The organism is Mixta calida (assembly GCF_002953215.1).
Taxonomy (GTDB): Bacteria; Pseudomonadota; Gammaproteobacteria; order Enterobacterales; family Enterobacteriaceae; genus Mixta; species Mixta calida.
Map to the genome: position 1 here is coordinate 3082140 of NZ_CP026378.1, position 230686 is coordinate 3312825.

A 230686-nucleotide genomic window follows, 5' to 3' on the forward strand; every position below is an offset into this window, starting at 1 on the left:
CGGCACGGCGGCAATGCCCAGCTCCTCTTCCGCTTCCCGTCGCGCGGAGTCCAGAATTGCCTCCCCGCTCTGCACCACGCCGCCTGCGGTGGCATCCAGCATGCCCGGCAGGAAATCTTTACTTTCGGTACGGCGCTGCACCAGAATTTTACCCATGCCGTCATGCACTACGATGTAGGTAGCGCGATGACGCAAACGTTGTGCCCGCATCTGGGCACGGCTGGACTGAGCGATAACCTCGTTATCTTCGCTAACGATGTCTACCCATTCAGTACCGGCATCCTGACTATGCTCCACCATCAGTAATCCTTTTCGTTCTGGCGCGAATTGCGCGATGAAATGCCACAGGTTTCGCGTTACGTTGACGCAAACCGCCATAAGTTAAAGACTTCATGAGCCAGACGCAATACAGAAGTCGTCAGTTACCTTTTTTTGCCTGATTCGCCCAGCCAGAGCTGGACAGAGGCGCGCTGCCACTGAAACCAGGCGTATTCCGCGAGGCTGTCAGGCAGCGCATCGCCGTGTAGGGCAAGACGATTGAGCATGACCGCCAAATCGGTGTCGGCTATCGACCATTCTCCAAACAGATTCTGTTGGCCTCCGCTCAGCAGACGCTGGGCGCCTTCAATCAGTTTAGCGGCGCTGTGACGGGCGTCTTCCGTCAGCGGCGAATATTTTTTTCCGGCGAACAATACCTCGGTGGGACGCTGCTGTCTGAGCGGCAGAAAGTCGCTGCGCAGCCAGGCCTGTAGCTCGCGCGCCCGCGCCCGTTTCTCTCTGTCGTGGGGATAAAGGCGCTCATAATCGGGCGCCGGAAAGCGTTCTTCCAGATATTCCGTAATCGCCGACGACTCGCTCAGCCGCATCTCATCCACCGCTAACAACGGCACGCGGCGAGTCAGCGAGAGCGCCGCGTACGCTTCCGTCTGCTGCTGCCGTTGCGCGAGATCGACCGGCCGCAGCGTAAACGGCAGCCCTTTTTCACGCAGCGCGACATAAACGGACATCGCATAAGGGCTGTAAAAATCAGCGTCTGTCCACAGCGTTATCTTGGGCCAGGGCATAGTGTCGATTCTCCTGCAAAGGTAGTCGTCGTTTGGGAAGGCGATAAGTGCCATCGCCGCCGCTCTCTGTTTAGCGGAAATTATCAGGATTAGCCATTGCGCCCGTTGATAATATCACCATTAATGAGGTTCTCTTCTATGCTGAATAAAGAGTAATAACACAGACATAGGGTTGCGCATGCAAATTCTGATTACCGGCGGCACCGGCCTGATTGGTCGTCATCTGGTGACGCGCCTGCTGGCGCGCGGCGATCGCGTCAGCGTGGTGTCGCGCAACGTCGAAGCGGCGCGCGACCTGCTTGGTTCAGAGGTCAGCATCTGGTCCGGTCTCGATCAGCAGCACGATTTAAACGGCATCGACGCGGTGATCAACCTTGCCGGCGAGCCGATTGCGGCGAAGCGCTGGACGCCGCAGCACAAACAGCTGCTGTGCGAAAGCCGCTGGCAAATGACCGAGCGAATCGCCTCGCTGATTAACGCCAGCAGCGAACCGCCCGCGGTGTTGATTTCCGGCTCGGCGACCGGCTACTACGGCGACAGCGGCGAAGCGGTGCTGACGGAAGAAGACGACGGTCACGATGAATTCACCCACCAGCTGTGCCAGCGCTGGGAAACGCTGGCGCTGGCCGCCGCCAGCGATCGCACCCGCGTATGCCTGCTGCGCACCGGCGTGGTGCTGGCAAAAGAAGGCGGCGCGCTGGCGCAGATGAAAAAGCCTTTTATGCTGGGCGTCGGCGGCCCGCTCGGCAACGGCCGACAATATATGCCCTGGATACATATTGAAGATATGCTGGGCGGCATTCTCTGGCTGCTGGATCACAACCTGAGCGGCCCATTTAATATGGTTTCGCCCTATGCGGTGCGCAATGAACAATTCGCCGCCACATTAGGAAAAGTGATGCGGCGTCCGTCGCTGGTGCGCACGCCCGCCACGGCAATCAAGCTGCTGATGGGCGAATCGGCGGTGCTGGTGCTGGGCGGCCAGCATGTGCTGCCCAAACGCCTGGAGGCGTCGGGCTTTCACTTCCGCTGGTACGATCTGCCAACCGCGCTGGCCAACGTGGTGTAGCGCGCGGCAGACAGAAAATCCTGTGCGGCTACGGCGCGCTTACTTCAGCGCGCCGGATAAAAATTGTTGCAGGCGCGCGCTTTTCGGTTGCAGGAACAGCGCCTCCGGCGGCCCCTCCTCTTCGATTTTCCCCTGATGCAGGAAAATCACATGGCTGGAGACGTGGCGGGCGAACTCCATCTCATGCGTTACCACCACCATGGTTTTGCCCTCTTCCGCCAGCTTCTGCATGATGCGCAGCACTTCGCCCACCAGTTCAGGATCGAGCGCCGAGGTTGGTTCATCAAACAGCAGCACGTCCGGCTCCATCGCCAGCGCGCGAGCGATGGAGACGCGCTGCTGTTGTCCGCCCGACAGGTGAACCGGATACTTCACGCTGGCGCGCTCGTCGATGCCCACCTTATTGAGATAGCGCAGCGCCCGTTCGCGCGCCTCAGCCTTGCTCAGCCCCAGCACCTGAATCGGCGCCTCCATTACGTTCTCCAGCACCGTCATATGGCTCCAGAGGTTAAAGTGCTGAAACACCATGGTCAGCCGCGTGCGCAGCAGACGCAGCTGCTCTTTATCCGCCACCTTCAGCTGGCCATCTTTATCACGCACCAGGCTAATCGCCTGATTATTTACTGCAATCGTTCCTTCGCTGGGCTTTTCAAGAAAGTTAATGCAGCGCAGGAAGGTGCTTTTGCCGGAGCCGGACGATCCGATAATGGTAATCACATCGCCAGCGTTCGCCCGCAGCGAAACGCCTTTCAGCACCTCATGTTCGCCATAACGCTTATGCAGCTCGGTTACGTTCAGTTTATTTTCAGCCATAGTGGTACTCAGTGCGACGAGGAAGGTTTGATATGCGCCAGCCAGCGTGCTTCCGCCTTACGGAACAGGCTAATCAACACATAAGAGATAATTAAATAGAGCAGCGCCGCGATGCCGAAAGCGGTAAACGGCTGATAGGTCGCCGCGTTGATATCACGCGCGATCTTCAGCAGATCCGGTACCGTGGCGGTAAACGCCAGCGCCGTCGAATGCAGCATCAAAATGACTTCGTTGCTGTAGGCGGGCAGCGCGATGCGCAGCGCCGCAGGCAGAATAATGCAGCGATAAAGCTTAAAGGTGGAAAAACCGTAGGCGCGCGCCGCCTCGATTTCGCCGTGCGGCACCGCGCGGATCGCCCCGGCGAAGATCTCCGTGGTATAAGCGCAGGTGTTGAGCGTAAACGCCAGCAGCGTACAGTTCAGACCACTGCGAAAAAAGGCGCTCAGCAGCTCCGATCCCTTCACCACCTCCAGCGTATACATACCGGAATAGATGATCAGCAGCTGCACGTAGAGCGGCGTGCCGCGAAACACCCAGGTAAACAGCCAGACCGGTGCGCTGATGGCGCGAATCGACGACACGCGGGCGATCGCCAGCACTATCGCCAGACAGCCGCCCACCGCCACGGAGAGAATCAGCAGCCACAGCGTGATCGCCACGCCGGTAAAGCGGTAGCCGTCGGTCCAGAGCAGCGCTTTCCAGTATTCATGAATGATGTCGATCATAGCTCGGCCTTTTTCACCCCAACAGAGTAGCGACGCTCCAGCCACCACAGTACGCCGCTCGACAGCGTGGTGAACAGCAGATAGATGATGCCAGCCACCACGGCGAACCAGAACGGCTGCCAGGTGCTTTTACCGGCCAGCTGAGTGGCTTTCACCACATCCTCCAGCCCAAGCAGCGAAACCAGCGCCGTCGCCTTCAGCACCACCTGCCAGTTATTGCCGATGCCCGGCAGGGCGAAACGCATCATGGCGGGGAACAGAATACGGCGGAACACCTGCGAGCCGGTAAAGCCGAAGGCGGTAGCCGCCTCGATCTGCCCTTTCGGCACCGCCATAAAGGCGCCGCGGAAGGTTTCGGTGAAGTAGGCGCCGTAGATAAAGCCGAGGGTGATAATGCCCGCCACCATCGGATCGATATCGAACTGCGCGATGCCCAGCGCCTCGGTGATCTGGTTCAGGACGATCTGCAGACCGTAAAAAATCAGCAGCATCAGCACCAGATCCGGCACGCCGCGAATCAGGGTGGTATAGGCTTCCGACAGCAGCGCCAGCGGACGGTAACGGGAGAGCCGGGCGCCTGCGCCCAGCAGGCCGAGGATGACCGCGAGCAGCACGGAACTGAGCGCCAGCTCCAGCGTCACCAGCGCCCCGCGAAAGATAACTTCAGAATAGCCATACAGCATGCATGAAATCCTGGCGTGACAAGACAGACAAAACGCCGCCCCGTGCTAAGGGGCGGCGATATAACGCACAGCGAATATTAAGGCTTAATCGCCATAGACGTTAAAATTGAAATATTTTTTCGCAATGCGGTCGTAGGTGCCATCTTTGCGCATCTCGGCGAAGGCTTTATCGATGGCTGCTTTCAGTTCGCTATCTTCCTTACGCAGCCCGATACCGGTGCCGACCCCGAAGATCTTGTCATCTTTTACCGCCGGACCGGCGAAGGCGTAATCTTTACCGACCGGCTGCTTCAGGAAGCCTTCGCTCGCCTGCACTTCATCCTGGAAAGCGGCGTCGATACGTCCCGCGCTCAGATCCTGATAAACCAGATCCTGGTTGGCGTAAGGAGTTACGGTGACGCCTTTCGGGCGCCAGTATTGGTTAGCGTAAGTTTCCTGGGTCGTGCCCTGCAACAGGCCGATATTTTTCCCGCGCAGCGATTCCGGCGTCGGCTCCAGTTTAGAGCCTTTCGGCGCCACTAAACGCGCGTTGGCCGCGTAGAGTTTTTCTGAGAAGGCGATCTCCTGCTGGCGTTTTTCCGTGATCGAGAGCGAAGAGATAATAAAATCGATTTTTTTCGCTTTCAGCGAAGGGATTAGCGCATCGAAATCGCTCTCTACATAGGTGCACTGCGCGGCGATGCGCTTACAGATTTCGTTCGCCAAATCGATATCGAAGCCCACCAGCTGGCCCTGAGCATTTTTCGATTCAAACGGCGGATAGGTTGGATCATTGCCGATGCGTAGCGTTTTCGGTACCGCAGCGCTGGCGACGCTGGAGAAAGCCAGCAGCAAAGAGAGAGCCAGAACTCGCTTTTTCATGGTTTATCCTCAAGTGAAGAGCTTATTGTTATGTGATGCGTGACAGGTTTGCGTTCAGGAAATTGCACTTTTCATGCCAGATTGGGCAACGGCGACGTGACGGGCTCAAAGCCTGAACGTGGGCCGTTAAACTGGCGTAAGCAGCTCGTTTGTGAAGGAAATATAGCAGGCTTGATAAGAGGAAAAAGGGATATTGTTACGTTTTGGTGCATGCGATGCACGAATAGTGATCCATGCCGGATTAATGCACCAAAACGGGTCAGTTAATGTGACTTACGCACCCTGCCAGCGCGTAAAGAGATCGTTCGGCAGGGTAATATCAAACTGATCCAACACCCGGTTCAGCGTCTGATCGACAATTTCCATAATCGACTGCGGGCGGTGGTAAAAGGCGGGCACCGGCGGCATCACGATGGCGCCCAGCTCGGCGGCGGTTGTCATCAGGCGCAGATGGCCAAGATGCAGCGGTGTTTCGCGCACGCACAGCACCAGCCGACGGCGCTCTTTTAACACCACGTCAGCGGCGCGCGTCAGCAGCCCGTCGCTGTAGCTGTTGACGATGCCGGAAAGGGTTTTCATCGAACAGGGCAGAATCGCCATCCCGGCGGTATGAAACGAACCGGACGAGATGCTGGCGGCGATATCGCGTACATCATGCACCACGTCCGCAAAACCCTGCACTTCGCGCAGCGTATAATCCGTTTCCAGCGCCAGCGTCTGGCGCGCGGCGTTACTCATCACCAGGTGCGTTTCAATCTCCGGCAGCGGTTGTAGCAGCTGCAGCATCCGTATGCCATAAATCACGCCACTGGCGCCGGAGATGCCGACGATCACTCTTTTCATGGTAAAGCCTTTATTATCCGTGGAAGGGTAATTTTGAACGTCCGGGCCAGAGATTACAACCACGCGCCGTGTCGCTCCGCCGCCGCCCCGTCAGCGGCATGCGCAGCGGGCTACGTCTCGCCCCTGAGCGCCGTCGCCTGGACGGTGAACAGTTCGATAAGGTGATCCGCCACTACCCTTACCCGCCGCGAATGCGCGAGATCGGCCTGCATGACCAGCCAGATCGGTTGATCGACGCCCAGCCCGCTCATCAGACAGCGCAGTCCCGCCTGCCGCGCCAGAAAATGGGGCAGCACTGCCAGCCCCGCTCCCGCTGACGCCGCCGCAAGCTGCGCTGACAGCGTATTGGTTTCCAGCCGACAGGGACGGCCACGCAGAATGCGCTGCACCCATTTCGCCGCCGGTAAATGATGATGCGTTTCCGCCCAGCCAATAAAATCGTCATCGACAAACGGCGCGCTGACACGGCGGGCGGAGAGATAGTCCGCCGAGCCGTAAAGCCCAAAACCCAGCGTGCCCAGCCGCTTTATCGTCAGGTTGCCCGCTTCGGGGCGCACCATTCTGACCGCCAGATCGGCGTCGCGCCGATGGAGGTTCACCGTATTCAGCCCGCTCACCACCTCAACCCGCAGCGCCGGATGTTGAGCAAACAGCGCGCCAAGCGAGGGCACGATCAGCGGGTTGGCGAGGTTTTCCGCCGTCGCCAGGCGTACCCGTCCCGTCACGCCGCTTTCCGCGCCCGACGTATCGCCAAAGGCCAGTCCCGCCTGCTCCAGCCGCTCGGCGCGCTCCAGCAGCGCTTCGCCATCGTCCGTCAGGCGATAGCCGGTTTGATGGCGTGTAAACAGCGGCACGCCGAGCGCGCCTTCAAGCCGATCCAGACGCCGCGACAGCGTGGCGATGCCGATTTTCAACGATTCCGCCGCGCCGCTCAGGGTGCCGCAACGCGCCACCGCAAGAAAAATGCGTGCGTCATCCCAGTGAACGAATGATGACATTGGATTTTTCAAAAATGGAAAATGGGGTTCCGATTCTAGCGCTACTTTCCGTATACGGAAAAGAACATACTGCGTTCAACATTACGGAGGGCTAACAATGCAACAACGAACGCTGACACACGATCTCCAGGTTTCCGCGCTGGGTTTGGGCTGTATGGGAATGAGCGAGTTTTATGGGCCGCGCGACGACGACGCTTCTCTGCTGGCGCTGGATCATGCGCTGGCAAGCGGCATTAACTTTTTCGATACCGCCGATATGTACGGCCCTTACCATAATGAGGAGCTGCTGGGTCATTTTCTCAGGACGCGTAAGCCGTCCGTTAAGATTGCCACCAAGTTCGGCATCGTGCGCCAACCGGGCGAGTATCGCCGCGGTATCGATAACAGCGCCGACTATGCGCGCCGCAGCTGCGAAGACTCTCTGCGGCGGCTGGGCGTAGAGCAGATCGATCTCTATTATGTTCACCGCATCGACGCCGCAAGGCCAATCGAGGAGACGATGGAGACGCTGGCGCAGCTGGTGCGTAACGGGAAAATCGCCCATGTCGGCCTGTGCGAAGTCAGCGCGGCGACCCTGAAGCGCGCCCATGCGGTGCATCCGGTAGCAGCAGTGCAGACCGAATATTCGCTCTGGACGCGCGAGGTGGAACAGGCGGTGCTGCCTACCTGCCGCGAGTTGGGTATTGGCCTGGTGGCTTACTCTCCGCTGGGACGTGGCTTTCTGACAGGTCGCTTCCAGCAGTCGGCCACCTTCGCGCCCGGCGATTTTCGCGCCAGCCTGCCGCGCTTTCAGGAAGATAACCTGACCCACAATCGTCTGCTGATGGATGAGATCGCCGCGCTGGCGGCGGAAAAAGGCTGCACGTCGGCGCAGGTCACCCTCGCCTGGCTTCTGGCGCAGGGCAACGATATCGTCCCAATCCCCGGCACCTGCAATCCTGTTCATCTGCGGGAAAACTGTGACGCGCTGGCGATAATGCTGACGCCGCAGGAAGAAATCCGCCTGCGTCAGGCGGCAGAGAGGCTGCCCGCCGCCGGAGCGCGCTATACAGCCGAAGGCATGAAAGGGCTTGATGCATGATGTGATAAGCAGCGCAACATTTGCGCTGCTCGTTGACGAAAGGACGCCGGCACGCCCCTATGACAGGTTTGCGTCGGCAGAGGGGGCTCCGAATCCCACCGAAGCATTACCCTTCGTTATGCATTTCGAGGCTTTCTACCTCGTTCTGCCGCGCCATCGCTTTCGCGTCGTCGTTGCGCAGCGACTGCAAATACCCCAGGTATTGCTGGCTTTTAACTGCTCAACCTCGCCATAAAATTACTGTTAATGCTAAAAATCCAGCCTGGACAAAGATAACCCCTTTGTTTAGTCTCATATCTTCCGTCTACTGAAAATAAACAGCTTTCATTTTCTAAAATACTAAAACCTTCATTTCCACATTCAAAATAAATCCCGATACTCCCATCCTCAATCTCTTCCATTTTATATTCATATATTCCGGTGATTTTCTTGCCAACATAGTGAGCTAATTCCGCAGCGGCTTGCACTGGATAAGCAAAATCATCATTAATATTATCAATATCCAGAAGCTCAGGCTCCGAACTCTCTAAAGACAATTTTGAAACGCCCTCACCTATTGTTAAAGACAGCCAACCAGAAACAGATGTCTGAAAAAACAGTACAAGCATTCGGCAAACTAATTTCTTTTCTATAAAAAAAGAACGAAGCCTAAAATCTTTAAAATACTCATTAACTAACATCATCATACTCCTTAAAATTTCGAGGACTTTTCTGGGATGAGTGTATCAAATTCATATTTTTCATCACTCAAAATCCTCAAACTCACTGTACTGTTCGTTTTTTAGCTATACACATGAATAAGATCATACTTGCCCCGAACAGAAGTATTTGGAATTATTGAGCTAATCTGTGTTGCCGTTTCTAAAGTTTCTTTTATCGTTGCTTTTGCCTGCTCAATTCCAGCCTTACTGGCTTCGTAAGGTAAGCGCCCTTGTCCAATCTTCACACCTAACTTTCTGTTGATATGAGCTGACTGTGAAGAAAGGAAATCATTAACGTTACCCAGATTCTTGACTTGTAGCCTGCTCTTCCCGACGGCAGCTCTCACCGTTTCCACAGAACCTTGATTACCAGCCCCAATATTGATCCGTCCCATTGTCAGGCCCGCCGCCACGGAAGCGCCTGCAATGATCAACCCTTTGGTCTGGTCATTCATAATCTGATTATAACCAACGGGCGCCTCGCCGCCGAGCTGTTCGGCTGTCTTTCGGAACCCGTCAATATTGCCATTGTAAATCCCATCGGCGGCCAGCAGGCATCCCGCGGCTTTGCTATTAATAACTTCGAGCGAAGCGGGCTTGTTTATTTCAGCCGAACGGGCAGGCACAACAGTAGGTCGCGGCTTTCCACCGCTGTTGCTATAAACTCTACGGGCAACCGATCTTTTATATTCCTGAATTACCCGCTGCGCTCTGTCAAACTTAAAGCTCAGCGGATCGCAGCAAATCAGTTCACCATTATCGTCAATATAAAACAACCAGCCCGGCGAGGCAGAAAAACCGCTGAGCATTACCACTTCACCACAGAACAGCATGCTTTTCAGCTTTTCCTGCTCTCGCGCGCCGTGCGGCGGCAGCTGGTTAGTATAGCCATGAAAATCACGTCTGCGCATATTGATAAGCTGAAAACCTGGCATCAGGCTATCGTCAAAGACATATTCACTCTTAATCTGCGGCCAGGCGGAAAGAGGATTAACTATCTCTTCATATTTTTCCGGCGCAAGATTATCGCGTGGCAAATAATAAAGGTTATTCCCAGGCAGGCTTAAGCTCATACATCATATCCTTATGATGAAAACTATCGCCTTACCTTCGCATATCGTTATTCAGCGGGCAAGCCGAGTGCTGTTGCCGGTAATCAATAGTGAATTCAAGCTTATTAGCAAAACGCTTAATACGCCCAGCGTTACAGGAAGATCGAATGAAAACAGGGGGATTTTTACGGCATTGTCATGGCAAAACTAACAGCAAACCGTTATTCGAAGCGAGATCGAGACAAAGGTTCGATAAAGGCTGAACATTCTTACGCGGTGGGGAAAACCGAGGGGGAAAAGGCGGAAAAGCAGCGGGCCGGATAGCCGGCCCGCAGAAAAATTACCCTTCGTTATGCATTTCGAGGCTTTCTACCTCGTTCTGCCGCGCCATCGCTTTCGCGTCGTCGTTGCGCAGCGACTGCAAATATTCCAGATATTGCTGATCGACATCTTTCGTAACGTAAACGCCGTTAAACACCGAACATTCAAACTGAACGATGTCGGGATTCTCTTCGCGCACCGCTTCGATCAGATCATCGAGATCCTGGAAGATCAGTGCGTCAGCTTTGATCAGTTGGCAGATCTCTTCTACTTCACGACCGTGAGCGATCAGTTCGGTGGCGCTCGGCATATCGATGCCGTAAACGTTCGGGAAACGAATCTCCGGCGCAGCCGAAGCCAGATAGACCTTTTTCGCGCCCGCTTCGCGCGCCATCTCAATGATCTGCTCTGAGGTGGTGCCGCGCACGATAGAATCGTCCACCAGCAGCACGTTTTTATCACGGAATTCGGCGCGGTTGGCGTTGAGCTTGCGGCGCACCGCATTCCGGCGCAGCTGCTGGCCCGGCATGATAAAGGTACGGCCAACATAGCGGTTTTTCACAAAGCCCTGACGATAGGGTTTGTTCAGAATGCGCGCGATTTCCAGCGCCACGTCGGTAGAGGTTTCCGGGATCGGGATCACTACATCGATATCCAGGTCTTCCCACTCGCGCGCAATTTTTTCGCCCAGCTTGGTGCCCATGCGGACGCGGGCGCTGTAGACAGAAATCTTGTCGAGGAACGAATCCGGGCGGGCAAAATAGACATACTCGAACAGGCACGGATTGTTGCGCGGGTTCTCGGCGCACTGGCGGGTATAGAGCTGCCCTTTCACCGTGATATAGACCGCTTCGCCCGGCGCGACATCGCGCAGGAACTCAAAGCCCAGCGTATCGAGCGCCACGCTTTCGGAAGCCACCATATATTCGGTGCGTCCGCCGTCCAGCTCGCGTTTCCCCATCACCAGTGGACGAATGCCGTTAGGATCGCGGAAGGCGACCATGCCGTGGCCGATAATCATCGCCACGCAGGCGTAGGCGCCGCGCACCTGCTGATGAACCGCAGCGACGGCGGCGAAAATGTCATCCGCCTCCAGCGGGTGATGCGGGCAGCGATCCAGTTCCTGCGCGAAAATATTCAGCAGGATTTCGGAATCGGAAGTGGTGTTCACATGGCGGCGACCGCTTTCAAACAACTGCTTGCGCAGCTCGTGCGCGTTGGTCAGGTTGCCGTTGTGGGCCAGGGTAATGCCATATGGGGAGTTGACGTAGAAAGGCTGCGCTTCGGAGGCGCTGGAGCTACCAGCGGTCGGGTAACGCACGTGACCGATGCCTATATTGCCCTGCAAACGCTGCATATGGCGAGCTTCGAACACATCGTTGACCAGCCCGTTCGCCTTACGCAGACGGAAACAGTTCAGCGCATCGATGGTACAAATGCCTGCGGCATCCTGCCCACGGTGCTGGAGCACCGTTAACGCGTCATAAATCGACTGGTTGACCGGCATAAAACCGGTGATACCGACAATACCGCACATGTTGTCATATCCTCATTGGCCGCACACCCGGCGCGATTACCGGGGTAAAAAACTCGACGTGCTTTGCAGATAGTCAAAAAACCATCTGATGATGTAACTGAACTCAGGGATCAACTGAGACTGCTGCCAGTCCGGACTTTTAGAAAAGCCGGTAAAGGTATCGAGGAAGAACAGCATCGCCGACACGATTAACACGCCGCGCAGCGCCCCGAAGCAGACCCCCAGTACTCTGTCCGTTCCTGACAAACCCGTTTTTTCGACCAGCGAGCCAATCACATAGTTCACTATCGCCCCGACAATCAGGGTGGCGATAAACAGAACGGCGATAGCGATGCCGTTGCGCACCAGCTGATCGTTAAATCCGGTGAACCAGACAGCAAGGAAGGGATAGTAATGACTGGCAACAAAGAATGCGCATCCCCAGGTGATAAGCGATAAAGCTTCCCGAACAAACCCACGGATCAGGCTGACAAGAGCAGAAAAACCAACAATCCCAATGATGACGTAATCTATCCAGACCATGAACTCTTCCAGCGACAGCGCCCCTGCATCCAGTTCGGGGCGCATTCTAACAGAAAAAGAAAACGTTTGCGTAGGGTTTTCCCTGCCCCTTACAAATAAAAAAACCGGCGCAAAAAAGCGCAGCGCGGGCTGACGAGGGGCAACCCTGCGGCCGTAAATGACGCAGGGCCGACCACCAGAACAAGACTGTCGCGCCTTAGCGCGCGCTGTACGGTTTCACCACGCCGCTGAGACCGGAAACGCTTTTCAGCTCGCCGATCGCCGCCTGCATTTTCGCTTTCGAGGCGTCCGGTCCCACGTAAATACGGGTGATCTGCCCCTGTACCGGCGTGGAAGGCACGGTGAAGGCGCGATAGCCGGAAAGACGCAGCTGCGCCACGATCTCATTTACCTTCGCGGCGTTTTTCAACGCGCCCAGCTGCACCACGTACGCCTGACCCGTCGGCGCGGTTTGCTCCGCTGGTTTCGGCTGCCCAACCGGCTTCGGCTGTTCAACCGGTTTAGGCTGCTCCGCCGGCTTCGGTTTCGGCTGTTCGACCGGCTTCGGCTTCGGTTTCGGCGTTTCCACCGTCTGCGGCCGGGTCTGCTCCGCGCGCGGCTTCAGCGGCGGCGCGGACTGCACCGGCGGCGGCGTCACTACCGTCGGCGCGCTGTTCTGCTGCGGCACGGTCGATCCGCTATCCGCCGATTGCGACGGATGGCTGTTGCCGCCGCCTATCGCCGCGACAGCGCCTTCCGGCGGCTGCGTCGGCAGAGACTGCGTCACCGGCGGCACCATATCGCTGTCCTGCTGATCGTCCGGCTTCGGCACCAGCGGGATCGCGGCGAATTCTTCCTTATAATGCTTCTTTTTGCCATCAAGCAGGCCTGGCAAGACAATGACGCCAACGGCGACCAGAATTACCGTGCCGACTAAGCGGTTCTGAAACTTACTTGCCACTGCCCTTCTCCGTTTCCATCGCTTCCATGACGTGCGCTACCGTATGGAATGAACCACACACCAGCACAATATCCTGCTTATCCGCCTGCTGCATGGCGGCCTGCCAGGCGGCGGCGACCGAGGCGAAGGACTGCGCCCGATCGGTTTTCAGCTCGGCCAGCAGCTGTTCCGCGCTGGCACCGCGTGGCCCTTCCAGCGGCGCGAGATACCAACAATCCACCTGCGGCGCGAGAGCGGCCAGCGTGCCGGCGATATCTTTATCGTGCAGCATGCCTACCACCGCGCGCACCACGCCCCGCTTCGGCAGCTGCGCCAGGCGACTGGCGAGATAAGCTGCCGCATGCGGGTTATGCGCCACGTCCAAAATCACCTGCGGCGACTGCGCCACGGTCTGAAAACGTCCCGGCAGGATGGCTTTATCCAGATGCTCACGGATCACCGTTTCACTGACGTTCAGGCCCGAGGCGCTAAGCGCAGCCAGCGCTGTCGCCGCGTTAGGCAGCGGCACCTGCGGCTGCGGCAGGTTTTCCAGGGTGATGCGGCTATCGCTGAAGCGCCAGCCGCTCTCCTGCGCCTGCCAGTGCCAGTCGCGGCCCAGCTGTAACAGCTGAGCGCTTTTCTCCTGCGCTACCTGGGCAATAGTGTGCGGCATATCGGGCTCCCCCACTACCGCCGGTTTTCCGGCGCGGAAGACGCCCGCCTTTTCACGGCCAATGCTTTCCCGATCCGGGCCCAGCCAGTCGGTATGATCCAGCGCGATGCTGGTGATCACCGCGACGTCGGCGTCGACGATGTTGGTGGCGTCAAGGCGTCCGCCAAGGCCAACCTCCAGGATCACCACGTCCAGCGCCGCCTGCTTAAACAGTTGCAGCGCCGACAGGGTGCTGAATTCAAAATAGGTTAGCGAGGTGTCGCCGCGTCCCGCCTCGATAGCGGCGAAGCTGGCGGTGTGCGCCGCTTCCGGCAGTTCATCGCCCTGTACGCGCACCCGTTCGGTATAGCGCAGCAGATGCGGCGAACTGTAGACGCCGACGCGGTAGCCAGCGGCCATCAGCAGCGTTTCCAGCGTGCGGCAGGTGGTGCCTTTGCCGTTGGTGCCGGCGACAGTGAAGACGAAAGGCGCGGGTTTTAACAGATCAAGCGTGCGGGCGACGTGTTCGATACGCGTCAGTCCCAGATCGATCGCCTGCGTGTGCAGACGCTCAAGATAATAAAGCCACGTGGCCAGAGGCGACGTGGCTTGAGGAAGGTGAAGATTTTCCATGGATCCCGTTCACAAGGTTACGGTTCATTGGCGAAAGGCGCCGCGGGCGACGCCTTTCCATCATCTGTCAGGCCTCGTGGCTTTCCGCTTCCGGCTGCTCAGGACGGTCTTCGCTGTCCTGCAGCGGCGCAGGCAGATTTTGCAGCTTCGCCAGCAGGCTTGCCAGTTTAAAGCGCATTTCCGGGCGGCGGATAATCATATCGATCGCGCCTTTTTCAATCAGGAATTCGCTGCGCTGGAAGCCCGGCGGCAGTTTTTCGCGCACCGTCTGTTCGATAACGCGCGGGCCGGCAAAGCCGATTAGCGCCTTCGGCTCCGCCACGTTCAGATCGCCCAGCATGGCGAAACTGGCGGAGACGCCGCCCATGGTCGGGTCGGTCAGCACGGAGATGTACGGCAGACCGCGCTCGCGCATTTTAGCCAGCGCGGCGCTGGTTTTCGCCATCTGCATCAGCGACATCAGCGCTTCCTGCATACGGGCGCCGCCGCTGGCGGAGAAACAGATCAGCGGACAGTTGTCTTCCAGCGCCTGCTCGACGGCGCGAACGAAACGCGCGCCTACCACCGAGCCCATCGAGCCGCCCATAAAGGCGAATTCAAACGCGGCGGCGACGACCGGCATGCTGTGCAGCGTGCCCTTCATCACGATCAGCGCGTCTTTTTCTTCGGTCTCTTTCTGCGCGGCAGCCAGACGATCCTTATACTTTTTGGAATCGCGGAACTTGAGCACATCTTTCGGCTCCAGTTCGCTGCCCAGTTCCACCAGCGTGCCCTGATCTAACAGGCTGTGCAGGCGCTCGCGCGCATGCATACGCATGTGATGGTCGCATTTTGGACAAACTTCCAGGTTGCGTTCCAGCTCAGCACGGTAAAGCACCTGCCCGCAGCTGTCGCATTTTGTCCAGACCCCTTCAGGAATGTTTGCTCTGCGCGATGGGGTGATTGTGCTCTTATTGAGAATTCGTTCAATCCAGCTCATTGATGACCTTTCTGTTTGAACCTGGTGAAACCAGTTTTTCTTGTTGCTGCTGAAGCCGTCTTCAGCAGACCATAAATGTCGCCCATTAAACCATAACCATTTCGCGCTGTGGATAAAAATCTGGTCGTACCCGTCAGCGCTGATGGTTTAGGGCTGTTTTTGCTGCCGCGCCGCACGGCGATGGCGCCACACTTCAATAACGCCTGGCAGTATCGAAACCACAATAATCGCCACGATCAGCAGCTTCAGGTTTTCCTGCACCATCGGCAGCGCGCCGAAGAAATATCCCGCGTAGGAGAACAGCAGCACCCATAGCAGCGCGCCAGCCACGTTAAACAGCGCGAAGTGGCGATAGGACATATGCCCCATCCCGGCGACAAACGGCGCGAAGGTGCGGACGATCGGCACAAAGCGCGCCAGAATAATCGTTTTTCCGCCGTGGCGCTCGTAAAAAGCGTGGGTTTTATCGAGATAGCTGCGGCGGAAAATGCGCGAATTGGGGTTGCTGAACAGCTTTTCGCCGAACAGACGTCCAATCATATAGTTGACCGCATCGCCCAGCACCGCCGCGATCGTCAACAGCGTCACCATCACATGCACATTAAGATCGTTGGTCGGCAGCGCGGCCAGCGCGCCAGCGACGAACAGCAGCGAATCGCCCGGCAGAAACGGCGTGACCACCAGGCCCGTTTCGCAAAACAGGATCAGAAACAGAATGGCGTAGACCCAGATGCCATACTGCGCCACCAGCTCGGCGAGATGAACATCGATATGCAGGATAAAATCGACAACAAAACGGATTAGATCCATAACTCTTCCTTAGCGAGCGGCAGCGCCTGAATATTAGTCTTCGAGAAATAATGGCCCCATCGGCGGGGTCGGTAAGGCGAAACGCGCCGGATAGTCAACGGAGACCAGATAAAGGCCCTCCGCTTTCGCCGTCGCGGCCGCCAGCTTGCGGTCTTTCGCCGCCAGCAGTTCAGCCATCCAGCTTTCGGGCTGGTTGCCGCAGCCGATTTCCATCAGGCTGCCGACGATATTGCGCACCATATGGTGCACGAACGCATTGGCTTTAATATCCACCACCACGTACGCACCGTGACGGCTGACGTTCAGATGCATCACGTTGCGCCACGGGGTGCGCGACTGGCACTGCACGGCGCGAAACGAGGTAAAGTCGTTTTCACCCAGCAGGCATTGCCCGGCGCGATGCATTCTTTCCGCATCCAGCGGCTGATGATAGTGCGTCACGCCGCCGTTCAGGATCGCCGGGCGCAGCCGGTGATTGTAGATCACGTAACGGTAACGTCGCGCCGTGGCGCTGAAACGCGCGTGAAACTCCTCCGGCACCGCTTTAACCCAGCGCACGGCGATATCGTCCGGCAGGTTGGCGTTCACGCCCAGCGTCCAGGCCGCATCCTTACGCGCCGAGGTGGTTTCAAAATGCACCACCTGTCCGGTGCCGTGCACGCCAGCGTCGGTACGTCCGGCGCAAAATACCGTTACCTCGTGGTTCGCTACCTGCGACAGCGCCTGCTCCAGCCGCGCCTGCACGCTGCGCACTTCCTGCTGCCGCTGCCAGCCGTAATAACGGCTGCCGTCATATTCAATGCCAAGCGCCAGTTTACAGACGCCGTTTACCGCCTCGGTCATCAGTACAGATACTCCTGCACCAGCTTCTCGGCGGTTTTTATCGCCATCAACGCGCCGCCGAAGCGGATGTTGTCAGCGACCGACCAGAATTGCAGCAGCTCCGGGATGCCGTAGTCGTTGCGCAGACAGCCGACGTTCAGGTTGCTGTTGTCGGAGGCGTCGGTGACCTGGGTCGGGTAATCATTTTCATCCGACAGCACGATCTCATCCATCCGCGACAGCTCGTCGCGCGCCTCTTCCGCCGATAGCGGACGCAGGCTTTCCAGATGCACAATCTGCGCATTGCCGTAAAACACCGGCGCCTGCACGCTGCTGACGGCGATCGGCAGGCCTTCGTCCTGTAGTACCTTGCGCACCTGATCGACCAGGCGACGCTCGCTGGCGACGCTGCCCGCGCTGTCCGGCAACTGCGGCAACATGTTGAACGCCAGCTGGCGGCCAAAATAGTGTTCTTCCGCCGGCACGCCGTTCAGCAAACGCGCGCTTTCGCCCGCCAGCGAATCGACCGCCGCTTTGCCCTGCGCCGATACCGACAGCAGATTGGTCACCTGCAGACGCGCCAGGCCCGCCTGTTCAACCAGCGGCTTGATGGCGCACAGCAGCTGACTGGTCAGGCTGTCGGCCACGGTAATAATATTGCGGTTGCGGTAATCCGCCAGCACCTGCGGGTTGACGTCCGGCACCACCAGCGGCACATCCGGCTCCAACGCGAAGAGATCGCTGCTGTCGATCACCAGGCAACCGGCGCTCGCCGCGTCTTCAGCGTAGCGTGCCGAGGCGTCGCGGCCTGCGGCGAAAAACGCCAGCTGCGCCTGCGACCAGTCGAATTCGTCGGCATTCTGCACGCGCAGCGATTTCCCGTCGAAACGCACGCTCTCTCCGGCGCTGCGCTCGCTCGCCAGCAGATACAACTCACCCACCGGGAACTGGCGTTCCGCCAGCAGTTCCAGTAAAGCGTTCCCTACTGCGCCTGTCGCGCCTAAAAGCGCAATATTCCAGCCGTCAGACATGGTGGTTTACTCCAGACAATGACATAAAAACAGAAGGCGGTGATATTCACCGCCCGTTGATTCAGATTATTCCCCTGCCGCCTGAGGCGTGGCGGCAGACGCAATAACGTGGGTTATGCGGGTTGATGAACCGCATTGAAGCCCAGCTTGCTCAGCAACGCGGCGGCGGCGGCGTCATCGCACTGCACATAGAGCGACGACCATTCGCGGCGCTCCTGATACTGCTTGCGCAGGCGGTCGAATTCGCCGGGCTGACCGGCGACTTTGCGCAGCGGCGCATCGTCGCGGCGCACATCATACACCAGATGTGCCAGACGTTTTAGCGTTGCCTGATCGAGCGGGCCGTGCAGAGTGATGCGGCCAAACTCCGGCGCCGGCAGCAGCGTCTCCAGCGACACCTGCTGCGCCTGACCGAGAAAGCGGGTCCAGGCCTCGAATACCTGAGTCGTGCCGCGCGCTTTGCCTTCCAGCGTATAGCCCGCGATATGCGCGGTGCCGATATCGACGCGCGCCAGCAGCTCTACGTTAAGATCCGGCTCCGGCTCCCAGACATCCAGCACCACGCTAAGATCGTCGCGCTGTTGCAGCACCCGCAGCAGCGCCGCGTTATCCACCACCGGCCCGCGGCAGGCGTTGATGACGATCGCGTTGGGCTTCAGCGCGCGCAGCAGCGCTTCATCCGCCATATGCAGCGTTTGATAGCGGCCCGCTTTAAACAGCGGCGTATGGAAGGTTAGCACGTCCGCCTGCGCCGCCACCGTTTCCAGCGGCAGGAAATCGCCCGCGTCGCCGCGATCGGCGCGCGGCGGATCGCACAGCAGGGTTTTCACGCCCAGCGCTTCCAGCCGCTTTTGCAGGCGGCCGCCGACGTTGCCGACGCCGACAATGCCGACGGTGCGATCGGTAAGCTGAAAGCCGTCGCGCTCCGCCAGCATCAGCAGCGCGGAGAAGACATATTCGACAACCGCAATAGCGTTGCAGCCCGGCGCGGCGGAGAAGCCGATGCCCTGGCGCGCCAGAAAATCCTCATCAATATGGTCGGTGCCCGCGGTGGCGGTGCCGACGAATTTAATCGCCTTGCCGCCCAGCAGCGCTTCGTTCACCTTCGTGACGGATCGCACCATCAGCGCATCGGCGTCATCCAGCGCCGCCGCTGGAATCGGGCGGCCCGGCACCGCGATCACCTCACCCGTGCGGCTGAACAACTCGCGGGCGTAGGGCATATTTTCATCTACCAGAATTTTCACTACGGCTTTCCTGCATCGACTGAAAAGAGGAGTATGTTGCCATACTCATCGCGGAAATTCATGCCGCAACGTGCCGCCGCCCGGCGCGGTAGCGCTCCGGCGTGGTGCCCGCCTGCTGCTGAAACATTACGATCAGCGCAGAGGCGGAACTGTACCCCAGCTCAAGCGCGATATCCTGCACCGAGCGCCCCTGCTCCAGCAGCGAAATGGCGTGGAGAAAGCGCAGCCGCTGCCGCCATTCGCTGAGCGACATGCCCAGCTGCGCCTGACAGCGGCGCGCCAGCGTGCGTTCGGTAGTGTAGACGCGTTGCGCCCACTGCGCGATAGTGGTGCTGTCGCCGGGATGGTTTTCCAGCGCCTGCAGAATCGGCGCCAGGTATTTATCCGTCGACCGCGGCAGATAGCTCTCCTGGGTCGGCGCCAGCAGCAGCCGGTCGCGCACCACCTCGCACAGGCGTAAATCGGCCTCGGTCTGCGGCAGATGCAGCTGACGCGCGGCGAAGTCATCCATAATCGCCTTCACGATCGGTCCGGCCTGGATCAGGCAGGGCTGCGGCGGCATGCCGTCACAGAGCCCGGCGGCGATGTTAAAGGTCAGCAGCCTGGTATCCTTATGGTTATAGCTGGCATGTTCGCGCTGCGGCGGGATCCAAACCGGAAACGCCGCCGGGGTCAGCAGCCGTTTGCCCTCGACCTCAATTTGCAGCACGTTGCCCTCGACGAAGATCAGTTGACCCCAGCGATGGATATGCGGCAGATACTCCGTGCGGGCGTTGGTCTGCTCGTAGCGCACAAAGAAACGAAAGTCGTCGGCGTGCGACGGCTCCTGATAAACAAGCTGAACCATCCGTTCTCCGAAAAAAGGCGCGGCGATCTGTCCGGTCGGTGAATCATTTTGTCAGATTTTAATTATCTGTCTGAAAACGGACAAGCGTACACTGCCCGCAATCCGCCAAGAGGTGCATAATCACGATGAGCTTTCTTTTTCCCCTTTTTGCCGTGCTGATCTGGTCGGTTAACGCCATTGTCAGCAAACTTTCCGCCGGCGCTATCGATCCGGCGGCGATCTCTTTCTATCGCTGGCTGCTGGCGTTGCTGGCGCTGACGCCCTTTGTGCTGCCCGCCGTCTGGCGCAACCGCCGCGAGGTGGCGAAGGCCTGGTGGAAACTGCTGGTGCTGGGTCTGCTGGGCATGGTGCTCTACCAGTGCCTGACCTATTATGCGGCGCACAGCGTCACCGCGCTGTTTATGGGCATACTGAACGCGCTGATCCCGCTGCTGACGGTGCTGCTGAGCGTAGTGATTTTACGGGTCGCGCCGACGCTCGGCATTCTGCTCGGCACGCTGTTTTCGTTTTGCGGGCTGATCTGGCTGGTAAGCCAGGGGAATCCCGCGCAGCTGCTGACGCATGGACTGGGAACCGGCGAGCTGATGATGTTCGCCGCGTCGACCTCCTATGCGCTCTACGGCGTGCTGACCAAACGCTGGGCGATCGCCCTGCCGGGCTGGCAGAGTCTCTATATGCAGATTTTCTTCGGCGTGCTGCTGCTGACGCCCAACTTTCTGCACGCGCCGGATATCAGCCTGAACGCCGCGAATATTCCGCTGGTGCTGTTCGCCGGCATTCCCGCCTCGATTATCGCGCCGTTTTTATGGATTCAGGGCGTACTGCGCATGGGCGCCAGCACCACCAGCATTTTTATGAATCTGGTGCCGATTTTTACTGCCGTTATCGCCGTGCTGTTTCTGCATGAAACGCTGCACAGCTATCACTTTATCGGCGGCGGCGTCACGCTGCTGGGCGTGATTATCGCGCAGCGTCTGCGCACGCCGCTTTTTAACCGCCGCGCAGTTTCGGCAGCGGAAAAAGACGCCGCCGCCTGAGCCCGCGACGCTGTGATTTTTCTCCCGACGCGGCTGGCGGCCGCTGCGTCGGCGAGAAGCTGACCCGTCAGGGAAAAATCACGCCGCGACACCCGCCTCGCCCCTGGATTTTTCTGTGTCAGGATTGGTATCATAGCGCCCTACTCCACTTTTCCGGCGCGCCCCGGATTTTGACCCGCCGTTTTAAGGATTCCGCCATGCAACCTCTTACTGGCCCCGGCGCGCCCCAGGGCGATCGCACAACTGTACCTGGCCAGCCTCCTCGCGGCGGCACGCCTGGCGAACAACCGCTTTCTCCGGCGCAGCGCACCACGCTGGAACGTCTGGTGGTGCGCATTATGTCGCTCAGCGCCTTAAAAGCGCCTGAGCTGTGGGCGGGATTGCGCCATGAGGTCGGCGTAAAAAACGATGCCGAGCTACAGTCGCGCCACTTTCCCGCCGCGGAAAACTTCCTGAACGGCAGGCTGTCGCAGGTGCAGAACAGCCACGCCACGCGCCAGCTGTTGCAGCAGTTGACCGAGCTGTTGCCGCAGGGCAACAACCGTCAGGCGGTGAGCGACTTTATCCGTCAGCAGTTTGGCCACACGGTGCTCAGTTCGCTGTCGCAGGATCAGCTGCGTCAGGTGCTGACCATGCTGCAAAACGGTCAGATGACTATTCCGCAGCCGCAGCTGAGCCGCAACAGCGATCGCACCCTGCTGCCGGCTGAGCATCAAACGCTGAATCAGCAGGTGGTAAAACTGGCTGCCGCCACCGGCGAGCAGTCTACATCGGTATGGAACGCCGCTCTGAAGCTGGTGGGTCTGAAAAGCGGCGATCCGATCCCGTCACGTCATTTCCCGCTGCTGACGCAGTATCTGCAGGTGCGTCAGACTCTGAGCCAGCAGCATGCGCCAACGCTGCAAATGCTGGAGGCGGCGCTGAAGCATCCGCCGGATCGCGCCGAGCAGCAAATGCTGGAAGATTACAGCCAGCAGCGTTTTCAGGCGACGCCGCAAACAGTGCTGACTTCAGCGCAGGCGCAGGATCTGCTGAACCTGCTCTTTTCCCGTCGCGCCGAGCGGGTCAGTGAGAGCGAAACCCTACGCGCCGACAGCGAGATCAACCCGCAGCCGATCTATAACCCGCTGATTCCGTGGCTGCCAGCGCCGTTGCAGCCGCTGGCTGGCCGTCCGGTGCTGGCGACCTTTATCGCCCTGCTGGTGGTCGCGCTGCTGCTGTATCTGCTGTTCTGATCGGGCAGCGCGCCAGCTAGCAGCCGCAGTCGCTGCGCCCTGTCCTCTGCGGCCATTCGCCCGACGCGTCTCCTTCGACGACCGGGTGCTGGTCGCGCCGCCAGAAATCGAGCCCGCCGATTAACTCTTTAACGTGCAGCCCGGCGCTGGCCAGTTTCCACGCCGCCTTTGTCGAGCCGTTGCAGCCGATGCCGTCGCAGTAGGTCACGTAAACTTTCGTGCGATCGAGCTGCGCCAGGCGTTCCGGCGTCATGTCACGGTGAGGAAAGTTGATAGCTCCGCAGATATGGCCTGCGCGCCAGGCCTGCGGCGATCGCGCGTCGATCACCACAATATCCTCAATGCCGTTGGCTAAATCTTCGGCGACATCCCAGGCATCGGCGTAGTAAGCGAGCTTGCGCGCCAGCCATGCCGCGCTGTCAGCGGCGTCAGGCGGTGGAAAAGCGAGTACGGCGGAAGCGTGGGTCATGATTTTTTCTCCTGTGGTTTTTCTTTCATCATAACGGCGCATCGGTATGATGCGAGATACCCATTTCGCTTTATTGATAAGACCTATTATGGCCGCCCTCACCGCACGTCTTCTAATGCTTTATTCAGCGCAAAGCAGCGCTACCCGTCGCGATCGCCTCTGTAACGCGCTGCGTCAGGCGATCGGCGAAGGCAGCCTGACGGCGGGCAATCGTCTGCCCTCCTCGCGCTTGCTGGCCGTTGATCTGCAACTTTCGCGCGTAACGGTAGAGGCCGCCTACAGCCAACTGGAGAGCGAAGGTTATCTGACGCGAAAAACCGGCAAGGGCACCTTTGTCGCGATTACCCTGCGCGCGCCGGGCGCTAAAGATGTCGTTACGCATGCGCCGCGGACGGTGACGCTCTCACGCCGCGCGGCCAGAGTGGTGGCTGGCGGAGGCTGTCAGGACCCGCTTTATCCGTGGGCTTTCGCGGCGGGATCGCCGGAGCTACGCGCTTTTCCTCATGAGCTGTGGCGTCGCCTTACCGCCCGGCAGCAGAGGCAGGGCAGCGTGCTGATGCGCTACGGCGATCCGCAGGGCTGGCTGCCGCTGCGTCAGGCGCTCGCCGCTTATCTGGCGCAGGCGCGCGGCGTGCGCTGCGCACCTGAGCAGATTATTGTGCTGACCAGTTCGCAGCAGGCGTTGCAGATGCTGTCGCTGCTGTTGCTGGATAATGGCGAAGAAGTGTGGATGGAAAACCCCGGCTATCCGGGCGCGCATCACGCTTTTCTCAACGCCGGCGCGCGCATTACCGGCGTGACGGTCGACGAGCAGGGAGCGGTGCCGCCTGCCGACGGCGCGCCGCGGCTTATTTACCTGACCCCTTCGCACCAGTATCCCACCGGCGCGCCGCTCAGCCTGGAAAGGCGGCTGGCGTGGCTGACGCTGGCGGAGCAGCGGCAGAGCTGGATCGTGGAGGATGATTACGACAGCGAATTCTGGTACGACGCGCAGCCGATGCCCGCCATGCAGGGGCTTCGGCCCGACGGTAGGGTGATTTATCTCGGCACCTTTTCTAAATCGCTGTTTCCCTCGCTGCGGCTGGCGTGGATGGTAGCGCCGGATGCCTTTATCGAACCGCTGCTGCGTCTGCGCAGCGTGATGGATGGACACAGCGCGCTGCTGCCGCAGTCGGTGACCGCCGCCTTTATCGAACAGGGCCACTATGCGGCGCACCTGCGTCTGATGCGCCAGCTTTACCAGAGCCGCCGCGATCTGCTGTTGGAGCAGCTGAGCGCGCGCCTGCCCGACCAATTGCAGCTGCTGCCCTGTCGCGGCGGTTTACAGCTGACCGCCCTGCTGCGTCAGGGAGACGAGGCAAAGCTGACAGAGTGCGCGGCGCGGCAACAGCTGCTGCTGCCGCGTCTCGCTCCCTGCTGGCTCGACGCCGAACGCCCGGCTCAGCAGGGATGGCTGCTTGGCTTTGCCGCGCTGGAGCGTGCGGAGATCGTCGCTGGCGTCAATAAGCTGGCCGCCCTTTTCTAAGGCTGACGCCTAATCGAGAGCGAGAGCATCATGCCGAGCGCGGCGCAGACGGCGGCGGCGAAATAGACTGCGCCGTAGCCGAACGATGTCGCCAGCAGGCCGGTCAACGGCCCGGTGATGCCATAAGCGATATCCTGAAAGGCGGCGAAACCGCCCAGCGCCGTGCCGCGCACCTGCGGCGCGACCCGTTTCACCACCTCAACGCCAAGCGCCGGGAAGACCAGCGAACAGCCGCAGCCGGTCAGCGCGGCGCCCGCCAGCGCCATTGTTCCGCTGGTAGAGAACCCCATCAGCAGCAGTCCCGCCACCTCAATCGCCAGCGACGCCACCGCCACGCGGCGGCCGCCCAGACGGTCCGGCAACGTGCCGAAAAAGATACGCACCAGCACAAAAGCGCAGCCAAAAGCGCTCAGGGCGAAACCGGCATTGCCCCAGTTGCGTTCCGCAAACCAGAGCGAAGTGAAGGTGCCGATGGCGGCAAAGCCCACGCCCTGTAGCGCCAGCGCGCAGCCCGGCGAGAAAATCTGCCCAATCACGCGCCACAGCGAAGGGCGTTCCCCGCCCTGCACCGGCACCGAACGAATCCAGACGTTAATCGCCAGCGAGAACAGCGGCAACAGCAGCGCCACTACGCCTAACCCGCTAAAGCCACAGCGCGCATGGATCCACAGCCCCAGCGGCGCTCCTGCCGCCAGCGCGCCGTAAATGGCCATGCCGTTCCAGGACATGACCAGCCCGGAACGTTTCGGCCCCACCAGCCCCAGCCCCCAGGTCATATTGCCGGTCAGCAGCAGACTTTCGCCAAAGCCCAGCAGCAAACGCCCCACCACCAGCAACGCGAATTTTCCGGCGGCGGCCAGCGGCAGCTGGGCGGCGAGCAGATAGGCCGCGCCGACCAGCGCGATCGCCAGCATGCCCTGTTGGGTGGTGATTTTCGCGCCGTGCCGGTCAGCGCGCCTGCCGGCGAAGCTGCGCGTCAGCAGCGTGGCGAAAAATTGCACGCCTACCGCCACGCCCACCATCAGGTTGCTGTAGCCCAGCTCCTGATGCACAAACAGCGGGATCACCGGCAGCGCCAGCCCGGCGGTCAGATAGGTTAAGAAGACGGCGAAAGAGGTGCAGGCGATTAACGCCTTGCCTGTTGAAGTGTGGATTGTCGTCTCGGACATTCGTCACGGTTCTCCTGAGTATTGCAGGCGCATGTCGGCCACGCGCGCCCTTATGACCGGCGTCAAATGCCGGAGCGGGTGCGTTGGTTAACGTGAACGCTTACGCAATATCATGACGATATTGTTAACTGAAAAAAGGCGCGACGCGGATGCGTTGAACGCTGGCAGGGAGTGTAATAGAGATATCCGCGCGGCACCAACCGGCGCGTTCAGCTTTTTTCACCCTTGACGCCGGAATTCGCGCCGTCTCGCAAAAAGCGTCCTGGCGACAGGGAGATCGCAGGCAAAAAAAAGCCCGGCGGATGCCGGGCTGATGATAACGCGTCGCTTACTGATATTTACGCATGGTCAGCGTAGCGTTGGTACCGCCAAAGCCAAAGCTGTTGGACATCACCGTCGTCAGCTTACGTTCGGTCGGCTCGGTGATGATGTTCATTCCTTCCGCCGCCGGATCGCGCTCTTCCACGTTGATACTCGGCGCGATAAAGCCGTGCTCCAGCATCAGCAGGGTGTAGATCGCTTCCTGCACGCCCGCAGCGCCCAGCGAATGGCCGGTCATTGCTTTGGTGGCGGAGATAGCAGGCTGCTGTTCGCCGAATACTTCGCGGATCGCGCCCAGCTCTTTCACATCGCCGACCGGCGTGGAGGTGCCGTGGGTGTTCAGGTAGTCGATCGGGGTATCGAGTCCCTGCATCGCCATCTTCATGCAGCGCACCGCGCCTTCGCCTGAAGGGGCAACCATATCCGCGCCGTCAGAGGTCGCGCCGTAGCCGACGATCTCCGCATAGATATGTGCGCCGCGCGCCAGAGCATGTTCCAGCTCCTCAACCACCACCATGCCGCCGCCGCCGGCGATGACGAAACCATCACGGTTGGCGTCATAGGTGCGGGACGCTTTTTCCGGGGTTTCGTTATATTTAGTGGAGAGCGCGCCCATCGCATCAAACTCGCAGGCCATTTCCCAGCTCAGCTCCTCGCCGCCGCCAGCAAAAACGATGTCCTGTTTGCCCAGCTGAATCTGCTCTACCGCGTTGCCGATGCAGTGCGCGGAGGTAGCGCAGGCGGAGCTGATAGAGTAGTTCACGCCGTGGATTTTAAACGGCGTCGCCAGGCAGGCGGAAACGCCGGAGCCCATCGCTTTGGTGACCACGTACGGGCCCACCGCTTTCAGGCCGCGCGGGCTACGCATCGCGTCAGCGCCGAACACCTGATAGCGCGGAGAGCCGCCGCCGGAACCGGCGATCAGGCCAACACGCGGGTTATTCTGGTAAACCTCGTCGCTCAGGCCGGCGTCTTTAATCGCTTCAGCCATAGAGAGATAAGCATAAATGGACGCGTCACTCATAAAGCGCACAATTTTGCGGTCAATGAGGCCTGTGGTATCAAGTTTAACGTTACCCCAGACGTGACTACGCATGCCGGAATCTTTCATCTCCTGTGAGAAAGTGATGCCAGAGCGGCCTTCACGCAGAGATGCCAGGACTTCCTCCTGGTTGTTACCAATGCTGGAAACGATCCCCAGGCCAGTAATCACAGCACGTTTCATTAAAATACCTCTTCCATATCACTATTAGGATTTGACACGCACTTTAGCGTACACTTGTACGCCGAACAAGTCCGATCAGCGAAATTATTGCATAAATTTGCGCGATATGACCGGGCTCGATAAAATCCCGCCATTGCCTGATAAATGAGCCATTCCCGTTGAACAACGCACCGATAGAACACGCAAAACTGGACTGGAACGACCAGGGTACACCTGTATCCCGAGAATTTGACGACGTCTATTTTTCTAATCAGAACGGTCTGGAAGAGACTGAATATGTCTTTTTGGGCGGCAACGGTTTGCCCGACCGTTTCACCACGCATCCGCGCGCGCTGTTTGTCGCTGCGGAAACCGGCTTCGGCACCGGCCTGAATTTTCTTACGCTGTGGCGCACCTTCGATCGCTTCCACCAGGCGCAGCCGCAGGCGGCCTTGCAGCGACTGCACTTCATCAGCATGGAAAAATTTCCGCTGGCGCAGGCGGATCTCGCCGCCGCCCACGCGCGCTGGCCCGAACTGGCGCCCTGGGCCGATGCGCTGCGCCGCCAGTGGCCGCTGCCGTTGCCGGGCTGCCATCGTTTGCTGCTGGACGGCGGGCGCGTCACGCTGGATCTGTGGTTTGGCGATGTTAATACGCTTATCCACCATTTTGATGACAGCCTGGGACGCAGCGTAGACGCCTGGTTTCTGGACGGCTTCGCACCGTCGAAAAACCCCGATATGTGGACGCCAGCGCTGTTTGACGCTATGGCGCGTCTGGCGCGGCCCGACGGCACTTTCGCCACCTTTACCGCAGCGGGCTTTGTGCGTCGCGGCCTGCAACAGGCGGGCTTCGATGCGGTCAAACGCAAAGGTTACGGCCACAAGCGCGAGATGCTGTGCGGCGCGCTGGCGCAGGCGCCTGAGCTGCCTCACTCCGCGCCCTGGTATGCGCGCTCCGCCGCCGAAGACGACGATATCGCGATCATCGGCGGCGGCGTCGCCAGCGCGCTGTTGTCGCTGGCGCTGCTGCGACGCGGCAAACGGGTCACGCTTTACTGCGCCGACGACGCGCCGGCGCAGAACGCGTCCGGCAACCGTCAGGGCGCGCTCTATCCTTTACTGAATCAGCACGATCCGGCGCTGGCGCAGTTCTTCCCTGCTGCCTTCGGCTTTGCGCGGCGGCTTTACGATGCGCTGCCGGTCGATTTTGCCCACGACTGGTGCGGCGTTACCCAGCTCGGCTGGGATGATAAAAGCGCGGAGAAGATCCAGCAGATGCTGGCGATGGAGCTGCCGGAAGCGCTGGCGCAAGGCGTGGACGTGGAACAGGCGGAGCGACTGGCGGGCGTGCCGCTCGGCTGCGGCGGCATCCACTATCCTGCCGGCGGCTGGCTGGCGCCGGGCGAATTGACCGCCGCGCTGTTTCAGCTGGCTCAGCAGCAGGGATTGCAGATTCACTGGCGGCACCGACTGGAAAAGCTGGAGGCTAACGACAGCGGCTGGCGGCTCTGCTTCGCCGACGGCGCGACGGCGCAGTATAAGAACGTGGTGCTGGCTAACGGCCACGCCATCACCTCGCTGGCGCAAAGCGAAAAGCTGCCTGCCTATCCAGTCAGCGGCCAGGTGAGCCATGTTCCTTCCCGCGCCGGGCTGGCGCCTTTGAAGCAGGTGTTGTGTTATGAGGGCTATCTGACGCCGGTCAGCCCGGCGTTTGGCACCCACTGCATCGGCGCCAGCTACCACCGCGGCGATATCTCTGTGGCGTATCGTGAAGACGATCAACAGGAGAACCGCGAACGCCTGTTGCGCTGTCTGCCGCAGTGCGACTGGACGCAGGCAGTCGACGTCAGCGCTGGCGAGGCGCGTAACGGCGTGCGATGCGCTACGCGCGATCATCTGCCGTTTGTCGGCAACCTGCCCGACTATGCCGCCACGCTGGAGCGCTATCAGGATCTGCCGCGCCAGCGCGCGCAGCAGACGGAGATCGCCCCGGCTCCGGTATGGCCGGGCCTGTTTGTGCTGGGCGCGCTGGGATCGCGCGGCCTGTGCAGCGGTCCGCTGGCGGCCGAGGTGCTGGCGGCGCAGCTTTGCGCCGAGCCTTTACCGCTGGATCGCGCCACGCTGGCCGCGCTAAGCCCGAATCGTTACTGGGTGCGTAAGCTGCTGAAAGGAAAGGCGGTAAAGTAAAGGGGAACGAGGCAGGTCGCCTCCCCCTGCGTTAACGCGCTTTTCATACAATAAAAAAGCGGCCCGCAGGCCGCTTTTTTATATTTCAGTCCGGTTCAGGCGGGCTGACGCGCCTGCAGGAACAGGTTATCCCACATGCCGATCACCAGCGCCTGGTCGCGCGGCGAGAGTTCACCGGCGGCGATAGCGTTTTGCAGGCTGTTCTGTACATGGATCTGCAACGCTTCCGCGGTATGTTCGCCGCTCTGCTCCAGCTCGGCAACCGCCAGAGTGAGGTGACCGCGCAGGTAGCCGCTGGCGAATAGCTCATCATCACTGGCGTGCTCGACCATATCGTCAATCAGGGCCAGAATACGCGTTTCAAATTCTGCGATCATCTCAATTCCTCATTAAGTCGCGCCTCCGTTCAGCGCAGATCTTCCGGCCAGGGAAACTGCGCCGCCGTCAGCGGGGGCGTATGATAAAAACGCTGTAGTTCAGCGATAAAACGGGCCGGGCGCGCCGGAATGCCGTTTTCAAGGTAGTGCATCACCTGAGCATGAACCTGACGCTGAAAAGCGATGCGATCCGGCTCATAATCTCCATTGAGATTGTCACAACTCACGTTGAAGGGGAAGCCCGCCGCAACGCTGAACATCCACTCCAGCGCCTGCGGTTTGATTTCAACTGACTCAAACTGATGCTGGGTATCGGCGTCGCGTCCGTCCGGGCAATACCAGTAGCCGAAGTCCACCAGCTTGCGGCGCTCGGCGCCAGCGATGCACCAGTGCGAGATCTCATGCAGCGCGCTGGCGTAATAACCATGCGCAAATACCACGCGATGCCAGGGCGACGTTTCGTCCGCCGGCAGGTAGATCGGCTCATCGTCGCCCTTGATTAAACGGGTCTGAAAATCGTCCTGAAAGCAGCGATCGAATAGCGTAATCAGGTCCTGATAGCGGTGCGTTGTACTCATATCCATAACTGTCGGCTGAAAAAAACGCGCAATTGTCGCATTTAGCGCGCGGGTTGACGAGCATTATCACCAGAGGTGGGTCAGCCAGTGGCCGATGGCGGCGCCGTAATCTTCATACAGCAGCTTGCTGCTCATCACCACCGAAACGATCACCACCATCGGGCGAATCAGCTTCTGCCCGCGCGACAGCACCATGCGCGCGCCGAGACGCGCGCCGCAGACCGACCCTACCAGCATCACCAGGCCGACGCCCCACACCACCTTGCCGCCAAGGATAAAAAACAGCAGGCTGGTGAGGTTAGAGGTGAAATTCAGCACCTTGGCGTGCGCGGTAGATTTCGCCAGGTTGAAGCCAGCCAGCGTCACGAACGCCAGCGCATAGAAAGAGCCGGCGCCCGGACCGAAAAAACCGTCGTAAAAGCCGACCGCCCCGCCCGCCACCAGCGCAAAGGCGATGCCGTCCAGCCGCCGCTGACGATCGTCCTCGCCCAGGCGCGGCATCAGCAGAAAATAGAGGCCGATGCCGATAATCAGCAGCGGCAGCACCTGCCGCAGAAAGCCGGACTGGATATGCTGCACCAGCAGCGTGCCGCTGACCGCGCCGATAAAGGTCATGGCGATATTCAGCCGCTGCTCGCGCAGCTTCACCGCGCCGCGCCGCACGAAATAGAGGCTGGCGGAAAAAGAGCCGCCTACCGCCTGTAATTTGTTCGTCGCCAGCACCTGCGCGGGCGACAGCCCGGCGGAAAGCAGCGCGGGCACGGTCAGCAGCCCGCCGCCGCCGGCGATCGAATCGATAAACGACGCCAGCATAGCGACGAAAAACAGCACCCCCAGCATCGCCGGGGAGACAACCCACCAGTCCATGTAAGATCCTAAAGTAGATGTTTATCCAGCAGCGCCTGACAGGATGGCGGCAGCGGCGGCGGTTCGCGTTTCACCGGCGATCCGCCGCCCGGTTTTTTCGGCAGGAACCAGCTTTCCAGCTCGGCGCCGCAGCCGTCGCCCGGCGGCGGCGGGGCCTGATCTTCACATTCCAGACTCTCCGGCGGACAGCGCAGGCGCACATGCATATGGGCGCGATGGCCGAACCACGGGCGCACTTTGCGCAGCCAGTCGCGATCGCTGCCGGCGTCGGCGCACAATTGCTTTTTGATCGCCGGATTGACGAAGATGCGCGTAACCTGCTCATCTTTCGCCGCCAGCTTGATCAGGCTGTCGATTTCCGGCTGCCAGTGGCGCGCCACGACGCGCTTGCCGTCGGCGCTGACCAGATCGAGCGGCTGCGGCTTCAGCAACATCTGCGGCGTCCAGCGCTTTTTCGGCAGCTGAAGCCAGATATCGACATCCAGCCCGCTCTGATGGCTGGCGTGGCCGCTGCTGAAGCGCCCGCCCGCCGCCATGCCCATATCGCCAATCAGCACCTGACCCAGCCCCAGGTTATGCACCTGCGTCGTCAGACGCTGAATAAACAGGATCAGATCGGGATGGCCGAAATAGCGACGCTGATCCTGACGCATCACCTGATAAGCCGGATTATTCAACGGCAGCGCTTCGGCGCCGACAATGCAGCCGTTAGCGAAAGCGCCAATCGCCTGCGGCGCCCCGGCGATGGGATGAGTGATGTTTTGCCACGGCGTCGCCGCCAGCGCCGGAGAACTCAGCAGCAGCGCGGCCAGCAGGGAGAGCGTTTTTCTCATACGTCACCAGCGTGGAATGGTGGTGGAAACGTCCGCGCACTGGGCGCGATGGCGCAGCAGATGATCCATCAGCACAATCGCCATCATCGCCTCGGCGATCGGCACCGCGCGGATCCCGACGCAGGGATCGTGACGGCCTTTGGTAATCATCTCCACCTCTTCGCCGTCGCGGGTGATGGTTTTTCCCGGCACGGTAATGCTGGAGGTGGGCTTCATCGCCAGGTGGGCGATCAGCGGCTGGCCGCTGCTGATGCCGCCGAGAATGCCGCCAGCGTGGTTGCTCTGAAAGCCGCTGGCGCGGATCTCATCACGATGCTGGCTGCCGCGCTGGTTAACCACCGCGAAGCCATCGCCGATTTCGATCCCTTTTACCGCGTTGATGCTCATCAGCGCGTGCGCCAGATCGGCGTCCAGACGATCGAACACCGGCTCGCCGAGGCCCACCGGCACATTTTCCGCGATAACCGTGACCTTCGCGCCGATAGAGTCGCCCTCTTTCTTCAGCGCGCGCATCAGCGCGTCCAGCGCCTCCAGCTTGTCGGGATCGGGGCAGAAAAACGGATTCTGTTCGACCTGATTCCAGTCTTTCAGCTCGCAGGCGACGTCGCCGATCTGCGCCAGATAGCCGCGTACCTGCACGCCGAATTTCATCTGCAGATATTTTTTGGCGATGGCGCCCGCCGCCACGCGCATCGCCGTTTCGCGCGCCGAGGAGCGGCCGCCGCCGCGGTAGTCGCGCACGCCATATTTTTGTTCGTAGGTGTAATCGGCATGGCCGGGACGAAACAGATCTTTGATGGCGCCGTAATCCTGCGAGCGCTGATCGGTGTTTTCAATCAGCAGCCCGATGCTGGTGCCGGTAGTGACGCCTTCAAACACGCCGGACAGAATGCGCACCCGATCCGGCTCGCGGCGTTGAGTGGTATAGCGCGAGGTGCCCGGACGGCGCCGGTCGAGATCGTGCTGCAAATCCGCTTCGGTGAGCGGCATGCCCGGCGGCACGCCGTCGACAATACAGCCCAGCGCAATGCCATGCGATTCACCAAAGGTGGTGACGCGAAAAATCTGTCCAATCGTGTTGCCTGCCATCTCGGCTCCGTTATTGTGCGATTAATCTTTGAAGTATTTGAAATGATGTTGTGCGTCGACAATTTGCTGACGGGTCAGCATAAATACGCCGTCGCCGCCGTTATCAAATTCCAGCCAGGTGAACGGCACGTCGGGGTATTGCTCGATCATATGCACCATACTGTTGCCGACTTCGCAAATCAGCACGCCCTCTTCCTGCAGGTAATCAGGCGCGCAGGCCAGAATGCGGCGCACCAGCTTCAGACCGTCGCTGCCCGCCGCCAGGCCAGTTCCGGCTCATGGCGATATTCACTCGGCAGGTCGTCCATATCATCCGCGTCGACGTAGGGCGGATTGGTGACGATCAGATCGTATTGCACCTTCGGCAGATCGCGGAACAGATCGGAGCGAATCGGAGTAACCTGATGAATCAGGCCATGCTCTTCAATGTTCTGCTCGGCAACCGCCAGCGCGTCGAGAGAAAGATCGACCGCGTCCACTTCCGCTTCCGGGAAGGCCCAGGCGCAGGCGATGGCGATGCAGGCGCTGCCGGTGCACATATCCAGGATGTGCCGCGGCGAGTCGTTCAGCAGTCCGGCGAAGCGGCTGTTGATCAGCTCGCCAATCGGCGAACGCGGCACCAGCACGCGTTCATCGACGTAGAACTCATGGCCGCAAAACCAGGCTTTGTTAGTGAGATAGGCAACCGGAATGCGCTCGTTGACGCGGCGAATCACGCGCTCGACGATACGGTGGCGCTCGCTGGAGGTCAGACGCGCATTGCGCATCTCTTCAGGAATATCCAGCGGCAGATAAAGGGTTGGCAAAACCAGCTGAACAGCTTCGTCCCAGGGATTATCCGTGCCGTGGCCATACCAGATATTGGCCGCCGCGAAACGGCTCACCGCCCAGCGCAGCATATCCTGAATGGTGTGCAGTTCATTGACTGCTTCATCGACGAAAATTTTGTCCACGTTGCCCTCCACAGGCCGTTCCGTAATTACGGCGGTTAGTTTGCCATGAAGCGGACGAGAATTCAGCGCAGCGACGTGAAAAAGCTGACTTTTGTTTACAATGCGGGTTATCGTAGCCCTCAGGCCACGCGGCCTGCGCCACTTAACTGAAAGAAATCAGGCATTATGAAGAAAAAAGAGCAGCTCAGCGCAGAAGATAAGGCGCTGTTTCGTCAGTTGATGACCGGCACCCGCAAACTGAAGCAGGATACGCTGGTGCATCAGCCGCCGCGCAAAAAAGCGCAGGTGTCGCTGAAGCGTCAGCTGTCGGAGCAGGCGGACAACAGTCACTACTTTTCCGATGAGTTCCAGCCGCTGCTGGCGGAGGATGGCCCGGTGCGCTATGTGCGCAGCGATGTCAGCCATTACGAGCTGAAGAAACTGCGGCGCGGCGACTACACGCCTGAAATATTTCTCGATCTGCACGGACTGACGCAGCAACAGGCCAAACAGGAGCTGGGCGCGCTGATCGCCGCCTGTCGACGCGAGCATATTTTTTGCGCCAGCGTGATGCACGGACACGGCAAACATATTCTTAAGCAGCAAACGCCGCTATGGCTGGCTCAGCATCCGTACGTAATGGCGTTTCATCAGGCGCCGAAAGCGTTTGGCGGCGATGCGGCCCTGCTGGTGCTGATCGAAGTGGAAGAGTGGCAGCCGCCAGAATTACCCTGACGGCCTGAGGCGTTACATCGCTTTGGCGAGCCTGGAAGGGCTGACCTGCCACTTTAAGGTACCTTCGCTTTTATCGGCGTCGAAATCGATGCAGGCAATCGCGGAAGTGGCGAACATCGGCGGCGGCTCTTGCGGACAGAGTTCCGACACCAGATAACCGACCAAAGGAAGGTGGGAGATGACCAGAACGGAGGCGACGCCCTCCTTCGCCAGCGCCTGAATATAGCAGGCGACCTGCGCCGGATCCCCGCCGGGCGTCAGCTCCGGCAGCACTTCCTGCTCCTGCGGCAGCCGCAGGGCTTCACGTACTGTGGCAAGTGTCTGCTCCGCCCGCAGATAGGGGCTGACCAGTACCCGTTCAATATCCAGTGTCTGGCTGTTAAGCCAGCTCGCCATCTGGCGTGATTCATCACAACCACAATGGGTCAAAGGCCGCACAGAATCACTGGCTGCCTCGAGTGCAGCGTCGCCGTGACGCATAATAAAAACTTGCATAAAGCACCGCTGTTGTTTAACAAAATCGTCGGATCATCAGGCTGCCCGACGCGTCATTCTGCGAATGAACGCTGTGTTGTAACCTAATGGCCTGAGTATAGTCAACCGATTGTTTAATAAACGAGCTATTGGCGGAACTTGCCACCGGGCGCGGCAAAAATCGTCTTTGCTAAGCCGCTGAATCATTATGGGTATTCGCATCGTCTGGAGAATTGTAAAAGTTCTCTCCCCGCTCGGCGCGTTGACGCAGCGCTTCACATGGCGCGAAGCGATCGCCATATTGATGCATCAGGTTGGCTAATGTGTTTACAACGTTAGCGGCGCCGAGGCTATCCATGTAACGGAAAGGTCCGCCGAGGAAAGGCGGAAAGCCGATGCCGAAAACCGCGCCAATATCGCCGTCGCGCGGACTGCGAATAATGCCCTCATCGAGACAGCGCGCCGCTTCGTTCAGCATTAACATTACACAGCGCTGGGCGATAAGCGCCCCGTCAAGCCGATGCTGCGGCTGGATATGCAGCAGCGAATAGAGAGTTTTATCGGGCCGTTTCGTTTTGCCGCGCCCATCGTAGCGGTAAAATCCGCGTCCATTTTTGCGCCCTTTGCGATTGTCCTCCAGCACGGCGGCGAACGCCTCCGGCGCGGCGAAGCGCGCTCCCCAGGCCTGCTCCAGAATCGGCAGAATTTTGGTGCCTGTGTCAATGCCGACCTCATCCAGCAGCTGCACCGGTCCCAGCGGAAAGCCGAATTTCACCAGCGCCCCGTCGATATTTTCCATCGGCTCGCCCTCCAGCAGACAGCGCATCGCCTCATTCATATAAGGCGCCAGAATGCGGTTGACGTAAAAGCCAGGGCGATCGGCCACCACGATCGGCGTTTTCCCCTGCCGTTTAGCCAGCGCCACCGTGGTAGCAATCGTCGTTTCTGAGGTGTGCTGATGCGGGATCACTTCGACCAGCATCATCTTATCCACCGGACTGAAGTAGTGCAGGCCGATCACCTGCTCTGGCCGCTGCGCCCGCGCGGCGATCTGCGCGATCGGCAACGAGGAGGTGTTAGAGGCGAAAAGGGTATGCGGCGCGCAGTGCTGCTCCACCTCCGCCACCATCTGCTGCTTAAGCGTCAAATCCTCAAACACTGCCTCAATCACCACGTCGCGCTGAGCAAAGCCGCTATAGTCGGTGGCGCCGGAAATCAGCGCCATCTGCCGCTGACGCGCGGCGGCCGTCATATGTCGACGCCTGACCTTTTTACTCAGCAGATCCCAGCTGTACTTCATCGCATGATTGATACCTTCCACGCTGATATCTTTAATCCGCACCGGCAGCCCCGCTTTGGTGGCGGTAACGGCGGCGATACCGCCGCCCATCAGCCCGCCGCCCAACACGCCAACCGAACGTAGCGGCAACGGCTGCGCAACGGCGCCGCGCTCTTTTTTCATGGCGGTAGTGGCGAAGAAGAGATGGCGCAGCGCGGCGGATTGCGGCGTCATGGTCAGCTCGCCAAAGGCGAGCGCCTCCGCCTCATGACCTGCGCGCATACCCTGCTCCAGGCCGATGCGCACCGCTTCGAGAATACGGCGCGTCGCCGGGTAGTTGCCGCGGGTTTTCGCTTCGCTTTGTCGCGCCGCCAGCTTAAACAGCACGGCGCGTCCTGCCGGCCCGTTCATCAACCGTTCGCGCAATGGCAGCGGACGGCGTTGGCCTTTGCCCTTTAGCGCCAGCGCCACCGCCGTTTCCAGCAGAATGGCGTGCGGCACCGCATCATCCACCAGCCCCAGCTTCAGCGCCTGCTTCGCCCGCAGGCTTTTACCGGTCAGAATCAGGTTCAGCGCCTGCGAGGCGCCAATCAGACGCGGCAGACGCTGCGTGCCGCCGCTGCCGGGCAGCAGGCCCAGCTGCACTTCCGGCAGCCCCAGCAGGGTTTTCTCATCCAGTGTACAGACGCGCCTGTCGCAGGCCAGCGCCAGCTCCAGGCCGCCGCCGAGACAAGGACCGTGAATGGCCGCCACGACCGTCACCGGCAGCGCGGCGATCTCCGACATAATGCGCTGCCCCTGCTCCGCCAGCTGGCGCGCCTCGTCGGCGCTGCGGCAGGCATCGATCATGCTGATATCCGCGCCGGCGATAAAGGAGTCAGGTTTGCCGGAGATAAACACCAGCCCGGCCAGCGCCTGATGCTGACGCGCCTCGGTAATCACCGCGCGGATCTGTTCAATAAACGCCGCGCGCAGCGTATTCATTTTTTCACCGGGGAGATCGATGGTGATGACGCCGACGTTGTCGCTGCGAACGTTAAACTGAAATGCAGATTGCTGTTCCATAACCTTATTCAACCTCCAGTACCATCGCCGCTCCCAGGCCGCCCGCCGCACAGGCGGTCACCAGCCCCAGCCCGCCGCCGCGACGGCGCAGTTCGTTCAGCGTTTGGGTAATCATGCGCGCGCCGGTAGCGGCGAAGGGATGCCCGTAGGCGATAGAGCCGCCAAGCACGTTAAATTTCTCTTCATCTACTTCGCCTAACGCCTGCGAACGATTCAGCATATCGCGGGCGAAGCGCTCGTCGCGGAACAGTTTCAGGTTCGTCAGCGTCTGCGCGGCGAACGCCTCGTGCATATCAATCAGCGTCAGGTCACGCAGCGCAATGCCCGCGCGATCCAGCGCCAGCGGCGTCGCATAGACCGGCCCAGCAGCATATCCTGCCAGACATCGGTGGCGGTAAAGGCGTAGCTGCGCAGATAGCCCAGCGGCGTGACGTCCAGTTCGCGCGCCCGCGATTCGGTCATCAGGATCACAGCGGCGGCGCCGTCGGTAAGCGGCGTGCTGTTGGCGGCCGTCACGCTGCCGTGGCGACGATCGAACGCGGGACGCAAACGGGCGTAATCGCTGAGAACGCTGTTTTCACGCACGTTGTTATCCTGACGGAAGGCGGCGCGCCACGGCGGCACCCAGGCGGTCATGACTTCATTATGTAAATGGCCTTCGCGCCACGCCTGGGCGGCGCGCTGATGGGATCGATGCGCCAGCGCATCCTGCTGTTCGCGGCTGATGCCGTGGCTTTTCGCCATCTGCTCGGCGGTGTCGCCCATGCGCAGGCCGGTAGAGTACTCCGCCACCGCGGGCGGCACCGGCAGCAGATCGCGCGGGCGCAGCGCGCTGAACAACTTGAGTTTTTTACCTAAGGTGCGCGCCTTGCTAAGATCGACCAACGTTCGGCCCAGCTTTTTGCTGACGCCGATCGGCAAAACGGAGGAGGAGTCGGCGCCGCCAGCGATGCCGGCACTGACGTTGCCTGCCAGCAGGCTTTCCGCCAGGCTGGCGACCGCCTGAAAGCTGGTAGCGCAGGCACGGCTGATGCTGTAAGCGTCGGTGCGGACGCTCAGTCCGCTGCTAAGGACGATTTCGCGCGCGATATTCGGCGCCTCCGGCATTTGTATCACCTGGCCGAACACCAGCTGTTCGATAATATCCACCGGAAGTTCGCTGCGGGCCATTAATTCGCTAACCACCATGCGCCCCAGCTCAATCGCCGGAATGCCGTGCAGCGCCGTCGCCTGGCGGGCGAAAGGCGTACGCAGCCCGTGGGTTATGGCGATGCGATCGCCCTGACGCGTCAGCAAAGGAAGCGCTCTGCTCATTATTCTCACCTGTTAACCGCGACCGCAGCATCATTGCCAAAGAGGTCAGACCTGGCCAGTGTTAACCAGTTTGTTACAAGGCGCCAGCGAGGGGCACGGAAAATGAGAGCGGCGGCACAGTTGCCGCTGGAGAAGGAAAAAGAGATGTTAGGGAAGGTAACATCAGGATAAGAGCGGCGCTGCGTTTTCAGCGCCGCGAGCGGGATTTTAGCGCAGGCCGAGCTGGAAAATCAGGGTCTCCGCCTGGCAGCTGAAGGTAAAATCAACATCCAGCTGCACGCCTTCCGCTACATCGGTAAAGCGTGGGGTAATTACGCACGGCTCTGACTCTACACCGTGCGCTTTTTCGGTCAACGTCGCCAGCATCGCTTCCGCCTGCTGGCGATCGCTAAACACACGGGACCAGGAGGCGGTGCAGTCGCTGTTATCCATCACGGTGCCGACATCCACACAGCAGCAGGCCGCGGTTTCATTCGCGCTGCATTTATTTAAAGCATCACTCATTTTTATCTCCCACTATTTCGCTTTAAACGATTAAACAGATTGCGGGCTATTTTACGCCTCCCCTTTGGCTGCCACGAAATAGTGTGAGGACTATCACTAACATTATTGATCTGGCGCAGGAATAACGCGGCTATTCAGGCAGCGACGCGGCAAATTTGCTACGTGGATCTTATTTCATGGATCATATTTGAAATATTTAAAAAACAATATTGCAACATATACACAGGTCAGACCTATACTGTGCGCACTGGTCTGATTTGTGCGTTGTATTTCAGCCCCTACAATCCCCGATCCCTTGTTACTTCATGTAACATAATTTATAAAAATCACATAATGAGGTTGTGGTCATGAACCATAAAAACCTGTGTGCAAAGTCAGCTTTGGCGGCGGCAGTGGCAATTGCTTCCTCAAATCTTTACGCAGCGGGCTTCCAGCTCAATGAGTTCTCCTCGGTTGGTTTGGGCCGCGCCTATTCCGGCGAAGGCGCCATGGGCGATACGGCAGCTTCCGCCAGTCGTAATCCGGCGACGATGGCATTAATGGATCGCCCCATGTTTTCCATCGGCGCGGTATTTATCGATCCCGATGTGAATATTGACGGCGACAGCGGCTCCGGCAACAGCCTGAAGGCTGACAATATTGCGCCGACGCAGTGGGTACCCAACATTCATTATGTGCAGCCGATTAACGATCAATGGTGGATCGGCGCTTCCGCCACCACCAATTACGGTCTGGCTACCGAATTTAATAATAACTACGCGGGCGGCGCCTACGGCGGCAAAACCGACCTGATAACCTCCAACCTGAATTTAAGCACCGCCTGGCGCATGAACCAGCACTTCAGCTTCGGCGTGGGCTTTGACGCGGTTTACGCGCGCGCCAAGATTGAACGCTATCTGGGTGAATATGGCGGCGTGCTGCCTGCCTATGGTCTGCCTGCCGCGCCTGCGGACACGCAAATCGCGCATCTGAAAGGCGACGAGTGGGGCTTTGGCTGGAATGCCGGCATTCTGTATGAGGTGGATGAAAACAACCGCTTCGGCTTTACCTATCGTTCTGAAGTGAAGATCGACTTTGACGGCGATTATAAGAGCTCGATTCCATCACAGGCGAACCCTATCACCGGTCTGATTGGCCTGCCTTACGGCACCAACGGCAACACCATTCCAGGCGCGCTGACGCTGAACCTGCCGGAGATGTGGGAAGTCTCCGGCTATCATAAGGTCGCGCCGCAGTGGGCGGTTCACTACAGCCTGGCCTATACCAGCTGGAGTCAGTTCCAGGAGCTGAAAGCGACCGGCAGCAACGGACAGCAGCTGTTCTATAAAGATGAAAGCTATAAAGACGCTTACCGCATCGCGCTGGGCACCACTTACTTTTACGATCAAAACTGGACCTTCCGCGCCGGTATCGCCTTTGATGACAGCCCGGTTCCGGCTGACAAACGTTCTATCTCCATTCCCGATCAGGATCGCCTGTGGCTGAGCGCCGGCGCCTCTTACGCCTTTAACGATAACGCCTCGGTGGACGTCGGCGTATCCTGGATGCACGGCCAGAAAGTGACGGTGCGCGAAGGGGTAGACCCGGTCGCTACCGCGCGTAACGGCGCTGTGACGCCCTATGAGTTCAATTCGGAAGGCAAAGCCTGGCTCTACGGCGCCAACTTTAACTACCGTTTCTGATGGCGCGGTTGAAAGCAAAAAAGGCGGGAGATTCCCGCCTTAAAAACAGGTCCGGCGCCTGCGCAGAGCGTCCGGGCCGATCGTAAAGACGCCAGTGCGTCATCCATGACGGCTCGGCCCGCGCCTTCCCTGGCGCGGGACGCTTTACTCTTCTGCCCGGACGCCCTGCGCTTTGAGTTCGGTGCCACATAAAAAAGGCGGGAATCTCCCGCCTTTTTTCTTGCCGCTTATTCCGCGGCGTCAATATCGTCCAGATCGCCCTCAATCGCCTGCGCGTTGGGGTTCTCCTGCGGCTTCAGCTTGCCGCCGTTCGCCAGAAAATCGTGGCGCTGGAAATAGGCGTTACGTACAAAGGCGTAAGGGTCGTTGGAGCTGCGCAGAATCGCGTCGGAATCCAGCAGCTGCGCGCGCGTTTCCACGCCCTCCAGCGCCCATTTACCAGCGGTCAGCGGCCAGCTCAGCCAGCTCAGCACCGGATAGAGCGTATCCAGATAGTCGCCGCCATCTTCGCGCGGCGTAAAGCTGCCGTAGCCGGGCAGCACCACATACGGACCGTAGCCGACGCCCCAGGTGCCGAGCGTGCCGCCAAAGCGCGGTGGCTCCTCACGCGCCAGCTTGTCGTTCGCCATGCCCGCCACGTCGATAAAACCGCCCAGGCCCAGCACGGTATTCAGGAAGAAGCGGTTAAAGTGGATCATGCCGCGATAGGGATCGCCACGCAGGAAGGAGTTCACCATCGCTGCGGGCTCATTCAGGTTGCCAAGAAAATTACTGACGCCGGTACGCGCGGGAACCGGCACATAGTCCCGCCACGCCACCGCTACCGGACGCAACACATACGGATCCAGCACGTTATAGTTGAAGTCAAACATCGTGCGGTTAAAACCTTCCAGCGGATCGGAACGCCCCTGCGGTTCGTTATTATCGTGAGAGCTGGCGCAGCCCACTAACAAAACGCTTGCCAGCGCCAACCCCGTCAGGCGGTAGTTCATAATCTTCTCCCTGTATTGATTGAGTGCGTACCGCTTCAGGGCTGCTGTTGATTGATTTCAACAGTAAGATGCTGATGACCATCAAAAGGCGTTAACGCGCTTTCGCCAAACCAGTCGCCGGTTTGCGGAGCGGCGCTGCCGTCACGCGCGATACGCACGCGCACCTTCACCTGATGCTGCGCCGAAAGCAGGCGTTCCGGCATCATGGCGTTACTGTCATCCAGCGTCAGCGATAGCGGAAAATGACTCAGCGGCAGTCTCTTCACTGCCACCGGAACCGGTGAAACACCGTCAGAAACAGAAATATACAACACTCCGCCCTGCGGTAACATTTTTTCTACCTTCGATCCCAGCGTCACGTTCAGCGTCAACTGACTGGTTTGCAGCCCGGCGGAAGCCTTCGCCTGCTCAATATCGCGCCTTACCTGTGCGATACGCGCATCGTTTGGCGGCAGCAGCGTCAGCATCGTTTGCCAAACGCCGATCGCCTTCTCGTACTGTTGCTGCTCAAAGGCATTAAATGCCGACAGGCTAAGTATGCGCACATTATCCGGTTCCTGCTTTAACATCGCATCCAGCAGCGCCTGCGCCTCACGATTGTCCTGCGCGTCGCTGGAGCGCGTAAGCACTTCCGCGTAGTTGAGTTTGATTTCACTGTTGTTCGGCGCCAGCTGCAGGGCGCGCTGAAACGCCTGAATCGCCGTATCGCGATTATTCAGCACCATGCCGATGCGGCCCAGCATCAGCCAGTCATGCAATCCGCCATCGTGCTGTTGCAGCGAAGTGCGCAGCCCCAGCCCCAGACGCGCCAGCTCCTCCAGCGTCAGCGGCTTCGCCTGCGGGTCCAGCAGGCGCGCGCGCAACGCCGGATACTCATTCTCTACCTGTTTCCAGGCGATCAGTCCCGGCAGACCGCCGGTTTTCAGATAACAGCCAAGGCTCACCAGCACCAGCAGCAGCGCCCCCGGCAGCAGCACCCAGCGGCTCAGCGGGCGCGCGGGCGCATCGTCAGACGCGGCGGGAATATCGCTCAGCAGCGTTTGTTGCAGCTCCTGCACCATCGGCTGACGCGCGTCGATAACGCCCTGCGCCTCATCCTGTTCCAGCTCCGCCAGACGCTGCTGGTAAAACACTTTGTTCAGCGCGTCCCGGTCGAGCGCCGCTGAACGATCGCTGCGCCAGCCCGCTGCCAGAAACAGCAGCAGCGCCGCCGCCAGCAGCGCGGTCAATACTATCCAGAAAAGAGTCATTCAGATTTCCTGTCGCTTTCCAGCAGCGCCGCCAGACGCTTTTGCTCCGCCTCGTCCAACCGCTCGATCTCCGGCGGCAGACGACGGCTGCGTAAAAATATTACCAGGCCGCCGGCCACGATAAACAGCAGCGGACCGGCCCACAGGATCAGCGTCGAGGGGATTACCGGCGGCTGATAGGTCACAAAATTACCGTAGCGCGCCACCATATATTGCGTAATCTGCTTCCCGCTCTGCCCCTGCTTCAACAGCTGATAGACCTTCAGACGCATATCGGCGGCGATCATGGCGTTGGAGTCGGCGATGCTGTTGTTCTGGCACTTAGGGCAGCGCAGCGAGGCGGTCAGCTCGCGATATTGCTGCTCCTGCTCTGCGGAGTCGAACTGCCAGGTCTCAATGGTCGCCAGCGCGCTCAGGCTGAACAGCAGCCCCGCCAGCAGAAGGATCAACGCTCTCATTTTTCCGCCTCCCTACTGTATTTTTCCCACAGCGGCCGCACTTCCTGCTGCCAGACGCGCGCGTTGAGATCGCCCGCATGGCGATAGCGGATAATGCCCTTACCGTCGATCAAAAAGGTTTCCGGCGCGCCGTACACGCCCAGATCGAGGCCGAGCATGCCGCTGCCGTCATACAGGCTGAGCGCGTAAGGATTGCCCAGCGTATTGAGCCAGTTAATCGCTTTTGCGCGATCGTCTTTGTAATTGAGACCGACCACGCGCACGCCCTGCTCCGCCAGCGTATTAAGATACTGATGTTCGGCGCGGCAGGTAGGACACCAGGTGGCCCAGACGTTCAGCAGCAGCGGCTTGCCGTCCGCCAGCACCGACTGATCCCATGTTTTACCCGGCGTATCCAGCGCCTCCAGCGTAAACAGCGGCACCGGTTTGCCGATCAGCGCCGACTCCAGCCGCGTGGGATCGTCGCCATCGGCGTTGCGCGACAGCTGCCACATCAGCGCGACCGCCAGCAGCAGAAACAGCACCAGCGGAATATAGAGGATCTTCTTATTCATACCAGCTCCCGTTGCGCCTTTTTACGGCTGCGATAACGCGGGTCGAGCAGACAGAGCAGGCCGCCGAACGCCATAAACAGGCCGCCGTACCATATCCAGCGCACAAAAGGTTTGTAATAAATCCGCACCGCCCAGGCGCCGCCGTCCAGTTCTTCGCCGAGCGCCGCATAGAGATCGCGCGTCAGGCCGCCGTCGATGGCCGCCTCGGTCATCATGCTACGCGCCACGCTGTAGTAGCGCTTTTCCGCCCGCAGCGTCGCTTCCGGCCTGCCGTCGCGCGTCACATCGATAATCGCCGCGCCGCCGCTGTAGTTGGGGCCATTCACGGCGCGCACGTCGCGGAAGACAAAGTGGTAACGGTGAATATCGACGCTGTCACCCGCTTTCATGCGCACGTCGCGCTCGACGCTGTAGTTCTGACTGAAAGCGATGCCGATTACCGTCACAGCAACACCCAGATGGCCGAACACCATGCCCCAGTGACTACGAGACAGGCGCGTCAGGCCGCGCAGCAGGCTGTGACGATGGGTGGCGCGCTCGTGCAGCTCCAGCAGCGTCAGCATAATGACCCACAGCGCCATCATCAGCCCGACTGCCGTCATCGCCTCGATGCGGTCCTGCATCAGCCACGGCAGCAGCAGCGACAGTAGCAGCGTCGCCAGCAGCGCCAGCGCCAGCCGTTTCCAGAGTTTCTGCGGCTCGTCGCGGCGCCAGCGCACCAGCGGCCCTATGCCCAGCAGCAGCGCGAACGGCGCCATCAGCGCGCTGAACATGGTGTTAAAGAAAGGTTCGCCAATGGAAATGGTGCCCAACCCCAGCTGTTTATGCACCAGCGGCAGCAGCGTGCCCAACAGCACCACCAGCATGCCGGCAATCAGCAGGACATTGTTGCCGAGCAAAAAGGATTCGCGCGACCAAAAATCATTCTGCACCCGGCTGCGCACCCGTCCGCCTTTGACTGCATAAAGCAGCAGCGAGCTGCCGATCACAATCACCAGGAAAGCGAGAATAAACATGCCGCGCGCCGGATCGGAGGCGAAGGCATGCACCGAGACCAGCACGCCGGAACGCACCAGGAAGGTGCCGAGCAAGCTGAGCGAAAAGGCGGTGATCGCCAGCAGCACCGTCCAGGCTTTAAAGGTGCCGCGCTTTTCCGTCACCGCCAGCGAGTGAATCAGCGCGGTGCCCGCCAGCCACGGCATAAAGGAGGCGTTCTCCACCGGGTCCCAGAACCACCAGCCTCCCCAGCCGAGCTCATAATAGGCCCAGGCGGAACCCAGTACGATGCCAACGGTGAGAAACAGCCAGGCCGCGATGGTCCAGGGGCGTGACCAGCGCGCCCAGGCGGTGTCCAGCCGTCCCGCCATCAGCGAGGCGATGGCGAAGGCGAAGGCGACAGAAAAGCCGACATAACCCATATAAAGCAGCGGCGGATGGAAGATCAGCCCGATATCCTGCAACATCGGATTCAGATCGTGCCCGTCAATGGGATAAGCGGGCAGCGTGCGGGTAAAAGGGTTGGAGGTGAAAATAATAAACAGCAGAAAGCCGAAGTTGATCATCCCCATTACCGCCAGCACGCGCGCCACCGCATCCTGCGGCATGCCGCGACTGAAGATCGCCACTGCCAGCGTCCAGCCGCTGAGCATCAAAACCCACAGCAGCAGCGAACCTTCATGCGCCCCCAGGTGGCGGCGATGCGGTAGTAGATCGGCAGCTGGCTGTTAGCGTTGCTGACCACGTAAGCCACGGTAAAATCGTTAACGATAAAGGCGTGCACCAGTACGCCAAAGCTGCCCGCCACGCAAAGAAACAGCCCAACGGCAAGCGGACGCGCCAGTCCGGTGAGACGGCTGTCCTGCCGCGCCGCGCCCCACAGCGGATAAACGCTGAGCAGTAGCGCTAACGCCAGTCCAAGGCAGAGCAGATAGTGTCCGATTTCCGGCATCATGAGCGATTGCCCTCGCTGTGCCGATGATTTTGCTTCATCGCGTCGGCGATCTCCGGCGGCGTATATTTCTCATCATGCTTCGCCAGCACCTCCTTCGCCCGGATCAGGTTGCCCGCCTGAAGCTCGCCCTGCGCCACGACGCCCTGCCCTTCGCGGAACAGATCGGGCAGGATGCCCTCATAGCTGACATTGACCACCCCGTTAGCGTCATAGAGTTTAAAAGAGACCTGTAACGTTTTTTCATCACGCTTCACGCTGCCAGGCATCACCATGCCGCCGACGCGCAGCCGCTGTCCCGGCTCCGGTTTGGCATGCTCTTCGCCCTTGCCGTAGAGAATTTCGCTGGGCGTATAGAAAAGATCGATATTGGAACGCAGCGCGTACATCACCAGCGCGGTCGCCAGGCTCAGCCCAACCAGGATCGCCACGACCACGTAGAGGCGGTTTTTACGACGGGTATTCACATTATTCTCCTGCCGCCTGGCTTGCGGCCTGTTTCATTTTTGCCGCCCTGATGCGGCGCTCACGAGCCTGATGCTGACGAACGCTTTTAAGCAGTTGACGACGCTGCCATGCGGTATGCGCCACCAGAATCATCAGCGAGCCCAGGGTAAAACAGACGGCCAGCCAGACGTAAAAGCCGTAGCCGCCCATGGCGAAAAAGTCGTACCAGGAAGAAAAAGCGGGTCTCATGCGGCGCGCCCTCCTTTATTAACCAGCGCGGCCACCCAGGGACGATGGCGCTCGGTCAGCAGAATAAGATTGCGCAGACGCATCAGCGTTAAGGTGATAAACAGCAGCAGATAACCAAGAATCGACCAGCGCAGCGGCGTGCGCATGCTCGGCGCGATCGCCTGTTGCAGCATGCCGGACGAGCCCTGATGCAGCGTGTTCCACCACTGTACCGAGAAGTGGATAACGGGAATATTGACCACGCCGACGAGGATTAAAATGCTGGCGGCGCGGCCCGCCATGCGCCGGTCGTCAAAGGCGTTGTACAGGGCGATGACGCCCAGATAGAGAAACAGCAACACCAGCTCCGAGGTCAGACGCGCGTCCCAGATCCACCAGGTGCCCCACATCGGTTTACCCCAGGCGGAGCCTGTGATCAGGGCGATAAAAGTGAAAGTCGCGCCCACCGGCGCCATCGCGGCGGCGGCCAGATCGGCCATTTTCATCTGCCATACCAGGCCAGTGAAGGCGGCGACGGCCATCGCGCTGTAAATGCCCATCGACCAGATGGCGGCCGGCACATGCAGATAGATGATGCGGTAGCTCTCCCCCTGCTGGTAATCCGCCGGCGCGAAGCCGAAGCCCCATCCCCAGCCGGTCAGCAACGTCAGTGCCGCCAGCAGCGCGCACCCGGGGACCAGTCGGCCGCTAAACTGATAGAGCCGTTCCGGCTTCGCCAGCTGATGTATCCATTTCCACATTGTTATTGCTCACGGTAAAAAATATAAATCGGTTCATCTCTTAATGGAGGCTGATACGCAGCGCCGCCGCCGTTGCGAACGGCGCCAGGCAGGCGCTGGCCGCCAGCATGGCGCCCAAAATCGCCAGGTAGCCGCCAATCGGCAGCCCCATGCCAGCCGCGTCAATCGCCGCGCTGGCAAAAATTAACACCGGCACCGCCAGCGGCAGCACCAGCAGGCTTAGCAGCACCCCGCCCCGCCGCAGCCCGACGGTTAACGCCACGCCGATAGCCCCCAGCAGGCTGAGCGTCGGCGTGCCGAGCAGGATCGTCAGCGCCAGCGCGCGCCAGCCGGCGACGTTAAGCGACAGCAGCAACGCCGCCAGCGGCGACAGCAGCAGCAGCGGCAGTCCGGTAATCAGCCAGTGCGCGATCACTTTGCCCAGCACGGTAACCGGCAGAGGCGTCGGCAGCAGCAATAGCTGTTCCAGCGATCCGTCGGCGAAGTCGTCGCGAAACAGCCGTTCCAGCGCCAGTAGCGACGAGAGCAGCGCGGCCACCCACGCCACGCCCGACGCAATGCGCGCCAGCAGCTGCGGCTCAGGGCCGATGCCCAGCGGGAACAGCGTGATCACGATTAAAAAAAACCACAGCGGGTTAATCACTTCCACGCCGCTGCGAAAAGCGATGCGCAGCTCGCGCTGTATGACGCGCCCCAGCATCAGAAAGGCTCTCCCGTCGTCAGGCTGATTTTGCGCAGCGGACAAGCGGCGGAAGGCAACGGCTGATGCGTGGTTAATATCACCATGCCGCCGTTTTGCGCATGGCGTACAAACAGCGCCATCAGTTTTTTTACGCCGTCGACGTCGATGGCCGTCAGGGGCTCATCCAGAATCCAGACCGGCGCCTTGCTAAGCCAGAGCCGCGCCAGCGCAACGCGTCGCTGCTGCCCGGCCGACAGCTGCGCCGTCGCCATCTCTTCAAAACCGAGCAGATCAACTGCCTCAAGCGCGGCGAAGCGCTGCGCTTCGTCGCAGTCGGCATGATAAAAGGCGAGATTTTCCAGCGGCGAAAGCACGGTTTTCACGCCGGGATGATGACCGAGAAACAGCAGGTCGCGATGCCACTGCGCGCGCTGTCGGGAAAGCGGCTCTCCCTGCCAGCGCACTTCGCCGCGTTCCGCGCTGCTAAGCCCCGCCAGCAGCCGCAGCAGCGAGGTTTTACCTGCGCCGTTAGGCCCTTCGATCTGAACGATATCGCCGTGATTAACCGCGAAACTGAGATCGCTGAACAGTACGCGTTCATCGCGTATGCAGGTCAGATTGGTGGCTTCCAGCATGAGAGGAAAATGTCGCACTATTGAATCGGGCCGCGATAATAACATAAGTCAGTATTACCCCGTAGCCTGACCACTGCTCAGGAAACCCTGGATCTGGTCAAATAACCTGCATCAGATCAATCTTTTGCCTAAAAAAACAACAGCATTAAAGCTTTGTTACTTTTTACCTAAAGTTACGTCACATTTTACTTACTTTAAAACTGGCTACGCTTAAAGGATTGTTCAACACCACTGGGGTTTATATGACGTCACAACAGCAGCAAGATAATGAAATCGAAGTTGAAAGCGAAGAGAAGGATCAGGGTGAGGAAATTGAGGTAGACGAGGAGCAGCTTCCTTCACGCGCAGCGGCGATTCATGAACAGATCCGCCAAGATGGCGAAAAGGAGCTGGAGCGTGACAGTCTGGCGCTACTGTGGTCGGCGGTCGCCGCCGGACTCTCTATGGGCGCGTCGCTGATGGCGAAAGGAATTTTTCAGGTGCATCTGGCGGGCGTGCCGGGCGCGTTTCTGCTGGAGAATCTGGGCTATACCTTTGGTTTTATCATCGTGATTATGGCGCGTCAGCAGCTGTTTACCGAAAACACGGTTACCGCCGTGTTGCCGATCATGCATAAACCCACCGGCGGTAATTTCCTTCTGCTGCTGCGCCTGTGGGGCATGGTGCTGTTAGGCAACCTGATCGGCACCGGGCTGGCCGCGCTGGCGTTCACCTGGATGCCGATATTTGATGAGCCGACGCGCCTCGCCTTTACCCATATCAGCGAAAAAGTCATGGAGAACTCGCCGGGAGAGATGTTCGCTAACGCGGTTATAGCGGGCTGGATTATCGCCACTATGGTGTGGATGTTCCCCTCATCAGGGGCGGCGAAACTGCTGGTGATCGTGCTGATGACCTGGCTGGTGGCGCTGGGCGACCTGTCGCACATCGTCGTGGGTTCGGTAGAAGTCTGGTATCTGGTGTTTACCGGCGCGCTGCCGTGGCAGGAGTTTATCTGGCCTTTCGCCCTGCCTACGCTGGCCGGCAATATTATCGGCGGCACCTTTATCTTCGCCCTGCTCAGCCATGCGCAGATCCGCAACGATATGAGCAATAAAGCAAAAGCACAGGCAGAAGCGGATCGGAAAAAAGAGACGCGCCAGCAGAAAAAAGCACAGGAAAACCGCAATCCACGGTAAAAATTGTCGAGAGAATAAGCAGTCAGGCGGGCAAGTGGTTAATTCGCGGAAGAAATTGCGCTATACTGCCCGCCGCCGTCCCCTTAGTTAAATGGATATAACGAGCCCCTCCTAAGGGCTAGTTGTAGGTTCGATTCCTGCAGGGGACGCCATCTCACCGTTCGCCACCTTCCGTTAAAGTTCACAAAACCCTTCTCCCATGGTGATGCTGCCAACTTACTGATTTAGTGTATGATGGTGTTTTTGAGGTGCTCCAGTGGCTTCTGTTTCTATCACCTGTCCCTCCTGTTCAGCTACTGACGGGGTGGTGCGTAACGGCAAAAGCACTGCCGGACATCAGCGCTATCTCTGCTCTCACTGCCGTAAAACGTGGCAACTGCAGTTCACTTACACCGCTTCTCAACCCGGTACGCACCAGAAAATCATTGATATGGCCATGAATGGCGTTGGATGCCGGGCAACCGCCCGCATTATGGGCGTTGGCCTCAACACGATTTTACGTCACTTAAAAAACTCAGGCCGCAGTCGGTAACCTCGCGCATACAGCCGGGCAGTGACGTCATCGTCTGCGCGGAAATGGACGAACAGTGGGGCTATGTCGGGGCTAAATCGCGCCAGCGCTGGCTGTTTTACGCGTATGACAGGCTCCGGAAGACGGTTGTTGCGCACGTATTCGGTGAACGCACTATGGCGACGCTGGGTCGTCTTATGAGCCTGCTGTCACCCTTTGACGTGGTGATATGGATGACGGATGGCTGGCCGCTGTATGAATCCCGCCTGAAGGGAAAGCTGCACGTAATCAGCAAGCGATATACGCAGCGAATTGAGCGGCATAACCTGAATCTGAGGCAGCACCTGGCACGGCTGGGACGGAAGTCGCTGTCGTTCTCAAAATCGGTGGAGCTGCATGACAAAGTCATCGGGCATTATCTGAACATAAAACACTATCAATAAGTTGGAGTCATTACCGCAGACGTAAACACCGCTTTCTGGCAGGCCGTCCAGGCCTGCCGATGTGACTTAGCGTGTCTGACGCCAGGCGTTCAGATTAACACGCTGTGGCTGGTTTATCGCTTTCCTTGCCAGCCAGTAAAGCAGTACTCTGTCATCATCTCCCTCATGATCGGCCATCGAAAGCAGTTTTAGCGAGAGGGTAGATTTGTTCACCGGTTGACTGGCTTCACTCAGTTCAACAACAGCCCGACCGATTAGACAGCAAACCTCATCCTCTTTTTGGAAAGTGGATTCATATGCTCGGTCTTTCATATTTCCTCCTCTGTGTAAATATCAAGTCTGGCACAGAGAATGCTTTCATGCCTAAACCATCTCGCCTGTGAAATATATCGCAACGCTTATTGAGGTTTGCTTGCGATTTCCTGCGGTGATTAGGCAAAACAGCGTGCGCTATGGCGCTAAAGGAGGGGCAATGTCGCTATGTTTCTACCGCCTGCCGCTGCTGGCGAGTTTATTATTCGGGTTGGCTTTCCCGCTTTATGCCGATCCGCTTACGCAGAGCAACCCAATGACCGACTGCCTGAACAGCCATATTCTGCCGCAGATGGGCAGCAACGCCACGCCGGAATCAGTGGTTAACCAGGCGTTTTTGCTCTGTAAACCTTTTACCGACGGCTGGCTGAGCGCTTATCCACCACCGCGTCGCCAGCAGCTTGAGCACGCGCTGCGTCAGTTTTACCTCGATAGGCTTAATGCCGCGCTGATGCGGCGCTGATCTTTTACCGGTCGCGCCACGCCCGCAACAACATTGAATTTATTTACCTTCTTTACCTGAAAGCTGCACTTCTCTAACCTGACCTCCTTGTTTTTAACACATTTTTTCTTTTAATTGTCTGCGCGCGTTAGCGTCGTCATGCCATTCATGCAGGCTCAGATGCAGTTCATTCCCTGTTAAAGGCCATTCATGTCGTTTTAACCCGCCGCTTTCCCGGCGCGCTTTATGATCGGCTTAATTCGATATTCCCCTGTGGGAGAGAAATGATGAGCAGAGCAACCCCGTCACACCCTAATCATCGCGTTCGCTGGCTAACCTTAGCCGGCACCATTATCACCCAGTTTGCGCTGGGATCGGTCTACACCTGGAGTCTGTTTAACGGCCAGCTGGCGCATAAGCTGGAGGCGCCGATCAGTCAGGTCGCGTTCTCTTTCGGCCTGCTGAGCCTGGGACTTGCGCTCTCCTCGTCGGTGGCCGGTAAGCTGCAGGAACGTTTTGGCGTGCGCAACGTTGCTATCGGCGCAGGGCTGCTGATGGCGATCGGATTTTATCTTACTTCGCAGGCCGATTCGCTGCTGATGCTGTGGCTCAGCGCGGGCGTGCTGGTCGGTCTGGCGGACGGCGCGGGTTATCTGATGACGCTCTCTAACTGCGTAAAATGGTTCCCGGAGCGCAAAGGCGTGATCTCCGCCTGCGCCATTGGCGCCTACGGTCTGGGCAGTCTTGGCTTTAAGTTTATTTGCAGCGCGCTGCTGGCCCGCTTCAGCCTGGAAACCACTTTTTTAATCTGGGGGGCGCTGGCGATGAGCATGGTGATCCTCGGCGCGCTGATGATGAAGGACGCGCCGCGTCAGCAGCCTGCGCAGCGCAACGGCGAATCCGCCGCGCGTGATTACAGCCTGGCGGAGTCGATGCGTATGCCGCAGTACTGGATGCTGGCGCTGATGTTTTTGACCGCCTGCATGAGCGGTCTGTATGTGATCGGCGTGGCGAAGGATATTGGCGAAGGTCTGGTGCATCTCAGTACCCAGACCGCGGCCAGCGCGGTAACGGTGATTGCTATCGCTAACCTGAGCGGTCGTCTGGTGCTGGGCGTGCTGTCAGACAAAATTGCGCGCATTCGGGCAATTACGCTGGCGCAGCTTGTCTCACTGCTGGGTATGAGCATTCTGCTGTTTACCCATATGAGCGAAACGACCTTCTTTATCTCTGTTGCCTGTATCGCCTTCAGCTTCGGCGGCACCATCACCGTTTACCCTTCGCTGGTGAGCGATTTCTTCGGTCTGAATAACCTGACGAAAAACTACGGCGTGATTTACCTGGGTTTCGGTATCGGCAGCGTGCTGGGATCGCTTATCGCTTCGCTGTTCGGCGGCTTTACCGTGACTTTTAGCCTGATTATGACCCTGCTGGTGGTTTCGTTGATTATGTCGATCATTATCCGCATGCCGCATAAACCTCAGGCTCTGCCGCAGGTATGGCAGCGCAGCTAAGCGACAGAAAAGCAGATTATTCATCATCGGGCGAGCCAGCGGCTCGCCCGATGTCGTTTAACCAAACAGCGGCTCCGGCTGGCCTGCCACCGGCATTCGCACGGCAAGCACGCTGCCTGACCAGGGATACTGCGCCAGCTCCTCTGCGGTACGATTCTCGCGCGAGCTGGTAATATAAAGAGTTTTCAGATCTTCGCCGCCGAAGGCCACCATTGTCGGCCAGCGTACCGGCAGCGGGATCTCATCCACGATTTCCGCCGTATGCGGATCGATGCGCACGATGCGCCCGCCGTCGAACAGCGCCGACCAGTAAAAGCCTTCTGCATCCACCGCCGCGCCATCCGGCATCAGGCCGTCGCTGAAACGACGGAACGCCTCCCGTTTGCCGATAGCGCCGGTAACAGGATCGAGTGAGTAGCGCCAGATGACGTGATGCGGCGTATCGCTGTGGTAAACCCAACGGCGATCGGGCGAAAAAGCCAGCCCGTTTGAAATTTGCACATCATCATCAACCACATGAAGCTGCAAATCTTTATCCAACAGACAAAGCTTGCCGCCGTTACGATCCTGCGGTTCCCACAGGCTGCCGCACCAGAAGCGGCCGAAAGGATCGACGCGCCCGTCGTTGAAACGGCTTTTGCTCGCCTCGCCGGGATTGTCGGCGATTTTGCGCTGCGGCTTCCCCTGCGCATCCAGGAACCAGATGCCGCTGCGCAACGCCGCCACCAGCCCGCCCTCGCGGCGCAGGCCGATACAGCCGACCTCTTCATGTTGCGGAAAAACCTGATGATCGCCGCTTTTTGGATCGAAACGATGGATGGCCGGCGCCAGAATATCCACAAACCATAATACCTGCTCTGCCGATGACCAGAGCGGGCATTCGCCCAGCTCGGCCTCAATGGGTAATACGCGCTCTACCTGCCAGTTCATTATGCTTCCTTTTTGCTAGCGGATTCGTGCATAAACTGTAGCGGAAATTAGCGCGGCGCGTCTTATCCCGCCAGAGAAAATCGGCCCTTTTCAGGGCGTCAGGCTGGCGCCGCCGCTGGCGATTACCTGCTGGTACCAGAAGAAACTTTTCTTGCGGCTGCGCACCAGCGTGCCTTCGCCCTGGTCGTCGCGATCGACATAGATAAAGCCGTAGCGCTTGGCGATCTCCGCCTTCGAGGCGCTAATCAGGTCAATCGGCCCCCAGCTGGTGTAGCCCATCACCTCAACGCCATCTTTCAGCGCCTCGGCGACCTGCATCAGGTGGTCGTTAAGGTAGCGGATGCGGTAATCATCTTCGATGCTGCCGTCCGCCTGCGGCTTGTCCTTTGCGCCCAGCCCGTTCTCCACGATAAACAGCGGCTTTTGATAGCGATCCCACAGCATATTCAGCAGCGTGCGCAGGCCGATGGGATCGATTTGCCAGCCCCATTCCGAACTGGGCAGATGCGGATTGGGCACCATGCTCAGGATATTGCCGCGCGCCTGCTGATTCAGCGCTTCGTCCGCCGTGACGCAGCCGCTCATGTAGTAACTGAAAGAGATAAAATCGACGGTTTCACGCAGCGCAAGGCGATCCGTGTCGGTAATGTCGATCTCGATGCCCTGCTCGCGCAGAAAGCGCAGCATATAGCCCGGCCAGGCGCCGCGACACTGCACATCGCCGAAGAAAAGCCAGCTGCGGTTCTGCTGGAGCGTTTCAAACACATCTTCCGGCTTGCAGCTCAGCGGATACATCAGGCCGCCCAGCAGCATATTGCCGATTTTAGCGTCGGGAATGATTTCGTGACACGCTTTTACCGCCAGCGCGCTGGCCACCAGCTGATGATGGATTGCCTGATAGATCTCCGCCTTGCTGCTCTCTGTGGGCAGTCCGACGCCGGTAAAAGGCGCATGCAGCGACATATTGATCTCGTTGAACGTCAGCCACAGTTTGACCTTGTGCTGATAACGCTGAAAAACGACGCGCGCATAACGCTGGAAAAAATCAATTACCTGACGGTTTCCCCAGCCGCCGTAGTTCTGCACCAGCCCCAGCGGCATTTCATAATGGGACAGGGTGACCAGCGGCTGAATGCCATGCAGCGCCAGCTCATCGAACAGACGGTCATAGTAAGCCAGCCCCGCCTCGTTCGGCTGTGTTTCATCGCCCTGCGGGAAGATGCGCGTCCAGGCAACAGAGACGCGCAGGCAGCGGAAACCCATTTCGGCAAACAGCGCGATATCCTGCGGGTAGCGATGATAAAAATCGATGGCGACATCCTTCAGCGACCAGTCGCCCTCGACGCGATCCACTACCGGCCCGAAAATCCCCTGCGGCTGCACGTCGGATGTCGATAATCCTTTGCCATCCTCCCGCCATGCGCCTTCAACCTGATTCGCGGCGATGGCGCCGCCCCATAAAAAATCATCCGGGAAACGTTTCATTGTGACTCCTCTGGCTCTTGATGCACGCCAAGAAAAGGCGCGCCTGCGTGAATCGTATCGCTGTCGGTCAGCGTAACGACCTGACTAAAATCTTCGCTGTTGCTGATCATCACCGGCGTGGTGAGATCGAAACCGGCATTAATGATCGCCTTACGATCGAAGGTCAGCAGCAGATCCCCTGGCTTAATCCGCTCGCCCGGCTTAACGTGTGCGGTAAAGTACTGCCCGTTGAGTTTGACGGTATCGAGGCCGACATGAATCAACACCTCAATGCCGCTATCGCTTATCAGGCCCAGAGCGTGGCGCGTGACGAACAGCGAGGCGACCTCGCCGTGAAACGGCGCCAGCACCGCCTCATCGCAGGGAACGATCGCCGCGCCGCTGCCTAACAACCCGCTGGCGAAGGTGGCATCGGCCACCTTATCCAGCGCCACAACCTTGCCGCTTAGCGGCGCGAGCAAGATATCGCTGCGGCCTGCTTCGGACGCAGTCGGCCTCTGCGCAGGTGAAAAGGCAATTAACGGATCTTCGGACGCCGTAGACGCAGAGGAAGGAGGAGAGATCTTATCAGACGTCGCGACGGGCAGTCCGGCGATAAAGGTCAATGCCAAACTAACCAGCAGCGCCAGCAGAACGCCGAGCGCCGCGCCCCAGACAGTGCTGTCGATGCCCGCTGGCGGGATAAACTGCGCCAGGCTGAAGATGCTGGCGAGGCCGAAAGAGTAACCGCTGGCACCGCAGAACCCCGTGACCGCGCTGCCCAGCGCGCCGCCGACGCAGCCGAAGATAAAAGGCCGTCGGTGAGGCAGCGTCACGCCATAGACCGCCGGTTCGGTAATACCGAACAGCCCCGCCGTGGTGCCCGATCCCGCCAGCACTTTTAGCTGGGCGTCACGGGTGCGCAGCATCACGCCGAGGCTGGCGCCCACCTGCCCCATCACCGCCGGCAGCACCAGCGGCATCAACGTGTCATAGCCCAGCACCGCCAGATTATTGATCATCAACGGCACCAGCCCCCAGTGCAGACCGAAAATCACGCACGCCTGCCAGATGCCGCCGATTACCGCACCGGCCAGCCAGGGCGCGAGCGTATAAATCGCCTGATAGCCGTGAGCCAGCGCCTGACTCAACCAGGTGGCGGCCGGGCCGATCAGCAGAAAGGTCAACGGAACGGTGATCATCAGGCAGATCAACGGCGTGAAGAAGTTCTTCACCGCGCCGGGCAATATTTTTCCGCATCGTTTCTCCAGCCAGCAGCTGACCCAGGCGGCAAAGATAATCGGCATTACCGAAGCGCTGTAGTTCAGAAAGGTCACGGGAATGCCGAGAAACCAGACGGTCGACGCATCCGTCTGCTGGCTGGCGTTGAACGCCTCGATCATCAGCGGATGCGCCAGCGCGCCGCCAATCGCCATAGTCAAGAAAGGGCTGCCGCCGAACTTTTTCCCGGCGGTATAGCCCAACACCAACGGGAAGAAGTAGAAAAGCGCATCGCTGGCGGCATACCAGATTTTGTAGGTTCCGCTGTCGGATTGCAGCCAGCCGCATGTTACGCACAGCGCCAGCAAGCCTTTAAGTATTCCCGATCCCGCCATAACGCCGAGAAACGGGGTAAATATGCCGGAAATGATATCGATCAGGCGGTTAAACAGATTCTCTGAGGGCGGGTTTTCCATCGGGGCGGAACGGACCTCACGACCGCCTTGCTGCTGGCGTACCGCCTGCCAGACCTCATTGACGTGATTGCCGATCACCACCTGAAACTGGCCGCCGCTGACAACGACCATAATCACGCCGGAATGCGCTTTCAGCACTTCGCTGTCAGCCAGTGCGAGGTCTTTCAGTTTAAAACGTAGCCGGGTGGCGCAGTGAACGACGCTGACGATATTTTCGCTTCCGCCCACCCCCTGATAATGTCCCTGGCGAGTTGTTGATACGGCATATTCCATTCCTCTGTGACAGCTGCTTGCGGGCAGCGGAATCCAAAAAAAAACCTGAAGGCAAACCCGGTCATCGGGGTTTGTCTTCAGGTTTTGCCTGCCGAAGCAGTAACAATCCGAATAGCGTTTTATCGGGCGCCTGGCTGATGGCTCTCTTTACGCACCCGTTCGATATGAATGGTCAAAAACATCTTCTCTTCATTGCTTAACGCACATTGATACTGCTGACGCAGGTGCTGCTCTACCTTTTCCGCGCAGCGCCAGGCGCTGGCATAATTCTCTTTAACGGAACGATAGAGCATCACATCGTCATCGTTAACCAGAACGCGGCCCAGCATACGCTGCGCGAAAAATTTCAGGTGCGTCACCAGTCGCTGGTAGCTAAGCGCTTGCTGGTCATACTCCAGCCGCAGCTGATATTTCACAATATGCAGAATATCCTGCATGACACGCGTGATATGCATGACTTCAGGCATTTCGCCGTTCAACTGCGCATTAACCAGATGCAGTGCAATAAAGCCTGCCTCATCTTCCGGCAGCACCACGCCGAGCCGCTGATGCAGAATATCCAGCGCTTCCAGGCCGATGCTGAACTCCCGCGGGTAGAGCTGTTTTATTTCCCACAGCAGCGCGTTCGGCAATGGAATGTTTTCTTTATGCCTTTCGATGGCGAAAAAGCAGTGATCGGCCAGCGCGATACAGAGATTGTCCTGTAGCCTGCCGAGGCGCTGACGCGCAAGTTCCGTAATGCGATCGCAGGCGGTCAGCACGTCCGGCGGGATCTGACTCATCAATTCCGTCATACGGGCGACCAGCGCATCATCCTGGCGGGCGAAAATTTTTTCAATTTTGCCCTTATCGACGCGATCGCCAGTCCGCTTCTGGAAGCCGAGACCGCGTCCCATAACGACCTGCTCGCGTTGCTGTTCATCCAGAACGATCACTACGTTGTTATTCAGCACTTTAGCGATCTTCATACTGTCCTTAAAAACAAAAAAACCTGACCTCCGGCACAGGCCAGAAGATCAGGTTTTGCCTGCGGGTGCAGTAACAATCCAGCGCCTTTACTCTACCCGCTTTGTCCTGTCGCTCAATACGCTAATGGTAAAAACGTGAAGCCGATCGCCAGCAGGCAATAAATAGCATTGCCTCGCGGGCGCACGTCAGCGCGTTCTTTTAATGTTCGCCGGTACGCAATAAAAAAACAGAATCGGTCACGCAATAATAAGATGAAGCCGTTCAGCCTCAGGACGTTAAAGATAAAGTTTACGCTGCCCGGCGATGTACAGGGCGGCACAATCATGTCGGGACGAGCGAGGGTTACCCGAACATGAAAATGACAAACGTTGATTAATAACAACTAAAGCCAAATAGATGGCGATAATCACCAACCACAGAAAACTGACAGCAGTAAATTCCATTGCATCTATACCCGTCATACTTCACGTTGCATGTGCGTTGGCTGCGCTCGTTCACCCCAGTCACTTACTTTAATAAGCGCCTGGGGATTCGCTCCCTTGCCGCCTTCCTGCGACACGAATTATTTAGGGTATAAAGCCAACGTGGAATAAATAGTTATAAATAAGTTAATTTTCATGATGTTAAAATAAATCGGCAACTTATAACCAACGATTTCTCGCCTTACGTCAGGGATGTAACATCATAGTCTGTTGAAGGGATGCAGAATTTTCTTAAGCGTGTACAGATGATGCTTTAATATTCCCATAACGCAGAGGCGCAGCGATAAAGGCGGGTAGTAAATAGCGATAGAATAATTTGGACATCAAATGAGAATGAGAATATCAGATATATTGCCTTTCAGATAATTCTTGCCATTATGAGCGGGCATTCGGCTGATTCCTATATTTTCCTTTGGCACTTATCCTCTACTCTTATTCGCAATGAAACATTTGTAAATAATTGCCTAATTAACTCTACAATGGTGACGTTATTCCTTCACTTTTAGATCGTAATGTTACGTTCATTAAGAGAAAGAAGGATTTCATGATGAGAATAATGATAAAAAGTGCTTCTGTTCTGGCCATTGTCAGCATGCTAAGCGGTTGTATAATTGCTCACGACCGCGGGCCCGGTCCGGGCTGGCATCACGATCGCGGGAATCATCACGGCTGGCACCATCACCATCGCGGATGGTAAAAATTCTAAACAGGCGCGTCACAGCAATGCGTCTCGCGGGCAAAGCCTGCACACAGCAATATAATAAATATAAAGCAAGAAAAGTTGGGCGAGAATATTCTCGCCCTTTTCTTTTATCAGCCTTTCAATGCGTAATTACATTGATACCAGGCGGTTTTCAGCCCGGGGATATTGCTGTCTTTCGGAGGCAGCGGATCGACCAGGTCAAAGCCTTTTGCTTCGCAATAGCGCGCCACATCGAGCTCCATGGCCGTTTTATCCACTTTCTGCGGTTGATAACGATACTGCACGGTATGCGAAACGGGATCTTCGTCAACACGCTCAAAGGCGCCTGGTTTGTTGGACGTACAGCCTGCTAATAAAAACAGCGCCAGAGCGCCGTAAATTTTACTCTTCATTTATCTTCCTTATGCTGGTGCGGCATCTTAACAGGCAGGCATGAACGTACAATCGGAATCTCCCTCAAAGCGGCACGGCTTAGGGCGGTTTTGCCAATTGAATCGATTCAGATTAACAGTTAGTGCTGTTACCGCTAAGGTGCGATTATCTCTTCAGACGCCACAATGTCTGTGCCATACACCAGGTTTATTACTATAAATATCAATAATCTGCTTATTCAACGCCCGCGCATTGCGGGCATTTTTTTATCTGTTATCCGGCGTTGGCGCTAAGCATCATACGCAGAATATTGGCGGATTGTTTGTGCGGAAGTGCGAGGATAGCGCGGTAGAGATCGATGGTCATATCACACATCTTTTGCCGGTTGACATGGGCGTCAGCAGGCGCGTTCAGCCATTGCAAATCGCTGCCCCACTTCAGGTAAAGTTGCTGCACGACATCGTTAAGATGCTGGTGAGCGGCGCGTAAATCAACAGGCCGCTCCGGTCCGACGCTGTCCCGCAGCAGCTGCTCTATTCCATTCAGATCGTCCTGGACCAGACTTTCCGGCAGTGCATCATTCAGGTTAACGCCGCCTCCGACCTGCGGAAAAAGAAAGCGAAAGCAGAGCTGTACATCACGGGCGCGCAGGCTTTCCATCTGTCGGAGCGATACGCTGATATAGTGATTGATCGCCTCATCGCCGGCGTGGCCAATACGCTGATTAAGGAGATCGGCCAGCATGGCGCGTGATGCGCCCGTGGCCTGGGAGGGCGAAGCGCCAGCACGGATCTCCGTCGCCAGCTCCGCGTTTAGCTGACGCCACAGCGCCGGTTCCTGCTGCTGTACAATACGGTAGCCCGGCAGACGCCGCATCTGCTGCTGCGCCGCATCAATCCGCGCCTGCAGAAGCCGCTCCGGCAATATCACGTAACGGTAAAGTCCCAGCGCGCCGCCGAGGGCCAGGGCGCCAAAAAGAATGAGCAGCAGGACAGTCCGCCCGGCAAGCCGCTTCTGTCGGAATAAACGCCACAGCGACAACAGCAGCGCCGCCAGTAAAACGGCGGCGATAATAAAATAATGCGTCAACATTGGCTTCCCGCGCGATGGCGTTTACTGAGCGCGCACGTCGACCAGCACCGGACAATGCGCGCGCTCAATGACCGCCGCGCTGACCGATCCCTTTAACAGGCGATTAAACGGCGAAAGATGACGCCGTCCCATAATGATCATCTGCGCGTCCAGCGCGGCGGCCTGCGCGACGATCGTTTCCGCCGATTCGCCTGCTATCACGCGTCCGCGCGCTTCAATGCCTGCGCCCAGCAGCTGCGCCAGCGCATGACGGATCACCAGCTCGGCGGTGTTCTGTTCATCCAGCGCCGCGCCAAAATCAGCCGGATCTTCTCCCGCGGTAATTTCCAGCGGCTCGCCGTAGGTGGCGTAGGCGGGATCGATGCAGCAGAGCACCATGACCTGCGTTTTTAACGCCCGCGCCTGCTCCGCCGCCAGCGACACCACTTTTCGGGAGACGTCCGAATTATCAATTGCCACCAGTATCATTGCCATATTGTCTGTTCCTCAGTCATGCGCCAGATGTTTGCCGATTTCGCGCGTCATCGCTTCTTTACATTTTAGTATTTCATGGCGATAGAGCGCCTCATTCTTCTGGAAGCGCGCCGCCGGCACCAGCAGCGAAACAGCAAAACGGCCCAGCAGGGTATCGATCGCTACGCCCATGGTGGAGATGCCTTCCAGCGTTTCACCGCGATCGAAGGAAACGCCGGTTTGTCGGATCGCTTTCAGTTGCCGCAGCAGCTCCGGCAGCGTTTTAATGGTGTTCTCTGTGATGGCGTCCCAGGATTCGCCTACCAGCGTGCGCACATCCTCATCGCATTCCAGCGCCAGCAGCGCGCGTCCGCCGGAGGTGCTGTAGAGCGGCAGGTTCAGCCCCATTCTCGGCACCACCCGCAGCTCGCGGTCGGCCACGATAAAATGCACGATCGCCAGCTGCGTGCCGCTGGCGCGCGCCAGCGAGACCGTTTCGCCGGTGGCGTCGCTCAACGCCTGCAACGCCGGACGCGTCACCTCCACCACATCCGTATGCACGCTGGAGATCAGACGCAGCAGCGCCGGCCCCAGACGCACGCCGCCTGCGCCATGGCTGCGCACCATTTGGGCGGCATCCAGCGCCGCCACGATACGCTGCACGGTAGAGCGCGGCAGCTCGACCGCCTGCGCAATCTCGCCCAGGCTCATGCCGCCGGGGTGTTCTCCCAATGCGTTAAGAATATTGGCTGCGCGTGCAATAACCTGGATGCCGCCCGTTTTTTCATCGTCACGATGATGCGGTTTTTCAGACATGATCTTCTCTTTCCATGAAAGGCGCCGATACTGTAGCGCGTTTTATCGCGCTTTCCCACCCTGTACCACATTGCAATACATCTAATCACAATGTAAGATTGCGCGCCTGTTGCATCGCATCCCGATACACCACCTCATTATAAGAAGACAATGGAGTACCTGCTATGAACGGTCAGCCTGCCGCTGCACCGGCTCCCCACCCTTTTACCCTGCGACTGGCGCTGGGGCTGGTTGGGGTGCTGATCGCCGCGCTCTCGTCCGGCCTGAACGATCGCGTCACTGATATCGCGCTGGCGGATATTCGCGCCGCGCTGGGCATCAGCTATGACCAGGGCAGCTGGCTGATTGCGGGCTATCAGGCGGCGGAAGTCGCGGCGATGATGATCGCCCCCTGGTTCGCCGTTACGCTCTCCCTGCGCCGATTCGCGCTTGCCGTGGCGTTCGGCTTCGGCCTGGTCGCGGCGCTGCTGCCTTTTGTCACGCACTATCCGCTGTTTCTGGCGCTGCGCGTGCTGCAGGGCATCTTCGGCGGCGCTCTGCCGCCGCTGCTGATGACGGTCGCGCTGCGCTTTTTGCCGCCGCCGTTTAAGCTTTACGGCCTGAGCGCCTACGCCTTAACCGCTACCTTCGGACCGAATATGGCGGCGACGCTGGCCGCGTTCTGGACCGACAGCGTCGGCTGGGCATTTGTCTTCTGGCAGGTGATCCCGGCGATGCTGATCGCCATGCTGCTCATCGGCTGGGGCATCCCGCAGGACCCGACACGCTTCGAGCGTTTCCGCCAGATCGATCTGTTCGGCATGGCGACCGGCTGTAGCGGCGTGGCGCTGCTGGTTCTGGCGTTAAATCATGGCGAGCGGCTCGACTGGCTCAGCTCGCCGTTGATTGTCGGCATGCTGCTGACGAGCGCGGCGCTGCTGATCGTTTTCCTGATTAATGAATGGTTTCATCCGCTGCCGCTGTTCCGGTTACAGATGCTGTCGCGTCCCAACTTTACCCACGGACTGCTGACGCTGGCGGGCGTGCTGCTGGTCGCGCTATCGGGATCGGCGCTGCCCTCGGCTTATTTTGCGCAGGTGGAGGGATTCCGCACCGCGCAGTTTGCGCCGCTGGCGCTGGCCATCGGCGCGCCGCAGCTGTTGATCGCCCCATTTATGGCGATGCTGCTGAACATTCGCTGGCTTGACTGCCGTTGGATGCTGACCTGCGGCGCGCTGCTGCTGGCGGCGTCCTGCATCATGGGTTCGCAGGTGACGACCGACTGGGCGCGAGAAAATTTCTGGCTGATACAGACGATGCAGGCCTTTGGCCAGCCGATGATGATCCTGCCGGTGCTGATGAGCGCCACGTCGGTGGTGCAGCCGCCGGAAGGCCCCTTCGCGTCCGCGATGTTCAATACCGTACGCGGCTTTTCCAGCGTGGCGGCCGGGACGCTGGTGGAGTGGTTTATCAGCCATCGCGAACAGTTCCACTCTCATATTCTGCTCGACGGCGCAGCCAGCCGCGGCTGGCTGCTGAGCGCCCCTTCTGCCAGCGAAGCCAGCGCCACCGCGCCGCTGCTGCCCGACGGCAGCATCAGCACGACGGAAAATATCGGCCGTTTCGCCACGCTGGTTAAGCATCAGGCGCAGGTGTTAAGCATCAGCGACGCCTACCTGATGCTGATCGCCTTCGCGCTGCTGCTGATCCTGCTAACCGCCTGGCTGCCGAAGCGCGTCTGGCCGCCGCAAACCTTATTACAACAACCTGTTACGCCGAAACCGGGAATCTGATGATGTCTTTTACACCTGCTAAACGCACCGGCCTGCTGGCGGTGCTGCTGATCGTTCTACTGGCTATCGCCTTCTTTATCTGGTCCGCTATGACGCGCGCCGACTATCGCACCGACGACGCCTGGGTGACCGCTGACTATACGCTGGTGGCGCCGAAGGTTTCCGGCTACATTCGCGACGTGCGGGTGCGCGACAACCAGCAGGTAAAGGCGGGCGACCTACTCGCCACGCTGGATGACCGCGACTACCGCGTGGCGCTGGAGAGCGCCGAAGCCAACCTGCAACTGAGCGAGGCGAAGCTCGCTGGTATACAGGCGCAACGTGAACAACAGCAGGCGGTGATCGCGCAAAACAGGGCGGCGGTAAACGCCAGCCAGGCGACGCTCAGCTACGCCGGGCAAAACGCCGAGCGCTATCGCCGCCTGTTGCAGAGCGGAACCGCCACCGCCGACGAGCAGCAGAAAGCCAGCTCGGCGATGCGCTCCGCCACGGCGCAGGTTGAGCAGAACCGCGCCGCCGTGCTGGCGGCGGAAAAACAGACCGCCATCCTGCTGGCCGCTCAGAAGCAGGCGGAAGCGGAGATCGCCGCGGCTAAAGCGGCGGTGGATCAGGCGAAGCTGAATCTTTCTTATACGCGCATCGTGGCGCCGATCGGCGGCATGGTGGGACAGCGCGCGCTGCGTCAGGGCGCTTACGTCTCCGCCGGCACGCACCTGCTGGCGCTGGTGCCGTTGCAGCAAAGCTACATTATCGCCAACTACCTGGAAACGCAGCTGACTGATGTGAAGCCGGGCCAGCCGGTTGAAATCGCCGTCGACGCCCTGCCCGGCCATCGTTTCCACGGACGCGTCGACAGCATCGCGCCGGCGACCGGCGCCACCTTCTCGGCGATCGCGGCGGACAACGCCACCGGCAACTTCACGAAAGTGGTGCAGCGCCTGCCGGTGAAGATCGTGCTGGACGCGCAGCAGTCCGACCTGGCGCGCCTGCGCGTCGGTATGTCGGTGATCCCGGAAATTAAGGTGAAGTAAGCTGGCGAAAAGCGCGAATTGCGCCTATTTATTTTGTGATCGAATCCGCGTAAATTAGCGCGCGATCCCGTTCTGAGTTGCTCAGGGCTACCGGGGAGCAGCGTTGCCACACTGAAGAATGGCATCCTGTTCCCGTTCTGTTCGCGTTGCGCTGGCCGGGGATCGCCATCGTCGTAACCGCTCAGAGGAGTTTTCAGGTGAAATACGCGTTGATGGGAATCTCTTTTTTCCTGTTAGTCTGGGTTGGCACCTTCGTGCTGATGCTGTAACCGTGCGGAAATGGGGGCGACGTCGTGCGTCGCCCGATTTACCGCTACGCCTGCGGCGTTTCGCTGCTTTTCATCGCGCCCGGCGCTAAGATGCCATCGGCACGAAACATCGCTTTAATGCCCCGCACCGCCTGCCGTATGCGATCGCTGTTTTCAATCAGCGCGAAGCGCACATGAGTATCGCCGTAGTCGCCGAAGCCGACACCGGGCGAGACGCAGACTTTCGCCTCCTGTAACAGCCGTTTGGCGAACTCCAGCGAACCGAGATGCGCGTACTGTTCGGGGATTTTCGCCCAGACATACATCGACGCCTTCGGCATTTCCACCATCCAGCCCGCCTCATGCAGCCCTTTCACCAACACGTCGCGCCGCCGCTTATACTGCCCGGCGATATCGCGCACGCACTGCTGATCCCCTTCCAGCGCGGCGATGGCCGCCACCTGCAATGGCGTAAAGGTGCCGTAATCGTGGTAGCTTTTGATGCGCGCCAGCGCTGCCACCAGCTCTTTGTTGCCAACCATAAAGCCAATGCGCCAGCCCGCCATATTGTAGCTTTTCGACAGGGTGAAGAACTCAACCGCGACGTCGCGCGCGCCCGGCACCTGCATAATCGAGGGCGCCTTCCAGCCGTCGTAGACGATATCGGCATAGGCGAGATCGTGCACCACCAGCACGTTGTACTGCTTCGCCAGCGCAATCACGCGCTCGAAAAAATCCAGCTCGACGCACTGCGCGGTAGGGTTAGAGGGAAAACCGAGGATCATCATCTTCGGCTTCGGGTAGCTTTCGCGGATCGCCCTTTCCAGCTCGTTAAAGAAATCGACGCCCGCCACCAGCGGCACCGAACGCACCTGCGCGCCGGCAATTACCGCGCCGTAAATATGAATGGGGTAGCTGGGATTCGGCACCAGCACGGTGTCGCCGTGATCGAGCGTCGCCAGCATCAGATGCGCCAGTCCCTCTTTCGAGCCGATGGTGACGATCGCCTCCGATTCAGGATCGATATCGACCGCATAGCGATCGGCATACCAGCGGGAGATGGCGCGACGCAGGCGTGGAATGCCGCGCGAGGTAGAGTAGCCGTGGGTGTCATCGCGCTGCGCCACCTGACAGAGTTTTTCCACGATATGCGGCGGCGTAGCGCCGTCCGGGTTGCCCATGCTGAAATCGATAATATCTTCGCCGCGCCGACGCGCAGCCATCTTCAGCTCAGCGGTAATGTTGAATACGTAAGGGGGAAGGCGTTCAATACGGGAAAAACGACGAGACGAGCTGTTATCAGCCATAGCATCCTCTGAAGTACGTAAGCGCCCGGACCGTCCGAGCGACGCTGACCACCGATGTGGTCGAAGAATGAACATAGCCTGGCGACGGTCAGTTTGTCGACAGAAAAAAATAAACGGCGTGACGGACGGCGATGCGAAAGATCATAGCGCCGCTGAATGACATTTCCTATCATGTCCGTTTATGTGTTAAGCCTTGAGATGCCTGTGCAATCCATATTCGATATGCTGCTGGCGGTATTTGACCGCGCCGCCCTGATGCTGATCTGCCTCTTCTTTCTGACGCGCACGCGCCACTTCCGTCAGCTGCTGCAAAAAGATGAGCACTCGCGCCAGGAACTGCTGGCGGTGACCGCCATCTTTTCGCTGTTTGCGTTGTTCAGCACCTGGTCGGCGGTGAACGTCGACGGTTCGCTGCTGAACGTGCGCATTATCGCCGTCATGTCGGGCGGCATTCTGTTCGGCCCCTGGGTCGGCATCGCCACCGGAATTATCGCCGGACTGCACCGCTTTCTGATTGATATCCACGGCGTCTCCTCGGTTCCCTGCCTGATCACCAGCATTATCGCTGGCGTTGCGTCGGGCTGGATCAATCTCAAGGTGGCGAAGGAGCATCGCTGGCGGCTGGGGATCCTCGGCGGCATGCTGTGCGAATCTCTGACGATGCTGCTGATTATTCTCTGGGCGCGCCCAACGGCGCTCGGCATCGATATCGTCTCTGAGATCGCTATCCCGATGATCCTCGGCGCCGTCAGCATCGGCCTGATCGTACTGCTGGTGCAGAGCGTCGAAGGCGAAAAAGAGGCGATCGCCGCACGTCAGGCGAAGCTGGCGCTCGATATCGCCAATAAAACCCTGCCGCTGTTTCGTCACGTCAACAGCGATTCGCTGCGCAAGGTGTGTGACATTATCCGCAACGATATCAACGCCGATGCGGTGGCGATCACCAATAAACATCAGATCCTCGCCTATGTCGGCTACGGCGAGCAGCACTATCGTCAGGGCGACGACGCGCTGAGCCCCACCACGCGCCAGGCGATTAACTACGGCAAAATTATTATCAAAAATAACGATGAGGCTTGGCGCACGCGCGATATTCACTCAATGATCGTTATCCCGCTGTGGGAAAAAGGCGAAGTGACCGGCACGCTGAAAATCTACTATCGCCATGCGCACCGCATCACCGGGTCGCTGAAGGAGATGGCGGTCGGCCTGTCGCAGCTCATCTCGACGCAGCTGGAGGTATCGCGCACCGAGCAGCTGCGCGAGATGGCCAACAAAGCGGAACTGCGCGCGCTGCAAAGCAAAATCAACCCGCACTTTCTGTTCAACGCGCTGAACGCCATCTCCTCCTCTATCCGCATGAATCCCGATACCGCCCGTCAGCTGATTATCAATTTGTCGCGTTATCTGCGCTACAACCTGGAGCTGAACGATGACGAACCGATCGATATTAAAAAAGAGCTCTATCAGGTGAAGGACTATATTGCGATTGAGCAGGCACGCTTCGGCGACAAGCTGACGATGATTTATCATATCGACGAGGAGCTTCATTGCACCCTGCCCAGCCTGCTGATCCAGCCGCTGGTGGAGAACGCCATCGTTCACGGCATTCAGCCCTGCCGCGGCAAAGGGGTGGTGACGCTGTCGGTTGAGGATCACGGCGATCGGGTGCGCATCGCGGTGCGCGATACCGGCAACGGCATCAGCGATGAGGTGATCGCGCGCGTGACGCGCAATGAAATGCCCGGCAATAAGATCGGCCTGCTGAACGTGCATCACCGCGTTAAGCTGCTTTACGGCGGCGGATTGCAGATTACGCAGCTGCATCCCGGCACGGAAATCGCCTTTTACATCAGCAAAAACGGCGAAAAGCTGCCGGAAAAAACGCTGTCCCTGACGGCCTGAGAGAGAAGCAAGTGAAAGCGATCATAGTGGAAGATGAATTTCTGGCGCAGCAGGAGCTGAGCTGGATGATTAAGCAGCACAGCGCGATTGAAATTGTCGCCTGCTTCGATGACGGACTCGACGTACTGAAGTTTCTACAACATCACGAAGTGGATGTGATCTTTCTCGATATCAATATTCCGTCGCTGGATGGCGTGCTGCTGGCGCAGAACATCAGCAAATTCGCCCACCGGCCGCAGATTGTGTTTATCACCGCGTGGAAAGAGCATGCGGTGGAGGCGTTTGAGCTGGAAGCGTTCGACTATATTCTCAAGCCCTACCATGAATCGCGCATCGTCAGCATGCTGCACAAGCTGGAGGCGCACGGGCAGCAGCAGCCGACGTCCGAAACCCCGACCTCGCGCGGCGGCGCGCAGACCGTTAACCTGGTGAAGGACGAGCGCATTATCGTGACCGACATTAACGATATTTACTATGTGGAAGCGCACGAGAAGCTGACGTTTGTTTATACGCGACGGGAAGAGTATGTGATGTCGATGACGATCGGCGAATTTTGCAGCCGGCTGCCGGAAAATCAGTTCTTCCGCTGCCATCGCTCCTTTTGCGTCAACCTGAACAAGATTCGCGAGATCGAACCCTGGTTTAACAATACCTACCTTCTGCGGCTGCGCGATCTGGAGTTTCAGGTGCCGGTCAGCCGCAGCAAAGTAAAAGCCTTTCGCCAGCTGATGCGCCTGTAACGGCGGGCCGTGTGGCCCGCCGACAACCTTACAGCACGCGGCCCAGCGTCTGGCGCAGATGCGCGCCTGCGCCCAACAGTCCCGGCTGATCGTGCGTGATCATATAGACCGGAATATCGTGCACATAGTCACGGAAGCGGCCTTTGTCTTCAAAGGCGGCGCGGAAGCCGGAGGCCTTAAAGAACTCCAGGAAGCGCGGCACGATTCCGCCAGCGATATAGACGCCGCCGAAGGTGCCGAGGTTCAGCGCCAGGTTGCCGCCGAAGCGCCCCATAATCACGCAGAACAGGGACAGCGCGCGGCGGCAGTCGGTACAGCTGTCCGCCAGCGCGCGTTCGGAAACATCTTTCGGCTTCAGGTTTTCCGGCACGCGCTTATCAGATTTCACGATGGCGCGGTAGAGATTCACCAGCCCCGATCCTGACAGCACGCGCTCGGCGGAGACGTGGCCCAGCTCTTCGCGCAGCACCTGCAAAATTAAATCTTCTTCCACGCTGTTCGGCGCGAAGTCGACATGGCCGCCCTCGCCCGGCAGGCTGACCCAGCGGCGATCGACATGCACCAGATGGGCGACGCCGAGACCGGTGCCCGCGCCGTACACGGCGATGGGCTTATCCTTTACCGCCGCGCCGCCGCCGAACTGAATCACGTCGTTTTCGGTCAGCATCGGGATCGCCATCGAAACGGCGGTAAAATCGTTGATGATTTCCAGATGATCGAAGCCCAGGCTCGCTTTCAGCGCCTGCGTGGAGAAAGCCCAGTCGTGGTTGGTCATCTCGACCCAGTCTTCGGTGATCGGGCAGGCGATGGCGATGCAGCCATCCTTAACGTCTTGCTGCTGCTCTTCCAGAAACAGGCGGATCACCGCTTCGAGGCTGTGATGTTCCGATGTTGACCAGGTGGTTACCTGAGAGATCAGGCCAGTTTCTACTTCACACAGCGCCAGGCGCGCGTTGGTACCGCCAACGTCGCCCACCAAAGCGTATTTAGTCATTATTCTGCTGCTCCGCTTATTTCAATTCTCTACGGGACACTATAAATTTCCCCCGGTAAAACAACAACGCTCACCGTAAAGAAAGGTGAGCGTTTTGCAAATCGCCCGTTACCTTAACCGTGAAAGCGCATGCTGAACAGCACCATCTTTCTGAAATCGCTATGCCGAATTACGCTGATGCAGCGAAGCGGAAACCTGCTGTAACAGCGGCGGCATATCGAGGCGCGGCAGCACCACTTCCACCAGCGACAGACGGCGCGCGTCAGCGATCAACTTCATCACCTCGGTCAACTGCACCGTTTCCATTACGCGCCAGCATTGCGCCGGGCAGGCTTCGCTCAGCGCCTGCGGCAGCTGCGTCCAGTTCCAGGCAGCGATATCGTTATAGCGCTGTTCCGCGCCGTTGATGGCGCGCTCAACGGTGTAGCCTTCATTATTCAACAAAAAAATCAGCGGCTTCAGGTTATCGCGCATCATTGAGCTTAACTCCTGCACCGTCAGCTGCGCGGAGCCGTCGCCAATCAGCAAGATCACGCGCCGGTCCGGCTCCGCCGTCTGGGCGCCGAAGGTCGCCGGCAAAGTATAGCCGATAGATCCCCATAGCGGCTGCACCACCAGCTTCGCCCCTGCAGGCAGACGCAGCGCCGCCGCCCCGAAGGCGGCGGTGCCCTGCTCCGCCAGGATGAGATCGCCCGGTTGCAGAAAGGCCTGCATCGCCTGCCAGAAGGCGTTTTGCGTCAGACCCGGCTGTTCCGGCTGCGCCAGCGGCGCGGGATCGCAGCAGGCCAGCGTCCAGCGGTCGGCATAACGCTGACAGAGCTGTTGCAGCTCGGCGACGGCGTCCGTCATCGCCAGCGGTGCGAAGCGCTCGCCCGCGACTGTCGCGCTAAAAGGCTGCAAATCGATATTGCGTTCAGGATCGATCCGCTGACTGAAGCCAACGGTAATGGTATCGGTGAAGCGTACGCCGACGCTGATGATCGCATCGGCCTGTTCAATCGCCTTGCGCGTCGCCTGAGCGCAGCCTTCGCCGGCATAGGTGCCGACAAAGCCGCGTCGCTGCTCATCCAGTACCCCTTTTCCCATCAGCAGCGTGGCGTGCGGCAGCGGCACCGCCTCCAGCCAGTGCGCCAGCTGCTGCTGGACGCCAAAGCGATCGGCGAGGAAATCGGCCAGCAGCGAAACGCTGCGCGCCGACGAAAGCCGTTTTTCCGCCGCGGCGCGAAACGCGGCCAGCGCCTGCGGATCGGTTTCCCTGCGCGCGGCTAAAGACTGCCTCGGCGCCTGCACGGACGCGCCGGCTACGTCTACCGGCAGCAGCAGATAACCGGGGCGGCGCTGCGTCAGCGCTTCCGTTATCATCCGGTCGATTTCGGCGCAGGCGTTATCAGCGGTCAGCGCCGCCTGCGCCACGGTTACCTCGCGCTGCATACGCAGGAAGTGGCTGAAATCGCCGTCACCCAGCGAATGATGAATCAAATCGCCGCGTCGCTGCGCCTGCTGCGAAGGCGCGCCAACAATATGAATCACCGGCAGATATTCGGCATAGCTGCCTGCCGTGCCGTTAATGGCGCTCAGCTCGCCAACGCCGAACGTGGTCAGCAGCGCCGCAGCGCCCTGGCTGCGGGCGTAGCCGTCTGCGGCATAAGCGGCGTTGAGTTCATTGGCGCACCCTACCCACGCCAGGCGGGGATGAGCGATCACCCGATCAAGAAATGCCAGATTAAAGTCGCCCGGCACGCCAAACAGATGATTGATACCGATTTCATTCAGTCGCTGTAGCAGATAATCACTTACGGTTAGGGCAGACATAGCAGACTCCTTGCGCAATCAGGTCATTTCAGTATCGATTATTCTGTCAGCACGTCGACATACGATATTGTTATCCCCTGTTGTCGCCTGGCAACCGGGCGTTACGCCTGAGGATTTTTCTGTAATTGCGAGCCGTCGCGCGCTTTTCATCAGGTGTAAACGTATACACTGCTAAGCGGCTTCTGTTCATTTATCCTCTTTCTCAGGGAATCGCTATGCATTATCAACCTGATGCCGCTCGCTACCAGCAGATGGAGTATCGTCGTTCTGGTCGCAGCGGTCTTAAGCTGCCCGCCGTCTCACTGGGCTTATGGCATAACTTCGGCGACAGCACGCGCGTCGATAACAGCCGCGCGCTGCTGCGTCACGCCTTTGACTGCGGCATCACCCATTTCGATCTGGCTAATAATTACGGTCCGCCGCCAGGCTCGGCGGAAGAGAATTTTGGCCGCATCCTGCGTGAGGATTTTCACGGCTATCGCGATGAACTGATTATCTCGACCAAAGCGGGCTATACCATGTGGGACGGCCCTTACGGCGACTGGGGTTCGCGGAAATATCTGGTCTCCAGCCTCGATCAGAGCCTGAAGCGCATGGGCCTGGAGTATGTCGACATTTTTTATCATCACCGTCCCGATCCGGAAACGCCGCTGGAAGAGACGATGATGGCGCTCGATCAGGTGGTGCGTCAGGGCAAAGCGCTGTACGCCGCCATTTCCAACTATCCCGCCGAGCGCGCTGCCGAGGCGATTCAGATCCTGCGCGACCTTGGCACGCCCTGCCTGATCCATCAGCCAAAATATTCGCTGTTTGAACGTCAGCCGGAAGGTGGCCTGCTGGATGTGCTGCAACGCGAAGGCGTCGGCTGCATCGCTTTTTCGCCGCTGGCCGGCGGCGTGCTGACCGATCGCTATCTGAACGGGGTGCCGGAAGATTCGCGCGCCGCCAGCGGCAGCCGTTTTCTCAGCACCGATCAGCTGACGCAGGAGAAGATGGAGAAGGTCCAGCAGCTGAACGAGATCGCCCAGCGTCGCGGTCAGAAGCTGGCGCAGATGGCGCTGGCCTGGGTGCTGCGTCAACCGGCGATGACCAGCGTGCTGATCGGCGCCAGCAAAACCAGCCAGATCGATGATGCGGTGCAGATGCTGCAACAGAGCCGCCTCAGCGAGGACGAACTGCAGGAAATCGACGCGCTGCTGCGTTAATTCCCCTCTCTGGCTGTGTCCGCACAGCCAGAAAATTCTCAATTCAGATTAACCTTATCTTTTTCAGAACGCAGTTGCTGCTATTTGCGCGCGATATTTATATGCTGGCGCAACAGTGCTGCTGTTTGCGCACTGATAAGGAGAAATATGAAACGCGCCCTTATTATTGCCGCTTTGCTGGCAAGTTTGTCACCTTTCGCGATACACACAGCACATGCCGACGGCGCTTCCATCACCCTGGCCCCGGGCATTACTCTGCAACTGGGCGACCGCGATCGTCATGGTCGTTATTGGGACGGCGGACGCTGGCGCGACGGACGCTGGTGGCATGACCGTTACGAATGGCAACGCGGTCGCTGGTGGCGTCACGAACAGTGGCGTCGCGAGCAGTGGCAGCGCAACCGGGATTGGCAGCGCCATGAATGGCGTCAGGAGCGGGAATGGCGTCATCGTGAACGCGACCGCGAATGGCGCCGGGATCGGGAATGGCGCAATCATGAACGCGCCCGTGAATGGCGGCATCAGCAGTGGGAAGGCCGCCGCCATCATCATGATTAACCCCCGCGAAGCCGGATAACAGAAGGCCCGCGTTATGGATAACGCGGGCCTTGCTACAAAGGCGGCAATGGTCAGGCTGAAGTTAATGCCGCGCGGTCGGGCTCTGCACTCAACCCAGCCCCAGCGCCTCGCCTGCCAGCAGGTAGATGTTCAGCGCCACCACCAGCACCACGATAACCCAGCCTACGGTTTGCATAATACGCGAGTTGGTCATATCGCCCATCAGCTCCTGCTTGCCGGTAAACACCAGCAGCGGCACCAGCGCCAGCGCAATGCCGAAGCTCAGCAGCACCTGGCTCATCACCAGGATGCGCGTCGGATCCCATCCCGCCATAATGACAATAAAAGAAGGCAGCATGGTGATCGCACGACGCAGCCAGAGCGGAATATGGAAATGAATAAATCCCTGCATCACCACCTGCCCCGCCAGCGTGCCTACTACCGTAGAAGAGAGGCCAGCCGCTACCAGGCTCAGGCCGAAGACCAGCGCCGCGGCGTCGCTTAACAGCGGCTTCAGCGTCAGGTAGGCCTGATCGAGATCCGCCACGCCGGAATGGCCGTTAAAGTGAAAGGCTGCCGCCGCCGTCGCCATCATCGCCAGGTTAACGAATCCGGCAATCGTCATGGCGATCGCCACATCGAGCTTGGTTGAAGAGTAGCGTTCGCCACGCGAGCTGCCGCGCCCGCCGTTTTGCGTCAGCGACGAGTGCAGATAGATAACGTGCGGCATAATGGTCGCGCCCAGCACGCCCGCCGCAAGAAACACCGCGTCGGCGGTCGGCAGCGAAGGCAGCGCCATTCCCTGCAGCAGCTCGGTCATTTTCGGCTGCGAAAAGAACAGCTCGACGATATAGGCGGCGGCGACAAACAGCAGCAGCCCGCCGATAACCAGCTCCAGCGGCTTTTGCCCGCGATTTTGCAGCATCAAAATTAAGAAGGTGGCGACGCCGGTCAGCACCGCGCCCTGCAACAGTGAGATGCCGAGCAGCATCTTAAAGCCGAGCGCGGCGCCGATAAATTCCGCCAGATCGGTAGCCATGGCGATAATTTCCGCCTGCACCCAGTAGAACCAGACGGCCGGACGCGGAAAGCGGTCGCGGATATGCTCGGCGAGATTTTTCCCGGTGGCGATGCCGAGCTTGGCGGACATCAGCTGGATCACCATCGCCATGACGTTGGCCCACACCACGACCCACAGCAGTTTATAGCCATAGGAGGCGCCGGCCTGAATATTGGTCGCGAAGTTGCCCGGATCGATATAGCCAATCGCCGCAACGAAAGCCGGTCCCAACAGAGCCAGCTTTACCTTACGGGCTCCGCGTGCTGCTCGTTCCGCGGTGCGGCTTTCTAACATAGTCGTTATCCTGTCTGAACGTTTTTGTCACCCTTACAGGGTAAAGGGACATTAACCAAGGTAAAATATGATTGTCGTTATCGCTGTGATAGCTCGCGCTATAAAGTATAGCAATGGCTATACTTTATTCCAGAATAGCCGACTGTTAAAATTTCAGCAACGCATTAACTGTATGCCATGACCAGAATGTTAACAATGAATATGTGGTTTTTTTAATCAGTGTTACAGTTGTGATCCGGCAGTCTTTTCTGACGCGAGCAGCGATAGGCAATTGTTATATTGTGGACTTGATCTCGTTTTTACGCCCGGTGTTACATAGAATACGCAGCGAAATATAACCTGCCTCAAAATTGGAGCATACATGTCCCGCATTTTGCATTTTGTTCTGGCGCTGGTTGTGGTTGCGTTGCTGGCCTTGCTGGTGAGCCGCGATCGTAAAAACATCCGCGTCCGTTTTATCATACAGCTGTTAGTGATCGAGGTACTGCTTGCGTGGTTCTTCCTTAACTCTGAAGCTGGCCTGGGATTCGTAAAAGGCTTTGCCGGCCTGTTTGATTACCTGTTGAAATACGCGGCTGAAGGGACCAACTTCGTATTCGGTGGTATGAATGACAAAGGCCTGGCGTTTTTCTTCCTCAATGTTCTCTGCCCGATTGTCTTTATCTCCGCGCTGATTGGTATTTTGCAGCATTTCCGTATTCTTCCCATCGTTATTCGCGCTATCGGTACGGTACTGTCGAAAATCAACGGCATGGGCAAACTGGAATCTTTTAATGCGGTCAGTTCACTGATCCTGGGGCAGTCAGAAAACTTTATCGCCTATAAAGATATCCTGGGACAGATGTCGCAGCGCCGTATGTACACTATGGCCGCTACCGCGATGTCTACCGTTTCCATGTCTATCGTCGGCGCCTATATGACCATGCTGCAGCCCAAGTATGTAGTCGCTGCGCTGGTGTTGAATATGTTTAGCACCTTTATCGTGCTGTCATTGATCAACCCGTATCGCGTCGACAGCGAAGAAGACCTGCAGCTGAACGACCTGCATAAAGGCCAGAGCTTCTTTGAAATGCTGGGCGAATATATCCTTGCCGGTTTCCGCGTAGCGATTATCGTGGCGGCGATGCTGATTGGCTTTATCGCGCTGATCTCCGGCATTAACGCGCTGTTTGACGCCATCTTCGGCATCAGCTTCCAGGGCGTTCTCGGCTATGTCTTCTTCCCGTTTGCCTGGGTGATGGGCGTGCCGAGCAGCGAAGCGTTGCAGGTAGGCAGCATCATGGCGACCAAGCTGGTTTCCAACGAATTCGTGGCGATGATGGATCTGCAGAAAATCGCTGGTCAGCTCTCCCCGCGCGGCGAAGGCATCCTGTCTGTTTTCCTGGTCTCTTTTGCTAACTTCTCCTCCATCGGCATCGTTGCCGGTGCGATTAAAGGTCTGCATGAAGAGCAGGGCAACGTGGTGTCGCGCTTTGGTCTGAAGCTGCTGTACGGCTCTACGCTGGTTAGCGTGCTGTCAGCCTCTATCGCAGGCCTGGTGCTTAGCTAAGCCGTTTACGAATGAAAAAGACCGGGCTCTTGCCCGGTTTTTTTATGGGCCCGGTCAGGCGGCCAGCAGCAAAAGCGGAAAACAGCAGCAGCGGAAGGAGGCAATGTGATGCGCTTAACCGACAGGTTCCGCCCAGGAAGGCGTATATATGCAGAAAACGCGTTGGAACAGGCTAAAAACCGCATGGAAATGCACAAGGAATAAACAGAAAGCTGAATGCGATTGAACAGAAAAGAGAGGAATAAAAGGGATCGAACAGAAAGTATGGTGGAGATAAGCGGGATCGAACCGCTGACCTCTTGCATGCCATGCAAGCGCTCTCCCAGCTGAGCTATACCCCCACATCAGAGATAGTGATTAACCGTCGCCAAACCTCTTGGGATAAGATTTGGTGGAGCTAAGCGGGATCGAACCGCTGACCTCTTGCATGCCATGCAAGCGCTCTCCCAGCTGAGCTATAGCCCCGTACCGGATAATCGTGTCGTGTTGACGGAGCGCATAATATGAAACCGCCCCCAGGGTGTCAACGGCAAATTTTAAATCTGTGTTTGATCGCTGAAAAAGGCGTCAATCAAGGCGTTAGGTTGCAGAGGAAATATGACAGCGCGCCGCATAATCCTCCCTCATGGCCCGGCGTAAAGCAGGTCATAAGGTCAGTTGCCGTTGTGGAAAGATTTCCCACTACACAACGCAGCGGACGGCTATTTGAATGTTAATTTGGCGTTAATGTCATTACAAAAAGTCGCTTGTTATTGTTAATTTGCTATGCAAAACTTCGCACGCTAATTAATCGAACGGTTCATCGCTTCCGCTCCGGCCGTGTTCTGCGGCTAACGAGAAGTGAAAACCTGCATGACTCTTTGACTAACACCAGAGCTACTATGTCCTTGCATTCACCTAAAGAAATCGCCGCTATCGCTATTCAGTCCGGCGTGACGAAAAGCCGTCTTCCCGTTTCATCGCTGCTGATCCTCGGCTTTATGGCCGGCGCGTTTATTGCTGTCGGCTTCCTGCTCGATCTGCATGTTATCAACAAACTGCCTGCTGACTGGGGCTCCTTTGGCGGCTTTCTTGGCGCTGCGGTATTCCCGGTGGGCCTGATCCTGACGATTCTTGCCGGCGGCGAGCTGCTGACTGGCAATATGCTGACGATGCCTATCGCCTGGTTTGCTCGTCAGATCAGCGGTTTCAGCCTGCTGCGCAACTGGTTCTGGATTACCATCGCTAACTTTATCGGCAGCATCGCCGTAGCGTGGTTCTTTGGCCATATCCTCGGCATGACTGAAGGCGATTATCTGAATAAGACCGTCGCGATCGCCAGCGCGAAAGTTAACGCAGACTTCACGCACGCTTTTATTTCCGGCATCGGCTGTAACTGGCTGGTTTGTCTGGCCGTCTGGCTGGCGTTCGCCAGTAAAGATGTGGTGGGTAAAATCTTCGGCGCCTGGTTCCCGGTGATGGCGTTTGTCGCTATCGGCTTTCAGCACGTGGTCGCGAACATGTTTATCGTCCCGGCCGCCATTTTCGCCGGTCAGCTGACCTGGGCGGACTACCTGCCGAACTTTGTCGCCGTGTTCCTGGGGAACGCCGTCGGCGGCGCCGTGTTCGTTGCCCTCGCCTATTTCCTTGCTTACCGCCCGGCTGCGGAAGCGGCGACCACCCCGCGTTAATCTCTTTCTCCTTCGCCTGCGGGCGGAGGAGATCACTTTTTCTGTTAGTGATCCACGTTAGTTAATCGCGTCACGTTTTCATGTAATATATCCGCCTGTTGCTTAAGTTTACAGGGACTGAAACGTGAAAGAGGAATGGTTAACGCCGGACGAACTTGCCCAGCGGACAGGCTACACGCGCCAGACAATCAACAAGTGGATTAAGCGCGAGGGATGGATTACGCAGCCAAAACCCGGCGTTCAGGGCGGCAAAGCGCGTATTGTGAAAATCGATGAGCGTGTAACGCATTATCTGAACGCCGCGCGTCACGCCGCCGAACCTGCAGGCACCTATCTGGCGAAGCCGAATTCCCTGCCTGCCCTGTTGCTCTCTTTCGCTCAGCAAATGACGCCGCCGGAACAGGAAAGGCTGCAAAATCTCCTGTTGCGCGAAGGGGTGAAAGGATTGTTGCAGCGGCTGGATATTGAAGATAAGTAAAAAAAAACCGGAAGCGCGCTTCCGGTTTTTTTATGCAGCAGAAAAATTAACCCTGCGCTTCGCGCTCGCTGATAAAGGCCAGCGCCTTTTCGATACGCGCCACGGCGCGTGATTTGCCGATCGCCTGAACAGTGACATCCAGCGCAGGCGACTGGCCGGCGCCGGTCACCGCAACGCGCAGCGGCATGCCGACTTTGCCCATGCCCACTTCCAGCTCGTCCGCCGTCGCCTGAATCGCGTGATGGACGTTTTCCGCTGTCCAGTCGCTGATAGCGGCCAGCTTGTCACGCACCAGCTCCAGCGGCTGACGCGCCACCGGACGCAGATGTTTCTTCGCTGCGTCGGCGTCAAAGGCATCGAATTCCTCATAGAAATAGCGGCAAGAAGCGGCCATCTCTTTCAGGGTTTTGCAGCGTTCGCCCAGCAGCTTCACCAGCTGAGCCAGCTCTGGGCCGGTACGGGTGTCGATCTGCGCCTGCTCGATATGCCATTGCAGATGAGTCGCCACATATTCCGGCGGCAGCGTATTAATATAGTGATGGTTCAGCCATTGCAGCTTCTCCGTGTTGAAGGCGCTGGCGGATTTGCTCACCGCATCCAGCGAGAACAGCTGCTTCATCTCATCGACAGAGAAGATCTCCTGATCGCCGTGAGACCAGCCCAGACGCACCAGATAGTTCAGCAGCGCTTCCGGCAGATAGCCGTCGTCGCGGTACTGCATGACGCCAACCGCGCCGTGACGCTTGGAAAGCTTCTTGCCGTCGTCGCCGAGGATCATTGAAACGTGCGCATAGACCGGCACCTGCGCGCCGATCGCCTTCAGGATATTAATCTGGCGCGGCGTGTTGTTGATATGATCTTCGCCGCGGATCACATGGGTGATGCCCATATCCCAGTCATCGATCACCACGCAGAAGTTATAGGTCGGCGAACCGTCGGTGCGGCGGATAATCAGATCGTCCAGCTCCTGATTGCTGAATTCGATCGGACCGCGGATCTGATCGTCAAACACCACGGAGCCTTCCTGCGGGTTGCGGAAGCGCACAACGTGCGGCTCGTTATCGGCATGGTGCTCATGGCTGTCGCGGCAGTGGCCGTCGTAGCGCGGCTTTTCGCCGTTCGCCATTTGCGTTTCGCGCAGCTGCTCCAGACGCTCTTTCGAGCAGTAGCATTTATAGGCCGTTCCCGCTTCCAGCATCTCATCGATCACCGCATTGTAGCGATCAAAGCGTTTGGTCTGATAGTAAGGGCCCTCATCCCAGTCCAGGTTCAGCCAGTTCATGCCATCCATAATGGCGTCGATAGCCTGCTGGGTGGAACGCTCCAGATCGGTATCTTCAATACGCAGCACGAACTCGCCGCCGTGATTGCGGGCGAACAGCCAGGAATAGAGCGCGGTGCGGGCGCCGCCGACGTGCAGGTAACCGGTTGGACTCGGCGCGAAACGGGTTTTGATTTTCATTGAGCTTGCCTTAGTGCGCAGATTTCTGCGAAATGACAGAAAAGATGATTTTCATGCATGGTTCCAGTGCGCATATTCTATCACCTGCCCCTGATTCCTCAACGGCAAACCCGGCGTTGATGCGCCAGGCCGCTGAATTTTCATGTCTCTTCGCCAGGGTTTCGACTAAAAGCGCGACAGGCTGCCTAATTTTAAGACGAACAAACATTTTCGTTTTAAAAAGCGTTGACTCATTTCCAACTCTCCCTATAATGCGACTCCACACAGCGGGGGTGATTAGCTCAGTTGGTAGAGCATCTCCCTTACAAGGAGGGGGTCGGCGGTTCGAGCCCGTCATCACCCACCATCTTCGGATGCCCGCAGTGAGACAGACTTCAAAGATGGGTGATTAGCTCAGTTGGTAGAGCATCTCCCTTACAAGGAGGGGGTCGGCGGTTCGAGCCCGTCATCACCCACCATCTTTGATAACTGTCGCACCGAAACGGGTGATTAGCTCAGTTGGTAGAGCACCTCCCTTACAAGGAGGGGGTCGGCGGTTCGAGCCCGTCATCACCCACCATCGGGTCGTTAGCTCAGTTGGTAGAGCAGTTGACTTTTAATCAATTGGTCGCAGGTTCGAATCCTGCACGACCCACCAGTGTAGAAAGGCGCCCTAAAGGCGCCTTTTTGCTATGCGGAATCGGCAGGATGAGAACCTGCAGCAGGTTCGGGTCGAGCTTCTGCGAGACAACGTTGCCAGCGGCAACGGCCCGAAGGGCGAGGCGAAGCCGAGTCATCCTGCACGACCCACCAGTGTAGAAAGGCGCCCTAAAGGCGCCTTTTTGCTATGTAAAATCGGCAGGATGAGAACCTGCAGCAGGTTCGGGTCGAGCTCAGCGAGACAACGTTGCCAGCGGCAACGGCCCGAAGGGCGAGGCAAAGCCGAGTTATCCTGCACGACCCACCAGTGTAGAAAGGCGCCCTAAAGGCGCCTTTTTGCTATGTAAAATCGGCAGGATGAGAACCTGCTGCCTCTCCTCCTTCTGTTTCCTTTCGTTTTCTTATCACTTCTTTTACGCTTTCGGCGCTCAAGAATGGCCTCCCTGCATCCGATAAACGTAATGGTTTGTTATAAAGGAGGAAATCATGACGACCATTAACACTTCGACTCCCAGCGTCGGACAGAGCGGCAGCTCCGCCAGCTCAGGCAGTAGCAGCAGCAGTGACGTTTCATCGCAAATCGCCAGCCTCACCAGCCAAATCACCAAGCTGCAGCAGAAGCTGAAGGATATAAGCAGCTCCGACGGCACGACGGAGGAAAAGCAGAAACAGCAGGAACAGCTCCAGAATCAGATCAAACTGTTGCAGGCGCAGCTGGCGCAGCTGCAACGTCAGCAGGCGGAAGAGGCGAGCAAAAAACAGCAGGCGCAAAACGGCGGCAATAGCGTAAAAATCGCCGACGGCGTTAACCGCCCGACGACCGAAAACCAAATTAACGTTTATATCTAAAAAGCGGGCATCCGTTGCCGCTGTTGCGTCAGCAGCCTTGCCTGCTGGCGCACCTCTTGCCAGATCGCTTCCGCCGCGGGCGTCAACGAGCGGTTTTTGCGGCGAATCAGCATCAGCGTACGGTTAATTTCCGGCAGCAGCCGACGAACCGTCAGCGGTCGTCCCGCCGGCAGCGGCAGCGCCAACGCCGGTAAAATGCTGATGCCGATCCCCGCTTCGACCATCGGATAGAGCGTGGTGGGATGTCCAATTTCCTGCACAATCTCCGCCTCGACCCGCTGCTGCCTGAGCGCTTCATCAATCAGCACGCGGCTGCCGGACGCATAATCCTGCAATACCATCGTGCGGCCACTCAGCCTCTGCCAGCGAATCGCTTCCGCCTGCGCCAAAGGATCGTCCTGGCGACACAACAACAAAAAAGGCTCATCCAGTATCGGCTGTGATTCAAACTCATCGGTCGCCAGCGGCCCGACGACGATACCGAAATCCACTTCAGCATTGCGCACGCTCTGCACCACCCACTGCTGCGGTCGGTCGCGCAGCATCACTTTAATTTCAGGGTAATTAAGCTGGCTGGCGGCCAGACACTGCGGCATCAGATGCGCGGAGATGGTTTGGCTGGCGGCGACCCTCACCGTCCCGCTGCGCTGCTGTCCGAAGCTGCGCGCGTCAAGCAACGTAGTGTTCAGCTCTTCCAGCAGACGCTCCAGACGCGTCGCCAGCTGCTGTCCGGCATCGGTCAGCAGGACTTCGCGCGTAGTGCGATCCAGCAGGCGGATGCCCATTTCCGTTTCCAGCTCTTTGATGCTGTGGCTAACCGCCGACTGGCTCAAGCCAATCGCCCGTCCCGCCTGGCTGAAGCTGCCGTGCTGAGCGACGGCGACGAAAACCCGCAGCTGGCGTAAAGTGTAATTCATCTATTTCATTCATTAATGGATGCAATAAATCAATTTTATTTCTAAACGTCGCTGACGCACAATACGCCCATCGATATTTAACCAGGTTTTAACAATGGGCATTTTTCGTCTCGATCCAATGATGGTTAAGCTGCTGATTGTGTTGCTGCTGGCGACGTTCTTACCGGCGAAAGGCGGCTTTGTCCCCTTTTTCGACTGGCTGACCACCGCCGCTATCGCCCTGCTGTTCTTTATGCATGGCGCCAAGCTGTCGCGTGAAAAAATCATCGCTGGCAGCAGCCACTGGCGGCTGCATCTGTGGATTATGTTCAGCACCTTCGTGCTGTTCCCGATACTGGGGCTGCTGCTGGCCTGGTGGCATCCGGTTGACGTCAGCGCGGAAATCTATACCGGCTTTGTGTACCTCTGTATTTTGCCCGCGACCGTCCAGTCCGCCATCGCCTTCACCTCCATGGCAGGCGGCAACGTGGCGGCGGCGGTATGCAGCGCCTCCGCCTCCAGTCTGCTTGGCGTCTTTATCTCGCCGCTGCTGGTGAATCTGGTGATGAATATTCACAGCGATATGCCAGGCAACGGACTGGAACAGGTAGGCCGCATTATGCTGCAACTGCTGGTGCCGTTTGTGCTGGGGCATCTGTCGCGCCGCTGGATCGGCGGTTGGGTGGAGCGCCATCGCAGCCTGATCGGCAAAACGGATCAGACATCTATCCTGTTGGTAGTCTATTCGGCGTTTAGCGAAGCGGTAGTAAATGGCATCTGGCATCGGGTAGGCGTGATGACGTTGGTCTGGATTTTGGCGGGCAGCGTGCTGTTGCTGTTTATCGTTTTGCTGATCAACCTGCTGGCGGCGCGCCTGTTCGGCTTTAACCGCGCCGATGAGATCACCATCCTGTTCTGCGGCTCGAAGAAAAGCCTGGCAAACGGCGTGCCGATGGCCAACATTCTGTTTCCTGCCGCCTCGGTGGGGATTATCGTGCTGCCGCTGATGATATTTCATCAGGTTCAGCTAATGGTCTGCTCGTTTATCGCGCAGCGCTATAAGAAGAAGAACGATGCGGCGCTCAAAGCCAGCGCGCCGCAGGGGAAAGCGATTGTAGAGTCGCAGAAGTAAGAATGCGGGCGCCGTCAACGACGGCGCCCGTTAAAGATCGCGCTTGAGCGGCTTCACCAGCCCTTCCAGCCCTTCGATTTTAATCGCCAGCGTCAGCTGCATCAGCTCGCCCAGATGTCCCGCCGGAAATTCGCCCTTGCGGGCGAACCACAGCAGATACGGCTCCGGCAGATCGATCAATACGCGTCCCTGATACTTACCGAACGGCATCACCGTATTAGCGATCTCCACCAGCTGCTGTTTATCCATGCGGGTTATCCAGCAAACGGATCATCTCCGCCTCATCAATGACCTCAATGCCCAGCTCCTGCGCCTTCGCCAGCTTGGAGCCTGCCGCTTCGCCAGCGATGACGAGGTCAGTTTTCTTCGATACGCTGCCGCTGACCTTCGCGCCCAGCGCCGTGAGCCGCTCTTTGGCGTCGTCGCGCGACATGATGCTCAGCGAGCCGGTCAGCACGACGGTTTTACCGGCGAACGGGCTGTCCAGCTCCTCAGCATTAATGACCGTCACCGCCGGCCAGTGGATGCCGATATCCTCTACCAGCTGGCGGATAACTTCGCGATTGCTCTCTTCTTCCATAAAGTTGCGCACGTGCGCCGCCACCACTTTACCGACATCCGGCACCGCGATCAGCGCATCCAGATCGGCATCCATGATCTTCTCCAGCGAGCCAAAATGGTTCGCCAGATTAACGGCGGTCGCCTCGCCCACTTCGCGAATACCCAGCGCGTAGAGGAAGCGCGGCAGCGTTGTCGCCTTCGCTTTATTTAGTGCATCCACGACGTTCTGCGCCGATTTCGGCCCCATGCGATCCAGGCCGGTCAGCAGCCCGGCGCTCAGACGGAACAGATCGGCAGGGGTTTTGACATACTCTTTTTCCACCAGCTGGTCGATGATCTTATCGCCCATGCCTTCGACGTCCATCGCGCGCCGCGAAACGAAATGCTTCAACGCCTCTTTACGCTGGGCGCCGCAGATCAGGCCGCCGGTACAGCGCGTGACCGCCTCGCCTTCCACACGCTCGACATCCGAGCCGCAGACCGGACAATGGGCAGGAAACACCACTTCCCGCGTATCGCTGCCGCGTTCGGTTTCGACAACGTTCACCACCTGCGGGATAACATCGCCCGCCCGGCGAATAACGACGCGATCGCCAATACGCAGGCCGAGACGCGCGATTTCGTCGGCGTTGTGCAGCGTGGCGTTGCTGACCATCACGCCCGCGACCTGAACCGGCTCCAGACGCGCGACCGGCGTAATAGCGCCGGTGCGTCCGACCTGAAACTCCACGTCGCGCACGGTCGTCAGCTGCTCCTGCGCCGGGAATTTAAAGGCAATCGCCCAGCGCGGCGCGCGTGCGACGAAGCCCAGCCGATCCTGCAACGCCTGCGAATCGACTTTGATCACTACGCCGTCGATATCGAAGCCGAGCTGCGGCCTGTCACGCTCTACCTGATGATAAAACGCCAGCACCTCTTCCGCGCTGTGGCTGAGGCGAATGCGATCGCTGACCGGAATCCCCCAGGCTTTAAACTGTTGCAGACGTTCCCAGTGGCTGTGGGGCAATTCGCCACCCTCGACCAGCCCAAAACCGTAGCAGAAGAAGGTCAGCGGACGTTTGGCGGTGACGCGCGGATCGAGCTGGCGCAGCGAACCGGCGGCGGCGTTGCGCGGGTTGGCGAACACTTTACCGCCAGTGCGGCGCGCCTCTTCATTCAGCTTTTCAAAGCCTGCCTGATTCATAAACACTTCGCCGCGCACTTCCAGCCGCGCCGGAATGTTATCGCCCTTCAGACGCAGCGGAATGGCGCGAATGGTGCGCACATTGGCGGTAATGTTTTCGCCGGTCGTGCCGTCGCCGCGCGTGGCGGCGCGTACCAACAGGCCATCTTCATAGAGCAGGCTGACGGCCAGGCCGTCCAGCTTCAGTTCGCAGCAGAAGGTGATCTCATCGCTGCTTTTCAGGCGATCCTGAACGCGCTTGTTGAAGGCGAGATAGCCCGCCTCGTCGAAAACGTTATCCAGCGACAGCATAGGCACTTCATGACGCACCTGCTCAAACGCCGTCAGCGGCGCCGCGCCCACGCGCTGCGTCGGCGAATCGGGCGTAATCAGGTCGGGATGCTGTTCTTCCAGCGCACGCAGTTCGCGCATCAGGCGATCGTACTCCGCGTCGGGAATTTCCGGCGCGTCCATGACGTGATACAAATATTCATGATGACGAAGCGTGGTTCGCAACTCGGTGATTTTGTCTTGTACGGATTCCATAACGCACCATCAGAGAAAGAAAACCCCGGCAAGCGGGGGTTCAGGGAACGCAGTATAAACCGGGCTGTCAGGCGTTGGCGTCGATAACGTCGCGGATACGCGCCTTGTAGGTTTCCAGTTTCTGCGGCGTCATCATGCGACGCTCATCGTCCAGCACGACGCCGCCGACATCATCGGCGATACGCTGCGCGGACTGCAGCATCAGCTTAAAGTTTTGATTCGGATCGCCATAGGATGGCACCATCATAAAGATCGATACGCCAGGCGTGGTGAAGTCGGTCATCGCATCCGGGTTGAAGGAGCCGGGCTTCACCATATTGGCCAGGCTGAACAGCACCGGGCCGCTTCCCGCCGGGCTTAAATGGCGATGGAAAATGTTCATCTCGCCGAACTGGAAGCCCGCCTGCAGAATGCCCTGCAACAGGCTTTCGCCGTTCAGCTCGCCGCCGGCGTGCGCGGCGACGTGTAACACCAGTACGGTCTCTTTGCGGCGCGCGACTTCACGCGGCTGTTCCGGCTCGCTCGGCGTCGAGGCGACGGGCGCTTCCGCTTCGGTATGGACGCGCGGCGCGTCATGTTCATCTTCCTCATCCTGCCACTGCGGCGCCTCATCAGGCTCTGGCATGGCTGGCTGACGCGGCGCTTCAGGTTGACGCGCTGGCGTTGACTGCTGCTGCGGACGCGGCGCTATCGGCGCCTGACGTTCGCTCTGCGGCGCAATCTCATCATCCACCTCGGCGAACGCGTCGCTGTCGAGCAGCGGATCGCGCTCCGGGCGCGGCGCGACGGGCACCGCGTTGCGGGCTGGTTGAGGTTGCGGCTTACGCGGCGCAGGACGTGGTGCAGGCTCTTCGTCATCTACAGCAAAGCCATCAAAAGAGGGTTCGTTATGTGAAGGTTTGGCGCTCGAGCGACGCACGCGCGCTTCGCCTGCCCCGCTGGTTTCATCCCCGGTCAGGCTCTCTTCATCATCCTGTTTTAAACGCTTGTGCGGGCGATCGCGAAACACAGATGAGCGCTCTTTACGGCTAGTCCACAGACCATGAAGCAGCAGCGCTATTATGGCGATCGCGCCAACAACGATTAATATCAGACGCAAATCCTGCATCATTGTATTCTCTGTTGTTCCAATACCTTGCCACCACGGCAAACTTTATCCTCTAACTGTATTTGTCCCGCTAAACAAGTGCAAGTCTGCGCCGTCTTTTCTGACAAATAAGATAGAGCCACCCCGCTTTTTTGCTGTTTTTTCAGTCAAAAGACAACTGGTAAGCGCCAAAACTCAGGTTATGATAGCCTGGCCTGACCAACAGAGGAGAAAAACTGTCGATGGCTACGCGTTCCCCCGCTTCTTATAACGGCATTCATTACTTTGCGCAGGGCTGGAAATTGATCCGTCTGCCGGGCATTCGCCGCTTCGTCGTTATTCCGCTGCTGGTTAATATTGTGCTGCTCGGCGGCGCGTTTATCTGGCTCTTTCGCAGCCTTAATCACTGGATCCCGCAGCTGATGGCGCACGTGCCTGACTGGCTTCAGTGGCTCAGCTATCTGCTCTGGCCGCTGACGGTCATCTCTATTGTGTTGGTGTTCAGCTATTTCTTTTCCACCATCGCCAACTGGATCGCCGCCCCCTTCTGCGGCCTGCTGGCGGAGCAGCTGGAAGGCAGGCTGACCGGCCAGCCGTTGCCTGACAGCGGCTGGCTGGCGGTGATAAAGGATATCCCGCGCATTATGAAGCGGGAATGGCAAAAACTGGCCTGGTATCTGCCACGGGCGGCCGGTCTGCTGCTGCTTTACTTTATTCCCGGCTTCGGGCAGACGGTGGCGCCGGTGCTGTGGTTCCTGTTCAGCGCCTGGATGCTCTCCATTCAGTATTGCGACTACCCATTCGACAACCATAAGGTCAGCTTTCAGAAAATGCGCAGCGCGCTGCGTCAGCATAAAACCGATAATATGCAGTTCGGCGCGCTGGTCAGCCTGTTTACTATGATTCCGCTGCTCAATCTGGCGATTATGCCGGTCGCTGTCTGCGGCGCGACGGCGATGTGGGTGGATCGCTACCGCGCTCAGCTGGGCCATCCCAGCCTGCGATCCGTTGAAGCCGCGCGGATCGGCGAAAGGCGTTAAAGCCTGTAGCGCGACGCCATGATGTTGCGCTGCGGCCCTTTCCTGCGGCCTTATGCCATTCAGCAAGGGCTTATTTCGGCTAAACATATACATATACTATTTCCTTCCTTCCTTGCGAAACTGGAAAAGGTATGCTTTCACGGTTCCCTGAAATTCATACAGTTAAGGACGGGCTATGAGCAAGATTTACGAAGACAATTCTCTGACAATCGGTCATACGCCGCTGGTTCGTCTGAACCGCATCGGCAACGGACGCATTCTGGCGAAGGTGGAATCCCGTAACCCGAGCTTCAGCGTCAAATGCCGTATCGGTGCCAATATGATTTGGGACGCAGAAAAGCGCGGCATTCTGAAGCCGGGCATTGAACTGGTGGAGCCGACCAGCGGCAACACCGGCATCGCGCTGGCCTATGTCGCCGCCGCGCGCGGTTATAAGCTGACGCTGACCATGCCTGAAACCATGTCCGTCGAACGTCGCAAGCTGTTAAAAGCGCTGGGCGCCAACCTGGTGTTGACCGAAGGCGCGAAAGGCATGAAAGGCGCTATCGCTAAAGCGGAAGAGATTGTTGCCAGCGATCCTGATAAATTTTTGATGTTGCAGCAGTTCAGCAATCCGGCCAACCCGGAAATTCATGAAAAAACCACCGGCCCGGAAATCTGGGAAGATACCGACGGCGAAGTAGACGTCTTTATCTCCGGCGTCGGCACCGGCGGCACCCTGACCGGCGTCTCGCGCTACATCAAAAATACCAAAGGCAAAAAAGAACTGATCAGCGTGGCGGTAGAACCGACGGACTCGCCGGTTATCGCCCAGACGCTGGCGGGACAAGAAGTGAAACCGGGCCCGCATAAGATTCAGGGCATCGGCGCCGGCTTTATTCCCGGCAACCTCGACCTGAGCCTGGTGGACCGCGTGGTCGCCATCACCAATGAAGAGGCGATCTCAACCGCCCGCCGCCTGATGGATGAGGAAGGCATTCTGGCCGGTATCTCTTCCGGCGCAGCGGTCGCGGCCGCGCTGAAGTTGCAGGAAGAGGAAGCTTTCGCCAATAAAAATATCGTCGTGATCCTGCCCTCCTCCGGCGAACGCTACCTTAGCACGGCGCTGTTCGCCGATCTCTTTACGGAAAAAGAGCTGCAATAGTAGTGCCAGAATTATATCACTGGTGAAAAAAGCACCCCGCAGGGTGCTTTTTTGTGGCCCGCGTCAAAATTTTACCACCCCGAACATTGATTCACTTCGGTAGCTCTGGTATTTAAGCTGGCAATTATTTCGAACCGCAAAATTAATCGCCGCTTGAACTGGATCAAGCTGAATCGATTTACTGATTTGGCGGAATCGCGCAACACGCGGCATAATGAGGAGTAGAGCAGCGAAGCGAAAATTGCCGTTTTTTGCCCCGTCGGCTCTCATACCTTAATTGCGCATTTTTTGGTGAGTTCTGTACTCGAACCAGCGCGACCTTCACCGGCTAAAGTTTAACCGCCAGGCTAGACTTTAGAGACAAAACACCAAACCTAATTAAGTTGGGGAAACATAATGTTCCAGCAAGAAGTTACCATCACCGCACCTAATGGCCTGCATACTCGTCCGGCTGCTCAGTTTGTTAAAGAAGCTAAAGCCTTTGCCTCTGAAATCACCGTGACCTCCAATGGCAAATCCGCCAGTGCGAAAAGCCTGTTCAAACTGCAGACGCTGGGTTTGACTCAGGGCACCGTGGTGACGTTGTCTGCTGAAGGCGAAGATGAGCAGCAGGCCGTTGAGCATCTGGTCAAACTGATGGCTGAGCTCGAGTAATCGTCAGCCGCCGAAAAAACCGTTTCATCAGGCAACTGAGTGCAAACATATTGATCGCGGACATCATGTCCGCGTTGTTGCATCCGTAAAGTACGGTTCCGCCGGATTCTGGCACCTCGTTCCGCCTGGTAGGCATCGTTATAAAAAGGTAGGGTTATGATTTCAGGAATTTTAGCATCACCGGGTATCGCTTTCGGCAAGGCACTTTTGCTGAAGGAAGATGAAATCGTTATCAACCGGAAGAAAATTTCTGCCGATCAGGTTGATCAGGAAGTCGCGCGCTTTATCGAAGGCCGCCGCAAAGCCGCCGAACAGCTCGAAGCCATTAAAATCAAAGCGGGCGAAACCTTCGGCGAAGAAAAAGAAGCGATCTTCGAAGGCCACATCATGCTGCTGGAAGATGAAGAGCTTGAGCAAGAGATCATCAGCCTGATTAAAGATGAGCTGGCTTCCGCCGACGCGGCGACCCACAGCGTGATCGAAGGCCAGGCGAAAGCGCTGGAAGAGCTGGACGACGAATACCTGAAAGAGCGCGCCGCCGACGTGCGCGACATCGGCAAACGTCTGCTGCAGAACATCCTCGGCCTGCATATCGTCGATCTGAGCGCGATCAAAGACGAAGTGGTGCTGGTAGCGAAAGATCTGACGCCGTCAGAAACTGCGCAGCTGAACCTGAAAAAAGTGCTGGGCTTTATCACTGACCTGGGCGGCCGCACCTCGCATACCTCTATCATGGCTCGTTCACTTGAGCTGCCTGCTATTGTCGGCACCGGTGATGTCACCAGTCGCGTTAAAAACGATGATTATGTGATTCTGGATGGCGTTAACAACAAGGTCTACGTTAACCCGACTGCTGAAGTCATCGAAGAGCTGAAAGCGGTACAGCATCAATACCTGAGCGAGAAAAACGAACTCGCCAAGCTGAAAGATCTGCCGGCGATCACGCTGGACGGACATCAGGTTGAAGTGGGCGCCAACATCGGCACCGTCCGCGACATTCCGGGCGCCGAGCGCAACGGCGCTGAGTGCGTCGGCCTCTACCGCACCGAATTCCTGTTTATGGACCGCGATGCGCTGCCGACCGAAGAAGAGCAGTTCCAGGCTTACAAAGCCGTCGCGGAAGCGATGGGTTCCCAGGCGGTTATCGTCCGCACCATGGACATCGGCGGCGATAAAGACCTGCCATACATGAACCTGCCGAAAGAAGAGAACCCGTTCCTCGGCTGGCGCGCTATCCGCATCGCTATGGATCGCAAAGAGATTCTGCACGCGCAGCTGCGCGCCATCCTGCGCGCTTCCGCGTTCGGCAAGCTGCGCATCATGTTCCCGATGATCATCTCCGTTGAGGAAGTACGCTTCCTGAAAGCGGAGCTGGAGATGCTGAAAGCCCAGCTGCGCGAAGAAGGCAAAGCCTTCGACGAGGCGATCGAAGTGGGCATTATGGTGGAAACACCCGCTTCAGCGGTTATCGCACGTCATCTGGCGAAAGAAGTCGACTTCTTTAGTATTGGGACAAACGACCTGACGCAGTATACTCTGGCGGTGGATCGTGGTAACGAGCTGATTTCCCACCTTTATAACCCAATGACGCCGTCGGTTCTCGGCCTGATCAAGCAGGTTATCGATGCTTCTCACGCTGAAGGCAAGTGGACCGGCATGTGTGGTGAGCTGGCAGGTGATGAACGTGCTACACTACTGTTATTGGGAATGGGGCTGGATGAATTCAGCATGAGTGCCATTTCTATCCCGCGCATCAAGAAGATCATTCGCAACACGAACTTCGAAGATGCGAAGGCATTAGCAGAGCAGGCTCTGGCTCAACCGACCGCGGAAGAGTTGATGAACCTGGTCAACAAGTTCATTAAAGAAAAAACACTCTGCTGATTCCGCGATACGCTGGCCCAACATTACTGCTTAGGAGAAGATCATGGGTTTTTTTTCCAAACTTTTTGGCGATAAAACAGAAAGCGCATCTGGCACCATCGAGATCGTCGCCCCGCTGTCTGGTGAGATCGTAAATATCGAAGACGTGCCAGACGTTGTATTTGCGGAGAAAATTGTTGGTGATGGCATCGCTATCAAACCGGCAGGCAATAAAATGGTTGCTCCGGTTGATGGCACCATCGGCAAGATCTTCGAAACCAACCATGCATTCTCTATCGAATCTGATAGCGGCATTGAGCTGTTCGTTCACTTCGGTATCGATACCGTGGAGCTGAAAGGCGAAGGCTTTAAACGCATCGCGGAAGAAGGCCAGAAAGTGAAGAAAGGCGACGTCGTGATTGAGTTTGATCTGCCGCTGCTGGAAGAGAAAGCCAAATCGACGCTGACCCCGGTCGTGATCTCTAATATGGATGAGATCAAAGAGCTGACCAAGCTCACCGGTCAGGTAACCGTAGGCGAAACGCCGGTTATCCGCATCAAAAAATAAGGGTTAGCAAGATGCATAAAACGGCGCCGAAAGGCGCCGTTTTTTTGCCTGCCGTTTAGCGGCTACCAACCCTGCCAGTGCGGCAGCCGAATCGTCATTTCCAGCCCGCCGTTACGCCCGTTCGCCGCCTGCACTTCGCCATGATGCGCCAGCACCACCTTGCGCACGATCGATAGCCCCAGCCCGTAGCCTTTGCCCTGCAACGGCGAATTAACGCGCACAAAGGGGTCGAAAATGCTGGAAAGTTTGTCGGCGTCCACGCCAGGCCCGCTGTCGCTGACGCAGATGACGAGCCAGCCGTTATCAGATCGCAGGCTAATTTTGACTTCCTGCCCCTGGAGTGAATAGCGCAGCGCGTTGCGCACCACATTCTCCACCGCGCGCCGCACCAGCTCGGCGTTGCCCTTCATCGTATAGTCCGCCGCCTGCTCTGCCTCCAGCGTAATGGTTACGCCAGGCAGCTGCGCCTCGTAGCGCGCATCGTTGACCACCGTCTCCAGCAGGCCGCAAAGATCGAAATATTGCTCGTCGGGCATCTTTTCATTTTCGGCGCGCGACAGCGTCAACAGCTCGCCAATCATCTTGTCCAGCCTCTGCGCCTCTTCATCAATACGATCGAGCGAGGCGTTAACCGACTCCGGCGTCTGTCGCGCCAGTCCGGTCGCCAGCTGCAGGCGCGCCAGCGGTGAGCGCAGCTCGTGGGAAATATCGTGCAGCAGCTCCTCGCGCGCCTTTACCAGCACCGCCAGACGCTCCACCATCGCATCGAAATCGCGCGCCACCATCGACAGCTCATCGTGACGACGGCGCATTTGCGGCCAAAGCCGCACGGAGAGATCGCCGTTCGAGACGCGCGTAAAGCCCAGCCTGAGCTGGCGCATCGGCCGCGTCAGGTTCCACGCCAGCAGCGAGCTGAACAGCAATCCCGTCAGGCCGGCAAACCAGAAGATCGGCTCCGGGATATTAAGGATTTTACGCGGCGGGCCGCCCATTTGACTGTCTTCGCGCAGCCCTTTTACATCGTAGCGCAGCTGATACTGTTGACCATCCGCGCCGGTCACCCACTCCACCACCTGATCGGGATAGCCACGATTCTGCGGCGCGGAAAGCTGCTGACGCGGTACTTCCTGCGGCGGGGAAGGCATCGGCGTTACGGAGAAGAAGCGACGATCGCCGGGCGACCAGTCCGACATCATATTATCCAGCGCTGGCAGGCCGCCATGCTGTAACACCGATACGGCGGAGGCCATCTGCAAATTGACGATGCGTCGCGTCGCGATATATTCCGGCGGCTCGCGGTGCTTGCCATACAGGGTAAAGCCCAGCCACAGCAGCTGGCTGATAAGGAAAAACACCAGCCAGAAGCCAAACAGAATTTTCCAGAACAGGCGACCGCGGAAACGGCTTTTCATCGAATGCGGTAGCCGATGCTGCGCACGGTTTCGATATTAATCGTGTCGCCGGCCAGGCCCGCCAGCTTCTGACGGATGTTGCTGATATGCACGTCGACGCTGCGATCGTAAGCCTCGCGCGGACGCCCCAGCCCCTTTTCTGATAGTTCGTCTTTCGTCACTACGCGGTCGGGCGAACGCAGCAGCAGGTCGAGCAGATTGAATTCCGAAGCGGTAAGATCGAACGGCCTGTTTTTCCATTCGCTGATGCGCGTCGCCGGGTTCAGCGACAGATCGCGCCAGCGCACGACTTCTTTTTTCTCCTGTAACGCAGGCTGCTCGTCGAAGCGGCGCAGCACCGCACGCAGGCGCGCCACCAGCTCTCGCGGATAGCACGGCTTCGGCACGTAATCATCAGCGCCCATCTCCAGGCCAATTACCCGATCGATATTGTCCCCTTTCGCGGTCAGCATAATGATCGGAATGCGGCTGCTTTGCCGCACCTGACGCAGCACGTCCGTCCCGCTCATATCGGGCAGCATAATATCGAGGATGACCGCCTGGAATTCGCCGGACAGCGCGCCGTCGATGCCCGCCTGGCCGGTCAGCACCAGCGAGGCGTCGAAGCCTTCGCCAATCAAATATTCGCTGAGCATGGTGCCCAGCTCAAGGTCGTCGTCAACTAACAGAATCTTCATGCGTCTACTCTCACAAACGGTTGGCGCTATTTTGACCTTAAGCGGAAAGATGCGCAGCAGGATTTACTGAATCCTTACAGATATTCGCGCCATATTAAGCTGTCGTTTCACTTTATTGTGGCAGGCTTTTACGTTATACCAGTGCTTTCTTCGTACCAGGGATGTTTGCCATGGCATTACGCCGCACCTTATTCAGCCGTAAAGGACTTTTGCTGCTGGTTTTGTTGATTGTAGCTGCTGTTGTCGTCTGGGCGCTGCTGCGTCCGAAACAGGGACCGGCAGCGTTTCTCACCGCAACCGTAGAACAGCGCCCGTTACAGCAGGCGGTGCTGGCGGACGGCACGCTGTCGGCCAGCAAGCTGGTCAGCGTCGGCGCGCAGGCGTCCGGTCAGATCAAGCGCCTGCTGGTCGAGCTGGGCGATCAGGTCAAACAGGGGCAGCTGGTCGCGGAGATCGACAGCATGACTCAGCAGAACGCCCTGCAAAATGCGCAGGCGGCGCTAAAGAATATTGAAGCGCAGCGCGCGGTCAAAGAGGCGCAGTTGAGCAACTATCGCGCGGCCTTTGCCCGCCAGAAAGCGATGCTGACGAAAAACCTGACGCCGAAAGCGGACTATGACGACGCGCTGACGACACTGAGCGCTACCGAAGCGGAAATCCGCGCGCTGGATGCGCAAATCGTACAGGCGCAGATTGAGGTCAACACGGCGCAGGTCAATCTGGGCTATACCCGCATCGTTTCCCCTATCGACGGCACCGTGGTCTCCGTGCCGGTTGAGGAAGGCCAGACGGTTAACGCCGTACAGAGCGCGCCGACGCTGATCAAGGTAGCGAATCTCGACACCATGACGGTGAAAGCGCAGATTTCCGAAGCCGACGTGATCAACGTCCAGCCGGGCATGAAAGTCTGGTTCACCATCCTCGGCGAACCGAACCGCCGCTACGAGGCGACGCTGCGCGCCATCGAACCGGCGCCTGACTCCATCAACCAGGACAGCACCAGCAGCCTGACCAGCTCATCAAGTAGCGCCAGCGATAAAAAGGCGATCTACTATTACGGTCTGTTCGATGTGCCTAACCCGCAGCACCGCCTGCGCATCTCCATGTCGGCGGAGGTGCATATCGTGCTGGGCGAACGTCCGAATGCGCTGGTGATCCCGGCAACCGCCATCGACACTATCGACGGCAAAACGTCGGTGCAGGTGGTTGACAACCAGCAGCGCGTCACGCGACGCGAAATAAAGGTGGGCCTGAACGATAACGTGGAAGCGGAAATTATCTCCGGCCTGAAGGTGGGCGAGAAAGTCGTGCTGAGCCAGCGCGCTACGGCGGATGCGACGTCAGGCAGCCCCGATCACGGTCCAGGGCCTCGCTGATGGCGCTGCTGGAACTCCATAACATCAGCCGCTCTTTTCAGAACGGCGAACAGCAGGTGCAGGTGCTGCGCGACATCAACCTGAGCATCGATTCAGGCGAGTTCGTCGCCATCGTCGGGCAGTCCGGCTCCGGCAAATCGACGTTGATGAACATTCTCGGCTGCCTGGATAAGTCGAGCGCCGGCGAATACCGCGTTGCCGGCCGGGCGGTTTCCACGCTGGATGACGATGCGCTGGCGGCGCTGCGGCGCGAGCATTTCGGCTTTATCTTCCAGCGCTATCACCTGTTGAGCGAGCTGACGGCGCTGGGCAATGCGGAAATGCCCGCGATCTATGCCGGCCAGGCGCCGCAGGCGCGCCGTGAACGCGCCGCCGCCCTGCTCACCCGGCTCGGCCTCGGCGAGCGCCTCCACTATCGGCCCGGTCAGCTCTCCGGCGGCCAGCAGCAGCGCGTCAGTATTGCGCGCGCGCTGATGAACGGCGGCGAAGTCATTCTTGCCGATGAGCCGACCGGCGCGCTCGACAGCCACAGCGGCGAAGAGGTGATGCGCATCCTGCACGACCTGCATCAGCAAGGGCACACTATCGTTATCGTGACGCACGATATGCAAATTGCGCAGCATGCGCAGCGCATCATTGAGATCCGTGACGGGGAGATTCTCAGCGACAGCCGCCAGCAGAGCGTCGCGCCCGCCGCGCCGCGCGCGCTGACTGAGCGCGAACAGGGCAACGCCTGGCGCGCCGCGCGCGACCGGCTGACCGAAGCGTTTCGTATGGCGTTGGTTTCAATGCTGTCGCAGCGGCTGCGCACCTTTCTCACCATGCTCGGCATTATTATTGGCATCGCTTCGGTCGTGGCGGTGGTGGCGCTGGGGAAAGGGTCGCAACAGAAAATCCTGCAGGAGATCAGCGCGATGGGCACCAGCACGCTGGACATTTTCCCCGGCAACGATTTCGGCGATATGCATTCGTCGGCCATTCAGACGCTGCGCGCCAGCGATGCCGATGCGCTGGCCTATCAGCCCTATGTCCATAGCGTCACGCCGTCGCTCTCCGCCAGCACCACGCTGAAATATCGCAACCAGGCGCTTTCAGTGATGGTCAACGGCGTCGGCGAGCAGTTCTTCGCCGTGCGCGGCTATCGTCTGTCGCAGGGGATGGCGTTCGATCGTCAGGGCGTCGATCGCCTGGCGCAGGAGGCGGTGATTGATGAAAACACCCTGAAGCGTCTCTTCCCGAACGGCGAAAATCCGCTGGGCCAGGTGGTGCTCTTCGGCAATATGCCGGTGCGGATTATCGGCGTCGCCACGCGCCAGAGCAGCTTCGGCAGCGACAGCAACCTTAACCTGTGGGTGCCCTACACCACGGTAATGAAGCGCATGGTCGGACAAACCTGGCTGAGCGGCATTACCGTCAGGGTGCGCGACAACATCGATCTGTCACTGGCGGAACAGGGCGTGACGCGCCTGCTGACGCAGCGCCATAATGGCAAGGATTTCTTTATCCTCAACACCGACAGCATTCGTCAGACAATTGAAACCACCACCAATACCATGACGCTGCTGGTGGCGATGATCGCGCTGATTTCGCTGCTGGTCGGCGGCATCGGCGTGATGAATATCATGCTGGTGTCGGTCACGGAGCGCACGCGCGAGATCGGCGTGCGCATGGCGGTCGGCGCGCGTGCCAGCGATATTATGCAGCAGTTCCTGATTGAGGCGGTGCTGGTGTGTCTCACCGGCGGCATTATCGGCGTGCTGCTGTCGCTGGTGCCGGGCATTATCCTGGCGCAGACCACCAGCAGCTTCGGCATGATTTATTCACCCTTCTCAATCGTGGCGGCCTTCGTCTGCTCCAGCCTGATCGGGGTTATCTTCGGCTTTTTCCCGGCGCGACGCGCGGCACGGCTCGATCCTATTCACGCGCTGGAGCGTGAATAGCCTCCGTTGACGGCGACAGAGCCCGGATATGGAAACGGCCCCTGAAGGGGCCGTTTTTTTAATAGACGCCGGTGGAAAGGTAGCGGTCGCCGCGGTCGCAGATAATAGCGACCACCACGCTGCCCGGATTTTCCGTGGCGATGCGAATGGCGCCCGCCACCGCGCCGCCGGAGCTGACGCCGCAGAAGATGCCTTCACGCCGCGCCAGCTGCCGCATGGTCTCTTCGGCCTCCTGCTGCGCCATATCCACAATGCGATCGATCAGCTCAGGCTGGTAGATGCCCGGCATATAGGCGGCGGGCCAGCGGCGAATGCCAGGTATGCTGCTGCCCTCCTGCGGCTGTAGCCCGATAATCTGCACCTGCGGGTTTTGTTCTTTCAGATAGCGACCGACGCCGGTAATGGTGCCGGTGGTGCCCATGCTGGAAACGAAATGGGTGAGGCGCCCGTGGCTTTGACGCCAGATCTCCGGGCCGGTAGTGGCGTAGTGGCCCAGCGGGTTGTCCGGGTTGTTGAACTGATCCAGCACCTTGCCTTCGCCGCGCGCCGCCATCGCCTGGGCCAGATCGCGCGCCCCTTCCATGCCCTGCTCGCGGCTGACCAGCACCAGCTCGGCGCCGTAGGCGCGCATCGCCGCCTGACGCTCCTGGCTCATATTATCCGGCATCAGCAGCTTCAGGCGATATCCCTTCATTGCGGCGATCATCGCCAGCGCAATGCCGGTATTGCCGCTGGTCGCTTCAATCAGCAGATCGCCGGGGCTGATTTCGCCGCGCTGTTCGGCGCGCTGGATCATCGACAGCGCAGCGCGATCTTTCACTGAACCGGCGGGATTATTACCCTCCAGCTTCAGCCAGATCTCGCTGCCGTTGGCGGGCGTCAGGCGCTGTAATGTAATCAACGGCGTATTGCCGATGGTGTTTTCCAGAGTGGTCACGATATTTTTCCCGGCAGGCAAAATGAAGCGGGCGGGAAAATCCCGCCCTGGCACGCTATAAGAAGTGAGAAAATATCAGGCGCTTTCGGCAAAGGCAACCGCGCGCAGCGGGGTATTGCCCTGATAAAGCCGCGCCTGTTGTAGCCCAACGTAAAGTCGCTCGCCGCGCAGCGGGGCCGTTTGCTCGCCGTCGAACACCAGGCTGAAGGGTTCCGCCTGCCAGCCGAGCGGCTGCACCACCAGCTGCCAGAAGTGACCGCGCGGGCTCAGTTCCAGGATCTGCACCGGCAGCGGAGTTTCCAGGCTGCTCTGGCGGCTGACGTCGATCTCCCACGGACGCAGAAAGAGTTCTACTGCGCCCTGCCCGGCTGGCGTATAGCCCAGCGGCCAGTGGTGCGCGCCGACATGGAACTGGGAGCCGTGAACTTCAGCATCGAAGCGGTTGACTTCGCCCAGGAACTCCAGCACAAAGCGACTGGCCGGTTCGCGCCACACTTCATCCGGCGTGCCCACCTGCTCGATATTGCCCTGGCTCATCACCACCACCCGATCGGCCACTTCCATCGCCTCTTCCTGATCGTGGGTAACGAAAACGCTGGTGAATTTCAGTTCTTCATGCAGCTGACGCAGCCAGCGGCGCAGCTCTTTACGCACCTGCGCATCGAGCGCGCCGAAGGGCTCATCCAGCAGCAAAATCTGGGGTTCCACGGCCAGCGCGCGCGCCAGCGCCACGCGCTGCTTCTGGCCGCCGGAAAGCTGGGCCGGATAGCGGTTCGCCAAATGGCCCAGCTGCACCATTTCCAGCAGCTGCGTCACCTTCTGTTTGATCGCCTGGGTTGAAGGACGTTCGCGCTTAGGCAGTACCGTCAGCCCGAAAGCGATATTGTCGAAGACCGTCATATGGCGGAACAGCGCATAATGCTGGAAAACAAAACCGACCTGACGGTCACGCGCGTGCAGTCGGGTGACATCTTTGTCATGGAAACGCAGATGTCCGCTGTTCTGATGCTCCAGCCCGGCGATAATACGCAGCAGCGTGGTTTTACCGGAGCCGGACGGCCCCAGCAACGCTACCATCTGACCAGAAGGAATATCCAGTGAGATGTCGTTAAGCACGCGCGTACGGCCAAAAGACTTGTTGATCTGATTAATCTCAATGCTCATGATTTCCCTCCTGCTGTAAACGCTTCTGCTGGTTCTCTAACCGCCATTGCAGCGCGCTTTTCAGAAACAGTGTCACTATCGCCATCAGGGTCAGCAGCGCGGCAGCGGTAAAAGCGCCGACGGTGTTGTAGTCCTGATGCAGTAATTCAACCTGCAGCGGCAGCGTATAGGTCTCGCCGCGAATCGATCCCGACACCACCGAGACCGCGCCAAATTCGCCGATGGCGCGCGCGTTAGTCAGCACCACGCCGTAGAGCAGCGCCCAGCGGATGTTGGGCAGCGTGACGCGGCGAAACATTTGCCAGCCCGACGCGCCCAGCAGCACCGCCGCTTCGTCTTCCTGGCTGCCCTGGCTGAGCATCACCGGCACCAGTTCGCGCACCACAAATGGGCAGGTCACGAAGATGGTCGCCATCACAATGCCGGGCCACGAGAACATCAGCTGAATGCTGTGCGCGTCAAGCCAGCCGCCGATGGGACCGTTAACGCCCCAGAACAGCAGATAAATCAGGCCCGCCACCACCGGCGACACCGCAAACGGGATATCGAACAGTGTCAGCAGCAGCTGGCGTCCGGGGAAGGTAAAACGCGTCACCAGCCAGGCGAGCAGCGTACCGAACACCAGATTAACCGGCACGGTAATCAGCGCCACCAGCACCGTCAGCCAGATAGCGTGCAGCATATCGGGATCGGTCAGGTTGCTCAGTGCGGCGACCACGCCCTGCGCCAGCGCCTCGGTGAAAATCGCGATCAGCGGCACTACCAGCAGCAGAAACGAGATCAGCACGCCAAGCGCGATCAGCAGCCATTTGCCCCAGTTGATACGCTGGCGCGCCACGCCGTTCAATTGTGTAACGTCAGCCATTAGTGACCTCCCAAACGACGACCAAAGCGGCTCTGCAACGTGTTAATCGCGAACAGCAGCAGCAGCGAGGCGGCGAGGATCACCGACGCGATGGCGCTGGCGGCCGGATAGTCGAACTCCTGCAGGCGAATAAAAATCATCAACGAGGTCACTTCCGTCTTCCAGGCGATATTGCCGGCGATAAAGATCACCGCGCCGAACTCGCCCAGACTGCGAGTAAAAGAGAGCGCGGTGCCCGCCAGCAGCGCTGGCGCCACTTCCGGCAGCACCACGCGACGAAAGCTTTGCCACGGCGTCGCGCCGAGGGTTTGCGCCGCCTCTTCATACTCAGGTCCCAGCTCTTCCAGCACCGGCTGGACGGTGCGCACCACAAACGGGATGCTGGTAAAGGCCATCGCCACGGCGATGCCCAGCCAGGTATAAGAAACTTTGATATCGAACTGCGCCAGCCACTGACCGTACCAGCCGTTGACCGAAAACAGCCCCGCCAGCGTCAGGCCCGCCACCGCCGTCGGCAGCGCGAACGGCAGGTCCATCAGCCCGTCGAGCAGGCTACGGCCGGGGAAACGATAGCGCGTCAAAATCCAGGCCATCAGCATGCCGAACAGCGCATTGAAGATTGACGCCACGCCCGCCGAGAGCAGTGTCACCTTATAGGCCGCTACCACCTGCGGGTTAGTAATCACTTCCCAGTACTGCGCGAGCGACATTTGCGACAGCTGCATCAGCAGGGCGCTCAGCGGCAGCAGCAGGATCAGACAGGTAAAGAACAGGCTGCTGCCGAGGCTGATGCCGAATCCCGGAAGTACGCGCTTACTACTTGCTAAGAACATTAACCACGCCCCGCCGCTAACAGCTTATCCAGCTCGCCGCCGCTGGCGAAATGGGTCTTCATCGCCTTTTCCCAGCCGCCAAAGCGATCCTCTACGCGAAACAGGTTGGTTTGCGGAAACTTCGCCTGCGCCATCAGCTGCGGGTTATTCACCCGATAGTAAAATTGCATCATGATTTTTTGCGCCGGCGGCGTATAGAGATAGTTGAGATAGGCTTTCGCCGCCTCCGTGGTCTGATTCTTCGTCACATTTTTATCCAGCCAGGCGACCGGAAATTCCGCCAGAATATCGACGTCAGGCACGATCACCTCGTAGCCCTGATCCGCATACTGCTGACGAATGGCGTTCACTTCCGACTCGAAGCTGATCAGCACGTCGCCCAGCCCGCGATCGACAAAGGTGGTGGTGGCGCCGCGACCGCCGGTATCAAATACTTCGACGTTTTTTACAAACTGCGTCATAAACTGTTCGGTTTTGGCGCGATCGCCCTGATTGGCCTGTTCCGCTGCGCCCCAGGCCGCCAGCCACGTATAGCGTCCGTTGCCGGAGGTTTTCGGATTCGGGAAAATCAACTTCACGTCGCTGCGCACCAGGTCGTTCCAGCTATGGATCTGCTTCGGATTGCCTTTGCGCACCAGAAACGCCATGGTGGAGTAAAAAGGTGAGCTGTGATTCGGCAGGCGCGTCTGCCAGTCAGCAGGCAGCAGCTTGCCGCGGTCGTGCAGGATCTGGACGTCGGTCACCTGGTTATAGGTCACCACATCCGCCTTCAGTCCCTGCAAAATGGCCAGCGCCTGCTTTGAGGAACCCGCGTGAGACTGACGGATAGTGAGCTTGTCGTTCGGGTGCGCGGCATCCCACTGCTGGACAAAGGGAGCGTTCAGCGCCGTAAAGAGTTCGCGCGACACGTCATAAGAGCTGTTCAACAGCTCGGTCGCCTGTGCGCTGGCGGCCAGCAGCAAGGAGAGCGCCGCGCCACTGAGAAATTTATTCGCTATTGGAAATCTCATTTCACACCCTGAGTCTTGATCCGGCTCACACCACCGTACCCTCAGTGTATTTATAACTCAGGTCAAAGCTGTAACGGTTTTATATATCTTTTGATGATTTAAAAGTCGAAAAAAGCATAAGACGGCGGGAAAGCTCAGCGGAAAAACGGCAAAGCAGACAGGCGTTAAAAAGCCCGCGCGCGGCGGGCCTGAAGGCGCGGCATTACAGTGCCAGCAGCGTATCGACGGAAGGGGCGAACCATAAAGCGCCGCTGACCGGTTTGGTGAAGCGCAGCATAGCGTCAAATTTACCGTCGCGCTCGCCGAACATGCTCAGCAACTGCTGCTCGATATTATAGAGCGTCGCGCAGTAGGCGATGAAATAGAGCCCGTTAGTGCCGCTGGCGGTGCCGTAAGGCAGGCTCTGACGCAGGATCTTCAGCCCCTGCCCGTTCTCTTTTAAATCGACCCGGCTGACGTGCGACGTATCAGGACGCGCGTCGCCCTCCAGCTCCTCGTTGTCAAACTTGGTGCGTCCTATCATCTGTTCCTGCTTTTCCACGGGCAGGCGTTGCAGCTGCGCCAGGTTATGCTCCCAGCGCTGGGTAAAGACATAGCTGCCCCCGGCGTCGACGCCGTTAGCGATAATCGCCACCTGCTGACGCTGCTCGCCCTGCGGGTTTTCGGTGCCATCGACGAAGCCGGATAGATCGCGATCTTCCGTCCAGCGGAAACCATGCGTCTCTTCATCGATGCGCACCGCCGGGCCAAAAGCCGCCAGCGCCGCCTGCGCCAGGGTAAAATTCACATCGTGCCGCTGGGACTGAATATGCACCAGCAGATCGCGCTGGGTGGCTGGCGCCATATTTTTCCCCAGCGGCTGAAAATCTTTCAGTTCCGGCGCGCTCTGCGGCGGCTGCAAATCGCGCCACAGCGCATTGCCGAAGGCGACAACGGCGCCCAGTCCCGCGTCGGGATAGCGCTGTTGCAGCTGCGTTAACTGTTGATGGAAGGTTTTGACGCCCTGGCGCACCGCATTCAGGTCGCCCTGAACTCCGGCTTCCAGCCAGATGGCAAAGCGGCTGTGCTCGATAAGGATGCCGCTCTGATGTTGAGACATGCGGGTTTACTCCGAAATGATAGTGGTCGAAACAGGGCCTATCATACCGGAAAGGGACGGCGGAAGGTGAGACCGCCGCCGCGATTGGTTAGCGCTGCCAGATAATTTTGCTGACCTGCCAGTTTTTCAGCACGTCGTCCGGCGGAATCAGCCCTTCCGGGCCCGCCCACTTGCCCTGATAGAGATAGCTAATGTGCTGGCTGTTCGGCGCCTGACACAGTACAGCAGCGGCCGCCGCCTGACAGTGACCGAACGCCTTCTGATAATGATCGCTGAAAGCGTCGCCGATGCGCGTGCCGTCGGCGCTGGCGATTTTCGCATCCGTTACGTCGATACGGCTGACGGTATCTTTACCGCTGAAGGTCAGCTTCACTTCATTATCCGTCAGCGCCTGCCAGAAGGTGACTACGCCGCCCTGCTCGCCGCGCATTCCCTGGCGCAGGCGGTAATCACCGTTCAGGCCGGCGCTGATGGCGCTCTCCCGCAGCGGCGTCGCGCCGGTAATGCCGCCGACGCCCTGCTCGGTAACGGTCAGCGACGCCCCGAACCAGTTGCCCGGCCACAGAGAGGACCAGGACCAGTCGAGCGGATTCCACCAGCTCGATTCACTGTGCTGCGTGCCGCTGCTGGCGCAGCCTGCCAGTAATAAAGTCGCGACAATAAATGCCGGGCGTAGAGATTTCATATCAACTCCTGAAGTGGTTACGCGACGTTCGCCAGTGAAGTTGGAGTCGCATACGCGCAAAAAGTTTTATTCGGCGCGATTCAGCTCTCTGTCGAAACAGGCCTTCAGGCGCGCGCTGAAAAGCAGCCAGCAGAGCGCCAGCAGATCGAACAGCGCGGGCAGCCAGAGCGCCGGCGTGGAGAAATCCCCTTCCTGGCCGCTCTGCCAGAGCGTCAGCGCCAGGCTCAGCAGCAGGCTGGCGCACAGTACCCAGCGCCAGGCATGCCAGAGCCGCGGCCAGCGCTGCCGGTAGCCGGTCAGCAGCAGCCCAAGGGCGGCGGGCACGCCCAGCCCTAAGCCGAGCCAGAAAGTATCGCTGTCGGGATAGAAGAGGGCCAGCAGATCGCTGCCCTGCTGGCGCGAGGCGCCTGCCATCACAAACAACACCCAGGTGCGCGCCTGCAACAGCAGAATAAGCCAAAAGGCCAGCGGCAGGCGCAGCTGGCCTTTATGGTCGTAATCGTCGGGCAAGAAAGGCGTCATAGATAAGCAAAGCGGCCGCAGCGCGATGGCCCGAGCCGATTAATACTCACGATCTTCAATCAGGCGTTTGCCCAGGCAGACCGCATCCTGCATGTCGTAATCCAGCTTTTCGTAAAAGCCGATCACGGCGTCATTTTCTTCGCGCACGATCAGGTTGATTTTAGGGCAGCCGCGTGCGATCAGCTTTTTCTCAAGGCGGTTGAGCAGCGCATTCGCGAAGCCGCGTCCGCGATAGTCAGGATGCACGCCCAGGTAATAGACGGAACCGCGGTGGCCGTCGTAGCCGCCCATTAAGGTGCCGACGATTTCGCCGCCGACCACCGCCACCAGAAACAGATCGGGATCGTGATTTAATTTACGTTCGATATCCATTTCCGGATCGTTCCACGGTCTTAACAGATCGCAACGTTCCCAAAGCGTAATGACTTCCTCGAAGTCTTCCTGGCGGAATGCGCGGATTTCCATGAAATTATCTCAGATGTTACTCACAATTCGTTGATTATCACGCATTCTTTTCCCGGCGCAACCCTCGCGGCGCGCCTGCCGGGAAAAAAAATCGTGCCTGCTGGGTATTTGGCTGAAATAAATAGCAAAAGCCTGAAACAGCTTCCCTGTCGAAACGCGATCGCCCGTTAGGTTATAACATCTTTTTATCTATGGACGCCGCCATGAAAAATGATCTGCCCCCCAACACACGACGCCAGCTTCTGCTTTCCGGCCTCGCCCTGGCGCTGTTGCCGACCACGCGCGCGCTGGCGAAAACCGAACGCGCCAGCCTGTCCGCCGCGCGGCCGCAACGCCCCGCCAACGGCAAAAAAATCGTGATGCTCGATCCGGGTCATGGCGGCATCGATTCCGGCGCGGTGGGTGAAGAAGGCAGTGAAGAAAAACATATCGTGCTGGAGATCGCGCATAACATCCGCCAGATCCTGAGCCAGCATAACGGCATCGAGGCGCGCCTGACGCGCGAAAGCGACCACTTCATTCCGCTGGCGCAGCGGGTAGAGATCGCTCACCAGCACGGCGCCGATCTGTTTATGTCGATTCACGCCGACGGCTTTACCAGCCCCAGCGCCAACGGCGCGTCGGTTTTCGCCCTGTCGAATCGCGGCGCCAGCAGCGCGATGGCGCGCTACCTGTCGGAAAAAGAGAACGCCGCCGATAAGGTCGGCGGCATCAAGACGCAGAGCGATAATCCCTTGCTACAGCAGGTGCTGTTCGACCTGGTGCAAACGGATACGATTAAAAACAGCCTGACGCTCGGCAGCCATATCCTCAAGCAGATCCGTCCGGTGCATCATCTGCACAGCCAGCATACCGAACAGGCCGCCTTCGCCGTGCTGAAGTCGCCGTCGATTCCCTCAGTGCTGGTAGAAACCTCTTTTATTACCAACCCGGAAGAGGAGCGGCTGTTGGGCACCACCGCCTTCCGGCAGAAAATCGCCGGCGCCATTGCCGACGGCATCGTCAGCTTTTTTAACGAATTTGACCGCCACAATCATCGCCCCGGTTAGGTATACTCCTCACACTGACGCAAAAGGGCCGCACGGCCCTTTTTTACAACACAGTGAAGCGAATATGAATGCTCCCAATATCGAACAGGTAAAAGCCTTTTTGCTGACGCTCCAGGATGAGATCTGTCAGCAGCTGGAACTGGCGGACGGCGCCGGTCAATTCCAGGAAGACAGCTGGACGCGTCCCGGCGGCGGCGGCGGACGCAGCCGCGTGCTGCGTCAGGGCGCGGTCTTTGAACAGGCCGGGGTCAACTTCTCCCACGTCCATGGCGACCAGATGCCCGCCTCCGCCACCGCGCACCGCCCTGAGCTGGCGGGACGCAGCTTTGAGGCGCTGGGCGTTTCGCTGGTGATCCACCCGGAAAACCCTTATATCCCCACCAGCCACGCCAACGTGCGCTTTTTTATCGCGGAAAAACCGGGCGCCGATCCGGTCTGGTGGTTTGGCGGCGGCTTCGACCTGACGCCGTTCTACGGCTTTGAAGAGGATGCGATTCACTGGCATCAGACCGCTGCCGATCTCTGCCGACCGTTCGGCGCGGAGGTCTATCCGCGCTATAAAAAATGGTGCGATGACTACTTCTTCCTGAAACACCGCGGCGAACAGCGCGGCATCGGCGGCCTCTTTTTCGACGACCTGAACACCCCTGATTTCGAGCGCTGCTTCGCCTTTACCCGCGCGGTCGGCCAGGGTTTCCTGGATGGCTATCTGCCCATCGTGCAGCGTCGTAAAGGCATCCCGTGGGGCGAGCGCGAGCGTCAGTTCCAGCTCTATCGCCGCGGGCGCTACGTGGAATTTAATCTGGTATGGGATCGCGGCACGCTGTTTGGCCTGCAAACCGGCGGACGCACCGAGTCGATTTTGATGTCGATGCCGCCGCTGGTGCGCTGGGAATATGACTATCAGCCGGAGCCGGGTTCGCCGGAAGCGGCGCTCTACACTGACTTTCTGCCGGTGAAAGCGTGGCTGCAAAATTAACGCCCGAAATGAATAACGGGGCCGGTTGTCACACGGCAAAGCGTCCCTGATGACAATCCGTCCCGCGCCGCTTATGACGCGGGACGCTTTTCTCAATCTTCTGGTTACAGCGGCTGCGTCTGCGCCTCCACTACCGCCAGCGCCACCATATTGACAATGCGCCGCACCGACGAGATCGGCGTCAGCACATGCACAGGCCTGGCGATGCCCATTAGCACCGGGCCGACGGTGACGCCCTCCGAACAGGAGACGCGCAGTAGGTTGTAACTAATCCGCGCCGCCTCGACGTTAGGCATAATCAGCACGTTAGCGGAGCCTTTCAGCGGGCTGTCGGGCATCAGATCCTGACGGATGCTCTCCACCAGCGCGGCGTCGCCGTGCATCTCGCCATCGATCTCCAGTTCCGGCGCGCGCGCCTTCACCAGTTCAAGCGTGTCGCGCATTTTGCGCGCCGCCGGTGCGTCCGACGCGCCGAAACTGGAGTGCGACAGCAGCGCCACCTTCGGCTCGATGCCGAAGCGTCTCACCGTTTCCGCCGCCATAATGGTCAGCTCCGCCAGTTGCTCCGGCGACGGATCTTCGTTGACATAGGTATCGGCGATAAAGGTGTTGCCGCTCGGCAGCAGCAGCGCGTTCATCGCGCCCGCGACGTTAATGCCCGGCCGGAAGCCGAACACCCGCTCAAGGATCGTGTAGTGTTCTTTATAATCGCCGATGGTGCCGCAGATCATCGCGTCCGCCTCGCCGCGATGCACCATAATCGCGCCGATCAGCGTAGGATTGCCGATTACCGCGCGCTGCGCCTGCTCCGGCGAAACGCCGCGCCGCTTCATCATCTGGTAATACTCACTCCAGTAGGCTTTAAAACGCGGATCGGATTCATTGTTCACCACGTCGAAATCTTTGCCCGCCTCGATTTTCAGCCCCAGCTTTTGCAGGCGCATGGCGATCACATTCGGGCGGCCAATCAGGATCGGCTTCGCCAGCCCGAGCGAAACCAGCTCCTGCGTGGCGTGCAGCACGCGCGCCTCCTCCCCTTCCGCCAGCACTACCCGCTTCGGCTCTTTGCGCGCCTGGGCGAACACCGGCTTCATAAAGAGGTTGGTTTTATAGACAAACTCGGTCAGCTTTTCGCGGTAGGCATCGAAATCGGCGATAGGACGCGTCGCCACGCCCGACGCCATCGCCGCCTTCGCCACCGCCGGCGCGATCTGGACGATCAGTCGCGGGTCGAAGGGTTTGGGAATCAGATAGTCGGGGCCAAAAGAGAGTTCTTCATCGCCGTAGGCGGAGGCGACCACGTCGCTCTGCTCCGCCAGCGCCAGTTCAGCGATGGCGTGCACCGCCGCCAGCTTCATCTGTTCGTTGATCGCCGTCGCCCCGACATCCAGCGCGCCGCGGAAGATAAACGGGAAGCAGAGCACATTGTTCACCTGGTTAGGGTAATCGGAACGGCCTGTGCAGATAATCGCATCCGGGCGCACCGACTTTGCCAGCGGCGGCAGGATCTCCGGCTCCGGGTTAGCCAGCGCCAGAATCAGCGGATTGGGCGCCATGCTTTTCACCATCTCCGGCGTCAGCACCTTCGGGCCGGAACAGCCGAGGAAAATATCCGCGCCGACAATCGCCTCCGCCAGCTGACGCATGCCGTTATCGGGAATGGCGTAAGCGGCTTTGGTTTCAGCCATCTGCGCATCGCGCCCCTGCCAGATCACCCCTTTCGAATCGCAGACGATGATATTGTGTTTCTGCATCCCCAGCTCTACCAGCAGGTTCATGCAGGCGATAGCGGAAGCGCCTGCGCCGGAAACCACCAACCGCACGTCGGAAATGGTCTTTTGCACGATACGCAGACCGTTCAGCACTGCGGCGGTACAGATAATCGCGGTGCCGTGCTGGTCGTCATGGAACACCGGAATTTTCATCCGCTCGCGCAGCGCTTTTTCAATATAGAAGCACTCCGGCGCTTTGATATCCTCCAGGTTGATGCCGCCGAAGGTTGGCTCCAGCGCGGCGATCACTTCGATAAGGCGGTCGGGGTCCTGCTCGTCGACTTCAATATCAAACACGTCGATGCCGGCGAATTTTTTAAACAGTACGCCCTTGCCCTCCATTACCGGCTTGCCCGCCAGCGCGCCGATATTGCCCAGCCCCAGCACGGCGGTGCCGTTGGAGATCACGCCCACCAGATTGCCGCGCGCGGTGTACTTATGCGCGGCCAGCGGATCCTCAGCGATTTCCAGGCACGGCGCGGCCACGCCCGGCGAATAGGCCAGCGCCAGATCGCGCTGCGTCGCCAGCGGTTTGGTGGGAGAGACCTGAATTTTCCCTGGCTGTGGATACTGGTGAAAATCGAGCGCGCTCTGCTTCAGTTGATCGTCCATCGGCGGTTCCTTCGATTGATAACGTGAGTAAGGCATGAGCTGAGCAGTATAGAAGCGCGCTGCTACGGAAAAACTTGAGGTGCACCAAAGAATTGCCATCGGCGCATCGGCGTCCTTCAGGCTTGCCCGGCGGCGGATACGATATTTTGCACATCTGCTATGCTTTTTAATGGTCCGCATACGCTGTGACGACCGCGCCGCCGAAAACGGCTCCGGGCGCGGCGGCGGCGCTATTTTCCGCTGGCGCGCACAAGGCGCGTCGGCCAGAGAGGCACAAGTCATCAAGTCCATGCGTTATTCACATGGCATCCTGCCTGAAGACGTCGCGGCAACGGCATGGCGTTAAGGCCGCGCGGCGGCTGGCCTGGGCCTCGCTATTGAATGAGCCCATTGCAACAATCAGAGAAAACGCATTTCCACACGGGAGCGGCTGGTGCAATGTGGGTCGTCTGTAACAAAGGACAGCGTTCACCGGGCGCGCCGCATCGCCGTCGGGAACCTCGTTTACTTTCGTATTACCCTTTGGGTATCAAGGAGATAAGAGATGAATCAGCTAGACGCACTGAAACAGTTTACGACAGTCGTGGCGGACAGCGGCGATATTGAATCGATTCGCAACTACCACCCTGAAGACGCTACCACCAACCCGTCTCTGATCCTGAAAGCCGCCGGGCTCGAATCCTACAAGCACCTGATTGACGACGCGATTGAATACGCGAAAAAACAGGGCGGCAGCAAAGAAACGCAGATCATCAACGCCAGCGATAAAGTGGCGGTTAACCTCGGCATGGAAATCCTGAAAAGCGTGCCGGGCCGTGTTTCGACCGAAGTGGATGCGCGCCTCTCCTTCGATCGTGGCATGTGTGTGACCAAAGCGGAAAAACTGGTGCGGATGTATGAGGATCACGGCATCGATCGCTCTCGCATCTTAATCAAGCTCGCCTCCACCTGGGAAGGCATTCGCGCGGCGGAAGAACTGGAAAAAAACGGCATCAACTGTAACCTGACGCTGCTGTTTTCCTTCGCCCAGGCGCGCGCCTGCGCTGAAGCGGGCGTGTTCCTGATTTCGCCGTTCGTTGGCCGCATCTATGACTGGTATAACACCCGTCAACCGATGGACCCGTACAACGTCGAGGAAGATCCGGGCGTGAAATCAGTACGCAACATCTATGACTACTATAAGTCGCACCGCTACAAAACCATCATCATGGGCGCCAGCTTCCGTAAAACCGAGCAGATCCTTGCGCTGGCAGGCTGCGACCGCCTGACCATTTCGCCGAACCTGCTACAGGAGCTGCAATCGAGCGATGCGCCGGTTGAGCGTAAGCTCACGCCGTCGACCGAAGGTTTCCACGAGCCGTCTCCGCTGACCGAAGCGGAGTTCCGCTGGGAACATAACCAGGATCCGATGGCGGTTGAGAAGCTGTCAGAAGGCATCCGCCAGTTCGCTGCCGATCAGCTGAAACTGGAAGAGACGCTGGCCGCACGGCTGTAATCGTCGCTAACGATAATGACTCAGGGGCGAATTTTTCGCCCCGTTTTCATCCCCTCTTTATCTTCTTCAAGGGAGAACAACATGTCCTCACGTAGAGAACTGGCGAATGCGATTCGTGCGCTAAGCATGGACGCGGTGCAAAAAGCAAAATCGGGTCATCCGGGCGCGCCGATGGGCATGGCGGACATCGCTGAAGTGCTGTGGCGTGATTTCCTCAAGCACAATCCGACCAACCCGGCCTGGGCCGATCGCGACCGTTTTATTCTCTCTAACGGCCATGGTTCAATGCTGCTCTATAGCCTGCTGCACCTGTCCGGCTACGATCTGCCGATTGAAGAACTGAAAAACTTCCGTCAGCTGCACTCGAAAACGCCGGGACACCCGGAGATCGGCTATACCCCAGGCGTGGAAACCACCACCGGTCCGCTGGGCCAGGGCCTGGCGAATGCCGTCGGCCTGGCGATCGCCGAGCGCACGCTGGCGGCGCAGTTCAACCGCCCTGACCACGAGATTATCGATCACAATACCTGGGTCTTTATGGGCGACGGCTGCCTGATGGAAGGCATCTCGCATGAAGTTTGCTCGCTGGCCGGCACGCTGGGCCTCGGTAAGCTGATCGGCTTCTACGATCACAACGGCATCTCCATCGACGGCGAAACCGAAGGCTGGTTCACCGACGATACCGCGAAGCGCTTTGAAGCCTATAACTGGCATGTGGTAGGCGAAATCGACGGCCACGACCCGGAAGCGATCGCCGCCGCGATCAAAGAAGCGCAGAGCGTTACCGACAAACCGTCGCTGATTATCTGCCGCACCATCATCGGCTTCGGCTCGCCGAACAAGGCGGGTAAAGAAGAAGCGCACGGCGCGCCGCTGGGCGATGATGAAATCGCGCTGACGCGCAAACAGCTGGGCTGGAACTACGGTCCGTTCGAAATCCCGCAGGAAATTTATCAGCAGTGGGATGCGAAACAGGCGGGCCAGGAACGGGAAAAAGCCTGGAATGAAAAATTCGCTGCCTATAAAGCCGCTTACCCGGAGCTGGCTGCGGAATATACGCGCCGCATGACCGGCGGCATGCCGGAAAACTGGCAGCAGGAGACCCAGAAATTTATCGAACAATTGCAGGCGAACGCCAACAAGATCGCCAGCCGCAAAGCGTCGCAGAATGCGCTGGAAGCGTACGGCAAGCTGCTGCCGGAGTTCCTTGGCGGCTCCGCCGACCTGGCGCCGAGCAACCTGACCATCTGGTCTGGTTCTAAATCGATTAAAGACGATCCGGCAGGCAACTATATTCACTACGGCGTACGCGAATTCGGCATGACCGCTATCGCCAACGGCATCGCGCATCACGGCGGCTTTGTGCCTTACACCGCCACCTTCCTGATGTTTGTGGAATATGCGCGCAACGCCGCGCGCATGGCGGCGCTGATGAAAGCGCGTCAGATTATGGTCTATACCCATGACTCTATCGGTCTGGGCGAAGACGGCCCGACGCACCAGCCGGTTGAGCAGCTCGCCAGCCTGCGTCTGACGCCGAACATGAGCACATGGCGTCCGTGTGATCAGGTTGAAACCGCGGTGGCGTGGAAGCATGCCATTGAGCGTCATAACGGCCCGACCGCGCTGATCCTGTCGCGTCAGAACCTGATGCAGCCTGAACGCACGCCGCAGCAGCTGGCTGATATTTCACGCGGCGGCTATATCCTGCGCGACAGCGAAGGCGCGCCGGAAGTGATCCTGATCGCTACCGGTTCCGAAGTCGAAATCACGCTGGGCGCGGCGGAGAAGCTGACGCGCGCGGGCCATAAAGTGCGCGTGGTGTCGATGCCGTCTACCGACCTGTTTGATAAGCAGGATGCGGCTTACCGTGAATCGGTGCTGCCTTCTACCGTCACCGCGCGCGTTGCGGTGGAAGCGGGCATCGCTGACTACTGGTATAAGTATGTCGGCCTGAACGGCGCGATCGTCGGCATGACCACCTTCGGTGAATCAGCGCCGGCGGACAAGCTGTTCGCCGAATTCGGCTTTACCGTTGAGAATATCGTCAGCCATGCGGAAGCGCTGCTGAAGCCGCACTGAGTCGGCTGCCACAGCCACACCGTTCGATAAGTAAAGAAAAAGCACGCCGCGGGCGTGCTTTTTTATTGGCCTGGCGCCTCTGCTGTTCCAGCATGCTGTCACGCCGCCTCCTAGCTAATAAAAGAGTGGATTAATTGCAATTTTTTAGCGCGCCTCTTTTTTCAACGATGCTGACAGAATAAACGAGTGTTTTATTGATAAAAGAAAGACTAATTATAACGTGTTATATATTCCGTTATTAATATTCGCCAACTTTCTTTTTTTTAAATAATAATACAGCGCAACTCACATATTTATTTTTTTTATCTTCTCATCGGGATAATTTCACGTTAGCTTGCCCGACAAGGACGCTGTTTAAAAAGGAAGAGAACAATGACGGATATACTGTCGCCATCAACGATGGACGCGCCGCGCCTGCTGTTTGCCACGCAGCATGAAATGGATGATTACTGCGCGCCCGATATGCTGTATGGCGATCTCTCTGCGGAGGTGCTGCGTCGGCAGTATCATCTGCGCGATATTTCAACGCGCCTCCATCCCTTTACGCATCCTGTTCGATGAGTTCCGCTATCTGTCAGATACGTTTGCGTTCTGGGGCCCTTATAAAAGCCTGGCACGAACCATGATCACCCATATGCAGGATGGTAACGGCACGGTATTCAGCGATCCACTTCTGGACCAGGCGATGAGCGAACACAGCTCGATGAAGCGAAACCTGGAATTGATGACCACTATATTCACCAAATCTTATGTCATATCAAAAGCAGGCACGGTTGGTTTCTCCTTTGAAAAAGTGGCACAATTAATTACACAAACCAGACTGCCAAAATTTGATAGTTTTCAGGACAGATTTAATGGACTAGGGATTACTGTTCATGATACATGGGCGACGCATATTTACCTTGAGTCAATTTCTTTTAAAAACAACCACTACGTAGCAAGATTAAGATTCCATTTTCAGGATCACTTTGGGCTGGACACAACAGATGTAAGCAATACGTTTTATCGAAATTTCCGTATATTTCGCATTTGGTTTATCTTACAGAGATGGGAAAATTATGGCTTCCGCCCATTTATCACGGAAATAAATGCCGTAGCGGAATTCGAAGGCATTTTAAAAAAATGAAAAAGTTATTATATACTTTAATAGCTCTTACCCTATTTGCTACTGGCTACCGCTTGTATTATCCAGTTAAAATTATCGGCATCCATCCGCTATCAAGAAACACAATCGTTTTAGTTGTTCAAAACTTTCCATGGACTAAAAAAGGAAAAATCAATTGGTGGAGAAAAAAAGGCCCAGAAATATTTAACAAACTCAACTTCAAGCCAGATGATTACTCTGTTTTTATTTACAACACCCGATATAAAAAGGATTCCGGCACTGATGAGGACAGCGATCTGCTCTGCTTTAAGGAGATGAAAACCGAACAAAACTGCATCTCTAAAGAGAACCGGCCGCTAATTGTTTGGCGCTATCGCGACGGACATATTGAATACGAAACGGAAAGCATTCTGCGGCGCTTCTATTAAAACCGCAGCGATACCCATCAAGCCTCAGGGCTAATTATTTTTTACTATCAACACAGGAGCCAGGGATGAGCATAGCCCTTTTTTAAAAATTGACGGCATTCAGGGGAATCGAAGGATGCAAACCATAAGGGCTGGATTACCCTGTCCGGTTTTAACGGTGCTGCCAGCCTGCCGGGCAATATGCAAACGGGCGGCGCAGGCCGGGTCAGCTGGCGCGACCGTCGGGATAACCACCTTTGATGAGTCGGCACCGGCGGACAAGCTGTTCGCCGAATTCGGCTCTACCGTTGAGAATATCGTCAGCCATACGGAAGCGCTGATGAAGCCGCACTGAGTCGGCTAAGCAATACGATCAGTAAAGAAAAATCGCGCCGCCGGCCGTGTTTTTTACGGATGACCTTTAGCGTTACGCACAGTAATCACCGGTAAGCGGCCGATTATTTAATTACAGCTTATAGTAATTAATTCTGTTATTTATGGCGCGAAAATGATTTTAATTCAGGCGGAGCCAAACCAGCACAAATAATCGGAAACGCTAATAATGAAACGTTATCTGATCTGTTATTAACAGCCGTTATTTTTGTAATATCCCAATCCAATAACGCAGCGCAACTCACATATTTTCTGTTTTTCTCTTTCTCAATGCTGATTTTATCTTTACTTTGTTTTTCAGGAACAGGCGCAAAAGGAATTAAACCATGACGGAAAATCAGTCCCGCTTATCGATGGATTTGCCATGCCTGCTGTTTGCCACACGGCATGAAATGGATGATTACTGCGCGCCCGATATGTTGTATGGCGATCTCTCTGCGGAGGTGCTGCGTCAGCAGTATCATCTGCACGATATTTCGGCACACCTTAACCCCTTTACGCACCCTAACCGTGAGGAAAGCGCGCGTATCCTGTTTGATGAGTTCCGCTATCTGGCAGATACGTTTGCGTTCTGGGGCCCTTATAAAGGCCTGGCAAGAACCATGATCACCCATATGCAGGATGGTAACGGCACGGTATTCAGCGATCCGCTGCTGGACCAGGCGATGGCGGAACACATTTCTATGAAAAGATCAATTCGCACTATTTTAAGCACCCTACAAACATATATTGACTGGAACCGAAGAATTTTGCCCAAACAGGTAATTTATGATTTAAAAGAGTCCATTATGGGATCTTACCTGCCCCGATTCGACAATTTCAAAGACCGAATAAATGGGTTAGGTATTACAGTCCACGATACCTGGGCAACACATATAACATTAGAAAGCATAGAAATTGAAAACGACCGTTTTACAGCTATGATAAGCTATCATATTCAGGATCATTTTGGATTAGATAGTGAAGATATAGCTAACAATTTCTACCGCCAGTTTCGCATTTTTAGGATTTGGTTCTATCTCCAGCGCGCAAACACTTCTGTATTTAAACCGTTCATTACTGAATTGAAAATCTCCCAAAAAATCAAAGTGTCGCGCCATGAAAAAATATAGATATTTATTTATCTTTTCTTTATTACTGTTTTTCTTTAGGTTATTACTTCCGGTTAAAATTATCGGCGTGCATAAGTTAGGTGAGACATCAACAATCGTTATTGTCAAAAATTTCCCCTTAACGCGGATGGGGAAAATATCCTGGTGGCAGCAGCATCAATCTGAGCTACACAGAAAATGGCCGTTTATCGGCTCAGTGAAAAATCACAGAATATTATTCTTCCAGGCTGATTATCAAAAAGACTCCGGTACCGATCAGGACAGCGATCTTCTTTGCTTTGAAGAGATGGCTACCGAACAAAACTGCATCTCCAAAGAGAACCGTCCGCTCATTATCAGACGTTATCCTGATGGACATATCGAGTATGAAACGGAAAGCATTCTGCGGCGCTTCTATTAAAACCGCAGCGATACCCATCAAGCCTCAGGGCTAATTATTTTTTACTATCAACACAGGAGCCAGGGATGAGCATTGACCTTTTTTTAAAAATTGACGGCATTCAGGGGGAATCGAAGGATGCAAACCATAAGGGCTGGATTACCCTGTCCAGTTTTAACTGGGGTGCCAGCCAGCCGGGCAATATGCAAACGGGCGGCGGCGGCGGCGCAGGCCGGGTCACCTGGCGCGATCTCACGGTTAACGCGCCCGTCGATCGGGCAACGCCTGCGGTAACACGTTATCTTGCCGCCGGCAGGCATATCACTAAAGTTGAGCTTTCCGCCTGCAAGGCAGGCGATCCGCAAATGGAATATATGCGCATCACGCTTGAAGAAGTGCTGTTAACGAACATCAGCTACAGCGGCTCCACGGGCGGAGAGCAAATCAATATGGCTTACCATTTCCAGGCAGCCAGAGTACGTCAGCAGTACTGGGAGCAAACGGAAAGAGGCGGCAAAGGCGCCGAAACAGCATCGGGCTGGAACCTCAAAGAAAATAAAGAGCTGTAACCTTCATTTCCCTGCCGCGTACAGGCTGCGCGGCTTGTTTGATAAAACAGGCGGCTTCCCGTCCGCTCTCAGCCGCTCTTCCAGCTTCATCAGCGGCCTTATCCCATCCATTTAATGAATTGCGGCCTGCGGTAACACAGCGTTTGACAAAGTGGGGCCCTGCGCAAACCGAATCGCCGGCCATCAGGCGCTGAAGTTAAGCGGCAAAAAATAGTGTTGTTCCCCCTTTCCGTCGGCGGGAAAGCGATTACTATAATTTACCTTTCGCTTAACCTGATGGATATTGTCTCCGTTGAAAACTCGTTTTTATCTGCTGGCCGCTCTCTTCGCTACGCTGCCGCTACGTAGCCAGGCCGCGACGACCCCGTCGCCCGATCCTCTGTTGGCTTCACAAATCGTGGATCGCTATGCCGAACATATCTTTTACGGCAGCGCCGCTACCGGTATGGCGCTGGTAGCGATAGACGGCAACCAGCGCGTTTTCGCCAGCTTCGGCGAAACCCGTCCCGGCAATCAGACACGCCCGCAGAAAGATTCCCTGATTCGCATCGCCTCGCTCAGTAAACTGATGACCAGCGAAGTGATGCTGAAAATGGCCGAACAGGGGCGCATTCAGCTGGAAGATCCGCTGGCGAAATACGCGCCGCCGGGCATGCGCGTGCCCGATTATGCCGGTCAACCGATGCGCCTGATCCATCTTTCGACCCATACCAGCGGCCTGCCGCGCGAACAGCCCGGCGGTAAAGCGGGCCGTCCGGTTTTCGTCTGGCCGACTAAAAGCGATCGCTGGAGCTGGCTGCAACAGGCGCGGCTGACGACGCCGCCCGGCGTACGCGCCGCCTACTCGAACCTGGCTTATGATTTGCTGGCGGACGCGTTGTCACGCGCGGCGGGCACGCCTTATCCCGCGCTGTTTCGTCAGCTGATTACGCGTCCGCTGGGGATGAAAGACACCACTTTCACCCCTTCGCCGGAGCAGTGCGGACGGCTAATGGTGCCGGCGCGCGGCGCCAGCCCTTGCAGCAATACGCTGGCCGCCATCGGCAGCGGCGGCGTCTATTCAACGCCGGAAGATATGGGCCGCTGGATGCAGCAGTTCCTGAATTCGGACATTAACGTGCGCACGCCGCAGATCGATCGTCTGCAAACGCTGATCTATCAGCGTAGCCAGCTGACGAAGGTGGAAGGCATGGATGTGCCCGGCAAGGCGGAAGCGCTGGGTATGGGCTGGGTCTATATCGCGCCGGCCGACGGTCATCCGGGCATTATTCAGAAAACCGGCGGCGGCGGCGGCTTTATCACCTATATGGCGATGGTGCCGCAGCATAACGTCGGCGTGTTCGTGGTGGTGACGCGTACCAATCTGACGCGCTTCCGCGCCATGAGCGACGGGGTTAACGATCTGCTGAGCGAGCTGGTCGGCAACAAAACGGGATCGCCGATGATGGTGCAGGCGATTGGTCAGGGCGGCGAGTCCGCTTCCCGCTAATTCACCCCTCCTGCGGCGCAGGGGGCGGCGTCGGGCGCTGGCTGACCCACAGCGTCGGCCAGTCGTCGCTGCCGTGCCAGGCGTCGCAGGTACTCTCTTCCGCATACTCCGCCAGAACGAACTCCTGCCCGTTAAACTGCCAGCGCGTGGCGTTGCCGCAGTCGCCTAATCCCCGGCCTTTCGCAAAGGTGTAGAGCTGTCCGGTGGCGACGTCATAGTCGGCGTTGATAATTTCCATCTGTTTTTCGCTGCGCGTCGGCGGGACGAACGGCAGCGTCAGCGTCAGGCCGCGCGCCAGGTAAGGCTGTGTGCGCGTCACTTCAAAAGCAAGATCGATCATGTTGTAGGCGCCCATTTCGCAGCTGACCAACAGCAATGCTTTGCTGTCGGTCAACGGCGCCACGCTCACTTCGCGACGCATCGGGTCGAGCGAACACTCATCGGCGTTGACGCGCCAGGTGCCGAAATCGATCAGTCCGGTCGTTTCTTCGCGCGTCAGCGCGGCGGGAGGCCGCTCTGGCGTGCGTAACATGGGCGGCGCAGGCTCCGGCGGCACATCCGTGGCGGGGCGATTGCCGCGCTTAATCCAGGCGCTCAGGCTACCGACGCGTCCCTGAATATCATCCATTAACAGCAGCGCCGCTTTTAATCCATGCAGCGAAATGGTTGCCTGCGGCCGCCATGTCACCTGAATATTATCGGCGTTCATGATCTGCCCCAGAAACTCGTCGATGGCGATGGCGTGCGCCGTCGCCAGATGGTGCGGTTCGACCGTCCAGTGTTTAAAATCGGGCCTGAGACGCTGCTGATCGAGCAATAAATTATCCTGTAACGCCGCGCCCTTCAGCTCGCCCGTATAACGGTTGCCGTAGTCGATGCGCAACAACGGACGATCGTTGACGCCGGCATGGCGGGAAAGGGTCATCACCAGGCCATTATCGCCGGGAATATTACGCGCCACACAATAATTAAGGTTATTACAGGTGATCTGCCAGTCGGTAAATGTTTTCTGCAACGGCGCCGCCTGCGCGCTGGCAATAAAAAGAAAAGGCAACAACAGCGATTTCATCCAGTAAGGCATTTAATGACCCGATCCCTAAATTAATTCATTGATGATAGCGCAACGACGACGGTTCAACATGCCTTTCTCCCGCCGCGCGGGAAAACAGGCCGGAAGCGTCTTTGAACAAACCAGGGTTTAACGTAACGGCATGATTCATCATCCTTTGCCCTCCGCGCGAGCTCAATCAGATTTCTCGGACTCTGCGGCGGCGTCACAAACGGTCAAATACGCATAAACGGGCATAACCGGTCATATTATTTTTCCTGCCAAAAAGATTTCGCTGTGGCATTAATAGAAGCTCAACGGCAAAACAGGGGGGATATTTGTGACAAAAGTCACACTTAAATGAAATAAGAAGCTTCTTTTGCATAATTAGCAGGAAGCCGCTCACTTATTTACCCGTCGCGTTTTTCTCGCCCCTGGAGTTTTGTCCAGGGCACATTTTGCGATCCCGCTATCCATTACTTTTATTGCACCGGAGGAAATCATGTTGCCTGTTGAACGTCAGCGAAAAATCATTGAGGAATTAAATCTAAATGGTCGGGTGCTGGTCGCCGAACTGGTTAAATTATGTCGCGTCTCGCAGGAAACGATTCGCCGCGACCTGAGTCAGCTGGAAAGAAGCGGTATTTTACAGCGTAGCCACGGCGGCGCGGTAATTAATCGACGACGCCAGGGAAATAATAACCATAGCCGTAATTTGCATAATGAAAACGAGGCGACTTTCCGCCAACGCATGAATGAAAACGAACAGCCCAAAATGCAGATCGCTAAGCGCGCCCTTGATTTTATTTCGGTCGGCGACTGCCTGCTGCTCGACAGCAGCACCACCTGCTGGTTTCTGGCGCGGCAGCTGCCCGATATTGAGCTGACCGTATTAACCAATTCCCTGCGCACGATTCAGGCGCTGGCGGTAAAAAGCCATATTCGCACCATTTGTCTTGGTGGCGAATATTCCGACCGCTACGAAGATTTTCATGGCGTGGTGGCGGAATTACCGTTAAAGGAATTTTTGATCAATAAAATCTTTTTTTCCTGTAGCGGGATGGGCGGCGACGGTTATTTACGCGAAGGCAACGAAAATGGCGCGCATTTAAAACAGCAGATGCTGCTGGCCGCCGAAAGAAAATATCTGCTGATGGACGCCAGCAAATTTTCCCGGCCCTCTTTCGCCCGAATTTGCCATTACCGCGATGTGGATTTTCTGATTACCGACAGCCTGAAAGATAAAGCTTTACAGCAGGAACTGGCGTGGAACGGCGTGAACGTTATCGATTGTTCACAGCGTTCGCAGTCCGTACAGCTGATTAATTACTGACGCAACCCGACGGAGATACGATGAAAAAAAACCTTACCCTCTGTGCCCTGCTCGCGCTGTTCGCTGCCTCTCCGGCTTTCGCCGCCGAAAAACTGCGTATGGGCATCGTGGTGAAAATCGGCGGCATTCCCTGGTTCAACGCAATGGAGGCAGGCATTAAAAGCGAGGCGGCGAAACGCGGCATCGACGCCTGGCAGGTTGGCCCCACCGCCGCCGATCCAGCGCTGCAGGTGCGCGCCATCGAAGATCTGATTGCGCAAAAGGTCGATATCATCGGCGTGGTGCCCAACGATCCGCAGGTGCTGGAGCCGGTGCTGAAGCGCGCCCACGACGCCGGCATCAAAATCATCACCCATGAGTCGCCCGGTCAAAAATATGCCGACTGGGATTTCGAACTGATCGACGCCGATACCCACGGCATCAACCATATGAAGGCGCTGGCGCAGTGCATGCATGAAGAGGGCAAGTACGCCATGTACGTCGGCAGCCTGACGGTGCCGCTGCATCAGCAGTGGACCGACGCAGCGCTGAAATATCAGCAGCAGCATTATCCCAAAATGCAGCTGGTGACGGATAAATTCGGCGTCGGCGAATCGCTGGATGACTCCATCCGCACCACCAACGAGCTGATGTCCAAGTATCCCGATCTGAAAGGCATTATGGCGTTCGGATCGCAGGGGCCGATCGGTGCGGGCCGCGCGGTGCTGAACCGCAATAAAACCAAACAGATCTGCGTAATCGGCGCGTTCAGTCCGGGCCAGGGCGCTTCGCTGGTGAAGCGTGACGCCATTAAAGGCGGCTTTATCTGGAACCCGATGACCGCTGGTGAAGTCTTCGTGCGCATCGCCGACATGATGCAGAAAAAAGAGCCGATTACCGACGGCATGACCATCGAAGGCCTGGGCAGCGTCAAGGTAGACGCCGCCAACCATACGCTGCTCGGCAACAATAGCGAAAGTCTGGATAAAGCCAACCTGCCGAAGCTGGTCAAAATGGGGCTGTAACCATGAAACAGAGCGAGCCACGGGCGCTGATCGCGCTGGAAAATCTGTCGAAAACCTTTGGCGGCAATCGCGCCCTGAAAGCCGTATCGCTCACGCTGATGGCGGGAGAAGTTCACTGCCTGGCCGGCACCAACGGCTGCGGCAAAAGCACGCTGATTAAAATTATCTCCGGCGTTTACGCGCCGGATAACGGCGCGCAAATCCGGCTGGAAGATGGCGACAGCCTGCCGCGCCTGACGCCGAAGCAGGCGCGCGATTTCGGCATTCAGGTGATCTACCAGGACCTGTCGCTGTTTCCCAACCTGAGCGTGGCGGAGAACATCGCCTTCGAGCATAACCTCAACGGACTGTTTGGCTGGTACAGCGCGCGTCACCTGCGCGCCAGCGCCGAGCGCATCGTCAATGAACTGGGCTTTACGCTCAGGCTGGATGAGAAGGTCGCGGCGCTCTCCATCGCTCAGCGTCAGCAGGTAGCGATCTGCCGCGCGCTGGTCGCGGAGGCGAAGCTGGTGATCATGGATGAGCCGACCGCATCGCTGACGCGCACCGAGGTCAACCAGCTGCTGCGCACCGTGCGCTACCTGAAAGAGAAAGGGATCTGCGTGGTATTCGTCAGTCACCGGCTGGATGAGGTGCTGGAAATTTCCGATCGCGTAACGGTGATCCGCGACGGCAGCTGCATCGGATGCTGGCCCGCCGCGGAGATGAGCAGCCAGCGGCTGACGGAGCTGATGACTGGTCTGAAGCTCGACTATCAGCTCAAGGCGCCGACGGCGCGCCACCAGCGCACGCTGCTGGAAGTAGAGAAGCTGTCGCGTGCCGGTCAGTACCGCGATATCAGCTTTTGCCTGCATGAGGGCGAAGTGCTGGGGCTGTGCGGGCTGCTGGGATCGGGACGCACCGAACTGGCGCTGTCGCTGTTCGGCATGACGCGGCCCGACAGCGGCAAGATCTGGCTCGACAGCAAGCCGGTGCGTTTCCGCAGCCATGAGGATGCCATCAAAGCGGGCATCGGCTACGTCTCGGAGGATCGCCTGACGCTGGGGCTGGTGCAGCAGCAGTCGGTGGCGGACAACATGGTGCTGTCGATTCTCGACCGGCTGCAAAACCGCTTCCATCTGATCGACGAGTACCGCAAAAACAAGCTGATTCTGCAATGGATCCAGCAGCTCGGCGTGCGCGTCGCCGATCCCGATCAGGCGATCTCCACGCTGTCGGGCGGTAATCAGCAGAAAATCGTGCTGGCGAAATGGGTGCTGACGCAGCCGCGTATTCTGATCCTCGATTCGCCTACCGTCGGCGTCGACGTCGGGGCGAAAGCGAGCATTTATCAGCTGATCCATCAGCTGGCGCAGGAGGGGCTCGCCATCATCCTGATATCCGACGAAGTGCCGGAGGTCTGGTACAACTGCGACCGCATCCTTCATTTTCGCGACGGCGCCATCCACGACGAGTATCTGCCGGGCAACGTGGCGCAACAGCAGCTGCAGGAGGTGATCAATGCCTGATTTATCCTTTTTAAAACCGCAAAGCAGTCAGGGCTGGCTCGCCTGGGTGCTGCTGGCCTTTACGATCTTTTTCTCGCTGGCCAGCGATCAGTTCCTCAGCGTGCAGAACCTGCTCGATCTGGCGGAAAGCTACGCCGTGACCGGCATTTTCGCGCTGGGTCTGTTTGTGGTGCTGGTGACCGGCGGCATCGATATCTCTTTCGCCGCCGTCGCCTCGGTGGTGCAGTACCTGATCGCCAGCCTGTTTATCCATTATCAGTTCGACAATGCGCTGCTGAGTATTCTGCTGGCGCTGCTGTGCGGCACGCTGTTCGGCGTGATTAACGCGCTGCTGATCACCTCGCTGCGCGTGGTCTCGATCATTATCACCATCAGCATGCAGTCGCTGCTGTTCGGCCTGCTGATCTGGCTGACGGATGGCCGCAGCCTGTATGAGCTGCCGGAGTGGTGGACGACGCTGCGCGAGGTGCTGCCCTTCACCCTTAACGGCCAGCATTATCAGATCGGTTTGCCGCTGGTGATGATGCTGATTATCGCCGCGATCGGCTGGCTGCTGCTGAATAAAACCCATCTGGGCCGCCAGCTCTACGCCGTGGGCGGCGATGCCGAATCGGCGCGGCGCGTCGGCATCCGTGTCACGCTGGTTACATTGTTCGCCTACGGCTGGCTGGGGGCGATGGCGGCGATCGGCGGCCTGTTGCAAGTCTACCGCATGGGCGAAGTGGTGCCCAACGCGCTGGTCGGCGGCGAGCTGGACGTTCTGGCCGCGACGGTGTTGGGCGGCGCCAGCCTGATGGGCGGCAAAGGCACGGTCACCGGCACCTTAATGGGCGTTTTTCTTATCGCCATTCTGAAGAACGGCCTCAACCTGATCGGCGTCTCCAACTACTTCATGAACATCGTGGTGGGCGGCGTCATCATGATCGCCATCGCCGTCACCCATTACAAAAAACGCAAAGAGACCGATGTCAGCTTTGTCTGATCGGGCGGGAGAACAGACCATGAAACCACGCCATACCTGGCTGCCCGACGGCACCAACAGCGGGCTGCTGCTGCTTATCGCTTTGTCGCTGGCGCTGTTCGCCGTGCTGCTGCCGGGACGCTTCTTTACCGGCGCCACCTTTATGAGCATGGCTTTTCAGCTGCCGGAGCTCGGCCTGCTGACGCTGGGGATGTTTATCGCCATCCTCAGCGGCGGCCTGAATTTGGCGATTATCGCCACCGCCAATCTCACCAGCCTGTTTATCGCCTGGACGCTGCTTCATTTCCTGCCGGTCGGCGCCGGAACGGCGATGCAGCTGCTGTGGATGGCGCTGGCCCTGCTGGGCGCGCTGCTGATCGCCACGCTGATCGGGGTCATTACCGGCCTGATGGTGACACGCATCGGGGCCCACCCAATTCTGGTGACGCTCGCCACCATGATTACGCTGAACGGCGTCGGCATCTGGCTGACCAAAGGCGCGGCAGTCAGCGGCATGCCGGAGGTGGTGCGCGCGCTGGGCGCCGACACCCTGTTCGGCGCGCCGCTGCCGCTGTGGCTGTTTATCACCGCCGCCGCGCTGCTGGCGCTGTTTCTCGGCAAAACCCGCACCGGCAAATGTATCTACATGGGCGGCAGTAATATCAACGCCACCTGGTTTAGCGGCGTCAATACGCACCGCATGCTGATTGTGGTCTATGTCATCTCCAGCTGGCTCTGCGTGCTCGCCGGGCTGGTGATGATGGCGCGCTTCAATTCCGCGCGCATGGGCTACGGCGACGCCTATCTGCTGCTGACGGTGCTGGCGATCATTCTCGGCGGCGCCGATCCCAACGGCGGCTTCGGCCGCGTCACCGGCGTGGTGCTGGCGCTGCTGGCGCTGCAGATCCTCTCTACCGGCTTCAGCCTGTTAAATATCAGTCAGCACTTCAGTCTCGCCATGTGGGGCGTGGTGTTGATTCTGGTGCTGGCCATCAAACGCGCAAAAGGCCGCTTACAGCATTTTCTGGCGCTGCGCCGCCGCCAGCCGCGCGCCTCTTTGCCCCACTTAACTGAAAAAAAGGAAGTGTAATGCGTATCCAGATCTCCCCTTCGCTGATGTGTATGAACCTGATGGAAATTAAGCAGCAGCTGTCGGTGCTTAATTCGCGGGCGGACTTTCTTCACGTGGACATCATGGATGGCCACTATGTGAAAAACATTACGCTGTCGCCCTTTTTTATCGAACAGATACGCCCGCACACGCCGGTGGCGATCGACGTGCATCTGATGGTGGAAAATCCCACCGACTTTATTCCGGCGGTAGCGCAGGCGGGCGCCGATTTTATCTGCCCGCATGCGGAGACCATCAACCGCGACGCCTTCCGGGTGATCAACCAGATCCGCGCGCTGGGTAAAAAGCCGGGCGTGGTGCTGAACCCGGCGACGCCGGTCTCCTGGATCCATCACTATATTCACCTGCTCGATAAGATCACGGTGATGACGGTCGATCCGGGCTACGCCGGTCAGCCTTTTATCCCGGAGATGGTCAGCAAGATTGCGGAGCTGAAGGCGCTGAAGGCGCAGCACGGCTATCGCTACCTGATAGAAATCGACGGCTCCTGCAATCAGAAAACCTACGCGACGCTGCTGGAGGCGGGCGCGGAGGTGCTGATTGTCGGCACCTCCGGCCTGTTCAACCTGCATGACAATCTGGAAACCGCCTGGGAGACGATGATGGGCAACATTACTCAGGCGCAGGGCCTGCTGCGGGAGTCGGCATGACAGAGCGATGGCTTGGCATCGATATTGGCGGCACCAGCACCCGCCTGCTGCTGATGGATGCGCGGCATGAATGGTCCGATTTTCGCAAAGTGCCGACCGCCAGCTGGGCGCAGACGCCGCAGGCGCTGGAGGCGCTCGCCGCGCTGATCGACGCCACGCTGGAGCGGCAGCCGGTCAGCGGCGTGATGCTGGGGCTGCCGGGAATTTTGAGCCGCGACCGCCAGCAGGTGATCTCCCTGCCCTTTATCCAGGCGCTGGATAACCAGCCGGTCGCCGCGCTGCTGACACAGCGGCTGGGCGTGCCGGTGGCGATGGATAAGGATGTCAATCATCTGCTGTTGTGGGATTTAATGCAGCTGGAGACGCTGCCCGACAGCGCCGTCGGGCTCTATCTCGGCACCGGCATGGGCAACAGCCTGTGGCTGAATGGTCGCTTCTATCACGGCGAACACGGCGGCGCAGGCGAAATCGGCCACATTCCCTGGCGCGACAACCTGCTGCCCTGCCCGTGCGGCAACCGGGGCTGCGTCGAGACGCTGACCTCCGGCAGCTGGCTGGCGCGCTGGGCGGCGGAGAATCAGCCTGCAACGCCGCTGGCGCAACTGTTTACCCGTCACGGCGACGCTCCCGCGCTTCAGGATTTTATTCAGCGTCTGGGGCAAACCATCGCCGGTGAAATGAACATTCTCGATCCCGCTTATCTGATCCTCGGCGGTGGCGTGCTGGGGATGGCGGACTTTCCGCTTGTGGCGCTGCGCGAAACGATTTTCAGCCATCTGCGTCCGCCGGTGACCCGACAGGGGCTACAGCTGATATTCAGCAGCGTAACCGATCAAACCGGCTGCCGCGGCGCCTGCCTGGCCGCCGAGCGCCACTTCAGGAGGCCCGCATGAAAGGCAAAGTGTGTGTTTTCGGCTCGTTCAATCTCGATATTGTCGCGGGTATGGCCCGCTTTCCGCTGCCGGGCGAATCGCTGATCGCGCGTCACAGTATGATGGGGCCGGGCGGCAAAGGGGCGAATCAGGCCACCGCAGCGCTGCGCGCTGGCGCGCGCGTTCACTATATTGGCAAGGTCGGCCAGGACGATTTCGGCCAGTTCGCCCGACGCCACCTGGAAAAAACAGGCTTCGACGCCATTACGCTGTTTACCTGTAAAGAGAAGCCCACCGGCAACGCGCTGATTTACGTGGCGGGCGACGACGCGGAGAATATGATTTCGGTGTATCCCGGCGCCAATCTTACCGTCACCGCGGCGGAGGTGGCGCGCTGCCAGCCGACCGTCGCTGCCGCCAATATTTTGCTGATGCAGCTGGAAAATAACCTGAGCGCTATTCAGCGAATGGTGGACATCGCGCGCGCGGCGGGCACCTTTGTGATTCTTAATCCGGCGCCCTGGCAAAAGGTGAGCGACGCGCTGCTGCGCAAGGTCGATCTGCTGACGCCTAACAGCACCGAAGCGACGCTGCTGAGCGGCGTTGACGTCAGCGATATTGACGATGCGATGCGCGCGGCGACGGCGCTGCATCGCAAAGGGGTGCGGCAGTTGATTATTACTCTGGGCATGCAGGGCGCGCTGCTTTCTGACGGCGAGGCGATGTACCGCATTCCGCTGTTTCCGGCGCAGCCTGCCGACAGCACCGGCGCGGGCGATGCCTTTAACGGCGCGCTCGCCGCGCGGCTGGCGGCGGGCGAACCGTTGAAACAGGCGGCGCTGTTCGCTTCCGCCTATGCTTCGCTCTGCGTAGAACGTCCCGGCGCGGCGAATTCCATGCCGCTCTACGCCGATGCGCTGGCGCGGCTGCACGCTTATCCGGCATTGCAGGTCGAGGCGCTAGCCCAGCCGGATACTATCGTGGCCGCCAGCTAAGCGGTAAGAGAGGCGGACGCGCCTGGGCGCCGCCGGAACATGGCGCATAAATGCGGCGCAGCCAGCGATGTCGGCGGTTAAAACGCTGGCGACAAAACGTCCTTCAGCATCGGCGTCACCGAAGCGGACCGCATGCGCCGTCCGCTCAAGGCTGACGCCTCAGGCGCGCAGCCAGCCTGCGACCAGCGCGTGCTGTAACAGCATAATGGTTTTGCCGTCGCGGATTTCACCGCTTTTCACCATCGCCAGCGCCTGCGGGAAAGGCATTTCCAGCACCTCAATCGACTCATCTTCCACGCCGCCGCCTGCGTTGGCGCGCAGCGACTCATCATATTCAGCGGCGAAAAAGTGCAGCAGCTCGGTTACGCCGCCGGGCGACATATAGGCCTCAAACAGCTTCTCCACCTTGCCGACGGCGTAGCCGGTCTCCTCAATCGCCTCTTTGCGAATGCACTCTTCCGGCGAATCGTTATCCAGCAGCCCGGCGCAGGTTTCGATCAGCATGCCGTCCTCATTGCCGTTGACCCAGGTAGCCATACGAAACTGACGGATCAGCACCACGCTGTTCTTCTGGCGATTATAAAGCAGAATCGTGGCGCCGTTGCCGCGGTCGTACACCTCTCGCTTATGGCGCAGCGTTTCGCCGCTGCGGGTAGTGAGTTCGTAGGTATAGTTGCGCAGCACAAACCAGTTTTCCGACAGCAGCTTTTCTTTGATCAGTTTGATTGGGGCGGCCATAGCGACTCCGTATATTGAACAGGCGTCAGCGATGATAAAACCGCCCGCGCGGAAAAACTATCCGAATTCCCGCCGCCGAATGCAGGAATTTAGCTGACGGGAGAGGGTTAATGAACCGGAAAAGTTTTCAGCGCCAGTGCAATGGCGAACGACGAACGGCAGGACCGGTTCCTGACGAGCAAAGTCGGTTGGGTTGAACGGGAAGAGAGATGAGAGGGCTTACGGGGGCAAAATAAATGCCGCAGACCCGAAGGTCTGCGGCAAGCGCTGTCAGCGGCGATTACGCACCAGCTGATAGCGACGGGTCAGGTATTCCACCGGCGCGCTCCAGATATGCACCAGTCGGCAGAACGGGAACAGCAGGAACAGCGTCATGCCCAGCACCATGTGGATTTTATAAATCAGCGCCACGCCTTCCAGATGCGCCGCCGCGCCGGACTGGAAGGTGACCACCGCCTGCGCCCAGCCCACCAGCTTCATCATTTCGCTGCCGTCCATATGGTGAGCAGAGAAAGGAATGGTCAGCAGGCCCAACGTCGCCTGAATCACCAGCAGCGTCAGGATCAGGATATCCCCGGTGCTGCTGGTGGCGCGCACGCGCGGATTCAGGAGACGGCGCTTCAACAGCAGCGCGCCGCCGATCAACGTCAGCGCGCCGCAGATGCCGCCCGCCACCATCGCCAGCTGCTGTTTCACAGCAATCGGCAGGAAGGATTCATACATCCAGTGCGGCGTCAGCATCCCGACCAGATGGCCGAAGAAGATGCCGATGATGCCGATATGGAACAGGTTCGACGCCAGGCGCATCCCCTTTTTATCCAGCATCTGACTGGACCCGGCGCGCCAGCTGTACTGCCCATAGTCATAACGCAGCCAGCTGCCGACCAGAAATACCGTACCGGCCAGATAAGGATAGATATTAAAGAAAAACAGATTCAAGAAGTGCATGATCAGCGTCCTGTCATTCCCGTGGTGGCTTGCGCCACGTCCAGATACTGTGGCGCAACCGCGCCGGCAAAGCGGCGCTGGTGCGCTTCCTGCTGTGCTGACGCGCAGCCCTGTTCGCCGAGGAAGCGGATCTGCTCCTCTTCCCATACCGCATCCAGCGCCTGCGGCGTATCGTCGCGCGCCTCCTGCGTCACCTGCGGCTCCAGCGCCTCGGCGGCGATGCCGCTTTCAGAGATTGCCAGCAGCAGATCGAGCAGGCCAGCCCAGCGGCTGTTGCGCTGATGCAGACGCGCGCTCAGCAGCGCCAGAATCGGCGCGATGTCCACCAGCCCTTCGCGCGCCGTTTCCGGCTCGCGACTGCTCAGATACTCCAGGTAGAGCGGCAGGAAATCGGGCAGCTCGCGGCTGTCCAGCTCCAGACCGGCGGCGCGATACTGCTCCATCAGATCGACCATCGCCTGGCCGCGATCGCGCGACTCGCCATGCACATGTTCAAACAGCAGCAGCGAAGTGGCGCGGCCGCGATCGAACAGCTCGCAGTAGTCGGCCTGTAGATCGAGCAGCGGGCAGGCGCTGAAGTCGCGCAGCAGCGTCAGCAGCTGTTCGCGCTGGGCTTCGTTCAGCTCGCTGGCGTCAGCCAGCGCCTCCTCCAGATCCGCCTGGTGATCGAACAGCGCCCGATCGGGATAGTCCAGCAAACGCGCAATAATGCGTAACGCAATCATGAGGCATCCCCCTGATTTTCAGTGCGGCGCGTGATGTCGATGGCATCGATGCGGCGCGTATTGAACAGGTTGAATTTGCTGTCGCTGCCGTGGCAGCCATCGCCGAAGCTGAAGCCGCAGCCTTTGCTTTCCGGGAACGCTTCGCGCGCCAGCTCACGGTGGCTGGAAGGAATCACGAAGCGATCTTCGTAGTTGGCGATCGCCAGGTAGCGGTACATCTCCTGCGCCTGGGCCTCGGTCAGGCCGACCTGTTCCAGCGCGCTGGTGTCGATCACGCCATCCACGCTTTCCGCGCGTTTGTAGTGACGCATCGCCAGCATGCGCTTCAGCGCCAGCAGCACCGGCGCGGTATCGCCCGCGGTCAGCAGGTTCGCCAGGTACTGCACCGGAATGCGCAGGCTTTCCACATCCGGCAGCACGCCTTGCTGGTCCAGCACGCCCGCGTCGGCGGCGGACTGAATCGGCGACAGCGGCGGCACGTACCAGACCATCGGCAGCGTGCGGTATTCCGGGTGCAGCGGCAGCGCCAGCTTCCAGTCCATCGCCATTTTGTACACCGGCGATTTCTGCGCCGCGTCAATAACGCTCTGCGGCACGCCATCTTTCAGCGCCTGCTCAATCACTGCCGGATCGTGCGGGTCGAGGAAGACGTCGAGCTGGCTCTGGTAGAGATCCTGCTCGTTCTCCACCGCGGCCGCCTGTTCAATGCGGTCCGCATCGTACAGCAGCACGCCGAGATAGCGGATGCGGCCAACGCAGGTTTCAGAGCAAACGGTCGGCTGGCCCGCTTCGATGCGCGGATAGCAGAAGATACATTTTTCTGACTTGCCGCTTTTCCAGTTGAAGTAGATTTTTTTATACGGGCAGCCGGTCAGACACATACGCCAGCCGCGGCATTTGTCCTGATCGATCAGCACGATGCCGTCTTCCGAGCGCTTATAGATAGCGCCGCTGGGACAGGTGGCGACGCAGGCCGGGTTCAGGCAGTGTTCGCACAGACGCGGCAGGTACATCATGAAAGTGTTTTCGAACTGGCCGTACATCTCTTTCTGGATGTTGTCGAAGTTCTTATCCTGGGAGCGTTTGGAGAACTCGCCGCCGAGGATCTCTTCCCAGTTCGGGCCGTTTTCGATTTTCTTCATGCGCTGGCCGGTGATCAGCGAACGCGGACGGGCGATCGGCTGATGTTTGCCTTCCGGCGCGTTGTGCAGATGCTGATAATCGAAATCGAACGGCTCGTAGTAATCATCCAGCGCCGGTACGTCCGGGTTGGCGAAGATTTTGGAGAGCACGCCGACGCGACTGCCCATGCGCGGCTGCAACTGACCGTTGATTTTACGGATCCAGCCGCCCTTCCATTTCTCCTGATCTTCCCAGGCGCGCGGATAGCCGACGCCCGGTTTGCTTTCGACGTTGTTAAACCAGGCGTATTCCATGCCCTCGCGGCTAGTCCAGACGTTTTTACAGGTAACCGAACAGGTATGACAGCCGATGCATTTGTCGAGGTTTAACACCATACCGACTTGCGAACGAATTTTCATTGCTGCGCCTCCTGACGGGTACCCTGGCACTCGTCGTTGCCTTCACCGTCCAACCAATTGACATTGTTCATTTTTCTCACCACCACAAATTCATCACGGTTTGAACCTACCGTTCCGTAGTAGTTGAAGCCGTAAGAGAGCTGCGCGTAGCCGCCGATCATATGCGTCGGTTTCGGGTAAACGCGCGTTACTGAGTTATGGATACCGCCGCGCTGACCGGTGATTTCCGCGCCAGGAATATTCACGATACGTTCCTGCGCGTGGTACATCATGGTCATCCCGGCCGGTACGCGCTGACTCACCACCGCGCGCGCCGTCAGCGAGCCGTTGGCGTTGAACGCTTCGATCCAGTCGTTATCCTGAATGCCCAGCTCGCGCGCATCTTCTTCGCTCATCCAGACTATCGGTCCGCCGCGTGACAGCGTCAGCATCAGCAGGTTGTCGCTGTAGGTGGAGTGGATGCCCCACTTCTGGTGCGGCGTAATAAAGTTGAGCGCTTTTTCCGGGTTGCCGTTCGGCTTCTGGTTCAGCAGCGGCTGCGCGGCGCGGGTATCCACCGGCGGACGGTAGACCAGCAGGCTTTCGCCGAAGGCGCGCATCCACTCATGATCCTGATAAAGCTGCTGACGGCCGCTGAGGGTACGGAACGGAATCAGCTCATGGATGTTGGTGTAGCAGGCGTTATAGGAGACGTGCTCATCTTCCAGGCCGGACCAGGTCGGGCTGGAGATGATTTTACGCGGCTGCGCCTGAATATCGCGGAAGCGGATTTTTTCCTCTTCTTTGTTCAGCGCCAGATGCGTATGGTCACGCCCGGTGATTTTGCTCAGCGCGCCCCAGGCTTTTACCGCTACGTGGCCATTGGTTTCCGGCGCCAGCGTCAGGATCACCTCTGCGGCGTCGATAGCGCTGTCGATATTCGGACGACCGGCTGCCGGCCCTTCCGCTTTGACATAGTTGAGTTTCTTCAGCAGGTCGACTTCAGTCTGGGTATTCCAGCTGATGCCTTTGCCGCCGTTGCCCAGCTTGTCCATCAGCGGACCAAGAGAGGTGAAGCGCTCCCAGGTGGCCGGATAGTCACGCTCAACGGCGATAATATGCGGCGCGGTTTTGCCCGGAATCAGATCGCATTCGCCTTTCTTCCACTCACTTACGCCGAACGGCTGTCCCAGCTCAGCGGCGGAGTCGTGCTGTATCGGCAGCGTCACCACGTCGGTCTCTTTGCCAAGATGCCCAACGCACACTTCAGAGAAGCGTTTCGCGATGCCTTTATAAATTTCCCAGTCGCTTTTCGCTTCCCAGGCGGGATCGACGGCGGCGGAGAGCGGATGAATAAACGGATGCATATCCGAGGTATTCATATCGTCTTTTTCGTACCAGGTGGCGGTCGGCAGCACGATATCGGAGTAGAGACAGGTGCTGGACATGCGGAAATCGAGCGTCACCACCAGATCGAGTTTGCCGACGCTGGGATTATCCTGCCATTCCACTTCCTGCGGCTTCACGCTGCCCTGCTCGCCCAGGTCTTTGCCCTGAATGCCGTTTTCGGTGCCCAGCAGGTACTTGAGCAGATACTCATGACCTTTGCCGGAGGAGCCGAGCAGGTTGGAGCGCCAGACAAACAGGTTGCGCGGGAAGTTCTGCGGGTTGTCGGGCTGCTCGGCGGCAAAGCGCAGCGCGCCGTTTTTCAGGCTCTCGACGGTATAGTCAACCGGCGTCTGACCCGCTGCGGCCGCTTTCGCCGCAATATGCAGCGGGTTGGTCGCCAGCTGCGGCGCGGACGGCAGCCAGCCCATGCGTTCGGCGCGCACGTTGAAGTCGATCAGGCTGCCCTGGAAGCGCGACTTGTCCGCCAGCGGCGACAGCAGCGTTTCGGTGGCTACAGTTTCATGACGCCACTGGCTGGAGTGGTTGTAGAAGAACGAGGTGCCGTTCATATGGCGTGGCGGACGCTGCCAGTCAAGGCCAAACGCCAGCGGAGTCCAGCCGGTCTGCGGACGCAGTTTTTCCTGGCCGACATAGTGCGCCCAGCCGCCGCCGCTCTGCCCTACGCAACCGCAGAAGACCAGCATATTTATCAGCCCGCGGTAGTTCATATCCATATGGAACCAGTGGTTCATGCCCGCGCCGACGATGATCATCGAACGACCGTGGGTTTTTTCCGCGTTTTCAGCGAACTCGCGCGCGATGCGGATCATCTGATGGCGGGAAACGCCGGTGATTTTTTCCGCCCAGGCTGGCGTATAGGCTTTAATCTCATCGTAGCTGGCGGCGCAGTTAGCGTCGTCGAGGCCGCGATCCAGACCGTAGTTAGCCATCGTCAGATCGTAGACGCTGGTGACCAGCGCTTCGCTGCCGTCGGCCAGTTTCAGGCGCTTGACCGGCAGCTTATGCAGCATGATTTCATCCAGCGCCACGCTGTTGAAATGTTCGCTTTCGGCGCCGCCGAAGTACGGGAAGCCGACGTCCGCCACCTCATCGTGGCTGCCGAGCAGGCTCAGCTGTAGCTCAACCTCACGCTGCGACTGACCTTCGCGCGCTTCCAGGTTCCATTTGCCCTCTTCGCCCCAGCGGTAGCCGATAGAGCCTAACGGCGCGACCAGTTCACCGCTCAGGCCGTCGATGGCGATGGTTTTCCATTCCGGGTTGTTTTCCTGGCCGAGGTTGTCCACCAGATCGCTGGCGCGCAGCATGCGGCCCGCCGCGTAGTAGCCACCGTCGCGCGGCTCCAGCATTACCAGCATCGGCATGTCGGTGTAGCGGCGCACGTAGTCGCGGAAATAGCTGACTTCGCGATCGAGATGGAACTCTCTCAGCATCACGTGGCCCATCGCCAGCGCCATCGCGCTGTCGGTGCCCTGCTTCGGATTCAGCCAGAGATCGCACAGCTTGGCGACTTCCGCATAGTCCGGCGTGACCGCCACGGTTTTGGTGCCTTTGTAACGCACTTCGGTAAAGAAGTGGGCGTCCGGCGTACGCGTCTGCGGCACGTTGGAGCCCCAGGCGATAATATAGGAGGAGTTATACCAGTCGGCCGATTCCGGCACGTCGGTCTGCTCGCCCCAGGTCATCGGCGAGGCGGGCGGCAGGTCGCAGTACCAGTCGTAGAAGCTAAGGCAGGTGCCGCCGATCAGCGACAGGTAGCGCGCGCCCGACGCATAGGAAACCATTGACATCGCCGGAATCGGCGAGAAGCCGACGATACGGTCCGGGCCGAAGGTTTTCGCAGTCCAGACGTTGGCCGCCGCGATAATTTCATTCACTTCCTGCCAGCTGGAGCGCACAAAACCGCCGCGCCCGCGCGCCACTTTGTAGCTTTTCGCTTTTTCCGCATCGTTAACGATCGAGCCCCATGCGTCGACCGGATCGCTGTGCTGCGCTTTCGCTTCACGCCATAATTTCACCAGGCGCTTGCGCATCAGTGGATATTTCAGGCGATTGGCACTATATAAATACCAGGAGTAGCTGGCGCCGCGCGGGCAGCCGCGAGGCTCGTGATTCGGCAGATCCGGGCGGGTGCGCGGATAATCGGTTTGCTGCGTTTCCCAGGTGACGAGACCGTTTTTGACGTAGATTTTCCAGCTACAGGAACCGGTGCAGTTGACGCCGTGCGTGGAGCGCACGATTTTGTCATGCTGCCAACGGCTACGGTAACCATCTTCCCAGTCCCGGTTAGTGTTGAGTGTCTGGCCATGTTGACCAGAAAAAGGTTCAGCTAGCTGTTTGAAGTAGCGAAACCGATCCAGAAATTTGCTCATCTGGAATTCTCCTGAAGGCTCGGTGTTGTTATAAATGGCTAAACGACATTGCTTTTGGTGATAGGCGTCAGCCTACTGAGCTGACGGCGTTGGGCGCTTGATTGCGATCAAGTCAGCTCCTTTGCCGTCCCGACCGCGCCACGCCGACTACCACTAAAGTGGCACCTTGTATCCTGCTATAACTCCATGAATTTATTGCTTAAATAGCCTTACTATCGCTATGGATAATAAGTCTGGCTTTTTGCTGGCTATTTGGGAGTAGAGTGCGGACGGCGAGGCGACAAATAAAAACCGGCTCTGCCAGAAACAGAGCCGGTAGTAGCGATTAACGCGCCGCTTTACGGCCGTAAACCAGCCAGGTGATCAGGATGCAAATCACGTAGAACACCAGGAAGATTTTCATGGCGCCGGCTGGCGAACCGGTCATCGCCAGAGAGATGCCGAAGGTTTGCGGAATGAAGAAGCCTCCCGCTGCGCCAATCGCAGAGATAAAGCCGAGCGCCGCTGCGGTATCGGTCACCGCTTCCTGCTGCGCCTCTTTATCGCTGCCGCCGCGCGCTTTGACTTTATCCCAGGTGATTTTGCGGAAAATCACCGCGATCATCTGGTAGGTCGAGCCGCTGCCGAGGCCTGCGGTTAAGAACAGCACCATAAAGATGCCGAAGAACATCGGGAAGGAACCCGCGTCACCCTCGCCAGGCAGCGCCAGGAACAGCAGCGCGGTGAACAGCGCCATAACGATGAAGTTAATCAGCGTAACCCGTACGCCGCCGAAGCGGTCGGAGATCACGCCGCCAGCGGAACGCGCCAGCGCGCCCAGCAGCGGACCGAAGAAGGCGTACTTCATGATCACAATATCCGGGAACTGCGTTTTCGACAGCATGGCGAAACCGGCGGAAAAACCGATAAACGAGCCGAACGTGGCGAGATAGAGCAGGCTCAGGCCCCAGAGATGCGCGCGCTTCAGTACCGGCAGCTGTTGACGCAGCGAGGCTTTCGAGGCGGCGAGATCGTTCATGCCGAACCAGGCGGCGATAGTGGCGATCAGCAGCAGCGGCACCCAAATCCAGGCGGCGTTTTCCAGCCACATCTGGCTGCCGTCGGCGGTGACCTGGCCATGGCCGCCAAAGAAGTCAAAAATCGCAAAAGAGATGGCAACCGGCGCCAGCAGCTGCATCACGCTCACGCCCAGGTTGCCCAGGCCGCCGTTGATACCCAGCGCGCCGCCCTGCTGCGCCTTTGGAAAGAAAAAGCTGATATTGCCCATGCTGGAGGCGAAGTTCGCGCCCGCGAAACCGCACAGCAGCGAGATTACGATGAAAATAGCGAAAGGCGTTTCCGGGTTCTGCACGGCGAAACCAAGCCAAACGCAGGGCAACAGCAGAAAGCCGGTGCTGAAAGCGGTCCAGCGGCGGCCGCCGACCAGGGGAATAACAAAGGAATAAGGGACGCGCAGAAGCGCGCCGGAAACGGAAGGCAGCGCCGTTAACAGAAAGAGCTGATCGGTAGTAAAGTTAAAGCCGACCTTATTTAAATTAACGGCAACGGTGCTGAACAGCATCCAGACGCAGAATGCCAACAGCAGGCAAAAAACGGAAATCCACAGGTTACGACTGGCGATGCGTTTACCGCACTGCTGCCAGAACTGGGCATCTTCCGGCCGCCAGTCCTGAATGACGGCGCCCGATGCTTTTTTTTCTGATGGCGTGGCTAAATTTGACATAACAACCCCGGTAAAGGAATGAAAACTGCGCACATCCTGCCGGGTCGATTAGCGCGCGGAGTTGACATAAATCAACGGGGAAACAGTTAGTTTTAGCCTGCCAGTGCGTCCAGTCTACTAAATGAGTAGAAGCTGTGGCATTATTATTATGCTAAAAAACAAGCCGTTAAAAAAATAAAACGCACTGTTTTAAAGATTTTAAGCCGTTTTTTGTTTCATTGGTGATACTCCCTTAGAGGTATAAAGGAAAAATTAAGAATAATGAAAAATAGCGGTCGACAGGCAGCCTCTCGCCTGAGAACCAACCTCTCGTCACGCTTTATCAGACCTCGCCGCTGCCGTCCACACCATGATTAACCGGAGCCATTATGACCACCCATGACGCCGCCACCATCCTTCTGATTGATGATCATCCTATGCTGCGTAATGGCGTTAAGCAGCTTATTAGCCTCGATCCGCAGTTACAGGTGATCGCCGAAGCAGGCAATGGCGAACAGGGTATCACGCTGGCCGAACAGCACGATCCTGACCTGATTTTGCTCGATTTAAATATGCCGGGCATTAACGGTCTGGAAACCCTCGACCGTCTGCGACGCATTGACCTGTCGGGCCGCATCGTCGTGTTTACCGTTTCTAATGATGAAGAAGATGTGGTCAACGCGCTGAAGCGCGGCGCAGACGGCTATCTGTTGAAGGATATGGAGCCGGAGGCGCTGCTGACAGCACTGCATCAGGCGGCCGCCGGTCAGATGGTGTTAAGCGACGCTTTAGCGACGGTATTGATCAGCAGCTTGCGCGAAACACCGCCCGCGGCTCAGCGCGATATTCAACAGCTGACGCGCCGGGAACACGATATTCTGCGGCAAATCGCCCGCGGGCTGCCGAATAAAACCATTGCCCGTAAGCTCAATATCACCGAAAGCACAGTAAAGGTGCATGTAAAGCATCTGCTGAAAAAGTTACAGCTGAAGTCGCGCGTCGAAGCGGCGGTCTGGTATTTGCAGAATAAAACGGGCGGGTAAGCGGCGGACGACTGTTTCGTCCGCCAGAAGAAAAGCTTACTTAGAGGGATGCTCATTCAGCGAGGCAGCTTGCTGCTCCGATGCGGCCGGTTCATGGTGATCATGCTCCGTCATAGCGATGGCATGAACGCGCTTGCGCACGCCAAACCAGCCCAGAATCAGCACCACGGCGATCAATGGAATTGAGGCCACGGTAAAGGTGCCGTTCGGGTAGTCGAACGCCATCAGCACCAGCACGCTAAGCAGGAACAGCAACGTCAACCATGAGGTGACCGGCGCGCCCGGCAGCTTGAAGCTGACGTCATCCGCCTTGCCCTCTTTAATCGCCTTACGCAGACGCATCTGACAAACGATAATGAAGGCCCAGGTCGACAGAATGCCCAGCGACGCAATGTTCAGTACGATCTCAAACACCTGCGACGGCACATAATAGTTCAGCACCACGCCCACTACATAGACGGCGATCGTCACCAGAATACCGGCATACGGCACCTGTTGGCTGCTCATCTTCGCCAGCGATTGCGGCGCGGAGCCGCCCATCGCCATTGAGCGCAGAATACGTCCGGTGGAGTAAAGGCCGGAGTTCAGGCTCGATAACGCGGCGCTCAGCACCACGATATTCATAATGCTGCCAATATAAGGCACGCCCAGCTTAGAGAAGAAGGTGACGAACGGGCTTTGTCCCGCCTGATAGGCGTTCCAGGGCAGCAGCAGCACCAGCAGCACGACGGAGCCGACATAGAACAGACCGATACGCCAGATAACGCTATTAATCGCCTTCGGCAGCACCTTTTTCGGCTCTTTGCATTCGCCGGCGGCAATGCCCACCAGCTCGATAGAGGCGAAGGCGAAGACCACGCCCTGCACCAGCACCAGCGCCGGCAGCAAGCCGTGCGGGAACATCCCGCCGTTATCGGAGATCAAATGGAAGCCGGTCGCATTGCCGTCCAGCGGCTTGCCGCTGCCCAGGAAAACGACGCCGACCACGAGGAAAATAACGATCGCCAGTACTTTCACCAGCGCGAACCAGAACTCCATTTCGGCGAACCATTTCACCCCAATCAGGTTCATGGTGCCGACAATCGCCAGCGCGCCCAGCGCGAAGACCCACTGCGGCACATCGCCAAACGCGCCCCAGTAGTGCATATAGAGCGCCACCGCGGTGATATCGACAATGCCGGTCATCGCCCAGTTGACGAAATACATCCAGCCCGCGACATAAGAGGCTTTTTCACCCAGAAACTCGCGCGCATAAGAGACAAAACTGCCGCTGGAAGGCCGATGCAATACCAGTTCGCCTAACGCGCGCAGAATAAAGAAGGAGAAGATGCCGCAGACGAGATAAACCAGCGCCAGCGCCGGACCGGCAGCCTGTAAACGCGCGCCCGCGCCGAGAAACAGACCGGTACCAATAGCGCCGCCGATGGCGATCATTTGTACCTGACGGTTGCCCATCGCTTTGTCGTAGCCAGCATCATGTGAATTCAGCCAGCGTCTTTTGGCAGCGCGCTGTTCCGCTGCCGTTTTCTTGGTTGCTTTCATTGCCTTTCCTGTTGTCCTGCCCGATAAAGGAGCTACTGTCCGCTCAAGCCCCTTTCCCCTTTATAACCAATCGTTTGCGTTACAGGGAGTCCGGGGGCAAATCCGCTGAAAATCTGAGTGTTGTAATGTAGCGACACAGCGGATTTACGGCGATGAATCCTAACCGTTCTCTTAAGGGGAAGCAAAACCCCAACAGCGAAATTTTTTACTCTTTTGTAATTTTTGTGGCACAACTTAAAAAGCGAGAACGCCGCGCTGGCGCTGCGTAAAAGCGGGATCTACCCCAGCACGCGGCCAGGAAAGTAACGCGTTAGTAACGCCCGGTTGAAAAGCCAGCCCCGCGCTTATCCTCCCGCCGGGTCGCGGCGGCCTTAGTGAAGCATTATCTGCCTTGCCGATGCGATAAAAAGGCGCCGCGCGCATTTTCCTGCTGCTAATTTGACTTGACACCGCTGCGTGCCCTGTCGTTTCAGGCTATGATTGCTCCTCTTTTTTGAGTTAAGTTTTCCCATGCTGAAACGTTCCGTTACCAGTTCTATCGCCCGCGCGCTGGCCGGCATCGTCATTCTTTCGGTGCTTTCCACAAGCCTGGCTCTGCTGACGCTTTCCGGCAGCCTGCGCGATGCGGAAATGATCAATCTTGCCGGCTCGCTGCGTATGCAAAGCTACCGCCTGGCCTGGGATTCCGATACCCATTCTCCCGAACTGGAAACGCATCTGTATGCGTATCAGCAGTCGCTGAATGCGCCGGTGTTGCAGCATCTGAACCGCTTTTACGTGCCGGAAAACGTGCGTAATCGTTACCGTCAGCTGAAAGTCAGCTGGCCCATGCTGCAGGCGGATCTGTTGAGTGGGGAGCCGCAGCGCTATTCGCAACATGTGGCAGGCTATGTCGGAGAGATCGACCGCTTTGTCTACGATCTGCAGCGCTATGCGGAACGCAAAATGCAGCTGGTGGCGCTGACCAGCGGCGTCGGCTTCATCGCTATTGTCGCGCTCGCCTTCTGGACGATTCGCCTGACGCGCCGTCAGGTGGTCAAGCCGCTTAATCGGCTGGTGCAGGCCAGCCGCTATATCGAACAGGGCAATTTCCACTATCCGCCGCTTGAGACGTCGCTGGAGAATGAGCTGGGCCTGCTGGCCAACGCGTTTAATCGCATGTCGGGCGAGCTGGAACGCCATTACAGCGAGCTGGAAAATACGGTGAAAGCGCGAACCGCCGATCTGCTGGTGGCGAATCAAACCATGACGATCCTCTACGAGGCTTCGCAGGCGCTGGCGGTCAGCAGCCTGAGTCATCCAACGATTACCGAGGTGATGGAAATTGTGTTCAGCCGCGCGAAACTCACCGCGCTGGCGCTGGATGCCGGAGAAAGCTGGCAGTTCGCGTTGGGAACGCCGCAGCCCGATAAAACCTGGCAGCATTTAGCGCTGAAACAGGAGAATCAGCCCGGCGGCGAGCTGCGCTGGCAGGAAGGCGATCGACACACGCCCGCGCCGCTGATGCAGAGCGTCGGCAACCTGCTGTCGCGCGCCATCTGGATTCATCAGGCGCAAAAACAGCAGCAGCAGCTTCTGCTGATGGAGGAGCGCGCCACCATCGCGCGCGAATTGCACGATTCGCTGGCGCAGGCGCTGTCGTTTCTGCGCATACAGCTGACGTTGCTGAAGCGCACTATTACAACCGAGCAGCAGCCGGCGCAGCAGATCATCAGCGATTTCGATCAGGCGCTGGCGGAAGCCTATCGTCAACTGCGCGAACTACTGAACACCTTTCGCCTGTCGGTGGATGAAGCCTGTCTGCCCGCAGCGCTACAGGCGATGCTGACGCCGCTGCAGCAACAAACTTCCGCCGAAATTGCGCTGACCTGCGCGTCAAGCTTTGACGCGCTGACGGCGCAGCAGCAGGTGCATGTGCTACAGATTGTGCGCGAAGCGGTGCTGAACGCGATTCGCCACGCCGACGCCCGCCGTATTGAGGTAAGCTGCGTCACGCTGGAAAGCGGCGAACACCATATCACTATCAGCGATGACGGCTGCGGGCTCGATACCGTTGAGGAGCCGGCCGGGCACTATGGCCTGACGATTATGCATGAGCGGGCGCAGCGGCTCGGCGGAACACTGCAAATGGAAACTACGCCTGCTGCCGGAACGCGGCTGCTGCTGCGCTTTCCGATGCAGGCGACAGAAACCGTGACGGGGTAACCCTTCGTTATCATTTTTATTTAGTCAGCCGACGCTGGCGCTCTACGCCTGGGAGTACCATGGACAATCGACATTTTACCGTGATGCTGGTGGACGATCATCCGCTGATGCGGCGGGGGATCCGTCAGCTGCTGGAGCTGAACAGCCATTTTGACGTCGTCGCCGAGGCCAATAACGGCACCGAGGCGCTGGCGGAGGCCAGCCGGCTGTCGCCGGACGTTATTCTGCTGGATCTGCATATGAAAGGCATGTCCGGCCTCGATACGCTGAAGGCGTTGCGCAATGAAGGCGTGGCGGCGCGCATTCTGGTGCTGACCGTCTCCGACACGCGCAGCGATATCTACGCCATGCTGGACGCCGGCGCGGACGGCTACCTGTTGAAAGACAGCGAGCCGGAGGTGCTGTTGCAGCAGATTATCGACGGCGCGCAGGGCGCTAACGTTTACAGCAGCGTGGTGCGCGACTATCTGGTGACCCGCGCCCACAGCGCCAATCCGTTCGAGACGCTGACCGAGCGCGAACTGGACGTGCTGCAGGAAGTGGCGCGCGGTCTTTCTAATAAAGAGATTGCGGCCGCGCTGCATATTTCGGAAGAGACGGTAAAGGTGCATATTCGCAACTTCCTGCGTAAGCTGGATGTGCGTTCGCGCGTAGCCGCGACCGTGCTGTGGCTGGAGAATAAGCATCGCTGATCGCTTCGTGTCATAACGCCCCGCGTTTCGGCACGATAATTTACATTTTCTCCTCTTTTTCTCCACGATTCTTCTTCCGGGGACGCGTAAAGTGATGCGATATCCGATCGCACTGAATCGATTAACAAATCACCCAGCATAGCCTGCCCGTCGCGACGTCAACGCGACCGGCAGGTTTGTTCCCGTTGATAACATCGTATTGAGGAGTGCCGCTGTAATGGCGAATTTTTTTATTGACCGCCCAATCTTTGCCTGGGTGTTGGCAATAATGATGTGCCTGACCGGCGCGCTGGCGATTATCTCATTACCGGTGGAACAGTATCCCGATCTCGCGCCGCCCAACGTGCGCATTACGGCAAATTATCCCGGCGCCTCGGCGGAGACGCTGGAAAATACGGTGACGCAGATTATCGAGCAGAGCATGACCGGCATCGATAACCTGATGTATATGTCGTCGCAGAGCAGTAACACCGGCCAGATGACCATTACCCTCACCTTTTCTGCCGGCACCAACCCCGATGAAGCGCGTCAACAGGTGCAGAACCAGTTACAGTCGGCCCTGCGCAAACTGCCACAGGCGGTGCAGCAGCAGGGCGTGACGGTGAATAAAACCGGCGAAAGCAATATTCTGATGCTGGCGTTTGTCTCTACTGACGGCAGTATGGATAAGCAGGATATCGCCGACTATGTCGCCAGTAATATTCAGGACCCCCTCAGCCGCATCAGCGGCGTCGGCCAGGTGGACGCCTACGGCACCCAGTATGCGATGCGTATCTGGCTCGATCCCAACAAGCTGATTAACTATTCGCTCACCACGCAGGATGTGGTAAGCGCGATTGAATCGCAGAACAGTCAGGTCGCGGTGGGTCAGGTCGGCGGCACGCCGTCGGTCGATAACCAGGCGCTGAACGCCACGGTTAACTCGCAGTCGCTGCTGCAAACGCCGGAACAGTTTAAAGCGATTACGCTGCGCACCAACCGCGACGGCTCGGTGGTGACGCTGGGCGACGTGGCGGAGGTGGCGCTGGGCGCGGAGAAATATGACTACCTCAGCCGCTATAACGGTATGGCGGCCTCCGCCCTGGGCGTAAAGCTCGCCTCCGGCGCCAACGAGCTGGAGACCGATCGTCTGGTGCGCGCGCGCGTCGAGGAGCTGTCGCGCTACTTCCCGCATGGCCTGGAGGCGAAAGTCGCCTATGAGACCACGCCGTTCGTCACCGCCTCGATCCGCGACGTGGTGAAAACCCTGCTGGAAGCGGTGCTGCTGGTCTTCCTGGTGATGTATCTGTTTATGCAGAACTTCCGCGCCACCCTGATCCCAACAATAGCGGTGCCGGTGGTGCTGCTGGGCACCTTCTCGGTGCTTTACCTCTGCGGCTTCAATATCAATACACTGACCATGTTCGCGATGGTGCTGGCGATCGGCCTGCTGGTGGATGACGCCATCGTGGTAGTGGAAAACGTCGAGCGCATTATGAGCGAAGAAGGCCTGTCGCCGCGCGAGGCCACCCGTAAATCGATGGGGCAAATTCAGGGCGCGCTGGTGGGCATTACATTGGTGCTTTCCGCCGTGTTTGTGCCGATGGCCTTTTTCGGCGGCACCGTCGGCGCGATTTACCGTCAGTTCTCGATCACCGTGGTGTCGGCGATGGTGCTGTCGGTGCTGGTGGCGATGATTTTAACGCCTGCGCTCTGCGCCTCACTGCTGAAGCCGGTGGCGCCAGGCCATCATCACCAACGGCGCGGCTTCTTCGGCTGGTTTAACCGCATGTTCGCGCGCAATACCCAGCGCTATGAACGCGGCGTAGGGAAAATTCTGCATCAAACCGGACGCTGGCTGCTGATCTACCTTGCGATTATCGGTCTGATGGCGTTTCTGTTTCTGCGTCTGCCCACCTCTTTCCTGCCGCTGGAAGATCGCGGCATCTTTACGACGCAGGTGCAGCTGCCGCCCGGCTCGACGCAGCAGCAGACGCTGAAGGTCGTGGAAAAGGCGGAAAGCTATTACATGACCCACGAGAAAGAGAATATCGAATCGGTATTCGCTACCGTCGGTTCCGGCCCCGGCGGCAACGGTCAGAACGTGGCGCGCCTGTTTGTGCGGCTAAAAGACTGGGAGATGCGCGCCGACGCCGATCGATCCTCGTTCGCGATTATTGAACGCGCCACCAAAGCCTTCCGCCAAATTAAAGAGGCGGGCGTCATCGCCAGCAGTCCGCCCGCCATCACCGGCATGGGCAGCTCCGCCGGTTTCGATATGCAATTACAGGATCATGCCGGGATTGGACATACGCAGCTGATGGCGATGCGCGATCGGCTGCTGGCGCTGGCGTCGCAGGACTCGCGCCTGGCGCGCGTGCGCCACAACGGGCTGGATGACAGCCCGCAGCTGCGCATCGATATCGATCAGCGCAAGGCGCAGGCGCTGGGCGTCTCTATCGACGATATTAACGATACGCTGAAAACCGGCTGGGGCTCGACCTACGTGAACGACTTCCTCGATCGGGGACGCGTGAAAAAGGTTTATGTGCAGGCGGCGGCGAAATATCGCATGCTGCCGGATGACATTAACAAATGGTACGTGCGCAACAGCTCAGGCGGCATGGTGCCGTTCAGCGCCTTCGCCAAAACCAGCTGGGAAACCGGATCGCCGCGCCTGGAGCGCTATAACGGCTACGCGTCGCTGGAAATTGTCGGCGAGGCGGCGCCCGGCGTGAGTACCGGCACCGCGATGAACGTGATGGAGCAACTGGTGAGCCAGCTGCCGCTCGGCGTCGGCCTGCAATGGACTGGCGCCTCTTTACAGGAGCGGCTTTCCGGCTCGCAGGCGCCGGTGCTCTACACTATTTCGCTGCTTGTCGTCTTCCTCTGCCTGGCGGCGCTTTATGAGAGCTGGTCGATTCCGTTCGCCGTGATGCTGGTGGTGCCGCTGGGCGTAGTGGGCGCGCTGATCGCCACCTGGGCGCGCGGGCTGGAAAACGATGTCTATTTCCAGGTCGGGCTGCTGACGGTCATCGGCCTGTCGGCGAAAAACGCCATCCTGATCGTCGAGTTCGCCAACGATATCAACCGTCGCGGCGGCGATCTGCTCGCCGCCACATTAGAAGCCTCGCGCCAGCGTCTGCGTCCGATATTAATGACTTCGCTGGCGTTTGTTTTCGGCGTGCTGCCGATGGCGATCAGCAACGGAGCGGGGTCAGGCAGTCAGCATGCCGTCGGCACCGGCGTGATGGGCGGCATGATTTCCGCTACGCTGCTGGCGATATTTTTCGTGCCGTTATTTTTTGTATTAATCCGACGCCGCTTCCCGTTAAAAATAAAGCCGACGGAAAGCGCGTAATTAGAAATAATTTTAATGCATTAAAGATGCATAAATAATAAAGGCAGCCGATTGCTCGGCTGCCTTATTTATTTGATTATGGACTGTCAGATGCAAAGACGATTGCTGTGTTCGTCACGCTTCTCTTTATAGGGCTTAATTACTTGCGTAACATCGCGTCGATAAAGTCTTTCCAGTTCCCCAGTTCTAATTCAATCATATCTACCTCTCTTGTTATTAAGGCTTATTTTACGCCCGTTTTTGCAGCAAGTGAATACGCTGTTTCTGATATTGCTATCGGAAAAAGTCTGAAAAACTTTAGTAATTTATTAAAATGAGAGCTGACGCACAATTCAGCAAATTAATTAATTCCTTTAATGATTAATTAAATAATTCCTGAGGTTTGAAACGCTTTATCAAACGTTTTGCTCTGCTTCGCCGGGAAGGGTTTCTGGATCGGAACCACAAGGTAAGGCATTATTCATTAAAGATATTTTTAAAAATGAGACCAAAAATGACACAAAATCAGCCACCTGCTCTTTTTACCCTCTATGGCATTAAAAATTGCGACACGATCAAAAAAGCGCGTCGCTATCTGGACGCGCAGAATGTCGAGCATCTTTATCACGACTACCGCGCGGATGGGTTAACGGCCGAACGACTGCAACACTTTATCGCTACGCTGGGCTGGCAGGCGCTGTTGAACACGCGCGGCACGACATGGCGCAAGCTGTCAGAAGAGGAAAAAGCGGCCATCGACAACGCGGACGCGGCGGCGGCACTGATGCTGGCGCAGCCCGCGCTGATCAAACGGCCATTGCTCGCCGCCGCAGACGGATCTATGCTGCTGGGTTTTAACGAAACCGACTACCAGCAGTTTATTCAGGAGAAGTCATAATATGTATTGTCCGGTCATTGAGCTGGCGCAGCAGCTCATTCGTCGCCCTTCACTCAGCCCGGACGATGCCGGCTGTCAGGCGCTTATGATTGAACGCCTGCAAAAGATTGGCTTCACTGTCGAGCCGGTTAACATTGCCGATACGCAAAATTTTTGGGCGTGGCGCGGACAGGGCGAAACTCTGGCCTTCGCAGGTCATACCGACGTGGTGCCGCCCGGTGACGTCAGCCGCTGGATCAACCCGCCCTTTGAGCCCACTATCCGCGACGGCATGCTGTTTGGGCGCGGCGCCGCCGATATGAAAGGCTCGCTGGCGGCGATGGTAGTGGCGGCGGAGCGTTTTGTCGCCGCTAACCCGCATCATCGCGGACGCCTGGCGTTTCTTATTACCTCCGATGAAGAGGCGAACGCCACGCACGGCACTGTCAAGGTGGTGGAACATCTGATGGCGCGCAACGAGCGGCTTGATTACTGTCTGGTAGGCGAACCATCCAGCACCGTGCAGGTGGGCGACGTGGTGAAAAACGGCCGTCGCGGCTCGATTACCGCTAACCTGACGATCCATGGCGTGCAGGGCCACGTCGCCTATCCACACCTGGCGGATAATCCGGTGCATCGCGCCCTGCCCGCGCTGAACGAACTGGTCGCCACCGAATGGGATCGCGGCAACGAATTTTTCCCGCCGACCAGCATGCAGATCGCCAATGTGCAGGCGGGCACCGGCAGCAACAACGTGATTCCGGGCGAGCTGTTCGTCCAGTTCAACTTCCGCTTCAGCACCGAGCTGACCGACAGCGATATCCGCCAGCGCGTCGAGGCGCTGCTGGAACGTCACCAGCTGCCCTATACGCTCGAATGGAAACTCTCCGGCCAGCCGTTTCTGACCTCGCGCGGCCGCCTGGTGGATGCGGTAATCAACGCCGTTGAGCACTATACTGAAACCAGGCCTGAGTTGCAGACCACGGGCGGCACTTCCGATGGCCGTTTTATCGCCCGCATGGGCGCCCAGGTGGTTGAACTGGGCCCGGTGAACGCCACCATCCATAAAATTAATGAGTGCGTGAAGGCGTCCGACCTGCAGCTGCTGAGCCGTATGTATCAACGCATTATGGAACAACTGATCGCATAAGCGTCCCTCAGGAGGAGCCATCATGGAATGGGTAAAAGAGTACTGGTGGATCATTGTGATCCTGTTGCTGGTCGGCGTGCTGATGAACGTCTATAAGGATTTGAAGCGTATCGACCATAAGAAATATATGGCTAATAAGCCCGATCTGCCGCCCCATCGCGATTTCAACGATAAGTGGGACGATGATGACGACTGGCCAAACAAGAAGAAATAGTCCCGACAGGGGCAGCGTGGCTGCCCCTTCCCCGCCTTACATCAGCGTAATAACATCACTCTCCCTCGGCTTACCGCCGCTTAACGCCTCTTCAAAGTAGCGGCGCGGCACGGTATAGCGCAGATGATCCAGCGCCAGATTCATACTGCGCTGGTCGATAGCGTGTGGCAGGTCCTCAACAATATCCAGCGTCACGTCGCCTCCCAGCGCGGTCAGACGCGCCGCCGCCTGCTGCGCCAGCTCCGCCTGATAGATCTCATCGTCCTGGCCATGGATCAGATGGATAGTGGTTTTTGCCGTCGCCTGTTCCGGCAGGCTGGCGTAGCGTCCGCTAAACGCTACGATGCGACCGGCCAACGCCGGCTGCGCCTTGCTGCCCTCCAGCACCATGACGCTGCCCTGAGAAAACCCAATCAGCGCCGTGGCCTCTGGCGCAATGCCGGTTTGCTGCTGCCACTCGCTGACCGACCGCAGAAACTGCGGCATCGCTTCATCCACGCGCTGCTGTAAGCTGGCGTCGTTCAGAGCCGTTTCGCTGTACCACTGACGGCCCGGCGCCTGACCGCCCGGTTCCGGGCCGCCGACGCTGATCACCAGCGCCTGAGGGTAAACCTCGGCAAACCAGCCGCCAATCTCGCCCATGGCAACCGGGTTATCGCCGGCGGCGTGGTAGAGCAGAAACAGCTGCTGCGGCGGCGTGGATGGATTCTGTACGACAACATAGCTCAGATTCATATCATCTCCTCTCTTCCCTTTAAGCGTAGATGATGATTCACGCCTGCCCGCTTTCATCTCTGTGTCAGAGGTGCCGTTGCCTTATTATTCCGCGCTAGCTCTCAATTCGGCGATGCTCTGCCGTTCTCTGTCACAACGCCCGGCGTCCTGCTGCCGCATCAGCCGCCCCGCCTCTTCGCGCCAGTGATTCAGCAACGCCTTGCGGCCGCTCAGCCCAAACGCGGCAGCCAGCGCGGTCGGCGACCGACGTTGAATAATGGCCTGATGCAGCGCCAGACCGACGCTTTCCGTCGCCAGCAGCAGCCGTCCCAGGGCGGGCAGGCTGACCTCGAAGGCGCGATGGGCGAAGGCGAAACCCGCGAGCGCGCGCCAGTCCTCGTCATCCAGTGGCTGACTGGCGTCGGGCGTCAGGGGAATAGTTTCGTCCAGCAGCGGCTGGAGCCAGTAAAGATCGCGCGCCAGCCGCCGCTCCGCCTGCTGGATCAACTGCCGCCCGGCCGCGCTCAGCGGTAAAATGGCCATCGCGCTGTAACAGCCGCTGCTCGCTTCCCGCTGGGTGGCGATACGCGCCAGCCTGAAGCCGCTGCGCTGCCAGAAACGCCACAGCTCATCGGTAAAACCAAAGCTGACGGAGAGATAGTCCAGCCCTTGCGTCAATGCCTGCGCGGCAGCGGCATCGATTAGACGGCCGCCGATGCGCTGCCGACGCAGCCCCGGCGCGACGGCGATGCGGCTGACGCGCTGCGAACGCAGCTGCGCCGCCTGCGGAAAGCCCGCGTGCGCCGCCAGCGACTGCGCGACCAGGCTGCCGCGCGGACGCCGCAGTCCGGCCCATACCTGCTGCGCCAGCTCGGCGGAAAGCCCGCCCTCTTCTACCAGCCACAGCGCGCCGGCGATATCGCCATCAGGGTTTTCCGCCGCGAAAAAGCGCTGGCCCGGCGCATCCATCATGCGTCGAAAATCGAGCGGCGTGGTGCGGTAGTGCGCGCTGGTCAGCAATAGATACAGACGCAACAGGCGGGCCGGATCGCGGTCGCGATCGCAGCGGATCACCGCGATCGCCGCTTTTGACGCGACGCGATCCTCCTGCGCCTCGTCCAGCAGCAGCGCGGCATTCACGACCTTCTCCAGCGGATCGTCCTGCCGCCAGCGCTGCGGCGCATCCAGCTGATAAAAGCGCGCCTGCGGCAGCGAGGCGCAAAATTTCAGCAGAAAGCCGCGTCCGGTGCCTTCATAGCCCTGTACGGTGGTGGTAAGCAAAACATAAGGAAAGCGCGTGACCAGTCGTTGCAGCAGGGGCGCAGGAATGGCTGCCGCCTCGTCGATAATCAGCCAGTCGGCGTCCGGCTGCATATCGTCCGCCAACAGCGCATCGGGCGCGATAAATGCGAAGCGCTCGCCGGCAAAACGCGTCAGCACCGCCGTGGAGACTTTGGCGGGCGCGGTTACCAGACAGCGGCCTGACCACTGTCGGAGCAGCATACCGGCCAGCGCGGACTTGCCGCGCCCGCGCGCGGCGGTTAAGACATGAATGCCGGGCGCGGCCCTGAGCAGCTTTGCCAGCAGATGTTGCTGTTGCCGCGCGTCGCCTGGCTGCCAGTCGCTGAGCGTCAATGCTGGCGGCCAGCGCGGCGGCTGATGCTGCTGATGCAGCAGCACCTGCGCGTCGGTCAGAAAGTGACGTTGCAGATGGTGGATAAAATGCGGGGTGGCGAGGGGCGCATCGCATTCGCTCCAGCGCAGCGAATCGCTGTCGGGACGCTGCGGCCACGTCGTCCAGGGCGGCGTCAGCAGCAGCAGCCAGCTGCCCGCGCTGAGCGTGCCGACCAGCGCGGCGAACGCTTCGCTGTGAAACCCGTTACGGGCGTCAAAAATGGCGTGGCGGAACTCCTGTCCCAGCAGGTTGCGCAGGGCGGAGGGCGGCAACGCGTCGGCCAGGTCGCTGGCCTCGCTGAGCGTTATCCACTCTCCAGAAAGCGCTATCCGCCACTGCTGCGCCTGCTGGCGGCACCACTCTGCCTCGCCGGATAACACCGCCAGCCGCCGAATGCCGGTACGCCGCATCTCGGCGGTAAGCGTTTCCAGACTCACGATTTAGCGGCTGGCGAAGGTATCGCACTGACCGGGATCGCCGCCGTCAAAGCCGCGTTTAAACCAGCTGTAGCGCTGTTCAGAGGTGCCATGAGTGAAACTGTCGGGCGTAACGCGGCCCTGGCTCTGCTGTTGCAACCGATCGTCGCCAATCGCTTCAGCGGCGTTCAGCGCTTCCTGCAGATCGCCCGGCTCCAGAACCTGTTCTTTCTGCATATAGTGGCCCCAGACGCCCGCGAAGCAGTCCGCCTGCAGCTCCATCTTCACCGAAAGCTGATTAACCTGAGCCTGAGAAGCGTTCTGCTGCATCTGACGCACTTTCGGTTCGATGCCAAGCAGCTTCTGCACATGGTGTCCGACTTCGTGCGCCACGACATAGCCCTGCGCAAAATCGCCGTCGGCGCCCAGCTTGTTCTTCAGCTCATCATAAAAGGAGAGATCGATATAAACGGTTTCATCGGCCGGACAGTAAAAGGGGCCCATCACCGACTGGCCGGTGCCGCAGCCGGTGCGCGTCGCGTTGCGGTACATCACCAGGTGCGGCGCTTTATACTGCTTGCCCATCTGGGTAAACAGCTTTTGCCAAGTATCTTCCGTCGTGGCAAGGATAACAGAGGTGAATTTCGCCGCCTCATCATCCTGCGGGCTGACGCGCTGCGTACTGCTCTGCTGCGAGACCGGCTCGCCGCCGGTCAGCAGCGGCGTCAGGTCATAGCCGTAATAACCAGCGACCATCACAATCACCAGCAAAATAATCCCGCCCTTGCCGCGCGGAATACGCATACGTCCGGCGCCCACGGTGGGTGACTGACTTCGACGATCTTCTACGTTGTCGCTCTCGCGACGCCCTTGCCAACGCATAACCTTCCCCTGTTTTTCACTGTGGCGGATACGGCAAATTCTAGTCGCGGCGACGCTGAATAACCAGAGCGCGTCGCGCCGGATGGGAGGGTAACGGAAAAAAAGGACGGGCACAACGAAGGAGGAGTGGCCGACGGCGGCTGCGCGTCGGCCGGAAAAAGCGCTGTCAGTCGAGCTTCACGCCCAAACGGTGAGCCACTTCCTCATACGCTTCGATCACGCCGCCCAGACTCTGACGAAAACGATCTTTATCCATTTTGGCCATGGTCTCTTTATCCCACAGGCGCGCGCCGTCCGGCGAAAATTCGTCGCCCAGCGTTACTTCGCCTTTAAACAGGCCGAACTCCAGCTTGAAATCGACCAGAATCAGTCCGGCGTCGTCGAACAGCTTGCTAAGGACGTCATTCGCTTTGTAGGTCAGCTCGCGCATACGCGCCAGGTTCTCTTTATTCACCCAGCCGAAGGTTTCACAGTAGGATTCATTGACCATCGGATCGTGTTTGGCGTCATCCTTCAGGAACAGATCGAACAAGGGCGGATTCAGCACCATACCCTCTTCCACACCGAGACGTTTTACCAGCGAACCCGCTGCGCGGTTGCGCACCACGCACTCAACCGGCACCATCTCCAGCTTTTTCACCAGCGCTTCGTTATCAGAGAGCAGCGCTTCCATCTGCGTCGGGATGCCCGCCTCTTCCAGCTTGCGCATGATAAAGTAGTTAAACTTGTTGTTCACCATGCCTTTGCGATCGAACTGTTCGATACGCGCCCCGTCTCCTGCTGACGTATCATTGCGGAACTCGAGTACCAACAGATCCGGATTTTCGGTGCTGTAGACGGTTTTCGCTTTGCCGCGATACAACTCAGCTAGCTTTTGCATCTTGATAAACTCCAAACATGGTAAATAGTGAAAGGCCTGACCGCGCCACGCAATCGTTTACGTCGCTGCGCGCTATTATGCCAAAGATAAAATAAAAAAGGCCGGAATTTTCCGGCCTTTTTTTATTACTTGCTGAGCGCGGCCTGAAGGACCGCCACCAGCGCGTCGTTTTGCGACTGCGTCAGGACATGGCCTTTCGGGTCGATAAACTGCAGGCTGCTGCGGTTGTCGAGATCGCCGACCTGCAGCGTATAGTCGCCGTTCGGCAGCTGCGGATCTTTGGCGCCGATCTCATCCCAGGTGCTGTCGCCCGGCGCTTTGTAGGTCACCTTCATGCTGCCCTGCGAGCGGTTGCTGTCGGTGATATCCATGCCGATGCGCTGCAACGCGGCTGGCAGACGCTGCCAGGAGACATTGAAAGGCGCACGCAGGATCAGATTCGGTAGGCCGGTGTCATCGGCGCCGCTCTGCACGTCGATCTGCGAAGCGCTGCGGCTGGCGGCGGCGTCCTGCGCGGCGGTTTCCATCTTATCCAGGCCGGTGCTGATATCGTTCAGCATCTGCGCGGTATAACGCTGGATCTGCGTGGGCGAGGAAACATCATTGCCCGCCTGCTGCAGCTGCAGCAGTTTAACCGTCAGTGCCTGCTGATAACCCTGCTGCTGCACGCTGATCTGATAGCGGCCGCGGTACTGGTTATCTTCATCGGCGCGGTTCCACTCGACCCAGTCGGTCGTCAGCTGCTGGCTGGCGTCCTGCTGGCTGGCGATCGGGAAGCGGTAAGACTGCACCACGTTCACCACCTGCGGCCAGACGGAACCGCTGCGGCTGTTCTCCATCATCAGCACGCCGGTATTGCCGCTGAACTGCGCGCGCGCGCCGTTTATCAACGCCAGCGGCTGAGCAGGCGGACGAATGTCCAGCTGCTTGCCGACCGCGCCGTTGCCGGCCGCGTGCGGTACATCATAATCGCCGTTTTGCAGCGGCAGAATCATCCCCGCCGGCGCGCGTAAATCCTGCAGCTCAGCCGCCTGCAAATAAGATTCATCCCCGCTGACCTGGCGCTTATAGCGCTGATCGTTAGAGCAACCCGCCAGCAGCATTACCGTGGACAGCCCAACGATAGTCGCTACCGTGGACTTTTTTACTGAATAAGCCATCAACTCTCCCTAAATTACAGCAGACCCGCGTTTTTCAGCGCCTGCTCCACAACCGGACACGCTGCCCCGGATAACGGAACCATTGGCAGACGCAGGGTATCGGTCGCGATTAATCCCAGTTTTTTCGCGGCCCATTTCACCGGAACAGGATTAGATTCAACAAACAGTTTCTGATGCAGGTGCATCAGGCGCTGGTTAAGATGACGCGCCTCGGCGAAGTTGCCTTCGCGCGCCAGACGGCACAGCTCGGCCATTTCACGCGCGGCGATGTTCGCCGTCACGGAGATCACGCCGTGGCCGCCCAGCTGCATAAAGTCGAGCGCGGTGGCGTCGTCGCCGCTCACCAGCACAAACTCATCATCAACCAGCTCTTGGATCTGGCTGACGCGCGATAAGTTCCCGGTCGCCTCTTTGATCCCAATAATATTTTTGATTTTCGCCAGACGCGCAACCGTTTCAGGCAGCATATCGCAGCCGGTGCGCGACGGGACGTTATAGAGCATTTGCGGCAGTTCAGTGCTTTCCGCAATCGCTTTAAAGTGCTGATACAACCCTTCCTGCGTCGGACGGTTGTAGTATGGCGTCACGGTCAGGCAGCCGATCACGCCGGAGTTTTCGAAGCGTTTGGTCAGAGAGATGCCTTCTGCGGTGGCGTTCGCGCCGGTGCCGGCGATGACCGGGATGCGGCCGTCGGCAAGGTCGAGCGTCAACATCACCACGTCGCCATGTTCATCATGACTCAGCGTTGCGGATTCGCCGGTAGTTCCCACAGAAACGATGGCGGAGGTTCCGCTCTCGACATGATAATCAATCAGTTTTTTCAGGCTCGTACGGCAGACATTACCTTTGTCATCCATTGGCGTAACGAGCGCAACAATACTTCCCGTGAACATTGGCTATCCCCTCGACAAACAAGTGCTTCATGGTACGTTTGACCGGCGGGGAAAAGCAAGCGAACAGAGGCCGGGAGCGCTTGGCAGAGGGTATTTTTTATGTTTACCTACGGGTTATAACTGTTACTTATCAGCTTACCCCACAGGAAGACCTATTTTGCCGCAGACACCGCAACACTTTTTGGTCATCACGGCGTTGGGCGTCGATCGTCCCGGCATCGTGAACACCATTACCCGTCATGTCAGCAGCTGCGGCTGTAATATCGAAGATAGCCGTCTGGCGATGCTCGGCGATGAGTTCACTTTTATTATGCTGCTTTCCGGCAGCTGGAACGCCATTACCCTGATCGAATCCACGCTGCCGCTAAAGGGCGCCGAACTGGAGCTGCTGATCGTCATGAAGCGCACCAACGCCGGCAGCAGGCCGCCGATGCCGGAAACCGTCTGGGTGCAGGTAGAGGTCAATGACTCGCCGCACATCATCGAACGTTTCACCGATCTGTTCGACTCGCACCAGATGCATATCGCGGAACTGGTCTCGCGCACGCAGCCATCGCAAGAAAACCAGCCGCCTTTACTCTATATTCAAATCACCGCGCACAGCCCGGCGCATCGGGACGCAACATTAATTGAGCAGGCGTTTCATGCCCTATGTACAGAACTGCATGCGCAAGGCACTATTAGCGTCGTGAATTATCCTCAGCATGACGAAAAAATGGAGAGTAGTGATGAATCCACTGAAAGCCGGTGACACCGCACCGAAATTTAGCTTGCCCGATCAGGACGGCGAACAAGTAAATTTGACCGACTTCCAGGGACAGCGCGTGTTGGTCTACTTCTACCCTAAAGCGATGACGCCCGGCTGCACCGTGCAGGCGTGCGGCCTGCGCGATAATATGGACGAGCTGAAAAAAGCGGGTGTGGAAGTGCTGGGCATCAGCACCGACAAGCCGGAAAAGCTATCGCGCTTCGCAGAAAAAGAGCTGCTGAACTTTACCCTGCTCTCGGATGAAAACCATGAGGTCAGCGAGCAGTTCGGCGTCTGGGGCGAGAAAACCTTTATGGGTAAAACCTATGACGGCATTCACCGCATCAGCTTTCTGATCGACGCCAACGGCACCATTGAAAAAGTGTTCGACGATTTCAAAACCAGCAACCATTACGACATCGTTATGGATTACCTGAAGTCCGCCTGAGGCCGTGCGTGGCGTCAACGACGCCACGACCATCGTCTACGGCTCCGTGCGCAGGGTATCCGGCCAGGCGTGCACCACCGCTTTAATCAGCGTCGCCAACGGAATGGCGAAAAACACGCCCCAGAATCCCCACAGCCCGCCGAAAATCACCACCGCCATAATAATCACCAGCGGATGCAGGTTGACCGCTTCGGAAAAAAGCACCGGCACCAGCACGTTGCCGTCCAGCGCCTGGATGATCAGATAGACCACCATCATCGTCCAGAAATCACTGCCCAGCCCCCACTGAAACAGGCCGACGCAGATTACCGGCAGCGTCGCCGCCAGCGCGCCGATATAAGGGATTAGCACCGACAGCCCCACCAGCACCGCCAGCAGCAGCGCGTAGTTCAGCCCCAGCACCACAAAGGCGATCCAGGTAGCCACGCCGACCACCACCATTTCCAGCACTTTGCCGCGAATATAGTTGGTAATCTGCTGATTCATCTCGCTCCAGACCTGCCCCGCCAGCCCGCGGTTGCGCGGCAGCACGCGGCGCACCGCGTCAAGCATCTGCTGTTTGTCCTTTAGCAGGAAGAAAACCATCAGCGGTACTACCACCAGATAGATAGCCAGCGTCATCAGCCCCACCAGCGACGCCAGGGAGTATTTCACCACCGATTCGCCCACGCCGGAGAGACGGCTGCGCAGGTTATCGATCACGATATCGACAATCCCGGCATCGGCCAGCGCCGGAAAACGCGCCGGCAGTTCTGCGGAAAAGAGATAGAGCTGGTTCAGCATGTTCGGCGTGTCGTGCAGCAGGTTAATGCCCTGCTGCCAGGCGACCGGCGCTACCACCAGCACGAACAGCAGCAACACCCCGACGAAAAAGGCCAGCACGATGGTGGTGGCCCAGCTGCGCGAGCAGCCCAGGCGCTCAAGCCGCACGGTCGGCCACTCCAGCAGATAAGCGAGCACCAGCGCCACCAGCAGCGGCGCCAGCAGATCGCTGAAAAAGAACAGAATAAAAAACGCTGCCAGCAAAATCACCAGCAGAGCAATGGCTTCCGGGTCGCTAAAGCGACGGCGATACCATTGAATAAGAAGAGCCAGCATGGCATTCCCTTCCCTGTATTAACAAGGTGGACGATTGTACTGAAATGCGCGCCAGAAGACAGAATTACCTGAACGCTGGTGCAGCCTTTATCGCCAGGCGCGCCTTTCATTATGCGCTGAGGAAGCGGCGACCACGCAGTTGCGTCCTGCGCGCTTGGCGCGGTAGAGCGCTTCATCGGCGCGGCGGAAGCTCTCTTCGAGCGTTTCGCTGTCGGAGAGCCAGCAGCTGACGCCAACCGACAGCGTCACTTCGCCAACCGGCTCGATGGCGTGCTGCTGCGTGGCGGCGCGCACCCGCTCCGCCAGCGCCAGCGCGGTCCCCTCGTCGGCGCCGGGCAGAATCATCAGAAACTCTTCGCCGCCGCTACGACAGACCACATCCGTCTGGCGGGCGCAGCTTTTTAGCTGGCGCGCGGTCTGCTGGATAACCCTGTCGCCCACATCGTGTCCCCAGGTGTCGTTGACCCGTTTGAAGTGATCGATATCAAGCGCCAGTACGGCAAAAGGCTGCTGGGTGGTGGAGAAATATTCCAGCACCGCATGCAGGCCGCGCCGGTTAAGCAGCTGGGTCAGCGGATCGGTCTGCACTTCCGACTTCAGCTGGCCGATTTTATTGTGCAGCAGGCCAATACCGGAAAGCAGCGCCCGTTTAATCTGCGCCGCCTCGAAATACCAGGATCGCACGCCGTTAATCTCCAGCGCGGCATCCTGTTCATCCATCTGGCTCGCCTTACGCGCCAGATGCCACAGCGGCAGCGCGATCAGCCGCGCCAGCAGCCAGGCGGCGGCCAGCGTTAGCAGAGCCAAAGGCAGGGAATGTTGCATGACCTGAAAAAGGAGACTGCTGAGCGGCGCCAGCGTAATGCGCGTCGGCTTAACGGCGAAGATAGTCCAGTCGGAATCCGGCACGTGCGCATAACCGGCCAGCACGGGTTCGCCTTTCTCATTGGTTATCTCCTGATAGCCGCTGCTGGCGTAAGCGCCCGCCTCCTGATGCAGCAGCGGCGCGAGTTTTTTGCCGACCAGCTGGCTGTTCTGGTGATAGAGCACGCGATCATCGCGATCCAGCACATAAAGCTGCGTGCCGTCGCGGTAGAACTGGCTAAGCAGCAGCTCGTTAAGCGCGCTTTTGCGCTTCAGGTAGAGGGTGCCGCCGACGTAGCCGAGATAGCCGCCGGTTTCTGACCAGACGGGCCGCGAGATAAAAACGATGAGGTTATTCGCTGCCGAGATACTGGGTTGCCCAATCAGCGGCAGGCGCCGCTCCAGCGCCTCACGGGAACTGGCGGAATTGAGGTGCATGCCCTTTAACATCAGCGATTCCGGCGATATGGCGCGCAACCAGCCGCCAGCGTCGACAACCGCCACCGAGTTAAAGCTGTTGGTTTGCTGCCGCAGTCGCTCCACTTCCGTCTGTAGCAGCGTCTCATCGTCAAAATGCGCGCCAATCTGAGCGGCAGACCAGGCAAGCTGCAACTGCGCCTGCTGGAAAAACTGTCCGGTCGTGGCGGCCAGCTTGGCGGCGTAGACGCGGTTGGCTTCCAACGTATTCGTAATCAGCTGCTCGCGCTGAACACGCCAGGCGGCATAGAGAGAATTAGCCAGGGTGATAACGATACTGGCGACCGCCAGCAGGGTAATAAGCGTCCGTAAGTCCGTTTTCGGCCGTAGCAGCCTTAGCATGGACTCACCTTTATTGGGTTAATCATTTAATGTTGCGCCTTGTGGAGCTTTATTATTGTTACTGCTTGTTGTGTCGTGCGCCCTGGTGAGATGCACGTCTCAATTGTACACGGGTTAAGCAGCCAGCAAAACGCTCCGCCGGAGGCGATTGATAAAATTCTGCTGGTCAGGCCTGTACCTGAGATTTTACCGACGCGGATAAAAAAAGGCGCCGTTAAAGACGGCGCCCTTGTAACAGAAAGCGGTACGAGCAATCAGAGCATTAACAGTCCATAGCCCTGATTTTGCAGGGTGGCGACCGTCGTGCCGCTGGAAATGGTATGGGTGACCGACTTATCGATCCACTCACGATCGATATGATGGAAAGCCACAGACTGATCGCAGACGGTCACTTTTACGCCCGCTTTTTCCAGCTCGTTAATCATCTTCAGGTTCGGGTTATCGATGCCGTACGCTTTGTGGAACTGTTCATTATTCAGCGCGGCGATAACGGCGTCGCCGTTCATGGAGACCACGAAATCAAGCTTTTTCAAGGGAATGCCGGCAGCGTAATAGAGGTTCACCACACGCGCGACGCGCTCCAGACCCAGGTGCGGATCTTTGATATCGCCATCGTTTTTATTCAGCTGGAAAACGATTTTGTTGCTGAGGTTCGGATCGTTACGCGGATTGTAGGCCGGCGTATCGACATAGTGGATTTTGCCATAGCCTTCAATTGCCGGGGTTGACCAAAAATCAGCCGGTTCCGTTTTGTTGCTAAAATGGTTGGTCACTTTGTCATAGAGCTGTGGTGCCTGAAGCACATTACCGCCGATAAAACCGGCCAGAGCCGCGACGACGATATAAGATACGGGACGCATAAAAATTACTCCTTTAAATCAGGATGTTGTCATCAAAAGGTCGAACATATTACATTTGCAACAAGGCGTAGCCCTGATTTTCCAGGGTTGAAACCGTCGTTGGGCTGGATAAAGCATGAACTACCGAACGATCTATCCAGTCATGTTTGAAATGGTGAAAGGCAACCGACTGATCGCAGACGGTGACCTTAACGCCCGCATCATTCAACGCCTGAATAAGTTTGAGACTGGGATTATCAAAACCGTACAAGCGATGGAACTGCTGGTTGTTCAGCATTGCCGGAGTCGCGTCGCCGGTGACGGAAACCACAAAATGCAGTTGCTCCAGCGGCACGCCGGCGGCGACGTATAAGTTCACTACGCGCGCCACACGCTCAAGGCCCAGGTTAGGAATTTTCATTCCCCCTTCGCTGCGGGTGATCTGAAAAACGATTTTGTTGCTCAGACCGACCGTCGGCTGAAACTGCGCATCAGATTCGTAATGTATTTTGCCGTAGCCGTTAATCGCTGGCGTACTCCAGAAACCTGCGGCTTCTTCACCAGCAGAATTAAAATGCGCGGTGACTTTATCGATAATTTCCGGGCTTTTGGTTAACCCCACGCCGACAACGCCGCCCACCACGGCAATGAAAAAACAGGCTACTGCAGAACGCATTTTTACGGCTCTCCGATGAATGTTCAGCGGCTGCAAAGCGACATTTTTGACTCTGGTTCTTCGCGGCCTTTTTCATCTATATCACAGAGTCACACAGGTGAAACACAAGTTACGCGGCGGCACTAACGGGGTAATTTCACAAGGTGAAAGTCAACCAAAAAAATCATCTTCTGTTTTTGTTAATTCCACGCTAAGTACTTGATTTAAAGATGGCTTCCTGCATTAAGAATATCCTCATAAAGGCCAGCACCCTTCCCGATCCAGCCAATAACAGAGAAAGCGTTATGGAATGCAGATAAATAAAGAGAGGGGGAAAGTTAACAATGGATCTGAGGAGAAAAAGAGAAGAAAAAAATAGACGACGCATTTACGCCAGTTAATAGTGACCAGCAAATTAAAAAATGTCCTTTTACAGTAGATTAATTAACGTTTCGAAAATTTTTTGCGGCTGACCGCACATAATTTTTCAGAAGATGCTTAATCAAAACCCGTGCCACTTTCAATTTCTCTGAATAAGTTTACACAACTTTGAATTTTAACCGCCGCCCACGATGCGGTTTTCGCCGCTGCGCGCCGCTTTTAAACAGCCATTTCATTATGCGGTTTACCCCGCTAAGATAGCGCCCTGAGCGCCTGCGTCGCGCTGCCGTATGAACGATCCGCAACGTAGCCGGTCAAAACTTTACTCTCTGCCCAGGGGAAGAAGTATGTTCAATCGCTTGAAGAAAAATGTCATCGCCTCGCTTATTGTCACGCTGCTGGCGGGCAACGTGGTTACTTCCCAGGCAGACGTCGCTGATTCGCTCCCGGATATCGGCACCACCGCAGGCGGCACGCTATCGATTAATCAGGAACTGCAGATGGGCGATTTTTATGTGCGCCAGCTGCGAGCCAGCGCGCCGCTGATTAACGATCCGCTGCTGAATCAGTACATCAATCAGCTTGGCATGCGACTGGTGGCCCATGCTGATTCGGTGCGCACCCCTTTCCATTTCTACCTGATCCGCAACGATGAGATCAACGCCTTCGCCTTTTTCGGCGGCAACGTGGTGCTGCATTCGGCGTTGTTCCGCACCAGCGATAATGAAAGCCAGCTGGCTTCGGTCATCGCGCATGAGATATCGCACGTCACTCAACGCCACCTGGCGCGCGCGATGGAAGATCAGCAGCGCAACGCGCCGCTGACCTGGGTCGGCGCGCTCGGCTCGATTCTGCTGGCGATGGCGAATCCGCAGGCGGGCATGGCGGGTTTGGCCGGCACATTAGCCGGCACCCAGCAGGGCATTATCTCCTTCACGCAAAACAATGAGCAGGAGGCGGATCGTATCGGCATTCAGGTGTTGCAACGCGCCGGTTTCGATCCGCAGGCGATGCCGACCTTCCTGCAAAAGCTGGCGGATCAGTCGCGCTTCGCCTCTAAGCCGCCGGAAATTCTGCTGACGCACCCGCTGCCTGACAGCCGTCTGGCCGATGCCCGCAACCGCGCCGAACAGATGCGTCCGGTCGTTGTGCAATCCTCACAGGATTACTACATGGCGAAAGCGCGCGCGCTGGGCATGTACGCCACCGGGCAGAATCAGCTGGGCGAGGATCTGCTGGTTGAGTGGTCCAAAGGCAACGCGCGCCAGCAGCAGGCGGCGCAGTACGGCAGAGCGCTGCTGTTCCTGGAAGCGAAAAGTTTCGCCAACGCAAAAAAGATTATCGAACCGCTACTGGCGAAAGCGCCGAATAATGTCTGGTTTCTCGATATCATGACCGACATCGATATCGGGCTGAACCAGCCGCAGCAGGCGGTTGCTCGCCTGTCGGCGCTGAAGGCCAGCAGCAGCGATCCGGTTTTGCAGCTCAACCTGGCGAACGCCCTGCTGGAAGCGAAGCAGCCCGCCGCCGCCAGCCGCGTATTAAACCGCTATACCTGGGCGCATCCTGACGACGTCAACGGTTGGGACCTGCTGGCGCAGGCGTCGGCGGCGCAAAATCTGCGCGATGAGGAGCTGTCGGCGCGTGCCGAAGGGCTGGCGCTTACCGGTCAGCTGGATCAGGCGATTACCACGCTCAGCAGCGCCAGCGCGCAGGTTAAGCTGGGCAGTCTGCAACAGGCGCGCTATGACGCGCGCATCGACCAGCTGCGTCAGTTACAGCTGCGCTTCCGACAGTATCAGAAAGGACGTTAATCAGAGGAAAAGTGAATGACCACGGTCACCATTTATCACAACCCACGCTGCTCCAAAAGCCGCGAAACGCTGGCGCTACTGGAACAGCGCGGCATCGAGCCGAACGTCGTGCTCTATTTACAACAACCGCCCGACGTCGCGACGCTGCGCCAGCTGGTGCAGTCGCTTGGGCTGAGCAGCGTGCGCGCGCTGATGCGTACTAAAGAAGAGGAATATCAGGCGCTGGGGCTGGACGATCCGGCGCTGAGCGAAGAAGCGCTGCTGACGGCGCTGGCCGCTCATCCGAAACTGATGGAGCGCCCGATCGTCGTGGCGCAGGGAAAAGCGCGTCTGGGGCGTCCACCGGAGCAGGTGCTGGAGATCCTGTAGATCTTACAGCGCCAGGATCTCTTTAACGAAGGGGATCGTTAGCTTGCGCTGGGCGGTGATCGAGGCACGATCGAGCCGATCCAGCGTGATGAATAAGGTGCGCATCTCCCGATCAAGCCGTTTCAGCAGGAAGCGGCCCACATCTTCAGGCAGCTCAAAACCGCGCAGGCTGGCGCGCAGCTGCAGCGCCTGCAGTTTATCTTCGTCGGAAAGCGGCTGCAGTTTGTAGATCTGCCCCCAGTCAAGACGCGAAGCGAGATCCGGCAGCTTCAGATTCAGCTGACGCGGCGGACGATCGCCAGTGATTAACAGGCGGGTCTTGCCGGTCTCAAGGATGCGATTGTAGAGATCGAAAATCGCCATTTCCCACTCTTCCTCGCCGGCAATGCACTCAATATTGTCGATGCAGACCAGCGCCAGCTGCTCCATACCGTCAAGCACCTCCGGCACGAACCAGGTGCGCTTATCCAATGGCACATAGCCGACGGCGTCGCCGCGCATGGACATTTCCGCGCAGGCGGCGTGCAGTAAATGGCTGCGCCCCCCGCCTTCGCGTGACCAGAAATAGAGATAGCTGCCATGTTCCTGCGCCAGAGCGCCTTTAAGTGCGGCCAGCAGGGACGCATTTTCACCCGGCCAAAAGCTGGCGAAGGTTTCATCATCCGGTAAATAGAGAGGCAGTGAAAGTTGTGCCGGCGTGTTCAGAAGCACCTCAAGTTTGAACGGGCTAAAAACGGCGGTAGTTTAACACATCTTTTCAAAGGAAATGAAACAGGAACGAAGCGCTGCGCCTGACAGATCAGGCGCAGCGCAAGCGGTAAGTTGATAAGGTTCCCTGGTGTTGGGGAATTCAATGTTATCTGATTAAGTAGAATATCTTTTTAATTTTGTAATATTTAATACTTTATTTCGAATAGTACCATACCGAATTTCGCCACATGGGGGAACAGGGGAAATTCTCTCTTGCCGTATATGGTTAAAAGTGGTAATAAGTCTGGCGCACGGAAGTTTATATATTTTTAATTATAAATATGACGACTATTTCACAAGGAAAACATCATCAATGAAAATCAACGTGACGGATAATCCTGCTCAGGTGGATGAGGATTTTGTCATTGACAGTCTGTGGGCGCACAACGATAAATTCGATAAAGTGGATATTCACCCGCTGTTTATCACTTTAAGGGACGAAGAAAACCACATTGCCGGCGGTCTGGTCGCCAGAACCTGGTGGGGCGGCCTCGAAGTGCAATATCTTTGGGTCAGTGACGATCATCGAGCGCAGGGTTTTGGCCGCCAGCTGATGCTGGAAGCGGAAAAACAGGCGATTCAGCGCGGCTGCCATATGGCCTATGTGGACACCTTTAGTTTCCAGGCGAAGGGCTTTTATGAAAAGCTCGGCTATCGGGAATATGGTCATCTGGGCAATTACGCGCATAAACATACGCGATATTATCTGGCGAAAGATCTCTAATCGTTACCGACAGGGTAAATATCATCATGTCCGATATCGACGCCAGTTTCACCAGCCTGATAGCGATGATGGAGCATCTCAGCGAGCCCTGGGGGATAAAGGATCGGGAATCGCGGCATATCTATATGAATAAGGCCGCCCTGCTTTATACCAACACGCCGCTGAATTTCGATATTGTCGGTAAAACGGATGCGGAATTTCCGGCCGACTGGGCGGAATGCGCGGACGATTTACAGGAGCATGACCGACGAACGGAAACATCACGCAGGCAAACGGCGGTTATCGAAACGCATTACTGGTTCGGTAAAAATTACCTGACGCCATGGATTAGCGAAAAGCTGCCTGTTTATAACAGCAGCGGCGACTATATCGGCGTTATGTGGAATGCGAAGCCGTTTAATACCCTTTCACCGCATAAATATATCAACCAACAGATGCCCAGCGTCCTGACGACCGATATTCCTGGTAATTTTTTTACCCAGTCGGAGCTGGATATTATCTTCTTTATGCTTCAGCGACTTTCCGTTAAGGAGATCGCCAAAATATACAATATCAGTCCAAAAACGATTCAAAATCGTATTTATAACATCTATCAAAAAGCGGACGTGCACTCTCTGAACCAGTTTGAAGAATATTGCCGCCATGCGCAGCTTGATAGTTATATTCCTTACCGCCTGCTTGAAAAAGGCATTCAGTTTATCTGAAATTCTCACGGAACGTGTTCATGATAAAAATCGACGATTTCCCGCTGACGCGGGTACCACAGGATAAAAAAGTTTCCTTTTTGAGCGTCGCCATTGTCCATATGGGCATGCTGACCGCCCTCGACCAGTTTATGCTGGGCGCAGTGCTGGGCCACTCCATGACGCTGGTCGACGCCTTTATCGCTATCGCCGTCGGTAGCCTGATCTTCGGCGTAGTCACCTTTGGTCTTGGCTACGCGGGCATGCGCGAAGGCATTTCCGGCAGCCTGCTGGCGCGCTGGTGCGGCTTTGGCCGTCTGGGATCGGTACTGATCGGCCTGATCGTGGCGATCAGCCTACTCGGCTGGTTCGGCATCCAGAACGCCATTTTCGCCAAATCGCTGGATGTGGCGCTGGATCATCGCCTGGGCTTCGGCTGGTCCGCCGCGCTTTCCGGCAGCGTGTTAACCATTCTGGTCACTTTCGGCTTCCGCGCCCTGCGCATCGCCGCGCGCATCGCGGTGCCGCTGTTTATCGCCCTGGTCGCCTGGGTTTCATGGGTGGCGCTCACCGGTCACGATCTGCACGGCGCGTTGCAACTGACGCCGCCCGGCGATCCGCTCTCCATCAGCGCAGGCATTACCATCGTGGTGGGCGGCGCGATCGTCGCCAGCCTGATGACGCCCGATCTGACGCGCTATTCGCGCAACAGCGGCCAGGTGCTGGGCGTGACGCTGCTGACCATTATTGCCGGCGAGTTCATCATTAACGGCCTGGCGATCCTGATAGCCAAAAGCCTCGGCACCGACGACGTGGTATCGATTATGTCGCAGGGCGCGGGCGGCCTCGGCATGATGGTGGTGGTCTTCTCCACGTTGCGCGTCAACGATTTAAACCTCTACTCTTCATCGCTGGGCATCGTGAACGCCGTCGAGGGGCTGAGCGGTCGCAAATGGAAATATGCGCCCACCACGCTCGCTATCGGCGTGCTGGGCACCACCCTTTCCGTGCTGGGTATTCTTGACCGCTTTGTCGATTTCCTTACGGTGCTGGGCGTGGTTTTCCCGCCGGTGATCGGCATTATGCTGATCGACTATTTCCTGCTGCGCACGCACCGCGCCGCGTTGGATGAGAGCCGCCGTCACGGACGTCTGCCTGATGAAACGCCGACCATCGGTCTGTCAGCGATTATCGCCAGCGTGGCGGGTGCGGCGGTAGGTCTGATAAGCGACTGGGGCGTGCCGACCATCACCTCGCTGCTGGTTGCCTGCGTGGTTTACTGGCTCTGCCACCGCCTGTTCGCCCGTAAGCTGGCGATCGCCTGATTAATCGGACGTAAAAAAGGCGCCCTGCGGCGCCTCAGATTATTGATACCGTGCCGTCGCGGACGACATGGCCCGTTCGCAAAGACGCAACAGACGGCATCCATGCCGGCTCGTCCCGCGCAGTCCCTTGCGCGGGACGCTTTGCTCACTGGTCCATGTCGTCCACTCCTTAAGTTTGTTAGCCGTCTGAGGCGCCGCAGGGCACCTTTTGTTATGCCGCCGTCTACTCTGGCTTATTATCGCCAGGCTCCAGAATCACCTCTTCCGGGCGCAGCACGTTGATGACCTTGAAAATCAGGCTCAGCCCGACGCCGACAAGGGTCGCCAGCGCCATTCCTTTCAGCTCGGCGGCGCCGATATGCACTTTCGCCCCGCTGACGCCGATAATCAGAATGACGGAAGTCAGGATTAGATTCTGCGCTTTGTTATAGTCCACCTTCGACTCAATCAGCACGCGAATACCCGAAGCGCCAATCACCCCGTAAAGCAGCAGCGACACGCCGCCCATTACCGGCACCGGAATCGCCTGAATCGCCGCCGCCAGCTTGCCGACGCAGGAGAGCAGAATGGCGATAATCGCCGCGCCGCCAATCACCCAGGTGCTGTAAACGCGGGTAATCGCCATCACGCCGATGTTTTCACCGTAGGTAGTGTTAGGCGTCGAGCCGAAAAAGCCGGAAATAATGGTGGAAAAGCCGTTGGCGAACATCGAACGATGCAGGCCCGGATCGCGGATTAAATCCTTTTTGACGATATTGGCGGTCACCACCAGATGTCCGACATGCTCGGCGATCACCACCAGCGCCGCTGGCAGAATCGTCAGCATCGCATACCACTCAAAGCGCGGCGTATAGAAGGTGGGCAGCGCAAACCACGGCGCCGCTTCAACGCCGCGCCAGTCGACGCCCCCCATCGCCCACGACAGAATATAGCCCGCCAGTACGCCGATCAGGATAGGGATAATCGCCAGAAAGCCGCGAAACAGCACCGAACCGAACACCGTAACCGCCAGCGTCACCAGCGAAATGGTGATCGCCGTGCCATCGACCGCCGCGCCGTCGGCAGGCAGCAGGCCCGCCATATTGGCCGCCACGCCCGCCAGCTCCAGGCCGATAACCGCGACAATCGCGCCCATCGCCGCCGGTGGAAACATCACATCCAGCCAGCCGGTGCCCGCCTTTTTCACAATCAGCGCCACCAGGCAGAACAGCACGCCGCAAAGAATAAAGCCGCCCAGCGCCACTTCATACCCCAGCGGCAGCAGCAGCAGCACCGGCGAAATAAACGCGAAGCTGGAGCCTAAGTAGGCAGGAATCTTACCCTTACAGATAAACAGATAGAGCAAAGTGCCGATGCCGTTGAACAGCAGCACCGTGGCCGGGTTGATATGAAACAGGATCGGCACCAGCACCGTCGCGCCGAACATGGCGAACAGATGCTGAAAGCTGAGCGGAATCGTTTGCAGGAGCGGTGGGCGTTCGTTAACGCCAATCGCGCGACGAGTCATGAAATATCCCCTTGAACTGTTTTTGGCAAAAAAAAGCCGACTCTTGCGGTCGGCTGAATGGATTATTTGGTTCCGAAAATCTTGTCGCCCGCGTCGCCGAGGCCGGGAATAATGTAGCCCTTGCTGTTCAGCCCCTGATCGATAGAGGCGGTGTAGAGCTCCACGTCCGGGTGCGCTTTTTCCAGCGCCGCGATACCTTCCGGCGCCGCCACCAGCACCAGCACCTTAATCGTGCTGCATCCCGCTTTTTTCAGCAGATCGATAGTGGCGATCATCGAACCGCCGGTCGCCAGCATCGGGTCGACCACCAGCGCCATGCGCTCTTCAATATTGGAGACCAGCTTCTGGAAATAGGGCACCGGCTCCAGCGTCTCTTCATCACGATACACGCCCACTACGCTGATGCGCGCGCTCGGCACATGCTCCAACACTCCTTCCATCATGCCGAGACCGGCACGCAGGATGGGCACAACGGTAATTTTTTTGCCTTTGATCTGATCGATTTCCACCGGGCCGTTCCAGCCTTCGATAGTCACTTTTTCCGTTTCCAGATCGGCGGTAGCTTCGTAGGTCAGCAAACTTCCCACTTCTGACGCCAGCTCGCGAAAACGCTTGGTGCTGATATCCTGCTCACGCATCAGGCCCAGTTTATGTTTGACGAGTGGGTGTTTGACTTCCACGATCTTCATTGTTGTACTCCCGGAGTGTTGAGCGGAAAAAAAAATCGCGGGATTATACCGCCTTTTGCCGACGGCGCCATATGAGATGAGGTAATAAAGCGCAAAAGCGACGCCTGTGGTAAGCATCCGTCAAAAAAACGGAATCCGCAATGTCAGCCGCAGATGCCACTCGCAAACGTTTGCCTGCGCTGTTAGAATTGCCGCGCTTTATTTTCAAACCGCAAACCGCGTGGGGAAACCGCTGTGACCGACAAGACCTCTCTCAGCTATAAAGACGCCGGCGTCGATATCGATGCAGGCAACGCGTTAGTCGATCGTATCAAAGGCGTGGTGAAAAAGACCCGTCGTCCCGAAGTAATGGGCGGACTGGGCGGTTTCGGCGCGCTGTGCGCGCTGCCGCAGAAATACCGCGAGCCGGTGCTGGTCTCCGGCACCGACGGCGTAGGCACCAAGCTGCGTCTGGCGATGGATCTCAAACGCCACGACACCATCGGCATCGATCTGGTTGCCATGTGCGTGAACGACCTGGTGGTGCAGGGCGCTGAACCTCTCTTCTTCCTCGACTATTACGCCACCGGCAAGCTGGATGTAGAGACCGCCTCCGCCGTGATCGCCGGCATCGCTGAGGGCTGTTTGCAGTCGGGCTGCGCGCTGGTTGGCGGTGAAACCGCAGAGATGCCAGGCATGTACCACGGCGAAGATTACGACGTGGCGGGCTTCTGCGTCGGCGTGGTGGAAAAATCGGAAATCATCGACGGCAGCAAAGTGCAGGACGGCGACGTGCTGATCGCCCTCGCCTCCAGCGGGCCGCACTCCAACGGCTATTCGCTGGTGCGCAAAATTCTGCAGGTCAGCCAGACCGATCCGCTCAGCAAGCAGCTGGACGGCAAACCGCTGGCCGATCATCTGCTGGCGCCGACGCGCATCTATGTGAAAAACATTCTCAGCCTGATTGAGCAGATCGACGTACACGCCATCGCCCACCTCACCGGCGGCGGCTTCTGGGAAAACATTCCGCGCGTGCTGCCGGATAATACCCAGGCGGTTATCGATGAAGCGAGCTGGCAGTGGCCGGCGGTGTTTAACTGGCTGCAACAGGCAGGCAACGTCAGCCGCCACGAAATGTACCGCACCTTTAACTGCGGCGTCGGCATGGTGATCGCCGTCAGCGCCAGCGAAGCAGACAAGGCGGTTGAGCTGATGAACGCCGCGGGCGAGCAGGCGTGGAAAATCGGCGTGATCGGCGCTTCAGACAGCGAAGAGCGTGTGGTTATTAAATGAAACGGCTGGTGGTGCTGATCTCCGGCAGCGGCAGCAATTTGCAGGCGATCCTCGACGCCTGCGGCCAGGGACGCATTAACGCCAGCGTGGCGGCGGTCTTTAGCAACAAGGCCAGCGCGTATGGCCTTGAGCGCGCCCGTCGGGCGGACGTGCCGGCGCATGCGCTGGCGGCGTCCGATTACGCCAGCCGCGAGGAGTTCGACCGCCAGCTGATCGCCGGAATCGACGCTTACGCGCCCGATCTGGTGGTGCTGGCGGGCTATATGCGCATCCTCAGTCCCGCCTTCGTCGCCCACTATCAGGATCGCCTGCTGAATATCCACCCTTCCCTGCTGCCGAAATATCCGGGCCTGCATACCCATCGTCAGGCGATGGAAAACGGCGACAGCGAGCACGGCACCTCGGTGCATTTCGTGACGGACGAACTGGATGGCGGCCCGGTGGTGTTACAGGCTAAAGTACCGGTCTTCGCCGACGACAGCGAAGAAGAGGTGATTGCGCGCGTGCAGCATCAGGAGCATGCGATCTATCCGCTGGTGATTAGCTGGTTCGTCGATGGACGCCTGGCGATGCGCGACAACGCCGCCTGGCTTGACGGCAAGAGGTTGCCGCCGCAGGGCTACGCGGGCGATTAGCCGCACCTTTCAGACAGAGAGCCGTCCGGCTCTCTGTTTTTCTCTTCTTCAGCCAAACCTTCCGGTGATGTAATCCTCGGTGCGCCGCTGCTTCGGCGTGGTAAACAGCGTATCGGTATCGGCGAACTCCACCAGCTTGCCCTGATGCATAAACGCGGTGTAGTCGGAAACGCGCGCCGCCTGCTGCATATTGTGCGTTACCAGAATCAGGGTGAAGTGCTGCTTCAGCGTGGTCATCAGCTCCTCGATCACCAGCGTGGAGATGGGATCGAGCGCCGAGGTTGGCTCATCCAGCAGCAGCACCTCCGGTTCGATGGCGATCGCTCTGGCGATCACCAATCGCTGCTGCTGACCGCTGGAGAGCGTCAACGCATTCTGCCGCAGGTTATCTTTGACTTCCGGCCAGAGCGCCGCCGCGCGCAGCGCGCGCTCCACCGCCTCGTTTAATACCCGACGATCGCGCACGCCCTGTAAGCGCAGGCCGTAGACGACATTTTCATAAATCGATTTGGGAAACGGATTGGGCCGCTGGAACACCATGCCGACCCGACGGCGCAGCGCGGAGAGATCGCCGCCGCTCTGTAAAATATCGCGCCGCTCCAGCCAGATCTCCCCTTCCATGCGGCAGGTGTCGATCACGTCATTCATGCGGTTAAAGCAGCGCAGCAGCGTCGATTTACCACAGCCGGAGGGGCCGATCAGCGCGGTAATGCGGTTTTTCGGAATATCGAGCGTAATGCCGTCAAGCGCCTGCTTCTCGCCATACCAGAGGGAGAGATTATTGATCGTCAGCGCGGTTTCGTTATCAGCGGTCATGGTCTCACCGTTATTGCACCAGCGAGCGATAGCGCTCGCGCAGGCGATGGCGTAAGCCCATCGCCGTCAGATTCAGCCCAAGAATAATCGCAACCAGCAGCAGCGCAGTGGCGTAGACCACCGGGCGATCGGCTTCGGCGTTCGGGCTCTGAAACGCCAGGTCGTAAATCTGGAAGCCAAGATGCATAAATTTGCGATCGAGATGCAGCCAGGGGAAAACATTGTCGACCGGCAGCTCCGGGGCCATTTTCACCACGCCCACCAGCATCAGCGGCGCGGTTTCGCCTGCGGCGCGCGCCACCGCCAGAATCAGCCCGGTCAACATCGCCGGCACCGCCAGCGGCAGCGTAACGTGCCAGAGCGTCTCCGCGCGGGTGGCGCCCAACGCCAGCGAGCCGTGGCGCAGCGCGGCGGGAATGCGCGACAGCCCTTCTTCGGTGGCGACGATCACTACCGGCAGCGTCAACAGCGCCAGCGTCAGCGAGGCCCACAGCAGGCCCGGCGTGCCGAAGGTCGGGCTCGGCAGCGCGGCGGTGTAAAACAGCCGATCGAGCGTACCGCCGATCAGCCAGACGAAAAAGCCTAATCCGAATACGCCATACACAATCGACGGCACGCCAGCGAGGTTGACCACCGCGATACGCACCAGCCGCGTCAACGGCCCCTGTCCGGCGTACTCATGCAGCCAGATAGCGGCCACCACGCCCAGCGGCATTACCACCACCGACATCAGCAGCACCATCAACACCGTGCCGAAAATGGCCGGGAAAGCGCCGCCCTCGCCCTGCGAGACGCCGGGCGAATCGGAGACGAAATGCCAGGCGGCACGCAGGAAATGATGCCATTTCTGCGCGAAACTCATCGCGTTGGGATACCAGGCGTCGACAATTTGCATCAGCGGAATGCGGTGCAGCTGGCCGCTGGCGTCGCGCAGCATCAGCGCGCTGCGGCCGCTCTCCTCCAGCAGCGACGCGCGCCGCTCCGCCTGCTGAGCAAACTGCCGCAGCAATTCCGCGCGGTTCGCCTCCAGCACCGAACGCGCCTGTTCATTCTCCTGGCCGCTGGCCCTGCGCTTCTGCGCTTCCGCCTCCAGCGCTTCCAGCTGCGCCGTGATGCGCGCCATTTCGTTGCGCCGTACCTGCTCGGCCAACGCCAGCTGTTGATGGGTCTGCTGAAGGCGCTGCTGCAATGCGCGCTGCATATTCTGCGCCGTCAGCGGCTGCTGATTTTCATACAGGCCGGCGAACCAGCCGAACGCTACGCCGCCGACGCGGCGCTGTAACACCAGCACGTCGCGCGGCCGCTCGCGGCGCGCGATATCGCTCTCCAGCAGGGTGCGGAAATCGGGCGCCGCGAAGTCGCGGTTGCCGGTTTTAATCAGGTAGCGCGTGACGCTCTCCGGCAGCTGCGGCGCCTGCGGCAGACCGGCGTCGATCAGCTGCTGACGCGACAGCGACTGCTCGCTGACCACTTCGCCCAGCAGGCGCGCCTCGCCAGCGGCAGGCTGAGAAAGGGTAAACAGCGTCACCGGCTGCGGCCAGAAATGGCGCAGACCCTGCCACGCCAGCAGCAACAGCAGCAGCACAAAGGCCAGCAGGCTAAAGGTCACCGCGCCAGCCGTCAGCCAGCGCCAGCGATCGTTTTGACGTAGCGCCTTCATCCCTGTCCCTCAGATTGTCCGTAACGGCGGCGCAAGCTTTGCCGCACCACTTCCGCCAGCGTATTCAGCACCAGCGTAAACACCAGCAGCACCAGCGCGCTGAGAAAAAGAATGCGGTAATGAGCGCTGCCCGCCGCCGCTTCCGGCATCTCCACGGCGATATTGGCGGAAAGCGCGCGCACGCCGTGAAACAGATCGCCCTCGGTGACCGGCGTGTTGCCGGTCGCCATCAGCACGATCATGGTTTCCCCCACCGCACGGCCAAAGCCGATCATTAGCGCGGCGAAAATGCCGGAGGCGGCGCTGGGCAGGATGACGCGCGACAGCGTCTGCCAGGCGGTAGCGCCCAGCGCCAGCGAGCCCTGCCCCAGCGCGGTCGGCACGCTGAAGATCGCATCTTCGGCCAGAGTAAAGATCAGCGGCACCAGCGCGAAGCCCATCGCCAAGGCGGCGATCAGCAGGTTGCGCTGCTCGTAGCCGCCGGGCAGCCGATCCGCCAACGGCTCGCCCCAAAACGCGCGATCGGCCAGCGGCGTCAGCCACAGGCAAAGCGCGCTGACCAGCAGCAGCAGCGGGATCAGCAGCCAGATTTCGCGCCCCGGCGCCGGTCGCCAGCGCTCGGGCAGCCGCCGCTGTAGTGGGCCGCACAGCAGCAGCGTCGCCGTCAGGGCGAAAGGCAGCAACAGCACGCCGGAAAGATACGTCGCGATATGCGGCGCCAGCCAGAGGCTGGCGAACAGCCCGACCACCACGCTCGGCAGCGCGCCCATCATCTCGATGGCGGGCTTGATCCAGCGACGCAGCGCGGGCGACATAAACCAGGCGGTATAGATCGCCGCCGCGATCGCCAGCGGTGCGGCGAACAGCATCGCCAGCGCCGCCGCCTTCAACGTGCCGGCGACCATCGGCATCAGGCTGAACTTCGCCTGATAAGGCTCCTCAACCGCCGTGGATTGCCAGACCCAATCCGGCTGCGGGTAGTTTTCATACCAGACTTTCTGCCACAGGCTGCGCAGGCTGACGTCGGGCCAGGGATTATCGACGCGCCAGTATTGCCAGCTGTCGGCGCGCTCAATCAGCAGCCCGTCGCCCTGCGGCGCGAAGCGCGCCTGGCGTATCCCCTCGCCCAGCTTGCGCGTAAAGAAAGCGCCTTCGCGTTTGCTGGCGAACAGATTGATTTCGCCCTCTGCGCTCAGCGTAGCGAATACCCGGCGCTGCGGCTCGGTAATCAGCAGCGTCTGCGCGCGGGCGCCCTCGAAATTGCGGATGCGATGCAGATGCAGCCCCTGCTCATCGGCGATATCGAACCACTGGCTGATGCCGCTTTCGTCGGCGAGCAGCAGCGAACGGCCGCCGCTCAGCAGCGCCATCTGCTTTGGCGGATGCGTTAAGGCGATGCTGTCGCGCAATGTCACCTGACCGCCGTCAAGCAGCCAGACGCGCAGCCTGTCGCCGCTGCTGGCGAACAGCAGTTTGCCGTTGGGCGACAGCAGCAGCTGCCCGACGGGGCCGCTGGCCAGGGTATCGCTTTGCGTCGACTGTCCGTTTTGCAGGCGCAGCAGCCGAATATGCGCGCCGTCACTCAGCGCCGCCAGCCAGGTATTCTCATCGACGACGGCCAGCGCCGCCATCGTCAGGCCGTCACTCATGCCGGAAAAAAGGCGGTCGCCAAGCGGAAATTTCCAGCGTGGCTGGCCGTCCGTTGCGCTAAAGTCAGGCTGGACAAGACGAAAATTGCCATCAGGCTGCAACAGCAGTACGCTGCTGTTATCGGCGGTCGTCGCGGCGGTCACCGGCCCGCGCGCCAGCGCAAGCGCCGGTTCAGGCTGGGCATCGCCCAACGGGAAAAAGCGCCCCGCGCCCTGCGCGTCGATACGCCAGCCCCAATCGCCTTTGACGCCAAGCGCAACGGCGGGCTGGGAGGAAAGCGCAGGATGGCGCAGCCCTGGCTGCATGGAAGGCGTGGCGAACAGCGGCATCACCACCCACAGCAGCCAGACGAACAGCAGCATCATGACCAGCAGCACGCCAATGCCGCAGGCACTGATAACGCGCGCGGTCAGCCGATCGACAAAACGCCGGGAGCGGTTGCTGTAGTGAACGGGGATATGATTGTCAATCATCGTGCCTGCGGTTTCCTCTTTGATGAAGCCGCTATGTTGCCCGTAGCTTACTGATATGACAACTGTTGAGGTTAGACATTGCTGCCATACTCTCGCCATAATGAACACGGAAGATGGATACCCTCGTCTCAAATCAGCATAACGGAGCCATAATGGGTCAGGAAAAGCTATACATCGAAAAAGAACTGAGCTGGTTATCCTTTAATGAACGCGTACTGCAGGAAGCGGCCGACAAGACCAACCCGCTGATTGAACGCATGCGCTTTCTTGGCATCTATTCCAACAACCTGGATGAGTTTTACAAGGTCCGCTTCGCCGATTTGAAAAGACGCATTTTGATCGGCGAGGAACAGGGTTCGCCCAGCACGCCCCGCCACCTGCTAAAGAAGATCCAACAGCGGGTGCTGCGCGCCGATCAGGAGTTTGACGGTCTCTATAACGATCTGCTGCTGGAGATGGCGCGCAATCAAATCTTTCTGATTAACGAACGCCAGCTGTCGCCGAACCAGCAGGGCTGGCTGCGCCACTACTTTAAGCATCAGCTGCGTCAGCACGTGACGCCGATCCTGATCAATCACGACACCGACCTGACCGAATTCCTCAAGGATGACTATACCTATCTGGCGGTGGAAATCATTCGCGGCGAAGAGATTCGCTACGCGCTGCTGGAGATCCCATCCGACAAGGTACCGCGCTTCGTCAACCTGCCTGCGGAATCGCCGCGTCGCCGCAAGCCGATGATCCTGTTGGACAACATCCTGCGCTACTGCCTGGACGATATTTTCAAAGGCTTCTTCGATTACGACGCGCTCAACGCCTATTCGATGAAAATGACGCGCGACGCCGAGTACGATTTGGTGACGGAGATGGAATCGAGCCTGCTGGAGCTGATGTCCTCCAGCCTGAAACAGCGCCTGACGGCGGAGCCGGTGCGCTTCGTGTATCAGCGCGACATGCCGAACGCCATGGTCGAGCTGCTGCGCGGCAAGCTCAGCATCTCCAACTACGATTCGGTGGTGCCCGGCGGCCGCTATCATAACTTCAAAGATTTTATTAGCTTCCCGAACGTCGGCAAAACCAACCTGGTGAATAAGCCGATGCCGCAGCTGCGCCATATCTGGTTTGATGGCTTCCGCAACGGCTTTGACGCCATTCGCAATCATGACGTGCTGCTCTACTATCCCTACCATACCTTTGAGCATGTGCTGGAGCTGCTGCGTCAGGCGTCGTTCGACCCCAGCGTGCTGGCGATCAAGATCAATATCTACCGCGTGGCGAAGAACTCGCGCATCATCGACGCGATGATCCACGCCGCCTACAACGGCAAAAAAGTGACGGTGGTAGTGGAATTGCAGGCGCGCTTTGACGAAGAGGCGAATATCCATTGGGCCAAGCGTCTGACCGAGGCGGGCGTGCATGTGATCTTCTCCGCGCCGGGCCTGAAGATTCACGCCAAGCTGTTCCTGATTTCGCGGCGCGAAGGCGATGAGGTGGTGCGTTACGCCCATATCGGCACCGGCAACTTTAACGAAAAAACCGCCCGCATCTATACCGACTATTCGCTGCTGACCGCCGACGCGCGCATCACCAACGAAGTGCGCCGGGTGTTTAACTTTATTGAAAACCCCTACCGTCCGGTGAGCTTCGACTACCTGATGGTGTCGCCGCAAAATTCGCGCCGCATGCTTTACCAGCTGATCGACGAAGAAATCGCCAACGCGCAGCAGGGCATTCCGGCTGGCATTACGCTGAAAATCAACAACCTGGTGGATAAGGGATTGGTCGATCGGCTTTATACCGCCTCCAGCGTCGGCGTAAAAGTGAATCTGCTGGTGCGCGGCATGTGTTCGCTTATTCCTAATCTCGAAGGGATCAGCGAAAATATCCGCGTGATTAGCATCGTTGACCGCTATCTTGAACATGATCGGGTTTACATTTTCGAGAACGGCGGCGATAAGAAAGTCTTTCTTTCTTCCGCCGACTGGATGACGCGCAACATCGATTACCGTATCGAAGTGGCGGTGGCCATCCTTGATCCTGTTCTGAAACAGCGCATCCTGGATATTATTGCCATCCTGTTCAGTGATACTGTAAAAGCCCGCATTATTGATAAAGAACTGAGTAACCGTTATGTACCGCGAGGCAATCGCCGCAAGGTGCGGGCGCAGCAGGCCATTTACGATTACATCAAATCTCTGGAACAACCTGAATAATTCACTATGCCGATATCCCATAAAAATATGCCCCGACCGCAAGAATTTGCCGCTATTGATCTCGGTTCCAATAGCTTTCATATGGTCATCGCCCGCGTGGTGGATGGGGCGATGCAGGTGCTGGGCCGCCTGAAGCAGCGCGTGCATCTGGCGGACGGGCTGGATGCGAACAACGTGCTGAGCGAAGAAGCGATCCAGCGCGGCCTGAGCTGCCTGGCGCTGTTCGCCGAACGTTTGCAGGGCTTCAGCGCCTCGAATGTCACCATCGTCGGCACCCATACGCTGCGTCAGGCGGTGAATGCGGAAGATTTTCTGCAACGCGCGGCGGAGGTTATTCCCTACCCTATCGAAGTGATTTCCGGTCACGAAGAAGCGCGTCTGATTTTTATGGGCGTGGAGCATACGCAGCCGGAAAAAGGGCGCAAGCTGGTGATCGATATCGGCGGCGGCTCGACCGAGCTGGTGATCGGCGAAGATTTCGAGCCGAAGCTGGTGGAAAGCCGCCGCATGGGCTGCGTCAGCTTCGCCAATCTCTACTTCCCCAATGGCGAAATCAGCCGGGAAAATTTCCGCCGCGCCCGTCTGGCGGCGGCCCAGAAGCTGGAAACCCTGGCCTGGCAGTATCGACTGCTGGGCTGGCAGTATGCGCTGGGCGCCTCCGGCACCATTAAGGCGGCCTGCGAAGTGCTGTTGGCGATGGGCGAAAAAGAGAAGCTGATTACGCCGGAGCGGCTGGAACGGCTTTACGACGAAGTGATGAAGCATCGATCCTTCGCCGCGCTGAGCCTGCCGGGCCTGTCGGAAGAACGCAAGGCGGTGTTCGTGCCGGGCCTCGCTATTCTGTGCGGCGTTTTTGATGCGCTGGCGATCCGCGAGCTGCGCCTGTCGGACGGCGCGCTGCGTGAAGGCGTGCTGTATGAGATGGAGGGCCGCTTCCGCCATCAGGATATCCGCAGCCGCACCGCGCAGAGCCTGGCCAATCACTACAACATCGACAGCGAGCAGGCGCGACGCGTGCTGGAGACCACCGATCAGCTCTGGCAGCAGTGGCGCGACCAGAATCCGCGCCTGGCCAACCCGCAGCTCTCCGCGCTGCTGAAGTGGGCGGCGATGCTGCATGAAGTGGGTTTAACCATCAACCACAGCGGCATGCAGCGCCACTCCGCCTACATTCTGCAAAACACCAACCTGCCCGGATTTAACCAGGATCAACAGCTGCTGCTGGCGACCCTGGTACGCTATCACCGTAAAGCGGTGAAAACCGACGAGCTGCCGCGCTTTACGCTGTTCAAGAAGAAACAGATCGTACCGCTGGTGTTTTTGCTGCGTCTCGGCACGCTGCTTAATAATCAGCGCCAGGCTACCACCCGCCCGGAACGGCTGACGTTGACGACCGACGAAGGGCACTGGACGCTGCGCTTCCCGGCCGGTTATTTCAGACAGAACACGCTGGTGCAGCTCGATCTGGAGCGGGAGCAAACCTACTGGGAAGATGTTCCCGGCTGGAAACTGATGATCGAAGAAGAAGAGGCGTAACGGACGCCGGCGAATCCGGGCGGCGCTTTCTCCGCCCGCATCAACCTGAAAAAAGATAATGACGACACGTCCCGATAACTATTTTACCGAAACATATCAGCTGACCGCCCCGCATTCGGAAGTGGTGGCGGCGCTGCCGTTGCTGACGCCGGGTAAAGCGCTGGATGTCGGCTGCGGCAACGGGCGCAACAGCCTTTACCTGAATATGAAAGGATTTGAAGTCGACGCCTGGGATAAAAATCCGCAGAGCCTCGATCGCCTGAACCACATTATCGCCGCAGAGTCGATCAGCGGCATCCACACGCAGCTGACCGATCTGAACAGCGTGCGCTTTAACGGCGAATATGACTTTGTCTTTTCGACGGTGGTGATGATGTTCCTGCAGCCGGAGACCATCCCGCAGCTGATCGCCGATATGCAGGCCAGCACGGCGAAAAACGGCTATAACCTGATCGTCGCGGCAATGGACACGGACGATTTTCCCTGTACCGTGCCCTTCCCCTTCACCTTTAAATCGGGCGAGCTGAGCCACTACTACCGCAAATGGCAGATCGTGAAATATAACGAAAACCCCGGCCAGCTGCATAAAACGGATGAAAACGGCAACCGCATCAGCCTGCGTTTCGCCACGCTGCTGGCGAAAAAGGCGCCGCCAGCGGAGTAATCAGCTCTCTCCCAGCATCGTGAGCGGCTGAAGTTCACTGATGGCGTAACCCTGCAAATAATCAATGCCCAGCCCGCGCAGGGCTGTGGCTACCGCCTCCGACTCCACCGACTCCGCTACGATCTGCATGCGCTTCAGGCGGGCGACGCGGCAGATAGATTCGATAATCTGATAGTCCAGCGGGTTGTGCAGCATATTGTGGATGAAGCTGCCGTCGATCTTAAGCATGTCCGCCTGCAAGTTTTTCAGCTGCAGATAGCTGGCGTAGCTCGCGCCGAAATGTCCGATGGCGATGCGGCAGCCCATCTGGCGCAGTCGGTTAATGGTGCGAAAGCCCGCAGAGGAATCTACCGTGACCAGCGCCTCGCTGATCTCCAGAATCAGCTGCCAGGGCTCGACCTGATGGTACTTCAGCAGCCGCTCCAGCTCGCTGATGAAAAAGGGCCGACACAGATTCACCGCGTGGATATTCACCGCAAAGCGCGCCGCAGGCAAACGCTCGCGGCAGCGATCGATAAAGCCCAGCGCGTGATCCAATACCCAGCGGTCGATTTCCCACGTCAGGCCGAACTCCTGTACCACCGGCAAAAAGCGATCCGGTTCGACCTGCTCTCCCCGTCCGTCAATCAGCCGTAGCAGCAACTCATGATAATCATCGCCGCGCAGCCCTTCGATGCGCTGCGCCATCATAATAAAGCGTTCGTTATCCAGCGCCTGCTGCACCTCATTTAACAACGCCAGCTTCTCTTTCACCTGGCGCTGCGCGCCGCCGTTGCCCTGATGCAGGTTTTCCGGCTGATGGCTATGCAGCGACACCTCCGCCATACCGCTCAGCTCGCCCAGCAGGGCCGGCAGATGGTTCACCGGCGGCACCACATGGCAATAACTGATGCCGATATCGGGTTGCAGCGGCAGCCCCTGCCAGCGCAGGCTGTAGCCATCAATGCGCACGCCGATTTGATAGATGCGCTGCTCGTAGGTCGCCTTATTCAGACGCAGCGCCAGATCGAAGCCCGGCAGATGATAGATGGCCTCGTTGGACTCCAGCAGCGGCTGTAGATGCGCAGCCAGCCGTCGCTTATATTCAATACGCAGGTCCAGCCCCCAGGTGCGGCTGAGGCGGTCGAGATCGGGAATGCGTAAAAAACAGAGCGTAGAGGAAGCCTGCTGCGCCAGCATTATTTTCAGCGCGCGCAGATTAGGCAGGTCGATAATCGGATCGATCAGCGCAGCCTGGCGCGATTTCTGAATCAGCTGCCGCTGCCGCACGCCGTTAACGCCGATAAAGTAGAGGATTAACGACCAGACCAGTAAATTAGTGATGGTGATCGCCAGATGCAGTGAGATTTCCGGCTGGATGCGAAATTGATAGAGCAGAAGCAGCACCAGCGACCACGTCAGCGCGGTAAACAGATAGCCGAAGCGGGCGGCGGACCAGAGCATGGTCGGCAGCAACAGCAGCAGGGCGAAATCGCCTATCACCTGGTTTTGCAGCTCGCTGTGCAGCACTGTCAGCAGCGCCACCAGCAGCGACAGCCAGGCCAGCCAGATTTTTATCTCCGCCGGGCTGACGCTTTCGGCGATCTGCTGGCGCAGCAGTCCGAGCTGACGCGACAGGTAGTGCGGATGGCGAAAGCAGCGGATCGTCATATAGTAAAGGGGCATAAGCGCTATGCTGGAGAGCAGAATGGCCTGATAGTTGATCAGGGTGCGCAGCGTTAACGGATTGCGGTTGAAAATCGAGGCGGAAGCAGGCACCGCATTCAGCGTCACCGTTATCTGAAGTAAAAAAACCAGCAGCGTCGGCAGGAAAAATCCCAGCCAGAACAGCCGCGTCACGCCCAGCTGCACCGCGCCGGGCCCGGCGCACCATCTCCGTCCCGCCCAGATGCGATAGCCCAGCCAGCAGATAGCGATGCCGCAGATAAAGATAGTGCAGGTCAACAGCGCATGGCCCAGCGAGAAAAGCGTCAGATAGCGCCACAGCAGCGCCAGCGTGATGCCGGGCAGCGCCGCCCAGTCAAACACCATCAGCAATGCCACCGTCAGCGTTATCGGCAAGAACAGCAGATAGACGGGGCCGTCGGGCAAGCTCAGCCGTACGGACAGGCTCCCGGACAGCGGCATCAGCAGCAGCGCCAGCCATAAAGGCATGCCCCACCAGCTGCGGCGAAAACGACGCAGCGCGGTTAAATTAAACCCCGAAAACAATGACGGCCTCTCCTCTCATGATGAAGCTCGCAAAAAGAGCCGCACGCAGTATAAAAACGGCCCTCATACTAATTTCAACGGCACTTTCAGGGTTGATGTATATCAAAACACACCGTTAAAACCGTTTTGGCCGCTGCTCGTTTAGCCAGCAGACAGGTTATTTCCATTATCTTCTGAGGAGAGTGGCGACGGCGCGACATTGACCTGAAGGTTACGCTGTGCCTAAATTGTTTTACCGCCTTCGGGCCAGATACAGGAAACCCTGCGTGAACAGCGTTACGTCGTTTCGAAGACGTCATAAAACCGGTCGAATGACCCGCATCGTGTTGCTGATTAGCTTCATTCTTTTACTGGGCCGTTTGCTCTATGTGTTGCCCGGCGCATTTCAGCATCATCAGGATAAAAAAGAGCATGCTGAGGTTCCGGCCATCACCCAGCCCGCCAAAGAGTAAGCCCATGATGCGAGCGTTAAGTTGCCTTTAATGAGACAACTTACCCTCTCCTCATGCCTGTAGAAAACGCCGGGCCGCCTTTCGCCCCGCATCCAGACACAAGGGAATTTTTATGTCTGTATCCCAAGCTCAACAGCTCGCCGATATTCGCAGCCGTATCCTTACGCTTTTACTTGATGGCCCCGAACTGGTTGAAGCCTTGCTTGAGCCGCCGTCCGATCCCGCCACCCTTTCCGCCGACACCGCCGCGCAAATTAGCGGCCTGCGCGACGATCTCGCCCTGCTGCACGCCGCCGATATCGCCGATATTCTTGAAGCGCTGCCGGAAGATGAGCGCCAGGCGCTATGGCGGCTGGTGGATAATTCACGCCGCGGCCAGGTGCTGGTGGAAGCGTCGGAAACGGTCTGGGAAAGCCTGACCGAAGTAATGAGCGACAAAGATATCCTGCAGGCGATCGCGCCGCTGGATATTGATGACCAGGCGTATCTGGCGCGCTACCTGCCGCGCGATCTTACCGGCAGGCTGCTGACCACGCTCGATCCGGCACTGCGCGCACGCGTGCTGAACGTGGTGCATTTCGACCGCGATCGCGTCGGGCGCATCATGGATTTCAACTTTATTACCGTACGCGCCGACATCGATATGGCAACGGTACAGCGATTTTTACGGCGCAGACGCGCGATCCCGGAAGGCACCGATAAGCTGTTTATCACCGATAAAGACAACGTGTTGCTGGGCGAGCTGCCGCTGACCGATATTCTGCTCAACCAGCCGGAGACGCCGGTATTTTCGGTGATGAACGATCGGCCGACCACTTTTCGTCTCGATGACAAGGCGGAAGACGCCGCCGGCGCCTTTGAACGTTATAACCTGATTTCCGCCGCGGTGATTGATGATAAAGGCAAGCTGATCGGCCGCGTCACCATTGAAGACGTGATCGACCTGGTTAACGAAGAGAACGAAAGCAACATCCGTAAAATGGGCGGCCTGAGCCAGGAGGAGGAGGTGTTCGCGCCGGTAAAAAAGGCGGTGCGCACCCGCTGGACCTGGCTGGCGATCAATCTGTGTACCGCCTTTGTCGCCTCGCGCGTGATCGGCCTGTTCGAGGAGACGATTTCCCAACTGGTGGCGCTGGCGACGCTGATGCCGATCGTCGCGGGCATCGGCGGCAATACCGGCAACCAGACCATCACCATGATCGTGCGCGCGCTGGCGCTGCATCAGGTAGAGCCGGGCAATTTCAGCTTTCTCTTCTTGCGCGAGCTGGGCGTGGCGCTGATAAACGGCCTGTTCTGGGGCGGCATTATGGGCGGCATCACCTGGCTGATGTATGACAACCTGGCGCTGGGCGGCGTAATGATGCTGGCGATGGTGTTAAACCTGCTGTTGGCGGCGCTGATGGGCGTGCTGATCCCGCTGATTATGACCAAAATGAATCGCGACCCGGCGATCGGCAGCAGCGTGATGATTACCGCGCTGACCGACACCGGCGGCTTTTTTATCTTCCTGGGTCTGGCGACGCTGTTTTTGCTGCACTGAGGCGAGGTGGCGATTTAAGGACAAAGAAGCGATAACGGGAACAGATTCAGCTGCCAGAGAACAGGTTTTCGCCAGCCTGACAGTCGTTTGCCAATAAGAAGCAGGGCGCTTTAATTAACGCTCCAGTCCTCCAGGCGCAGCCCGGAGATTCTGACAAATTCGTGTGTATTATTGGTGACCAGAATCAGCCCCAGCGATCGGGCATGCGCCGCGATCATACTGTCATACGGACCGACCGGCGTCCCCGCTTTCGCCAGCTCCGCACGAATTTGCCCCGTATGGATTGCAGCCTCGTTACTATAATTTAATACTTCCAGCCTGGCGATAAAGCCTTCTACTACCCGCAGATTTTTTTCCGGGCTGGCAGATTTCTCCGCTTCGTAGATCAGTTCCATTAGCGTTACGGAACTGACGCACAGCTGTCCATAACGTTGATTAAAAGCGGTGCGCACAGTCGGAGGCTTGTTTTTAATGGTATAAATACAGATGTTGGTATCCAACATATATTTGAGCATCAGAAGCTTTCCCTTTCTTGTTCATCAGGCTGATCCCGTGCCGTCATAAAATCTGATGTTACGTCCTCTCCATCAAACCAGCTATCCCAACCCTCGCCTGCGGGCGTAATTATCCGCGTCCGGCCCACGGCAATAATTTCAACCTGGCTGACATTGTCCGGCAGCGCGACGGCTTTAGGCAAACGCACCGCCTGGCTGCGATTGTTTTTAAACACGGTCGTCTTTTCCATCGCTTTCACCTCTGGTTATATTTTGTACTGAATAAAGATAAAGCAAGTCAGGGATATGTCAATGGGATATACCTTCAGGAGCAACGTGTTTACTGAGCAGTTGAAGCCCGCTTTCTGAATTCCTGCATCTCTCCATGTAAAAACAGATTTCATTAACGATGCACGAAATTGAGGATTTATGAAGCATCGCGATAAACCTCTCTATCGGGCGCCGCGAGACAAAAAAGCCCGCGATTAAGCGGGCTTCGGTCACTTCGTTATACGCGCCGGACAAACCGGACGTTAAATCATTCCCACTCGATCGTCGCTGGCGGCTTGCCGGAGATATCGTAAACCACGCGGGAAATGCCGTTGATCTCATTAATAATGCGGTTAGAGACGCGGCCCAGGAACTCATACGGCAGATGCGCCCAGTGCGCGGTCATAAAGTCGATAGTTTCCACCGCACGCAGCGAAACCACCCAGTCATATTTACGACCATCGCCCATCACGCCGACAGAACGCACCGGCAGGAAGACGGTAAACGCCTGGCTCACTTTGTTGTAGAGATCGGCTTTACGCAGTTCTTCGATAAAGATGGCGTCGGCGCGGCGCAGCAGATCGCAGTACTCTTTCTTCACTTCGCCCAGCACGCGCACGCCCAGACCCGGACCCGGGAACGGATGGCGATAGAGCATATCGTACGGCAGGCCCAGCTCCAGGCCGATCTTGCGCACTTCATCCTTAAACAGCTCTTTCAACGGCTCGACCAGGCCCAGCTTCATCTCTTTCGGCAGGCCGCCGACGTTGTGGTGCGATTTAATTACGTGCGCCTTGCCGGTGGCGGAGGCGGCGGACTCAATCACGTCAGGGTAGATGGTGCCCTGCGCCAGCCACTTCACGTCTTTCAGGCTGGTCGCCTGCTCGTCGAAGACCTCAACAAAGACGCGGCCAATGGTTTTACGCTTGGCTTCCGGTTCATCGATGCCCGCCAGCGCGTCAAGGAAGCGCGCTTCCGCCGGCACGTGGATGATATTCAGGCCGAAATGGTCGCCGAACATATCCATCACCTGCTCCGCTTCGTTCAGACGCAGCAGACCGTTATCGACGAAGACGCAGGTCAGACGGTCGCCGATGGCGCGATGCAGCAGCATGGCGGTCACGGAGGAGTCGACGCCGCCGGAAAGACCGAGGATCACTTTATCGTTGCCAACCTGCTCGCGCAGACGCTCAACGATATCTTCAATGATCTTCGCCGGGGTCCAGAGCGCCTCACACTCACAGATATCCAGCACGAAGCGCTCCAGCATACGCAGCCCCTGGCGGGTGTGGGTCACTTCCGGGTGGAACTGCACGCCGTAGAAACGCTTCTCTTCGTTAGCCATAATGGCGAACGGACAGGTTTCGGTGCTGGCGACGGTGACAAAGTCGGACGGGATTGCCGTTACCTTGTCGCCGTGGCTCATCCAGACATCCAGCAGCGGCAGGCCAGCAGCGCTGATGGAATCTTCAATGCCGCGCACCAGCGCGCTGTCGGTTCTGACCTCCACCTGCGCATAGCCGAACTCGCGTTCGCTGGAGCCTTCTACTTTACCGCCCAGCTGCATTGCCATGGTCTGCATGCCGTAGCAGACGCCCAGCACCGGCACGCCAGCGTTAAAAACATATTCCGGCGCGCGCGGGCTGTCGAGTTCGGTGGTGCTTTCCGGGCCGCCGGAAAGAATGATGCCGCTTGGTTTAAATTCGCGGATCTGCGCTTCGGTCACATCCCAGGCCCAGAGTTCGCAATATACGCCCAGCTCGCGCACGCGGCGCGCCACCAGCTGAGTGTACTGCGAACCAAAATCGAGGATTAAAATACGGTGCTTATGAATATTTTCCGTCGTCATTAAGGCAATTCCAGGGCGATAGACTGATAAATAAAAGCGCCCGGCGGGTGCCGGGCGAGAAAATTACGGGATTAGGATCCCATGCGATAGTTTGGCGACTCTTTAGTGATGGTCACGTCATGGACGTGGCTTTCCGAAATACCGGCGCCGCTGATGCGTACAAATTCCGCTTTAGTGCGCAGCTCTTCGATAGTGGCGCAGCCGGTCAGCCCCATGCAGGAGCGCAGGCCGCCCATCTGCTGATGCACGATCTCTTTCAGGCGGCCTTTATAGGCGACGCGGCCTTCGATGCCTTCCGGCACCAGCTTGTCCGCCGCGTTGTCGCTCTGGAAGTAGCGATCGGAGGAGCCTTTAGACATCGCGCCCAGCGAACCCATGCCGCGATAGGATTTAAACGCGCGGCCCTGGTAAAGCTCGATTTCGCCTGGGGATTCTTCGGTGCCGGCCAGCATTGAGCCGACCATTACGCAGGCGGCGCCTGCGGCGATCGCTTTAGCGATATCGCCGGAGAAGCGGATGCCGCCGTCGGCAATCACCGGCACGCCGGTGCCTTCCAGCGCTTCAACCGCGTCGGAAACCGCAGTAATCTGCGGCACGCCGACGCCGGTAACGATACGGGTGGTGCAGATAGAGCCAGGGCCGATGCCGACTTTCACCGCGCTTACGCCCGCCTGGGCCAGCGCCAGCGCGCCCGCGCCGGTCGCGACGTTGCCGCCGATGATCTGCAGGTTAGGATATTTGGCGCGCGTTTCGCGGATGCGTTGCAGCACGCCTTCGGAATGACCGTGAGAGGAGTCGATCAGCAGCACGTCAACGCCCGCCGCCACCAGCGCATCGACGCGTGCTTCATTGCCCGCGCCTGCGCCGACCGCCGCGCCAACGCGCAGACGGCCATGCTCATCTTTACAGGCCAGCGGCTTACGCTCCGCCTTCTGGAAATCTTTTACGGTGATCATGCCGAGCAGACGGAAGCTGTCATCCACCACCAGCGCTTTTTCGACGCGCTTCTCATGCATTCTTTGCAGCACCACTTCGCGCGCTTCACCCTCTTTAACCGTCACCAGGCGCTCTTTTGGCGTCATCACGGCGGTGACCGGCAGGTTGAGATCGGTCACGAAACGTACGTCGCGGCCGGTGATAATCCCGACCAGCTGGTTATCCTCCGTCACGACCGGATAGCCGGCGAAACCGTTGCGCTCGGTCAGCTCTTTTACTTCACGCAGCGTAGTGGTCGGCAGCACGGTCTGCGGATCGGTCACGACGCCGCTTTCATGCTTTTTCACCTTGCGCACTTCTTCCGCCTGGCGCTCGATGGACATATTTTTGTGGATAAAGCCCAGCCCGCCTTCCTGCGCCAGCGCGATAGCCAGACCGGCTTCGGTCACGGTATCCATGGCGGCAGAGAGCATTGGAATGTTCAGACGAATGGTTTTGGTCAGTTGGGTGCTGAGGTCGGCCGTGTTAGGCAGTACAGTGGAGTGAGCAGGAACGAGCAAAACGTCGTCAAAAGTGAGTGCTTCTTTAGCGATTCGTAGCATGGCAATATCTCAACCTGGGGTGAATGAGAACAGATAAAATATTGCCGCGGCATTATACAGGGCGTAATCGGTTGCCTCCAGCTTTTTTTCAGAAAATGTCTTGATCCCCTGCTTCAGGCATGTAGTATCGGTGAATTAACTCGCTGATTTATTATTTGATCCTCATCACATGTCGCTACCGCCTTCCGCCAATATATTTACCGTCAGCCGCCTTAATACCACGGTGCGTCAGCTGCTGGAAGGCGAGATGGGTCAGATCTGGCTCAGCGCCGAGATCTCTAACTTTACCCAGCCCGCTTCCGGCCACTGGTACTTCACGCTGAAAGATGACACCGCCCAGGTGCGCAGCGCCATGTTCCGTAACAGCAACCGGCGCGTAACTTTCCGTCCGCAGCATGGACAGCAGGTGCTGGTGCGCGCCACGGTGACGCTTTACGAGCCGCGTGGCGACTATCAGCTGATTGTCGAAAGCATGCATCCGGCGGGCGAAGGTCTGCTGCAACAGCAGTTTGAACAGCTGAAGCAGCGGCTGGCGGCGGAAGGACTGTTTGAGCAGCAGCATAAACAGCCGCTGCCTGAACCGGCGCGTCAGGTGGGCGTGATCACTTCCGCTACCGGCGCGGCGCTGCATGATGTGCTGCGCGTGCTGCATCGCCGCGATCCGTCGCTGCCGGTGATCATCTATCCGACGGCGGTCCAGGGCAACGATGCCCCTGCATCCATCGCGCGCGCCATTGAGCTGGCTAACCTGCGCAACGAGTGCGACGTGCTGATCGTCGGACGCGGCGGCGGCTCGCTGGAAGATTTATGGAGCTTTAACGACGAGCGGGTGGCGCGGGCGATTTTCGCCAGCCGCATTCCGATCGTCAGCGCCGTCGGCCATGAAACCGACGTAACCATCGCCGATTTTGTCGCCGACCTGCGCGCGCCGACGCCTTCCGCCGCGGCGGAGATCGTCAGTCGCAATCAGGTGGAACTGCTGCGCCAGCTGCAGTCGCAGCAGACGCGGCTGGAGATGGCGATGGACTACTACCTGGCCCAGCAGCAGCGCACCTTTACCCGCCTGCAACACCGTTTGCAGCAGCAGCATCCGCAGCTGCGGCTGGCACGCCAGCAGACGGCGCTGTTCCGTCTGCAACGGCGGCTGGACGAGGCGTTACAGCTGCGTCTGCGCGAGGCCGCGCGCCAGCAGGATCGTCTGACGCAGCGCCTGGCGGCCCAGCAGCCGCAGCGTAATATCAACCGTGCGCAGCAGCAGCTTCAGCAGTGGCAATATCGTCTGACGCAGGCGATGCGGCAGCGGCTGAGTGAAGAAAAACAGCGCTTCGGCGCGCTGGCGGGACATCTGGAAGGCGTCAGCCCGCTGGCGACGTTGGCACGCGGCTTCAGCGTGACGCAGACGCCCACCGGCGAGGTGCTGAAAACCGCCGGGCAGCTTCAGCCTGGCGACAAGCTGCAAACCCGCCTGCAGGATGGCTGGGTGGAAAGCGAAGTAAAAACTATCACGCCGCTGAAAAAAACGCGCAAAAAGCGGACATAGCCTTCGCCATAAGGCGGCAATCAGAGCTGAATGTCTTCCATAATGCTAAAAAGTCGCGCTAAAAGCGCCCAAAAAACGCCGTGCCGCATCTTAAAGCAATAGTCGGCAATGAGCTGCATGCCTCCCGTTACGCCATAAAAAAGGCGCGCCTGAAGCGCGCCTTTTTAGCCTGCGACGCTACAGTCGATACGCTGAGGCAGCTTCGCCGTTAATCCACAATTCACGCCGTTCGCCGGATGGCAGCACTATCTCTAACTGCCGCCACGCGGGCTGATAGCGCCCTTCCCGCGCTATGTTCAGCGTAATGCGCGTCGCGTCGCAGGTCATTCGCCAGCGCAGCCAGAGCGCATCGCCCTCACGCCAGCCGTAGCTTTCGCCGTCATCCTCGAAAAGCATTCCTTCGCTCTCTCCTGCTGACAGCGGAAACAGCCGCAGCTCGCGCTGATTGTCCGCAGCCGCGTCCACATGCGCCAGCCGCTGCGACATCGGCAGCCCGGCGCCGGCGCGCGCCAGCAGCGGCAGCCGCTCCAGCGGCGCATCCAGCGTGATCCACTGTCCGCCGCCGTACCATTGTCCGCTCCAGAAGCAGTACCAGCCTGTGCCGTTATCGGGCAGCCATACCCGGCGCTGACGCTGGCCCGGCTCCACCACGCTCGCCACCAGCAGATCGCGTCCGATAAGAAAATCATCCGTTTCCTGCCAGGCGTGTGCGTCATGTTCATGATCAAGAAAGGTGGGCCGCAGCATCGGCTCATCGTCAACGCTGGCCTGCCACAGCAGCGTGTAAAAGTAAGGCAGCAGACGGTAGCGCAGGCGGATCGCCTCGCGCACGATGTCCGTTACGGCGGGATACATCCACGGCTCGTTTACCGTGCCGTCGTCATTCCATGAGTGTATGGTAAAACGCGGATGCATCACGCCGTTCTGCACCCAGCGGGCAAACAGCTCCGCGTCCGGCCTGTCGCCGGAGAAGCCGCCGACGTCGTGACCGACGTTATACAGCCCCGACAGGCTCATCCCCAGCCCCATGCGCGTGTTGTAGCGCAGCGTCTGCCAGCTGGTGCGGTTGTCGCCGCTCCAGGTCTGTACGTAGCGCTGCATACCGGCGCAGCCGGAGCGCGAAATCAGGTAAGGCCGTTGCTGCGGCGCGAAACGCTGCTGCGCCTCCAGCGAGGCGCGCATCATCAACAACGGCATCACCGGACGAATGTGCTTAATCGCCACGGGGCGACCGAAGCCGTGACAGCGCGCCTCGCCGTCCCAGATCTCATATTCGTTGTTGTCGTTCCAGGTGGCATCGATGCCCATCTCCAGCAGCTGCGTGGTGACGCCCTGCTGCCACCAGCGTATCGCATCGGGATTGGTAAAATCGAGGTGCGATCCCTCATCGTCCCAAAAGCAGGAGCGCTCCGGCGCATCCGATTCGGAATCGCGAATAAACAGCCCCTGCCGCGCCGCTTCTTCATAACGCGGATGATCCTGTAGCAGGCAGGGTTTGATATTGGCCGCCAGCCGCAGTCCCGCCTCATGAAACGCCGCGCTTAGCTGGCGCGGCTGCGGCACTTTTTCATAGTTCCAGTTAAATACGTAGCGCTTATTGCCGATGGAGGTGTAGCCGGAAGAAAGCTGGAAAGAGTCGCAGGGAATAGCGTGCTGCCGGCAGAGCTGAATAAACTGCTGTAGCTGGTGCTGCGCGTCGGGCGCGTCGGTGTAGTGCATGGTGGAGCCGCTGTAGCCCAGGCTCCACTTCGGCCCGAAACAGGTTTTTCCGGTAAGCCGCACAAAGGCTTTAGTGACGTCCAGCACGCGCGGACCGAAAAACAGGTAGTAGTCGAGATCGCCCGCCTCCGCCTGATAGCGGCGGTAAGGCTGATGATAGTTGTCCAGTTCGTTGCCGAGGTCGAGCCAGCAGCTGCTGAGATTATCGTAAAACAGGCCGAAGCTAACCTGCTCGCGGCGGGTAATGGTAAACGGAATATGCTTGTAGAGCGGATCGGTGCTGGCGGCGTTATAGCCCATCGCATCCAGATTGCGCATCTCAAAGCGTCGTCCACTGCGCTCTAGGTCGCCCGCTTTTTCCCCCAGCCCGTAGTAGCGATCGTCGGCGAAACGGCGCTGGTAGTGCGCCACGCCGTCGCCGTGCGCATTCAGCAGATAGGCGCTGGTGCGACGATCTTCGACCAGCGGACGCCACTGGTTATCCGCATCCAGATATTCCCACGCCAGCCAGAGCGGCTGATGCACCGTGACGCGCAGATGCTGGCTGCTGATGATCAGCCGATCGGCGTAGGTTTCCAGATGATAGCCCGGCAGGCTGAAGCCCTCCACGCTCAGGCGATCGCGTCCCTCCCAGGGCACATCTTCCTGCGGCGCGATGCTCCAGGTGCGATCCAGCGCCAGCTCGCCGTTGCGTTTGATCAGGATGCGGAACATCGACTCCTCCAGCACGTAGAGGCAAAACAGATGCCGCCCGTCAACCTGCAGTTCGATCCTGTCGGCGTACTTCCCCGCCAGCGTCCAGTTTTTTAACGTCTTCATATCCACTCCAGCAGTTAACGTTTTTTAGCGCGGCGTTCGGCCAGCAGAGCAATCAGGAACAGCGCGCCGATAAGGTCGAAAAAGCCCATCGCCACAAACAGCGGGCCGAAGCCGATGGTGTCGGAAACGGCGCCGATCAGCAGGGAAAAGAGGAAGCTGGCGATCCAGGCGCAGGAGCCGCGCATGCCGTTGACGGTCGCCATCTGATTTTTATCGAACGACTCCACCACCAGCGCGCTCAGCATGCAGGAGATCACCTGATGGCCGAAGCCGCCGATAGAGATCAGCGCAATCGCCAGAAACGGATCTTTGGTTACGGCGACCAGCGTCAGCGACAGCATCAGAAACGCGCCGGTAACGGAGCTGGCGATCACCGAATTAATGCGCTGGAAGCCGAACCATTTGCGATACAGGTTGGTGAGATAGCCGCTGGCGACGCTGCCAATATCGGCCGCCAGGAAAGGCAGCCAGGCGAACAGCGCGATCTGCTTGAGATCCATGCCGCGCTCGGTAGCGAGATAGAGCGGCACCCAGAAGCTGAAGACCGCCCAGGCCGGTTCGGCAAGAAAGGCGGGAATGGCGATGCCGTAAAATTTCTTGTCGCGGCAGAGACGCGCCAGCGAGGTGAAAAACGGCAGCTTCGGCAGATCCGGCTCGTTATCTTCCCGGATCAGATCCAGTTCCTGCTGGCTGAGGTTCGGATGCTGCTGCGGCGCATGGTAGAAGCGCCACCAGAGCACCACCCAAACCAGCCCCAGCGCGCCGGAAAAGAGAAAGGCGCCCTGCCAGCCCAGCGTCAGGTGGGCGACGACGATAATCGGCGGCGCCAGCATCGCGCCGACGGAGAAGCCTACCCCGGCCCAGCCTGCGGCGACGGGCCGCTCTTTCTTCGGAAACCAGTCGGCGATGGCACGGGCGTTGGCGGGCGTGGCGGCCGCTTCAGCGCCGCCCATGAAAAAGCGCAGCAGCGCCAGCTGAACCCAGCTTCCCGCACCGGCGTGCAGCATACAGACCAGCGCCCAAAGCGTGGCGCAGATCATAAAGCCGGTTTTCAGGCCAATCACATCGATCAGCCAGCCGCAGAGCGGCTGAAACAGCGTATAGGCGAGCTGGAATGCCGCCACTACCCAGGAGTACTGCTCGGTGGACATATTCAGGCTGACCTTGAGCTCCGGCGCCAGAATCCCCAGCGAGTTGCGGGTAATGTAGTTAATGGTGATGCCGAGCAGAAAGAGCGCCAGCATCCACCAGCGCAGCGACTTGAATTTACGGGCAGAACGGGTTGCGGTGGCCTGTTCGGTTTCAATACTCATCTGTTTTCTCCATCGCCGCCTGCCGTGCGGTGCGCGCAGGCGCTTCAGTCGTGGTATCGAAGGCTACAACAGCGGTGCAATGCGACGTGTTTCACAAAATAGTCCTTTTGCCCGCTTAACCCTATGATTATCGGTTGATTTCCCTGGCGAGCCATCAGCATAGTGAAGTGTCGCGTCTGTCCAACCGAGCTACCGTTGCAGACTAGCCAGCAGCGTTGCCGGGCGAAACCGCGTTTTTTGCAAAAATTTTCATTCGCAAGCAAATCGTCGTGAGCAACAGGGCCTGAGTGCGCAACAGCGGGCTAACCAACGCTGATGAAAAAATTTTCATCAGCTGATTTGAAGGGGATCACAAAATGAATGGAAAGTTAAAAATCACCCTGATCGCCCATCAAACCGGGCTGTCGATCAGTACTGTTTCGCGCGTGCTGGCGGGCAAAGCCAACACCAGCGAAGCCGCCCGGCAAAAGGTGATGGCCTGCGCGCGCCAGCACGGTATTTTGCAGGATCTGTCGCAGGGCAGACTGATGCTGAACAACCTGGTGATTTTCGCGCCGCCGCGCGCCTTCTCGGTGCGCACCGACATTTTTTACTACAAGGTGATTCAGAGCGTGATCGATGCGCTCAGACCTTGGGAGGTGCGCATCAGCTCCTGTGGGCTGGAGGAGGATCGCAGCGACAGCGCGCTGTTCGTCGAAAAGATGAACCATCCGCATACCCAGGCGGCGTTGATTATCGGCATCGACGATCCGCATATCCATTCGCTGGCGGCGGATCTGAATAAGCCCTGCGTATTAGTTAACTGCAGCGACCGCGAGATGCGCCTCGACAGCGTTTCCCCCGATCATCAGCTGATCGGCGAGTTTTCCGCCAGCTGGCTGTTTCAGCAGGGGCACCGCAACATCCTTAACTTGCAGTGCCTGCGGCGTAACACCATGGAACTGCGTCTCGCGGGCATTCGCCAGGCGTGGATGCGGCAGAATTTGACCTTTGACGCCGGACAGCATCTGGTCACCACCTCTGGTTTCGGCGCGGAGGAGGCGGAGCTTGCGGTGACCAGCTGGCTGAGCGCCCTGCCCGATCGCAGCCGCTGGCCGAGCGCTATTCTCGCTGGCGGCGACTTTATGGCGATGGGCGCGGTCGCGGCGATCAATAAGTTCGGCCTGTCGGTGCCGGGCGATATATCGGTAATGAGCACCGACAGTTCAAACCTGGCGGAGATTCACGACGTGCCCTTGACCTCGGTACAGGTGCCGCGCGACGAACTGGGATTCGAGGCGGTTCAGCTGTTGCAGCGCAGGCTGCTGCGTCCTGCCGCCCCACCCTGTAACCTACTGTTGCAGGGGAAACTGGCGGTACGGGAATCGGTGCGGCGTTTTAGCGCCCATAAGATGAAACCGGCGCTCAGCACCCATCATCCGCAACTCTATGACGATCGCGCATAATATTAGCATTTTTAATAAGTAAACGATCGGGGCGCGCGGTCGGACCCTGGGAATATCTGAACTACACTTAGCAGCATCCGCTTTCATCAATAAGGGTTATTTCAGCCTAAGGAGAGCCACAATGCAGCGCAAACCCGTCAGCTCCATTATTCCTCCCTATATTCTGCGTAAAATTATTGATAATGGGTCGGGCCATCAGCAGGATTACGCTCGCCGCACGTTAAACCATGTTCAGCATTTGATGGCGCATAACTGGCAGAAGCCGACCGCGCCGAAAAACGCCACCGGCGGCCATGTCGATCGTGAAATTTACGATGCGCAAAACACCGAAAGCCTGCCCGGCACGCTGGTGCGTAAAGAGGGTCAGCCGGAAAACAACGATATCGCCGCCAAAGAAGCCTGGGACTATCTCGGCGTTACCTATGATTTCTTCTGGCAGGCGTATCAGCGCAATTCGCTGGATAACCAGGGGTTGACGCTGCGCGGCACCGTTCACTATGGCAAGGAGTACCAGAACGCCTTCTGGAACGGTCAGCAGATGGTATTTGGCGACGGAGACGGCGAAATCTTCAACCGTTTCACCATCGCTATCGACGTGGTGGCGCACGAGCTGGCGCACGGCGTGACCGAAACCGAAGCGGGCCTGATCTACTTTGAACAGGCGGGCGCGCTGAATGAATCCCTCTCTGACGTTTTCGGCTCGCTGGTGAAGCAGTTCCATCTCAAGCAGACCGCGGATCAGGCCGACTGGCTGATTGGCGAAGGGCTACTGGCGGAGGGGATTAACGGACGCGGGCTGCGTTCGATGTCGGAGCCGGGCACCGCCTATAATGATCCTATGCTGGGCAAAGATCCGCAACCGGCGCATATGCGCGACTATATTCAGACGCGTGAGGATAATGGCGGGGTTCACCTGAATTCCGGCATTCCCAATCGGGCATTTTATCTGGCGGCGAAAGCGCTGGGCGGCTATGCCTGGGAACTGGCGGGACGCGCCTGGTACGATACCGTGTGCGATAAAGAACTGCCGCAGGACGCCGATTTCAAAACCTTTGCTCAGTTTACTATCCGTCACGCCGAAACGCGCTTTAACAAAGCGACGGCGCAGGCGATTGAAGAAGCATGGAAAGAAACGGGCGTTTTATCATGAAAGAGTTACCGGAACTGACCGACGACGCCGTAATCGATCTGGCGCGCGAAGGCGGTTTTGCTTATATCCCAACGTTAGCCGGTCAGCGGCGCATCGAGCTGGGCCAGTTGCCGAACCCACAGAAAGAGCGGGTATGCGAAATCCTGCGCCACTCCCTGCCGCTCGGGGAGCCGGCGGATAAGCCGGTACAGTCCGGGCGCGGCGACCAGTACTACTACCGCATCCAGATCAGCTATCAAACGCAGCAGCACGCTGGCGATATTGTGATCGTCATTCCCGACAGTCTGGCGCCGCCTGAACTTAAAGCGCTGTGGAAAGAAGGCGAATAGCGTAAGAAAAAAGGCCCCTTGCGGGGCTTTAATTTTTCAGGTTTCTGTTATTTCTTATCCGCCTGATCATCCAGCGCGTAAGCAATCACATAATCGCCGCGATCCGGCGACTGACGCGCGCCGCCTGCGGAGATCAGGATGTACTGTTTGCCGGTTTTCGGCGAAACGTAGCTCATCGGGCCGCCCTGACTGCCGACCGGCAGACGCGCTTTCCACACTTCCTTGCCGGTAGAGCTGTCAAAGGCGCGGAGATAGTAATCCTGCGTTCCGGCGATAAACACCAGACCGCCCTGCGTCGCCAGCGTACCGCCCAGCGTCGGCATGCCGATCGGCATTTTCATCCGCATCTTAATGCCGAACGGACCGGTATCCTGCACCGTACCGACCGGCACCTGCCAGACGATTTTCTGGGTTTTCAGATCGACCGCCGACAGCGTGCCGAACGGCGGCTCCTGACAAGGAATGCCCAGCGGCGACATAAAGCGGTTTTTGTTGACCGCGTACGGCGTGCCTTTCAACGGAACCGCGCCCATGCCGGTATTGATCGCTTCGCCGCCGTTGCTGCCGCGCGCGATGGCGTCGGTATTGGCCGGGATCATCTGCACCCACAGGCCCAGACGCATATCATTAACGAAAATGTAATGATTATTCGGGTCGGTAGAGAGGCTGCCCCAGTTCATGCCGCCCAGCGAGCCAGGGAAGCTGAGGGATTTGTCAGTGCCCGGCACGGTGAACAATCCATCATAGCGCATCGATTTAAAGCTAATGCGGCAAACCAGCTGATCGAACGGCGTCGCGCCCCACATATCGGACTCTTTCAGCGTCTGCGCGCCGATTTGCGGCATGCCCGTGGAGTGCGGCTGCGTTTTGGTGTACTGCTCGTTCGGGATTGTGCCCTGCTTCATCGGCAGCTCTTTGACTTCCGTCAGCGGCTTGCCAGTGAGTCGATCCAGTACGAAAATCTGCCCGGCCTTGGTGCCAAATACTACCGCCGGTTTGCTGCCGCCCTCTTTCAGCGGGAAGTCGATCAGGCTCGGCTGCATCGGGATATCGAAATCCCACAGATCGTTATGTACCGTCTGGTAGACCCACTTCTCTTTACCGGTGGCGGCGTCGAGCGCCAGGATAGAAGCGCCGTACTTGTGATCCAGCGGCGTGCGGTTGGCGCCCCACAGGTCAACGGAGGAGCTGCCCATCGGGATAAACACGGTGTTCATCGCCGGGTCCCAGGACATAGGCGCCCAGGAGTTCGGCGTGCTGCGCGCGTAAGACTGGCCCGGCTGCAGCTGTGCATTGGGATTCTCATTGCCTGGATCAAACGCCCAGCGCATCTGACCGGTGATCACGTCAAAACCGCGCAGTACGCCGCCAGGCATATCGGTCTGCACGTTATCCGCGATGCGGCCGCCTACCACCACGGTGGTGCCCGCCAGCGTCGGCGCGGAGGTCAGCTGGTATTTCGGATCCTGCGCGTCGCCGAGGCCCGCTTTCAGATCGACCGTGCCCTTGTCGCCAAACTGCTGGCAGAGCTCGCCGTTATCGGCGTTGATGGCGATCAGGCGCGCGTCGATGGTGTTCATCAGCAGGCGGCGCTGACAGCTGTCGCCCGCGGGCAACGAGACCGGGGTAATCGGCGTGGAGCCGGGCACCGTCGGCTGCGGCAGCGGCTTATTGATATCGAAATAAGCCAGGCCGCGGCAGCGGTTCCAGACTTCCGCCTGCGCGTTGATTTCGCGCTTCCAGATCTGTTTGCCGCTGTCGGCGTCAACCGCAATCACGTTGTTATGCGGGGTGCACATATAGATGCGATCGCCGATTTGCAGCGGCGTCTGCTGATCTTCCGCGCCGTTGCCGGTCGGGCTGTCCGGCACGTCGCCGGTATGGAAGGTCCAGGCGACCTTCAGATCTTTAACGTTGTCGCGGGTAATCTGATCAAGCGCGACAAAGCGGCTGCCGCCGGGCGTATTACCGTAGTTATCCCAGTCTTTTTGCGCATTCGCCTTGTCCACCGGCACCAGCGGCAGCGGCTGACCGTCAAAGGCGACAGGAGGATGCGGCTGAAACATCTGCACCAGCGTCGCCACCATCGCCACCGCAAGCACGGCGCTGGCGCCCCAGGCCGCTTTAGCAGCCGAGGGTTTGTCTTCACGTTTGCGCAGCGCAGGCAGCGTCAGCAGCGCGAGGATCATGAAGCCGGTCGGCACCATCAGGCGCGACACCAGCGGCCAGAACTCAAAGCCGCCGTCAATCGGAGCCCAGATCAGCGAGCCGATAAAGACCAGCGCGAACAGCAGCACCGCCGACGCTTTGCGGCGGAAAAACTGAATCGCGGACAGAATGGTAACAATTCCGGCAATCAGGAAGTACTTGCTACCGCCGAGCATGGCGAGTTTACCGCCGCCGATCGTAAAGAACAGACCGGTAGCAAGCAGCACCAGACCCAGCAATATGCACCATATACCCAGTCCTTTTGATGACCGGGTGGTAGTTTGAACCATGATAAAACTCTCCTGGTGGAACCAAGGCTTAGCAATAAGTCATAAGTCGTCAGCCTGAAACGCAGGCCAGCACCCCTGTTTTATTATCCAGCCATAACAAACAGTTAACCTGAAACGGGTTTGCCACCCGCCATTGGCATCCTGCCTTTTAACGCCAGCGCGCTGCGCCGCTAAAAAAAGAGGGTAGACCAACGGCCGGGATTGTACCAATCGGTACGTTATGAGTTAAACAAAAAATTAACAACATTGCGAAAATCCGCACTTTTGCTGCAAAAAATTAACGAGGCAAACCGGCAGGGACAGGAGGTGAAAGAAAACGATCGGCGCGCTTCCGCCGATGGGCTAAAGGAAGCGCGTTTGAAGCTAACGTCAGAAAGAGAGCAGTGAAAGGCTATGCCTGATAGTTTAGCGGCACGAACTCGACCCGCTTTTTCGATATTAGCCCGTGACCGTGCTGGCAAAAGTAATCGACTGCGCCGCAGGCCTTTAGCACCTGTAATGGCTGATGGCAGTCGGGACACTGCGCCTGTCGCGCATAATGAGCGCCGCACCGCTCACAAAAAAAGTCGCTGTCGCCGAGCGTTAGTGGGTGCTGACATTTTTCACATTTCGCCATGATAGCCTCCTGAATAAACGCGGCGGCGGTCGACCGCTGCAATGCGAATATCATAAACCGATGCGAACGGTGAATCCTGCGCCAGGTCATCTTTCGGCGCCGCCCATAAAAAAGGGCCGCGTTTCCGCAGCCCCTTCGATTAGCGCTTGTTCTTTTTCAGATGCGAAAGCAGGCGCTTACGCTTACGCTGCTGGTTTGGCGTCAGCAGGTTGCGTTTGCCGGCAAAGGGGTTGTCCCCTTCTTTAAACTGAATGCGGATCGGCGTTCCCATCACGTTCAGCGAACGACGGAAGTAGTTCATCAGGTAACGCTTGTAAGAATCGGGCAGATCCTTCACCTGGTTGCCATGAATCACCACGATCGGCGGATTATAGCCGCCCGCGTGCGCATATTTCAGCTTCACGCGACGACCACGCACCAGAGGCGGCTGATGATCTTCCGCAGCCATGTTCATGATACGCGTCAGCATTGAGGTGCCGACGCGGCGCGTTGAACAGTCGTACGCTTCGTTGATCGATTCAAACAGATTGCCGACGCCGCTGCCGTGCAGCGCGGAAATAAAGTGAACGCGCGCAAAGTCGATAAAGCCCAGACGGTAATCGAGGGTCTCTTTGACTTCATCCTTCACTTCCTGCGACAGGCCATCCCACTTGTTGACCACAATCACCAGTGAGCGCCCACTATTCAGGATAAAGCCCAGCAGAGAGAGATCCTGGTCGGAGATACCCTGACGGGCATCGATAACCAGCAGCACCACGTTGGCGTCTTCGATCGCTTGCAGCGTTTTGATTACCGAGAACTTTTCTACCGTATCGGTGACCTTGCCGCGTTTACGCACGCCAGCGGTATCGATCAGGATATATTCGCGCTCGTCGCGCTCCATCGGAATATAGATGCTGTCACGGGTGGTGCCCGGCATGTCGTACACCACTACGCGATCTTCGCCGAGAATACGGTTGGTAAGCGTTGACTTACCGACGTTAGGTCGACCGACGATAGCGATTTTCACCGGCAGGCCGGTGGGGTCGAAATCATCCTCTTCCTCTTCCGCGTCAGGATCTTCGCCGCGCTCTTTCGCTTCCAGCTCGGCCCAGTAGGCCTGGTTCTCTTCCTCTTCGCTCAGCGGCTCCGCAGGCGCAACCACGTCCATCCACGGCAACAGCGCCGTTTCCAGCAGCGAAGTGACGCCGCGGCCATGCGATGCGGCGATGGAGTGAATCTCGCCCAGGCCCAGCGCGTAAAAATCGACGACGGCGCTGTCAGCGTCCAGCCCGTCGGTTTTGTTCGCCACCAGAAACGTCGCTTTCTCACGCGCGCGCAAATGTTTGGCGATAGCCTGATCCGCAGGCATCAGCCCGGCGCGCGCATCCACCATAAACAGCACGACGTCCGCCTCTTCAATCGCCAGCAGCGACTGTTCAGCCATACGGGTTTCCACGCCATCTTCGGTGCCGTCAATACCGCCGGTGTCGATGACGATAAATTCCCGTCCTTCCACCTCGGCGCGCCCGTATTTACGATCGCGCGTCAGACCTGGGAAATCTGCCACCAGCGCATCGCGGGTGCGCGTTAAACGGTTAAACAGGGTGGATTTGCCCACGTTAGGACGCCCAACCAGCGCGACCACAGGTACCATAAATAATGCCTCATTACGAAACGAAAAATCAGAAGCCTGAACAGGCAATTATAAACGGTCTCTGCCGCCCTGTTCAGGCTGAAGGCGCTAAGGATAACACGCCGTCAGAAAAACGAAACGGCCCCTGTAAGCCAGGAGCCGTTGATCAACACTGCGCTATCCGTCGGCGATTAACGCGCGATAGAGTAAACCTCGCCGTTCTTCGCCTGGATCAGCAGCTTATCGCTGGCAACCACCGGTTCGGTCTGGAAGCCGGAGCCATCCACTTTCTGCTGCGCGACGAAACGACCGTCGTCGGTGTTCAGCCAGTGCAGATAGCCTTCGCTGTCGCCCACAACGATATAGCCGTTATAAAGGACCGGTGAAGTCAGGTTGCGGTGCAGCAGATCGCTCTGACGCCAGATGGCGACGCCGCCGTCGGCGTTCAGCGCCATCACGCGGTCATCCTGATCGATCAGATAGATGCGGCCCGCGTCGACAATGAAATCTTTCACCGAACCGATTTCGCGTTTCCACAACATCTGGCCGGAACGCAGATCCAGCGCCGTCAGGTTACCGTTATAGGCCAGCGCGTACACTACGCCGTTAACGATAACCGGCGTGGTGTCGACGTCGCTGAGACGATCGATTTCGGTCGCGCCGCTCGGCTGAGAGATGCGCTGCTGCCAGATAATCTGGCCCTGGTTCAAAATCACTGCGCTGACGCGGCCATTGTCGCCGCCAACGATCGCGCCGCCGAAAGCGGTGGCGGGCGCAGATTCGCCGCGCAGCGAAAGCGCTGGCATATCCAGATTAACGGTCCATTTCACCGCGCCGCTGTTCTGATCCAGCCCCTGCAACATGCCGTTGCTGGTATGAATCAACACCAGGCCGTCGCTGACCACCGGACGGGAAAGCGCTTCGCCAGCCACTTTGGTCTGCCAGGCGACAGAGCCGTCGGCGCTGTTCAGCGCATAAACCTGCGCGCGCTCGCTGCCGATATAGATATGCTCGCCCGCCGCGGTTACGCCGCCGGAAAGCAGGGCTGGCGTATTTTTCGAGAAAAAGCCGTTATCGGTGGAAAGGTTAACTTTCCATTTTTCTTTACCGTCGCTGGCGTCCAGCGCCTTCACGATGCCGAAACGATCGGCCGCATAGACGGTGTCATTCTGCCAGGCGGGATGCAGATTGGAGTAGAAGTCGCCAATGCCGTCGCCGACGGAGGTGCTCCACACTTCCTGCGGTTCAAACTGGTTTTCCACTTTCGGCAACGGGGCCATTTTGACGACATCTTCTTCGCCGCTGAACAGCGAGCAACCGCTGAGCAAAGTGACTGAAATCAGCCCTGACAGCAGGTATTTACGTAATTCCATGCGCTCTCTCTTGAATGGCTTAACCTAAATTATTCATTTTCATCTGCATCATTTCTTTCAGCGCCGGTGACGCCTCGGAAGCGATCCCCTTGCTCCAGGCATCACGGGCGCCCTGCTTATCGCCCTTGCTCAGCAGCGCTTCACCACGAATATCCGCAACGATGGCCGTCCAGCCTTCACCCTTCACGCTATCCAACGTTTTCAGCGCGTCGTCCGCCTGCTTCTGTTGCAGCTGAATCCGCGCCAGGCGCAGATTCATTACCGCCTGCAGGTTGGCGTCGCGCGTATTTTTAATGCCGCTTTGCAGCTGTCCGGCCGCTTTCGCCAGCTCGTTTTTATCGACATACTGCTTCGCCAGGTCGAGCGAGGCCAGCGCGCCATAGGTATTGCTGTTTTCGTTAGCGAATTTCGCCACGGCTTCCAGCGTCTGCGGCTTGCTGGCGTCCAGCGCGGTGGTCAACTGCTGATAGTGCGCCGACACTTCACGCGAGGAGCTGTCCTGATGAGTGCTCCAGTAACGCCAGCCGACCAGCGCGCCGATACCCAGCACCACGCCGACCGCTAATGCTTTGCCGTTATTGGCAAAAAAACGACGGAGCGCATCCACCTGTTCGTTTTCGTTGCTGTAAACTTCCACGCAATCCTTCTCCTTAACTGTTCCTGCCCGACGATCTTACGACAGCAGGGTCACTAACGCCGCAGCCACTTCATCCTGCGCCAGCGTTTGTTGTTCGCCGCTGCGCAGGTCTTTCACCACTACCTGCCCGGCGTTCATTTCATCTTCGCCCAGCACCAGCGCAACGCGAGCGCCCCATTTGTCGGCGCGCGCGAACTGCTTCTTAAAGTTGCCGCCGCCGAAATTGGTCATCAGCTTTAGCGACGGCGCCGCATCGCGTACCCGCTCCGCCAGCTGCATCGCGGCGGACTGTACGCCCTGACCCGAAGCGATAACATAGACATCAACAATGCGTGACGGTTCAAAATCGGGGTTAACCGCCTGAACCAGCAGCACCAGACGCTCCATGCCCATGGCGAAACCGACGCCCGGCGTCGCGCGTCCGCCCAGCTGCTCGACCAGTCCGTCATAGCGGCCGCCGGCGCATACCGTGCCCTGCGCGCCCAGGCTGGTGGTCACCCATTCGAATACGGTGCGGTTGTAGTAATCGAGACCGCGCACCAGGCGCTGGTTGATGGTGTAGGCGATGCCGACGCTATCCAGCAGCGCGCACAGCCCGTCGAAATGGGCGCGCGATTCTTCATCCAGATAATCGCCCAGCGTCGGCGCGTCGTTCAGCAGCGCCTGCACGTCCGGGTTTTTACTGTCCAGCACGCGCAGCGGATTGCTGTACATGCGGCGTTTGCAGTCTTCGTCCAGCGTCTCTTTATGCTGTTCGAGGAATGCTACCAGCGCGTCGCGGTAGCTGGCGCGCGCTTCAAGCGAGCCGATGGAGTTAAGCTCCAGCTTCACATGATCGGCGATGCCGAGCGCTTTCCACCAGCGCGCGGTCATCATAATCAATTCGGCGTCGATATCCGGCCCTTGCAGACCGAACACTTCCGCGCCGATCTGATGGAACTGACGGTAGCGCCCTTTCTGCGGACGCTCGTAGCGAAACATCGGGCCCATGTACCACAGGCGCTGCTCCTGGTTATAGAGCAGACCATGCTCGATACCGGCGCGCACGCAGCCCGCGGTGCCTTCCGGGCGCAGCGTCAGGCTTTCGCCGTTGCGATCGTCAAAGGTATACATCTCCTTTTCCACCACGTCGGTCACTTCGCCGATAGCGCGCTTAAACAGCGGCGTATGCTCGACGACCGGCAGGCGGATTTCGCTGTAGCCATAGCTGGACAGTACCTGCTTCAGAATACCTTCGATACGCTGCCAGACAACGGTGTCGGTCGGCAAATAGTCGTTCATGCCGCGGATGGCCTGGATGTTCTTCGCCACGTCATTTCTCTCTTTATTCAAATTACACCAGACACGGCGTCTGGCCGTTCCGGCGATAATGCCGGAACCTGAACAGAAAAAAACCTGTACGGCGCAGGCCGTTCAGGTTCAGTCAGCGCGCCGCCGCAGCGACGGCGCCGTTTAATTTTCCACTTGCTGCACGTTAATGCGCCGGGTTTCATCGAGCATCGCCGCTTTCGCCCGAATGCGCGCTTCCAGCTGGTCGATCATATCGTCATTATCGAGACGATCGCGCTGGCGAACGCCATCTTCATAAAAGCCGCTTTTCTTGTTGCTGCCGGTCACGCCCAGCGTCGACACCAGCGCTTCGCCCGGTCCGTTCACCACGCAGCCAATGATCGAAACGTCCATCGGGGTGATGATATCTTCCAGCCGCTGCTCCAGCGCGTTAACGGTACCGATCACGTCGAACTCCTGACGCGAGCAGGTCGGACAGGCGATAAAGTTGATGCCGCGGGTGCGGATGCGCAGCGATTTCAGGATATCGAAACCGACTTTCACCTCTTCCACCGGATCGGCCGCCAGCGAAATGCGCAGCGTATCGCCAATGCCTTCGGAAAGCAGCAAACCGAGGCCGATCGCCGATTTTACCGCGCCGGCGCGCGCGCCGCCCGCTTCGGTGATCCCCAGATGCAGCGGCTGATCGATCTGTTTCGCCAACAGACGATAGGACTCTACCGCGAGGAAGACATCGGAGGCTTTTACGCTGACTTTGAACTGATCGAAGTTGAGTCGATCCAGATGATCGACATGGCGCATGGCGGATTCAAGCAGCGCCTGCGGCGTCGGCTCGCCATACTTTTCCTGCAGATCTTTTTCCAGCGAGCCGGCGTTAACACCGATGCGGATAGGAATATTTCTGTCACGCGCGCATTCCACCACCTGGCGGATACGCTCGTTGTTGCCGATGTTGCCGGGGTTGATGCGCAGACAGTCGACGCCATATTCCGCTACTTTCAGCGCAATGCGGTAGTCAAAATGAATATCCGCCACCAGCGGCACGTTCACCTGCTGTTTGATCAGTTTGAACGCTTCAGCGGCGTCCATGGTCGGCACCGAGACGCGAACGATATCAACGCCCACGCGCTCCAGCGCTTTGATCTGTTTAACGGTCGCTTCCACATCCGTGGTGCGGGTGTTAGTCATGGATTGCACGGCGATAGGCGCGCCGTCACCCACTGGCACCTTGCCGACGTAAATGCGCGTTGATTTGCGACGGATAATGGGTGCTTCGTTATGCATGTTGTTTCTCCATAATTGCCGCGAAGCAGCGCAAAGGGTTTACTGGGCCCAAAGCGTCAGGCGAGCAACCTGGTTGGTACGAATAAAACGACTTAAATCAACAGGCTGTCCCTGATAATGAATCTGTACAGCTGCCGGCGCGCCAATCTTCAGACGATAAGGCGCGGTGCCGGAAAGGCTGAGTTTACCACCACTGCGCTGCATTCCGCTGAACAGTTTTTTTCCTGAGGCGTCGGTCACTTCCAGCCAGCAGTCAGCATTGAAATCCAACACAACGGTATTGGCGTCGGCGGCAGGACCGCTGACGCTGGCGCTGCCGGTAGGCAGCGGCGTCGCGTTATTCTCTGTCGCCGTCGGCGCGGCGGTCACCGGCGCCTGGCTCGGCGAAACGACCGCGTTGGCGTCGTTATTGCCGGCAGAGGCCGTCGGCGCGGCGGTCACCGGCGCCGCGTTATTCGGCGCTGGCGCGCTGGCGCCTGGCGCGGCGGTATTGGCGGCCGCGCTGCTGGTGTTATTGGCGTTGTCGTTGGTCAACGGCACGCTGATGCCGTCAGACGGCGCCGCCTGGCTCTGGGCGCTGCTGTTGTCGCTGCCATTATCGGTTAACGGAATGGACTGACTGCTGTCGTCGCCTGCGCCGCCCTGATCGGAAAGCGACACCAGATCATCCTGCGCCGCCTTATGATTTTGCCACCACCAGGCGCCGGTCAGACCGACGACGACAAACACGACCAGCCAGGTAAAAATCATTAGCCAGCCGTCGCGTTTTTTACGTCGCTTGCCCAGCGAAAAGCTCTGCATCGGTTCGACTTTCGCCGCGCGTACCGGAGCCTGCTTCGCCATCATCGGCAGCAGTTCCTCTTCCGGCACATGCACCAGCCGTGCGTAAGAGCGGATATAGCCGCGTAAAAAAGTCGAAGCCAAATCGGCCGGTGATTTGTCCTCTTCAATGTCTCGCACGGTTGAAAGTTTCAGGCACAAACGCTCAGCAACATTCTGCTGCGTCAGCCCCATCTGCTCACGGGCGGCACGCAGGCGGGCGCCTGTGGAATTTGCTGCTGTTGTATCTTGAGTGGCTTCAGTATTCATTAGCTAGAAAATGCTGGTACTGTATCGATTGTGGAAAATTTTGCGCCAGTTGCCGACCGTAATCTGCTTTATCTACGGTCCGCTGTTCCAGCGCAGCGAAACGAATCTCCAACCACAGGCTCTCTGCTGTCGCAGGCGCGCTGTGATGATATACCTCTAACAAAAGCCGCGTTGATTCAGGCTTCTGCTGTTCAAGATGTCTTTCAGCTTCGGCCAGTAGCGCGTCCGCTTTTTGCCGGTCAGCCTGCAACGCTGTCAACAACGCCCGCCGTGCGGAGGCGTAGTCGCCCTGCCGCAAATAACAGTATCCGGCGCGCTCCTGACTGTCAGCGCTTGCTGCAAGCGAATTCGGCGTCGCAGCAAGAGTAAATTGTTGATGCGCCGCATCATACTGCCCTAATCCGCAAAGAAACGCACCGTAATTGTTAAGTGCATAACTATTTTTGGGCGCGGATTTCAGCGCCGACTGATAATAATGCCGCGCCATCGCCCCGTCGCCTTCCTGCTCATGCAGGCGCGCCATCGCTAACAAAACGCGATAGTCGCCGGGCGCATCCTGCAACGCCCGCTGTAAATTGCGCCGCGCTGCGGGCATATCGCCCTGCAAAAGATAGATAAGCCCCAACTGCAAACGAATCTGTCCGCTGCCGCTGGCCTGGCGTTGACTGCTACAGCCCGCCAGCGCCAACGCGGCCACCAGCATCAGCCATCGTAATCCTTTACGCATGCTGCCTCCATGTGTGATGAAGTCTGGTATGTTACGCCAAACTCAGCAAGGCAGGCAGCACGTTACGCCCGAAAAAAGGTTTTCTTCTCCAGTTTCAGAGCGCTTTCACAGATATTTGTTCACCCGCCATTTTTTTGCGCAGCGTACGCTTGGTGCGGTCAATAACGTCGCCCGCCAGCTGGCCGCAGGCGGCGTCGATATCATCGCCACGCGTTTTACGCACGATGGTGGTGAAACCATAGCTCATCAGCACCTTGGCAAAGCGATCGACGCGGCTGTTAGAGCTGCGGCCGTAAGGCGCGCCCGGGAAGGGGTTCCACGGAATCAGGTTAATTTTGCACGGCGTATCTTTCAGCAGCTCGGCCAGCTGGTGCGCATCGTCGGTGCTGTCGTTAATGTGATCCAGCATCACATATTCAATCGTCACGCGCCCCTGATTGGCATTGGATTTTTCCAGGTAACGGCGCACCGATTCCAGGAAGGTCGCGATATTGTACTTTTTGTTGATCGGCACGATTTCGTCGCGAATGGTGTCGTTCGGCGCATGCAGGGAGATCGCCAGCGCCACGTCGATCATATCGCCCAGCTTATCCAGCGCAGGCACGACGCCTGAGGTCGACAGGGTGACGCGGCGTTTGGAGAGGCCGAAACCGAAATCGTCCAGCATGATTTCCATCGCCGGCACAACGTTGTTCAGATTGAGCAGCGGTTCGCCCATGCCCATCATTACCACGTTAGTGATAGGACGCTGGCCGGTCACTTTGGCGGCGCCGATGATTTTCGCTGCGCGCCACACCTGACCAATAATCTCGGATACGCGCAGGTTACGGTTAAAGCCCTGCTGTGCGGTGGAGCAGAATTTACACTCAAGGGCGCAGCCGACCTGTGAAGAAACGCACAGCGTAGCGCGGTCGTCTTCAGGGATGTAAACCGTTTCTACCAGCTGGTCACCCACGCGGATCGCCCATTTAATGGTGCCATCTGCGGAGCGTTTCTCTTCCGCCACTTCCGGTGCGCGGATTTCGGTTAACTGCTTGAGTTTGTTGCGCAGCACCTTATTGATGTCGGTCATCTCATCGAAATCATCACTGCAGTAGTGATAGATCCATTTCATAACCTGATCGGCGCGGAAAGGCTTTTCACCCAGAGAGATAAAGAACTCGCGCATCTGCTGACGGTTCAGGTCCAGCAAATTGATTTTTTCACTTTTTGGGGAGACAACAGCGGGAGATGCGGACGACGGCGTCACAATGTGTTCGGACATAATGTTCTCTGGCCTCGTTATTACACGTTATGGCCCTGGTTAGGGATAGAAAAAGAAGCGCCCTCGCTGAGTAAAACTCATGAGGGCGCATTATTGTACAAATAACTGTAGCGCGATGCTATTGCGCGACCGGCCAGGGTGACAATTAATTTGTAACTGTCATTGTGCGGTCAGGCGAGCCGTTGATTAACGGGTACGCGGGCAGATTTCGTTTTCGCCGAAGAAAAACGCGATTTCACGCGCGGCAGACTCCAGAGAGTCAGAACCGTGAGTGGCGTTCTCGGTGAAGCTATCAGCGTAGTCAGCACGCAGCGTGCCAGCCAGCGCGTTAGCCGGATTGGTCGCGCCCATCAGATCGCGGTGACGCTGAACGGCGTTTTCGCCTTCCAGTACGGAAACAACGATCGGACCGGAGGTCATGAATTCAACCAGACCGTCAAAGAACGGTTTGCCTTTATGCTCAGCATAGAAGCCTTCAGCCTGCTCTTTGGTCAGGTGCAGCATTTTTGCAGCAACGATTTTAAAACCAGCGGCTTCGAAACGGTTATAAATGGCGCCAATTACGTTTTTTGCCACCGCGTTCGGTTTTACGATGGAAAAGGTACGTTCTACTGTCATGTTGACCTCTGTCTTAACTTCCAGGTTAAGCCGGTTGTGAATTAATTGATACCGGCCTGTGAAAACGGCGCCGATTATAGGGGCGCAAAGCCGGCTTGCCTATCTAAGTTTCAGCGATTTATTGAAAAAGTATGATCCTTCTCGCGTAGCTGCTTCATTAATGCGCATTCCAACCCTATCCTGGTTTACTCCACGGTGAAAGTGGCTGCGGCGACCTGGCCGGCGGCATCCAGCACGCTGAGCTGATAACGACCGGCGCGTGTAAACACCAGCCGCTGCGTAACGCCGCCATCGGCGCCGCTCAGCACCTCGCCGTTGAGAAACCACCATCGCCCTTCTCCTTCGCCGCCCTGCGCCGCGACGCTGAGCGATAATTCAGATTTTCCCGGCAGACGATGCAGGATTTGACCGTCGCGCACGCCGGTCAGCAGCAATGGCAGCGCGCTGCTTTCCGCCTTCGGCGGACAGCTGGCTGAAACGGGCGGCAACCGCTGCGCGCGTCGTTCGCCAGGCAACAGCCAGGGCTCCAGCGGCACCGGCCAGAGGACAATCTTCTGTGCTCTGGCGCCGCTGCAATCCGCTGCCACCCGCTCCCCTTGCCCATTCAGCCAGACGGTTTGTTGCAACCCAAACGTCCCTTCCTGCCCGGCGGCGAGCAGCGTGGGCGGCGCAGTGTCGTTTAATACCCAGCTCTGACGTCGCTGACGGCAGTTGCCGTCGCCCGCAGGCAGCGGCTGACCGCCCGGCCAGCACAACGCCTGAACGCTGATGCTCGCCGGACGCGGATCGGCGGGCAAAAAACGGCCGCGTAACTGCGGCGACGTCATCAGCAGATGGTGCAGCTGATTCAGCACCGGAACGGCGCTCGCCACGCCATACTGACCGGCGACCGGCGTGCCATCGGGACGCCCGACCCACACCCCGATCAGATAACGCGCGTTGATGCCGATAGCCCAGGCGTCGCGGTAGCCATAGCTGGTGCCGGTTTTCAACGCCAGCGGCGCGATGGTGGGTAGCGCGTCGTCCGGCTGCGGCTGCGCCTCGCCCGCCAACATGCGTCGCACCATCCAGGCCGCGCCGGGCGACAGCAGCGGCCGCTCTACCAGCGGGTCCTGCGTCAATAACCGCAGTTGCCCCGCCTGCCCATGTCGGGCAAAGGCGCTATAGGCCGCCACGATCTCATCCATGCGTGCGCCGGTGCCGCCAAGGATCAGCGACAGGTTAGGCTCCGCCGTGGCGGGAAAGCGGAGAGTTAAGCCGACATTGCGCAGCGCCGCGGTCATGCGCTTCGGACCATACGCCTCCAGCAGCTGCACCGCCGGCAGATTTAGCGAGCGCGATAACGCCTCGCTGGCGCTGACCGGCCCATGAAATCCTGTGTCGAAGTTGCCGGGACGATAATTGCCGAAACGGCGCGGCACATCCTGCAGCAGCGATTCCCCAGCGATCAGGCCGTCATCCAGCGCCAGCCCATACAAAAAAGGTTTCAGCACCGATCCGGGGATCGTACGCTACTGACCATATCGACGTGACCAAAGCGGCTGTCGTCGTCCAGATCGACCGATCCCATCCAGGCGCGCACCTGCATCGTTGTATGATCGACTACCAGCACCGCCATAGAAGTGCGCAGCGGCAAGGATCCTTTCCAGCCCTGCGCCAGCGCTTCAATCTGACGCTGAAGCGAGGCGTTGATAGTGGTGGTGATTTTGGCCTGCCCGGAGAGCGCCAATACGCGACGCGCCAGCAGCGGCGCCAGCTGCGGCATCTGACGCGGCGCCAGCCAAACCGGCTCCTGCATAATTTCCTGAACGGCGGTTTGCGGCCAGACGCCATAGGCCGCCAGGCGCAGCAGCACTTTATCGCGCGCCGCGCGCGCACGCTCAGGCCAGCGGTCCGGTCGCAGGCGGCTCGGCGCCTGCGGCAATACCGCCAGCAGCGCCGCCTCGCCGCGCGTCAGGGCTGACGGCGGCTTGCCCAGCCAACTCCAGCTGGCCGCGCCGATGCCTTCCAGCGTTCCGCCAAAAGGCGCGCGGTTCAGATAGAGCGTCAGAATCTCCCTTTTCGAGAGATGCCATTCCAGCTGTATCGCGCGCCAGGCCTGATGCAGTTTGCCACCAAATGTGCGCGGCTGCGGATCGATAAGCCGCGCGACCTGCATAGTAATGGTGCTGCCGCCGGAAACGATCTCGCCGCCGCGCAGATCCTGCCAGGCGGCGCGCAGGATAGCCAGCGGATTGATGCCCGGATGGTGCCAGAACCAGCGATCTTCGTAGGTCAGCAGCGCCTGTAAATACCAGGGAGAGACCTCTTCCGGCGTAACCGGATAGCGCCAGATGCCGTTTTTATCGGCGAAGCGCCACAGCGGCGTGCCATCTTCCGCCACCACCACGCGGGCAGGCGCCACCTGTTGCAGCGGCAGAGGGAATAAGCGATCCGCCAGCCACAGCAGGGTGGCCAGCAGGCATAAACTGCAAAGTATGATTTTTACGGGGCGCAAAACGATCTTCATAAAAATAGCGCCCGGCATTAGCCGGGCACCCGCTTAGCGAATGGTCAAACGCGGCGGCGTCGCGTCAGTCGCGCGCCACTGCGGCACATACATCGACTCCACCTGCGGCGCCGGCACCTGATAGCTGCCCGGCGTTACCGCACGTGCCAGATAGAGCAGTTCGACCGGACGATAGCCATCGACATTCACCGCGGCGACGAAGCGATCGTCACGGAACTCCATATGTTTGATGTCGGCCTGCTGCATATCATTCATCAGCTCCTGCACGTCAGCGGCGCTTTCGCCAAGGCTGGCGCTGCTGCTGGCGAGATTCTGGTTTTCCAGCTCCAGCCCGGCGGGCAGCAGATCGGTGACCAGCGCGTCCGGCACGCGATCTTTTGCCGTGACGGTAAGATGCACTAATAGCAGCTGTCCGCTTTCCAGCGATGCCAGCGACAGCGGTTTGCCGTTGAGATCGAGATACTCGCGACGCACGGCAAGATTCTGGCTAACGACGCCCGGCGGCGTTTGCGCATAGCCGACGACATCCAGCCGACCGTAGACCGGTGAATCATTCTGGCTGGCGACCGTCACCCCTTCGGCCAGCTGCGTCGGGCTGAGCGGCAGAATGCGGGTTTTATTGTCGCCCGGCGACAGCGCCTGCCCGTTAAGGCTGGCCTGCCACGCCGCTCCCTCAGCCTGTTCCAGAGCTCGTCCTGCAAGGAACAACGCGTTATTCTCCTGCGTCGATAGCCACTGCTTCGCATTAAGCTGCTGCGCCAGCGTGATGATTAACCGATCCTGCACCTCCGGCAGCAGCTGGTACTCACGCAGCAGCGTCAGGATCTGCGCGCTGTCGCGCAGCGGGCTGCCATAATCCTCCAGCCAGTAAAGGCGCTCAGGACGCGCGCTGTTAACGCCCTGGCCGAGCAGCGCCGTAGCGCGCGGCGCATCGCCCATCAGCTTCAGCGCTACGCCCAGCTGCACCAGCGCCAGCCCCGATTTGGCCTGAGTCCGTCTTTCATACAGCGCGCGCAGCGCGCCCAGCGGTGCTTTTTGCTGACGGGCCAGCACCAGCGCAGCGTAGGCCTGCACATTGAAACGGGTCGCAGCGGCATCGTTGCTGTAATAGACCTCAACCTGACCGCCATCCTGCAGATAGCGCAGCAGACGCTCGTTGCCTTTCGCCAGCGTCGCCTTATCGACGGCGTAGCCCTGCTCGCCTGCACGGGTCAGGAAATCCATCGCATAGGCGGTCAGCCAGAACTCTTCGGCGCTCTCTTTGCTCCACAGGCCGAATCCGCCGTTGTAGCGCTGCATCTGGCTGATACGATCGATACCGGTATCAATCGCCGCATGGCGGTCAGCGTCGCTGCCGCTTTTAATTCCCAGCGCCTTCAGTTCCGCCTGGTTGGTATAGAGCGACGGCCACAGACCGCTAATGGTCTGCTCCAGACAGCCATAGGGATAGGCATAAAGCTCGCTGATGTAGCGCGCGATATTCAACGGCGGATGACCGCTGAGCGCCAGCTGTCCCTGCATCGTCTCTGGCGCGAGGCCGCTGAAGGCTTCTGCGGGCAGCTGCCATGGCATACCGGTATGAACCACGCTGTTAAAGCTGCGGGTCTCCGCGGGCCAGGCGGGTCGCACGCCGAGCGTCCAGTGCCCTTTACTTAGCGGCAGGGTTTCGCCCGGCACTTCCAGACCGCTAATCACGGCATCAATGCTGCCTTCGCCATAGCCCATCGCGGCGCTAACCGGGATAAACAGCGTTGTACGCTGACCCGGACTCAGACTGACCTGACGTGACGCAGTCTCTTCCAGCTTCACCAAACCGCTGGCCTGTAAATTCACCATCAGCGTTTGCGGATAGTCCGTGAGATTGGTGAGATCCAGCGCCAAATGGCTGTTGTCGCCGCCCGCAAGAAAGCGCGGCATCGCCAGCTGCGTAATCAGGGGCGCGGCGACCACCACTTTACTCTCGCTCTGGCCGAAGCGATCGTCGCTCCAGGCCTGAGCCATCAGGCGCATCTCGCCGTTAAACTCCGGGATCGGCAACGTAATCGTGCCTTCACCGTTGGCATCGAGCGTCACCGGCTGTAGCTGGGTCGCCAGGATGTTGACATGATTGACCGGCGGTTTCCCACCGCGCGCCAGCGGATCGCCTTCATCGCCGTCGCCCCCGAAACGTAAGGCGGCCAGCCTGCCCTTCCCTTCGATAAGCTGTCCGTAGACATCGTACTGATCGGCGTTGTAACGCTTACGACCAAAGAAGGCGGCATAGGGATCGGGCGTTTTATAGTCGGTGATATTCAACACGCCGCTGTCTACCGCCGACAACAGCACCTGCACCTGCTTCGGCAGCGCCTCGCCTGCGACCGCGGCTTTGACTTTCACCGTCAGGTTTTGATTCGGACGAATTTTCTGCGGCGCCGTTAATGTCAGATTCAAACGGCGCGCCTCATCCTGCATCGGCAGATGCAAAATGCCCACTGCCCGTTTCGGCGTGGTTCCCTGCGCTTTGTCGCCGGGGCGGATGACCAGCGCGCTGAAGTAAAGATCGTGACGACGCCACGCCTTATCAATGGGAACGGCGACATCCACCCCGCCAGCAGGCACATCGACCGTTTGCCACCAGAGCGGGCCGTTGCTCGACTCCACCATCAGGTAGCCTTTGCCCGCCGCAGGCGCTTCAATATGCACCTGTGCCCTTTCGCCCGGCTGATAGTTGGCTTTATCCAGCTTCAGCTTCACCTGATCGGGCCGTACGGCGCCGGTGCCGTCGGTATTGTCCTGCCAGCTGTAGCCCGCCCAGAAGCGGACGCTGCTGCGGGCGGTTTCATCGGGCGCTGCGACTTCAATGCGATAAGGGCCCCACTCCACCGGAAAAGCGACCTTCGCTTCCCCTTGTTCCGACAGCGTCAGCCGCCGCGTCTCTTCAATCAAATCTTTTTGATCGTAACGCGACTGCCAACCCTCACCTTCAGCGAAGCTCCAGTAGTAATCGCGTCGCTCGCGAATCAGTCGCACTTCAACGTCCTGGCCGGTGATCTTTTCACCGCGCGCGTTGGCCAGCACGATACTGAATTCCGCGCTGCCGTTTTCATCCACGACCGGCTGCGCGGTAGAGGTATCGTTACGGTAGTCGTAAACCTCTTTGCTGCTGAACAGCGGACGGATGCCGGGCAGCACTTCGGCGGGCCAGATCGCCTGACTGACGCGGCGCGTCACCGGACGGCCGCCGCTTTCCAGCAGGCTGGCCTGCAGGATCAGCTGCGCTGGCGAATGCACCTCCTGCCAGGAAGACTGCGTGGCGACGGCGGTTTCGCCCTGCGGATCTAGCGTCAGATCGATCTCATCCAGATTACGCTTCAAACCCGCTTCGGCGATGTCGCCGAACTGATAGCCGGGCAGTGACTTCACCGCTTCGCGATCGGGACGTAAGAACAGCTGTCCCTGTAGGCGATTGCCCGCTGCGGGCGCGCCATACAGATAGCGCCCGTTAACGTGAAAGGTAATGTCGTTATCCGGTGCGACCGGATCAACGCTGGCCGACAGGCTGAGCGCCATACGCTCCGGCATAAAGTCTTCTACGCTGAATGGCCACTGACGCGGTCGGCCATCGCCTGTATCTACGCGCAGCATCCAGCGTCCGGTCGGCGCGCCCTGCGGTAGCGGATAACGCAGCTGCCACAGGCCGTTTTCCGGCTGCCAGACCTGGGTACGCGCCACATCGCCGTCCGGCTTAACGATTTCCAGTTTAACCGGCTGCGGCGGCAGTGGTTTGCCATCGGCGTCGCGCATCAGCGCATTGGCGATCAGCGTTTCGCCAGGACGATAAAGATCGCGCGGACCAAAAATGAACAGCTGTTTGTCATAGCCTTCAGGACCGGCCACGGCGAATTCTGCCAGATCGAGCGCCGGACGGCGGAGATCGAGCAGCGAGGTTTGATCGTTTTTCGTCGCCAGGATCAGTTTCGCCTTTGCCTGCCAGGGCAGCGATACGTGTCCCTGGTCATCGGTCGTCGCCTGATTCAGAGTCTGTCCTTTTTCATCCAGCATGGTCAGCGTCACGCCTTCCAGCGGCGCGCCATCTTCTAAACGCTGGCTGAAGAGATCGACCTGCTGCGGGAACTGATGCAGCGAAAGGCCGATATCGCTGAGCGTAAATAGCGTGGCCGCATTGCTATAGCTGTAGCTGCCCGCCTGCTTCATCACCGCCAGGTAGACGCCGGGCTGCGCCAGCGGCTTGATATCGCCGAGCGGCAGCTGTAGCTGTTCACGGGTATTGCGCGCCGGGTTAAGATCGAAGCGGCTGGTATAGATCAGATCCGCCTTCTGCAGCAGCGATTCAGACTGCCAGATCTGCAGGCTGTTGCCATATTGCCAGTCGGCGATGAAGGAAGGGAGCGAGGCGGTTTTGATACGGAAAAAGTCGACGTCCACCTGATTGACGTTAAGCGCCATTACCGGCAGCCCTTTGACGATGCGCGTCGGCAGCAGCGAACCGCGACTGGCGAAACCCACCATCGGCTGAATATCGCGCGTGGTCAGCGTCTGCTCCGCCGCCGTCTCCAGCGTGGCGCCATTCGCCGCCTTCAGTCCGCTGTCGATGCGCGCTTTTAGCTGGCGCGCTGGCTCCAGGTGGCGGAAACGCAGCTCTTTGCGGTTGGGCGAAAGCTCCCAGCCGCCCTCAACAACGCCGCTTTTGCTGTCGGTCAGGTGAGCGTACTGGCTAAAGTTTTGCTGGTCGTCCAGCGAGACGGAAAAAGTAACGACCAGCGTGCTGGCGCCGTCAAGCTGCACTTCTGAAATATCGATCACCTGCAGCGGCTTGCCCTGCTCACGCGCCAGCTGTGCGGCTCGCTGTTCATCGCTCATCGCCGGCGCGCCGGGCTGCGCCGTTGTCGCCTTGCTGGCCGTAACGGCAGGCGGCGTTACTTTATCGTTATCATCATCACAACCGCTCAGCAGCAGCAATGACAGCAGCAGCGCCGCGCCAGCCCTGTACCTTAACCCGGACATATTTTCTCCATGGCGCAAACGCCTTGTAAAATGGGGTTACTATTATCACCTGAAAGTAAAAAAATTTAACAGTCCTGATTCATTTCACGCTGGTCTGGGTTATCGCGCCAATAGGACATTCCGGCAAGCGCTAATCGTATCGGCTGCTTTTTATTGCGCGCGTCGCCGCAAAACCGATGTAACAATCCGTCAGGACGATCCGCTTTATGCGGTCGACTTTCCGAATCTATAAGCCCGCTCGCAGCATCGCTGATTGGATCTTGAGATGGGTCGCGAGATCGTCGACACTCACTGCACATCAATGGATATTGAGGTTGTTATGACATCCGCTCTCTTTGTAACCGCACAGTGGTTATCCGAACACCAGAATGATGCCGATCTACAGGTTATCGACGCGCGCATGGTTCCACCGGGCCAGGAAAACCTGCGCGATGTGTGCGCCGAATACCGCGCCGGGCACCTGCCCAACGCGCCTTTTTTCGATATCGAGCAGCTTTCCGATCGCAACAGCCCTTACCCGCATATGATGCCGCGCACGGAGTCTTTCGCCGTGGCGATGCGCGAGCTGGGCGTTGACAGCAGCAAGCATCTGGTGGTGTATGACGAGGGCAATCTCTTTTCCGCGCCGCGCGCCTGGTGGATGCTGCGCGCGTTCGGCGTTGAGCGCGTTTCATTACTGGCCGGCGGGCTGGCGGCCTGGAAACAGGCGGGCTATACGCTGCAAACCGGCGACGTGGCGCTGCCGGAGGCGGAATTTGAGGCCCATTACGACGCCAGCCTGGTGAAAAGCGTGACCGATGTACTGTTGATCAGTCATGAGGGCACGGCGCAGCTGGTTGACGCGCGCCCGGCCAACCGTTTCAACGGCGAAGTCGACGAGCCGCGTCCGGGATTGCGGCGCGGCCATATCCCCGGCAGCCTGAACGTGCCGTGGGGCGAACTGGTGGCCAACGGGCAGCTGAAGCCGGAAGCGGAGCTGCGCGAGATTTTTCAGCGCCACGGCGTCGATTTAACGAAGCCGGTGGTTGCCAGCTGCGGCTCAGGCGTGACGGCGGTCGTCGCTATCCTGGCTCTGACGGCGTTGGGCATCAAAGACGTGAAGCTTTACGACGGTTCCTGGAGCGAATGGGGCAGCCGCGACGATCTGCCGCTGACGAAAAACGCCTGAGATTTTCGCCGCGCAGCGGCGTAAAAACCAGAGCCTGAAAGCGGCGCAACCGCAGAAGGTAAAAAGGGACGGCGTCGCCGTCCCTTCCCTTAAGGGTTGCCGCTTCTGCTCTTATGCGTTATCGCTTTCACGTCATAAGCTTTGCCGCCGTCGCGCGTCAGATAATACGCTGGCCGCCTTTAAACTCACGCAGGAAGCTGCCCCAGCGGCGCTCATAAAATGGCGTGATGTGCGCGGTAAAAAAGTGGCTGATGCCCTGTTCGCCGTCAACCACCTCGCAGATATCGACCGGCTCATCCTCCAGCAGCGTATCGGTCGCCACCGCGCCAGCGGCGCGAATGATGTTATCGATATCGCCATCGGCTTCAATGCCGATCAGCAGGTTAGGCCGATCGTCAGCTTGCTCTTTGATATGAGCGACAAACGCCCGGCGCACCTGCTTATGTTTGCTGAACAGCTGCGTCAGGGAGTCGATCATCTGCGCCGGCGGCTCGGCGATTTCCGACAACAGCAGCGGTTCGCCGCCTTCCAGGATCGTCTGCTGGCTCAGGGCGTCGCCCTCTTCGCCAAGCAGATGCGCGATCTCTCGCGCGGAGAACTCTTTTCCCGCCGAAAGCTTAGGATTGAGAAATAGCGTTTCGCCAAGCGTCATTCCGAACAGCGTGCGCACCGGCAGCATGACGTAAGACTGCTCGCCTTCCGTCGCCTCAGCCATCGCCGCTTCTGAGGTAAAAAAGGGAATGACGCTGGTGCCGTCCTCTTTTTCCCAGTGTTGCAGATCGACCGGCGTGCTGGCGTCCAGCTGTTCGCCGGTGCTGGTGCCAGGCACCCACACGCTGGCTTCCATCAGCAGTGCGAAAAATTCAGGCCGATGCGCCGGCTCGGTGGCCGCCAGCTTCAGCACCTCTTCCAGACGTTGGTTAGGATTATTTTCAGTGTGATTCATGCTCTTTCCGCTTTTCAATCGGAGCCGGTTTGCCACCGGCTCCGCACGCTTATTTCAGCAGCAGGTTGGCGATAGTGCGCACGCCAAGCCCGGTCGCGCCCGCAGACCATTGCTCAACCGCGCCTTTGCGATAGGTCGCGGAGCAGTCGATATGCAGCCAGCCCTGCTGATAGTTGCTGACGAAATGCGACAGAAACGCGGCGGCGGTGCTGGCGCCTGCGGTGTGCGCCGCTCCGGCGATGTTGTTGAGATCGGCGAAGTTCGATGACAGATGGCTGCGATGGAATTCCGCCAGCGGCAGGCGCCAGAAGGCTTCATTCTCGCTCTCTGCGCTGCTTAACAGCTGCTGCGCCAGCGCGTCGTCAAAGGTAAACAGCGCGTGGTAATCGTTGCCCAGCGCGGTCTTGGCGGCGCCGGTCAGGGTCGCGGCGTCGATCAGCAGCTGGGGCTGTTGCTGGCTGGCGTCAATCAGCCCGTCGGCCAGCACCAGGCGCCCTTCCGCATCGGTGTTCATCACCTCAACGGTTTTACCGTTGCGATAGCGAATGATGTCGCCGAGGCGGAACGCATTGCCGCTCACCATGTTGTCGGCGCAGCAGAGATAGAGCTTCACACGCTTATTAAGGCCGCGCGCGATCGCCAGGGCCAGCGCGCCGGTCACGGTGGCGGCGCCGCCCATATCGGACTTCATCGAGTCCATAAAGGCGCTCGGCTTCAGGCTGTAACCGCCGGTGTCGAAGGTAATTCCTTTACCCACCAGACAGGCGTAAACCGGCGCGTTTTCATCGCCGCCAGGGTTATAGTCCAGTGCCAGCAGCGCCGGGCCGCGGGTAGAGCCGCGTCCAACGGTATGCAGGCCCATATAGTTCTGTTCACGCAGATCGTCGCCTTTAGTAATGCGATAGCTGACCGCATCGCCAGCGTATTTAGCGATCAGATCCACTGCCCGACGGGCCAACTGTTCCGGGCCCAGTTCTTCCGCCGGCTGGTTAATGATATCGCGTACCCAGTCGATGATGCTCAGACGATATTCCAGCTCGGCGCGTTCGTTGTCGCCAAGCGGCGCCCAGTCAACGCTGCGCTCGCCTTTCGGACCGCGATAGCCCTGCCAGAAAGCCCAGCTTTTCTCCAGATCCCAGCCGTCGCCGCTGAGAAAAACGTGTCGGACGCCCTGCCCGTCGATCTTGCGCGCCGCGCGCTGAATGGTCGCCAGCGCGTCGCCGCCGGTCAGGTGAATGGTCATGCCTTCATTGCTGCTGCTGAGGATCGCTTTTTCACCCCAGCGCGCGTCGGCTGCCGCAGTCGACAGCGCGATATTCATCTTTTCAGTTGCCATTAACGTGGTCCCTTTTCTTTATCTGAAACGGAGGTACCTGAGAGATTATTCAAACTCATCCAGCCAGACCAGCAGTATCGCTTCCAGAATCTTTTCACTGGAGGCATCAGGCTGGTCATCGAACGCTTCAAGCTGACAGATCCAGCGATGCATATCAGTAAAACGCACCGTTTTTGGATCGGTATCCGGGTAAGCATCATACAAAGCTTCGCCGATTTCACGGCTGTCGGTCCATTTCAGTCCCATGATCTTTCCTCAGACAAAAACGGGCCGGCTTGAAGGCCGACCCGTTTTTAACGATTAATGTTCGCGCGCGTGGTTAATGGTGTAGCGCGGAATTTCCACCACTAAATCTTCGTCGGTTACCCGCGCCTGGCAACTGAGACGGCTTTCCGGCTCCAGTCCCCAGGCTTTATCCAGCATATCGTCCTCGTCTTCGCTGCTTTCCGGCAGCGAGTCGAAGCCTTCGCGCACGATGCAGTGGCAGGTGGTGCAGGCACACGATTTTTCGCAGGCATGTTCCAGATCGATGCCGTTGCGCAGGGCGACGTCAAGGATGGTTTCGCCCTGGGCTGCGTCAAACACGCCGCCTTCCGGCAGCAGATCCTGGTGGGGCAAAAAGACAATTTTAGGCATTGATCAAACCTCATCCACAGAATGCCCGGCCAGCGCGCGACGGACGGAATTGTCCATACGACGGGCGGCAAAATCCTGGGTTACTTTATCGAGTTGTTTTACCGCCGCGCTGATGGTGTCGACCTCATCGCCGCGAATGGCTTCCTGCAGCTGACGCTGCGCCTGTTGAATAGCGTGCAGTTCTTCCGCGCTCAGCAGCGCGGCGTCTTCCGCCAGCGCGCCTTCGAGACTTTCCAGCACCCGCAGGCCTTCCACCTTCTGTTCCGCCAGCCTGCGCGCCGCAACGTCCTGCTGCGCCCAGGTCATGGAGTCGGTAATCATGCTGGCGATTTCGTTTTCCGTCAGTCCGTAGGAGGGTTTTACCTGAATAGAGGCTTCGACGCCGGTGGATTTCTCCATCGCCGTCACGCTCAGCAGGCCGTCCGCATCCACCTGGAAAGTGACGCGAATGTGCGCGCCGCCTGCGGGCATCGCCGGAATGCCGCGCAGCGCAAAGCGCGCCAGGGAACGGCAGTCGGAAACCAGCTCGCGCTCGCCCTGCAGCACATGAATGCTCATCGCCGTCTGGCCATCCTTAAAGGTGGTGAATTCCTGCGCGCGCGCCACCGGAATGGTCGTATTGCGCGGGATCACTTTCTCCACCAGGCCGCCCATGGTCTCCAGTCCTAACGAGAGCGGAATGACGTCCAGCAGCAGCATTTCGCTGTCCGGCTTGTTGCCGACCAGAATATCAGCCTGAATCGCCGCGCCGATGGCGACGACCTTATCGGGATCGATGGTGGTTAACGGTTGTCGGCCAAAGAATTCGCCCACCTTTTCACGCACCAGCGGCACGCGGGTAGAGCCGCCGACCATTACCACTTCCAACACCTCTTCCGGGGTGACGCCCGCATCTTTCAGCGCGCGACGGCACGCCATCAGCGTACGCTTCACCAGCCCGGCGATCAGGCCGTTAAAATCGTCGCGCGTCACTACGCCCTGCCAGTCGCCCAGCGTAACCGGCACGCTGTCGCTGTCGCTGAGCGCGATTTTTACCGCGATGGCGCTATCCAGTAGCTGACGCTGCACGCCATGATCGGCGCGATCGTGCAGGCTCGCCTGCTCGCGCAGCCAGTCAGCCAACAGGTGATCGAAATCATCACCGCCCAGCGCCGAATCGCCGCCGGTAGCCAGCACTTCAAAGACCCCGCGGCTCAGGCGCAGCACGGAAATATCAAAGGTGCCGCCGCCCAGATCGTAGACCGCGATCATCCCTTCCTGACCGGAGTCGAGACCGTAGGCGATCGCCGCCGCCGTCGGCTCGTTAAGCAGACGCAACACATGCAGGCCCGCCAGCCGTGCGGCGTCGCGCGTGCCCTGACGCTGCGCGTCGTCAAAATAGGCGGGCACGGTGATCACTACGCCATCCAAATCGCCTCCCAGACTTTCGCGCGCGCGCGCCGCCAGCGTTTGCAGAATGTCGCTGGAGACGCGCACCGGATTCAGCGTGCCCGCGGCAGTCTGGATCAGCGGCAGGCCGTTTTCGCTTGGCTGAAGCTGGTAAGGAAGGTGGGGATAACGCTGTTGGATGTCCGCCAACGAGCGGCCCATCAGACGCTTGACCGAACTGATGGTATTGACCGGATCGGCCGCCGCCTGCTGGCGCGCTTCCCATCCTACCAGGCTTTGCTGCGCCTGATATTGCACCACAGAGGGCAGCAGATGGCGTCCCTGCGCATCGGGCAGGGTTTCTGCCTGGCCGCTGCGCACGGTGGCGACTAATGAGTTGGTGGTCCCCAGATCGATGCCGACGGCCAGACGACGTTGATGCGGCGCGGCGCTCTGCCCCGGCTCGCTGATTTGTAATAACGCCATGTTAATCTTCCCGGTTAAAAATCAAGCAGCTTCTCTTCCAGCGCTTCTGACTGGCTGCGCAGTTTAGCGAGAAAACGCAGCTTGCGCACCGTGTCCGCAGCCGTTTCCCAGCGGGCGTCGGCCAGCTCCTGACGCATCTGCGCGCTGCGCTGCTGCATCATCGCCTCAATGCGCTGCATAAAAGCCTGCAGCTTCGCCTCGGCGTCCGGGGCGTTTTCGATTGCGTCCAGTTCTTCGCGCAGCGCCAGCTGCTCCATCAGAAAAGCGGTGTCGCGCATCGTATGCTGTTCGTTATTGATATCGAAACCGTGCAGCGACAACAGATATTCCGCGCGCGGCAGCGGCTGACGCAGCGCCTGGTAACCTTGATTGATGGTAGCGGCCTGTTGCAGCGCCTGCAGGCGCTCGCGCTCCGGCTGGGAAGCGAAACGATCGGGGTGGAACTGACGCTGCAGTTCCTGAAAGCGGGCGGTGAGCTGGGCCGCATCAATCTCAAACGACTGCGGCAGACCAAAAAGGGTGAAGTAATCCATAGGAGACTCGGTTAATACAGAGGAATGCATAGCATCGCTCCGTTACCGGAGCGATCTGTCCTGCCGCTGCGTCAACGCTTATACGTTGAAGCTTTCTCCGCAGCCGCATTCATCTTTCATGTTCGGATTGTTGAACTTGAAGCCTTCGTTCAGACCTTCCTTCACGAAATCGAGCTCGGTCCCGTCGAGATAGATCAGGCTTTTCGGGTCGATGACCACGTTCACGCCTTTATCTTCGAAGACGGTATCTTCCGGCTCAGGGGCATCCACAAATTCCAGCACGTAAGCCATGCCGGAACAGCCGGAGGTGCGTACGCCGAGACGTAAACCGAAACCTTTGCCACGATTGTGCAGAAAGGCATTCACGCGCGTTGCCGCGCTTTCGCTCAGGGTAATGGACATAACTCCCCCTTACTGTGTGTCTTTCTTGCTCTTGTAATCCGCGATAGCGGCCTTGATCGCATCTTCAGCCAGAATGGAGCAGTGAATTTTCACCGGCGGCAGTTCCAGTTCTTCAGCAATCTGCGTGTTCTTGATCGCCGCCGCTTCGTCCAGCGATTTGCCTTTTACCCATTCGGTAATCAGCGAGCTGGAGGCGATGGCGGAGCCGCAACCGTAGGTTTTGAAGCGCGCGTCTTCAATGATGCCCGCGTCGCTGACCTTGATTTGCAGCTTCATCACGTCGCCGCACGCCGGCGCGCCGACCATGCCGCTGCCGATAGAAGGATCGCTGTTGTCAAAAGAGCCGACGTTGCGTGGATTTTCGTAGTGATCGATTACTTTTTCGCTGTAAGCCATGATCTGTTCTCCTGAAACCTGAAATTAGTGATGCGCCCATTCAATGCTGTTCAAATCCACGCCCGCTTTAAACATCTCCCACAGCGGAGAGAGGTCGCGCAGACGGCCAATAGATTTGCGCACCAGTGCGATGGTGTAATCAATCTCTTCTTCGGTAGTGAAGCGGCCGAGGGAGAAACGAATGGAACTGTGGGCCAGTTCATCGCTCATGCCCAGCGCGCGCAGCACGTAAGAAGGTTCCAGGCTGGCGGAGGTACAGGCGGAACCGGAGGAGACCGCCAGGTCTTTCAGCGCCATGATCAGCGATTCGCCTTCAACGTAGTTGAAGCTGACGTTGAGGATGTTCGGCGCGCCCTGTTCCAGGTCGCCGTTAAGATAGACTTCTTCGATATCTTTCAGGCCGTCCCACAGGCGGTTACGTAGCGTGCGCAGACGCGCCATTTCGCTTTCCATCTCTTCTTTCGCGATACGGTAAGCTTCGCCCATGCCGACAATCTGATGCACCGGCAGCGTACCGGAACGCATGCCGCGCTCGTGACCGCCGCCGTGGATCTGCGCTTCCAGACGGATGCGCGGCTTGCGACGCACGTAGAGCGCGCCGATGCCTTTCGGACCATAGATTTTATGCGCGGAGAAAGACATCAGATCGACTTTCAGCTGGCTAAGATCGATAGGCAGTTTGCCAACGCTCTGGGTAGCGTCAACGTGGTAAATGATACCGCGCGCGCGGCACATTTCGCCGATGGTGGCGATATCCTGCACCACGCCGATTTCGTTGTTGACGTGCATGATGGAAACCAGAATGGTGTCGTCACGCATCGCCGCTTCCAGCGCTTTCAGATCGATGATGCCGTTGCTCTGCGGCGCCAGGTAAGTCACTTCAAACCCTTCGCGCTCCAGCTGGCGGCAGGTATCCAGCACCGCTTTATGCTCGGTTTTGCTGGTGATAATGTGCTTGCCTTTTTTCTGGTAGAACTGCGCTGCGCCTTTAATCGCCAGGTTGTCGGATTCGGTCGCGCCAGAGGTAAAAACGATTTCGCGCGGATCGGCGCCAACCAGCTCGGCGATCTGATTACGGGCGATATCCACCGCCTCTTCAGACTGCCAGCCAAAACGGTGCGAACGTGAGGCGGGGTTACCGAAAGTCCCGTCCAGGGTGAGATACTGCATCATTTTTTCCGCCACGCGCGGGTCGGCCGGCGTCGTAGCGGAATAATCCAGGTAAATCGGTAATTTCATTGCTCTTAAGCTCCGTACATCGCTTCAATTCAAATAAAATCAGGCGCGCAGATTTATATTAATGGTTTCCTGCGTACGCCCATTCGCCATACGGCGCGTCTCATTGTTCTGGCGATCCGCTATGTCCAGGATCTCTTTATTATTCACCAGCTCGGCCAGCGTAATATTGTTAAGAAAATCACTGATGCGTTCGCTTAAATCGTGCCATAGCACGTGAGTCAGACAGCGCTCTCCGCCCTGGCAGCCCTCTTTGCCCTGACAGCGCGTTGCGTCGACCGATTCGTCAACGGCGGTGATCACCGCGCCGACGGCGATATCCGCCGCGCTTTTGCCCAGCAGGTAGCCGCCGCCCGGTCCGCGCACGCTGGCGACCAGGCCATTTTTACGCAGGCGCGAGAACAGCTGTTCAAGATAAGAAAGAGAGATCCCCTGACGCTCTGAAATATCAGCCAGCGGCACCGGCCCTTCATGTGAGTGCAGCGCAACGTCAAGCATTGCGGTAACGGCGTAACGGCCTTTTGATGTCAGTCTCATAGCCTGGTGACCTTCTGTTATACCCGGTTATCGGAGTTTACTGATGATGGTCGCAAGTCTGACATTCCTGAGTGTTTTGGTCAACTATTTAACCTGGTAAAACACTCAAGTATTACGCTACGCCGGGGCTGTCGCTTTCAGCTGTCGCCGCGCTTTTTCTCAAAGGAAGAGAGCATGCCGCGCAGGATATTCAGCTCGTCACGCTCCGGGCGCGCGCGGGTATAAAGGCGACGCAGTTTGCTCATCACCTGACCCGGATTGCCCTGGCGAATGAAGCCGCTGTTAACCATCATCTGCTCCAGATGCTGATAAAAGCGCTCAAGGTCATCCACCAACGGATAGGGACTCTCTTCATACTGCGGCTGTTCAGTGCGGCCGCTTTGCAGGAAAGCCATGCGCACTTCATACGCCAGGATCTGTACCGCCATCGCCAGATTGAGCGAGCTGTATTCCGGGTTAGCCGGAATCGCCACGTGATAATGGCACTTTTGCAGTTCGTCGTTGGTCAGACCGACGCGCTCGCGGCCAAATACGATGGCGACCGGCGCCTGCGCGCCCTCTTCCACGCATTTGACGCCGCATTCACGCGCGTCCAGCATCGGCCACGGCAGCGTGCGCGAGCGGGCGCTGGTGCCGACCACCAGGCTACAGCCCGCAATCGCTTCATCCAGCGAATCGACGATGGCCGCATCGCCGATCACATCGCTGGCGCCGGCGGCGAGAGAGATAGCCTGAGAGTCAGGTTTGACCAGCGGATTAACCAGATAAAGGTTAGTCAGCCCCATGGTTTTCATCGCGCGGGCGACGGAACCCATATTGCCAGTGTGAGAGGTCTCCACCAGCACAATACGAATATTTTGCAGCATACAACTCGGCGGTCAGTGAGATAATTCGTACATGCTAACATAAATGCAGGACATTTTCCGATCTCCCTGCTATACTCCGCGCCGTTTTCCCCGTTCTTTAACATCCAGCGAGAGATACTGATGCATCCGATGCTCAACATCGCCGTGCGCGCTGCGCGCAAGGCCGGCAATTTAATCGCCAAAAATTACGAAACCCCGGACGCCGTTGAAGCCAGCCAGAAAGGCAGCAACGATTTCGTGACCAATGTTGACCGCGACGCCGAGCGCCTGATTATTGAGGTGATTCGTAAATCTTACCCGCAGCACACCATTATTGGTGAAGAGAGTGGCGAACTGTCGGCAGAAGACCAGGATGTGCAATGGGTTATCGATCCGCTGGATGGCACCACCAACTTTATTAAACGCCTGCCCCATTTCGCCGTTTCTATCGCCGTACGCATCAAAGGCCGTACCGAAGTCGCCGTGGTTTACGATCCTATGCGCAACGAACTCTTTACCGCGGTACGCGGTCAGGGCGCACAGCTGAACGGCTACCGTCTGCGCGGCAGCACCGCGCGCGACCTGGACGGCACCATTCTGGCGACCGGCTTCCCGTTCAAGCAGAAACAGCACGCCGCAACTTATATGAAACTGGTTGGCAAGCTCTTTACCCAGTGCGCCGATTTCCGCCGCACCGGTTCCGCCGCGCTGGACCTCTGCTATGTCGCCGCTGGCCGCGTTGACGGCTATTTTGAAATCGGCCTGAAGCCGTGGGATTTCGCCGCGGGTGAACTGATCGCACGTGAAGCGGGCTCGCTGGTCACCGACTTTACCGGTGGTCACGGCTTTATGACCTCCGGCAACCTGGTTGCTGGCAATCCACGCGTTGTAAAATCGCTGCTGGCCGCCATGCGCGACGAGCTGAGCGATGCGCTGAAGCGTTAATCTCTCCGCAATAAAAATGCCGCGTCCTCCTTCGGGAAGGCGCGGCATTTTTTTATGCTTTTTCAGGCGTGGTTCAGCCCAGCGGACGCAGGCCGCCGGAGAGGGCCGGTTGTGCGCTGAGCCATAGCATGACGCCGCCGGCGATCAGCAGCGCGCCGCCGGCCAGCGCCAGACTTTGCAGCGCGACGCGTTGCCAGCGCGCTGGCGTCGCCCGCCGGTTTAACCGTATGGCCAGCGTGCGCGAACTCTGCACCAGCAGCGCCATTGCCGACACCGTCAGCGCGGTGCCGACCGCCATCGCCAGCGCGCTGACCACGCCCCAGCCGTAGACGCCAATCACCCGCGAAAAAAGCAGCATCATGATCGCGCCGGAACAGGGGCGCAGCCCCATCGACAGCACCACCAGCAACGAGGTTTTCCAGCCGGTCGCGCGCGCCAGCTGCTCGCTGTCCGGCAGATGCTGATGACCGCAGCCGCAGTGAGCGTCATGGCTATGTTCAGGCGGACGCAGCCGCTGGATTCGCTGTGCTGGCGTGCGCTGGCGCATTAGCTGACGCAGCGCGCGCCAGCACAGCCAGACACCCAGCCCGATCACCAGCAGATAGCTGCCCTTTTCCAGCCAGAAACTGCTGAGATGCAGCTGGCGGGAAGAGAGTTGCAAAATACCCAGCATCAAAGTGACCAGCGCCACCGCCACGAGGCCCTGCACAATAGCCGCCGCCAGCGTCAGCTTCAGGCTGGTTTTTAGCCGCGTCGGATGGGTGGCGAGGAAAGTGGCGATCACCACTTTGCCATGTCCCGGCCCCAGCGCATGCAGGACGCCATACAGCAGACTAAAGCCAAGCAGCGTCGCGCCCGCCTGCCCCGGTTGCTGAGCGACACGTTGCAGTACGGCGATCATCTCCTGATGCAGCGCTTTCTGCCAGTTTACGCTTTGCAGCAATAGCTGCGGCCAGTACCACCAGGCGGCGAAAGTGCCCGCCAGCAGCAGGACAAGCGTTCCCCAGAGCGGCCAGAGACCACCCCGGCGCGCGCAGCGTTTTTCTGTCAGGATTGAGGACATGAGAAGGTTACCGTTTGGGCGAACTGGCGGCCAAGGTCCATGCTTTCCGGCGGCGCGTCGGCTTTATCCAGCGACAGGGCGAACGCTTTCAACGAGGCGTCCGGCTTTGGCGCTTGCAGCGTCAGTTTACAGCGCGTTTTTAGCGCATCCGGCAGGCTGAGCGCCTGCGCATCGCTGTAAGTCATATCGACAAAATAAGTGGGATCGAAAGTACTGAAGGTGTAGGTCTGACCCGCCAGCTTCTGCGGCTGCGCCAGCGGCAGCACAAAGGTCAGCACCGCTTTTGCGCCGCTGCGCGTCAGCTGATAAGAGGGCGGCAGATTATCGAACTTTACCGCGCGGCCCTGATGCCAGAATTCGGTAAAGTAGTGCTGAGCCAGCACGTTAGCCATCACTTCCGCCGCCAGCTTTTTCCATACTGGCGAATCGGGTGCGGCGCTGCCTGCATCATACAGCAGATCGGCAGAGGTAATTTCATCCATCGTCCAGACCATTTTCAATCCTGTCAGCGCATCTTTATCGATTACCGGCGTTGTTTGCATGCTGATAAAGCTGTGCGGGTGAGACCAGGCTAAAGGCGATAGCGCCAGCGCAGCCATGGCAAAAACGGCGCGTTTGTAGATGTTATAAGATAACAATTTCGCTGTCATGCATTTTCCTGTTCTGCAATTTTGTGAGCCAGGTTTACGTCTGGATAAAAAAATGGCGGCTGCCGCCTGGCGTCACAACGGTTGTCTATGCTTATTTTTGGTATGACTGACCGGAAAATCTACGATGAGTTCTGCTACAACCACAGCACCACTCTTCTCCAGTTCCCAGCGTCGTTGTCATCTCCTGTTAATGCTCTATCTGCCCGATCCCTTGCTGACCTTGGAAAGTCTGTGCCAACTCAATGGTGTGGACCCGTCGCTTGCCCGGCAAGATATAGCGGAGGTTGATGAGGAGATCCAGCGTTACCATCAGCTTGGCATCCATTATCAACAGGATGGCAGCCTGTTATTACAGGGCAGCGAACTGGACCGACGCCTGTGCCTGCTGC

At 58.5% G+C, this 230686-nt stretch carries 203 protein-coding genes, 7 tRNA genes, 2 other RNA genes and 8 pseudogenes (2 of these 220 only partly in view); 86 read left to right on the forward strand and 134 right to left on the reverse strand.

The window, feature by feature from the left end:
• Positions 1–300: the 5' portion of an NUDIX hydrolase YfcD gene (gene yfcD, locus C2E16_RS14615; RefSeq protein WP_038625044.1), read on the reverse strand. 255 nt of this gene lie to the left of the window's left edge; only the first 300 of its 555 coding nucleotides appear in the window; it begins with the start codon at positions 298–300; its stop codon lies off the left edge, out of view.
• A 122-nt stretch (positions 301–422) separates the two neighbouring features.
• Positions 423–1064: a glutathione transferase gene (gene yfcF, locus C2E16_RS14620; RefSeq protein WP_038625042.1), complete on the reverse strand. Its 642-nt coding sequence runs from the start codon at positions 1062–1064 to the stop codon at positions 423–425.
• Between the two features lie 178 nt (positions 1065–1242).
• On the opposite strand from yfcF, the gene C2E16_RS14625 reads away from it, so the two are divergent.
• Positions 1243–2133, forward strand: a complete 891-nt coding sequence (locus C2E16_RS14625) for a TIGR01777 family oxidoreductase (protein WP_038625040.1) — start codon at positions 1243–1245, stop codon at positions 2131–2133.
• A 39-nt stretch (positions 2134–2172) separates the two neighbouring features.
• Here the strand turns inward: C2E16_RS14625 and hisP are convergent, their stop codons facing one another.
• The 6 genes from hisP to C2E16_RS14655 form a co-directional block, all read right to left on the reverse strand.
• Complete coding sequence (gene hisP, locus C2E16_RS14630) at positions 2173–2946, reverse strand: histidine ABC transporter ATP-binding protein HisP (RefSeq protein WP_038625038.1); 774 nt, start codon at positions 2944–2946, stop codon at positions 2173–2175.
• Between the two features lie 8 nt (positions 2947–2954).
• The gene (locus C2E16_RS14635; RefSeq protein ID WP_038625037.1) at positions 2955–3671 is read right to left on the reverse strand and encodes an ABC transporter permease; all 717 of its coding nucleotides are present in this window, start codon (positions 3669–3671) and stop codon (positions 2955–2957) included.
• Positions 3668–4354, reverse strand: coding sequence for a histidine ABC transporter permease HisQ (locus tag C2E16_RS14640; RefSeq protein WP_038625036.1), 687 nt, complete (start codon positions 4352–4354; stop codon positions 3668–3670). The genes C2E16_RS14635 and C2E16_RS14640 overlap by 4 nt, the downstream gene beginning before the upstream one ends.
• A gap of 84 nt (positions 4355–4438) precedes the next feature.
• Positions 4439–5215: a lysine/arginine/ornithine ABC transporter substrate-binding protein gene (locus tag C2E16_RS14645; RefSeq protein WP_038625035.1), complete on the reverse strand. Its 777-nt coding sequence runs from the start codon at positions 5213–5215 to the stop codon at positions 4439–4441.
• Between the two features lie 273 nt (positions 5216–5488).
• Positions 5489–6058: a UbiX family flavin prenyltransferase gene (locus tag C2E16_RS14650; RefSeq protein ID WP_038625034.1), complete on the reverse strand. Its 570-nt coding sequence runs from the start codon at positions 6056–6058 to the stop codon at positions 5489–5491.
• Between the two features lie 110 nt (positions 6059–6168).
• Positions 6169–7056: a LysR family transcriptional regulator gene (locus tag C2E16_RS14655; RefSeq protein WP_038629928.1), complete on the reverse strand. Its 888-nt coding sequence runs from the start codon at positions 7054–7056 to the stop codon at positions 6169–6171.
• 97 nt (positions 7057–7153) lie between these two features.
• Between C2E16_RS14655 and C2E16_RS14660 the strand changes: the two genes are divergently transcribed.
• Positions 7154–8137 (forward strand): aldo/keto reductase, encoded by a 984-nt coding sequence (locus C2E16_RS14660; RefSeq protein ID WP_038625033.1) that lies wholly within the window; start codon positions 7154–7156, stop codon positions 8135–8137.
• 106 nt (positions 8138–8243) lie between these two features.
• Here the strand turns inward: C2E16_RS14660 and C2E16_RS21440 are convergent.
• The 13 genes and pseudogenes from C2E16_RS21440 to C2E16_RS14725 form a co-directional block, all read right to left on the reverse strand.
• Positions 8244–8345 (reverse strand): annotated as a pseudogene (locus tag C2E16_RS21440) (amidophosphoribosyltransferase); the annotation flags it as partial.
• Between the two features lie 4 nt (positions 8346–8349).
• Positions 8350–8817 (reverse strand): hypothetical protein, encoded by a 468-nt coding sequence (locus C2E16_RS14670; RefSeq protein ID WP_174705317.1) that lies wholly within the window; start codon positions 8815–8817, stop codon positions 8350–8352.
• Positions 8818–8918: 101 nt separating this feature from the next.
• A complete protein-coding gene (locus tag C2E16_RS14675) occupies positions 8919–9911 on the reverse strand; it encodes a hypothetical protein (RefSeq protein WP_084970650.1) in 993 nt (330 codons plus the stop codon).
• A gap of 319 nt (positions 9912–10230) precedes the next feature.
• The gene (gene purF / locus C2E16_RS14680) at positions 10231–11748 is read right to left on the reverse strand and encodes an amidophosphoribosyltransferase (protein ID WP_038625032.1); all 1518 of its coding nucleotides are present in this window, start codon (positions 11746–11748) and stop codon (positions 10231–10233) included.
• Between the two features lie 36 nt (positions 11749–11784).
• Positions 11785–12270, reverse strand: coding sequence for a colicin V production protein (gene cvpA / locus C2E16_RS14685; RefSeq protein ID WP_038629924.1), 486 nt, complete (start codon positions 12268–12270; stop codon positions 11785–11787).
• A gap of 196 nt (positions 12271–12466) precedes the next feature.
• On the reverse strand, positions 12467–13210 hold the full coding sequence (dedD, locus tag C2E16_RS14690; RefSeq protein ID WP_038625031.1) for a cell division protein DedD: 744 nt from the start codon (positions 13208–13210) through the stop codon (positions 12467–12469).
• Positions 13200–14474: a bifunctional tetrahydrofolate synthase/dihydrofolate synthase gene (folC, locus tag C2E16_RS14695; RefSeq protein ID WP_084971240.1), complete on the reverse strand. Its 1275-nt coding sequence runs from the start codon at positions 14472–14474 to the stop codon at positions 13200–13202. The genes dedD and folC overlap by 11 nt, the downstream gene beginning before the upstream one ends.
• A 67-nt stretch (positions 14475–14541) precedes the next feature.
• Entirely contained in the window at positions 14542–15453 is a 912-nt protein-coding gene (gene accD, locus C2E16_RS14700) for an acetyl-CoA carboxylase, carboxyltransferase subunit beta (protein WP_038625020.1), read from the reverse strand.
• A 147-nt stretch (positions 15454–15600) separates the two neighbouring features.
• Positions 15601–16263, reverse strand: a complete 663-nt coding sequence (locus C2E16_RS14705) for a DedA family protein (protein ID WP_038625018.1) — start codon at positions 16261–16263, stop codon at positions 15601–15603.
• Between the two features lie 33 nt (positions 16264–16296).
• Positions 16297–17106: a tRNA pseudouridine(38-40) synthase TruA gene (gene truA / locus C2E16_RS14710; protein WP_038625016.1), complete on the reverse strand. Its 810-nt coding sequence runs from the start codon at positions 17104–17106 to the stop codon at positions 16297–16299.
• Positions 17106–18116, reverse strand: coding sequence for an aspartate-semialdehyde dehydrogenase (locus C2E16_RS14715; RefSeq protein ID WP_038625015.1), 1011 nt, complete (start codon positions 18114–18116; stop codon positions 17106–17108). The genes truA and C2E16_RS14715 overlap by 1 nt, the downstream gene beginning before the upstream one ends.
• Positions 18117–18229: 113 nt before the next feature.
• Positions 18230–19363, reverse strand: a complete 1134-nt coding sequence (gene pdxB / locus C2E16_RS14720; RefSeq protein WP_038625014.1) for a 4-phosphoerythronate dehydrogenase PdxB — start codon at positions 19361–19363, stop codon at positions 18230–18232.
• 58 nt (positions 19364–19421) lie between these two features.
• Positions 19422–20210 (reverse strand): AraC family transcriptional regulator, encoded by a 789-nt coding sequence (locus C2E16_RS14725; RefSeq protein ID WP_038625013.1) that lies wholly within the window; start codon positions 20208–20210, stop codon positions 19422–19424.
• A 125-nt stretch (positions 20211–20335) separates the two neighbouring features.
• Here C2E16_RS14725 and C2E16_RS14730 point away from each other — a divergent pair, with 125 nt between their 5' ends.
• Together C2E16_RS14730 and flk are read left to right on the forward strand one after the other, a co-directional pair.
• Positions 20336–21247, forward strand: a complete 912-nt coding sequence (locus tag C2E16_RS14730; RefSeq protein ID WP_038625011.1) for a DMT family transporter — start codon at positions 20336–20338, stop codon at positions 21245–21247.
• A gap of 197 nt (positions 21248–21444) precedes the next feature.
• Entirely contained in the window at positions 21445–22482 is a 1038-nt protein-coding gene (flk, locus tag C2E16_RS14735; RefSeq protein ID WP_038625010.1) for a flagella biosynthesis regulator Flk, read from the forward strand.
• Between the two features lie 16 nt (positions 22483–22498).
• Here the strand turns inward: flk and C2E16_RS14740 are convergent, their stop codons facing one another.
• Positions 22499–22951 carry a rhodanese-like domain-containing protein gene (locus C2E16_RS14740; RefSeq protein WP_038625009.1) on the reverse strand — a complete coding sequence of 151 codons (453 nt, stop codon included), beginning with the start codon at positions 22949–22951 and terminating at the stop codon, positions 22499–22501.
• Between the two features lie 88 nt (positions 22952–23039).
• Here C2E16_RS14740 and pdxR point away from each other — a divergent pair, with 88 nt between their 5' ends.
• Complete coding sequence (pdxR, locus tag C2E16_RS14745) at positions 23040–24476, forward strand: MocR-like pyridoxine biosynthesis transcription factor PdxR (RefSeq protein ID WP_084971238.1); 1437 nt, start codon at positions 23040–23042, stop codon at positions 24474–24476.
• On the opposite strand, the gene C2E16_RS14750 is transcribed toward pdxR, so the two are convergent.
• Both C2E16_RS14750 and fabB read right to left on the reverse strand, forming a co-directional pair.
• Entirely contained in the window at positions 24473–25645 is a 1173-nt protein-coding gene (locus C2E16_RS14750) for an MFS transporter (RefSeq protein WP_084971236.1), read from the reverse strand. The genes pdxR and C2E16_RS14750 overlap by 4 nt on opposite strands.
• A gap of 328 nt (positions 25646–25973) precedes the next feature.
• Positions 25974–27191, reverse strand: a complete 1218-nt coding sequence (gene fabB, locus C2E16_RS14755; protein ID WP_038625006.1) for a beta-ketoacyl-ACP synthase I — start codon at positions 27189–27191, stop codon at positions 25974–25976.
• 158 nt (positions 27192–27349) lie between these two features.
• On the opposite strand from fabB, the gene mnmC reads away from it, so the two are divergent.
• Positions 27350–29359, forward strand: a complete 2010-nt coding sequence (gene mnmC, locus C2E16_RS14760; RefSeq protein WP_104951550.1) for a bifunctional tRNA (5-methylaminomethyl-2-thiouridine)(34)-methyltransferase MnmD/FAD-dependent 5-carboxymethylaminomethyl-2-thiouridine(34) oxidoreductase MnmC — start codon at positions 27350–27352, stop codon at positions 29357–29359.
• 95 nt (positions 29360–29454) lie between these two features.
• On the opposite strand, the gene C2E16_RS14765 is transcribed toward mnmC, so the two are convergent.
• The 6 genes and pseudogenes from C2E16_RS14765 to prmB form a co-directional block, all read right to left on the reverse strand.
• On the reverse strand, positions 29455–29736 hold the full coding sequence (locus tag C2E16_RS14765) for a YfcL family protein (protein ID WP_038625004.1): 282 nt from the start codon (positions 29734–29736) through the stop codon (positions 29455–29457).
• A 29-nt stretch (positions 29737–29765) separates the two neighbouring features.
• Entirely contained in the window at positions 29766–30314 is a 549-nt protein-coding gene (locus C2E16_RS14770) for an elongation factor P hydroxylase (protein WP_038629923.1), read from the reverse strand.
• Positions 30315–30380: 66 nt separating this feature from the next.
• Positions 30381–31181: a sulfite exporter TauE/SafE family protein gene (locus C2E16_RS14775; RefSeq protein WP_038625002.1), complete on the reverse strand. Its 801-nt coding sequence runs from the start codon at positions 31179–31181 to the stop codon at positions 30381–30383.
• 8 nt (positions 31182–31189) lie between these two features.
• Complete coding sequence (gene mepA / locus C2E16_RS14780; protein WP_038625000.1) at positions 31190–32014, reverse strand: penicillin-insensitive murein endopeptidase; 825 nt, start codon at positions 32012–32014, stop codon at positions 31190–31192.
• 3 nt (positions 32015–32017) lie between these two features.
• Positions 32018–33103 (reverse strand): chorismate synthase, encoded by a 1086-nt coding sequence (gene aroC / locus C2E16_RS14785; protein WP_038624999.1) that lies wholly within the window; start codon positions 33101–33103, stop codon positions 32018–32020.
• Between the two features lie 21 nt (positions 33104–33124).
• A pseudogene (gene prmB, locus C2E16_RS14790) lies at positions 33125–34056 on the reverse strand (50S ribosomal protein L3 N(5)-glutamine methyltransferase).
• A gap of 165 nt (positions 34057–34221) precedes the next feature.
• On the opposite strand from prmB, the gene smrB reads away from it, so the two are divergent.
• Complete coding sequence (gene smrB / locus C2E16_RS14795) at positions 34222–34770, forward strand: endonuclease SmrB (RefSeq protein ID WP_038624998.1); 549 nt, start codon at positions 34222–34224, stop codon at positions 34768–34770.
• Between the two features lie 12 nt (positions 34771–34782).
• Here smrB and sixA read toward each other — a convergent pair whose 3' ends face one another.
• From sixA to C2E16_RS14815, 4 genes and pseudogenes are all read right to left on the reverse strand, one after another.
• Complete coding sequence (gene sixA, locus C2E16_RS14800) at positions 34783–35265, reverse strand: phosphohistidine phosphatase SixA (RefSeq protein ID WP_038624997.1); 483 nt, start codon at positions 35263–35265, stop codon at positions 34783–34785.
• 169 nt (positions 35266–35434) lie between these two features.
• Positions 35435–37588, reverse strand: coding sequence for a fatty acid oxidation complex subunit alpha FadJ (gene fadJ, locus C2E16_RS14805; protein WP_084971211.1), 2154 nt, complete (start codon positions 37586–37588; stop codon positions 35435–35437).
• A 4-nt stretch (positions 37589–37592) separates the two neighbouring features.
• A pseudogene (gene fadI, locus C2E16_RS14810) lies at positions 37593–38902 on the reverse strand (acetyl-CoA C-acyltransferase FadI).
• Positions 38903–39109: 207 nt separating this feature from the next.
• A complete protein-coding gene (locus C2E16_RS14815) occupies positions 39110–39406 on the reverse strand; it encodes a YfcZ/YiiS family protein (protein WP_038624994.1) in 297 nt (98 codons plus the stop codon).
• Between the two features lie 347 nt (positions 39407–39753).
• On the opposite strand from C2E16_RS14815, the gene fadL reads away from it, so the two are divergent.
• Entirely contained in the window at positions 39754–41088 is a 1335-nt protein-coding gene (fadL, locus tag C2E16_RS14820) for a long-chain fatty acid transporter FadL (RefSeq protein ID WP_038624993.1), read from the forward strand.
• A 227-nt stretch (positions 41089–41315) separates the two neighbouring features.
• On the opposite strand, the gene mlaA is transcribed toward fadL, so the two are convergent.
• From mlaA to ccmA, 10 genes and pseudogenes are all read right to left on the reverse strand, one after another.
• Positions 41316–42080 carry a phospholipid-binding lipoprotein MlaA gene (gene mlaA / locus C2E16_RS14825; RefSeq protein WP_038624992.1) on the reverse strand — a complete coding sequence of 255 codons (765 nt, stop codon included), beginning with the start codon at positions 42078–42080 and terminating at the stop codon, positions 41316–41318.
• Positions 42081–42115: 35 nt separating this feature from the next.
• The gene (gene ccmI / locus C2E16_RS14830; protein WP_038624990.1) at positions 42116–43330 is read right to left on the reverse strand and encodes a c-type cytochrome biogenesis protein CcmI; all 1215 of its coding nucleotides are present in this window, start codon (positions 43328–43330) and stop codon (positions 42116–42118) included.
• Positions 43327–43788 carry a cytochrome c-type biogenesis protein gene (locus C2E16_RS14835; protein WP_038624988.1) on the reverse strand — a complete coding sequence of 154 codons (462 nt, stop codon included), beginning with the start codon at positions 43786–43788 and terminating at the stop codon, positions 43327–43329. Before C2E16_RS14835 ends, ccmI begins: the two co-directional genes overlap by 4 nt.
• The gene (locus C2E16_RS14840; RefSeq protein WP_038624986.1) at positions 43785–44342 is read right to left on the reverse strand and encodes a DsbE family thiol:disulfide interchange protein; all 558 of its coding nucleotides are present in this window, start codon (positions 44340–44342) and stop codon (positions 43785–43787) included. The genes C2E16_RS14835 and C2E16_RS14840 overlap by 4 nt, the downstream gene beginning before the upstream one ends.
• Positions 44339–46293 (reverse strand): annotated as a pseudogene (locus C2E16_RS14845) (heme lyase CcmF/NrfE family subunit). The gene C2E16_RS14840 and the pseudogene C2E16_RS14845 overlap by 4 nt, the downstream one beginning before the upstream one ends.
• On the reverse strand, positions 46290–46757 hold the full coding sequence (gene ccmE / locus C2E16_RS14850; RefSeq protein ID WP_038624981.1) for a cytochrome c maturation protein CcmE: 468 nt from the start codon (positions 46755–46757) through the stop codon (positions 46290–46292). Before ccmE ends, C2E16_RS14845 begins: the two are co-directional and overlap by 4 nt.
• A 1-nt stretch (position 46758) precedes the next feature.
• Entirely contained in the window at positions 46759–46986 is a 228-nt protein-coding gene (gene ccmD, locus C2E16_RS14855) for a heme exporter protein CcmD (RefSeq protein ID WP_084971209.1), read from the reverse strand.
• Positions 46983–47726, reverse strand: a complete 744-nt coding sequence (locus tag C2E16_RS14860) for a heme ABC transporter permease (protein WP_038624977.1) — start codon at positions 47724–47726, stop codon at positions 46983–46985. The genes ccmD and C2E16_RS14860 overlap by 4 nt, the downstream gene beginning before the upstream one ends.
• A 40-nt stretch (positions 47727–47766) precedes the next feature.
• A complete protein-coding gene (gene ccmB / locus C2E16_RS14865; RefSeq protein WP_038624975.1) occupies positions 47767–48426 on the reverse strand; it encodes a heme exporter protein CcmB in 660 nt (219 codons plus the stop codon).
• Complete coding sequence (ccmA, locus tag C2E16_RS14870) at positions 48426–49043, reverse strand: cytochrome c biogenesis heme-transporting ATPase CcmA (protein WP_038624973.1); 618 nt, start codon at positions 49041–49043, stop codon at positions 48426–48428. Before ccmA ends, ccmB begins: the two co-directional genes overlap by 1 nt.
• 242 nt (positions 49044–49285) lie before the next feature.
• Here ccmA and C2E16_RS14875 point away from each other — a divergent pair, with 242 nt between their 5' ends.
• The 3 genes from C2E16_RS14875 (at position 49286) to C2E16_RS14890 (ending at position 51175) form a co-directional block, all read left to right on the forward strand.
• The gene (locus C2E16_RS14875) at positions 49286–50221 is read left to right on the forward strand and encodes a formate/nitrite transporter family protein (RefSeq protein ID WP_038624971.1); all 936 of its coding nucleotides are present in this window, start codon (positions 49286–49288) and stop codon (positions 50219–50221) included.
• Between the two features lie 77 nt (positions 50222–50298).
• Positions 50299–50373: transfer RNA gene (locus C2E16_RS14880), tRNA-Arg, on the forward strand.
• Positions 50374–50477: 104 nt separating this feature from the next.
• Positions 50478–51175 (forward strand): IS1-like element IS1A family transposase gene (locus C2E16_RS14890; RefSeq protein WP_233987823.1). Its coding sequence is split into 2 segments (ribosomal slippage): positions 50478–50727 and positions 50727–51175, totalling 699 coding nucleotides; the frame shifts between segments, so codons are not numbered across the junction.
• A gap of 66 nt (positions 51176–51241) precedes the next feature.
• Here C2E16_RS14890 and C2E16_RS14895 read toward each other — a convergent pair.
• The gene (locus C2E16_RS14895) at positions 51242–51487 is read right to left on the reverse strand and encodes a hypothetical protein (RefSeq protein WP_038624960.1); all 246 of its coding nucleotides are present in this window, start codon (positions 51485–51487) and stop codon (positions 51242–51244) included.
• Between the two features lie 160 nt (positions 51488–51647).
• On the opposite strand from C2E16_RS14895, the gene C2E16_RS14900 reads away from it, so the two are divergent.
• Both C2E16_RS14900 and C2E16_RS14905 read left to right on the forward strand, forming a co-directional pair.
• A complete protein-coding gene (locus tag C2E16_RS14900) occupies positions 51648–51950 on the forward strand; it encodes a hypothetical protein (protein WP_038624958.1) in 303 nt (100 codons plus the stop codon).
• 266 nt (positions 51951–52216) lie between these two features.
• Positions 52217–53443, forward strand: a complete 1227-nt coding sequence (locus C2E16_RS14905; RefSeq protein ID WP_038629921.1) for an L-lactate MFS transporter — start codon at positions 52217–52219, stop codon at positions 53441–53443.
• A 57-nt stretch (positions 53444–53500) separates the two neighbouring features.
• Here the strand turns inward: C2E16_RS14905 and C2E16_RS14910 are convergent, their stop codons facing one another.
• From C2E16_RS14910 to C2E16_RS14945, 8 genes and pseudogenes are all read right to left on the reverse strand, one after another.
• Positions 53501–54373 (reverse strand): SMP-30/gluconolactonase/LRE family protein, encoded by an 873-nt coding sequence (locus C2E16_RS14910; protein ID WP_084970589.1) that lies wholly within the window; start codon positions 54371–54373, stop codon positions 53501–53503.
• 90 nt (positions 54374–54463) lie between these two features.
• On the reverse strand, positions 54464–55858 hold the full coding sequence (locus tag C2E16_RS14915) for a glycoside hydrolase family 1 protein (RefSeq protein ID WP_038624955.1): 1395 nt from the start codon (positions 55856–55858) through the stop codon (positions 54464–54466).
• Positions 55855–57800: pseudogene (gene bglF / locus C2E16_RS14920) on the reverse strand (PTS beta-glucoside transporter subunit IIABC). The gene C2E16_RS14915 and the pseudogene bglF overlap by 4 nt, the downstream one beginning before the upstream one ends.
• 126 nt (positions 57801–57926) lie before the next feature.
• Positions 57927–58775 (reverse strand): BglG family transcription antiterminator LicT, encoded by an 849-nt coding sequence (gene licT, locus C2E16_RS14925; protein ID WP_038624951.1) that lies wholly within the window; start codon positions 58773–58775, stop codon positions 57927–57929.
• 1296 nt (positions 58776–60071) lie between these two features.
• Positions 60072–60353, reverse strand: coding sequence for a putative periplasmic lipoprotein (locus C2E16_RS14930; protein ID WP_038624949.1), 282 nt, complete (start codon positions 60351–60353; stop codon positions 60072–60074).
• Positions 60354–60606: 253 nt separating this feature from the next.
• Positions 60607–61425, reverse strand: coding sequence for a hypothetical protein (locus C2E16_RS14935; RefSeq protein ID WP_244555307.1), 819 nt, complete (start codon positions 61423–61425; stop codon positions 60607–60609).
• Between the two features lie 21 nt (positions 61426–61446).
• A complete protein-coding gene (locus C2E16_RS14940) occupies positions 61447–61899 on the reverse strand; it encodes a universal stress protein (protein WP_084970590.1) in 453 nt (150 codons plus the stop codon).
• 12 nt (positions 61900–61911) lie between these two features.
• Positions 61912–62694, reverse strand: coding sequence for an IclR family transcriptional regulator (locus tag C2E16_RS14945; RefSeq protein WP_038624943.1), 783 nt, complete (start codon positions 62692–62694; stop codon positions 61912–61914).
• A 164-nt stretch (positions 62695–62858) separates the two neighbouring features.
• Here C2E16_RS14945 and C2E16_RS14950 point away from each other — a divergent pair, with 164 nt between their 5' ends.
• The 3 genes from C2E16_RS14950 to ypdK all read left to right on the forward strand — a co-directional run bounded on the left by C2E16_RS14950 (position 62859) and on the right by ypdK (position 65766).
• A complete protein-coding gene (locus C2E16_RS14950; protein WP_104951552.1) occupies positions 62859–64466 on the forward strand; it encodes an MFS transporter in 1608 nt (535 codons plus the stop codon).
• Positions 64467–64468: 2 nt separating this feature from the next.
• On the forward strand, positions 64469–65497 hold the full coding sequence (locus C2E16_RS14955; protein WP_084970591.1) for an HlyD family secretion protein: 1029 nt from the start codon (positions 64469–64471) through the stop codon (positions 65495–65497).
• A 197-nt stretch (positions 65498–65694) separates the two neighbouring features.
• Positions 65695–65766, forward strand: coding sequence for a membrane protein YpdK (gene ypdK, locus C2E16_RS14960; protein ID WP_103790920.1), 72 nt, complete (start codon positions 65695–65697; stop codon positions 65764–65766).
• Between the two features lie 44 nt (positions 65767–65810).
• Here the strand turns inward: ypdK and alaC are convergent, their stop codons facing one another.
• Positions 65811–67052: an alanine transaminase gene (alaC, locus tag C2E16_RS14965; protein ID WP_038624936.1), complete on the reverse strand. Its 1242-nt coding sequence runs from the start codon at positions 67050–67052 to the stop codon at positions 65811–65813.
• 222 nt (positions 67053–67274) lie between these two features.
• On the opposite strand from alaC, the gene C2E16_RS14970 reads away from it, so the two are divergent.
• Together C2E16_RS14970 and C2E16_RS14975 are read left to right on the forward strand one after the other, a co-directional pair.
• Positions 67275–68957, forward strand: a complete 1683-nt coding sequence (locus C2E16_RS14970) for a sensor histidine kinase (protein ID WP_038624934.1) — start codon at positions 67275–67277, stop codon at positions 68955–68957.
• Between the two features lie 11 nt (positions 68958–68968).
• Positions 68969–69697 carry a LytR/AlgR family response regulator transcription factor gene (locus C2E16_RS14975; RefSeq protein ID WP_038624932.1) on the forward strand — a complete coding sequence of 243 codons (729 nt, stop codon included), beginning with the start codon at positions 68969–68971 and terminating at the stop codon, positions 69695–69697.
• A gap of 28 nt (positions 69698–69725) precedes the next feature.
• Here C2E16_RS14975 and glk read toward each other — a convergent pair whose 3' ends face one another.
• Both glk and C2E16_RS14985 read right to left on the reverse strand, forming a co-directional pair.
• Positions 69726–70691 carry a glucokinase gene (gene glk, locus C2E16_RS14980; RefSeq protein WP_038624930.1) on the reverse strand — a complete coding sequence of 322 codons (966 nt, stop codon included), beginning with the start codon at positions 70689–70691 and terminating at the stop codon, positions 69726–69728.
• 159 nt (positions 70692–70850) lie between these two features.
• Positions 70851–72503, reverse strand: a complete 1653-nt coding sequence (locus C2E16_RS14985) for an alpha-keto acid decarboxylase family protein (protein ID WP_084970592.1) — start codon at positions 72501–72503, stop codon at positions 70851–70853.
• A gap of 215 nt (positions 72504–72718) precedes the next feature.
• On the opposite strand from C2E16_RS14985, the gene mgrA reads away from it, so the two are divergent.
• Both mgrA and C2E16_RS14995 read left to right on the forward strand, forming a co-directional pair.
• Positions 72719–73708 (forward strand): L-glyceraldehyde 3-phosphate reductase, encoded by a 990-nt coding sequence (gene mgrA, locus C2E16_RS14990; protein WP_038624926.1) that lies wholly within the window; start codon positions 72719–72721, stop codon positions 73706–73708.
• Positions 73709–73855: 147 nt separating this feature from the next.
• Complete coding sequence (locus tag C2E16_RS14995; RefSeq protein ID WP_084970593.1) at positions 73856–74266, forward strand: DUF2502 domain-containing protein; 411 nt, start codon at positions 73856–73858, stop codon at positions 74264–74266.
• Positions 74267–74375: 109 nt separating this feature from the next.
• On the opposite strand, the gene C2E16_RS15000 is transcribed toward C2E16_RS14995, so the two are convergent.
• Positions 74376–75629, reverse strand: a complete 1254-nt coding sequence (locus tag C2E16_RS15000; protein WP_288013880.1) for an Nramp family divalent metal transporter — start codon at positions 75627–75629, stop codon at positions 74376–74378.
• A 352-nt stretch (positions 75630–75981) separates the two neighbouring features.
• On the opposite strand from C2E16_RS15000, the gene C2E16_RS15005 reads away from it, so the two are divergent.
• Complete coding sequence (locus C2E16_RS15005; protein WP_038624920.1) at positions 75982–77169, forward strand: NupC/NupG family nucleoside CNT transporter; 1188 nt, start codon at positions 75982–75984, stop codon at positions 77167–77169.
• Between the two features lie 265 nt (positions 77170–77434).
• Here C2E16_RS15005 and C2E16_RS15010 read toward each other — a convergent pair.
• Positions 77435–77510: transfer RNA gene (locus C2E16_RS15010), tRNA-Ala, on the reverse strand.
• 48 nt (positions 77511–77558) lie between these two features.
• Positions 77559–77634 (reverse strand) — tRNA-Ala (locus C2E16_RS15015).
• A 416-nt stretch (positions 77635–78050) separates the two neighbouring features.
• Here C2E16_RS15015 and C2E16_RS15020 point away from each other — a divergent pair.
• Both C2E16_RS15020 and C2E16_RS15025 read left to right on the forward strand, forming a co-directional pair.
• Positions 78051–78839 carry a formate/nitrite transporter family protein gene (locus C2E16_RS15020; protein ID WP_038624918.1) on the forward strand — a complete coding sequence of 263 codons (789 nt, stop codon included), beginning with the start codon at positions 78051–78053 and terminating at the stop codon, positions 78837–78839.
• 124 nt (positions 78840–78963) lie between these two features.
• A complete protein-coding gene (locus C2E16_RS15025; RefSeq protein ID WP_038624916.1) occupies positions 78964–79317 on the forward strand; it encodes a YfeC-like transcriptional regulator in 354 nt (117 codons plus the stop codon).
• Between the two features lie 46 nt (positions 79318–79363).
• On the opposite strand, the gene gltX is transcribed toward C2E16_RS15025, so the two are convergent.
• Positions 79364–80779 carry a glutamate--tRNA ligase gene (gltX, locus tag C2E16_RS15030; RefSeq protein WP_038624914.1) on the reverse strand — a complete coding sequence of 472 codons (1416 nt, stop codon included), beginning with the start codon at positions 80777–80779 and terminating at the stop codon, positions 79364–79366.
• A 270-nt stretch (positions 80780–81049) separates the two neighbouring features.
• On the opposite strand from gltX, the gene C2E16_RS15040 reads away from it, so the two are divergent.
• The 7 genes from C2E16_RS15040 (at position 81050) to C2E16_RS15070 (ending at position 82267) form a co-directional block, all read left to right on the forward strand.
• Positions 81050–81125, forward strand: a tRNA-Val gene (locus C2E16_RS15040).
• Positions 81126–81161: 36 nt separating this feature from the next.
• Positions 81162–81237 (forward strand) — tRNA-Val (locus C2E16_RS15045).
• Positions 81238–81262: 25 nt separating this feature from the next.
• Positions 81263–81338 (forward strand) — tRNA-Val (locus C2E16_RS15050).
• Between the two features lie 2 nt (positions 81339–81340).
• A tRNA-Lys gene (locus C2E16_RS15055) sits at positions 81341–81416 on the forward strand.
• A 29-nt stretch (positions 81417–81445) separates the two neighbouring features.
• A non-coding RNA gene (locus tag C2E16_RS15060) (RtT sRNA) lies at positions 81446–81571 on the forward strand.
• 29 nt (positions 81572–81600) lie between these two features.
• A non-coding RNA gene (locus C2E16_RS15065) (RtT sRNA) lies at positions 81601–81725 on the forward strand.
• A 176-nt stretch (positions 81726–81901) separates the two neighbouring features.
• Complete coding sequence (locus tag C2E16_RS15070) at positions 81902–82267, forward strand: FlxA-like family protein (protein WP_038624912.1); 366 nt, start codon at positions 81902–81904, stop codon at positions 82265–82267.
• Here the strand turns inward: C2E16_RS15070 and C2E16_RS15075 are convergent.
• Positions 82264–83184: a LysR family transcriptional regulator gene (locus C2E16_RS15075; RefSeq protein ID WP_038624910.1), complete on the reverse strand. Its 921-nt coding sequence runs from the start codon at positions 83182–83184 to the stop codon at positions 82264–82266. The genes C2E16_RS15070 and C2E16_RS15075 overlap by 4 nt on opposite strands.
• Positions 83185–83278: 94 nt before the next feature.
• Between C2E16_RS15075 and C2E16_RS15080 the strand changes: the two genes are divergently transcribed.
• Positions 83279–84295: a bile acid:sodium symporter family protein gene (locus C2E16_RS15080; RefSeq protein WP_038624908.1), complete on the forward strand. Its 1017-nt coding sequence runs from the start codon at positions 83279–83281 to the stop codon at positions 84293–84295.
• Positions 84296–84325: 30 nt separating this feature from the next.
• Here C2E16_RS15080 and C2E16_RS15085 read toward each other — a convergent pair whose 3' ends face one another.
• From C2E16_RS15085 to zipA, 3 genes are all read right to left on the reverse strand, one after another.
• Positions 84326–84544 (reverse strand): DUF3820 family protein, encoded by a 219-nt coding sequence (locus tag C2E16_RS15085; RefSeq protein WP_038624906.1) that lies wholly within the window; start codon positions 84542–84544, stop codon positions 84326–84328.
• On the reverse strand, positions 84537–86564 hold the full coding sequence (gene ligA, locus C2E16_RS15090) for an NAD-dependent DNA ligase LigA (protein ID WP_084971214.1): 2028 nt from the start codon (positions 86562–86564) through the stop codon (positions 84537–84539). The genes C2E16_RS15085 and ligA overlap by 8 nt, the downstream gene beginning before the upstream one ends.
• A 67-nt stretch (positions 86565–86631) precedes the next feature.
• On the reverse strand, positions 86632–87675 hold the full coding sequence (zipA, locus tag C2E16_RS15095; RefSeq protein ID WP_084971213.1) for a cell division protein ZipA: 1044 nt from the start codon (positions 87673–87675) through the stop codon (positions 86632–86634).
• Positions 87676–87893: 218 nt separating this feature from the next.
• Between zipA and cysZ the strand changes: the two genes are divergently transcribed.
• From cysZ to crr, 5 genes are all read left to right on the forward strand, one after another.
• Positions 87894–88691 carry a sulfate transporter CysZ gene (gene cysZ, locus C2E16_RS15100; protein WP_052133870.1) on the forward strand — a complete coding sequence of 266 codons (798 nt, stop codon included), beginning with the start codon at positions 87894–87896 and terminating at the stop codon, positions 88689–88691.
• Positions 88692–88866: 175 nt separating this feature from the next.
• A complete protein-coding gene (gene cysK, locus C2E16_RS15110) occupies positions 88867–89835 on the forward strand; it encodes a cysteine synthase A (RefSeq protein ID WP_038624900.1) in 969 nt (322 codons plus the stop codon).
• A 396-nt stretch (positions 89836–90231) separates the two neighbouring features.
• Positions 90232–90489, forward strand: coding sequence for a phosphocarrier protein Hpr (ptsH, locus tag C2E16_RS15120; RefSeq protein ID WP_038624898.1), 258 nt, complete (start codon positions 90232–90234; stop codon positions 90487–90489).
• A gap of 156 nt (positions 90490–90645) precedes the next feature.
• Positions 90646–92373: a phosphoenolpyruvate-protein phosphotransferase PtsI gene (gene ptsI, locus C2E16_RS15125; protein ID WP_038624896.1), complete on the forward strand. Its 1728-nt coding sequence runs from the start codon at positions 90646–90648 to the stop codon at positions 92371–92373.
• 43 nt (positions 92374–92416) lie between these two features.
• Positions 92417–92920, forward strand: coding sequence for a PTS glucose transporter subunit IIA (gene crr, locus C2E16_RS15130; RefSeq protein WP_038624893.1), 504 nt, complete (start codon positions 92417–92419; stop codon positions 92918–92920).
• Positions 92921–92982: 62 nt separating this feature from the next.
• Here crr and C2E16_RS15135 read toward each other — a convergent pair whose 3' ends face one another.
• Entirely contained in the window at positions 92983–94332 is a 1350-nt protein-coding gene (locus C2E16_RS15135) for an ATP-binding protein (RefSeq protein WP_038624891.1), read from the reverse strand.
• Entirely contained in the window at positions 94329–95009 is a 681-nt protein-coding gene (locus C2E16_RS15140; protein WP_038624889.1) for a response regulator transcription factor, read from the reverse strand. The genes C2E16_RS15135 and C2E16_RS15140 overlap by 4 nt, the downstream gene beginning before the upstream one ends.
• A 170-nt stretch (positions 95010–95179) precedes the next feature.
• On the opposite strand from C2E16_RS15140, the gene C2E16_RS15145 reads away from it, so the two are divergent.
• A complete protein-coding gene (locus C2E16_RS15145; protein WP_038624887.1) occupies positions 95180–96385 on the forward strand; it encodes an efflux RND transporter periplasmic adaptor subunit in 1206 nt (401 codons plus the stop codon).
• Complete coding sequence (locus C2E16_RS15150) at positions 96385–98325, forward strand: MacB family efflux pump subunit (RefSeq protein ID WP_104951554.1); 1941 nt, start codon at positions 96385–96387, stop codon at positions 98323–98325. The genes C2E16_RS15145 and C2E16_RS15150 overlap by 1 nt, the downstream gene beginning before the upstream one ends.
• 58 nt (positions 98326–98383) lie before the next feature.
• On the opposite strand, the gene cysM is transcribed toward C2E16_RS15150, so the two are convergent.
• From cysM to C2E16_RS15195, 9 genes are all read right to left on the reverse strand, one after another.
• Positions 98384–99262 carry a cysteine synthase CysM gene (gene cysM, locus C2E16_RS15155; RefSeq protein ID WP_038624883.1) on the reverse strand — a complete coding sequence of 293 codons (879 nt, stop codon included), beginning with the start codon at positions 99260–99262 and terminating at the stop codon, positions 98384–98386.
• Positions 99263–99337: 75 nt separating this feature from the next.
• A complete protein-coding gene (gene cysA, locus C2E16_RS15160; protein ID WP_038624881.1) occupies positions 99338–100426 on the reverse strand; it encodes a sulfate/thiosulfate ABC transporter ATP-binding protein CysA in 1089 nt (362 codons plus the stop codon).
• Positions 100416–101291, reverse strand: a complete 876-nt coding sequence (gene cysW / locus C2E16_RS15165; RefSeq protein ID WP_038624879.1) for a sulfate/thiosulfate ABC transporter permease CysW — start codon at positions 101289–101291, stop codon at positions 100416–100418. The genes cysA and cysW overlap by 11 nt, the downstream gene beginning before the upstream one ends.
• Positions 101291–102124, reverse strand: a complete 834-nt coding sequence (gene cysT / locus C2E16_RS15170; RefSeq protein WP_038624877.1) for a sulfate/thiosulfate ABC transporter permease CysT — start codon at positions 102122–102124, stop codon at positions 101291–101293. The genes cysW and cysT overlap by 1 nt, the downstream gene beginning before the upstream one ends.
• On the reverse strand, positions 102124–103134 hold the full coding sequence (gene cysP / locus C2E16_RS15175) for a thiosulfate ABC transporter substrate-binding protein CysP (protein ID WP_084970267.1): 1011 nt from the start codon (positions 103132–103134) through the stop codon (positions 102124–102126). The genes cysT and cysP overlap by 1 nt, the downstream gene beginning before the upstream one ends.
• Before the next feature lie 202 nt (positions 103135–103336).
• On the reverse strand, positions 103337–104233 hold the full coding sequence (locus C2E16_RS15180; RefSeq protein ID WP_038624873.1) for a Dyp-type peroxidase: 897 nt from the start codon (positions 104231–104233) through the stop codon (positions 103337–103339).
• Positions 104234–104321: 88 nt separating this feature from the next.
• Positions 104322–104918, reverse strand: coding sequence for an RpoE-regulated lipoprotein (locus C2E16_RS15185; RefSeq protein WP_038624871.1), 597 nt, complete (start codon positions 104916–104918; stop codon positions 104322–104324).
• A 66-nt stretch (positions 104919–104984) separates the two neighbouring features.
• The gene (locus tag C2E16_RS15190; protein WP_104951555.1) at positions 104985–105440 is read right to left on the reverse strand and encodes a DUF2919 domain-containing protein; all 456 of its coding nucleotides are present in this window, start codon (positions 105438–105440) and stop codon (positions 104985–104987) included.
• A gap of 39 nt (positions 105441–105479) precedes the next feature.
• The gene (locus C2E16_RS15195; protein ID WP_038624866.1) at positions 105480–105905 is read right to left on the reverse strand and encodes a GNAT family acetyltransferase; all 426 of its coding nucleotides are present in this window, start codon (positions 105903–105905) and stop codon (positions 105480–105482) included.
• Positions 105906–106108: 203 nt separating this feature from the next.
• Between C2E16_RS15195 and amiA the strand changes: the two genes are divergently transcribed.
• Positions 106109–106954 carry an N-acetylmuramoyl-L-alanine amidase AmiA gene (gene amiA / locus C2E16_RS15200; protein ID WP_373996396.1) on the forward strand — a complete coding sequence of 282 codons (846 nt, stop codon included), beginning with the start codon at positions 106109–106111 and terminating at the stop codon, positions 106952–106954.
• A gap of 64 nt (positions 106955–107018) precedes the next feature.
• Entirely contained in the window at positions 107019–107933 is a 915-nt protein-coding gene (gene hemF / locus C2E16_RS15205; RefSeq protein ID WP_104951556.1) for an oxygen-dependent coproporphyrinogen oxidase, read from the forward strand.
• Positions 107934–108037: 104 nt separating this feature from the next.
• On the opposite strand, the gene maeB is transcribed toward hemF, so the two are convergent.
• Positions 108038–110317, reverse strand: coding sequence for an NADP-dependent oxaloacetate-decarboxylating malate dehydrogenase (gene maeB / locus C2E16_RS15210; RefSeq protein WP_084970269.1), 2280 nt, complete (start codon positions 110315–110317; stop codon positions 108038–108040).
• Positions 110318–110396: 79 nt separating this feature from the next.
• Here maeB and C2E16_RS20605 point away from each other — a divergent pair, with 79 nt between their 5' ends.
• From C2E16_RS20605 to ampH, 10 genes and pseudogenes are all read left to right on the forward strand, one after another.
• A complete protein-coding gene (locus C2E16_RS20605; RefSeq protein ID WP_133052057.1) occupies positions 110397–110663 on the forward strand; it encodes a hypothetical protein in 267 nt (88 codons plus the stop codon).
• A gap of 198 nt (positions 110664–110861) precedes the next feature.
• A complete protein-coding gene (tal, locus tag C2E16_RS15215) occupies positions 110862–111812 on the forward strand; it encodes a transaldolase (RefSeq protein WP_038624858.1) in 951 nt (316 codons plus the stop codon).
• A gap of 81 nt (positions 111813–111893) precedes the next feature.
• Positions 111894–113894, forward strand: coding sequence for a transketolase (gene tkt, locus C2E16_RS15220; RefSeq protein ID WP_038624856.1), 2001 nt, complete (start codon positions 111894–111896; stop codon positions 113892–113894).
• A gap of 438 nt (positions 113895–114332) precedes the next feature.
• A pseudogene (locus C2E16_RS15230) lies at positions 114333–115020 on the forward strand (DUF3289 family protein).
• Complete coding sequence (locus tag C2E16_RS15235; RefSeq protein WP_159378877.1) at positions 115017–115427, forward strand: DUF943 family protein; 411 nt, start codon at positions 115017–115019, stop codon at positions 115425–115427. The pseudogene C2E16_RS15230 and the gene C2E16_RS15235 overlap by 4 nt, the downstream one beginning before the upstream one ends.
• Before the next feature lie 202 nt (positions 115428–115629).
• A pseudogene (locus tag C2E16_RS21445) lies at positions 115630–115761 on the forward strand (transketolase-like TK C-terminal-containing protein); the annotation flags it as partial.
• A gap of 364 nt (positions 115762–116125) precedes the next feature.
• Complete coding sequence (locus tag C2E16_RS15245) at positions 116126–116911, forward strand: YPO3983 family protein (protein WP_244555282.1); 786 nt, start codon at positions 116126–116128, stop codon at positions 116909–116911.
• Positions 116898–117311: a DUF943 family protein gene (locus C2E16_RS15250; RefSeq protein ID WP_071883661.1), complete on the forward strand. Its 414-nt coding sequence runs from the start codon at positions 116898–116900 to the stop codon at positions 117309–117311. The genes C2E16_RS15245 and C2E16_RS15250 overlap by 14 nt, the downstream gene beginning before the upstream one ends.
• Positions 117312–117376: 65 nt before the next feature.
• A complete protein-coding gene (locus tag C2E16_RS15255; protein WP_038624848.1) occupies positions 117377–117859 on the forward strand; it encodes an Hcp family type VI secretion system effector in 483 nt (160 codons plus the stop codon).
• A gap of 292 nt (positions 117860–118151) precedes the next feature.
• Entirely contained in the window at positions 118152–119348 is a 1197-nt protein-coding gene (gene ampH, locus C2E16_RS15260; protein ID WP_038624846.1) for a D-alanyl-D-alanine-carboxypeptidase/endopeptidase AmpH, read from the forward strand.
• 1 nt (position 119349) lies between these two features.
• Here the strand turns inward: ampH and C2E16_RS15265 are convergent, their stop codons facing one another.
• The gene (locus tag C2E16_RS15265; protein WP_038624844.1) at positions 119350–120429 is read right to left on the reverse strand and encodes a DUF1176 domain-containing protein; all 1080 of its coding nucleotides are present in this window, start codon (positions 120427–120429) and stop codon (positions 119350–119352) included.
• 469 nt (positions 120430–120898) lie between these two features.
• On the opposite strand from C2E16_RS15265, the gene C2E16_RS15270 reads away from it, so the two are divergent.
• Genes C2E16_RS15270 through C2E16_RS15305 form a run of 8 tightly spaced genes read left to right on the forward strand, consistent with a single transcriptional unit; the run spans position 120899 to position 128851 of the window.
• Positions 120899–121729 carry a DeoR/GlpR family DNA-binding transcription regulator gene (locus C2E16_RS15270; protein WP_104951559.1) on the forward strand — a complete coding sequence of 277 codons (831 nt, stop codon included), beginning with the start codon at positions 120899–120901 and terminating at the stop codon, positions 121727–121729.
• Positions 121730–121749: 20 nt separating this feature from the next.
• A complete protein-coding gene (locus C2E16_RS15275; RefSeq protein ID WP_038624840.1) occupies positions 121750–122733 on the forward strand; it encodes a substrate-binding domain-containing protein in 984 nt (327 codons plus the stop codon).
• 2 nt (positions 122734–122735) lie between these two features.
• The gene (locus C2E16_RS15280; protein WP_104951560.1) at positions 122736–124241 is read left to right on the forward strand and encodes a sugar ABC transporter ATP-binding protein; all 1506 of its coding nucleotides are present in this window, start codon (positions 122736–122738) and stop codon (positions 124239–124241) included.
• Positions 124234–125223, forward strand: a complete 990-nt coding sequence (locus C2E16_RS15285; RefSeq protein WP_038624836.1) for an ABC transporter permease — start codon at positions 124234–124236, stop codon at positions 125221–125223. The genes C2E16_RS15280 and C2E16_RS15285 overlap by 8 nt, the downstream gene beginning before the upstream one ends.
• Before the next feature lie 19 nt (positions 125224–125242).
• Positions 125243–126292 carry an ABC transporter permease gene (locus C2E16_RS15290; RefSeq protein WP_084970271.1) on the forward strand — a complete coding sequence of 350 codons (1050 nt, stop codon included), beginning with the start codon at positions 125243–125245 and terminating at the stop codon, positions 126290–126292.
• The gene (alsE, locus tag C2E16_RS15295) at positions 126292–126984 is read left to right on the forward strand and encodes a D-allulose 6-phosphate 3-epimerase (RefSeq protein WP_038624832.1); all 693 of its coding nucleotides are present in this window, start codon (positions 126292–126294) and stop codon (positions 126982–126984) included. The genes C2E16_RS15290 and alsE overlap by 1 nt, the downstream gene beginning before the upstream one ends.
• Positions 126981–127877 carry an allose kinase gene (alsK, locus tag C2E16_RS15300; protein WP_038624830.1) on the forward strand — a complete coding sequence of 299 codons (897 nt, stop codon included), beginning with the start codon at positions 126981–126983 and terminating at the stop codon, positions 127875–127877. The genes alsE and alsK overlap by 4 nt, the downstream gene beginning before the upstream one ends.
• On the forward strand, positions 127874–128851 hold the full coding sequence (locus C2E16_RS15305) for a ribokinase (RefSeq protein WP_038624828.1): 978 nt from the start codon (positions 127874–127876) through the stop codon (positions 128849–128851). The genes alsK and C2E16_RS15305 overlap by 4 nt, the downstream gene beginning before the upstream one ends.
• A gap of 159 nt (positions 128852–129010) precedes the next feature.
• Here C2E16_RS15305 and nudK read toward each other — a convergent pair whose 3' ends face one another.
• The 6 genes from nudK to C2E16_RS15335 form a co-directional block, all read right to left on the reverse strand.
• The gene (gene nudK, locus C2E16_RS15310; protein ID WP_038624826.1) at positions 129011–129589 is read right to left on the reverse strand and encodes a GDP-mannose pyrophosphatase NudK; all 579 of its coding nucleotides are present in this window, start codon (positions 129587–129589) and stop codon (positions 129011–129013) included.
• A 270-nt stretch (positions 129590–129859) separates the two neighbouring features.
• On the reverse strand, positions 129860–130537 hold the full coding sequence (gene narI, locus C2E16_RS15315; RefSeq protein ID WP_038624824.1) for a respiratory nitrate reductase subunit gamma: 678 nt from the start codon (positions 130535–130537) through the stop codon (positions 129860–129862).
• 2 nt (positions 130538–130539) lie between these two features.
• Positions 130540–131262 (reverse strand): nitrate reductase molybdenum cofactor assembly chaperone, encoded by a 723-nt coding sequence (narJ, locus tag C2E16_RS15320; protein ID WP_038624822.1) that lies wholly within the window; start codon positions 131260–131262, stop codon positions 130540–130542.
• Positions 131259–132803: a nitrate reductase subunit beta gene (gene narH, locus C2E16_RS15325; protein ID WP_038624820.1), complete on the reverse strand. Its 1545-nt coding sequence runs from the start codon at positions 132801–132803 to the stop codon at positions 131259–131261. Before narH ends, narJ begins: the two co-directional genes overlap by 4 nt.
• Positions 132800–136561, reverse strand: a complete 3762-nt coding sequence (locus C2E16_RS15330; protein WP_038624818.1) for a nitrate reductase subunit alpha — start codon at positions 136559–136561, stop codon at positions 132800–132802. The genes narH and C2E16_RS15330 overlap by 4 nt, the downstream gene beginning before the upstream one ends.
• 325 nt (positions 136562–136886) lie before the next feature.
• A complete protein-coding gene (locus tag C2E16_RS15335) occupies positions 136887–138284 on the reverse strand; it encodes a NarK family nitrate/nitrite MFS transporter (protein ID WP_038624816.1) in 1398 nt (465 codons plus the stop codon).
• A 368-nt stretch (positions 138285–138652) separates the two neighbouring features.
• On the opposite strand from C2E16_RS15335, the gene narL reads away from it, so the two are divergent.
• Complete coding sequence (gene narL, locus C2E16_RS15340) at positions 138653–139306, forward strand: two-component system response regulator NarL (protein WP_038624814.1); 654 nt, start codon at positions 138653–138655, stop codon at positions 139304–139306.
• Positions 139307–139342: 36 nt separating this feature from the next.
• On the opposite strand, the gene ansP is transcribed toward narL, so the two are convergent.
• The gene (gene ansP, locus C2E16_RS15345) at positions 139343–140848 is read right to left on the reverse strand and encodes an L-asparagine permease (RefSeq protein ID WP_038624812.1); all 1506 of its coding nucleotides are present in this window, start codon (positions 140846–140848) and stop codon (positions 139343–139345) included.
• A 510-nt stretch (positions 140849–141358) separates the two neighbouring features.
• Here ansP and narQ point away from each other — a divergent pair.
• From narQ to acrD, 3 genes are all read left to right on the forward strand, one after another.
• Positions 141359–143053, forward strand: coding sequence for a nitrate/nitrite two-component system sensor histidine kinase NarQ (gene narQ / locus C2E16_RS15350; RefSeq protein ID WP_084970272.1), 1695 nt, complete (start codon positions 141359–141361; stop codon positions 143051–143053).
• Positions 143054–143112: 59 nt separating this feature from the next.
• Entirely contained in the window at positions 143113–143745 is a 633-nt protein-coding gene (locus C2E16_RS15355; protein ID WP_038624807.1) for a response regulator, read from the forward strand.
• Positions 143746–143962: 217 nt separating this feature from the next.
• Positions 143963–147085 (forward strand): multidrug efflux RND transporter permease AcrD, encoded by a 3123-nt coding sequence (gene acrD / locus C2E16_RS15360; RefSeq protein WP_084970273.1) that lies wholly within the window; start codon positions 143963–143965, stop codon positions 147083–147085.
• A gap of 139 nt (positions 147086–147224) precedes the next feature.
• Here the strand turns inward: acrD and ypfM are convergent, their stop codons facing one another.
• Positions 147225–147284, reverse strand: a complete 60-nt coding sequence (gene ypfM / locus C2E16_RS15365) for a protein YpfM (protein ID WP_103790919.1) — start codon at positions 147282–147284, stop codon at positions 147225–147227.
• Between the two features lie 294 nt (positions 147285–147578).
• Here ypfM and C2E16_RS15370 point away from each other — a divergent pair, with 294 nt between their 5' ends.
• The 3 genes from C2E16_RS15370 to C2E16_RS15380 are packed head-to-tail and all read left to right on the forward strand — an operon-like array spanning position 147579 to position 149305.
• A complete protein-coding gene (locus C2E16_RS15370; RefSeq protein WP_038624805.1) occupies positions 147579–147962 on the forward strand; it encodes an ArsC family reductase in 384 nt (127 codons plus the stop codon).
• A 1-nt stretch (position 147963) separates the two neighbouring features.
• Positions 147964–149091 (forward strand): succinyl-diaminopimelate desuccinylase, encoded by a 1128-nt coding sequence (gene dapE / locus C2E16_RS15375; protein WP_038624803.1) that lies wholly within the window; start codon positions 147964–147966, stop codon positions 149089–149091.
• 22 nt (positions 149092–149113) lie between these two features.
• Positions 149114–149305 (forward strand): YpfN family protein, encoded by a 192-nt coding sequence (locus C2E16_RS15380; RefSeq protein WP_038624801.1) that lies wholly within the window; start codon positions 149114–149116, stop codon positions 149303–149305.
• A gap of 36 nt (positions 149306–149341) precedes the next feature.
• On the opposite strand, the gene ypfH is transcribed toward C2E16_RS15380, so the two are convergent.
• The 6 genes from ypfH to dapA form a co-directional block, all read right to left on the reverse strand.
• Complete coding sequence (ypfH, locus tag C2E16_RS15385) at positions 149342–150040, reverse strand: esterase (protein WP_038624799.1); 699 nt, start codon at positions 150038–150040, stop codon at positions 149342–149344.
• Positions 150041–150124: 84 nt separating this feature from the next.
• Positions 150125–152134, reverse strand: a complete 2010-nt coding sequence (locus C2E16_RS15390; RefSeq protein WP_376746703.1) for a tRNA(Met) cytidine acetyltransferase TmcA — start codon at positions 152132–152134, stop codon at positions 150125–150127.
• Complete coding sequence (ypfJ, locus tag C2E16_RS15395; RefSeq protein ID WP_084970859.1) at positions 152135–152992, reverse strand: KPN_02809 family neutral zinc metallopeptidase; 858 nt, start codon at positions 152990–152992, stop codon at positions 152135–152137.
• A 166-nt stretch (positions 152993–153158) separates the two neighbouring features.
• Positions 153159–153872 (reverse strand): phosphoribosylaminoimidazolesuccinocarboxamide synthase, encoded by a 714-nt coding sequence (gene purC / locus C2E16_RS15400; protein ID WP_038624795.1) that lies wholly within the window; start codon positions 153870–153872, stop codon positions 153159–153161.
• Between the two features lie 125 nt (positions 153873–153997).
• On the reverse strand, positions 153998–155032 hold the full coding sequence (gene bamC, locus C2E16_RS15405) for an outer membrane protein assembly factor BamC (RefSeq protein ID WP_038624793.1): 1035 nt from the start codon (positions 155030–155032) through the stop codon (positions 153998–154000).
• A 14-nt stretch (positions 155033–155046) separates the two neighbouring features.
• Entirely contained in the window at positions 155047–155925 is an 879-nt protein-coding gene (gene dapA / locus C2E16_RS15410; RefSeq protein ID WP_084970858.1) for a 4-hydroxy-tetrahydrodipicolinate synthase, read from the reverse strand.
• Positions 155926–156082: 157 nt separating this feature from the next.
• Here dapA and C2E16_RS15415 point away from each other — a divergent pair, with 157 nt between their 5' ends.
• Both C2E16_RS15415 and bcp read left to right on the forward strand, forming a co-directional pair.
• Positions 156083–156676 carry a glycine cleavage system transcriptional repressor gene (locus C2E16_RS15415; RefSeq protein ID WP_038624789.1) on the forward strand — a complete coding sequence of 198 codons (594 nt, stop codon included), beginning with the start codon at positions 156083–156085 and terminating at the stop codon, positions 156674–156676.
• A complete protein-coding gene (gene bcp, locus C2E16_RS15420) occupies positions 156654–157121 on the forward strand; it encodes a thioredoxin-dependent thiol peroxidase (protein ID WP_038624787.1) in 468 nt (155 codons plus the stop codon). Before C2E16_RS15415 ends, bcp begins: the two co-directional genes overlap by 23 nt.
• Before the next feature lie 36 nt (positions 157122–157157).
• Here the strand turns inward: bcp and C2E16_RS15425 are convergent, their stop codons facing one another.
• The 4 genes from C2E16_RS15425 to C2E16_RS15440 all read right to left on the reverse strand — a co-directional run bounded on the left by C2E16_RS15425 (position 157158) and on the right by C2E16_RS15440 (position 161417).
• Positions 157158–158219 (reverse strand): AI-2E family transporter, encoded by a 1062-nt coding sequence (locus tag C2E16_RS15425; protein ID WP_038624785.1) that lies wholly within the window; start codon positions 158217–158219, stop codon positions 157158–157160.
• An 87-nt stretch (positions 158220–158306) separates the two neighbouring features.
• Positions 158307–159902: a sensor domain-containing diguanylate cyclase gene (locus tag C2E16_RS15430; RefSeq protein ID WP_084970856.1), complete on the reverse strand. Its 1596-nt coding sequence runs from the start codon at positions 159900–159902 to the stop codon at positions 158307–158309.
• 254 nt (positions 159903–160156) lie between these two features.
• Positions 160157–160762 (reverse strand): DsrE family protein, encoded by a 606-nt coding sequence (locus tag C2E16_RS15435; protein WP_038624781.1) that lies wholly within the window; start codon positions 160760–160762, stop codon positions 160157–160159.
• 49 nt (positions 160763–160811) lie between these two features.
• Complete coding sequence (locus tag C2E16_RS15440) at positions 160812–161417, reverse strand: DsrE family protein (RefSeq protein WP_038624779.1); 606 nt, start codon at positions 161415–161417, stop codon at positions 160812–160814.
• 707 nt (positions 161418–162124) lie between these two features.
• Between C2E16_RS15440 and bepA the strand changes: the two genes are divergently transcribed.
• Together bepA and arsC are read left to right on the forward strand one after the other, a co-directional pair.
• Complete coding sequence (gene bepA, locus C2E16_RS15445) at positions 162125–163591, forward strand: beta-barrel assembly-enhancing protease (protein WP_084970854.1); 1467 nt, start codon at positions 162125–162127, stop codon at positions 163589–163591.
• 15 nt (positions 163592–163606) lie between these two features.
• The gene (arsC, locus tag C2E16_RS15450) at positions 163607–163960 is read left to right on the forward strand and encodes an arsenate reductase (glutaredoxin) (protein WP_038624775.1); all 354 of its coding nucleotides are present in this window, start codon (positions 163607–163609) and stop codon (positions 163958–163960) included.
• A 3-nt stretch (positions 163961–163963) separates the two neighbouring features.
• On the opposite strand, the gene hda is transcribed toward arsC, so the two are convergent.
• Positions 163964–164665, reverse strand: a complete 702-nt coding sequence (gene hda, locus C2E16_RS15455; RefSeq protein WP_218925965.1) for a DnaA inactivator Hda — start codon at positions 164663–164665, stop codon at positions 163964–163966.
• Positions 164666–165023: 358 nt separating this feature from the next.
• Here hda and C2E16_RS15460 point away from each other — a divergent pair, with 358 nt between their 5' ends.
• From C2E16_RS15460 to C2E16_RS15470, 3 genes are read left to right on the forward strand one after another with little or no spacing between them, the layout of a single operon-like run.
• A complete protein-coding gene (locus C2E16_RS15460) occupies positions 165024–165434 on the forward strand; it encodes a GNAT family N-acetyltransferase (RefSeq protein ID WP_084970852.1) in 411 nt (136 codons plus the stop codon).
• A 26-nt stretch (positions 165435–165460) separates the two neighbouring features.
• On the forward strand, positions 165461–166138 hold the full coding sequence (locus C2E16_RS15465; protein WP_084970850.1) for a helix-turn-helix transcriptional regulator: 678 nt from the start codon (positions 165461–165463) through the stop codon (positions 166136–166138).
• 20 nt (positions 166139–166158) lie between these two features.
• A complete protein-coding gene (locus C2E16_RS15470; protein WP_038624767.1) occupies positions 166159–167442 on the forward strand; it encodes a cytosine permease in 1284 nt (427 codons plus the stop codon).
• 223 nt (positions 167443–167665) lie between these two features.
• Here the strand turns inward: C2E16_RS15470 and uraA are convergent, their stop codons facing one another.
• Positions 167666–168949 (reverse strand): uracil permease, encoded by a 1284-nt coding sequence (uraA, locus tag C2E16_RS15475; RefSeq protein ID WP_084970848.1) that lies wholly within the window; start codon positions 168947–168949, stop codon positions 167666–167668.
• 62 nt (positions 168950–169011) lie between these two features.
• Positions 169012–169638 (reverse strand): uracil phosphoribosyltransferase, encoded by a 627-nt coding sequence (gene upp, locus C2E16_RS15480; RefSeq protein ID WP_038624763.1) that lies wholly within the window; start codon positions 169636–169638, stop codon positions 169012–169014.
• A gap of 234 nt (positions 169639–169872) precedes the next feature.
• On the opposite strand from upp, the gene purM reads away from it, so the two are divergent.
• Positions 169873–170910, forward strand: a complete 1038-nt coding sequence (purM, locus tag C2E16_RS15485; protein ID WP_038624761.1) for a phosphoribosylformylglycinamidine cyclo-ligase — start codon at positions 169873–169875, stop codon at positions 170908–170910.
• Positions 170907–171545, forward strand: a complete 639-nt coding sequence (gene purN / locus C2E16_RS15490) for a phosphoribosylglycinamide formyltransferase (RefSeq protein ID WP_084970846.1) — start codon at positions 170907–170909, stop codon at positions 171543–171545. Before purM ends, purN begins: the two co-directional genes overlap by 4 nt.
• A 48-nt stretch (positions 171546–171593) precedes the next feature.
• On the opposite strand, the gene pstB is transcribed toward purN, so the two are convergent.
• Genes pstB through C2E16_RS15505 form a run of 3 tightly spaced genes read right to left on the reverse strand, consistent with a single transcriptional unit; the run spans position 171594 to position 176144 of the window.
• On the reverse strand, positions 171594–172361 hold the full coding sequence (pstB, locus tag C2E16_RS15495) for a phosphate ABC transporter ATP-binding protein PstB (RefSeq protein WP_038624757.1): 768 nt from the start codon (positions 172359–172361) through the stop codon (positions 171594–171596).
• A 10-nt stretch (positions 172362–172371) separates the two neighbouring features.
• Positions 172372–174021: a phosphate ABC transporter permease PstA gene (gene pstA, locus C2E16_RS15500; RefSeq protein WP_104951561.1), complete on the reverse strand. Its 1650-nt coding sequence runs from the start codon at positions 174019–174021 to the stop codon at positions 172372–172374.
• Positions 174018–176144 carry an ABC transporter permease subunit gene (locus C2E16_RS15505; RefSeq protein ID WP_104951562.1) on the reverse strand — a complete coding sequence of 709 codons (2127 nt, stop codon included), beginning with the start codon at positions 176142–176144 and terminating at the stop codon, positions 174018–174020. Before C2E16_RS15505 ends, pstA begins: the two co-directional genes overlap by 4 nt.
• A gap of 152 nt (positions 176145–176296) precedes the next feature.
• On the opposite strand from C2E16_RS15505, the gene ppk1 reads away from it, so the two are divergent.
• From ppk1 to tehB, 3 genes are read left to right on the forward strand one after another with little or no spacing between them, the layout of a single operon-like run.
• The gene (gene ppk1 / locus C2E16_RS15510; RefSeq protein WP_038624751.1) at positions 176297–178357 is read left to right on the forward strand and encodes a polyphosphate kinase 1; all 2061 of its coding nucleotides are present in this window, start codon (positions 176297–176299) and stop codon (positions 178355–178357) included.
• A 6-nt stretch (positions 178358–178363) separates the two neighbouring features.
• Positions 178364–179893 (forward strand): exopolyphosphatase, encoded by a 1530-nt coding sequence (gene ppx / locus C2E16_RS15515; protein WP_084971116.1) that lies wholly within the window; start codon positions 178364–178366, stop codon positions 179891–179893.
• Positions 179894–179951: 58 nt separating this feature from the next.
• Positions 179952–180557, forward strand: coding sequence for a tellurite resistance methyltransferase TehB (tehB, locus tag C2E16_RS15520; protein WP_084971118.1), 606 nt, complete (start codon positions 179952–179954; stop codon positions 180555–180557).
• On the opposite strand, the gene C2E16_RS15525 is transcribed toward tehB, so the two are convergent.
• On the reverse strand, positions 180558–182768 hold the full coding sequence (locus C2E16_RS15525) for a sensor domain-containing phosphodiesterase (protein WP_244555337.1): 2211 nt from the start codon (positions 182766–182768) through the stop codon (positions 180558–180560).
• 266 nt (positions 182769–183034) lie between these two features.
• Between C2E16_RS15525 and C2E16_RS15530 the strand changes: the two genes are divergently transcribed.
• Both C2E16_RS15530 and mgtE read left to right on the forward strand, forming a co-directional pair.
• Positions 183035–183220: a YfgG family protein gene (locus C2E16_RS15530; RefSeq protein WP_038624745.1), complete on the forward strand. Its 186-nt coding sequence runs from the start codon at positions 183035–183037 to the stop codon at positions 183218–183220.
• Positions 183221–183332: 112 nt separating this feature from the next.
• Complete coding sequence (mgtE, locus tag C2E16_RS15535) at positions 183333–184760, forward strand: magnesium transporter (protein WP_038624743.1); 1428 nt, start codon at positions 183333–183335, stop codon at positions 184758–184760.
• A 110-nt stretch (positions 184761–184870) separates the two neighbouring features.
• Here the strand turns inward: mgtE and vapC are convergent, their stop codons facing one another.
• From vapC to guaB, 4 genes are all read right to left on the reverse strand, one after another.
• Positions 184871–185275, reverse strand: a complete 405-nt coding sequence (gene vapC, locus C2E16_RS15540) for a type II toxin-antitoxin system tRNA(fMet)-specific endonuclease VapC (RefSeq protein WP_084971120.1) — start codon at positions 185273–185275, stop codon at positions 184871–184873.
• Complete coding sequence (gene vapB / locus C2E16_RS15545) at positions 185275–185505, reverse strand: type II toxin-antitoxin system VapB family antitoxin (RefSeq protein ID WP_038624739.1); 231 nt, start codon at positions 185503–185505, stop codon at positions 185275–185277. Before vapB ends, vapC begins: the two co-directional genes overlap by 1 nt.
• A 287-nt stretch (positions 185506–185792) precedes the next feature.
• Complete coding sequence (guaA, locus tag C2E16_RS15550; RefSeq protein ID WP_038624737.1) at positions 185793–187373, reverse strand: glutamine-hydrolyzing GMP synthase; 1581 nt, start codon at positions 187371–187373, stop codon at positions 185793–185795.
• A gap of 71 nt (positions 187374–187444) precedes the next feature.
• Entirely contained in the window at positions 187445–188911 is a 1467-nt protein-coding gene (gene guaB, locus C2E16_RS15555; protein WP_038624735.1) for an IMP dehydrogenase, read from the reverse strand.
• Positions 188912–189080: 169 nt separating this feature from the next.
• Here guaB and xseA point away from each other — a divergent pair, with 169 nt between their 5' ends.
• Positions 189081–190451 (forward strand): exodeoxyribonuclease VII large subunit, encoded by a 1371-nt coding sequence (gene xseA, locus C2E16_RS15560; protein ID WP_038624733.1) that lies wholly within the window; start codon positions 189081–189083, stop codon positions 190449–190451.
• A gap of 177 nt (positions 190452–190628) precedes the next feature.
• Here xseA and C2E16_RS15565 read toward each other — a convergent pair whose 3' ends face one another.
• Complete coding sequence (locus C2E16_RS15565) at positions 190629–192989, reverse strand: glycoside hydrolase family 31 protein (protein ID WP_104951563.1); 2361 nt, start codon at positions 192987–192989, stop codon at positions 190629–190631.
• A 14-nt stretch (positions 192990–193003) separates the two neighbouring features.
• The gene (locus C2E16_RS15570) at positions 193004–194302 is read right to left on the reverse strand and encodes an MFS transporter (protein WP_038624729.1); all 1299 of its coding nucleotides are present in this window, start codon (positions 194300–194302) and stop codon (positions 193004–193006) included.
• A gap of 356 nt (positions 194303–194658) precedes the next feature.
• Between C2E16_RS15570 and C2E16_RS15575 the strand changes: the two genes are divergently transcribed.
• The 3 genes from C2E16_RS15575 (at position 194659) to C2E16_RS15585 (ending at position 197226) form a co-directional block, all read left to right on the forward strand.
• Positions 194659–195747: a LacI family DNA-binding transcriptional regulator gene (locus C2E16_RS15575; RefSeq protein WP_038624727.1), complete on the forward strand. Its 1089-nt coding sequence runs from the start codon at positions 194659–194661 to the stop codon at positions 195745–195747.
• 121 nt (positions 195748–195868) lie between these two features.
• Entirely contained in the window at positions 195869–196897 is a 1029-nt protein-coding gene (locus C2E16_RS15580) for a M4 family metallopeptidase (RefSeq protein ID WP_084971208.1), read from the forward strand.
• Positions 196894–197226 (forward strand): protealysin inhibitor emfourin, encoded by a 333-nt coding sequence (locus tag C2E16_RS15585; protein WP_038624723.1) that lies wholly within the window; start codon positions 196894–196896, stop codon positions 197224–197226. Before C2E16_RS15580 ends, C2E16_RS15585 begins: the two co-directional genes overlap by 4 nt.
• 47 nt (positions 197227–197273) lie before the next feature.
• On the opposite strand, the gene C2E16_RS15590 is transcribed toward C2E16_RS15585, so the two are convergent.
• The 13 genes and pseudogenes from C2E16_RS15590 to C2E16_RS15650 form a co-directional block, all read right to left on the reverse strand.
• A complete protein-coding gene (locus C2E16_RS15590; RefSeq protein WP_038624721.1) occupies positions 197274–199724 on the reverse strand; it encodes a glucose/quinate/shikimate family membrane-bound PQQ-dependent dehydrogenase in 2451 nt (816 codons plus the stop codon).
• 391 nt (positions 199725–200115) lie between these two features.
• Complete coding sequence (locus C2E16_RS15595; RefSeq protein WP_038629915.1) at positions 200116–200340, reverse strand: zinc ribbon domain-containing protein; 225 nt, start codon at positions 200338–200340, stop codon at positions 200116–200118.
• 139 nt (positions 200341–200479) lie between these two features.
• Positions 200480–201976 (reverse strand): ribosome biogenesis GTPase Der, encoded by a 1497-nt coding sequence (gene der, locus C2E16_RS15600; RefSeq protein ID WP_038624719.1) that lies wholly within the window; start codon positions 201974–201976, stop codon positions 200480–200482.
• Positions 201977–202146: 170 nt separating this feature from the next.
• Positions 202147–203328 (reverse strand): outer membrane protein assembly factor BamB, encoded by a 1182-nt coding sequence (gene bamB / locus C2E16_RS15605; protein ID WP_038624717.1) that lies wholly within the window; start codon positions 203326–203328, stop codon positions 202147–202149.
• A gap of 19 nt (positions 203329–203347) precedes the next feature.
• Entirely contained in the window at positions 203348–203965 is a 618-nt protein-coding gene (locus C2E16_RS15610) for a YfgM family protein (protein WP_038624715.1), read from the reverse strand.
• Between the two features lie 36 nt (positions 203966–204001).
• Positions 204002–205276, reverse strand: a complete 1275-nt coding sequence (gene hisS, locus C2E16_RS15615) for a histidine--tRNA ligase (protein ID WP_038624713.1) — start codon at positions 205274–205276, stop codon at positions 204002–204004.
• A 141-nt stretch (positions 205277–205417) separates the two neighbouring features.
• Positions 205418–206539, reverse strand: a complete 1122-nt coding sequence (ispG, locus tag C2E16_RS15620; RefSeq protein ID WP_038624711.1) for a flavodoxin-dependent (E)-4-hydroxy-3-methylbut-2-enyl-diphosphate synthase — start codon at positions 206537–206539, stop codon at positions 205418–205420.
• Between the two features lie 39 nt (positions 206540–206578).
• Complete coding sequence (rodZ, locus tag C2E16_RS15625; protein ID WP_104951564.1) at positions 206579–207628, reverse strand: cytoskeleton protein RodZ; 1050 nt, start codon at positions 207626–207628, stop codon at positions 206579–206581.
• On the reverse strand, positions 207618–208355 hold the full coding sequence (pilW, locus tag C2E16_RS15630; protein ID WP_038624707.1) for a type IV pilus biogenesis/stability protein PilW: 738 nt from the start codon (positions 208353–208355) through the stop codon (positions 207618–207620). The genes rodZ and pilW overlap by 11 nt, the downstream gene beginning before the upstream one ends.
• 94 nt (positions 208356–208449) lie before the next feature.
• Positions 208450–209619 carry a bifunctional tRNA (adenosine(37)-C2)-methyltransferase TrmG/ribosomal RNA large subunit methyltransferase RlmN gene (locus tag C2E16_RS15635; protein WP_038624705.1) on the reverse strand — a complete coding sequence of 390 codons (1170 nt, stop codon included), beginning with the start codon at positions 209617–209619 and terminating at the stop codon, positions 208450–208452.
• Between the two features lie 186 nt (positions 209620–209805).
• Complete coding sequence (gene ndk / locus C2E16_RS15640) at positions 209806–210237, reverse strand: nucleoside-diphosphate kinase (protein ID WP_038624703.1); 432 nt, start codon at positions 210235–210237, stop codon at positions 209806–209808.
• A 185-nt stretch (positions 210238–210422) separates the two neighbouring features.
• Positions 210423–212746, reverse strand: a pseudogene (gene pbpC / locus C2E16_RS15645) (peptidoglycan glycosyltransferase PbpC).
• Positions 212747–212779: 33 nt separating this feature from the next.
• Positions 212780–217750, reverse strand: a complete 4971-nt coding sequence (locus tag C2E16_RS15650; protein ID WP_084971152.1) for an alpha-2-macroglobulin family protein — start codon at positions 217748–217750, stop codon at positions 212780–212782.
• Between the two features lie 319 nt (positions 217751–218069).
• On the opposite strand from C2E16_RS15650, the gene sseA reads away from it, so the two are divergent.
• A complete protein-coding gene (gene sseA / locus C2E16_RS15655) occupies positions 218070–218918 on the forward strand; it encodes a 3-mercaptopyruvate sulfurtransferase (protein ID WP_038629913.1) in 849 nt (282 codons plus the stop codon).
• A 157-nt stretch (positions 218919–219075) separates the two neighbouring features.
• On the opposite strand, the gene sseB is transcribed toward sseA, so the two are convergent.
• The 11 genes from sseB to trmJ all read right to left on the reverse strand — a co-directional run bounded on the left by sseB (position 219076) and on the right by trmJ (position 227660).
• Complete coding sequence (sseB, locus tag C2E16_RS15660) at positions 219076–219864, reverse strand: enhanced serine sensitivity protein SseB (protein WP_038624699.1); 789 nt, start codon at positions 219862–219864, stop codon at positions 219076–219078.
• A gap of 49 nt (positions 219865–219913) precedes the next feature.
• On the reverse strand, positions 219914–221200 hold the full coding sequence (gene pepB / locus C2E16_RS15665; RefSeq protein ID WP_038624697.1) for an aminopeptidase PepB: 1287 nt from the start codon (positions 221198–221200) through the stop codon (positions 219914–219916).
• Between the two features lie 45 nt (positions 221201–221245).
• Complete coding sequence (gene iscX, locus C2E16_RS15670) at positions 221246–221446, reverse strand: Fe-S cluster assembly protein IscX (RefSeq protein WP_038624696.1); 201 nt, start codon at positions 221444–221446, stop codon at positions 221246–221248.
• Between the two features lie 54 nt (positions 221447–221500).
• Positions 221501–221836, reverse strand: a complete 336-nt coding sequence (fdx, locus tag C2E16_RS15675) for an ISC system 2Fe-2S type ferredoxin (protein ID WP_038624695.1) — start codon at positions 221834–221836, stop codon at positions 221501–221503.
• A gap of 3 nt (positions 221837–221839) precedes the next feature.
• Positions 221840–223690, reverse strand: coding sequence for a Fe-S protein assembly chaperone HscA (gene hscA / locus C2E16_RS15680; protein ID WP_038624694.1), 1851 nt, complete (start codon positions 223688–223690; stop codon positions 221840–221842).
• 14 nt (positions 223691–223704) lie between these two features.
• A complete protein-coding gene (gene hscB / locus C2E16_RS15685) occupies positions 223705–224223 on the reverse strand; it encodes a co-chaperone HscB (protein WP_038629912.1) in 519 nt (172 codons plus the stop codon).
• 78 nt (positions 224224–224301) lie between these two features.
• Positions 224302–224625 (reverse strand): iron-sulfur cluster assembly protein IscA, encoded by a 324-nt coding sequence (gene iscA / locus C2E16_RS15690; protein WP_038624693.1) that lies wholly within the window; start codon positions 224623–224625, stop codon positions 224302–224304.
• 9 nt (positions 224626–224634) lie between these two features.
• Positions 224635–225021, reverse strand: a complete 387-nt coding sequence (iscU, locus tag C2E16_RS15695) for a Fe-S cluster assembly scaffold IscU (RefSeq protein WP_038624692.1) — start codon at positions 225019–225021, stop codon at positions 224635–224637.
• Between the two features lie 24 nt (positions 225022–225045).
• On the reverse strand, positions 225046–226260 hold the full coding sequence (locus C2E16_RS15700) for an IscS subfamily cysteine desulfurase (RefSeq protein WP_038624691.1): 1215 nt from the start codon (positions 226258–226260) through the stop codon (positions 225046–225048).
• Positions 226261–226299: 39 nt separating this feature from the next.
• Positions 226300–226794: a Fe-S cluster assembly transcriptional regulator IscR gene (iscR, locus tag C2E16_RS15705; protein WP_038624690.1), complete on the reverse strand. Its 495-nt coding sequence runs from the start codon at positions 226792–226794 to the stop codon at positions 226300–226302.
• Positions 226795–226931: 137 nt separating this feature from the next.
• On the reverse strand, positions 226932–227660 hold the full coding sequence (gene trmJ, locus C2E16_RS15710) for a tRNA (cytosine(32)/uridine(32)-2'-O)-methyltransferase TrmJ (RefSeq protein ID WP_038624689.1): 729 nt from the start codon (positions 227658–227660) through the stop codon (positions 226932–226934).
• Positions 227661–227780: 120 nt separating this feature from the next.
• On the opposite strand from trmJ, the gene suhB reads away from it, so the two are divergent.
• Positions 227781–228584: an inositol-1-monophosphatase gene (gene suhB / locus C2E16_RS15715; protein ID WP_038624686.1), complete on the forward strand. Its 804-nt coding sequence runs from the start codon at positions 227781–227783 to the stop codon at positions 228582–228584.
• 73 nt (positions 228585–228657) lie between these two features.
• On the opposite strand, the gene C2E16_RS15720 is transcribed toward suhB, so the two are convergent.
• Both C2E16_RS15720 and C2E16_RS15725 read right to left on the reverse strand, forming a co-directional pair.
• On the reverse strand, positions 228658–229647 hold the full coding sequence (locus C2E16_RS15720) for a nickel/cobalt transporter (RefSeq protein ID WP_104951565.1): 990 nt from the start codon (positions 229645–229647) through the stop codon (positions 228658–228660).
• Positions 229632–230297: a DUF1007 family protein gene (locus C2E16_RS15725; RefSeq protein WP_038624682.1), complete on the reverse strand. Its 666-nt coding sequence runs from the start codon at positions 230295–230297 to the stop codon at positions 229632–229634. Before C2E16_RS15725 ends, C2E16_RS15720 begins: the two co-directional genes overlap by 16 nt.
• A gap of 124 nt (positions 230298–230421) precedes the next feature.
• On the opposite strand from C2E16_RS15725, the gene csiE reads away from it, so the two are divergent.
• On the forward strand, positions 230422–230686 hold the 5' portion of the coding sequence (csiE, locus tag C2E16_RS15730) for a stationary phase inducible protein CsiE (protein ID WP_038624680.1). Its footprint extends 1004 nt past the window's final position; 265 of the gene's 1269 nt are visible here — the first part of the coding sequence; the start codon lies at positions 230422–230424; its stop codon lies off the right edge, out of view.

What these genes read in the sequence shown, in the direction of transcription:
- yfcF (WP_038625042.1), bottom strand. Translation starts at nt 1,064, where the DNA reads ATGCCCTGGCCCAAGATAACGCTGTGGACAGACGCTGATTTTTACAGC.
- C2E16_RS14625 (WP_038625040.1), top strand. Translation starts at nt 1,243, where the DNA reads ATGCAAATTCTGATTACCGGCGGCACCGGCCTGATTGGTCGTCATCTG.
- hisP (WP_038625038.1), bottom strand. Translation starts at nt 2,946, where the DNA reads ATGGCTGAAAATAAACTGAACGTAACCGAGCTGCATAAGCGTTATGGC.
- C2E16_RS14635 (WP_038625037.1), bottom strand. Translation starts at nt 3,671, where the DNA reads ATGATCGACATCATTCATGAATACTGGAAAGCGCTGCTCTGGACCGAC.
- C2E16_RS14640 (WP_038625036.1), bottom strand. Translation starts at nt 4,354, where the DNA reads ATGCTGTATGGCTATTCTGAAGTTATCTTTCGCGGGGCGCTGGTGACG.
- C2E16_RS14645 (WP_038625035.1), bottom strand. Translation starts at nt 5,215, where the DNA reads ATGAAAAAGCGAGTTCTGGCTCTCTCTTTGCTGCTGGCTTTCTCCAGC.
- C2E16_RS14650 (WP_038625034.1), bottom strand. Translation starts at nt 6,058, where the DNA reads ATGAAAAGAGTGATCGTCGGCATCTCCGGCGCCAGTGGCGTGATTTAT.
- C2E16_RS14655 (WP_038629928.1), bottom strand. Translation starts at nt 7,056, where the DNA reads ATGTCATCATTCGTTCACTGGGATGACGCACGCATTTTTCTTGCGGTG.
- C2E16_RS14660 (WP_038625033.1), top strand. Translation starts at nt 7,154, where the DNA reads ATGCAACAACGAACGCTGACACACGATCTCCAGGTTTCCGCGCTGGGT.
- C2E16_RS14670 (WP_174705317.1), bottom strand. Translation starts at nt 8,817, where the DNA reads ATGTTAGTTAATGAGTATTTTAAAGATTTTAGGCTTCGTTCTTTTTTT.
- C2E16_RS14675 (WP_084970650.1), bottom strand. Translation starts at nt 9,911, where the DNA reads ATGAGCTTAAGCCTGCCTGGGAATAACCTTTATTATTTGCCACGCGAT.
- purF (WP_038625032.1), bottom strand. Translation starts at nt 11,748, where the DNA reads ATGTGCGGTATTGTCGGTATCACCGGTTTTATGCCGGTCAACCAGTCG.
- cvpA (WP_038629924.1), bottom strand. Translation starts at nt 12,270, where the DNA reads ATGGTCTGGATAGATTACGTCATCATTGGGATTGTTGGTTTTTCTGCT.
- folC (WP_084971240.1), bottom strand. Translation starts at nt 14,474, where the DNA reads ATGGAAAATCTTCACCTTCCTCAAGCCACGTCGCCTCTGGCCACGTGG.
- accD (WP_038625020.1), bottom strand. Translation starts at nt 15,453, where the DNA reads ATGAGCTGGATTGAACGAATTCTCAATAAGAGCACAATCACCCCATCG.
- C2E16_RS14705 (WP_038625018.1), bottom strand. Translation starts at nt 16,263, where the DNA reads ATGGATCTAATCCGTTTTGTTGTCGATTTTATCCTGCATATCGATGTT.
- truA (WP_038625016.1), bottom strand. Translation starts at nt 17,106, where the DNA reads ATGACCGAGGCGGTAAACGGCGTCTGTAAACTGGCGCTTGGCATTGAA.
- C2E16_RS14715 (WP_038625015.1), bottom strand. Translation starts at nt 18,116, where the DNA reads ATGTCTGACGGCTGGAATATTGCGCTTTTAGGCGCGACAGGCGCAGTA.
- C2E16_RS14725 (WP_038625013.1), bottom strand. Translation starts at nt 20,210, where the DNA reads ATGGTTCAGCTTGTTTATCAGGAGCCGTCGCACGCCGACGACTTTCGT.
- C2E16_RS14730 (WP_038625011.1), top strand. Translation starts at nt 20,336, where the DNA reads ATGAGCTTTCTTTTTCCCCTTTTTGCCGTGCTGATCTGGTCGGTTAAC.
- flk (WP_038625010.1), top strand. Translation starts at nt 21,445, where the DNA reads ATGCAACCTCTTACTGGCCCCGGCGCGCCCCAGGGCGATCGCACAACT.
- C2E16_RS14740 (WP_038625009.1), bottom strand. Translation starts at nt 22,951, where the DNA reads ATGACCCACGCTTCCGCCGTACTCGCTTTTCCACCGCCTGACGCCGCT.
- pdxR (WP_084971238.1), top strand. Translation starts at nt 23,040, where the DNA reads ATGGCCGCCCTCACCGCACGTCTTCTAATGCTTTATTCAGCGCAAAGC.
- C2E16_RS14750 (WP_084971236.1), bottom strand. Translation starts at nt 25,645, where the DNA reads ATGTCCGAGACGACAATCCACACTTCAACAGGCAAGGCGTTAATCGCC.
- fabB (WP_038625006.1), bottom strand. Translation starts at nt 27,191, where the DNA reads ATGAAACGTGCTGTGATTACTGGCCTGGGGATCGTTTCCAGCATTGGT.
- C2E16_RS14765 (WP_038625004.1), bottom strand. Translation starts at nt 29,736, where the DNA reads ATGATCGCAGAATTTGAAACGCGTATTCTGGCCCTGATTGACGATATG.
- C2E16_RS14770 (WP_038629923.1), bottom strand. Translation starts at nt 30,314, where the DNA reads ATGAGTACAACGCACCGCTATCAGGACCTGATTACGCTATTCGATCGC.
- C2E16_RS14775 (WP_038625002.1), bottom strand. Translation starts at nt 31,181, where the DNA reads ATGGACTGGTGGGTTGTCTCCCCGGCGATGCTGGGGGTGCTGTTTTTC.
- mepA (WP_038625000.1), bottom strand. Translation starts at nt 32,014, where the DNA reads ATGAGAAAAACGCTCTCCCTGCTGGCCGCGCTGCTGCTGAGTTCTCCG.
- aroC (WP_038624999.1), bottom strand. Translation starts at nt 33,103, where the DNA reads ATGGCAGGCAACACGATTGGACAGATTTTTCGCGTCACCACCTTTGGT.
- smrB (WP_038624998.1), top strand. Translation starts at nt 34,222, where the DNA reads ATGAAGAAAAAAGAGCAGCTCAGCGCAGAAGATAAGGCGCTGTTTCGT.
- sixA (WP_038624997.1), bottom strand. Translation starts at nt 35,265, where the DNA reads ATGCAAGTTTTTATTATGCGTCACGGCGACGCTGCACTCGAGGCAGCC.
- fadJ (WP_084971211.1), bottom strand. Translation starts at nt 37,588, where the DNA reads ATGGAACAGCAATCTGCATTTCAGTTTAACGTTCGCAGCGACAACGTC.
- C2E16_RS14815 (WP_038624994.1), bottom strand. Translation starts at nt 39,406, where the DNA reads ATGAGTGATGCTTTAAATAAATGCAGCGCGAATGAAACCGCGGCCTGC.
- fadL (WP_038624993.1), top strand. Translation starts at nt 39,754, where the DNA reads ATGAACCATAAAAACCTGTGTGCAAAGTCAGCTTTGGCGGCGGCAGTG.
- mlaA (WP_038624992.1), bottom strand. Translation starts at nt 42,080, where the DNA reads ATGAACTACCGCCTGACGGGGTTGGCGCTGGCAAGCGTTTTGTTAGTG.
- ccmI (WP_038624990.1), bottom strand. Translation starts at nt 43,330, where the DNA reads ATGACTCTTTTCTGGATAGTATTGACCGCGCTGCTGGCGGCGGCGCTG.
- C2E16_RS14835 (WP_038624988.1), bottom strand. Translation starts at nt 43,788, where the DNA reads ATGAGAGCGTTGATCCTTCTGCTGGCGGGGCTGCTGTTCAGCCTGAGC.
- C2E16_RS14840 (WP_038624986.1), bottom strand. Translation starts at nt 44,342, where the DNA reads ATGAATAAGAAGATCCTCTATATTCCGCTGGTGCTGTTTCTGCTGCTG.
- ccmD (WP_084971209.1), bottom strand. Translation starts at nt 46,986, where the DNA reads ATGAGACCCGCTTTTTCTTCCTGGTACGACTTTTTCGCCATGGGCGGC.
- C2E16_RS14860 (WP_038624977.1), bottom strand. Translation starts at nt 47,726, where the DNA reads ATGTGGAAATGGATACATCAGCTGGCGAAGCCGGAACGGCTCTATCAG.
- ccmB (WP_038624975.1), bottom strand. Translation starts at nt 48,426, where the DNA reads ATGCTGGGGCGCGTCATACAGCGCGAGCTGCGCATCGCTTTTCGCAGC.
- ccmA (WP_038624973.1), bottom strand. Translation starts at nt 49,043, where the DNA reads ATGCTGGAAGCCACCAATCTGACCTGCATACGCGATGAACGCGTACTG.
- C2E16_RS14875 (WP_038624971.1), top strand. Translation starts at nt 49,286, where the DNA reads ATGACGTCACAACAGCAGCAAGATAATGAAATCGAAGTTGAAAGCGAA.
- C2E16_RS14895 (WP_038624960.1), bottom strand. Translation starts at nt 51,487, where the DNA reads ATGAAAGACCGAGCATATGAATCCACTTTCCAAAAAGAGGATGAGGTT.
- C2E16_RS14900 (WP_038624958.1), top strand. Translation starts at nt 51,648, where the DNA reads ATGTCGCTATGTTTCTACCGCCTGCCGCTGCTGGCGAGTTTATTATTC.
- C2E16_RS14905 (WP_038629921.1), top strand. Translation starts at nt 52,217, where the DNA reads ATGAGCAGAGCAACCCCGTCACACCCTAATCATCGCGTTCGCTGGCTA.
- C2E16_RS14910 (WP_084970589.1), bottom strand. Translation starts at nt 54,373, where the DNA reads ATGAACTGGCAGGTAGAGCGCGTATTACCCATTGAGGCCGAGCTGGGC.
- C2E16_RS14915 (WP_038624955.1), bottom strand. Translation starts at nt 55,858, where the DNA reads ATGAAACGTTTCCCGGATGATTTTTTATGGGGCGGCGCCATCGCCGCG.
- licT (WP_038624951.1), bottom strand. Translation starts at nt 58,775, where the DNA reads ATGAAGATCGCTAAAGTGCTGAATAACAACGTAGTGATCGTTCTGGAT.
- C2E16_RS14930 (WP_038624949.1), bottom strand. Translation starts at nt 60,353, where the DNA reads ATGAAGAGTAAAATTTACGGCGCTCTGGCGCTGTTTTTATTAGCAGGC.
- C2E16_RS14935 (WP_244555307.1), bottom strand. Translation starts at nt 61,425, where the DNA reads ATGTTGACGCATTATTTTATTATCGCCGCCGTTTTACTGGCGGCGCTG.
- C2E16_RS14940 (WP_084970590.1), bottom strand. Translation starts at nt 61,899, where the DNA reads ATGGCAATGATACTGGTGGCAATTGATAATTCGGACGTCTCCCGAAAA.
- C2E16_RS14945 (WP_038624943.1), bottom strand. Translation starts at nt 62,694, where the DNA reads ATGTCTGAAAAACCGCATCATCGTGACGATGAAAAAACGGGCGGCATC.
- C2E16_RS14950 (WP_104951552.1), top strand. Translation starts at nt 62,859, where the DNA reads ATGAACGGTCAGCCTGCCGCTGCACCGGCTCCCCACCCTTTTACCCTG.
- C2E16_RS14955 (WP_084970591.1), top strand. Translation starts at nt 64,469, where the DNA reads ATGTCTTTTACACCTGCTAAACGCACCGGCCTGCTGGCGGTGCTGCTG.
- alaC (WP_038624936.1), bottom strand. Translation starts at nt 67,052, where the DNA reads ATGGCTGATAACAGCTCGTCTCGTCGTTTTTCCCGTATTGAACGCCTT.
- C2E16_RS14970 (WP_038624934.1), top strand. Translation starts at nt 67,275, where the DNA reads ATGCTGCTGGCGGTATTTGACCGCGCCGCCCTGATGCTGATCTGCCTC.
- glk (WP_038624930.1), bottom strand. Translation starts at nt 70,691, where the DNA reads ATGACTAAATACGCTTTGGTGGGCGACGTTGGCGGTACCAACGCGCGC.
- C2E16_RS14985 (WP_084970592.1), bottom strand. Translation starts at nt 72,503, where the DNA reads ATGTCTGCCCTAACCGTAAGTGATTATCTGCTACAGCGACTGAATGAA.
- mgrA (WP_038624926.1), top strand. Translation starts at nt 72,719, where the DNA reads ATGCATTATCAACCTGATGCCGCTCGCTACCAGCAGATGGAGTATCGT.
- C2E16_RS14995 (WP_084970593.1), top strand. Translation starts at nt 73,856, where the DNA reads ATGAAACGCGCCCTTATTATTGCCGCTTTGCTGGCAAGTTTGTCACCT.
- C2E16_RS15005 (WP_038624920.1), top strand. Translation starts at nt 75,982, where the DNA reads ATGTCCCGCATTTTGCATTTTGTTCTGGCGCTGGTTGTGGTTGCGTTG.
- C2E16_RS15020 (WP_038624918.1), top strand. Translation starts at nt 78,051, where the DNA reads ATGTCCTTGCATTCACCTAAAGAAATCGCCGCTATCGCTATTCAGTCC.
- gltX (WP_038624914.1), bottom strand. Translation starts at nt 80,779, where the DNA reads ATGAAAATCAAAACCCGTTTCGCGCCGAGTCCAACCGGTTACCTGCAC.
- C2E16_RS15075 (WP_038624910.1), bottom strand. Translation starts at nt 83,184, where the DNA reads ATGAATTACACTTTACGCCAGCTGCGGGTTTTCGTCGCCGTCGCTCAG.
- C2E16_RS15080 (WP_038624908.1), top strand. Translation starts at nt 83,279, where the DNA reads ATGGGCATTTTTCGTCTCGATCCAATGATGGTTAAGCTGCTGATTGTG.
- C2E16_RS15085 (WP_038624906.1), bottom strand. Translation starts at nt 84,544, where the DNA reads ATGGATAAACAGCAGCTGGTGGAGATCGCTAATACGGTGATGCCGTTC.
- ligA (WP_084971214.1), bottom strand. Translation starts at nt 86,564, where the DNA reads ATGGAATCCGTACAAGACAAAATCACCGAGTTGCGAACCACGCTTCGT.
- zipA (WP_084971213.1), bottom strand. Translation starts at nt 87,675, where the DNA reads ATGATGCAGGATTTGCGTCTGATATTAATCGTTGTTGGCGCGATCGCC.
- cysZ (WP_052133870.1), top strand. Translation starts at nt 87,894, where the DNA reads ATGGCTACGCGTTCCCCCGCTTCTTATAACGGCATTCATTACTTTGCG.
- cysK (WP_038624900.1), top strand. Translation starts at nt 88,867, where the DNA reads ATGAGCAAGATTTACGAAGACAATTCTCTGACAATCGGTCATACGCCG.
- ptsH (WP_038624898.1), top strand. Translation starts at nt 90,232, where the DNA reads ATGTTCCAGCAAGAAGTTACCATCACCGCACCTAATGGCCTGCATACT.
- ptsI (WP_038624896.1), top strand. Translation starts at nt 90,646, where the DNA reads ATGATTTCAGGAATTTTAGCATCACCGGGTATCGCTTTCGGCAAGGCA.
- crr (WP_038624893.1), top strand. Translation starts at nt 92,417, where the DNA reads ATGGGTTTTTTTTCCAAACTTTTTGGCGATAAAACAGAAAGCGCATCT.
- C2E16_RS15135 (WP_038624891.1), bottom strand. Translation starts at nt 94,332, where the DNA reads ATGAAAAGCCGTTTCCGCGGTCGCCTGTTCTGGAAAATTCTGTTTGGC.
- C2E16_RS15140 (WP_038624889.1), bottom strand. Translation starts at nt 95,009, where the DNA reads ATGAAGATTCTGTTAGTTGACGACGACCTTGAGCTGGGCACCATGCTC.
- C2E16_RS15145 (WP_038624887.1), top strand. Translation starts at nt 95,180, where the DNA reads ATGGCATTACGCCGCACCTTATTCAGCCGTAAAGGACTTTTGCTGCTG.
- C2E16_RS15150 (WP_104951554.1), top strand. Translation starts at nt 96,385, where the DNA reads ATGGCGCTGCTGGAACTCCATAACATCAGCCGCTCTTTTCAGAACGGC.
- cysA (WP_038624881.1), bottom strand. Translation starts at nt 100,426, where the DNA reads ATGAGCATTGAGATTAATCAGATCAACAAGTCTTTTGGCCGTACGCGC.
- cysW (WP_038624879.1), bottom strand. Translation starts at nt 101,291, where the DNA reads ATGGCTGACGTTACACAATTGAACGGCGTGGCGCGCCAGCGTATCAAC.
- cysT (WP_038624877.1), bottom strand. Translation starts at nt 102,124, where the DNA reads ATGTTCTTAGCAAGTAGTAAGCGCGTACTTCCGGGATTCGGCATCAGC.
- cysP (WP_084970267.1), bottom strand. Translation starts at nt 103,134, where the DNA reads ATGAGATTTCCAATAGCGAATAAATTTCTCAGTGGCGCGGCGCTCTCC.
- C2E16_RS15180 (WP_038624873.1), bottom strand. Translation starts at nt 104,233, where the DNA reads ATGTCTCAACATCAGAGCGGCATCCTTATCGAGCACAGCCGCTTTGCC.
- C2E16_RS15185 (WP_038624871.1), bottom strand. Translation starts at nt 104,918, where the DNA reads ATGAAATCTCTACGCCCGGCATTTATTGTCGCGACTTTATTACTGGCA.
- C2E16_RS15190 (WP_104951555.1), bottom strand. Translation starts at nt 105,440, where the DNA reads ATGACGCCTTTCTTGCCCGACGATTACGACCATAAAGGCCAGCTGCGC.
- C2E16_RS15195 (WP_038624866.1), bottom strand. Translation starts at nt 105,905, where the DNA reads ATGGAAATCCGCGCATTCCGCCAGGAAGACTTCGAGGAAGTCATTACG.
- amiA (WP_373996396.1), top strand. Translation starts at nt 106,109, where the DNA reads ATGAAAAATGATCTGCCCCCCAACACACGACGCCAGCTTCTGCTTTCC.
- hemF (WP_104951556.1), top strand. Translation starts at nt 107,019, where the DNA reads ATGAATGCTCCCAATATCGAACAGGTAAAAGCCTTTTTGCTGACGCTC.
- maeB (WP_084970269.1), bottom strand. Translation starts at nt 110,317, where the DNA reads ATGGACGATCAACTGAAGCAGAGCGCGCTCGATTTTCACCAGTATCCA.
- tal (WP_038624858.1), top strand. Translation starts at nt 110,862, where the DNA reads ATGAATCAGCTAGACGCACTGAAACAGTTTACGACAGTCGTGGCGGAC.
- tkt (WP_038624856.1), top strand. Translation starts at nt 111,894, where the DNA reads ATGTCCTCACGTAGAGAACTGGCGAATGCGATTCGTGCGCTAAGCATG.
- C2E16_RS15235 (WP_159378877.1), top strand. Translation starts at nt 115,017, where the DNA reads ATGAAAAAGTTATTATATACTTTAATAGCTCTTACCCTATTTGCTACT.
- C2E16_RS15245 (WP_244555282.1), top strand. Translation starts at nt 116,126, where the DNA reads ATGACGGAAAATCAGTCCCGCTTATCGATGGATTTGCCATGCCTGCTG.
- C2E16_RS15250 (WP_071883661.1), top strand. Translation starts at nt 116,898, where the DNA reads ATGAAAAAATATAGATATTTATTTATCTTTTCTTTATTACTGTTTTTC.
- C2E16_RS15255 (WP_038624848.1), top strand. Translation starts at nt 117,377, where the DNA reads ATGAGCATTGACCTTTTTTTAAAAATTGACGGCATTCAGGGGGAATCG.
- C2E16_RS15265 (WP_038624844.1), bottom strand. Translation starts at nt 120,429, where the DNA reads ATGCCTTACTGGATGAAATCGCTGTTGTTGCCTTTTCTTTTTATTGCC.
- C2E16_RS15270 (WP_104951559.1), top strand. Translation starts at nt 120,899, where the DNA reads ATGTTGCCTGTTGAACGTCAGCGAAAAATCATTGAGGAATTAAATCTA.
- C2E16_RS15275 (WP_038624840.1), top strand. Translation starts at nt 121,750, where the DNA reads ATGAAAAAAAACCTTACCCTCTGTGCCCTGCTCGCGCTGTTCGCTGCC.
- C2E16_RS15280 (WP_104951560.1), top strand. Translation starts at nt 122,736, where the DNA reads ATGAAACAGAGCGAGCCACGGGCGCTGATCGCGCTGGAAAATCTGTCG.
- C2E16_RS15285 (WP_038624836.1), top strand. Translation starts at nt 124,234, where the DNA reads ATGCCTGATTTATCCTTTTTAAAACCGCAAAGCAGTCAGGGCTGGCTC.
- C2E16_RS15290 (WP_084970271.1), top strand. Translation starts at nt 125,243, where the DNA reads ATGAAACCACGCCATACCTGGCTGCCCGACGGCACCAACAGCGGGCTG.
- alsE (WP_038624832.1), top strand. Translation starts at nt 126,292, where the DNA reads ATGCGTATCCAGATCTCCCCTTCGCTGATGTGTATGAACCTGATGGAA.
- alsK (WP_038624830.1), top strand. Translation starts at nt 126,981, where the DNA reads ATGACAGAGCGATGGCTTGGCATCGATATTGGCGGCACCAGCACCCGC.
- C2E16_RS15305 (WP_038624828.1), top strand. Translation starts at nt 127,874, where the DNA reads ATGAAAGGCAAAGTGTGTGTTTTCGGCTCGTTCAATCTCGATATTGTC.
- nudK (WP_038624826.1), bottom strand. Translation starts at nt 129,589, where the DNA reads ATGGCCGCCCCAATCAAACTGATCAAAGAAAAGCTGCTGTCGGAAAAC.
- narI (WP_038624824.1), bottom strand. Translation starts at nt 130,537, where the DNA reads ATGCACTTCTTGAATCTGTTTTTCTTTAATATCTATCCTTATCTGGCC.
- narJ (WP_038624822.1), bottom strand. Translation starts at nt 131,262, where the DNA reads ATGATTGCGTTACGCATTATTGCGCGTTTGCTGGACTATCCCGATCGG.
- narH (WP_038624820.1), bottom strand. Translation starts at nt 132,803, where the DNA reads ATGAAAATTCGTTCGCAAGTCGGTATGGTGTTAAACCTCGACAAATGC.
- C2E16_RS15330 (WP_038624818.1), bottom strand. Translation starts at nt 136,561, where the DNA reads ATGAGCAAATTTCTGGATCGGTTTCGCTACTTCAAACAGCTAGCTGAA.
- C2E16_RS15335 (WP_038624816.1), bottom strand. Translation starts at nt 138,284, where the DNA reads ATGTCAAATTTAGCCACGCCATCAGAAAAAAAAGCATCGGGCGCCGTC.
- narL (WP_038624814.1), top strand. Translation starts at nt 138,653, where the DNA reads ATGACCACCCATGACGCCGCCACCATCCTTCTGATTGATGATCATCCT.
- ansP (WP_038624812.1), bottom strand. Translation starts at nt 140,848, where the DNA reads ATGAAAGCAACCAAGAAAACGGCAGCGGAACAGCGCGCTGCCAAAAGA.
- narQ (WP_084970272.1), top strand. Translation starts at nt 141,359, where the DNA reads ATGCTGAAACGTTCCGTTACCAGTTCTATCGCCCGCGCGCTGGCCGGC.
- C2E16_RS15355 (WP_038624807.1), top strand. Translation starts at nt 143,113, where the DNA reads ATGGACAATCGACATTTTACCGTGATGCTGGTGGACGATCATCCGCTG.
- acrD (WP_084970273.1), top strand. Translation starts at nt 143,963, where the DNA reads ATGGCGAATTTTTTTATTGACCGCCCAATCTTTGCCTGGGTGTTGGCA.
- C2E16_RS15370 (WP_038624805.1), top strand. Translation starts at nt 147,579, where the DNA reads ATGACACAAAATCAGCCACCTGCTCTTTTTACCCTCTATGGCATTAAA.
- dapE (WP_038624803.1), top strand. Translation starts at nt 147,964, where the DNA reads ATGTATTGTCCGGTCATTGAGCTGGCGCAGCAGCTCATTCGTCGCCCT.
- C2E16_RS15380 (WP_038624801.1), top strand. Translation starts at nt 149,114, where the DNA reads ATGGAATGGGTAAAAGAGTACTGGTGGATCATTGTGATCCTGTTGCTG.
- ypfH (WP_038624799.1), bottom strand. Translation starts at nt 150,040, where the DNA reads ATGAATCTGAGCTATGTTGTCGTACAGAATCCATCCACGCCGCCGCAG.
- ypfJ (WP_084970859.1), bottom strand. Translation starts at nt 152,992, where the DNA reads ATGCGTTGGCAAGGGCGTCGCGAGAGCGACAACGTAGAAGATCGTCGA.
- purC (WP_038624795.1), bottom strand. Translation starts at nt 153,872, where the DNA reads ATGCAAAAGCTAGCTGAGTTGTATCGCGGCAAAGCGAAAACCGTCTAC.
- bamC (WP_038624793.1), bottom strand. Translation starts at nt 155,032, where the DNA reads ATGGCTTATTCAGTAAAAAAGTCCACGGTAGCGACTATCGTTGGGCTG.
- dapA (WP_084970858.1), bottom strand. Translation starts at nt 155,925, where the DNA reads ATGTTCACGGGAAGTATTGTTGCGCTCGTTACGCCAATGGATGACAAA.
- bcp (WP_038624787.1), top strand. Translation starts at nt 156,654, where the DNA reads ATGAATCCACTGAAAGCCGGTGACACCGCACCGAAATTTAGCTTGCCC.
- C2E16_RS15425 (WP_038624785.1), bottom strand. Translation starts at nt 158,219, where the DNA reads ATGCTGGCTCTTCTTATTCAATGGTATCGCCGTCGCTTTAGCGACCCG.
- C2E16_RS15430 (WP_084970856.1), bottom strand. Translation starts at nt 159,902, where the DNA reads ATGCTAAGGCTGCTACGGCCGAAAACGGACTTACGGACGCTTATTACC.
- C2E16_RS15435 (WP_038624781.1), bottom strand. Translation starts at nt 160,762, where the DNA reads ATGCGTCCCGTATCTTATATCGTCGTCGCGGCTCTGGCCGGTTTTATC.
- C2E16_RS15440 (WP_038624779.1), bottom strand. Translation starts at nt 161,417, where the DNA reads ATGCGTTCTGCAGTAGCCTGTTTTTTCATTGCCGTGGTGGGCGGCGTT.
- bepA (WP_084970854.1), top strand. Translation starts at nt 162,125, where the DNA reads ATGTTCAATCGCTTGAAGAAAAATGTCATCGCCTCGCTTATTGTCACG.
- arsC (WP_038624775.1), top strand. Translation starts at nt 163,607, where the DNA reads ATGACCACGGTCACCATTTATCACAACCCACGCTGCTCCAAAAGCCGC.
- C2E16_RS15460 (WP_084970852.1), top strand. Translation starts at nt 165,024, where the DNA reads ATGAAAATCAACGTGACGGATAATCCTGCTCAGGTGGATGAGGATTTT.
- C2E16_RS15465 (WP_084970850.1), top strand. Translation starts at nt 165,461, where the DNA reads ATGTCCGATATCGACGCCAGTTTCACCAGCCTGATAGCGATGATGGAG.
- C2E16_RS15470 (WP_038624767.1), top strand. Translation starts at nt 166,159, where the DNA reads ATGATAAAAATCGACGATTTCCCGCTGACGCGGGTACCACAGGATAAA.
- uraA (WP_084970848.1), bottom strand. Translation starts at nt 168,949, where the DNA reads ATGACTCGTCGCGCGATTGGCGTTAACGAACGCCCACCGCTCCTGCAA.
- upp (WP_038624763.1), bottom strand. Translation starts at nt 169,638, where the DNA reads ATGAAGATCGTGGAAGTCAAACACCCACTCGTCAAACATAAACTGGGC.
- purN (WP_084970846.1), top strand. Translation starts at nt 170,907, where the DNA reads ATGAAACGGCTGGTGGTGCTGATCTCCGGCAGCGGCAGCAATTTGCAG.
- pstB (WP_038624757.1), bottom strand. Translation starts at nt 172,361, where the DNA reads ATGACCGCTGATAACGAAACCGCGCTGACGATCAATAATCTCTCCCTC.
- pstA (WP_104951561.1), bottom strand. Translation starts at nt 174,021, where the DNA reads ATGAAGGCGCTACGTCAAAACGATCGCTGGCGCTGGCTGACGGCTGGC.
- C2E16_RS15505 (WP_104951562.1), bottom strand. Translation starts at nt 176,144, where the DNA reads ATGATTGACAATCATATCCCCGTTCACTACAGCAACCGCTCCCGGCGT.
- ppk1 (WP_038624751.1), top strand. Translation starts at nt 176,297, where the DNA reads ATGGGTCAGGAAAAGCTATACATCGAAAAAGAACTGAGCTGGTTATCC.
- ppx (WP_084971116.1), top strand. Translation starts at nt 178,364, where the DNA reads ATGCCGATATCCCATAAAAATATGCCCCGACCGCAAGAATTTGCCGCT.
- tehB (WP_084971118.1), top strand. Translation starts at nt 179,952, where the DNA reads ATGACGACACGTCCCGATAACTATTTTACCGAAACATATCAGCTGACC.
- mgtE (WP_038624743.1), top strand. Translation starts at nt 183,333, where the DNA reads ATGTCTGTATCCCAAGCTCAACAGCTCGCCGATATTCGCAGCCGTATC.
- vapC (WP_084971120.1), bottom strand. Translation starts at nt 185,275, where the DNA reads ATGCTCAAATATATGTTGGATACCAACATCTGTATTTATACCATTAAA.
- vapB (WP_038624739.1), bottom strand. Translation starts at nt 185,505, where the DNA reads ATGGAAAAGACGACCGTGTTTAAAAACAATCGCAGCCAGGCGGTGCGT.
- guaA (WP_038624737.1), bottom strand. Translation starts at nt 187,373, where the DNA reads ATGACGACGGAAAATATTCATAAGCACCGTATTTTAATCCTCGATTTT.
- guaB (WP_038624735.1), bottom strand. Translation starts at nt 188,911, where the DNA reads ATGCTACGAATCGCTAAAGAAGCACTCACTTTTGACGACGTTTTGCTC.
- xseA (WP_038624733.1), top strand. Translation starts at nt 189,081, where the DNA reads ATGTCGCTACCGCCTTCCGCCAATATATTTACCGTCAGCCGCCTTAAT.
- C2E16_RS15565 (WP_104951563.1), bottom strand. Translation starts at nt 192,989, where the DNA reads ATGAAGACGTTAAAAAACTGGACGCTGGCGGGGAAGTACGCCGACAGG.
- C2E16_RS15570 (WP_038624729.1), bottom strand. Translation starts at nt 194,302, where the DNA reads ATGAGTATTGAAACCGAACAGGCCACCGCAACCCGTTCTGCCCGTAAA.
- C2E16_RS15575 (WP_038624727.1), top strand. Translation starts at nt 194,659, where the DNA reads ATGAATGGAAAGTTAAAAATCACCCTGATCGCCCATCAAACCGGGCTG.
- C2E16_RS15580 (WP_084971208.1), top strand. Translation starts at nt 195,869, where the DNA reads ATGCAGCGCAAACCCGTCAGCTCCATTATTCCTCCCTATATTCTGCGT.
- C2E16_RS15585 (WP_038624723.1), top strand. Translation starts at nt 196,894, where the DNA reads ATGAAAGAGTTACCGGAACTGACCGACGACGCCGTAATCGATCTGGCG.
- C2E16_RS15590 (WP_038624721.1), bottom strand. Translation starts at nt 199,724, where the DNA reads ATGGTTCAAACTACCACCCGGTCATCAAAAGGACTGGGTATATGGTGC.
- C2E16_RS15595 (WP_038629915.1), bottom strand. Translation starts at nt 200,340, where the DNA reads ATGGCGAAATGTGAAAAATGTCAGCACCCACTAACGCTCGGCGACAGC.
- der (WP_038624719.1), bottom strand. Translation starts at nt 201,976, where the DNA reads ATGGTACCTGTGGTCGCGCTGGTTGGGCGTCCTAACGTGGGCAAATCC.
- bamB (WP_038624717.1), bottom strand. Translation starts at nt 203,328, where the DNA reads ATGGAATTACGTAAATACCTGCTGTCAGGGCTGATTTCAGTCACTTTG.
- ispG (WP_038624711.1), bottom strand. Translation starts at nt 206,539, where the DNA reads ATGCATAACGAAGCACCCATTATCCGTCGCAAATCAACGCGCATTTAC.
- rodZ (WP_104951564.1), bottom strand. Translation starts at nt 207,628, where the DNA reads ATGAATACTGAAGCCACTCAAGATACAACAGCAGCAAATTCCACAGGC.
- pilW (WP_038624707.1), bottom strand. Translation starts at nt 208,355, where the DNA reads ATGCGTAAAGGATTACGATGGCTGATGCTGGTGGCCGCGTTGGCGCTG.
- C2E16_RS15635 (WP_038624705.1), bottom strand. Translation starts at nt 209,619, where the DNA reads ATGTCCGAACACATTGTGACGCCGTCGTCCGCATCTCCCGCTGTTGTC.
- ndk (WP_038624703.1), bottom strand. Translation starts at nt 210,237, where the DNA reads ATGACAGTAGAACGTACCTTTTCCATCGTAAAACCGAACGCGGTGGCA.
- C2E16_RS15650 (WP_084971152.1), bottom strand. Translation starts at nt 217,750, where the DNA reads ATGTCCGGGTTAAGGTACAGGGCTGGCGCGGCGCTGCTGCTGTCATTG.
- sseA (WP_038629913.1), top strand. Translation starts at nt 218,070, where the DNA reads ATGACATCCGCTCTCTTTGTAACCGCACAGTGGTTATCCGAACACCAG.
- sseB (WP_038624699.1), bottom strand. Translation starts at nt 219,864, where the DNA reads ATGAATCACACTGAAAATAATCCTAACCAACGTCTGGAAGAGGTGCTG.
- pepB (WP_038624697.1), bottom strand. Translation starts at nt 221,200, where the DNA reads ATGGCAACTGAAAAGATGAATATCGCGCTGTCGACTGCGGCAGCCGAC.
- iscX (WP_038624696.1), bottom strand. Translation starts at nt 221,446, where the DNA reads ATGGGACTGAAATGGACCGACAGCCGTGAAATCGGCGAAGCTTTGTAT.
- fdx (WP_038624695.1), bottom strand. Translation starts at nt 221,836, where the DNA reads ATGCCTAAAATTGTCTTTTTGCCCCACCAGGATCTGCTGCCGGAAGGC.
- hscA (WP_038624694.1), bottom strand. Translation starts at nt 223,690, where the DNA reads ATGGCGTTATTACAAATCAGCGAGCCGGGGCAGAGCGCCGCGCCGCAT.
- hscB (WP_038629912.1), bottom strand. Translation starts at nt 224,223, where the DNA reads ATGGATTACTTCACCCTTTTTGGTCTGCCGCAGTCGTTTGAGATTGAT.
- iscA (WP_038624693.1), bottom strand. Translation starts at nt 224,625, where the DNA reads ATGTCCATTACCCTGAGCGAAAGCGCGGCAACGCGCGTGAATGCCTTT.
- iscU (WP_038624692.1), bottom strand. Translation starts at nt 225,021, where the DNA reads ATGGCTTACAGCGAAAAAGTAATCGATCACTACGAAAATCCACGCAAC.
- C2E16_RS15700 (WP_038624691.1), bottom strand. Translation starts at nt 226,260, where the DNA reads ATGAAATTACCGATTTACCTGGATTATTCCGCTACGACGCCGGCCGAC.
- iscR (WP_038624690.1), bottom strand. Translation starts at nt 226,794, where the DNA reads ATGAGACTGACATCAAAAGGCCGTTACGCCGTTACCGCAATGCTTGAC.
- trmJ (WP_038624689.1), bottom strand. Translation starts at nt 227,660, where the DNA reads ATGCTGCAAAATATTCGTATTGTGCTGGTGGAGACCTCTCACACTGGC.
- suhB (WP_038624686.1), top strand. Translation starts at nt 227,781, where the DNA reads ATGCATCCGATGCTCAACATCGCCGTGCGCGCTGCGCGCAAGGCCGGC.
- C2E16_RS15720 (WP_104951565.1), bottom strand. Translation starts at nt 229,647, where the DNA reads ATGTCCTCAATCCTGACAGAAAAACGCTGCGCGCGCCGGGGTGGTCTC.
- C2E16_RS15725 (WP_038624682.1), bottom strand. Translation starts at nt 230,297, where the DNA reads ATGACAGCGAAATTGTTATCTTATAACATCTACAAACGCGCCGTTTTT.